Consider the following 221,924-nt stretch of genomic DNA (forward strand, 5'->3'; position numbering starts at 1 on the left):
TGCCAGCGGGCTGATGATCTCGCCGCTCGGCTGCGTGGTGATGGAACAATGGGTGCTCGACGGCACCGCCGAGGCGATCGGCACCGCCATCCGTGAGGAGGCCGCACGGCGCAGGGCGCTGGCCGGGACGATCCTCGGCCCCGCGATGCGCGACGCGCGCCATGTCGGCTATCACGTCTGGCTGCCGCTCGGCCCCCAGCTTGGACATGGGCAGGCCGCAGCGCTGGAGGCCGCCGCCCGGGCGCTGGGCATCCTCGTCACGCCGCCCGCCTCCACCGCCGCTGCGCCCGGCACCCCGGCGGATGAGGCCTCCTGCGGCGTGCGGCTGTGCCTCGGCGCGCCCGCCATGGACGAGCTGGAGACGGCGCTGCGCGCCATTGCCGGCCTTGTCGAAAATCTAGGGGCAGGCGCGTCGGCGCCTGTCCTAGCCTGACGCGCGCGCTCCGGCGGCAAAAGCATCGAACAGCCTCCGCCCCTCGCGCCAATCCCCGAGACCGCTCGCTCCGTTGATATGGCCGCGCGCGCCGATCTCGACGAGCCCGGCCCCCCAGTCTCGCGCCCGCCGGCGGGCATGTTCCGGCTTGCCGTAGGGATCGTCGCTGCTGGCGATGATCAGCGCCGGGAACGGCAGCGCCCGCGCCGGCACGTCGCGAAAGCTCGCTGCTTGAGTTGGAAAGGCCGGCCCGTCCGGGTCCGGCACGGCGACCAGGAAGGCCCCGCGCACGCGGCCCGAAAGCCGCATCCCCGCATGGGCGACCAGAAGGCAGGCGAGGCTGTGCGCGATCAGCAGCGGCGGGCGCGAAAAGCCGGCCAGTGCCTGCTCCAGCGCGCCCGTCCACTCGGCAAGCTCCGGCCGGTCCCAGTCGGCCGGGGCAAAGCGCCTCAGACCGGCATCCTCCGCTTCCCACAGGCTCTGCCAATGCGTCTCGCCCGATCCGCCGATGCCGGGAAGAACCAGTCCGTCTGTCATTGCGCGCCCGTCCCCTGGTTGCCGCGATGAGGAGACTACAGGCCCCTGGCCACCGAAGGAAACTGAAGGGATTTCAGGCGAGAGGGAGCATTTCTCACGGCCTTCCGGCTGCAGTGTTTTGGCGCGAAGTGTCCCTCATCCGTCCTGCCTGCGCATTTCGCCCTTTCAGGGCAGCGCTATCCTGCGGATACTGTCCCTTGCTAGGAGATACGGAAAATGTCCGCAGATACCGCTCTTATCGTCGTCGATGCCCAGGAATCCTTTCGCCACCGGTCCTACTTCCGCGAAGACGGGCTCAGCCTCTATCTGGAGCGCCAGCAGGCGCTGATCGACGGCGCCGCTGCCGCCGGCATCCCGCTGGTGCAGGTCTTCCATGTGGAAGAGACCGGCCCGTTCTCGGAAGGCTCCGGCTTCGTCGTGCCGCTGTCCCCGCTGCGCCTTGCCGCCGATGCGGTCTTCCGCAAGCGGCGCCACAGCGCGCTGGTCGGCAGCGGCCTCGATGTCTGGCTGACCGAGCGCGGCATCCGCCGGCTGATCGTCTCGGGCATCCGCACCGAGCAGTGCTGCGAGACCACCACGCGCCATGCCTCGGATCTTGGATACGAGGTCGACTTCGTCGGCGAGGCGACGCTGACCTTCCCGATGGTCGATGCGGCGGGGCGCGAGTGGAGCGCCGCCGAAATCCGCGCCCGCAGCGAGCTGGTGCTTGCCGGCCGCTTCGCCCGCATCGCCACGGTGGAGGAGGCGCTGGTCGCCGCCGCGGACGGTAGGCTCGCCGCATGAACGAGGCAGCGCGCGTGCGGACCATACCCGTCTTCGTCGTGGTTCCCCCGCGCGCGCTGCTGCTCGACATTGCCGGCCCGGTCGAGGTGCTGCGCAAGGCCAACATGGAGCAGGCGCAGCTATGCTTCGACGTCGCCTATGTCGGCCCGGTAGCGGACGTTACCAGCTCCGTCGGCCTTGCGGTTACCGGCATCGCGCCGCTGCCCGCCGCCTTGCCGGACGGGGCGATGGTGGTGGTCTCGGGCGCGGCCGACAGGCCGCTGGGGAGCGAGACCGACACGCGCAAGGACGACGCGCCGCTGGAAGCGGAGATCGCCGACTGGCTGCGCCGGGCGGTGCGCCCCGGCATCCGGCTGGTGACGATCTGTTCCGGCGCGCTGCTTGCCGCCCGTGCCGGCCTGCTTGAGGGCTGCGAATGCACCACCCATCACGCGGCGATCGAGGACCTGCGCCGCGCGGCACCCACCGCGCGGGTGCGCGACAACCGCCTGTTCGTGGAGGACGGCGAGCGGCTGACCAGCGCCGGCATCACCGCCGGCATCGATCTCATGCTGGCCATCGTCGCGCGCGAGGCCGGCCACGACGTGGCGCTTTCGGTCGCGCGCTATCTCGTCGTCTATCTGCGGCGCGGCGGCGCCGACCCGCAGCTTTCGCCCTGGCTGGAAGGGCGCAACCACATCCATCCCGCCATCCACCGGGTGCAGGACGCGGTCGCCGGCGATCCGGCCCGCGCCTGGACCGTCACGGCGCTCGCGCGCCTTGCCGCCACCAGCCCGCGCAATCTCTCGCGCCTGTTCAACGAGCATACCGGGCTCAGCGTCACCGACTTCGTCAACCGCATGCGCATCGCGCTGGCGCGCGAGATGGTGCTCGGCTCGCGGCTCGACATGGAGGAGATCGCCGCGCGTGCCGGCTTTTCCTCCGCCCGCCAGTTCCGCCGGGCCTGGAACCGGCTGCATCCCGCCTCGCCGACCAGCCTGCGCGCTGCCGCCTCCTGAGGGCGGAGCGACCTAGAGCGCGTGCGGCCGCCCTTCGGCGATCTCCAGCGCCCTGAGCGCGAAGCGCTCGGCGAGCGGCGCCAGTTTCGCGGCCTCCGGATCGGAGGCATTGCCGAGCCGTGCCCGCTCCGCGATGCCGACGAAGATCACGGCGAAGCGGTAGAGCGCGAAGGCCTTGTGGAAGGGCAGGAGCGGGGGCGAGCCGGGGGCCGCCTGCATGTAGCAGGCGACGAACTCGTCTTCCTGTGGCAATTGCATCGCGGCAAGGTCGATGCCCAGCAGCCCGCCATATTCCTCCGGCGCGGTGTGCCAGGGCATGCAGCAGAAGCCGAGATCGGCCAGCGGATGGCCGAGCGTCGACAGCTCCCAGTCGAGGATCGCCACCACCTTGGGTTCGCTCGGGTGGAACATCAGGTTGCCGAGCCGGAAATCGCCATGGCACAGCGACACGCGTCCGTCGTCCGCCGGCTGGTTGGCGCTCAGCCAGTCGAACAGCGCCTCGATCGGAGGGATCGGCGCCAGCTCCGACTGGCGATATTGCCGGTCCCATCGGCTGATCTGCCGCTCGAAATAGTTGCCCGGCTTGCCGTAGTCGCCAAGGCCGACCTCCTCCGGCACGATGGCGTGCATCGCCGCCATCGCCTCGGCCGCCGCCATCCAGATGGCGCGGCGCTCGCTTGCCGGGAGCTCCTGCAGCGAGGTGTCGGTGAAGACGCGCCCCTCGACCCGCTCCATCAGGTAGAACGGCGTGCCGATCACCTCGGCGTCCTCGCAATAGAGCACCGGGCGCGGCACCGGCACGCCGGTCGGCGCCAGCGCCTGCAGCACCCGATATTCCCGGTCGATGGCATGGGCCCCGCGCAGGATCGGCCCGCCCGGCTGCTTGCGCAGCACGTAGCGTTTGTGTCCCCGGTCCAGGAAGAAGGACGGGTTGGACTGGCCGCCGCCGATCCGCTCCAGCGTTATCCCCGTTTCCGCGGGGCCGAGCTCGGCATCGAGCCGCGCGGCGAGCCTCCCCGCGTCGAAGCCGGGTCCGCTCATTCTCCGGTCTCCCAGCGCCAGGCGTCGCGCCCGTCCTTTTCCAGGTGCCGATAGAGCACCATCTTGTGCACCTCGTCGGCGCCGTCGACCAGCCGCGCCTGGCGGGCGTAGCGGTAGATCCATTCCAGCACGGTGTCCTTGGAATAGCCGCGCGCGCCGTTGATCTGGATCGCCGTGTCGGCCGCCTTGTGCAGCAGGTTGGCGACATGCACCTTGGCCATCGACACTTCCTTCTGGGCGTAGCCGCCCCGGTCGATCTCCCAGGCGGCCTTCATCACCAGCATGCGGCCGATCTCGATCTGCATCGCCAGCTCGCCGAGCATCACCTGCACGCTCTCCCGGTCGGCCAGCCGCACGCCGAAGCCCATCCGCTTGGAGGCGTAGTCGCGGGCGATCTCGACGCAGCGCTTGGACAGGCCGAGCCAGCGCATGCAGTGGGTCAGGCGCGCCGGCCCGAGCCGCGTCTGCGTCGCCTTGAGGCCCCGTCCTTCGCCGATCAGCACGTTCTCCGCCGGGATGCGAAGCCCGTCGAAGCGCAGCTCGCAATGCCCGCCATGCTCTTCCGGTCCCATGATCGGGATGCGCCGGATGATTTCCCAGCCCGGCTGGTCGCGGTGGAACAGGAAGGCGGTGTGCCCGGCGCGCGCATCGTCCGAGGTGCGGGCGATCAGCACGAAATGCGCCGCATCCTCCGCGCCGGTGATGAACCACTTGTGCCCGGTGACCACATAGTCGTCGCCCTCGCGCACGGCGCGGGTCTGCATCATGCCGGGGTCGGAGCCCCCGCCCGGATGCGGCTCGGTCATCACGAAGGCCGAGCGCACCTTGCCCTGCGCGATCGGCGCAAGCCACCGCTCCTTCTGCTCCGGCGTGCCGAGCGCTTCCAGCATCATCATGTTGCCGTCGTCGGGCGCGGCGGAGTTGAAGACGACCGGCCCGAAGATCGACCGGTTCATCTCCTCGTAGCACACGGCCATGCCCATCTTGCCGACGCCGCGGCCGCCGTTCTCGCGCGACAGCTGCAGGCACCACAGGCCCTGCTCGCGGGCCTTGGCGCGCATCTTCGCCAGCACATCCGGGGCGATGTTCTCGTGCGCGTCGTAGGACGCCGGATCGCTCTCCAGCGGGATCAGGTGCTCTTCGACGAAGGCGGCGATCTCGGCGCGCAGGCCGGCGATCTCGGGGGAAAGGGTGAAATCCATGAATGCCCTCACAATCCAGAAACCAGATGACCGCCGTCCACAGCAATGACCGAGCCCGTCATGTAGGCGGACCGGTCGCTGGCCAGCAGCAGCAGCGGTGCGTCGAGATCGCCCTGCGATCCCAGCCGCCGCTGCGGGATGCGGCCGATCAGCGCCTTGCCCGCCTCGGTGGCGAAGAATTCGGCATTGATCGGCGTCTCAATATAGCCCGGGCACAGCGCGTTGACGCGAATGCCGTAGCGCGCCCACTCCAGCGCCAGCGCCTTGGTCAGCTGTACCAGCCCCGCCTTCGAGGCGGTATAGGCGGCAAGATGGCCGGAGACGCGCAGGCCCAGGATCGAGGCGATGTTGACGATGGAGCCGCCGCCCGCCTCGCGCATGCCGGCCGCCGCCGCCCGCGCCACCGCGAAGGCGCCGGTCAGGTTGGTGTCGATGACGCCGGCAAAGTCTTCCGCCGTCATGGAAAGCGCGGCGCCCGCGCCGGAAACGCCCGCATTGTTGATGAGGATGTCGAAGGGCGCGCGCCCGGCGAACAGCGCCGCGACGCTGTCCGCGTCGGCGACATTCATCTCCGCCGCCTCGGCGTCGTGCCCCGCCTCGCGCAGGGCAGCGGCATTCGCCTCCACCTTGTCGAGACGCCGCGCCGCCAGCGTCACGCTGGCGCCGGCCTCCGCCAGCACCTTGGCGAAATGCTCGCCGAGCCCGCTCGAGGCGCCGGTGACCAGCGCCCGCTTTCCGTCAAGCCGCAAGTCCATGACCGCCCCTCACGCCTCGCCGCGCCGCTTGCGCTCGGCATCGTCCCAGGCAGTCAGCGCCTGATAGTCGGGCACGAAGCCGAGCCCCTTGCGTGCGTCGGAGGAGACCGCGTCTTGCGAGGTTACCACGTCGATCACCGCCGGCGCGTTGGCCAGCCCCCGGCGGATGGCGTCCGCCAGATCGTCCGGGTTCTCCACCCGCTCGCCATGGGCGCCGAGCGCGCGGGCCATCGCCGCATAGTCGGAATGGCGCAGCACCGTGCCGATCACCCGGCCGCCGTAGTTGTATTCCTGGTCGTAACGCTCGATGTTCCAGGCCGCGTTGTTGGAGACGATGACGACGATCTTCGCCCCGTGCCGCACGGCGGTGTCGATCTCCATGGCGTTAATGCCGTAGGCGCCGTCGCCCGTCACGGTGATCACCTGCCGGTCGGGGCAGGCAAGGGCAGCGGCGACCGCGAAGGGCACGCCGACGCCCAGGCACCCGAAGGCGCCGGCATCGAAATAGGTCGAGGCGGACAGCCCGACCCGGGCGAAGCTCAGGAGGTCGCCGCCGTCGGCAACGGCGATGTAGTCGGGCTCGGCCACGTCCTTCAGCGCCTCGAAGATCGCCATCGGATGGATCTTGCCGTCCTTGCCGGTGCGCGGCGCCGGGGTCTTGTCCCCGGCCTCGATGCGGGCGCGGTGCTTGGCGCGCAGGCCCTCCAGCCAGGCGCCGTCGCGGCTGCCGGCATCGTTGCCGAGCGCCTCGCTCAGCGCATCGAGCGCCAGATCCACCGAGGCGAGCAGCTCCGGATCGCCGCGCCGGTTGTCCAGCAGCTCTCCGTCCGTGTCGGAGATGCGGATGAAGCGGGCGTGCGGGAAGACGGCCGGAGAGCCGAAGCCGAGCTGGTAGTCGAGCTTGCGCCCCAGCGTGATGACGAGGTCGGCCTCGCTCATCGCCGCCGCGCGCACCGCGCCCACCACCGAGGGATGGTCGGCCGGCACCAGGCCGCGGCTTTCCTGCGTGTCGAGATAGAGCGCGTCCGCCGCATCGAGGAAGCGCACCAGCGCCGTGCCGGCATCGCGTGCGCCCCGGCCGCTGATCACCAGCGGGCGCCGCGCCGCGCGGATCGCTTCGGCGGCTTGCCTGATGCGGTCGGGATGCGGCACGAGGCGGCGCGGGGTGAGCGGGCGCAGCCAGTCGTCCGGCACCAGATTGGCGGCGACGCGGGTGCGCAGCACGTCGGTCGGCACCTCGATATAGGCCGGCCCCGGCTCGCCGGCCGCGCCGAAGGCCCGCGCCATCGCTTCGTCCAGCTCGCGCAGCACCTGGTCGGCAACGCGCGCGGTGCGGGCGTAGCGGGTGACCGGGCGCAGGATGTCGACATGCGGGATGTCCTGCAGCGGGCCCATGTTGGCCTGCGGCCGCGAGGTGCAGCCACCGATCAGCAGCACCGGCGTGCGGGCGAGCGAGGCATTGGCCATGCCGGTCACGCAATTGGTGACGCCGGGCCCGGCGGTGGCCATCGCCACGCCCAGCCCGCCCGTCAGCTCCGCATGGGCCTGCGCCATGTGGATCGCCGCGCCCTCGTCGCGCACGTCGATGATCTCGATGCCGCGCCGGCCGAGGTGATCCCAGATCGGCTGGATATGCCCGCCCTGCAGGCCGAAGACGCGCCGTACGCCGCGCCGTTGCAGCGCCTCCGCGATCCAGGCGGCGACGCTGTCCTCGTCGCGGTTGAGGTCCTGCTGCTCGCTCAATGTCTCTCTCCCTGAACTTGCCGTGTCTTGTCGTCTCTTGTCGCGTGTCGCGCCGGCGCCTCCCGCGCCGGCTGCGGTCAGTTTCCGTCCCCGCTCAGCATGTCGCGCAGCACCCGGTGCAGGATCTTGCCGGTCGCCGTGCGCGGCATGTCGGCCTGGTCCAGCACCACGATCTTGCGCGGGCGCTTGTAGCCGGCGAGCTTGCCGCGCGACCATTCGATGATCTCGTCCGGAGTGACGGCCGGGTCGCGCAGCACCACGGCGGCGGCGACCCGCTCGCCCCATGTGTCGTCCGGGCAGCCGACCACGGCCACGTCGCTGATCGCCGGATGGCCGGCCAGCACCGCCTCCACCTCGGACGGGTAGACGTTCTCGCCGCCGGAAATGATCATGTTCTTCTTGCGGTCGATCAGGCGGATGTAGCCCTCGGCATCGTGCAGGGCCATGTCGCCGACCGACAGGTACGGCCCCCGCAGCGCCTCGGCGGTCTTGTCCGGCAGGTTCCAGTAGCCGTCGAAGGCATAAGGCCCGCAGGAGAACAGCTCGCCCGGCTGGCCGTCCGGCACCTCGTTGCCGTTCTCGTCGAGCAGGCGGATCGGCGCGGAGCCGACCACCTCGCGGCCGACCGTGCCCAGATGGTCGAACTGCTCGTTCGGGTGCAGCATGGTCACCCAGCCGGCTTCGGTCGAGCCGTAGAGCTCGAACAGGCCGGAATTGGGGAACATCTCCATCACCTGCCGCTTGGTCTCGGCGCGCGCCGGGGCGGAGGAGATCATCAGCTTCTCCACCCGCTCGAAGCCGGCGGTGCCGCGCTGGGCCGGCGGCACGTCCAGCATCAGCGAGAAGTGCGTCGGCACCAATGAGGTGAAGGTGACGCCGGTCTCGCCGATGGTGCGCAGGCACAGCGCCGGATCGAAACTCTGGCGCGAGAACACGGTCACCGCCGCGCCGATATAGAGGAAGGAGGTGAAGAAGTTCAGCGAGTTGGCATGGCACATCGGCATGACCAGCAGCGCGTCGTCGCCGCGCTTCAGGCTCAGCTCGATCTGCGTCATCAGCGCCAGCATCGCCATGCCGCGATGGCCGCGAATCGCGCCCTTCGGCTTGCCGGTGGTGCCGGACGTGTACATCAGGCACCAGGGATCGTCGATGCCGGCCGGGGCCTGCGGCTCGTCGGCGGAGGCCGCCGCGATCAGGTCCTCATAACCGGTCCAGCCGGCCGGCGTCTTGCCTCCGCCCGCCGGGGCGATGTGGATGTAGCGGCGCTCTTCCAGCGACAGCGCCTCGCGCATCTCGCCGGCGATGCCGATCAAGGCCTCCTCGGCGATCAGCGCCGACACACCGCTGTCCTGACAGATATCGAGCGCTTCGGGAGCGGTCAGGCGGAAGTTGATCGGCACGGCGACGAGGCCGGCCTTGGCGAGCGCAGCGTAGATCTCCGCCCATTCCACCCGGTTGTAGGCCAGCACCGCGACCCGCGCGCCCTTGGCAAGGCCTAGGTCCAGCAGGCCGTTGGCCAGCCGGCAGGCCCGCTCGTTCCATTGGCGAAAGGTCATCGCGCGTTCCAGGTCGCGCGCACCGATGCGCTCGGGCTGCAGCCGCGCCTGCGCGCTCAGCATCTGCCCGACGGTCAGCATGGGATGCATGCCGGTAGTCCTCCCGTTCGTCGTCGTTCGTTCCGACCTCTTCCCTCCGTTCCCGGCGGCCGTTGCGCACCCGTCCCTCCATGGGGCGCCGCAAGCCGTTCTTCCCGGCTACGGCGTCTTCTTGCTCTCCGGCGCCTCGTCCGGCCGTCTGCGCAGCGCCGTTTCCAGCGCGCCGGCCGCATCGAGGTCGTGCCGCATCATCAGCTCTTCCGCCCGCTCGGGCTGGCCCGCAGTCACGGCCTGGAGAATTTCCGCGTGCTGGCGCCAGATCTCGTCCGGCAGCTGCGCGTGGCGCAGCACGTCGCTCATCGCCCTGCGCAGGAAGCGCCAATGCGGTTCCGCCGCCCTGTCGAGCAGCGGATTGCCCGAGCCCTCGTATATCAGCCCGTGAAATTCGGCGTCATGGCGCACCTGGTCTCCCACAGCCCCATTTCGCACCGCCGTTTCGCCGAGCTTCAGGATCTTTCCGCCGCGCTCCGCGAGATCGCGCGCCGTTGCCGCATCGTCCCGGCAGCGCTCGGCGGCGCCGCGCGCGGCCAGCCCGTCGAGCACGGCGCGGATGTCGTAGTGGTGGCGCATCAGGTCGAGATCGAGCGGGGTGACGTGCAGCCCGCGCCGACCGATCTCGGCGACCATGCCGTCGGCCTTCAGCAGCGCCATCGCCTGCTGGATCGGCTGGCGCGACACGCCGAAGCGCTCGGCGAGCTGCTCCTGGACGAGATGCGCGCCGGCCGGCAGGGCGCCGTCGAAGATCTCGTTGGCGATCGCGTCGTAGACCTGCTGGGTCAGGCTCGGGCTGGTGCGGATCTGGTTCATCGTTGAACTCCGAATTCTGAATTCAGAATGTGGTGACGGCGCGCTTCTGTCAAGCGGCAGGTGTGGCGGGCCGGGCGAGTGCGGCCGGCAGCGCGCCGGCGGAAGGACCGGTATTGAGTATCAACGCCTTGCGCCGAAAAAGAAAACGCGCGCGAACCGGATGGTCCGCGCGCGTCGTATCTCGCATCAAGCTTGCGCCGGATCCGGCGGCTCAGGCCTCGCTGAGGATCATCGCCTGGATGTCCTCGCGCGTGCCGAAGCCGAGTTCCACGGCGGTCTCGGTGACGCTTCTGTCCCGCGCCAGCGCGGTCTTGGCGATCTTCGCCGCATTGGCATAGCCCAGATGCGGCACCAGCATCGTCGCCAGCACCAGGCTGTTCTCCAGCGCGCCCTCGCACTGCGCCGCGTTGGCCTCGATCCCGGCGACGCAGCGCTCCGCCAGCGTGTCCATCGCCTGCATCAGGATGCGCATCGACTGCAGCACGTTGAGCAGGATGATCGGCTCCATCGCGTTGAGCTGCAGCTGGCCGGCCTCCGCCGCCATGGTCACGGTCAGGTCGTTGCCGACCACCTGGAACGCCACCTGGTTGACCACTTCCGGGATCACCGGGTTGATCTTGCCCGGCATGATCGAGGAGCCGGCCTGCACCGGCGGCAGGCGGATCTCGTTGAAGCCCGAGCGCGGGCCCGACGACAGCAGCCGCAGGTCGTTGCAGATCTTCGACAGCTTCACCGCGATGCGCTTCAGCACGCCAGAAAAGGTCACATAGGCGCCGGTGTCGGAGGACGCCTCGATCAGGTCGACGGCAAGCTTCGCCTGCATGCCGGTGATCCGCGACAGCTCCGCCACCGCCTTCTCCGGATAACCGGCAGGGGCGTTGACCCTGGTGCCGATGGCGGTGCCGCCGAGATTGACCTCCAGCAGCAGGCGCGACAGCTGGCCGATGATCGCCACGTCCTCGTCGATGGTGGCGGCAAAGCCGGCGAATTCCTGGCCGAGCGTCATCGGCACCGCATCCTGCAACTGGGTGCGGCCGATCTTGCGCACCTGCGCGAAGGCCCGCGCCCGCTCGGCGAAGGCGGCGGACAGGCGCCGCTGCGCGTCCTGGAACGGGCTGCACTGGCTGACGATGGCCAGCCGCATGGCGGTCGGGTAGACGTCGTTGGTCGACTGCGAGCGGTTGACGTCGTCATTGGGATGCAGCCTGGCGTATTCGCCGGGCTGGTGGCCCATGCGCAGCAGGGCGAGGTTCGCGATCACTTCGTTGGCGTTCATGTTGGTCGAGGTGCCGGCGCCGCCCTGGATCATGTCGACCCGGAAATGCGCCATGTGGTGTCCGGCGATGATCTCCTCGCACACCGCCGCGATGGCCGCATGCTTGTCCTTCGCCAGCACGCCGAGCTCCAGGTTGGCGTTGGCGGCGGCAAGCTTCACCCAGGCGAGCGCCCGCACGAATTCGGGAAAATGCGACAGCGGAATCCCCGAGATGGGGAAGTTCGCGATGGCACGCTGCGTGTGGATGCCCCACAGGCACTCGTGCGGCAGGTCCATCTGGCCGAGGCTGTCTTCCTCGCGCCGCATCTGCACTGTCATTCCGGTCTCCATTGCGCGGGTCTTGCGCCCGCGTCTTTCAAGCTCGGCAAAATGGAAAACGGGCCGCCTTGCGGCGGCCCGTCGCTCGTCGTGTCGCCGCTTACTTCCAGCGGGCGGGGTCCCAGGCCTCTCGGTCGAGGTCGAGATCGGGGAACTTCGCCGGATCGAAGATCGGGCGAGCGACGCCGGCCTTCAGCTGGGCGCGGAAGTCGTCGACCACGCGCATCGCCGTCGGGAACAGCATCAGGATGGCCACCAGGTTGACCAGCGCCAGCACGCCCATCATCGGGTCGGAGAAGAAGAACACGGACGTCGCCGAGGGGGCCGCCGCGCCCATGAAGACGAGGCCGAGGATCAGCAGCCGCAGCCCGTTCAGCGCCGTCTTGGAGTCGGTCATCGCCGCCAGCGCGTTCTCGCCCAGATAGACGTTATAGATGATCGACGAGAAGGCGAAGAGCAGGATCGCCAGCGTCAGCGCGTAGCGCGACCACTCGCCGAAATGGCTCGCCAGCGACTGCTGGGTCAGCACCACGCCATCGATGCCTTCCGCACCCGGCGTGTAGACGTCGCCGAGCAGGATCAGGAAGGCGGTGCAGGAGCAGATGACGATGGTGTCGATGAACACGGAGAAGGCCTGGGTCACGCCCTGGCTGACCGGATGGCGCACCAATGCGGTTGCCGCCACGTTCGGCGCCGAGCCGAGACCGGCCTCGTTGGAGAACAGGCCGCGGCGCAGGCCTTGCGCGATGGCTGCGCCCATGCCGCCGGCAATCGCCTCCTCGTAGCCGAAGGCGCTGGAGACGATGCGGGCGATCACCGACGGGATCTCCTGGATGTTGAGCGCGATGGCGATGATGGCTAGGCCCAGATAGCCGACCGCCATGATCGGCACCACGACGTCGGCTGCCTTGGCGATGCGCTTGATGCCGCCGAAGATCACGAAGCCGGTGACGATGGTCAGGAAGGCGCCGGTGATCATCCGGTCGATCCCGAGCGAATCCTGCACCGCGCCTGCCACCGTATTGCCCTGGAAGGCGTTGAAGCCGAGGCCGAAGGCGGCCAGCAGGCAGATGGCGTAGACGATGGCCAGCCAGTTGTACTGGTGGCCGAGGCCCCGGCGGATGTAGTCGGCCGGCCCGCCGCGGAAGGAGTGCTCGCCGTCCTTGCGCTTGTAGACCTGCGCCAGCGTGCATTCGACCAGGCTGGTGGCCATGCCGACCAGCGCGATGCACCACATCCAGAACACCGCGCCCGGTCCGCCGAGCGTGATCGCCACGGCGACGCCGGCGATGTTGCCGCCGCCCACGCGCCCGCCGACCGACACCAGCAGCGCCTCGCGGGCGCTGATCGCGTTGGGATCGTTGTTCTGGTTGCGGCCCGACAGCACGCGGAACATGCGGCCGAAGAACTCGATCTGCACGAAGCCGGACATGATGGTGATGAACACGCCGAACACCACCAGAATCGGGATCAGCGCCCAGCCCCAGGTCAGTGCGTCGACATAGCCGAAGAGCGTTTTCAGAAACTCCATGTGACCCTCCCATTCACGACGAGCCCCCGCTCGTCTCTACTGAGGTCGGCGGGCCGTGCCCGCCAGAAAATTCCCTCAAGATCCGGGCCTTCCGTCAAAGACCCGGCGGACCCTCCCGGCCCGAGCCGCAACAATAGGCTGCGTGCGCTCCCGCCCCAATTGCGCGAAATGGAGCAGAATGGTGCAATGTGGTGCATTTTGCGCAACATCTTGCGCCTGGTGATCAGTCCGATAGCTCGATCCACAGGTGCGCCAGCGCCGCTTCCGGCGTTTCCGGTCCGCCGTTTTCCACGCCCGCACGCCACAGCATGGCACCGGCGGCATAGGACCCGGGCGACAACCCGCCTTCCTCGCACTGGCTGACCGCGCGGATGCGGCAGCCGCGCTGCACCGCCTGCGCCAGCGCCGCTTCCAGGGCCGGGTCGGCCATCGCCGTGCCCGCGCCGTAGACCCGCAGCACCGCTCCGTCCAGTTCGGCCAGCGCTCCGGCCAGGGCCCCGGCCGGCAGGCCCGGCGACAGGGTCAGGATCGCCAGCCGCTTGTCGGCGAAGCGGCGGCGGCGATAGGGGCCGGACAGCGGCGCTTGCGGCACCGAGCGGAAGGCGTCGGCGTCCTGCGAATTGTGTTTCACCAGTCCGGCGGCGGCCATGATCGCGCCGTTGAAGGCAAGCCGCACGCCGGCCGGTCCCTCGCGCACCGCATCCAGCGCCAGCTTCAGGTTGCCTTCCGCATCGCCTTCGACGCCGAGCGGCTGCATCGACCCGCACAGCAGCACGGGCAGCGGCAGGCCGGCCAGCGCCTGTGCCAGCGCGGCGCCGGTAAAGGCCATGGTGTCGGTGCCGTGGGTGATGATGACGCCGGCCCGCCCCGGCATGTCCGCGCAGCGCGCGGCGAACGTGTCGATGACTTCCAGCATCGCGTTCCAGTGATCCGGGCCGATGGCCGAACTGTCGATCAGCGGATCGAAGACATGCAGCGTCAGCCGCGCGTCGGCCGGGGCCAGCCGGCGCGCCGCCGCCTCGACCAGACCCTTGGTCGGAGCCAGCCCGTCCGGGCCGGGCGCCATGCCGATCGTGCCGCCGGTGTGGAGCAGAAGGATCTCGGCCATCGTCACCCCGCCCGCCGCAGTGCCGTGGGCGCGGACAATGCCCGCCGTGCCAGCGCATCGGCCACGAGATCCGTCACGTCGACCAGCTGCTTGTCCGTTTCGATGTCGGCGATCAGCGGCAGTTCGGTGCAGGCCAGCAGCACCGTGTCGGCATCGAGGCCGGCGACCAGCTCGGCCAGGCGCGGGCGCAAGGATGCGTCCCCGCTGCCCAGCCGCTTCACGTCCTCGATCAGCCGGTGCAGCGCGCCTGCATCGCCCGGCAGCTCCACCTCGACCAACTGCGGCAGGTCGCGATAGGCCGACCACTCGTCCATCGCCGTCACCGGTCCGGCGCCGAGCAACGCCAGCTTGCGCGTGCCGCTGCGGGCGATCCAGTCGGCCAGCACGCCCTGAAAGGAGACCAGCTGCGCGGCAAGGCCCAGCTCCTCGATACGCGGCGCATACCAGTTCAGCGTGTTGCAGGCGATGGCATAGGCCTCCACCTGCGGTGCGATGATGTCGAGCGTGTCGCGCATCGCCGACCACACGGCGGTGTCGTTTCCGGCCAGGTCCATGGACAGGCCGAGCCGGGGCTCGGACACGACGATGACGCGCGGGGCGTCGAGATCGCCGCGGAACGCTGCGCCCATCAGCTGCTGATTGCGCCGCAGCACCTTGGCCCACAGGTCGAGCCCGGCCTCCGGTCCCGAGCCGGCGATGATGCCGAGGCTCGCCCGCGCGCGCGCCGGCGGCGCCTCGCTGCTGGCCCTGCGGCCGGTGTCGTTCTGCATCCCTCGTCTCCGCGATGGTTCGGTGCCCATGGTCCCCGCAGGGTGATTCACCGTGCATGTCTCGGGCAATTGTGCAATTGAGTGGGAACCGGCGCTTTCGGGCGCGAAAAATGCACCAAAGCGCATCATGCATCCTTTCGGCACCAATCTCCGCCTGCTGTGCGGCTACCGGCCTTCCATCGCCCGCGTGGCGCAGGACCTGAAGATCAACCGCAGCCAGCTCAACCGCTATCTTGCGGGAAGCTCCTTCCCGCGCAACGCCTTGATGCGGAAGATCTGCGATTATTTCGGCGTCGAGCCGCACGAGATGCTGCTGCCGGAAGAGGAGTTCGCCCGCCTGGTGAAGCTGCGCGGCCTTGCCGCCGACACGCTCACCCGGAACTTCCGCCAGCATCTCGACCAGATCTTCGCGCGGGGCGATCCGCGCATCTTCAACCTCGTCGGCACCTTCTTCGAATATTACTATTCCATGTCCTCGCGCGGCCAGATCGTGCGGGCGCTGGTGTCCTTTTCCATCGAGGGCGAGCACGTCTTCTATCGCCGGCTGGAGCGCATGGGGCCGTTCGACCGGACCTGCCGGCGCCACTACCGCTACCAGGGGGCGGCGCTGCTGACCGGCGACCGGGTGTTCCTCAACGATTACGAATACAGCGCCGGCATCGAGATCACCCAGACCGTGCTCTATCCCGACTATGCCCATCGCTGGACGCGGCTGCACGGGGTCAAGGTCGGCGTCTCGGCCAACCGCGACCACGTGCCTTGCGCCGTGCGCACCTATCTGGAGCGCACGCTGCCGCGCATGCCGCTGGCCGGCTCGCTGCGCCGCTGCGGCCTGTTCGATGCCGACAGCCCGGACATCCCGGCCTATGTGCTGCCGATGATCGACAACACCCGCTCCGGCAACCACGTCTTCGAGGCCTATGCCGACGAGCGCGGCTGAGCCCGCCGGCGTCTCGGCAAGGAGGGGGGCCGGCAACAAAAAAAACCCGCCGGGAGGGGCTCCCGGCGGGTCTTGGAGTACGGCCTTGCGGCTTGCCTCAGGCGGCGACCAGCTCTTCCAGCTTGCGCTCGGCTTCGCCGATCGAGGCCTCGCGGGCCTCCGGGCCGAAGGCCAGCTTCTCGGCATAGACGAAGGTGATGTCGGTGATGCCGATGAAGTTCAGCATCGTGCGCAGGTGCGGCTCCTGCGAATCCATCTGCTTGGCAGGGCCTTCGCTGTAGAGACCGCCGCGGGTCGCAACGACGATGGCGCGCTTGCCGGTCATCAGGCCTTCCGGGCCTGCCTCGGTGTAGCGGAACGACACGCCGGCGCGCAGCACGTAGTCGAACCAGGACTTCAGGGTCGAGGGAATGCCGAAATTGTACATCGGCGCGCCGATGACCAGAACGTCGGCGGCCTTGACCTCGGCGATCAGCTCGTCGGACAATTTCTGGGCGGCGGCCTGCGCCGCGTTCGCCGGCTCGCCGCCGCGAATGGCGGTGGCGCCGTCGAGGTCGAGATGCGGCACCTGGCCGGCACCGAGATCGCGAACGGTCAGCTGCAGGTCCGGGTTGCGGGACTTGAGCTGGTCGATCGTGTCGTTGACCAGCTTGTTGGATGCGGACGCATCACCCAGCGCGCTGCTGGTGATGGCGAGAACCTTCAAAGTCGAGGGCATGACCCTGTTCCTTCCGATAATGTTGTACCCCACAGGTAGTCGTCCTCGTGCGGCACCAGAACTCCCGAAATCCGCACCACACTGTTGCGCCAGCAGGAACGCCGGATGATCGAACTGGAAGACATGCGCTACTTCGTCGAGGTTGCCGAGAGCGGCGGCTTCAGCCGGGCTGCCGCCCGTCTCGGCGTCTCCAAATCCATCGTCAGCCGGCGTATCGCCCGCATCGAGGAGCATCTGGGCGCGCGCCTGCTCAACCGCACCACGCGCGGCGTCACCGCCAGCGATGCCGGGATGGAGTTCAAGGCGCGGGCCGAACGGCTCCTTGCCGACTACGACGAAGCGCTCGATGCGGTCGCCGCCCATGGCGGCGAGGTGGTCGGCCGGCTGCGCGTCTCGGCGCCGCTCTCCTTCGGCATCCAGCATCTGGCGCCGGTGCTGGCCGAGCTTGCCGCCGACCATCCGCGGCTGGAGCTCGACGTCTCGCTGTCCGACCGGCTGGTCGACCTGATCGGCGAGCGGCTCGATGCGGCGATCCGCATCGGCAAGCTGGAAGATTCCAGCCATGTCGCCCGCCGCATCGCGCCGATCCGCTCTCTCGTCGTCGCCAGCCCCGCCTATCTCGCCCGCAAGGGCCGGCCGACGCGGCCGGAGGAGTTGGCGACCGACCACGACTGCCTGATCTATACCGGCAGCCGCTCGCCCGAATGGGTCTTCACGCGGGGCGAGGAGACCGTCTCCGTGCGCCCGCGCGGCCGGCTCCGCAGCGACAGCGGCGAGACGCTGGTCGCCTGGGCCCTTGCCGGTCTCGGCATCGTCCAGATGCCGTCCTTCCTGCTCGGCGACACGGTCGACAAGGGCACCCTCGTCCCGCTTCTGCTTGACCATCCCTTGCCTGAATACGGCATGTATGTCGTCCGCCCGCCCGGCCCGCACACGCCCGGCAAGGTCAGGGCGCTGACGGAGGCCCTGCTGCGCCATTTCGGCGGCACGCCGGACTGGGACCGCTGCGTGCGCCACGTGGCGGAGGCGGAGGCCGCCGCTCGGGCATCGGGCAAGGCCGGCACGCGGGGATAATCGGACAGCGGTCGGGGCGGCCTTGCCGGGGATAACCGGCGCCGTGCGGCCATCGGCCGCTCTCTTTCGCCGACCTAGCCCGGATTGGGCGATTTTGCGCGCGCCGTCTCGAAAATCGCGCCGATTGAGACGGAATTTCGCAAAATCCGCCTCGAAATTCTCCAACCGCCCGGCGGGTGTGCAGTCCCCTGTCGCGCGGGCTTCCATACCTGCCGGAAAATCGTGCTAACCTGTGGGTCTTGTTGGGCTTTGCGCCGTGCGGCGCGCTCGCGTTCGGAAGGTTGCGATGACCGTTCTCCCCAGGCTGACATTCCACGGCGCCGCCGGCGGCGTCACCGGATCCTGCCACCGTCTCGAGACGGCAGGCGGCACCGTTCTGCTCGACTGCGGCATGTTCCAGGGCTCCAAGACCGAGAAGGAGCTGAACTACCGGCCCTTCCCCTTTTCCGTCGGCGACGTCGACGCGGTCGTCCTCAGCCATGCCCATATCGACCATTCCGGCCTGCTGCCGAAGCTGGTCCGCGACGGCTATTCCGGGCCGATCTACGCCACCGGCGCGACGTTCGAGCTGTGCAGCGTCATGCTTCCCGACAGTGCCCACATCCAGGAGATCGAGGTCGAGCAGCTGAACCGGCGCAACCGCCGGCGCCGCCGCCGCGACACGGTCGAGCCGATCTATACCGGTGCGGATGCGCAGGCGACGCTGGCGCTTTTCCACCCCTTTGCCTATGGCGACTGGTTCCAGGTCCTGCCCGGCCTGCGCGCCCGTTTCTGGAACGCCGGCCACCTGCTCGGCTCCGCCTCGGTCGAGCTGGAACTCGCCGAACCCCCGATGAAACTGCTGTTTTCCGGCGATATCGGCCCGGACTACAAGCTGATGCACCCGGATCCGGAAGGCCCCAGCGGCATCGACTACCTGATCTGCGAGAGCACTTATGGCGACACCGACCGGGAGGACGCTACCCCCGCCCACCGGCGCGGCCAGCTGCGCGCCGAGGTGAAGGCGGCGATGCACCCGGACGGCGCCCTGCTGATCCCGTCCTTCGCGGTCGAGCGGGCCCAGGAGCTGATCAGCGACCTGTGCCAGCTGATGGCCGAGAAGGCGCTGCCCGAGATCCCGATCTATGTCGATTCGCCGCTGGCGGCCGCCGCGACCCGCGTCTTCGCCCGCCATGCCCGCGAGCTGGAAAGCGGCGACGTTCTGCTCAAGGGGCTGGCCGCCCGCAACCTGCACATGACGGAGACGGTCGAGCAGAGCAAGGCGCTCGACCGCGTCCGCGGCTTCCACATCGTCATCGCGGCGAGCGGCATGTGCGAGGCCGGCCGCATCCGCCACCGGCTGAAGAACTGGCTGTGGCGCGACGAGGGAACGGTCCTGCTGGTCGGCTATCAGGCGAACGGTACGCTCGGCCGCATTCTCCAGGACGGCGCCCCGTCCGTCCGCATCCAGGGCGAAGAGTTCTCCGTGCGCGCCCGCATCCGCTCCATCGACCTCTATTCCGGCCATGCCGACGGGCCGGAGCTGACGAGCTGGGTCGAAAAGCGCCTGCCGCTGGCGCACGATATCTTCCTGGTTCACGGCGAGCGGGAGGCGATCGACGGCCTGGCCGACCGGCTTGCCGGCCTGATCGAGCCCGACCATGTGCTGAAACCGGGCCTCGACGAAAGCTTCGAACTGACGCCGAGCGGTGCCGTCCGCCTTGCCGGCGAGGTGCCGCCGCGCGTGCCGCGCGAGGAGGTCGGGCATCTCGACTGGCACAACGACGTCACCCGTCTGCTGCTCGACATCAGCGACCGGCTTGCGGCAGAAACCGACGAAAAGAGCCGGAATGTCGTGATTCGCCGCCTGCGCCGCGCGCTTGCCGGCGAGGAGGACGGCCGCTAGGCGAGGCGCCATTCGCCCCGCCTGTCCGCGACAAACTTGCAAGGGCCGGTGCGGTTCAACTTGCCTCCGCGCCGCGCCTTGGGCACTTTCACTGGCCTTGCGGACGGCTGACGTGGCGGAACCCTTGCTGGGACCGGCCGGGGGCGGTCCGCGCTCTCGCGAAGCCCGGCGAAGGCCGCCGATGACGACCGGTTGACCATGACGAAGGAAGCCCCCGCCACCCCGCGCCCGCGCAACGCCACCTTGCGGGACGTGGCAAGAGAAGCCGGTGTCGACGTCTCCACGGTCTCGCGGGTCCTGAAGAACGACAAGGACGTGCGCACCAGCGCCGAGACCCGCCAGCGCATCATCGATGCGGCGGAGCGGCTGCAATACCGCGCCAATCCGCTGGCCCGCGCGCTGAAGATGGCCCGCTCGCGCACGCTGCTGATCGTCGTGCCGCAGATCGAGAACCCGGTCTTCGCCTCGGCGATCCTTGGCGCGGAGGCCGAGGCGCGGGCGCAAGGCTATGTGCTGCTGGTCGCCTACGACCAGAACGGCTCGGCCGCCAGCGTGCTGGAACGGGTGTCGCAGTCCAGCCTGATCGAGGGCGTCATCATCGCCAGTTTCGATGAGGACGACAGCCTGCGCCAGAGCATCGCCGCCATCAACCGCCCCTATGTGGTGATCAACCGCGTGCTGCCCGGCGACGTGCACTGCGTTGCGGTCGACACCTGCGCCGCCGCCGCCATCGGCGTCAGTCACCTGATCGCTCTCGGCCATCGGCGCATCGGCCATCTCGCCGGCCGGCTGGGCCGCTTCAACGGCAATGCCCGCCGCCAGGGCTGGCAGGAGGCGATGAGTGCCGCCGGATTGGACCCCGACCCGGATCTGGTGGCCGAGGCCGGCTACGATCCGGCGCGGGTGCCGGGCGCCGTCGATGCGCTGCTGGCGCGCGGAGTGACCGCAATCCACGCCGCAACGCTGCTGACCGGGGCGGCTGCCATCGCCCACCTGCACAAGCGCGGCCTCGATGTACCGGGCGACATGTCCGTCGTCACCATGCATGACGACCTGCTGGCCCGGGTGGTGCATCCGGAGATCACCACCGTCGGCCTGCCGACCTCCGAGATGGGGCGCGAGGCGGTGCGTGCGCTGCTGGCGCAGCTCGAGCCGGCGCCGGCGGGCGGGGCGGAGCCCGCCCATGTGCTGCTGCTGCCGCCGGGCGAACTGGTTGTCCGGGCATCCGCCGCAGGGCCGAAAGCCGGCCCGGAAGCCGGTACTGGGGCCGTCTGACCTTGTCGCGCCGCGCAGGGTGTTGACGGGCGCGCGCATCGGACCCAATCTTGCCGGTGTCTGAAACAGGTGAGGTTCGGGAAGGTTGGCCCGGCCCCCGCTTCGCGGGTCCTTCCGTCACCACGGTGACGGCCCAAGACTGTCAAGGCGCGCGCATGGTGCGGACGCCGATAGGATGGGTATGGACATGATGAAGCCGCGAATTTCTGTTCTCACGCTTGCCGTCTCCGATCTCGAAAACGCCCTGCCGTTCTATCGCGATGGCCTTGGTCTGCCGACCGAGGGCATTGTCGGGCGCGAATTCGAACACGGTGCGGTCGCCTTCTTCGATCTCTCGGGCAGCCTGAAGCTCGCCATCTGGGCGCAGGACGATCTCGTCCACGACACCGGACTGCCCAAGACCCCGATTTGTACCACCGCCGTCAGCATCGGGCATAACGTTCTGCGCCGCGAGGAGGTCGACGACGTCATGCGCAAGGCAATGAGCGCAGGGGCGAAGGTCATCAAGGAGCCGCAGGACACGTTCTATGGCGGCTATGCGGGCTATTTCACCGATCCCGACGGGCATCTTTGGGAAATCGTCTGGAACCCGGCGATGCTGCCGGCCGACTGACGTCGCCTCAAGCTTGCGCCCGTGCCGCGGGGATAGCATCCGCCGGCACGGGTTCGCCGGCCCGCAGGGTCAGCACGCAAACGCCGGAGGAGGTGACGGCGACCGTATGCTCGAACTGGGCGGAGAGCGATCCGTCGCGGGTGACAACGGTCCAGCCGTCGTCTTGCGTGCGCACGCTGCGCCGACCCCGGTTGAGCATCGGCTCGATGGTGAAGACCATCCCCTCGCGCAGCGCCAGGCCGGTATCCGGCTTGCCGTAATGCAGGATCTGCGGCTCCTCGTGCATCTCCCGGCCTATGCCGTGGCCGCAATAGTCGCGCACCACCGAGTAGCCGTTGCGTTTCGCGTGGCGCTCGATCGCCCAGCCGATATCGCCCAGCCTTGCGCCCGGACGCGCCGCGCGGATGCCCTTCCACATCGCCTCGTAGGTGGTGCGCACCAGCCGCCTGGCCGCCGGATTGACCTCGCCGACGAGGTAGGTCTTGCTGCTGTCGGCGATGTAGCCGTTCTTTTCCAGCGTGATGTCCAGGTTGACGATGTCGCCATCGCGCAGCACCGCCTGGCGCGAGGGGATGCCGTGGCAGACGACCTCGTTGATCGAGGCGTTCAGCACGAACTCGTAGCCGTACTGGCCCTTGCTGGCCGGGCGCGCGGCAAGATCGTGGACGATGAAGCGCTCGACCATGTCGTTGACCTCGAGCGTCGACAGGCCGCTCAGCGCCGTGCGGTCGAGCATCTCGAAGACGCGCGCCAGCAGTCGGCCGGATTCGGCGAGCAACTCCAACTCGTGCGGCTCCTTGGTCATGCGCCTGCCGGCTCCGCGGCCGCCTCGGGCGCGGCAACGCCGGCCGCGGCGAGCTCGCGCTGCATGATCTCCGAAAAGCTCAGCGCCGGATTGGTCTCGCACAGCATGCCGATCCGGATCCAGTAGGCGGCCTGCGCGTTGATCGAGCGGTACGACACCTTGCTCGCCCGCCGCAGTTGATCGTGCAGGTCCTCGTCGATGCTCACGATGCCCATCATGCATCTCCAAATGGTTCATATATGTTTCGTATATGATGCGTAGTGCGCGATGCCAAGTCCGCCCGGACGCGTCTCGACCGCTGCCGATGCGCGATTCGCGACCCCGCCTGTCGGATTTGACAGCCACGGGAACCTCGTCCGGTGCAGCCGCGAGCGCCCGGTTTCCGCCGTCCCGAGGGCTCTTCGCGACGGCTCGCAAATTTTGATGTTGACCTCCGGGGGCTCTTGGCGTTCTATCTGAACAAACGTTTGTTCAAACGGGTTGTCCAAAGAGTTGTTCGAGCGTTTCGTCAAGGTTTCATCGCAGCCGGCGCACAACCTCGAGCCGCGGCGATCGAACAGGGAGGTTCAGGGTGAGCAGTGAAACGCGGGTAGCGGAATTTGCAAAGATCGTCGGGCCGCAGAACGTTCTGACGGCCGAGGACGACCGCCGGCGATACGCCCATGACAAGCTCCCTTACGCCAATTTCCGGGCTCGGGCCGGTGCGCTGGTCGGCACGTTGCCGGGCGTCGTGGTGCGTCCCGGCACGGCGGCGGAGGTGCAGCAGGTGGTGCAGCTGGCGGCCGAGGCTGGCCTGCCCGTGATCCCCTATGGCAGCGGCTCCGGCGTGCTCGGCGGCACCATCCCGCTCGGCGAGGAAGTGCTCATCGACATGCAGCGCATGGACCGGATCCTCAGTGTCGATCCGGAGAACGCGCTGGTCACGGTCGAGGCCGGCATGAACGGCGAACTCTTCGAGGCCGCGCTCAACGACAAGGGCTACACGGTCGGGCATCTGCCGCAGTCGCTCACCATCTCCACCGTCGGCGGCTGGGCTGCCTGCCGCGGCGGCGGCCAGGAATCGAGCCGCTACGGCAAGATCGAGGACATCGTCGTCGGCCTCAAGGCGGTGCTGCCTGACGGGCGGATGCTCGAGGTGCGGCCGCTGCCCAAGCGCGCCACCGGCCCCTCGATCCGCGACCTGATCGTCGGCAACGAGGGCACGCTCGCCATCATCACCGAGCTGACGCTGCGCCTTTGGAAGCTGCCGGAGACCGAGGAGGTGCTGGCGCTGGCGCTGCCCGACCGCCCGGCGGCGCTGGGCCTTGCCCGCCGGATCATGCAGGCGGGCCTGCATCCGCGCATCGTCCGCCTCTACGACGAGAAGGAGACGGCCTCGCGCACCGAAGGCATCGACGCTTATCGCGAGCGTCCGGTGATGGCCAATATCGTCCTGTGCGGGGAGCCGGGCCTGGTGGCGGCGGAAGCTGCTCTGGTGCGCGCCTTCGCCGCCGAGGCCGGGGCGGTGGAAACCGAGACACGCCCGTTCGACGAATGGCGCGCACACCGTTACAAGTCGATCAGCCAGCAATGGCAGGAGAAGGGCTTCTACAACGACACGATCGAGGTGACGGTCAACTGGTCGCGGGCGGCCGCCCTGTACGATGCGATCCGCGCGGCGGTGCCGGCGATCCATCCCGACGCCCATTTCAGCGCCCACTGGTCGCACGTCTATCCGGAAGGTGTCTGCCAGTACATGACGATCCGCCTGCCGCAGATGCCTCAGGACGAGGCGCTGCCGCTCCATGCAAGGCTCTGGGAGCTGCTGGAGGGCGAGACGCTCGCCCATGGCGGCTCCATCGCCCACCATCACGGGACCGGCCTGTTCCGCGGCCCCTGGATGGACGGCGAGCTCGGCGTCGGCATGGACGTGCTGCGGGCGGTGAAGGACGCCCTCGATCCGCAGAACATCTTCAATCCCGGCAAGCTCGGCCTGCCGCCGCGCGCCGGGGCCATCGACCCCTATCGCGACAGGATGGACCATGCCTGATCCGTTGCTGCTGGGCATAGACCTCGGCGCCGGTTCGCTCAAATCGACCGTGATCGACGGGACCGGCAAGGTCCATGGCGCGGCTTCGGCCGCCGTCGAGACCCTGGTGCCGCATCCCGGCTTCAGCGAGCAGGACCCGCTCGGCTGGCGCGCGGCGATGATCGACACCCTGGCGCAGCTGTGGCGCCAGGGCGTCGACCCGGCGCGGATCAGCGGCATCGCCTTTACCGCCGGCGCCCACACCCATGTGCTGGAGGAGGCGGACGGCACGATCCTTCGCCCGGCCATCATGTGGAACGATCAGCGCTCGGGCCGCCAAGCGGCGGCGCTGCGCGAGAGCGACGGCGCACGGATCCTGGAGCTTTCGGGCAATCAGGCGAGTCCCACCTGGACGCTGCCGCAGCTGGTCTGGGTGCGCGAGAACGAGCCGGAGCTGTTCGCCCGCATCCGCCGGATCCGGCCGGCCAAGGACTGGCTGCGCCGCCAGATCGACGGCAGCGATGCCACCGATATCACCGACGCCTGGGGGCTGATGCTGGCCGATGCCCGCTCCGCCGAAGGCGCCTGGTCGGATGAGCTCTGCCGCATCGCCGGGATCGATCCGGCCGTGCTGCCCCCGCTTGTCGGCTCATCCGACATCACCGGTGCGGTGACGGCGGACGCCGCGGCGGCAACGGGACTGGTTGCCGGAACGCCGGTCATCTGCGGCACGTCGGACACCAACGCGGAGACCTTTTGCGGCGGCATGACCCGTCCCGGCCTCGGGGCGCTGAAGCTTGCGACCGCCGGCACCGTCTCCTCGCTGACGGCGTCCCCGTCCTTCTCGGCCAAGGTGATCCATTATCCGCATCTGGTGCCGGGCCACTGCTACACGATCCTTGGCACCAATTCCTGTGCCTCCGCCCACCGCTGGCTGCGCGACACGCTGTTCGCCGGGCTCGGTTTCGAAGGCATGGACACGGCCGCCCGCGCCGTTCCGGCCGGCAGCGAAGGCCTGCTCTTCCACCCCTATCTCAACGGCGAGCGCAGCCCCTACTGGGACCCGGATCTTCGGGCCTCCTATGTCGGTCTCGGCTTCGCCCACGGGCCGGGCCACTTCGTGCGCGCGCTCTACGAGGGCATCGCCTACAGCCTGCGCGACTGCCTGGAGGTGCTGCGCGGGCTCGACATGGGCTTTTCGACGGCGCGGCTCGTCGGCGGCGGAACCCGCAGCGAGCTGTGGCAGCAGATCATCGCCGATGTCACCGGCCTGACGATCGAGATCCCCCGCGAGGGCGACGCCTCCTTCGGCGCCGCGCTCATTGCCGGCATGGGCGCCGGCGTGTTTGCCGACACGAAGGCCGCCGCAGCGGTGATCGGTGTGGCGGCGACCCGGCATCCGGATCGCCGGGCGATGCAGCGCTACGAGGAGGGTTTCGCGCTCTACCGCGAGACCAAGGAGGCGCTGACACCCGTCAACCACCGCATCGTCGCAGCCGGCAGGGGAGGAAACTGATGGCCGAAGTGAGCCTGCGCAAGCTGCGCAAGACCTATGGCGGAGTGGTCGCCGTCGAGGGCGTCAGCCTCGACATCGCCCGCGGCGAGTTGATCGTGCTGCTCGGCCCCTCGGGCTGCGGCAAGTCGACGACGCTGCGCATGGTTGCCGGGCTGGAAAGCATTTCCGGCGGCGATCTGTTCATCGGCGAGCGCAACGTCACCCAGCTGGAGCCGAAGGATCGCGACATCGCGATGGTGTTCCAGAACTATGCGCTCTATCCGCACAAGACCATTCGCGCCAATCTCGGCTTCGGCCTGAAGATGCGCGGCATCGATGACGCCGAAACGGTGCGGCGGGTGGACGAGGTCGCCGAGATGCTGGCGATCACCCATCTGCTCGACCGCAAGCCGCGCCAGCTTTCCGGCGGGCAGATGCAGCGCGTCGCGCTCGGCCGGGCCCTGGTGCGCGACCCGGCGGTGTTCCTGCTCGACGAGCCGCTGTCCAATCTCGACGCCAAGCTGCGCGTGCGCATGCGCGAGGAGATCGCCCTGCTGCAGAAGCGCATCGGCAAGGCGATGATCTACGTCACCCACGATCAGACCGAGGCGATGACGCTGGCCGACCGCATCGTGATCATGCGCGACGGCCACGTGCAGCAGATCGGCGCGCCGCTCGAGGTCTACGACCGGCCGCAGAATGTCTTCGTCGCCGGCTTCATCGGCTCGCCGGAGATGAACCTCTTCCCGGCCGAGATCACCGGCGGGCGCCTGCAGATGGGCCCGTCCGCCGAAATGAGCCTGCCGGCCCCGGCCGGTGCACGGCAGGGACCGGTGATCGCCGGTCTTCGGCCGGAGGCGATGTATGTGGCGCCGCAGGGCTTGCCCTTTGCGGTGCGGGCGGTTGAGCAGCTCGGGTCGCAGACCCTGCTGATCGGCACCATCGGCGAGGTGTCGCTGCGCGTCATGGAGGGGCGGCGCGACGACATTCGGGCGGGTGACACGGTGGCGGTCTCTGCCGACCCGTCCGCCATCCATCTGTTCGACCGGGAGACGGAACAGCGGCTGGCGACAACCGCCTCTGCGGCGCCGGCGCACGCGTGAACTGAACCACCGCGGCAAAGGACGCGGGGAACCTTGGGAGGAAACCATGAAGGACACTGGAAAGAACTCTGGACAGTCTCGCCTCATTACCCGTCGCCAGACGCTTCAGGGCGCCGGCGTGCTGGGCCTCGGCCTTGCGCTGTCGGGCCTCGCGGCTCCGGCCATCCGGGCGCAGGGGCGCAAGGAAATCCGCTTCCTGAACTGCGAGACGGGCAAGGACACGCTTGCCTTCTTCGACAGGATCGCGAAAGAGTACCAGGAGAAGACCGGCATCGAGGTGCGGGTGGATTCCGTGCCGCTCGGCGAGGCCTTCACCAAGATCACCAACGGCATCCGCAGCGGCACGCCCTATGACGTCGCCAATGTCGGCTTCATCGGCCACGTTCTGCTGCTGGCCGACCAGGGCCAGATCGTGCCGCTGAACGAGCTGACCGACCCGTACGAGTGGGGCAACAACATCCTCTTCCCGATGGATGACAAGGTCTACTGGTACCCGTTCGACTACAATCTCTCGGTGATCTACTACCGCAAGGATCTGTACGAGAAGCTGGGCCTGTCGCTGCCCGACACCTGGGACCAGTTCGTCTCCAACTGCGAAGCCACCATCGAGGGCCGCCGCAAGGGCTGCATCTTCCCGATCGGCTCGAACGGCGCCACCAACTGGATGTCGGTCGCCTTCATGTGGGCGGAAGGGGTGAAGCTCTTCGACGACCAGTGGAACGTGACGCTGGATGCCGAAGGCATGAAGTCGAAGGCGGCAGCCTATCTCGACTTCATGGAGAAGCTCTACCCGACCATGCCTCCCGGGGCGATCCAGGCCGACTACGCGACTGTCCTGTCCAACGTCGTCGGCGGTACCGTGGCGCACGGTCCCTATGCCGGCCGCGTGCTGGAAGCGGCGGAGCGCGACAACCCGCAGGTGGCGGAAAACCTCGGCATCATGCCCTACATGGACAGCGCCGGCAAAGCCAAGGCGGTCAGCCACGGCTATGACGGCTGGGTGGTCCTCAAGACCGACAATACCGGCCCGGCCATGGAGTTCATGCGCTGGATGACGACCGACCGTCTGGTCGACTTCCTGCACACCGCGCCGGTGCACTTCCAGCCGGCCCGCCTCGACATCTACGACAATGACCAGTGGCGCTCGAACCCCTTGATCACGAAGTATGGCGAGCAGATCGAGACCATGCGCAAGATGGTCACCGACGACAATCTGCTGGTGACCTCGATCGACACGCAGGGCCCGGCCCCGGACATCCGCCCGGGCAAGGTCTTCGAGGGCTTCGTCATGCCGGAGATGCTGCAGGACAAGCTGATCAAGGGCATGTCCTCCACCGAGGCGGTGGAAAAGGCCGCGGCCCGCATGCGCGAGCTGATCAAGTAGGGCGATCCCGACGCCGACAGGTCCGCGGACGGCCAGGCGCCGTCCGCGCATCGACAGGCCCGCAGGCGGTGCAAGACCCGCCTGCGGGCTCCCCGACCGGACAAAGGGTGCCAAGAATGACCCGCTGGATGTTGCCCGCCTTCCTTGCCGTGGGCGTGCTCGTGACACTGCTGCTGATCGTCGGCCCGGCCCTTTATGCCGTGTCGCTCAGCTTCTTCGACTTGCCGTCCCTGACCTCCGACCCGGTCTGGGTGGGCCTTGCGAAATACCAGGCGGTGCTGGCGAGCGCGGAGTTCTGGCGCGCGCTGTGGAACGGCATCGTCTATGCGGGCCTTGCCATCGTGCTGCAGGTGGTGCTGGGCATCGGCTTCGCCCTGATCCTGCATCAGCCCTTCCGCGGCCGTGCGCTGGTGCGCGGGCTCGCGTTCCTGCCCTATCTCCTGCCGACCGTGATCGCGGTCCTGACCTTCAAGTGGATGGTCGACGGCTCGCTCGGCATCGTCACCATCCTGATGGACGAATGGGGCCTGCCGCCGATCTACTGGTTCGAGACCGAGCAGGCGGCGATGATCTCGGTGATCCTGGTCTCGGTGTGGCTGTGGACGCCATTCGTCACCACCACGTTCCTGGCCGGCCTGCAGACCGTGCCGACCCAGCTCTACGAGGCCGCGCGCGTCGACGGCGCCGGGCCGATCCGCCGCTTCTTCCACATCACCCTGCCGATGCTGCGGCCGATCCTGACCGTCATCATCCTGCTGCGCGGGGTGTGGATGTTCAACAAGTTCGACGTGATCTGGCTGACCACCGGCGGCGGTCCCGTCGGGGCGACGGAACACCTGCCGATCCTCTCCTACCGCACGGCCTTCACGCTCTACGACATCGGCACGGGCGCGGCGATTGCCACGATCTCCTTCCTGTTCCTGTCGCTGGCCGTCTTCCTGTATTTCCGCGTGTTCCCGATGGAGGACGACGCATGACACACGCAATCCGGCGGCCGGCAGCGCGTGTCGGCCTGTATTTCGCCGCCTTCGCCATCGCGCTCTACAGCGCTTTCCCGATCTACTGGATGGTGTCGTCGTCGCTGCGTCCGACGCAGGAGCTGCTGCTCAATCCCTCGCTGATCCCCAGCGAGCTGACGCTGCAATATTATTACAGCCTGCTGGCCCAGACCGACTATCCGCGGCAGTTTCTGAACAGCCTGATCGTCGCCATCGCCACGGTGGCGCTGACCATGGTCCTGTCGGTGATGATCGCCTATGGCGTCACCCGCCAGCGGATCCGCGGCAAGAAGGCGATCATCGCCGGCATGCTCTATGCCTACATGTTCCCGCCGCTGCTGCTGGCGATCCCGCTCTATGCGATGTTCACCAAAATCGGTCTCAACGACACGCTGTTCTCGCTGGTGATCTCGCATCTGACCATGACCATGCCGCTCGGCGTCTGGTTCCTGTGGGGCTTCTTCAAGGCGATGCCCTTCGAGCTGGAAGAGGCGGCGATGGTCGATGGCTGCACCCGGCTCGGCGCCTTCCTGCGGGTGGTGCTGCCGCTCTCCGTGCCGGGACTGGTGACGGTGGCGATCTTCGCCTTCCTGCTGTCCTGGACGGACTACACCTTCGCGCTGGTGATGATCGGCTCCGATGTCAACAAGACCGTGCCGCTCGGTCTTGCCTCGATGATCGGCGCGTTCGACCTGCGCTGGGGCGACGTGATGGCCGGCTCGACGCTGATCGCCCTGCCGCTCTTCGTCGCCTTCATCCTGCTCTCCCGCTATTTCGTGCAAGGCCTGACGGCCGGCGCGGTGAAAGGATAATCGAAGATGGCCCTGCGCATTCTCGGCGCGCCCCAGCGCTACGTCCAGGGACCCGGCGCGATCGATACGCTGGCCGAGGAGGTCGAGCGGCTCGGCGGAGGACCGGTGGCGGTCGTCATCGACCCGGTCGCCCGCGAGCTGCTGGGCGAGCGGATCGCCCGTGCCCTGCCGGATGCCAGGCTGCTCGCCTTCGGCGGCGAATGCACGGGCGCCGAGATCGAGGCGCGCGCGGCCGAGACCGGCGAGGCGCGGCTCATCCTCGGCATCGGCGGCGGCAAGGCCATCGACACGGCCAAGGGCGCGGCGATCCTGCGGAACTTGCCGGTCGGCATCGTCCCGACGATTGCCTCCAACGACAGCCCGACCAGCCATATCGCCGTCGTCTATACCGCCGACCATGCGGTCGAGGGCGTGCGCCACATGCGGGCCAATCCCTCGCTGGTTCTCGTCGACACGGCGGTGATCGCCTCTGCGCCGCGCCGCTTTCTGGCCGCCGGCATCGGCGATGCCATGTCCAAGCCCTACGAGCTCGCCGGCGCCCTTTCCGGGGGCGGCCTCAACTTCTTCGGCGGCATGCCGACCGAACTGACCAAGGCCATCGTCGGCCGGGCGCGGGAGATCCTGCTCGCTGATGGCGAGGCAGCGATGGCGGCGCGCGCGCCGGACGCCGCCTTCGAGCGGGTGGTGGAGGCGTCGATCCTTCTCAGCGGTCTGGCCTTCGAAAGCGGCGGCCTGTCCATCGCCCATTCCATGGTGCGCGGGTTTTCGGTGATGCCGCAGCTCGCCCGCCTGCTGCACGGGGAAATGGTGGCGCTGGGCACGCTGACCCAGCTGGCCGCGGGCCAGGGCAGCGCGGAGGAGATCGCCGAACTCGCCGGCTTCTTCCGCCGGATCAACCTGCCTGTGTCCTTTGCCGCCTTCGGATTGAACGAAGAGGCCGACTTCCGGCGGATGGCGGAGGTGTCGCTGACGGCGCCTTACGCGGGCAATTACATGCGCCGGCTGGGGCCGGACGATCTGGTCGAGGCCATGCGCAGCCTCGACAGGATGTGAGGCGAATGGCACAGCTTCGGGACGGGATCATGCGCAAGGCCATCGTGACGGGCGGGGGAACCGGAATCGGGCGGGCAACGGCCGAATATCTGGCGCAGCGCGGCTGGCAGGTGACGGCGGCCGGGCTGGAGCGCGACGCGGATCTTCCCTCCGACATCGCTTTTGCCGACTGCGACATCTCCGATGCGGGGGCGCGGGCCGCGCTGTTCTCGCAGGTCGGCGAGCTGCACGGCCTCGTCAACTGCGCGGGCGTCATCCGCTTCGACGACGAATGGACGGATGACGGGTTTCGCAAGGTGATGGAGATCAATGTCGGCGGCAGTTTCGCCGTCGCCAATGCTGCCCTGCCGGCGCTGGAGCGGGCCGGCGGCGCGGTGGTCAACATCGCCTCCATGTGGAGCTGGTTCGGCAATTCGGCCGCTCCCGCCTATTCGGCGAGCAAGGGGGCGGTGTCGTCGATGACCCGTTCGCTGGCGGTTGCCTGGGGCGGACGCGGAGTTCGCGTCAACGCGGTCGCGCCCGGTTGGGTCGACACCAGGCTGTCGGCACGGGCGAAGGCCGATCCGGTGCGCGGCCCGCGCATCGCCGCGCGCATACCGCTCCAGCGCTGGGCGGATCCGGCCGAGATCGCGGCGGTGATCGCGTTCCTGTTGTCGCCGGAGGCGTCTTATGTGCACGGCGCCATCATTCCGGTCGATGGCGGCTATCTCGCCGCCTGAGCCCTGCGTCCGGACACAGCCGGATCAGAAGATCAGTTTCAGGATGCCGATCACGACCACAAGGCCGACCAGGAAGATGAAGCCGATGGTGCCGCCGATGAACTTGAGCATGTCGTCTCTCCTTGTTTCGCAGAGATAACGCGCAAGAGGCCGATCGGTTCGAGGGTGGCCGATGTCAGCCGGTTGCGGCTTCATCCGGGCGGCAGTTCCAGACGGCGCAGCGGGTCGCCTCCGTCGATGTAAAGCGTGCCGCCGGGCACGAGGGCGGCTGCGATGTTCCGCAGCGCCCGCTCGGCCAGCTGCGGGTGCCGGCCATCGAGTGCGCCGACCCGAATCGCGACGGCGAGATCGAAGAGCGGATCTTCGGAGGGCAGGGCAAAGTCCTCCACGGCCGCCTGCCGAAGCTGCAGGCGTCCGGCCCGGATCTCCCCGGCGCAGGCAGCCCGTGCCTGGGCGATTGCCGTTGCGCTGCGATCCAGCGCCAGAACCGTGCCGTCGCCGATCCGTCCGCATATCGCGCGTGCCAGCGCGCCCGGGCCGCAGCCGATCTCCAGCACCCGCAGTCCGGGCCGCAGCGGCAGGGCCTCGGCGATGGCTGCCAGCCGGGGCGAGAGTCCTGCGGGCATGATGCGCCTCCCTTCAGGGGCCGGCGCTTCCCGCGCGCCGGCAGCTGCAGTGTGGTGAAATTTCCGGTTGCGGTCGAGGAGAACGCGGCGTCCTGCAGCCTGAATTGATTCATGTTTTTGAATCAATGCGATGGCCGAAAACCACCTGGCGGCCTGCAGACTCATGTTGCGTTTGTTCTTATTTTGTTCTTTCATTCAGGCATGCAATACACGTTGCCGCTCGTTGCCGATACCCGCCTTGCGCGGGTCCACGGACTGTTGCTTGCCCGGTTCGGTCCGGTGCCGGAATGCTACCGGCTCGACCCGGTGAGCCAGCTCGTTTTCGCGATGCTCAGCGGCCGGACACGGGATGCGGTCGCCATGGAGGTCTTTGCAGCGCTGGCCCGCAGGATAGGCGCATGGGAGCGGCTGGCGGAAACGGTTGCGAGCGAGCTGCAGGGCATGATCGCCGGGGTGACCTTCGCCGAGCGCAAGGCGCGGCAGATCCCGGCGGCCCTGCGCGAGATCGCGGCCCGGCGCGGGCGGCTGGATCTGGAGTTTCTTGCCCGATGGCCGGTGGAAGAGGGGCGGGTCTGGCTGGAGAGCCTGACCGGCGTCGGTCCCAAGACCAGCATGGCAGTGCTTGGCCTGAGCACGCTGCGCCGGCGGGTGCTGATGGTCGATACGGCCCATAACCGGGTCGCCTGCCGGCTGGGACTGGTGCCGGCACGGGCCGACATTGCCCGTGCCACGCGGCTGCTCAACCGGCAATTGCCTGCCGCATGGACGGCCGACGACACGGAAAGCCACCATTTCCTGATGCAGGGGCTGGGTCGCAGCCATTGCGTCTACAGGCAGCCGCTTTGCCCGGACTGCCCGTTGTGCCGCCTCTGCCGGTCGGTGCCGGAGGGGCGGGCATGAGGGACGGCGAGACGCTGGCGGCGCTGCGCGCTCGGATCAAGGCAGGCGGGCTGGACGAGGAGCTGGCCTGGCCGACGGTCGGGCTGGCCGCGGAGGTAGAGACGGAGACGCACGGCGCGGTGCTGCCCGGCGGACTGGCGAGCGGGGCTCTGCACGAGCTGCAGCCGGCGACGCCGGCCGATATCGGGGCGGCGACCGGGTTTGCGCTGGGGCTGGCCTCGCGGCTGCTGGCACAGCGTCCGGGGCCCTTGCTGTGGGGGCTGCCGTCGACGCGGGGCTGGCGCGAAGGCCGGCTCTATCCGGTCGGGCTCGGCGCCTTCGGCATCGATCCGGACCGGGTGGTCCAGGTCGAGGTGAAGAAGACCGCCGATCTCCTGTGGAGCCTGGAGGAGGCGCTGGATCACCCCTCGCTTGCCGTCGTCGTCGGCCTGCTGCCCGAAGGCGACCGGCTCTACGACTTCACGGCGAGCCGAAGGCTGGCGATGCGCGCCGCCCGCCACGGTGCGACGGTGCTGCTGCTGGGGGCGGCGCCGGTCTTCGACATGGCAACGGCCGCCTCCACCCGCTGGTCGCTGGCGGCGCTGGCCAGCCGGCCGGTGCCCCATGTCGGGCAGGCGGTGCCCGGCCTCGGCCCGCCGCGCTGGCAGGCCCGGCTGGTGAAATCGCGCAAGGGCCTCCTGGATACCTGGGATCTCGAGTGGAACCATGAAACGCTGTCTTTCCGTCTGGCTGCCCCGCTGGCCGACAGAGCGCCGCTCCGCCGGACCGGCGGACTCTCGCGGCGGCCGACTGCCGCCTGACGAGGCCGGACCTCTCGTGCTCTCCGTGCTGGAGCAGAACGGGGCAAGGGTCAGTGCGGTCAATGCGCCCGCCGCCGCGCTCGGCTTGAGACCGGGCATGCCGCTGGCCGATGCGCGCGCGATCCATCCCGCGCTCGGTGTCGCGCCGGCGGACCCGGACGGCGATGCGCAAGGACTGCGCCGGCTCGCCCTGTGGTGCCAGCGCTACAGCCCGCTGACCCGCATCGATGCGCCCGACGGGGTGTCCATCGACATTGCCGGCTGCGCCCATCTGTTCGGCGGCGAAGAGGCGCTGATGGCGGATCTCGCCGACCGGCTGCACGGCTTCGGTCTGACCGCGCGGCTGGCCCTTGCGCCGACGCTCGGGGCGGCCTGGGCGCTCGCCCGTTATGGCGACACGCAGATGGTACAGGTGGCGCCGGGCGAGGTGGGCGAGGTGCTGGCGCCGCTGCCCGTTGCGGCGCTGCGCATCGAGGCGGAAACGGTGCGCGCGCTGGAGCGGCTCGGCCTCGACCGGATCGGCCTTCTGGTCGGCAAGCCGCGTGCGCCGCTCGCCGGCCGCTTCGGCCCGCAGCTGGTCCTGCGGCTGGATCAGGCACTGGGGCGCGAGGGCGAGCGGTTCGACCCTGTGGAGGCCGCGCCGATCTACCGGATCGCCCGCAATTTCGCCGAGCCGGTGTCGACGCTGGAGGCCATCGACGAGGTGGCCGCGCGGCTGACCGGGGAGCTTGCCGAGATGCTGCAGGGCCTCGGCAAGGCGGCGCGGCGGGTGGAGCTGGCGCTCTATCGCGTCGACGGCTGGCGCGAGGCGCTGGAGCTGCGCATCACCCGGCCGAGCAACGATGCCGCGCATTTGCTACGCCTGCTGGGCGAGCGGCTCGACCGGCTGCGCGATCATGCCGGCTTCGGTTTCGAGGCGGCGGTGCTTTCCGCCTTCGAGGTGGAGCGCGCCGAGGCGGTGCAGGCGGCGCTGTCGGGGCGCGGGCACGCCCAGCCGCCGGCGGACGATCTCGACCGGCTGCTCGACCGGCTGGTCAACCGCTTCGGACCCGAGCGCGTCTCCCGCTTCGTACCGCGCGAAAGCCACGTGCCGGAGCGCTCCTGCCATCCGGTTTCGGCGCTTGCGCAGGTGGCCCGCCATGACTGGACCGCCCATGGCCGGGCCCTGCATGGCGGCACCGCGCTTGCCCGACCGCCGCTGCTGTTCGCCCGGCCCGAGCCGGTGGAGGTGTTGGTGGAGATGCCGGACAAGCCGCCGGCGCGCTTCGAGTGGCGGCGCACCGCGCACCGCATCGTGCGCGCGGAAGGGCCGGAGCGGATCGCGCCGGAATGGTGGGCCGGCGGCGAGGCCAACCGGCTGACGCGCGACTATTACCGCGTCGAGGATACGGAAGGGCGGCGTTTCTGGCTGTACCGCGAAGGCCTCTATGATCGGCCCGGCGATACGGTGCGCTGGTTCGTACATGGGCTGTTCGCATGACGGCAGCCTTCGCGGAACTGGTGGCGACCAGCAATTTCAGCTTCCTGCGCGGGGCCTCCCATGCGGCGGAGCTGGTGGAGACGGCGGCCCGCCTCGGCCTTGCCGCCATCGGCATCGCCGACCGCAACACGCTGGCCGGCGTCGTGCGGGCGCATGTGGCCGCGCGCGAGCATGGCGTGCGCCTGATCGTCGGGGCGCGGCTGGTGCTGCGCGACGGGTTGGAACTGGTCGTCCATCCGCAGGACCGGCAGGCCTATGGCCGGCTGAGCCGCCTGCTCACCCTCGGCAACCGGCGGGCGCCGAAAGGGGAATGCCATCTCGATTTCGCCGACCTGGGTGAACTCGGCGAGGGTCAGCAGCTCATCGCCCTGCCGCCGCGCTGGCCCGATGCGGACTTCGCCGAACGTCTTGCGGAGCTGGGACGCCGGTTCCCCGATGCCGTTTCGCTGGCGCTGTCGCCGGCCCATCGCGGTGACGACCGGGCTCGTTTCGACCGGCTGGCGGAGCTGGCCAAGACCTGTCGCACGCCGCTGATCGCCACCAACGACGTGCTCTATCATGTGCCCGAGCGGCGTCCCTTGCAGGATGTGCTCACCTGCATCCGCGAGCATGTGACCATCGATACGGCCGGCTTCCTGCTGGAGCCGAATGCGGAGCGGCACCTGAAGCCGCCGCAGGAAATGGCGCGGCTCCTGTCGGGCCATGAACAGGCTCTGGAGCGCAGCCTGGAGATCGCCGAGCGCTGCCGATTCAGCCTCGACGAACTGAAGCCGCACTATCCGGACGAGCCGGCGGGCGAGAGCGCGACGCCGCAGGAGGAGCTGGAGCGGCTGGCCTGGCTGGGCGCCGACAACCGGTTCCCACAAGGCATTCCGGCGGATGTGCATGCGAACATCGCGCGCGAGTTGCGGCTGATCGGCGAGCTCGACTTCGCGTCCTATTTCCTCACCGTCTACGACATCGTCCGCTTCGCTCGCAGCCAGGATCCGCCGATCCTCTGCCAGGGACGCGGGTCCTCGGCCAATTCCGTCGTCTGCTATTGCCTCGGCATCACTTCGGTCAATCCGACCGAGATCGACCTCTTGTTCGAGCGCTTCGTGTCGTCGGCGCGCGGCGAGCCGCCGGACATCGACGTCGATTTCGAGCACGAGCGGCGCGAGGAGGTGATCCAGTACATCTATGCCCGCTATGGCCGCGAGCGTGCCGGCCTTGCCGCGACGGTGATCCGCTATCGCGCCCGCAGCGCCGTCAATGACGTCGGCAAGGCGATGGGCCTGTCGACCGACGTGGTCGGCGCCATGTCCGGCCTGATCTGGGGCTGGTCGGGGAGCGCGCCGGCAGAAAGCGAAATCCGCCAGGCCGGGCTCGATGCGCGCGATCCCCGCTTGATGCAGACGATCCGGCTGGTCCGCCAGCTGATCGACTTCCCCCGCCACCTGTCGCAGCATGTCGGCGGGTTCGTCATCACCCGCGAGCGCCTCGACGAGGTGGTCCCGATCGCCAATGCGGCGATGGAGGACCGCACGGTGGTGGAATGGGACAAGGACGATCTCGATGCGCTCGGCATCCTCAAGGTCGATGTGCTGGCGCTCGGCATGCTGACCTGCCTGCGCAAGTGCTTCGACCTGCTGCGTGGCCATTACGGGCGCGACATGGGACTGGCCAGCGTGCCGCGCGACGATCCGGCGACCTATGCGATGATCCAGAAGGCCGACACGGTCGGCGTCTTCCAGATCGAGAGCCGGGCGCAGATGTCGATGCTGCCGCGCCTCAGGCCCGCAAACTTCTACGATCTCGTCGTGCAGATCGCCATCGTCCGGCCCGGCCCGATCCAGGGTAACATGGTCAATCCCTACCTGCAGCGGCGCAAGCACCCGGAGCTGGTGGACTATCCCTCACCTGAACTTGAGGCCGTGCTGAAGAAGACGCTGGGCGTGCCGCTGTTCCAGGAGCAGGCGATGAAGATCGCCATCGTCGGGGCCGGGTTTTCGCCGGACGAGGCGGACCGGTTGCGCCGGGCGATGGCCTCCTTCCGCAATATCGGCACGATCGAGCAGTTCCGCGAAAAGTTCATCGCCGGAATGATCGCGAACAGGTACCAGCCGGACTTCGCCGACCGCTGCTTCGAGCAGATCAAGGGCTTCAGCGATTACGGGTTTCCCGAAAGCCACTCGGCAAGCTTTGCCCTGCTTGCCTATGCCTCCTCCTGGCTCAAGTGCCACTACCCGGAAGTCTTCGCCTGTGCGTTGCTGAACTCGCAGCCGATGGGCTTCTATTCTTCGGCCTCCATCGTGCGGGACCTGCGCGCCCATGGCGGCCGTGTGCTGCCGGTCGATATCAATCACAGCGACTGGGACCACACGCTGGAGGGTGAGGATCCTGCCGCTCGCAAGACGGGGGCTGAGGGCGGCAATGCCTTCGCCCTGCGGCTCGGCCTGCGCCAGGTCGACGGCTTGAGCGAGGGGGCGGGGCAGGCGCTGGTTGCCGCCCGCGGCATGGGCTTTGCGGATCTGGCCGACCTGCATGGCCGCGTCGGCCTCGACAGCCGGGCGCTGGTGGCGCTGGCCAATGCGGACGCCTTCCGCTCGTTCGGCCTCGACCGGCGGCAGGCCCTGTGGGAGATCAAGGGACTGGCCGGCCGCCTCGGCCGTGCTGCCCGCCAGGACGACCTGCCGCTTTTCGGCGGCCGGCAGGGGCTGGCCGTTCTTGTCGCGAGGGAAGAGCAGGTGGAACTGCCGCCCATGCGGCCGGGCGAGCATGTTGTGGAGGACTACGCGACCTTGCACCTGTCGCTGAAGGCGCATCCCTTCGCCTTCCTGCGCGGGCAGCTCGAGGCTCGCCGCAGCTTGCGCGCGGCCGATCTGGAGGCGCAGGGCAACGGCCGGTTCGTGCGGGTCGCCGGCCTCGTGCTGGTGCGTCAGCGGCCGCAAACGGCCAAGAGCGTCACCTTCCTGACGCTGGAGGACGAGACGGGTATCGCCAATATCGTGGTCTGGAGCCGGATCTTCGAGCGCAGCCGCCGGATCGTCATGGGCGCGCGTGCCGTCATGGTGGATGGCGCGATCCAGAAGGAGGACGGCGTCATCCATGTGGTGGCGCGGCAGCTCACCGACATCACGCCGGATCTGATGGCCTCGCTGTCGAAGGAGGCGCCGCCGCAGGAGGGCCCGAAGCTATCGGGAGCGAGCCTGTGGCGGCACCCGCGCGACACGAGGGTGTTGCCGAAGGGGCGGAACTTCCACTGACGGCGGCAGGGGCTGGTGCCCCGGCTCAGCCGGCGGTGCGCCGGAGCGTGTAATGCGCGATGCCGTGCTCGCCCGCAGTGACAGTCACGCTGCCGAGCCCGCAGGCCGGAAGATCCAGCCCCTGCAGCAGGTTTTCACCCTTGCCGATGACGACGGGGGCGACCGCGAGATGCATCTCGTCGATGACGCCGGCCTCCAGATATTGGCGCAAGGTCGAAATGCCGCCGCCAACGCGCACGTCGCGGCTACCGGCCGCGGCCCTTGCGCGATCGAGCGCGGCATGGATGCCGTCGGTGACGAAATGAAACACCGTGCCGCCCTCCATCTCGAAGCTGGCGCGCGGGTGGCGGGTCAGGACGAAAACGTCGCAGTGAAAGGGCGGAGTAGTGCCCCACCACCCCTTCCAGCTGTCGTCCGGCCAGGGGCCGCGCACGGGTCCGAACATGTTTCGGCCCAGGATCCACGCGCCGGCATTCTCGAAGCTGCGGGCGACGAAATCCTCGTTGATGCCCGTCCGGCCGCCGCCTTCGCCGAGCACCCGGCGGCGGAAGCTCGGCGTATCGAACATCCACTGGTGCAGGCCTTCGGCGCCGACGCCGACTGGGGCCTCCGGTCCCTGGTCGGGTCCCGCGCCATAGCCGTCGAGCGACAGGGTGAAGCAGTTGACGCGAACTTTCGGCATGGCGCCCTCTAAACTGATTGCAAATTGAAACTGGTTGTTTTGTGGCATGACCGATCCTAGATTGCAACCGGTTTCGGCGAGGGAACGCATGCAGGGTATCGAGCGACGGTCGGGGTGCCCGATCAATCTGGCGATGGAAGTGCTGGGGGACCGCTGGAGCCTGGTCGTCATCCGCGACATGATGTTCGGCAATCGCCGGCATTTCCGCGAGTTGCTGACCCGCTCGGAAGAGGGGATTGCCTCCAACATCCTGGCCGCCCGGCTGAAACGCCTGGTCGCGCTGGGTCTGGTCACGCGGTGCGAGGACCCCAGCCACAGCCAGAAGGCGATCTACAGCCTGGCCGAGCCGGCGATCCAGCTGGTGCCGGTGCTGGCGACGCTCGGTGCCTGGGGGCGGCGGCATCTGCCGGTCAGCGAGGAGTTGTCGATCCGCGCGCAGCTGCTGGAGGAAGGCGGCGAACCGATGTGGAACGCCTTCATGGACGACCTGCGCCGACTGCATGTGGAAGATCCCGTGGCCGGTGCGAGCGGAGCCATCGTGTCGCCGGTTCTGCGCGAACTCACCCGGGCTTACGAGGCTGTGCGGGCGCGCAGCGCTCCCACCGGATAGGGCTGCCTTCCGGCCGTCTCGCCGCAGCCCGGCTCCTGCCGCAAGTCTCGCGAAAACAATAGGCTGGCGGGTTGCCGCCCACCCGGCGCGCACCTCTGTCCGACAAGCTTCGCCTCGGCTCTGCCCGGCCGGGACATGCGGCAGTGAACATTTAGCCGGATCTCCTGCCCTAGGTGTTCTTGACAACGTTATCATTCGAGTGCTAGTGCCAATGACAACGTTGTCATAGGTGCTGTCAAAGAGGCCGATGCAAAGGGTGCCGCAAGCACTGGAATTGCCGCCGGACTGCAAGGCGGCGCAGTGGCCCGCAGCTGCGGCTGCATGCGGCAACCGGGTTTGGGAGAGGCGGCCGAGGCCGCGCGAGGGACGGAACGATGCGGGAAGACGGGATCCAAACGGCAAGCGCTGAACAGGGCGTCGGCCTGTCGCCGGAGCGCGGCGAGCTCGCCCTGCCGGTCCTGACCATGGACGAGGCCGCCTTCGACGCGAATGTCGAGGCGATGTTCGATTATGTCGCCAAGGCCGGCGTCTCCATCGCCCCGCACGCCAAGACACCGATGTCTCCCGAACTGTCCCGGCGCTTGCTCGACCGCGGCGCCTGGGGTCTTTCCGTCGCCAACCTGCAGCAGGCCCGGGTGTTCCTCGAGAACGGCGCCCGCCGCCTGCTCGTCGCCAACCAGATCGGCGGCCGCCGGTCGGCCGAGCGGTTCGCGGCACTCATGCAGCGTTTTCCCGATGCGACGCTCGTCTTCTTCGCCGATGCGCCCGAGAGCCTCGAGGTGATCGATCATGTGGGTCGCACCGCCGGCCGCACCGTGCCGGTGCTGGTGGAGGTGGGGGCGGGCCGCGCCGGCGCGCGCAGTCTCGACGCCGCCTGCGCCGTGATCGATGCCGCATCCCGCCTGTCCCATGTCGAGCTTGCGGGCGTCGCCGCCTATGAGGGGGCTGCCGCAACGGCCGATCCGCAGGAGACAGTCAAGGCGATCTCGGCGCTCGATGCGCTGGTCTGCGAGGTGCATGCGCTGCTTCGTGCCGCCGCGCCGGAGCGCGCGCTGATCGTTAGTGCCGGCGGGTCCTCCTTCTTCGATCTCGTCGTCGGCGATCTCAAGCCGCTGGCGACCCGCGACGGCAACACGGAACTGGTGCTGCGCAGCGGCGCGATCTTCTTTCACGACCACGGTGTCTACGAGCGCTCGCTCGCCGCGATGGATGCGCGGGTCGGATTTGCGGCGGTGACGGGCGTTGCCGCGCTCGACGCCTTCCGTCCGGCGCTGACCGTGTGGGCCGAGGTGCTGTCGCGGCCCGAGCCGGGGCTTGCGATCTGCGGCATGGGCATGCGCGACGTGTCCTACGACCAGGATCTGCCGGTGCCGCTTGCGGCCTGGCGCGATGGAGTGCAAACAGCAGGCCGCGATACCCTCGGGTCGGTGGTGAAGCTCAATGATCAGCACGCCTTCCTGAGGCTGCCGGAGGGCAGCGGGCTTGGCGTCGGCGACATCGTCGCCTTCGGCATCTCGCATCCCTGCACCTGTCTCGACCGCTGGCGCGTGATCCTCGGGCGCGGCGCGGACGGGCGCATTGCCGCCGCCTATCCCACCCACTTCAGCTAAGTCGCCGGAAGGCTCATGGTTCAGCTCAACTTCAACCAGCTCTGGCGCTATCAGGACGAGTTCCTGCACGGCGTGTCGCTGACCCTGCTGCTCACCCTCGTGGCGACGGTGGCGGGTCTGGCGATCGGCCTTGTCTGCGCCTCCGCCGCCGGCAGCCGCTTCGCCGCCCTCCGCCTGCTCGTGCGCAGCTATGTGGAGGTGATCCGCAACACCCCGGCGCTGATCCAGCTGTTCCTGATCTTCTTCGTGCTGCCCTATGCAGGCCTGCGCCTGCCGCCGATCTATGCAGCGGCCACGGCGCTTTCCATCTACATGGGCGCCTATGCGACGGAGATCATCCGCGGCGGTCTCGCTTCCATCCCGCGCAGCCAGATCGAGGCCGGCCAGTGCCTCGGGCTGACCCGCTGGCAGGTCTTCCGCCATGTGATCCTGCCGCCGGCCCTGCGCAACATCTATCCCTCGATCACCAGCCAGATCGTGCTGCTTTTGCTCGGCACATCGCTCGCCTCGCAGGTTTCCGCGTCGGAACTGTTCCACGCCGCCGCCTTCGTCGAGAGCCGCACGTTCCGCAGCTTCGAGGTCTATGCGGTCGTCTGCGCGATCTATTTCACCCTGGTCCTGGCATTCCGGCTGGCCTTCGCGGGCATCGGCCGGATCGCCTTCCGCTGGCCGACCGGTCGATAGGAGGCGGGACGATGCGCGGTTTCACGATCTCCGACTTCCTCACCATGCTGGCCGCCGTGCAGTGGACGGCGACGCTGGTGGTCCTGGCACTCGCTTTCGGCGCGCCGCTGGCCTTGCTGCTCGCCCGCATGTGCACCGGGCGCAGCTGGATCGCGCGGCTCGTCGCCACCGGCATCCTGCAGCTCGTGCAGGGCGTTCCGGTGCTTGGCCTGCTGATGTTCTTCTATTTCGGCATGCCGGTGTTCCTCGGCATCCAGGTCCCGGCGCTGGTCTCGGTCGGCGCGGCCTTCACCATCTTCACCGCCGCCTTCCTCGGCGAGATCTGGCGCGGCGGCATCCAGGCGGTGCATGTGGCGCAGGCGGAGGCGGCAGCCTGTCTCGGCCTGACCCGCTGGCAGACATTCCGCTACGTGGTTGCGCCGCAGGCCTTCCGCATCGCGCTGCCGGCGACGGTCGGGTTCCTGGTCCAGCTCATCAAGAACACGTCGCTCGCCTCGGTGGTCGGCTTCGTCGAGCTGGCCCGTGCCGGACAGCTCGCCAGCGCGGCGACGTTCCAGCCGCTTCTTTCCTATGCCTGCGTGGCGGCGATCTATTTCGCCCTGTGCTTCCCGCTCACGCTCTGGTCCCGTTTCCTGGAGGACAAGCTCAATGGCGCTCGTTGAGATCAACAACGTCCACAAGTCCTTCGGCGAGGTGGAGGTCCTGCGCGGCATCGACCTGACCGTCGAGAAGGGCGAGATCGTCACCATCATCGGCCGCAGCGGCTCCGGCAAGTCGACGCTTCTGCGCTGCATCAACGGTCTGGAGCAGATCAACGGCGGCGAGATCAAGGTGGCCGGCGAGCTGGTTCACTCACGCTCTACCGACCTTCGCAAGCTGCGCGAGCACGTCGGCATCGTCTTCCAGCAGTTCAACCTGTTTCCGCACATGACGGTGGAGCGCAACATCACCCTGGCGCCGGTGCTGACCGGAAAGATCACCAAGGGCGATGCGGCGCGCGAGCTGGCGCGCAAGGTCCTCGCCCAGGTCGGGCTGGAAGAGAAGATCGACGCCTATCCCGGCCAGCTTTCCGGCGGACAGCAGCAGCGCGTGGCCATCGCCCGGTGCCTGGCCATGTCGCCTTACCTGATGCTGTTCGACGAGGTCACCTCGGCGCTCGATCCGGAACTGGTCGGCGAAGTGCTGAAGGTGATGGAAGACCTCGCCACCCAGGGCATGACGATGATCCTCGTCACCCACGAGATGAACTTCGCGCGCAACGTCGCCTCGAAGCTCGTCTTCATGCATGCGGGCATGGTCCACGAAGAAGGCCGGCCCGCAGATCTGTTCGCCAACCCCGCAACGCCGGAACTGGCGAATTTCATAAGCTCGGTCCGCTGACGGCCGGCTTCTTCCAAAGGAAAGGGGAACCCCGATGAATTTCTTCAGGACGGCTCTTGCCGCGGCAGCCATCGCCGCCGTCTCGCTCACCTCCGGCACGGCTTTCGCCGACAAGCTGCAGGACATTCTCAACAGCGGCAAGGTGCGCATCGGCGTGCTTGCAGACTCCGCCCCCTGGGGCTTCCGCGACGGCGAGGGCAAGCTCACCGGCTTCGACGTTGAGCTGGCGAACCTCGTTGCCGCCGATCTCGGCGTTGATCTGGAGATCGTCGAAGTGACCGGCGCTGCCCGCCTGCCGAGCCTCCTGTCCGACCAGATCGACGTGCTCGTCGCCGCCGCCGGCGCTACCCCTGAGCGCGCGCAGCAGGTCATGTTCACCTCGCCCTATGTCGCCGTGCAGCTCGGTGTCTACGGCAAGGCTGGTACCCCGACCTATTCGACCCCGGCAGAGCTTTCCGGCAAGTCGATCGCGGTTGCCCGCGGCACCACGCTCGATGTCTGGCTGACCGACAACGTGCCGGATGCCAACCTCGTGCGCTTCGAGGATGCGGCCAGCGCGCTTGCCGCCTTCTTCGCCGGCCAGACCGAGTACTTCGCCGAGAACAGCGCCATTGCGCTCAATGCGTCCGGCTCGGCCGATGTGGAGCTGAAGTTCCTGATCCGTCAGTCGCCGGCCCACGCCGCCGTCCGCCACGGCGAGCACAACCTGCTGCAGTGGCTGAACACGGACCTGTTCTTCAACCGCATGAACGGCAAGCTCGAGGCTCTGCAGGTCAAGTGGTTCAAGGAAGCGACGCCGCTTCCCAACATGTGAGTTCCTCCCGGACGGGCGGGATCGCGTCCCCTGTGGCGTGGTCTCGTCCGTCCGGGCGTTCCAGCGTTTTCGACAGTCACGGAGTAAAGTCGATGATCAAGCGTTTCCAGGTTGGCCCGCGGATGTCCCAGGTCGTCGTCTCGGGCGGTCATGTCCATATCGCCGGCCAGGTGGCCGACAACCGCAAGGGCAGCCTCGAGGAGCAGACCCGCGAGGTCCTGGCCAAGATCGACGCGCTTCTGGCTGAAGCCGGCAGCGACCGTTCGCGCCTCGTCGCGGTGACCGTCCTGCTGCCGCACATCATCGACTTCGACGCGATGAACGCCGTCTACGACGCCTGGATCGATCCGGCCAATCCGCCGGCGCGTGCCTGCTACGAGGCGCGTCTTGCCGATCCGGACCTTCGCGTCGAGATGACCGCGATCGCCGCCCTCTGATCCTCCTCTCCCAGGCCGGGCGACCATGCATACTGGTGTTTTCCACGATCTCGACCTGACGGCGCAGGGCCGGCGGCTTGCCCGCCTGTCCGTGCCCTTCTCGATCGACCGCTCGCCCTACTTCCAGGCGAAGATCCCCGTCGTGCGTCTGCGCAACGGCGAGGGACCGCGCATCCTGCTGATGGCCGGCAACCACGGCGACGAATACGAGGGCGAAATCCTGCTTGCGCGCCTTGCGCGCGAGCTGACGCCCGAGCGCATGCGCGGCGAGGTGACGATCATCCCCTTCGCCAATGCGCCCGCCGTCATGGCGGCGCGGCGGCGCTCGCCGCTCGACGAGGGCAACCTCAACCGTGCCTTCCCCGGCGACCCGCTGGGCACGCCGACGGCCCGCATTGCGCATTTTCTCGAGCACGAGCTGTTCCCCGTCCATGACGTGGTCTTCGACCTGCATTCGGGCGGCACCTCGATGGAGCACCTGCACTGCGCGCTGATCGAGCGGCAGGGTCCGCCGGAACGCTTCGCGGAGGCCATGCGGCTGATGCGGGCGACCGGGCTCCCTTACGGCTTCGTCGCGGAGAACGGCGCGGCAGCACCCACCTCCATGGCGGCGGCCGCGCGCGCCGGGGCCATCGGCCTCAGCGGCGAGTTCGGCGGCGGCGGCACGGTCACGGTCGACTCCATGCAGGCGACGGCCTGTGCCATCGACAACGTCCTGATCGAACTGGGCGTCATCGACGCGCCCTTGCTGTCCCGTAAGCCCTTGGTGCGCAAGGAAATGACCGTGCTGGCCCTTGAAAGCCACGCACAGGCGATCTATGCGGTTCGGCGGGGCTGGTTCGAGCCTGCGGTGGCGCTGGGCGACAGGGTCGAGGCCGGCGATCTGGCCGGCTGGTATCATGATTTCGAACGGCTGGACCTGCCGGAGGAGGAGCTGCGCTTCGCCCGGTCGGGTATCGTTCTGTCGCGCCGGTTGCATTGCGACAGCCAGGCCGGCGATTGTCTCGTGCAGGCGGCGCGTCCCCTGCGGGAGGACGAAATGACCTGAAGGCGCGGGAGAGCGGGGCAGCATGGCGAAAGCGACCGACCTGACGGCACATACCCATGATGCCGTGCTGCGCCTTTCGCCTGACAGGCCGGAAGGCGCTGCTGCCCGCCCGGCGCGCCCGCCGCGCATCGAGGATGTCGCCCGGCAGGCCGGCGTGTCGCCGATCACCGTTTCCCGCGCCCTGCGCACGCCCGACATGGTCTCGCCGAAGACCCGCGACCGCATCCTGCAGGTGGTCGAGGCCACGGGCTACTGGTCCAACCCGCATGCCTCGGCGCTGCGCTCGGGCCGCTCCAGCATCGTTGCGGCCTTCGTGTCGAACCTGCTCAGCCAGCAATACAGCCAGGCGGTGCTGGCCTGCGCCCGGGTGGTGGAGCAGCACGGCTACCAGCTGATGGTCGGGCAGACCTCCTATTCCTATTCGCGGGAACTCAGCGCCATCCAGTCGCTGCGCTCGCTGCGACCTGCCGCGGTTTTCTTCACCGGCGTCATCGAGCTTGAGGAAAACCGCGACCTGTTGCGCGAGCTCGATATCCCGATCGTCGAAAGCTGGGCCTACCCGCCCGATCCGCTCGACATGCTGGTCGGCTTTTCCAACACCGATGCCGGCCGGCTGGCGGCGAGCCATCTGGTCGGGCGCGGCTACCGGCGCCTTGCCTTCATGGGCCGCAGCGGCGGCCGCGGCGCGCTGCGCCTCGCCGGCTTTGCCGAGCGCGCGGCGGAGCTGGGCGCGGAGATCGTCGAGACGATCCGGGTGGAGCAGGTGGACAGCGTCATCGACGGGCGCCGGGCCTACCGGACGCTTATGGAGGGCGGGCGCAGCTTCGATGCGATCTTCTGCGCCAACGACCTTCTCGGCCTCGGTGCCTTGCTGGAAGCGCGGCAGCAGGGACGGCGCATTCCCGACGATCTCGCCCTGCTGACCTTCGGCGACAACGATCTCGCCGGCGAGTTGTCGCCGCGCCTTTCGACCATCTCCTTCGACAGCAATGCGATGGGCACCCGGGCGGGCGAGATGATCGTCGACCGGCTGGACCCGCGCAGCGATGGCACGCTCGCCTCCAGCCTGTGCCTCGATCTGGAGCTCATTCCCGGCGAGACGACCTGACCGGAAGTGAAACCTAAACGGTCAGCGTTCCGTCGCGCAGGTGCACGAAATAGTCGTCCTTGCCGATCTGACCGCCCTTGAGGATCAGTTCGACGCCCGGTTCCCCGTCGGCGCCATGGGCGTTGCAGACCGGCGAGCCGGGGCTGTCGGAAATCGGATGGCGCAGGGTGAGGGCGTGAATGTCGAGTGCCCCGAGCGCATGGCTCGACGTATCGCCGCCGGCCACCGCCACGCGGGCAAGGCCGTGACGCGCGAGCAGCGCTGCCAGCAGCCGGCCGAGCGCCTCGCCCACCGCATCGTCGCCGCCCTGTTCCGGGCCGGAGGCCACCACGCTGGACTGGCCGAGCGCGGTGTAGACGAGCGGACTGCCGCCGGCGGACAGCACCCCCTCGGCGCGGGCCAGCACTGTCTCGAACGCCGCCTCGCGCCCCTGGCCGGAGGCCAGCGCCGCATAGTCGATCTCGATCCCGGTAAAGCCGGCGCCGAGCGCTGTGCGGATCTGGCGCTCCGTCGTCGGCGAGCAGCTCCCCGAGACGACCGCCATCCGCTCCTGCCGCACCAAGGGTTCGAAGCGCACGGGCTGCACGCCCGCTTCGCTCTGCCGCCATGCCTCGAGCAACGCATACTCGATGCCTGATGAGCCGAAGACCAGAGGCCCGTTCTGCCGGCCAGCGTCTTCCAGCCAGGCGCCGGCCGCCGCCTGCGAGGCCTTGTCGAAGACGTCGAACAGTACGATGCGGACCTCGTCCGACGGCACCTGTCCCAGTGCCGGGTCGGTCGGGCCGACAAGGGCGGACGGCAGGGAAGTCTGGGCGGCGAGATGCAGCAGCAAGTCGGCTTCGCCCATCGGCGTTGCCGGGTGGTTCGCCATCACCGGGTGCCGGTCGATCCGGTGCAACGTATCGCGCCAGGCGGCGAAGAGATGGCCGGCGAAGGTATAGCGGCGCAGCTGCGGCGCGCCGACCACGAGCGCCAGCCGGTGCTGGTCGAAGGCAGCAAGGCCGATTTCCATCGCCCGACCGATGGAGCCGCGATGGGGAGCGCTGTCGAAGGTCGAGCAGACCTTGTAGTGGCAAAAGCGTGCGCCGAGCGACTTCAGCCAGGCGAAGACCTGCGGCATCTCGGCGTCCATCCACGCGGGCGAGCGGCTACGGCTGGTGCCGGCAAGCCCCACCGCCCGGCAGCCGGGAAAGCGCGCCAGCAGGGCATCGTCCGGCTTGCGGGTGAACAGCACGGTCTCGATGCCGTTGGAGGACAGCGCCTCCATCACGTCGGTCGAACCGGTGAAGTCATCGCCGTAATAGGAGAGCAGCAGGTCGCCGGCCATCAGCGCTTATCCTTGAACAGGGAAAGGGCGGCGGCGAGCTCGGGATGCGTCCGGGCGTGGGTATCGATATCGATGCCGGCCATCGCTGCATCCGCCGCCTGACGCAGGCTGGCCACGCCGCCGGCAATGCCGCCCGGATGACCCATGATGCCGCCGCCGGCGCAATAGAGGAAGTCGGGCGAGCCGACCGCCGCATGGGTGCCGGCGACCTGTGCCGCCGTCTGCCCGGAGGAGAAGACCGGCAGCGCCTCGAAACCCGGCAGGCCGGCGCCGAACAGCGGCGTACCGACCGCTTTCGCCGAGGCGATCACCGAGGCATCGCTCTCGGAGAACTTGTTGGCAAGTCCGTTGACATGCAGATGGTCGGCGCCGGCGATGCGCCAGAACTTCTGCCAGGCCTCATAGGCGATGCCGATATCGGGCGAGCGGGAGAACAGGCCCCAGCCGTTGCGGTGGCAATGCAGCGGCAGGCTGGCATGGCGGCGAATGGCGCCGAGGCCGGCAAGCCCGATCGAGTGCAGGCTGACCATAATGCAGGTGCCGCCGCGCGCTGCCACGTGGTCGGCCCGCCGCTTCATCTCGTCGATCTCGCCGGTGATGTTGAAGGCGACCATCGCCTTGCGGCCGTTGCGCTGCGCATGGTCCTCGACCACCCGCATCACCGCATCGGCGCGCGCTTCGAACGGGCAGTGCGGGCCGTCGGCCTGCAGCTCGTCGTCCTTGATGAAGTCGATGCCGCCGGCAACCAGCTGTTCGACCATCGCCGCCGTTTCGTCGGGTCCAAGCCCGACGCTCGGCTTGATGATCGTGCCGATCATCGGCCGGTCCGCAACGCCGGCAAGGCGCCGCGTGCCTTTAACGCCGAAGGCAGGGCCCGGATAGGCGGCGGCAAAGCTCGGCGGGAAGGTGATGTCGAGAAGGCGCAGCGCCGACACCTCCGCCAGCTCGAACAGGTTGCCGGCGACCGTCGCCAGCACATTGGTCAGCGAGGGGCCGAAATTCTTCATCGGCCAGGACAGCACCATCTCGCCGCGCCGGTATCGGTCGGAGCGGATGCGGCAGGGCAGGGCCGGGGTCGGCGAGCTTCCCGTTTCCACGACGCTCTCGATTCGCGCCCCCGAGCGCTCGCGCAGCTCGTCGGTCTCGCCTGGCAGGCGCAGGAAGGTGCCGCAGGACTGCTCGCCGGCGATCACCGCCGCGGCATCCTCCAGCGGCAGCGGGCTCTCCAGTTCGTAGCGTGCGTAAAGCCGTTCCATCTGCCGCGTCCCCTCTCGCATTCCTGCCGTGTGCCGGCATTGGTTGGCAGGTTCGATATCATCTCATCATACCAGTTGACAACATGATGTTTGCCGGGTTTCATCCCCGCCAAACAGGAGGCCGACTGATGAAGATTGCTTTGCTTGGCGCCGGCGGAAAGATGGGCGTGCGTCTTGCCACCAACCTCAAGGGCTCGCGCTACGAGGTTGCGCATGTGGAGATCGGCGAGGCCGGGCGTGCCCGCCTGCGCGAGACCCTCGGCGTCGAATGCGTCGACATGGATGCCGCCCTTGCCGGGGCCGGTGCCGTCATTCTCGCCGTGCCGGACACGGCGATCCAGGCGGTTGCTTCGACCGTCGTGCCGAAGCTCGACCCGGGCACGCTGGTGATGGCGCTGGACGCTGCCGCGCCCTTTGCCGGCCATTTCCCGGAGCGCGCGGACGTCACCTATTTCGTCTCCCACCCCTGCCATCCGCCGATCTTCAACGACGAGACCGAGATGGCCGCCAAGCGCGACTATTTCGGCGGCGTTGCCGCCAAGCAGGCCATCGTCAGCGCCCTGATGCAGGGGCCGGAAGAGCACTATGCGGTCGGCGAGGAGATCGCCCGCACCATCTACGGCCCGATCCTGCGCTCGCACCGGGTCACGGTGGAGCAGATGGCGCTGCTCGAGCCGGGCCTGTCGGAGACGGTCTGCGCCACGCTGCTTGTGGTCATGAAGGAAGCGATGGACGAGGTCGTCTCGCGCGGCGTCGATCCGGTCGCGGCCCGCGACTTCCTGCTGGGCCATCTCAACATCCTCGGCGCCGTCGTCATGGGCGAGGTGCAGGGTGCGTTCTCGGACGCCTGCAACAAGGCCATCGCCAACGGCAAGCCGCGCCTGATGCGCGACGACTGGCGCGGCGTCTTCGATCCGCAGGAAATCACCGAGAGCATCCGCGCCATCACCTGATGGCGTTCGGGACCACGTTTGCGGCTGCCATATAGGCAGCCGCACTCCAGCATTGCTATAGGAGGGAACCATCCGGGGCGAGGGAGCTGGAATGCGCAAGCGCGGCACGAAAACGGACGAGGGCGACAAGATCGTCAGGCGGAAGCTGTCGGACCAGGTGCTCGAACGGCTGCTGGAGATGATCACCCGCCGCGAGGTCCTGCCTGGCGAGCTGATGCCGTCCGAACGCGACCTGATGGAGCGGTTCGGAGTCGGCCGGCCGGCGGTGCGCGAGGCGCTGCAATCCCTCGACACGATGGGCCTCATCAGCATTTCCCACGGCGAGCGTGCCCGGGTGAGCGCGCTGACCGCGGATACGGTGATCCGGCAGATCGACGGGGTGGCGCGGCTGATGCTGTCCGCCTCGCCGGACAATCTGGAACACCTGAAGCAGGCGCGCCGCTTCTTCGAGATGGGCATGGTGCGTCTTGCCGCGGCCAATGCTACGGCTGCCGACATCGCCGAGCTGCGCCGCCTCGTCGACCGCCAGCGCGAAGCCCTGAGCGATGCCGAAGCCTTCATCGCCGCCGACATCGCCTTCCATCGCAAGATCGCCTCCCTGTCGGGCAATCCGATCTTCGCCGCCGTCGGTGATGCCATGCTGACCTGGCTGTTCAACTACCATTCGGAGCTGCTGCTGTGGTCCGGCGGCGAGACCAAGACCCTGGCCGAGCACGCGGTCATCGTCGACCGGCTTGCAACCGGCGACGAGGAGGGGGCTGCCGCGGCCATGGGAAGCCATCTTGATCGCAGCGATCTGCTTTATCAGCATCGCGAGGATGCCTGAGGCGGTTTTCAGAGTTGTAAACTGAATTGACTCATCTGGCGCTTTGCCTCATGTTCGCCGCCGGAAATAAAGACGTCTCGGGAGGTGCTCCATGGGCAGGAATTACGATATTGCGGTGATTGCGGGCGACGGCATCGGCAAGGAGGTCGTGCCGGAAGGTCAGCGGGTGGTGGAGGCGGCCGCACGGCGCTTCGGCTTCTCGGTCGATTGGAAGGAGCACGACTGGAGCTGCGACTACTACGCCCGCCACGGGCGGATGATGCCGGAAGACGGCGTCGAGCAGGTGCGCGGCGCCGATGCGATCTTCCTCGGTGCAGTCGGCTGGCCGAACGTGCCGGATCATATCTCCACCTGGGATCTGATCCTGCGCCTGCGCCGCGAGCTCAACCTCTATGTCGCGCTGCGTCCGGCCCGCCTGCTCAAGGGCATCACCTCGCCGCTCGCCGGCCGCGATGCCAAGGACATCGACTTCGTCATCGTGCGCGAGAACTCGGAAGGCGAGTATTCCTCCGCCGGCGGCATTCTCTACCAGGGCACGCCGGAAGAGCTGGTGATCCAGGAGTCGGTGTTCTCCCGCCGTGCTACCGACCGGATCCTGCGTTACGCGTTCGAGCTGGCGCGCACCCGCCGCAACAAGGTCTCGCTGGCAACCAAGTCGAACGGCATCAAGATCGCCATGCCCTATTGGGACGAGCGGTTCGCGGCGGTCGCGGCCGACTATCCCGATGTCGAGGCGAACAAGTTCCACATCGACATCCTGACGGCGCATTTCGTCAATCATCCGGACTGGTTCGACGTCGTCGTCGGCTCGAACCTGTTCGGCGATATCCTGTCCGATCTCGGCCCGGCGGTCGCCGGCAGCATCGGCATTGCGCCGTCCGGTAATATCGATCCGGCCCGCACCAATCCCTCGATGTTCGAGCCGGTGCACGGTTCGGCGCCGGACATCGCCGGCCAGGGCATCGCCAATCCGATCGGCCAGATCTGGGCCGGCGCCATGATGCTTGAGCATCTCGGCGAGCTGGAGGCTGCCCGCGCCATCGAGACCGCGATCGAGACGGTGCTCTCGCAGGGCGGCCCGCGCACCCGCGATCTCGGCGGCAGCGCCGGCACCATCGAGGCCGGCAAGGCCATCGCCGACGCGCTCGCCTGATCCGTCGACAGACCCGGCCGGCGGTCTCCGCCGGCTGGCCCTTCTTCCCGTTTCCAGTCACTTTCAGGAGCAAAGAGATGCTCGACAGGACATCCATCACGGCCTTCGGCCATATCATCAACGGCAAGGTCGTCGATCGCGCGGAAAACGGCGGCATCGACGTCGTGGATCCGGCGGACGGCCGGGTCTTCGCCCGTCTGCCGCGCGGCGGCGCGGCCGAGGTCGACCGGGCGGTCGAAGCGGCGCGCGCCGCATTCGAGGGCGAATGGGGCGCCAAGAGCGCTCTGGAGCGTGGCCGCATCCTGATGCGCTTTTCCGCGCTGATCCTCGAGCATGCCGAGGAACTGGCCGAGCTGGAGTGCCTCGACACCGGCAAGCCGCTCGCCCAGGCGCGTAACGACATCACCGCCACGGCCCGCTACTTCGAGTATTACGGCTCGGCCGCCGACAAGCATCACGGCGAAACCATCCCCTATTCCAAGGGCATGACCGTCCTGGCGCTGCGGGTGCCCCATGGCGTCACCGGCCACATCATCCCGTGGAACTACCCCTCGCAGATCTTCGGCCGCTCGGTCGGCGGCGCGCTGGCCGCCGGCAATGCCTGCGTCGTCAAGCCGGCGGAGGACGCCTGCCTGACGCCGCTGCGCCTCGCCGAACTGGCGCTCGAAGCCGGCCTTCCGGCCGGCGCGCTCAACATCGTCTGCGGCTTCGGCATGGAGGCGGGCGCCGCGCTCGCCGGCCATACGGGCATCAACCACATCTCCTTCACCGGCTCGCCCCAGACCGGCACCGCCGTGGCGAAGGCGGCGGCGGAAAACCACGTGCCCGTCACGCTGGAACTGGGCGGAAAGTCGCCGCAGGTCCTGTTCGCCGATGCGAATCTCGACGAGGCGCTGCCGGTCGTCGTCAACGCCATCGTGCAGAACGCCGGCCAGACCTGCGCTGCCGGCAGCCGCGTCCTCATCGAGCGGTCGATCTATCCGGAAGTGATGAAGCGGCTCGCCGAGCGTTTCGCCGCGCTGAAGGTCGGCCCGGGCATCGACGACCCGGATTGCGGTCCCATCGTCAGCGCCCGCCAGCTGCGCCGGGTCACCGAGCTCGTCGAGGCGGCGCTTGCCGACGGCGCGCGGGTTGTCGCTCAGGCGCAGAAGAACGCCGATGCCCCGGACGGTGGCTACTACTTCCCGCCGATGCTGCTGGACGGTGCGGCTCCCGACAGCCGTCTTGCCTGTGACGAGATCTTCGGTCCCGTCCTGGCGGCCTTCCCCTTCGACGACGAGGCCGAGGCGATTCGCCTTGCGAACGGCACGCCCTACGGGCTCACCGCCTCCGTCTGGACCCAGGATGGCGGCCGGCAGATGCGCTGCGCCCACGCCATCGAGGCGGGCCAGGTCTTCATCAACAACTACGGCGCCGGCGGCGGCATCGAGCTGCCTTTCGGCGGCATGAAGCGCTCCGGCTACGGCCGCGAGAAGGCGTTCGAGGGCATGGTTAGCTTCACCACCATCAAGACGGTGGTTCTCAAGCACGGCTGAGCCGCGGACATCGCAACGAGATCGTGCGGGCGGGACCTTCGGGTTCCGCCCGTTTCGTTTTGCGGGCCGGGTTCGGGCGATCGGAAGAGGGCTAGAAGCCGGGGCGGCTGTTCATCATGCGCGTGCGGGCATGCTCGATGTGATTGCGCATCGCGCGCTTGGCCTTGGTCGCCGCGCCCGCCTCGATGTGGCGGAAGATTTCCTCGTGCTCGGCCTGCACCGCCTCGGCGCGCACCAGCGGCTGGAACTTCACCAGGAAGCGCATCAGGGTCACCGAGCGGGAGACGTCATATTCCAGCGATTTCAGTGTCTTGACGATGCGCGGATTGCAGGTGGCGATGGCCACCGCCTCGTGGAACGCATAGTCGTGATAATGCATGATCGCGTTGGTGTGCATCGCCTCGGAAAAGCGGTCGAGCGCCTCGCGCAGCCGCTCGATATCCGCCGGTCCGCGCCGCTTCGCGGCGAGATAGGCCGCCTGCGGCTCGACGATCAGACGTAGCTCTATGCCGTTCAGCATGTCGCCGATGCGCTCGAGCGCATCGCGGTCGTCGTCGCCTCCGCTGGTCCGCTCGCGGCTGGCGCCGAGCGCGTTCTGCACGTAGTTGCCCGAGCCGCGCACCGAGGAAATCAGCCCGTCCTCGCGCAGCTTGTCGAGCGCCTCGCGCAGTACGGGGCGGGACACGTCGAACTCGCCGGCGAGCACGTTTTCGGAAGGCAACTTGGTGCCGGCGGTGATCATGCCGGTGACGATGGCGTGGAACAGGTTCTCGTAGATCCGGTCGGCCAGCCGCTCGGCTTTGCTCTGCTGAAGGTCGGCGAAGGAAAAGTCCGCCGACCGCGATGTCGGTGCGGCCTTGTCCATGTCTCGACTTATTGGTCAAACCTGCCGTGCGGTCAACATCGGCGCTTTGAGGTTGCGGATTGCCCAAACTGCTATGTTCGGGTGTTTCGGGCAAAGCGAAGTGATCATCATACCAGTTACAGAGAAGTTGTAAAACGTGTTGACTGGATGGGCGATCGCCTCCAAACTCCGCCCCCGGTGCAGGAGACACCAGGGAGGATATCGCTATGTTTCGTTTCCGCAGTTTGACAGTTGTGTCCGCCGTCGCCCTTTCGGTCGCGATGAGCGGCAGCGCATTTGCGCAGACCGTTCTCAATTTCGCGCATTCCACAGCGCAGAACTCTCACTACAGCATGGGCGTCCAGGCCTTCGGCAAGAAGCTCTCCGAGCTCAGCGGCGGCAAGTTCGAGATCCGTGAGCAGGCCGCCGGCGCGCTCGGCGGCGAGCGCGACGTGATCGAGGGTCTGCAGATCGGCTCGGTCGAGCTGACCGTGTCCTCGACCGGCCCGCTCGGCAACTTTGTTCCCGAGGCGCTCGTTCTCGACCTGCCGTTCCTGTTCAAGGACTATGCGGCCGCGCGCAGCATCCTCGATGGCGAGATCGGCCAGGAGCTGCTCGACAAGGTCAGCGAGAACAATCTCGTCGCCCTCGCCTGGACCGAGAACGGCTTCCGCCATGTCACCAACTCCAGCCGTCCGATCAACACTCCGGCCGACCTCGAAGGCCTGAAGATCCGCACCATGGAGAACCCGGTGCACATGGAAGCCTTCCGTGCCGCTGGCGCTTCGCCGACGCCGATGGCCTTCCCGGAGGTCTTCGCCGCACTCCAGCAGAACGTCATCGACGGCCAGGAAAACCCGATCCCGGTGATCACCGCCTCGAAGTTCTGGGAAGTGCAGAGCAACCTGACCCTGACCGGCCACGTCTACTCTCCGGCCATCATTCTCGCTTCGCCGAGCCTGTGGGACGGCCTCTCCGACGAGGAGAAGGGCTGGTTCCGCGAGGCTGCCAAGGTTGCCGTCGAGGCGACCCGCGCCAAGGTCGAGTCGGATGAGGCCAACGGTGTCGAGCTGCTGCGCAAGAACGGCATGAACGTGGTGGAGAATGTCGACAAGGCTGCCTTCCAGAAGGCCGTCGCCCCCGCCTATGACACCTTCAAGGCGAAGTACGGCGACGAGATGCTGAAGCGCATCCAGGCCGCCCAGCAGTAAGGCCCTCCCAGGCCTCGCCCTCCGAAGTCCCGGGGTGGCCGTACGCGGCCGCCCCGGCAGGAGTTCGATCATGCAATGGTTCTTCGCCGTCGAGCGCCGGGTCACCCGTGTCGCTCTCGAGCTGTCCATCGTCGCGCTGGCGGTGATCGTCGCTCTCACCTTCTATCAGGTCGTGACACGCTTCGTGTTCGGGCATCCTTCCGCCTGGTCGGAAGTGGCAGCCCGTTCGGCGATGATGTGGATGGTCTTCCTCGGCCTTGCCGCCGCGTTCCGCCAGGGCGCGATGATCGCCGTCGATTTCCTGATCGATGTCGGGCCGAAGCCGCTGCGGCAGGTCCTGACCATCGTCATCGCCATCGCCTCGCTGACGTTCCTTGCCATGCTGATCTGGTACGGCACGGCCATGGCCCTGCGCGTGCAGCGGCAGAACCTTGCCGGCCTTGAGATCAGCATCGCATGGGTCTATGCGGCCTTGCCGGCCGGTGCGCTGCTGGCCGTGCCGGGCGTGATCGCCCGGACCATTGTCAGCTTCACCGGCCAGGACGATGTGCGCTCCGACGAACTGAAGGATGTGGAGGGCCAGGTATGAACGCGGCTCTGGCCTTTTCGCTGCTGATTCTCTTTGCCGCCGCCGTTCCCATCGGCGTGTCTCTGGTCCTTGCCAGCGCCTTCGGCATCCAGTTCTTCTCGACGGTGCCCCTGCTGCTTGCCGTGCAGCGCATCTTCGCGAGCCTCGACTCCTTCCCGCTGCTGGCTGTTCCGCTGTTCATCCTGTCGGGCAACCTGATGGCGGCCGCCGGCATATCCGAGCGTCTGGTGGAGCTGGCCAAGTCGATGGTCGGCGGCATCCAGGGCGGCCTTGCCTGCACCTGCGTCGTCACCTGCATGATCTTCGCCTCGGTCTCCGGCTCCTCGGTTGCCACGACCTTCGCGATCGGCGTCATTCTCATTCCGGCCATGGTGCGCCATGGCTATCCGGTCGGCACCGCTGCCGCCATCCAGGCCTCCTCGGCCGAGCTCGGCGTGCTGATCCCGCCGTCGATCCCGCTCATCCTCTATGGCGTTGCGACGGAAACCTCCATCGGCCAGCTGTTCCTGGCCGGCATCGGACCCGGCATCCTGGTTGCCAGCGCTCTCTTCATCTACCTGATCATCCTGTGCCGGGTGAAGGGCTACGGCAAGATGGACGGCGACGGGCGCAAGCCCTTCTTCGAGGCCCTGGTGCATGCATGCTGGGCGCTGCTCATGCCGGTGATCGTGCTCGGCGGCATCTATGGCGGCATCTTCACGCCGACCGAGGCGTCCTCCATCGCGGTCGTCTATGCGCTGTTCGTCGGCCTCTTCGTCTATCGCTCGCTGACATTCGCCAAGATCTACACGGCGCTGCGCACCTCGGCGATCTCCAGCACGGTGATCATGATCATCATCGCCGGCGCGGGCCTGTTCTCGTTCCTCGTCACCCGTTCGGGCCTGCCGGCGATCATCGCCGAATGGGTGCAGCAGGTGTTCACCGACCGCATCAGCTTCCTGATGGCAGTGAACGTCTTCCTCTTCATCGTCGGCATGTTTGTCGAGACCTCGGCGGCCATCCTGGTGCTCGCGCCGCTCCTGGCGCCGATCGCCATCGCCTATGGCGTCGATCCGGTGCATTTCGGCCTGATCATCGTGGTCAACCTGGCGCTTGGCATGTTCACGCCGCCGGTCGGGGTCAACCTCTTCGCCGCCTGTGCGGTGGCAAAGATATCCATCCAGAAGATCATCCCGGCCCTGGTGCCGATGGTTCTGGTGGTGATGGGCTGCGTGCTGCTGGTGACGTACGTGCCGTTCATCTCGCTCGGCCTCGTCGAGCTGTTCTACAGGTAGCGATGGCGCTGCCTTTTTTCGGGAGACTGCAATGAAACTGAAGGACAAGGTGGCAATCGTCACCGGCGCTGGCGGCGGCTATGGCGAGGGCATTGCCCATTACTTCGCCGAGCAGGGTGCCAAGGTCGTCGTCGCCGACATTCGCGGCGATGCGGCGGAAAAGGTCGCCGGCGACATCGGCGCGTCTGCCGTGGCCTGCACGGCCGATGTCACCAGCAGCGAGTCCACCAAGGCGATGGTGCAGACCGCGCTCGACGCGTTCGGCAAGCTCGACATCCTCATCAACAATGCCGGCACCACCCACAAGAACCAGTCGATGCTGCTCGTCGACGAGGCCACCTTCGACAAGGTCTACGCGGTCAACGTCAAGTCGATCTACCACGCGGCGATCCATGCGGTGCCGGTGCTGGAGAAGAACGGCGGCGGCGTCATCATCAACATCGCCTCGACTGCCGGCGTGCGTCCGCGTCCGGGCCTGACCTGGTACAACGGCTCCAAGGGCGCCGCCATCGCCATCACCCGCTCGATGGCCGTGGAGCTCGCCGACCGCAAGATCCGCGTGTGCGGCATCAACCCGGTGATGGGCGAAACCGGCCTGACGGGCCAGTTCCTGCCGGGCGACGACACGCCAGAGACCCGCGCGAAGATCATCGCCGGCATCCCGCTCGGCCGTATGTCGCGTCCGCTCGACATTGCCAAGGCCTGCGGCTTCCTCGCCTCCGACGAGGCCGAGTTCGTGACCGGTGTGCTGCTGGAAGTCGACGGCGGCCGCTGCATCTAAGGCTCCCATGAAAGACATCCGGCGCCCGCCCCTTCCGGGTGCGGCGCCGGATATCGCGCCCGGCCCAGCCGCCCGCAAGGAGAGAGTGACAATGACGACCTGCCTCATCATCGGTGGCGGCGGCATGCTCGGCCAGGGGCTGGCCGGGGCGCTGACCGCGCGCGGGACCCTCGCCGGTGCCGCGCTTTCGCACATGACCCTTTTCGATGTCGTCCCGGCCCGCGCGCCGGAGGGCGGCATTCCCGTCTCGGTCGAGACCGGCGACCTGTGCGCGCCCGGCGAGGCCGAGCGCCTTGTCTCCTCCCGTCCCGACGTCATCTATCACCTTGCCGCGATCGTCTCCGGCGAGGCGGAGCGCGATTTCGAGAAGGGCTACCGGATCAATCTCGACGGAACTCGCAACCTGTTCGAGGCGATCCGCGCCGAGAACGCGCGCTCGGGCTATTGCCCTCGTGTCGTGTTCACCTCGTCGCTGGCGGTGTTCGGCATTCCGTTGCCCGATGTGATCGGCGACGACTACGTGGTCACGCCGCTGTCGAGCTACGGCACCCAGAAGGCCATCGGCGAGCTGCTGCTGACCGACTACAGCCGCCGTGGCTTCTTCGACGGTATCGGCCTGCGGCTGCCGACCATCGTCATCCGGCCGGGCAAGCCCAATGCGGCGGCCTCCGGTTTCTTCTCCTCCATCCTGCGCGAGCCGCTTGCCGGCAAGGAAGCCGTGCTTCCGGTCGGCACCGACGTGCGCCACTGGCTGGCCAGCCCGCGCGCGGCCGTCGGCTATCTCGTCCATGCCGGCGATCTCGACACCGCCGCGATGGGCGGGCGTCGCAACATCACCCTGCCCGGCGTCTCCGTGACCGTCGGCGAGCAGATCGAGGCGCTGCGCAAGGTGGCGGGCGATGAGGCGGTCGCCTTGATCCGCCACCAGCCCGATCCTGCCGTCGAGGCGATCATCTCCACCTGGCCGAAGGCATTCGACACGCGCCGCGCGCTCGATCTCGGCTTTGCCGGCGATGCCTCCATCGACGCGATCATCACCGCCTATCTCGAGGATCACGCGGGAGCCGCATCATGACCACCGCCCCCGGTCCGCTCGTCGTCATCGGCCTCGGTGCCATGGGGCTCGGCATGGCGCGCTCGCTGCTGCGCGCCGGCCTCGATGTCACCGGCATCGACCGGGAGCAGGCGGCCATGGCTGCCTTCGAGGCGGATGGCGGGCGCATTGCCTCCGACCGCGCCGCGCGCGATGCCGCCCTTCGCAAGGCCTCGGCTGTCGTGCTCGTCGTCGTCAATGCGGCCCAGACCGAGGCCGTGCTCTTCGGCGAGGACGGCATCGCGCCGCATCTTGCCCGCGGTACCGTGGTCGTCTCCTGCGCCACGTTCGCCCCCGAACATGCCGTGCGCTTCGAGGCGAAGCTTGCCGAAACCGGCCTGCTCTATCTCGATGCACCAATTTCCGGCGGCGCGGTCCGTGCCGCCGAGGGGCGCCTGTCGATCATGGCCTCCGGCACGGCGGACGCCTTCGCTGCCGCCCGTCCCGCGCTCGATGCGATGGCCGAGACGGTGTTCGAGCTCGGCGACCGCGCCGGTCCCGGCTCGGCCATGAAGGTGGTCAACCAGCTGCTGGCCGGCGTCCACATTGCCGCCACCGCCGAGGCGCTGACCTTCGGCGTCGGCCAGGGCATCGAAGTGGCGCGCATGGTGGAGGTGATCTCCCGCTGCGCCGGCTCGTCCTGGATGTTCGAGAACCGAGGCCCCTTCATCGCCGACGGCGACTATCGTCCGCATTCGGCAGTCGATATCTTCGTCAAGGACCTCGGCATCGTCGCCGAGGCGGCCTCCGCCGGCGGGCTCTCCGTTCCGCTGACGGAAACGGCGCTCGCCCGCTTCCGGTCTGCTCATGACGCGGGCCTTGGCCGCGAGGGCGACGTGGCGGTCGCCAAGATCTACGCCCGCGAGGGCAACATCGCCCTGCCGGGCGTTCCGGCATCAGGCGCGGACGTTTTGGGCGGGACTTCCAGCGACAAGGATTGACCATGCTGCTCGGCTGCATCGGCGACGACTTCACCGGCTCCTCCGACCTTGCCAACACGCTGGTCAAGGGCGGCATGGCGGTCACCCAGTATTGCGGCCTGCCGGACGGCCCGGCCGCGCCCGGCGTCGAGGCCGGCGTCGTTGCGCTGAAGACCCGCAGCGTTCCGGTGGCCGAGGCGGTGGAGCAGTCGCTGGCAGCGCTCGACTGGTTGCTGGCGCAGGGCTGCCGGCAGATCTTCTTCAAATACTGCTCGACATTCGATTCGACGCCGCAAGGCAATATCGGCCCGGTGATCGACGCGCTGATGGACCGGCTCGGCGCGAAGACCGCCATCGTCTGCCCGGCCTTTCCCGGCACAGGCCGCACGCTCTACCAGGGTCATCTCTTCGTCGGCGACCGGCTGCTCAGCGAGTCCGGCATGCAGGATCACCCGCTGACGCCGATGACCGATCCGGACATCCGCCGCTGGCTCTCCCTGCAGACGCCGCGCAAGGTCGGCCATGTCGCCCATGCCGACGTCGCCAAGGGGGCGGAAGGCATCGCCGCGGGCCTGGCCCGCGAGCTTGCGGCCGGTGCCGGCCCGGTGGTCGTCGATGCGATCGCGGATGCGGATCTTCACGCCATCGGCGCAGCGGCGGAAGGGCTGGTGCTGATCACCGGCGGCTCCGGCGTTGCGCTCGGCCTGCCGGAGAACTTCCGCCGTGCGGGAGAGCTTGCCGGTGGCAGCGACAGCTTTGCCGGGGTCGACGGTCCTGGCGTCGTGCTGTCGGGCTCCTGCTCGCGCGCAACCCGTGCGCAGGTCGCGCGCTACAAGGCGAACCATCCTTCGCTGGAAGTGACGGCCGACGAGGTCATGTCCGGCAAGACCACCGTCGCGACCTTGCGCGCGTTCGTGCTGGAGAACCAGGACGCGGCGCCGCTCGTCTATTCCTCGGCCGATCCGGAGGAGGTGCGGCGCGCTCAGGGCGTCTATGGAACGGAGACGCTGGCGGGCGCCATCGAAACCCTGTTCGCCGATCTTGCCGGCGAGCTCGCGCGCTCCGGCATCCGCCGCATCGTGTCGGCCGGCGGCGAGACCTCGGGCGCGGTGGTGCGCGGCCTCGGCTGCGAGGCGCTGCGCATCGGGCCGGAGATCGATCCCGGCGTGCCGGCTCTGCGCGTTGAAGGGGCCGAGCTGGCGCTGGCTCTGAAGTCCGGCAATTTCGGCGGCGAGGACTTCTTCGAGCGCGCGCTGGCGATCCTGTCCGAAAAGGGGGCCGCATGAGCGAGGAAGCGCGGCAGCGCGAGCTTCTGTGCACGCTCGCCCGCTCCATGTTCGACCGCGGGCTGACGGGCGGGGCCTCGGGAAACATCTCGCTGCGCCTCTCCGACGGCGGCTTGCTGGTCACGCCCACCGGCACCTCGCTCGGCCGTCTCGATCCCGGCCGCCTGTCGCGCTTCGATGCGGGGGGGCGGCATGTCGACGGCGATGCACCGACCAAGGAAATGCCGCTGCATTCGGCGTTCTACGAGACGCGCGGCGCCAAGGCCGGGGCCATCGTCCACCTGCATTCCAGCCATTCCGTCGCCCTGTCGATGCTGCCGGAGGTGGACCCGGACAATGTGCTGCCGCCGCTCACGCCCTATTCGATCATGCGGCTCGGCAAGGTGAAGCTGCTGCCCTTCTTCCGTCCGGGCGATGCTGCCATGGGCGAGGCGATCCGCGGGCTTGCCGGTCGCCGCAGCGCCGTGCTGCTGGCCAATCACGGCCCGGTGGTGGCGGCGAAGGACCTTGAGGCGGCGGTCTACGCCATGGAGGAGCTGGAGGAGACCGCCCGTCTGGCCCTCTTGCTGCGCGGGATGAACCCGCGTCTCCTGAGCGAGGGCGAGATCCGCTCGATTGTCGATCACTTCGATGTGGAATGGGACTGAGGCGCGATGACCGTGAACAAGACCTCCCTGCCGCTTTCGGCCAATCTCGGCTTCCTCTGGACCGATCTGGCGCTCCCGCAAGCGGTGCATGCGGCCGCTGCTGCCGGCTTCGGCGCGGTCGAACTGCACTGGCCCTACGAGGTGCCGGCAGCCGAGCTCGCCTCTGCCCTCAAGGAGACCGGCTTGCCGGTGCTCGGGCTCAACACCGTGCGCGGCGATGTGGCGAAGGGCGAGTTCGGGCTTGCGGCCCTTGCCGGACGCGAGGACGAGGCGCTTGCCGCCTTCACGCAGGCGCTCGACTACGCGGCGGCCATCGGCGCGGGCAACATCCATGTCATGGCTGGAAAGGCGGACGGGGAGGCCGCGCGCCGCACCTTCGTCGCCAACCTGCGCCGCTTCCGCGATCTGGCCGCACCCAGGGGCGTGAGCCTGCTGCTGGAGCCGATCAACACCCGCGACGTGCCGGGCTACTTCCTGTCGGACTGCGAGAGCGCCGCTTCGATCATTTCGGACTGCGGCGGCGAGGGTATCCGCATCATGTATGACTGCTACCACATGCAGATCATGCGCGGCGACCTGCTGCGCCAAGCCGAGCGCTGGATGGACCTGATCGGCCATATCCAGTTTGCTGCCGTGCCGGACCGGGGCGAGCCGGGCCGGGGCGAGGTCGACTACGACTGGCTGCTGCCGGCCCTGCGCGACGCCGGCTATCGGGGCCATTTCGGCGCGGAATACCGCCCGCGCGGCACGACCGGTGAGGGTCTTGGCTGGATGAAGGCGTTTGTGAGCGCCTGAGGCGCTCGCGTATCCCTCAGCCGAGCTCCAGCGTCGTCGTCGCAAGCACGCGGGACGCATCGCCCGCCGGTACGCCGTTGCGGTACATGCGCGCGGTGGCGAACCCTTGCGTGAAGCCGGCCTGGTCCAGCCACCTACCGAAGCCGTGCCCCGTGTCGGGCACGTCGAGATGCAGCTCCTCGCCGCCGGTCGCTGCGCCGAGGGCGGCAAGGAGAGCCATCCCGTCCGCCAGCGTGTCGGCGAAGAGCGGCCCGACCTTCCACCCCTGAAGGCATTTTCGCGCCGCGCCATAGCCGACGACGCGCCCGTCCCTGATCGCCATGCGCGCGACGCGCGGGCCCGAAACCCAGGCGGACAGGAAGGCCTCGCGTGGGGCCGGGAAGACAGCCGCGTCATAGGCGGCAACGCCGGGATCGGCCGGGGCGATGCGTGTGCCGTCCGGCGGTTCGGCCTCCGGCGCCTGTCCCGAAAAGCGCAAGGTGCGATAGGCGACGGCAAAGCCCATGCTGCGGTAGTTGTCTTCCTGCGCCGGCACGCCGTCGAGGCCGATGCAGCGCTCGCCGAGCCTTGCCATGCCGGCATCCCAGACCCGGCGCCCCAGTCCCTTGCCACGCAGGTCCGGCCGGCAGATGTAGAGCCCGATGAAGCCGAAGTCTGGCCCATAGGAGACGGCGGAAATCCCCGCTGCCATTTCGGTGCCGAGGAAGAGCCCCAGAAAGCCGCCGGGGTCGGCGGCATGGAAGGCCGGGGCGTCATCGAGTCCGGGGTTCCAGCCCTCGCCGGCGGCCCAGTCGATCAGGAGGGGCAGTTCATCGGGGGCAAGCGCGCGCAGTGTCTGTTCGGTCATTCGGTCCCTGCCGGCATCGGAGCGAAGGAGGCCATGGCGCCGCTGTAGCGCTTCGGCGAGGGGGCAGCATAGGCGCCTCGCTTGGAGGTGAACAGCCCGAGCGCGGCAAGCGCCTCCGCCTGTTTCACCGCGGCACTCACTCCGTCGATTACCGGAACGCCGAACTCCTCGGACAGGCGGCGGGCAAGGTCGGCCATGCCGGCGCAGCCGAGCACGATCGCCTCCGCATGGTCTTGTGTCAGCGCCGCCCGGATCTCTGCCCGTAGCAGCTCGCCGGAACCCGATGCCGGGTCCTCCAGCGACAACACCGACATGCCGGCGGCGCGCACCCTTGCTCGGCCCGCCATGCCGTAGCGCGCGACCAGATCCTCGACCGGCACGCGTGCGGCCTCGGCCGTCGTCACCACGGTGAAACGGCGGGCAACGAAGGCGGCGAGTGATAGCGCCGCCTCGCAGATGCCGAGCACCGGAATGCGCGCCATCGCTCGTGCCGCATCGAGCCCGGTATCGTCGAAACAGGCGATCACCGCGGCCCGGGCGCCGGCCCATTCTCCCTCGCGGATTTCGGCGAGCAACCCCGGCACGGACAGGGCCTCGTCGTAATAGCCCTCGATGGAGGCGGGGCCTGCCTGCGAAGTAGCGGCGATGATCCGCGTACCAGGAGCCGCGACGGCCTTGGCCGCGGCCTCGATGGTGCGGGTCATTGAGGCGGTGCTGTTCGGGTTGACGATCAGGAGGTCCATTGTCTGCCGTCCGTCACGCGGTGCCCTGGCCGCGGGCGCGGCGGCGGCCGAGCCAGAGTATGGCACCGAGCGTTGCCACGATGACGAGGAAGGAGAACAGCGTCGTCACGGTGCCGAGCGCGTAGAGCACCGGTGTCGTGACGTTGGTGGTCATGCCGTAGATCTCCAGCGGCAGGGTGTTGTAGGTGCCCGAGGTCATCAGCGAGCGGGCGAACTCGTCATAGGACAGGGTGAAGCCGAACAGGCCGACGCCGACCAGCATCGGCGCGATCATCGGCAGCAGAACGTGCAGGAAGGTCTGCCAGGCGCTGGCGCCAAGGTCCCGCGCGGCTTCCTCGTAGGCGGGCGAGAAGCGGTTGAACACGGCGAACATGATCAGCACGCCGAAGGGCAGGGTCCAGGTCAGGTGCGCGCCGAAGGCGGAGCTGTACCAGGCCGGGCGCAGGCCCACCTGCTGATACATCACGCCGATGCCGAGCGAGACGATGATCGAGGGCACCACCAGGCTGGCGACCGAGAGGTAGAACAGCGGCGTTGCGGCGAAGAAGCGGCGGCGGAAGGCGAGGCCCGCCAGCAGCGACACCACGACGGTGACCAGCATGACGCCGATACCCAGCGCCAGCGAGCGGCGGAAGCTGCCGCCGAAATCGCCGACCGCCTGGCGCTCCGTCAGGTTGCGGAACCAGTGCAGCGAGGTGCCGTTGAGCGGGAAGGTCAGCCCGCCGTCCGGTCCTTGGAAGGACAGGATGACGATGGCCGACAGCGGCCCGTAGAGGAACACCACGAACAGCGCGAAGAACAGCGCCAGGATCCAGAACTCGAGGCCGCGGGGCTCGCTCATCTCACAGCTCCTTGCGGATGTCGACGACGCGCAGGATCGCGGCGACGAGCAGGAGGACGATGGCCAGCAGCACCACCGCATTCGCGGCGGCGGCCGGATATTGCAGCAAGGACATCTGGTTGCGCATCATCAGGGCGACCGAGGCGCTCTGCCCGCCCGACATCACCTGGACGGTGATGAAGTCGGCCATCACCAGCGTCACGACGAAGATCGTGCCGATCGCCATGCCGGGCTTGGTCAGCGGCAGGATCACGTTGGTCAGCACCTGGAGGCTGGAGGCGCCGGCATCGCGCGCCGCCTCGATGAGCGAACGGTCGATGCGCATCAACGTGTTGAAGATCGGCGTCACCATGAACAGCGTGTAGAGATGCACCATGGCCAGCACCACGGCGAAATCGGAATAGAGCAGCCATTCGACCGGGGCCGGCACGATGCCGAGATCGACGAGCACCGTGTTGACCAGCCCGTTGCGTCCGAGCACCGGGATCCAAGAGATCATCCGGATGATGTTGGAGGTCAGGAACGGCACCGTGCAGACCAGGAACAGCACCATCTGCATGGTCTGGCTGCGCACGTGGAAGGCGAGGAAATAGGCGACCCAGAAGCCGATGAAGAGGGTCAGGACCCAGACGATCACGGCATATTTGAACGTGTTGAGATAGATCCGCCAGGTCACCGCCGAGCCCAGCGTCTCGATGTAGTTGGTCAGCACGAAGTCGGGATAGAGCCGGGCGAAGTCGTAGTCCCAGAAGCTCACCGCGACGATCATCGCCAGCGGCGCCAGCAGGAAGGCGCCGAGGATCAGCGCCAGCGGGGCCGCCTGCAGATAGGCGGCGGCAGCCTTGCCGAAGCGGGCGAGACGGCGGGCGGGCGGCGTCCCGTCCGGTTCGCTCATCGGGGCGGCAGGCGGATTGGCGGCAGCGGTCATGCCTCGGCTCCGGTGCGGGGTTCGTAAGGGGCGGGAAACCGCTCTCCCGGGCGGCAAGCCGTTCCGGGAGAGCGGAAAAGCGCGCGTCAGGCGGCGATGAACTCGTTCCAGCGGCGGACCATGTAGCGGTCCTCGTCCATGACCGAGTTCCAGCAGGCGACCTTGCCCATGCGCTCGGTGAAGGAGCCGCCGTCGCGTACGGCGCCGGCCTTTTCCATCACCTTGCCGTCCGGCGACAGGATGTCGCCCTGCGCCGGCTTGCCCTCGACCCAGAAGCCCCACTCGTCCTCGGACATGTACTCCTTCGCCGTCTCCATGGCGGCGGAGTAGTAGCCCTGGCGGTTGAGATAGGCGCCGACCCAGCCGGACAGGTACCAGTCGATATATTCGTAGGCCGCGTCGAGCTTGGCGCCCGAAAGATGCTTGGCAAGGCCGATGCCGCCGCCCCAGGCGCGGTAGCCTTCCTTGAGGGGCTGGTAGACGCAGGGGATGCCGCGCGAGCGCACGGCGGCGACTGCGGGCGACCACATCGACTGGATCACCACCTCGCCCGAGGCCATCAGGTTGACGCTCTCGTCGAACGACTTCCAGAAGGCGCGGAACTGGCCGTCCTTCTTTGCCTTGATGAGGAAGTCGATGGTCTTGTCGATCTCCTCCTGGGTCATGTTGCCCTTGTCGGCATACTGGATCTCGCCCAGTGCCTCCATGATCATCGCCGCGTCCATGATGCCGATGGAGGGGATGTTGAGGATCGAGGTCTTGCCCTTGAAGGCCGGGTCCATGATGTCGGCCCAGCTGGTGATCTCGCGGCCGACCAGATCCGGGCGGATGCCCAGCGTGTCGGCGTTGTAGATCGTCGGCACCATGGTCAGCCAGTCGGTCGGGGCGCTGGCGAAGGTGGTGGAGTCCTTGCCGTCGACGAAGCCGACGGTGTGCGGCGCCGTGCCTTGCGCGATGACGCTGTCCGGCGCCAGCTTGCCGTCGATGAACAGCGGCACGATCTTGTCGTAATACTTCAGCCGCGAGACCTCCATCGGCTGCATGACGCCGGCCGGGAACACCTTCTTGGCGATCCAGTACTCGATATCGGCGATGTCGTAGCTATCCGGCTGGGTGACGGCGCGCTGGGCGGCGGCGTCGGAATCGGTCGCCGTCATTTCCAGCGTGATGCCGAGGTCTTCCTTGCACTTCTCGGCGATGGCATTGAGGTTCGACACGCCGGTGCCAAACTGGCGCAGGGTGATCGGGTTCTGCGCCCAGATGGTCGGGAAGCCGGTGATGGCGCCGCTGCCCGCGACAAGGCCGGCGGCGGCCGCGCCGGTCTTCAACAGCGTGCGGCGGGAGAGCCCGCCGGTACCGGCGGCGGTCTTGCTGGTCGGTGTCGTCGTCATTGTCATTTCCCCTCTTTGTGATGGTCGGCCTTGGTTTTTCAGGAAGCGAGACGGCCGAGGACGATGGCGTCCTCCCGGTTCCACGCGAGCGGCGCCGCATCGCCGACCTTCACGGGCGCGGCGAAGAAATCGGTGTCGCTGACGATTGCTGTGAAGTCGTCCACGCCGGCTCCGGCGACGGTGAGCTTCACCGACGAGCCGCGATATTCGATGTTCTCGACGACGCCGGTGAAGCCGAGGCCGGGTGCCGAGGCCGGGCCGATCCGCACCCGGTCGGTACGCACGGCAATGTCGATGGGCGCGTCCGCGTCCTGCGGCGCGCCTATGGCGGAAAACAGCCCGCCGCCCGCCGGGGCGATGTTGACGCCGCGCTCGTCGCGGCCCGCAAGGCGCCCGGAAATGACATTGTGATCGCCCATGAAGCGGGCGACGAAGGCAGTGGCGGGCCGCTCGAACACGTCACGCGGGGCGGCCGCCTGCTCGATCCGCCCGGCATTCATCACCACGATCACGTCGGCGAGCGCCATCGCCTCTTCCTGCGAGTGGGTGACATGCACGAAGGTGATGCCGAGCGAGGCCTGCAGCCGCTTCAGCTCGGCGCGCATCTTCACCTTCAGGAACGGGTCGAGTGCCGACAGCGGCTCGTCGAGCAGCAAGGCCTGCGGATCGGTGATCAAGGCACGGGCGAGCGCCACGCGCTGCTGCTGGCCGCCCGACAACTGCGCCGGCCGGCGCGAGGCGTAGGGCTCCATATGCACCAGCTGCAGCATGTCCAGAGCCCGGCGCCGCCGCTCGTCCTTTGCCACGCCCTTCATCTTCAGGCTGAAGGCGACATTGTCGGTGACGTCGAGATGCGGAAACAGCGCGTAGGACTGGAACATCATCGAGGTGCCGCGCCGCGCCGGCGGCAGGTCGGTCACCACCTGGTTGCCGAGCCGCACATCGCCTCCTGAGATGCTTTCGTGACCGGCGATCATCCGCAGCGTCGTGCTCTTGCCGCAGCCCGACGGCCCCAGCAGGCAGCAATAGCTGCCGGCCGGGATCTTCAGGCTGATCGCATGCACGGCCGTGGTCGACCCGTAGACCTTGGTGACGGAGGCAATGTCGATGGCGGCAGCCTTGCTCATATGCGTTCCCCTCTGACGTGCATGCTGCAATGCATCATGTGTGCCAGTCGCACCGCGCGGGCGCTTCGTCAGGAATCGCAAGGGCTTCGGGGAAGGTTGCGGCAGCCCGCTGAATGAGCGCTCTGCTGCGCTGCACAGATTCTGTGCGATTGTCTGCAAAGCATGAAAAGATTGTATGCAATCTAGTCAGCGGATCGTGTGCGGTCCCTGTGCGCGGCGAGCGAAACGCGCTACAAGAACGGCAGGGAATCACATGCCATGACCGCTTACGACCATGCCGCCGCCGGCGGCCAGCTCTCCGACGACCGCGCCGGTGCGATCCGCGACCGGCTGCGCCTGGCCATTGTCGGGCGCAAGCTGGCACCCGGTACCAAGCTGTCGGAGGCAGAGGTCGGCGCCCTGTTCGACGTCAGCCGCACGGTCGTGCGCGCGGCGCTGCAGATGCTGGCCTTCGAGGGGCTGGTGCGCAGCGAGCGCAATCGCGGCGCATTCGTCGCCAATCCCTCGCCCGACGAGGCGCGGCAGATCTTCGCCTCCCGCCGCCTGATCGAGCCGGGCATCGCCCGCGAGGCCTGCGCCCGCGTCGATGCGGCCGCGCTGGAGCGTTTCGCCGTGCTGATCGCCGAGGAGGCGAGCCAGATCGCCGCTGCCGGGCCGCAGGCGCGCCAGGCCGAGATCAAGGCATCCGGAGATTTCCACCTGCTGCTGGCCGAGGTGGCGGGCAACGCCATTCTGCACCGCTTCATGGAGGAGCTGGTGGCCCGCTCCTCGTTGGTGATTGCGCTGTATGGGCGCTCGGATGCTTCCAGCTGCGCCCATGCCGAGCATCGCGGCATCCTCGACGCGCTGGCCGCGGGCGATGCGGACCGGCTCGCCCGGCTGGTCGGCGAACATATCGACCATATCGAGGCCGACCTCGACCTTGCTCCGCAGGGCCGCGCCCCGGCGCTGAAGGATGCGCTCGGTTTCTAAAGCTTCGTCTCGCGCGCCTCGGCCGCCCGCTCCGCCTCGAACATGTAGTCCCGGGTGATCGGCACCGTGTCGATCCGCTTTGCCAGCTGCAGCTGGAACACCATGTTGGTGCGCCGCCGGAAGCCGACCTCGCACAGCGCCAGATAGAATTCCCACATCCTGAGGAAACGCGCGTCGTAGATCTTCAGAACCTCGTCGCTGCGGGCGAGGAACCGCTCACGCCAGTGGCGCAGCGTCTCCGCATAGTGCAGCCGCAGGATCTCGACATCGGTAGCATAAAGCCCGGTCTTCTCCACTTCGGTGAACACTTCCGACATCGCCGGCAGGTCGGCGCCAGGAAAAATGTACTTGCGGATGAAAGGGTTGATCGGAGCAGGCACGTCCGAATAGCCGATGGCGTGGATCAGCGCGACGCCGTCGTCGGCAAGGAGCTCGCGCAGCCTCAAGAAATATTCGAGGTAATGCCGCTTGCCGACATGCTCGAACATGCCGACCGAGACGACCCGGTCGAAGGGGCCTTGCTGCTCGCGGTAGTCCTTGAGGTGAAACGACACCCGGTCGCCAGCCGGCGAGCGGGCAGCGCGTGCGTTTGCGTGGGCATATTGCTCCTCGCTCAGCGTCACGCCGGTGACCTCGGCACCGTGCTCCTCGGCAAGGTAGAGCGCCAGCCCGCCCCAGCCCGAGCCGATGTCGAGAACCTTCAGGCCCGGCCGGTCGAGCATCAGCTTGGCCGCGATATGCCGCTTCTTATTGAGCTGCGCCTCTTCCAGCGTGTCGTCGGGCGAGCGGAAATAGGCGCAGGAATACTGGCGGTCGCTGTCGAGAAAGAGATCGTAGAGTGCCGGCGACAGGTCGTAGTGATGGGCGACGTTGCGCCGGGCTCGGCCCATCGGATTGGACTGTTTCAGCCGCGCGGTGACGCGCTCCAGCAGCGACAGCCAGGGATGGCTGGCTTCCGTACCGTAGTTGCGGGCAAGCAGGTCGAGAAACTCGTACAGCCTGCCGTCGTCGACCGACAGGCTGCCGTCCATATAGGCCTCGCCGATGCCGAGCACCGGGTTGCGGACCAACTGCCAATCGGAGGCCTGCGGCGACAGGCGGACGGTTGCGAGCGGCTCCGAGCCGTCGCCCAGAAGATGGCGGCGGCCGGTCCTGTCGATCACGGCAAGGCTGCCGCGGCGAAGGATGGTACGAAGGATGCGCAGGAAGATCATGGGTGGGGCTCGCGCTCATGTGGGTCCGGGTCGGGCCGCCGGGGAGGCGGTCCACATGCACAGGCGAGCGACGGGAGGACCCGCCGCAGGGCGAGCCTAGCACGGCATCGCTGCCGAGCGAAAGGCGGCCAATGCCGGCCTAGAAACTGGGCGGCGTGCAGGCGCTGACCACGATGCAGGGCTCCGGCCCGACGGCGCGAAAGCGGTGCGGCTCGGTGCTGTCGAAGGCATAGGCATCGCCCGGCCCCAGGATCTTGCGCTGGTCGCCGACCGTCACCTCCAGCCGGCCGGAGATCACCACGCCGCCCTCCTCGCCATCATGCGAGAGCGGCGCGCGCCCGGTATCGGCGCCGGGCTCGTAGCGTTCATGCAGGATCTGTAACCGCCGGCCGAACAGGTTACCCCCGACCTGGCGGTAGGAAATCCTCCCCTTGCCGATTTCCTTGAGCTCTTCTGCCTGGAAGAACACCTGCCGCTCGGCGCCGGGCTCGAAGGCGAAGAAGTCGGTGAGGCTGACGGGGATACCGTCGAGCACCCGCTTCAGCGCGCCGACGGACGGGTTCATGCGGCCGGACTCGATCAGCGAGATCGTCGCGTTGGTGACGCCGGCCCGTTTGGCCAGCGTCCTCTGGGACAGGCCGTGCGCGGCGCGCAGCGTCCGCAACCTGCCGCCGATATCGAGTTCCGCATCGCCGCCGTTAGACATGTTTACGATCCCGAACGTTTTTCTGCTCGGGCTAGTAAAAACAATGGCTTGCGAAAATCAAGAAACAGACTGTTTCAGGATGGAAAAAGGGCGCAGGCTGCACGCTGACAAAAAACCGCCAGAGAGGCCGCCATGGACATGCTGGACGACACGCCCCGGGGCAAGAGCAATCGCAAGCTCGACGCCTACTGGATGCCCTTTACCGCCAACCGCCAGTTCAAGGCGTCGCCGCGCATGCTGGTCGGTGCCAAGGGGCTGCACTACACCAGCGACGACGGGCGCGAGATCCTCGACGGCACCGCCGGTCTGTGGTGCTGCAATGCCGGCCACGGCCACACCGAGATCGCCGATGCGGTGCATCGCCAGCTGCTCGAGATGGACTACGCGCCGTCCTTCCAGATGGGCCATCCGCTGGCGTTCGAATTCGCCGAGCGGCTCAAGGATCTGGCGCCGGACGGCTTCGAGCACGTCTTCTTCACCGGTTCGGGTTCCGAATCCGTCGACACGGCGCTGAAGATCGCGCTGGCCTGGCACAGGGCCCGCGGCGAGGGCTCGCGCACCCGCCTGATCGGCCGCGAGCGCGGCTATCACGGCGTCGGCTTCGGCGGCATCTCCGTCGGCGGCCTCGTCAACAACCGTCGCCATTTCGGCACGCTGCTGACCGGCGTCGACCACCTGCCGCATACTCATGCGCCGGAGCACAACGCCTTCTCGCGCGGCCAGCCGGAATGGGGCGCGCATCTTGCCGATGATCTGGAGCGCCTCGTCGGCCTGCACGGCGCGGAGACCATCGCTGCCGTGATCGTCGAGCCGGTCGCCGGGTCCACCGGCGTGCTGGTGCCGCCGAAGGGCTACCTGCAGCGGTTGCGCGAGATCTGCGACAAGCACGGCATCCTGCTGATCTTCGACGAGGTGATCACCGGGTTCGGCCGCCTCGGCACGCCCTTCGCCTCGCAGTTCTTCGGCGTCATGCCGGACATCTTCACCACGGCCAAGGGCCTGACCAACGGCGCGGTGCCGATGGGCGCGGTCTTCACCACCGACCGCATCCACGATGCCTTCATGAACGGGCCGGAAGGCACGATCGAGCTGTTCCACGGCTACACCTATTCGGGCCACCCGATCGCCTGTGCCGCCGGCCTTGCCACGCTCGACATCTACGAGCGCGACGGGCTGCTGACCCGCGCCGCCTCTATCGCTCCGGCCTGGGAAGAGGCGCTGCACGGGTTGAAGGACGCGCCGCATGTGATCGACATCCGCAATCTCGGCCTGATCGGCGGCATCGAGCTCGCCTCCCGCCCCGGCGCGCCGGGCGCGCGCGCCTACGACGTGTTCACGGCCTGCTTCCAGGAAGGCTGCATGATCCGCGTCACCGGCGATGTCATCGCCATGTCGCCGCCGCTCTCCATCGGCGAGGCGGAGATCGCTCAGCTGATCGGCACGCTGCGCAAGGTGCTCGAGCGCACGCAGTAAAGCGCAGGCGGGGCGTCAGCCCTAGGACACAGCAGTCGGCCCGGGCACCTCGTCCGGGCCGCCGGCCTCGGCCCATAGCCGCGCCAGCTTGTCCGGATTGCGGACCAGATAGATCGCCTGCACGCGGCCATCGGCGACCTCCACGGCTGTCGCCTGCCGGGTACCGTCCGCCTCCAGGGCAAGTTCCCCGGGCAGTCCGTTGAGCTGCACCCGGCAGCGCCAGGCGGGCGGGCGGCCGAACTTGCGCGCCACGCCGGCAAAGAACCGGGCAATGCGCAGGGCGCCGCGGATCAGGTTGCGGGCCGCGATCTTCTGCCCGCCGCCGTCCGAATGCAGCACCGCTCCCTCGGCCAGCAAGCGGCTCAGCCCCTCGACATCGTTCTGCCGTGCCGCGTTCAGGAAGGCGGACGCCACGGCTTCGTGCTCCTGTTCATCGACGGAAAAACGCGGCCGCGCCTTGCGGATGTTGTCGCGGGCCCGGCTGGCGAGCTGCCGGCAGGCGGCCTCGCTGCGCCCCAGCGAGGCGGCGATCTCGCCGAAGCCGATATCGAAGACGTCGTGGAGCAGGAAAGCCGCCCGTTCCAGCGGCGAAAGCCGCTCCAGCGCCAGCATCAGCGCGAAGGAAATGTCGGAGGCGAAGGTCTCTTCCGGCGGCTCGGCAGGTGCGCCGCCGGCCGCGCCGAGCATCGGTTCCGGCAGCCAGGGGCCGTCATAGGCCGCCTGTTCGCGGCGGCGGCGGCGCAGCCGGTCGAGGCAAAGGCGGGTGACGACGGTGGACAGGAACGCCTCCGGCTCCTCGACCTTGCTGCGGTCCGTGCGCTGCCAGCGCAGCCAGGCGTCCTGGACCACGTCTTCGGCATCGGCGCGCAGGCCGGTCATCCGGTAGGCGAGGCCGGTAAGCCGGCCCCGCACCTTCTCGAACGTGTCTACCGCGTTGCTCGCGGCGTCATGCTGCATGGGCCTTGCCCGTTCCCTTCGGGTGTTCGCTGCGAAAGCCCACCGCCAGCCGGTTCCAGGCGTTGATGGTGCAGATCAGCATCGACAGTTGTACCCGCTCCGCCTCGTCGAAATGCTCGGCGATGCCGGCGTAATCCTCGTCCGGCGCGCCGGTCTGCGCAAGCAGGGTCAGCGCCTCTGTCCACGCAAGCGCGGCCCGCTCGCGCGGCGAGTAGAGCGAGGATTCGCGCCAGGCCGGCAGCAGGTCGAGCCGGGTCTGGTCCATGCCGCCGGCCCGCGCGTCGCGCGAGTGCATGTGGAGGCAGTAGGCGCAGCCGTTGATCTGCGAGGCGCGCAGCTTCACCAGCTCGACGAGTTCGCGTTCCAGCGTGCCGCCGCGCGCGGCCGCGTCGAGCGCGAGCATCTGTTTCAGCATGTCGGGGGCGATATTGTAGTAGTCGAGACGGGCAGTCATGGGAGGTCTCCAGTGCGTTGGTGTCACTCCTTAGACGCTCGGGCTACCCCCGCTGTGACATGGCGCGTGAAAAAAATCTGCCCTCTCGTGCGGGGGCCGCTTCCCGCCGATTTCGAGTGCCTGTCCCCGTCCTTTGCCTTTCGCGGAAATCGAGACGGATTTTGCAAAATTCCGTCTCGAAATCGCGAAATTTCAGCGCGCGCCTCTCGAAGTCGCTGAACCATCGCCTCCGGGCCGTCGATCCGAATTCGGGCCGAGTGAGGGGCGGTTCGGGCGCCCGCACGAGCGCGCCTCGGGTCAGCGATGGAAAAATGCGATGTCAGACAAGCGGAGATTTCGGTTGATCGGGATCCTGGGGGATTAGTTTCTGGCCCTGGCCATTTCCGCGCGCATCCAGCTGGAATCGCCCCAGGTCGAAAGCCAGATCATCAGGTCGGTCAGGCCACTGACGAGCGGCAGCAGCAGGGCGCGGGAAAGGCCGCGCGCCTGCTGGTTGTTCTCGGCCTCGCGCAGATGCGTCAGCTCCTCTTGCTGGATCGAGGCGATGAGGGCGTGCAGCTGCGGATCACGGTCGGCAAGGAAGGCGAGCTGGTCCTCCAGGTGGCGGTGGACGGCGCTCTCCACGGCCTCCGTGCAGATCCAGACCGTGTTGCGCCCGCCGAGCGCGGTCAGGGCGCCGAGCACATAGCCGCCGAGGCTCCAGAGCGACATGATCCGGCACGGCCGGGCGCCGCGCGCGGGCATCGCTTCGCGAAACAGCCGGCAATGGTCGATCTCGTCGGCGCGCATCTCTTCCAGGGCCTGCACGATGTCGGGATAGAGGCGCCGGGCGACCGCGATCTGGGCACCGTAGATCCGGATCGCGCCGAACTCGCCCGCGTGGTTGACCTTGAGAATGCGGCGGATGGTGAGCTGCGGATCGCGGACGCGGGTGTCGGGCGCGACTGGCGGGCTGGTCTTCATCGATGTCGCTCGCCCCTTGTCGCCGATCAACGCAGCGACCAGTACAGAAAGAGCGGCGGCAACTCGTCAAGAGGAGGGACGCACGCTTTTTGGATGCGTGGACCCAAAACGGCGGCACCCGGCACCGCAGGCTGTGCTGCGGCGCCGGGTGCCATGTTGCGGCGATGGGGCGCCGTGCTCTGGCTTCCCGGTGCAGCCGGGAGCCCCGGCTTCCGGGCGCGGGGGTCTCCTTGCTGGTTCGGGTGCCAGTTTTGGGGTGGCGGGCGTCAGCCCGGACGTCAGGCGAACATCAGGCCAGCATCTTGGCGATGACGCGCTCGACCTCGGCGGCGATGCGCAGCAGCTGCTCGTCGCTGCCGAAGGCGCCGGCAAGCTGGACGCCGATGGGCAGGCCGGCCGAGTTGACGCCGCAGGGCAAGGTGATCGCCGGCAGGCCGGACTGGTTGAACGGCGTTGTGAAGCGGGTCAGCGCCGGATGCAGCGGCCGCTCGGCGCCGTCGATGATCACGCTGGTCGCGCCGATCTTCGGAGCGGTGGTCGCGATGGTCGGGGTGATCAGCACGTCGACATCGGCGAAGGCGGCCTGCAGCGCCTCGCGCTGCACCGTGCGCAGGCGCTGGGCCTTGACGTAGTCGACGGCCGCCAAGAACTGCCCGACCTCGAGCCGCACCCGAACATCCTCGCCGAGCAGCTCGGGATGCTCCGCCAGCGCCTGCCAATAGGCCTGCGAGGCCTCGGCGCTGACGGTCTGGACGTGGATCGGCAGGCAGTTCTCGACCGCGCTCAGGGGCGTGGGAACGATCGCGTGGCCTTCGCCGGCGAGCAGGGTGATCAGGCTCTCCAGGCGGGCAAGGATCTCGCCGTCGACCTCTTCGTAGAAATGGTTGGTCGGCTTGCCGAAGCGCAGGCGTCCGATCTCAAGGTCGGACGGGGGGACGCAGATCTCCGGCGCACGCCCCGCCATGACGGCGAAGAGCAGCGCGGCATCGCGCACGTTGCCGGCAATCGGCCCGACATGGTCGAGCGACCAGGCCAGCGGCATCACGCCCTCGCGGCTGATGCTCTCGTAGCTCGGCTTGAAGCCGGTCGCCCCGCACAGCGCGGACGGCAGGCGGATCGAGCCGGACGTGTCGGTGCCGACCGCCACCGGCGCAAGGCCGGCCACGACCGCACCGGCCGAGCCGGAGCTGGAGCCGCCGATGATGTGGCCGGGATGGCCGGGATTGGCGACGGCGCCGAAATGCGGGTTGATGCCGGTCGCGCCATAGGCGAGCTCGTGCAGGTTGGTCATGCCGCCGATCAGGGCGCCCGCCTTGCGCAGGTTGGCGACGACCGGCGCGTCGTCGTGGTCGAGGCTCGCCGGCATGGCCTTCGTGCCGCCGGTGCGCGGATAGCCGCGCACGAACATGTAATCCTTGACCGGCACCGGCACGCCGGCGAGCGGGCCGAGATCCTCGCCCTTCGCCGCGCGGTCGTCGAGATCGCGTGCCTCCTTGCGCACCAGGCCGGCGTCGAAGGCGGTGAAGAGGTTCATGTCGGCGACGGCTTCCGCGCGGGCGATATAGGCCTCGGCGATCTCCGACACCGAGACCTCGCCCCGCCGCACGCTGGCGGCAATGGCAAGGGCGGTGCCCGGCGCGCCGTCGCTCAAGGGCAGGGCGGCGGGCTTTTCGGCGGCGGCAGGAAGGCCGGCGGTAAACTGCGGCTGAGCGTCCTCATGCGGCAGGGCGGCGAACTGGCGCAGCTCCAGTTCGTTGACGCGCAGGCGCTCTTCCCACTGCGGGATGCGGTCCAGATGGCCGTAGTCGCGGTACTGCGCGACGGCGCGAAGCAGTTCCGGCAGGTCCTTGCTCTTCCACATGGGGCGGCTCCTCTCAGCTGGCGGCGGCGGCGGCGGCGGGGGACGTCATCCGGCCTTCGACCAGGAAGTCGTGCAGGTGACGATGGTAGAGGTCCGGCTGGGTCTGCGGGCAGAAATGCCCGCCGGTCGGCAGCGTGGTCAGGACCGCGTTCGGAATGTTCTGCGCCAGCTCGTTCCACAGGTAGCGCGGGGTGATCGCGTCATCCTCGGCGCCGATCACCAGGGTGCGCGAGGAAATGCGCGGCAGCTCTGCGCGGGAATCGAAGTCGAGCAGCACGCCGATGCGGCTGGCGATGATCTCCTCGCTGCCGCTTTCCCCGACCGTCGGGGTCAGGGCCTCGGGCTCCTCGCCGAAATACCAGGGCGGGTAGCGGAACAGCCGGCCGAACTGCTCGTACGCCTCGAGCCCCAGTCCCTTGAGGACGGCGAGGCGCAGGCCGAACAGGCTGCGGAAATAGGCATCGCCATGCGCCCAGGAGGCGCTGAGCACCAGGTCGCCGACCCGCTCGGGACGGGTGAGGGCCATGGTCTGGGCGATGATGCCGCCGGTCGAATGGCCGACGATGGACGCGCGCTCGACGCCGAGATGGTCCATCAGGGCCAGCACGTCGTTCGCCATCAGCTCGACCGTATAGTCGCTGGTCTGCGTCTCGCTGCGGCCGGTGCCGCGGTGATCATGCAGGACGACCTGAAAGTCGCGCGCCAGACGCTCGGCCTGGGCGCGCCAGAACTCGCCGACGCCGCCGAGACCGGAGACGAGGAACAGGGGGCGTCCGTGCCCGAGCACCTCGTAGTGGAGCCGCCCGTTTTCGATATCTGCAAAGGCCAATACACACTTCCCGGTCTTGAGATGCCGGGAGCAGCCCGGCGCAATGCTTGCAAGGAAAGGCAGCCTCGCGGCCGGGAGCACCGGCCGCGGGGAGCGCCTACCGAAGCAGGTTCGGCAGGAAAAGGACGAGCGAGGGAAACAGGATCATCACGGCGATGCGGACGATGTCGGCGAGGATGAACGGCGCGACGCCCTTGTAGATTTCCCAGATGTCGGTGTTCTTCGATATTCCCTTGATGACGAAGACGTTCAGGCCGAAGGGCGGACTGATCATGCCGATCTCGACGGTCATGGTGACGATGACGCCGAACCAGATCGGGTCGAAGCCGAGCTGGGTGATGATCGGATAGACGATCGGCACGGTGAGGATGACGACCGCGGCCGAGTCCATCACGCAGCCCAGCACCAGCATCACGGCAAGGATCACCAGCAGCGTGCCATAGGCGCCGAGATCGGCGTCCAGCAGCACCTGCGCCACCTTCTGCGGCGTCTGGGTGATCGTCAGGAAGTAGCCGAACAGCAGGGCGCCGGCGAGGATCGTCAGGATCGCGGCGGCCGTGCGCACGCTCTCGGTCAGCGAGATGAACAGGCGCTCGAAGGAGAAGCGGCGCGAGGCGAAGGCGATGACGATGGCGCCGGTGGCGCCGACCGCGCCCGCTTCGGTCGGCGTGAAGATGCCGCCGTAGATGCCGCCGATCACGGTGAGGCAGAGCAGAATGATCGGGCTGAGCCGGGTGAGGCTGACGACGCGCTCGCGCAAGGGCGGCACGATGCCGGCCGGCGCGTCCTCGGGACGGCGCATCAGCCACAGCCGCGCGGTCAGCATGTAGAAGGCGATGGCAATGATGCCCGGCACCACGCCGGCCATGAACAGCAGGCCGATGCTCTGCTGCGTCAGGAGCCCGTAGATGGCGAGCGCGATGGAGGGCGGAATGAGCACGCCGAGCGTGCCGCCGGCGGCGATGACGCCGGTGGCCAGCCGCTCCGAATAGCCGTAGCGCTTCATCTCCGGCAGGGCGAGGCGGGTCATGGTGGCGGCGGTCGCAGCCGACGAGCCGCAGATCGCGGCAAAGCCGCCGCAGGAGGCGATGGTCGCCGCCGCGAGCCCGCCGCGGAAGCCGCCGAACCACAGCTGGGCGGCGCGGAAGAGGTCCGCGCTGATGCCCGAGGCGACCGCGACCGCACCCATCAGGATGAACAGCGGGATCAGGCCCATCGTGTAGTCGGAAAAAGTCGAGATGACCGAATGGGAGACGAGGCGGAAGGCCGGCTCGAACCCGGTCAGCAGTCCGAAGCCGATGATGCCCGAGCTGCCCATGGCAAGGCCGATGGGCACGCGCAGCGCGCACAGCAGCAAGGTCAGACCGAACCCGAGGAACATCACGAGGTTGGTGTCCAGCATGTCTTGTCTCTCAGGGTCTGAAGTCGGGATCTCGAAACGGGGACGGCAGGTAGGCGCGCGGCGGCCGGATTACAGCGCCGGGTCGATGGGCTGTTCGTCGACGAGATGGGCGGGCGGCCAGATGGTCTGGGCGAGCAGCACGGCGACGGAGGCGAGCGTCCCGAGCCAGGCGGCGAACTGGAACCCCCAGACCGAAAGGCCGAGATCGATGGTCAGCAGCCCGGCCCGCATCGTGTCCAGCACCTTGAAGAACAGGGCGACCGAATAGATGCCGACGATGACGAGGCTGAGGACGGTGCCGGTGCGCGACAGGATCCTGCGGGCGAGCGGGCCGGCGCGGCCCCAGAACACGTCCAGGCGGATATGGTCGTTGTAATGGAAGGCGGCGGCCATGCCCCAGCAGACGACGATGCTGAGCAGCATGCGCGAGATCTCGAACTCGTCGGGAACCGGCGTGTTGATCAGGTAGCGCGTCGCGGCCGACACGGAGGTGAGAAGCGCCATGGCGAGCAGCAGAACCGCTGGCACAGCTTCCAGGATGGTCTTCAGAATTCGCATGGCGCTTCTCGTTTTTCAGGTAGAGCCCGAAGCGGGCAGGCGTCAGTAGGCGGCGTCGTACTTCTCGAGCAGCGCCTTCAGGTTGCCGAACACCTTCTCGCCGTCGACGCCCTTGACCGCGACATCGGCGGCCCACTTGGCCTGGACGCCCTTCGCCAGTTCCTTCCACTCGCCGAGCTGTTCGTCGGTGAGCTTGTAGACGTCATGCTCCGGCTTGCCGAGCAGGACCTCGCGGCCCTCGTTCTCGAAGTTGGTCCAGGCGACGGGCAGCTTTTCCGACCAGTCGGCGCTGCAATGGCTGTCGATCACGGCCTTCTGTGCGTCGGACAGGCGCTCGTAGGACGACTTGTTGATCAGGATCGCGGTCGCCAGCGAGTAGAGCGTCGTGTCCATGTGGTAGTGCAGGGTGCGATCGGCGCCGAGCGCCTGGAGCAGCTTCCACGGGAAGGAGATCGCATCGACGACGCCGCGCTCGACGGCCTCGGCCGCATCGTTCGCCGACATCTGGATCGGCGAGGCACCGCCGAGACGGTAGAGCTCGGCCGCCATCACGTTGGGAGAGCGGATCTTCAGGCCGGCAAGGTCGGCCGGGCGCTCGATCTTCTTCTTGGCGTGGACGGTGCCGCCGCCGTCATAGAAGGTGTTGCAGACCTTGACGTCGGACATCTCGGTCTCGGCATAGGGCATGTACCACTCGTAGAGCGCACGCGAGCCGCGGTCGTTGGCCGAGACGAGGAACGGGATTTCCGCCGCCGAGACGATGGGGAAGCGGCCCGGCTCGATGCCGACCAGGTAGAAGGCGATGTCGACGATGCCGTCGCGCGCCATGTTGTAGTGGTCCTTGGCCGGACCCATCTGCTGCGCCGGGAAAATGTCGATGGCGATGGAGCCGTTCGACGCCTCGCCGATGGACTTCGCCCAGGGCTCCAGCACGCCGTAATGCAGCGCATTGTTGGTCGGCAGGTTGTGCGACAGGCGCAGTCGGACCTGCGCGTCTTCCGCCATGCTCGACGTGGTCAGGGCGCAGGCCCCCATCAGCGCGACAGCCAGCGCGCCGGTGAACTTCTTGAACTTCCTCATAAGACCCACTTCCCTCTGGTTTGTTGGAAGGCACTCGAACCCTGGTTGTTCCACCCTTGGTTCCGCCAGGCGGGAGTTCCGTCAGGCGAAACAAGTTCCGTTTAGTGGAACTTTTGTATTGCAATGTGGAACAAATTTGTGATGATGAGAGTGCGGACGTCAAGCGCTTTTTGAACGGGCGCCTTGCCAGGGGGAGAAACAGGTGTCGGAGAAGACAGGCGAAGGTCGCGACCTTCTGGAGCGCCAGCTGCAGCTGCTGGAACTGGTCGCGCGCAATCCCGACGGGCTGGGCTTCAGCGGCTTGCAGGCGGCGCTGGACCTGCCGAAAGCCTCCGTGCACCGGCTGATCGCCGGGCTGGTGAAGGCCGACTGCATCGCCGTCGGCGGGCCCGACGGGGATGGCGAGGGCGAGAGCGGCGAGGGCACGGGGCGCGGGCGCAAGGTCTACATGCTCGGCAACCGCATCCGCCGCCTGCTCGGCAGCGCTGTCGACCCGCAGCAGATCGTCGCCCTGTCGCAGACGGTGCTGCATCGCCTGGCCGAGGAGTTCAAGGAATCCGCCTTCCTGTCGGTGCTGCGCGGCGACCGCGTCGAGACCGCCGTGCTGGTGACCCCGGCCAAGGACGCGCACGGCTTCGTCAATCCCGGACGGATCATGCCGGCCCATGCGGCCGCCTCCGCCAAGGCGATCTTCGCCTATCGCGACGAGGCCGAATGGGACCGCATCCTCAAGCAGGAGCTCACCCCCCTGACCGACCTGACGCTGACCTCGCCGGCGGCGGTGAAGAAGGAATACCGGGCGGTGCGCGAGAGCGGCATCGCCTATTGCCGCGAGGAGATCGACCGCGGGCTGATGGGCATCGCCGCCCCGCTGCACCTGCCGCAGATCGGCGTGATCTACGCCGTCTCCATCGTCGGCCCGAGCAACCGCATCCGCGAACACGACGAAAAGCAGCTGGAGGCCTCCCTGATCAGGGCGGCCGGCGAGCTGTCGGAAATTTTCACCGCCAATTTGAGGATCGACAGGGCGTGACGGCAAACATTGCGATCATCGGTTTCGGGGGCATCACCCGGACGCTGCTGGCCTCGCTCGCCGGCAACACGGCCGTGCGCGTCAAGAACATCGTGGTCCGCCCCGAGCGCATCGGCGCGCCGGACCACGCCTGGCAGGACGCCCGCTTCGTCGGCTCCATCGCGGAGCTGGATGCGGATGTGGACACGGTGATCGAGGCGGCCGGCCATGCCGGCCTGAGGCAGCATGCGGGCGACGTGGTGGCGAGCGGCTGCCGCCTGGTGCTGGCCTCTTCCGGCGCGCTGGCGGACGATGCGTTCCGAAAGGGGCTGGAGGCGACGGCGCGCGAAACCGGCGCGGAGATCCATGTGGTCAGCGGCGCTATCGGCGCGCTCGATGCGCTGGCGACGGCGCAGATCGCCGGCCGGCAGGCGGTCCGCTATACCGGCATCAAGCCGAGCCGCGCCTGGCGCGGCACGCCGGCCGAACAGTGCGTCGATCTCGATGCACTGGATGCCCCGACGACCTTCTTCACCGGCTCGGCGCGCGAGGTGGCGCAGCTCTACCCGGCCAATGCCAATGTCGCCGCGACCGTCGCCCTTGCCGGCCCCGGCTTCGACGAAACGACCGTCTCGCTGATCGCCGACCCGGGCGCGGTAATCAACCGCCACGTGGTGGAGGCGGACGGCGTGCTCGGCAGCTTCCGCTTCGAGACGACCGCAACCCCCTTGAGCATCAACCCGCGCACCTCCGGCACGACGGTCTTCAGCATCCTGTCGTTCCTGAACAGCGGCTCCAACTCGGTGCGGCTGGTGTAGGGGGGGCTTCTAAAGGACTAGACTATTTAGAAAATTACGAACACACTATTCTCGCATTAGAGCTTTGGTTCGATCATATTTTTAAGGTTTTGCAGATGCCCAAACACTTGATGATCGCTGTCGACTGGTTCGGCCCCTATGACTTGGACAGTGCTCGCGAAGCGGCCAAGTCCGACTATGGGCATGCCCTCTATATGTGCCTTGGGCGTAGGCCCTATCAGCGCTCAAGAACACTTCAGTATGTCGGTATTGGAAATGCTGTGCATACTCGCCTCACCGAAGAGCACCACAAGCTCCAACAAGTGACTCGTGAACGCCAGATCTGGCTGGGAGAGATCGTGACGGCCGAACCGTCTGGTAAGAAGCTGAAGGTCACCAGAGCAACCTTGGACTATGCTGAGTGGTTGCACGCTCGATTTCTTCAGCTTCCTTTAAATGAGAAAAAAACCAAGACCTTGCCTCCCCGCAGCGTTACGGTAATGAATCGCTGGTTCAAAACCGATTATGAGACAAAATATGAGAGGCGTCCCCATGCGGACTGGCCGGATCTTATAGATTATCCGGATTACGATCTTCCTGCTCGTCTTGTTTGGTTTGGGAATAGGCAGAGAATATTCCAGGCTCCAGGCTATGCAGATCCGTAATGTTATTTTTGTGTAGAGTTTACTGAAATATCGTCAGGAAACGATCAAGATTTATTTGTTATAGTCTAGGCAGGACTTTGCTGGTGAAAGATCCGCTTGGGCACGGCAGGCGGAATGCTCCTTCCGATGGTTGCACGCGTTGCATCAATATCGGCCGACGTTCGAGATCTTTTGGGAAAGACAACACGTCGCTTCCGCTCGGTATTAGAAATCGATGGTGACCGAGGGCACGTTGCGCTGGGCTTCGCCCTGGTAGACCGCCTCGATATTGTTCCCGTCCGGGTCGAGCAGGAAGGCTGCGTAGTAGCCTGGGTGATAGGCCCGCAAGCCGGGGGCGCCGTTGTCGCGGCCGCCATTCGCCAGCCCGGCGCGGTGGAAGGCGTCGACGCTCTCGCGGTCTTTCGCCTGAAAGGCGATGTGGTGCCGCCCGGTCAGGCTGCCCGATGCCGTGACGCTGTCGGGAGAGGAGACGACGAGTTCGTCCGCCATGAAGTAGCCGTTGCCCGTGCTGACGACGGGGATATCCAGCACCGACAGGACCGCCGTGTAGAAGGTCTCGCTCGCCTTCAGATCGCGCACCACAAGCTGGATGTGATCGATCAGGCGGCCGCGATGCAGTCGGGTGGTTTCCATGGTCGTTCCTTCTGTCGCGGTGGGCCGGTCGGTGCTGTGCCCGTCGCCGGATTTCAAGGAAACATCGGAGCGCGGCCTGGACGCAATGGCTCGCAACGTCGCGGGTGGGCGGGAAGGGCGCGGCGCTATCCGGCCCCCTGTCCGGCCGCTGCCCGATAGGCGGTCGCCAGCTTGCGGACCGCGGTCTCGATCTCGGCCGGCGTATAGGCGGCAAAGCCCATCAGGACGCCCGGCTCAGGCTTGCCGAGGGCATGCAGGGCGGACAGTCCCAGAAGCTCGATCCCGACACGCCGCGCCGCGTCGATGGCGGCGCGTTCCGACAGGGCGCCAGTCAGGGCGCAGGGCATCTGCAATCCGCCGATGGGGACGCGCGGCTCGACGAACTCCGCCAGATGCGTGCGCACAAGGTGCGCCAGAACCTCGAGCCGTTGGGCATAGATGCCGCGCATGGTGCGCACATGGGCGCCGAAATGCCCGCCTTCCATGAAACGGGCCAGCGTCAGCTGCGGCAGCTGCGCGGAATGCCCGTCGAGCAGCGTGCGCGCCACCGTCATCGGCGTCACCAGCTGCGGCGGCAGCACGACATAGCCGATCCGCAGGCCCGGAAAGAGCGACTTGGTGAAGGTGCCGATATAGATGGTGCGCTCGTGCGGATCGAGCCCCTGCACGCAGGCGGTCGGCTTGCCGGCATAGCGGAACTCGCTGTCGTAATCGTCCTCGATGATCCACGCCCGGTGCCGGACGGCCCACTCGATCAGCGCCAGGCGGCGGTCCAGCGCCAGCGTTGCGCCGGTCGGGAACTGATGGGACGGCGTCAGGAACACCGCCTTGACCTCGCGCGGCTCGGTCGTGATCTGCTCGACGGCAATGCCCTGCCGGTCGACGCGAACGGGCACGTAGTCGAGCCCCGCCGCGTCGAACGCCTTGCGCGCACCGTAATAGGCCGGGTCCTCGATGAAGATGCGGTCGCCGGGATCGAGCAGCATGGTGGCGCATAGCGACATGGCCTGCTGCGAACTGGTGAGGACCAGCACCCGGTCGGCGGTGGCGCGCGCCCCGCGCTCCAGGTTCACATAGTCGGCGATGGCTCGGCGCAGCGGCTCGGTTCCCTGCGGATCGCCATGAGCCAGCGCCTGGGTGCCGACCTCCTTGACGACCTGCCGTTCCAGCCGTTCCCACAGCGCCAGGGGAAAGGTGCGGGTTTCCGGCACGCCGGGCGCGAACGGGCGCGGGTCCAGCATCTCGCGCACCCCGCCGCCGCGGAACACGGCCGCCCCGCGCCGGCTGAGGGCCGGCGCCCGATGGCGTGCGAGCGCGTCGCGGCGGGACTGGCTGTGCCCGGGCGTGAACTCGCTCATCTGCGAGACGAAGCTGCCGCTGCCGACCCGGCGGTCGATGAAACCCTCCGCATGCAGCTGCCCGTAGGCGGCCTCCACCGTGTCGCGCGACACACCGAGCGAGGCGGCAAGCGCCCGAGAGGCCGGCAGCGGCTTGCCCGGACCCAGCGCGCCATCGACGATCAGTTGGCGGATCGCCCGCTGGATCCGCGCATGAAGCGGCATCGCCGCATGGGCGGGATGGGCGATCCATGCCTTCACCGATTCCAGTTGGGAGTGCTTGAACAAATGGTCTGGTCCATTCGCGAAAAGTGGCAGGGTGTATCAGGCCATTGACCGGATATTTGTCAAGCCGGCCCGTCGGCCGCCCGTCCCAACGTCCGGAGACCGTCGCAGATCATGTCGTCCCGCATCTCCCCGTCCTCCCTCCGCCTCGGCGATCTGACGCATCCGGTCGTGGCGGGCCTGATCTCCGTCATCGTCAACTATGGCGGCACGTTCATCCTGGTGTTCCAGGCCGCCAAGGTCGCGGGGCTGAGCCCCGAACTGACGGCCTCCTGGGTCTGGTCGGTCTCCATCGGCGTCGGCCTGACGGGGCTTTTCCTGAGCTGGCGCTACCGCGAGCCGATCATCACCGCCTGGTCCACGCCGGCGGCGGCCTTCCTGGTCGCGGCGCTGGCGACGACGCCCTATCCGCAAGCCATCGGCGCCTACATGATCTCGGCCGCGGCCTTCGTCGTGCTCGGGCTTTCGGGCTGCTTCGAGAAGGTCATCCGGCTGATCCCGCCGGGCATCGCCTCGGGCCTGCTCGCCGGCATCCTGCTGCAGTTCGGCATCGGCGCGTTCGGCGGGGCGAATGTCGATCCGCTGCTGGTGGGTCTGCTGGTCATCGCCTATGTGGTGCTGAAGCGCTTTTCCGCCCGCTATGCCGTGGTCGGCATCCTCGCCCTGGGGCTGGTCTTCCTGCTGACGCAGGGCCGGGTCGACCTGTCGGGGCTGAGGCTGGAGCTCGCAGCGCCCGTCTTCACCATGCCGGAATTCTCGCTGAACGCGCTGCTTTCGGTCGCGCTGCCGCTGTTCCTCATCACCTTGAGCGGCCAGTACATGCCGGGCATGCTGGTGCTGCGCAACGACGGCTTCAAGACCAGCGCCAACCCCATCGTCACCGTGACCGGGCTCGGCTCGCTCCTCATGGCCCCGTTCGGCTCGCATGCCTTCAACATCGCGGCGATCACGGCGGCGATCGCCACCGGCCGGGAAGCCCATGAGGACCCGGCCAAGCGGTGGATCGCCGGTATCGCGGCGGGCTGCTTCTATGTGCTGGTCGGCGTGTTCGGCGTGACGCTCGCCGCCGTCTTCATGGCCTTTCCGGCGAGCTTCATCACGACCCTTGCCGGCCTGGCGCTGCTCGGCACCATCGGCGGCAGCCTGGCCGGTGCGATGGCCGACCCGGCCTCGCGCGAGGCGGCGCTGATCACCTTCCTCGCCTCGGCGGCGAACATCACGCTGCTCGGCATCGGCGGGGCGTTCTGGGGTCTGGTGATCGGTCTTGTCGCCCACCTCGTCCTCAACGGCCGCCTGCCGCGCCGCGAAGGGGCGGGCCTCGCCGTGGGCAAGGGCGCGGCGAAGTGAGAAGGGCGGCCCGCGCCGGATGCGGGCCGCGCTACACAACCCGGCGGCGGGTGGTATAAGGCCGGATCTCATGCGTGCGAGCAATGGCTTGGCCGAAACGCAGAAGCTGGCGATCCGGGTTCACGATGCTCAACTTAACCGCCTGCCGCTATTTCCTGGAAGTCGTGCATCTGGGCTCCATCCGCCTGGCCGCCGATCGGCTGCATGTGTCGCCCTCGGCCATCAGCCGGCAGATCGCCAAGCTGGAACGGGAGTTCGGCGAGCCGCTGCTCGACCGACGCGCCAACGGGGTGCAGCTGACCGAGGCGGGCACGCTTGCGGCCGAGCATTTCTCCTCGATCCTCGGCCAGATCGACCTGATCCGCGGGGAAATGTCCGATCTGCGGAAGCTGAAGTCGGGCAGCGTCTCCATCGCCACGGTGGACGGCATCACCGACCCCTATCTGTCGGAACAGATCCTTGCGTTCCGCAAGAAGTTCCCGGCCGTGGAATTCCGCATGCGGATCAAGGGGCGCGAGCGCGTCCTGGAGGTGCTGGAAAAGCGCATCTGCCAGGTCGGCTTCGTCTACGACCACTTCTCCCATCCGATGATCGAGATCGTCGGGCAATGGCGCCAGCCGCTGCTGGCCCTGGTGCCGCCCTCGCATCCCTTTGCCGACGGGCGGGCGGTGAAGCTGCCGGACATCGCCGAATGCGACTGCGTGCTGCCGGACGACAGCTACGGCATCCATCACCTGGTCCACAGGGCGTTTCGCAAGTTCGGCGGCAAGCCGAAGGCGATCATGGTCGCGGACCAGCTGCACTTCCTGATCCGCCACGCGATCCGGTCCAACGCGATCGTCTATGTGCCGCTGCAGGCGGCCCTGCGCGAGGTCGAGGCGGGCGAGCTCGTGCCGCTCAACCTCGCCTGCGGGGACTTCGAGCACCGCTTCATCTACGCGATCGTGCGCCGGGACCAGCGGCGGTCCCCGGCCTGCGACGCGTTCATCGCCATGTTGACGTCGAACTTCCCCAAATACGAGAAGAGCGACGCCAACATGCTACGGCGACTGAGGGCTGCTCAGGCGTGACGTTCAGGCGTGAAGCTCGACCGTGAGGTCGGCTTCGATGGGCGCGTTGAGGCCCAGTTCGTGCTGGGTGAGCGCGGCACGCGCGTGCATCCCGTTCTCCTTGCCCCACAGCTCGACGAAGAGATCCGAGGCGCCGTTCAGCACCAGGTGCGGCTCGGTGAAGCCCGGCGCGCAGGTGACATAGCCGATCATCTTGACGATCCGCTTGACGCGGTCGAGATCGCCGAGGACCGCCTTCATCATGGCCAGGTGATTGATCGCCATCAGGCGGGCCGAGGCATAGCCTTCCTCGATGGTGAGGTCCGATCCCACCTTGCCGACATAGGGCAGGACGTCGTTGTCGTTCTCGTCGGGCTGGGTGCCCAGCGTGCCGGAGGTGTAGAGAATGTTTCCGACGACGACGCCGGGCAGATAATTGCCGACGGGCTTGGGCCTGCGGGGCAGGACGATTCCCATTTCCTTCAGACGGGCTTCGGTCTCATGCGGCATGAACGTGCTCCAGGATTAGGCATTGACGGATGGCAAACTAGGCAAAACCGATGCGGCTGAGTGTGCGTTGGCGGCAACGCAGTGTTGCCATATCGGCAACTCATGACCTAGGGTAAGGTTCGGTTTGGGGCTGAATTAATATTATAATACATATATTTAGCCGAATGTGAGCCGCCGCGACCCTGCACGGCGGTGCTGCGCCGCAGCGAAGAGGCGAGTGGTCGCGCCCCGGTTTTCTCGTAATGTCCAGGCTGGGTGTCACACCAGCAGGGGCCAACAGGTGCAGTCACAATCTCTGGCAATGATCGCGGCGGATCTCCGCGCCGGAAAGGTGCGGTCCTCCGATCTCGTGAGCGCGGCCGCGCAGCGCCATGCGGCGAGCGAGCCGGTGCTGAACGCCTACCGCACATGGGCGGGCGAGCGCGCCAAGGCCCAGGCGGCCGCCCTCGACACGCTGATCTCATCGGGCATCGATCTCGGCCCGCTGATGGGCATTCCCGTTTCGGTCAAGGACCTGTTCGGCGTTCCCGGCCTGTCGACCCATGCCGGCACCAACGCGGTCTTCCCGAAGGACTGGGAGGCCGCCGGACCGGTGGTGAAGGCGCTGCTGGCGCAGATGGGCGTGGTGACCGGCAAGACCCACACGGTCGAATTCGCGTTCGGCGGCCTCGGCACCAACCCGCATGCCGGCACGCCGGTCAATCCGTGGTCGTCGCGCGAGACCCCTCGCGTCCCCGGCGGCTCGAGCTCGGGCGCCGGCGTGTCGCTGGCGCAAGGGTCGGCGCTGCTGGCGCTGGGCACCGACACGGCCGGTTCGGTCCGCATTCCCGCCTCCTTCACCGGACAGACGGCGCTGAAGATCACCCATGGCCGCTGGTCGCTGGAGGGCATCGTCCCGCTGTCGCCCTCGCTCGACACGCCCGGCCTGCTGGCCCGCACGGTTGCGGACCTTGCCTATGCCTTTGCCGCGCTGGACCCGCAGGCGTCAGAGCCGGTTGCGGCTACGGATCTTTCGGGCCTGCGCATCGGCGTCGTCCGCAACACGGTCTGGGACGATATCGAGCCGTCGATCGCCGAGAACACCAGCCAGGCCCTGCGGGTCCTGGAAAATGCCGGCGCGCATGTCGGCGACGTGACGCTGGCCTGCACCGAGGAGGCGCTCGCCATCTTCCGCGCCGGCGGCCTGGCGGCAGCGGAGCTGCGCGCGTTCCTCGACCGCAATTTCCCGGAGCGGATCGCCCAGCTCGACCCGGCGGTGATGGCGCGCGTCGAAGCGGTCAACGACCTGACCGCCTCCGACTACCTGCAGCGGGCGGCGAACCTTGCGCAGTACGGCCGGACCGCGGCGCAGGCCTTCGACACGTTCGACGTGCTGGTCTCGCCGACCATTCCGGTCACCGCGCCGACCATCGCCGAGGTCGCCGATCCCGACACCTATCGGAAGGCCAACATGCTGGCCCTCCGCAACACCGCGCTCGCCAACCTGTTCGGTTGGTGTGCGGCGACCCTGCCGACCGGGCTGGATGCCAACGGCATTCCCTCCGGCCTGCAGATCATGGCGCCGCCGATGGCGGAACGCCGCCTGCTGGCGGCGGCCCTGGCCATCGAGACTGCCATCGGCTCCGGGCCCGAAATGCTCGGCAAGGCACCGCTGGCCTGATCACTGTTTACGACCCCCCTTGGAGGAGAGACCATGAAAAACCTGAGCAGAGCGATCGTCCTGGCCATTGGCGCCACGTTCGGCGGCGCAGCCCATGCCGCCGACTTCACCTTCACCTTCGCGCATGTCCTGACCGAAGACACGCCGAACGCCCGCGCCGCCGTGGTGTTCAAGGAGGAGGTCGAGAAGAACTCGAACGGCCGCATCGAGATCAACATCCGCCCGGCCGCGCAGCTCGGCGGCGACGTCGAGATCATCGAGCAGACGCAGATGGGCCTTGTCCACATCGCGATCCCGCCGACCGGCAACCTCGCCAACTTCAACGAGCAGATGTACCTGTTCGACCTGCCGTTCCTGCTGAACGACAACGCCGCGATGATGCGGGTGCTCGACGGCGAGGTCGGCACCGAGCTGCTGGGCACGCTCGACGCCAACAACCTGCACGGCATCGCCATGTGGGGCGCCGGCTTCCGCCACATGACCAACAACATCCGCCCGATCAACGGCCCGGCCGATCTCGCCGGCATCAAGATGCGGACCCTGCAGGCGCCGACCATCCTGTCGACCTACCGCGCCTATGGCGCGAACCCGACCGCGATGGCCTATGTGGAGGTCTATAACGGCCTGCAGCAGGGCGTCATCGAGGGCCAGGAGAACCCGCTCGCCAACATCGCCTCGATGAAGTTCTACGAGGTGCAGAAGTACATGACCCTGACCGGCCACGCCTACCACACCTATGCGGCCGTGATGAACAAGCAGGCCTGGGAAAGCCTGCCGGAAGACCTGCAGACCGTGATCGCGGAAGCGATGATCGTCGGCCGTGACGCTGCCCGCCAGTTCACCAACGAGGACGAGGCCAAGATCCTCGACGCGATCAAGGACCAGATCGAGATCCAGGAGCTGTCCGAGGAAGGCCGCAAGGCGTTCATCGAGGCCTCCAAGCCGATCTACGACGAGTTCCGCGACAAGGTGACGCCGGCCCTGATGGACAAGGCGATCGCCCTGGCCAAGGGCGAGTAAACCACGAAGAAAGAGGGTCGCGGCATGATCACCTGGTTGAACAAGCTGGTTGACGTCATCGAGAACACGCTGGTCAGCGGGTTGATACTGGTCGCGACCCTCGTAGCCATTGCGCAGGTTATCGCGCGCTACGTCTTCAACAATTCGCTCTACTGGTCGGAGGAGGTGGTTCTCTACGCCTTCATCACCATGAGCTTCCTGACGATGGGAATGGGCGTGCGCTACGCCTCCCACATCAGCGTCGAGGCGATCTACGCCTTCGTGCCGGAAAAGATGGTGCGGCCGCTGCAGATCGGCGCGGCCTGCCTCGGCCTGATCTTCGCCGGCGTGGTGCTGTGGTACGGCAGCAAGCTGGTGATCAACACCTCGCGCATGGGCCAGCTCTCGCCGGCCCTGCGCATCCCGGTCGGCTACATCTACATGGTCATCCCGTTTTCGGCGGGACTGATGATCACCCGCTATCTCCTGGTCCTGCAGGAGCTCGTGTTCGGGCGCGCCTACACGCCGCCTTCCGTCGACATCAAAACGAGCTGAGGAGCCCCATCCATGGTCGGCGCACTCGTCCCCGTCTTCTTCGGCCTGCTCGTTTTCGGCCTGCCCATCTTTGCCGCCCTGGCGCTGTCGGTGGCCGCCGCGCTCTATTTCTGGGGCGGCCTCGATCCCGTGCTCGTGCCGATGCGCATGTTCTCGGGCATGAACAACTTCTCGCTGATGTCGATCCCGTTCTTCATCCTGGCGGCCGAGCTGATGCGCATCGGCGGCCTGTCGGAACGGCTGATCAACCTGGCGCGCGCCATCGTCGGCTGGCTGCCGGGCGGCCTTGCCGCCGCCGCCGTCGTCGCCTGCCTGATGTTCGGCTCGATCTCCGGCTCCAGCCCGGCGACGGTGATCGCCATCGGCTCGATCCTCTATCCGGCGATGGTGAAGGCGGGCTACGACAAGTACTTCTCCATCGGCCTGATCACCACCGCCGGCACGCTCGGCCCCATCGTGCCGCCGTCCATCGCGCTGATCATCTACGGCTCGGTCACCGGCACCTCGGTCGGCAAGCTGTTCGCCGCCGGCCTGCTGCCGGCGCTGCTGATCGGCGGCATCCTGATCGCCTATGCCAGCTGGTATTCGGCGCGCAAGGGATACCCGCGCGACGCGATGCCGACCATCGCCAGCATCTGGGCGGCCTTGACGCAGGCGGCCTGGGGCCTTGGCCTGCCGTTCATCCTGCTCGGCGGCATCTATTCCGGCGTCTTCACGCCGACCGAGGCGGCCGCCGCCGCCTGTCTCTACGGCTGGCTGGTCGGCGCGGTGGTTTACCGGACCATCTCGCTCAAGGACACGCTGGTGGTGCTGCGCAACACCGGCCTGATCTCCGGCCCGCTGCTGCTGATCACCGCCGGCGCCTCGGCCTTCTCCTGGCTGCTGGCGAGCTCCGGCACCCCAGCGCAGCTGGCGAGCTTCATCCTCAGCGACACCAGCAATTCCATCGTGGTGATGCTGCTGTTCAACCTGATCCTGCTGGTGGCCGGCTGCTTCCTCGACAGCGCCTCGGCGATCATCATCCTCGGCCCGCTGATGATGCCCATCGCGGCGCAGGTCGGCGTCGACCCGATCCATTTCGGCATCATCATGCTGGTCAACCTGTCGGTCGGCATGCTGACCCCGCCCGTCGGGCTCAACCTGTTCGTCGCCATGGGCGTCGCCAACATGAAGCTGGGCGAGATCTTCCGCGCCGCCCTGCCGACGATCGCGCTGATGCTGGTGGCGCTGGTGATCCTGACCTACGTGCCGTTCTTCAGCATGCTGCTGCCGAACACGTTCTTCTAGCTAGGCACGTTTCCAGGCACACCCGCGCGGGTCCCGCGCACCGGCGAAGCGACTTCCCTCAACACCGACCAGCGCGCATGGGACCATGTGCGCTGGTTTTGTTTTGGGGGGCGTGCTGCTGCGGCCCGTCGACACGTCGAGGATGCAAGCGGATATCGAGCGCCCTCCTCTTTGTCGTTCAGCCTCGCATCGAGGCTCGTCACTCGAATATTTTGGCGATTGCGGCTTGTTCGGCCTCCTCCCATCGACGCACGTCCTTGGTCACCTTCTCGATCTCTGCGTCGCTGAGGTGGTGCGCACCGTCCTTGTCGATACGACACAGGCTGAAGGGCTTGCCGACGCTGGGGGAGGTAAGGTCGAGCGCTTCCAGGACACGCAGGACGGCCGCGCAACCGAAGCGCAGCGACCGCTCGGTCAAGTGGAAGTGGGACAGAAGCGAGCCGGCTTGCTGTGCCATGGCCGCACCGCTGCCGATCGCGTGGAAGCCGATATCGCCGTAGTGCCCGATCATGCCGGAGGGTGTTATCTCGACGATCCACGGCTCTCCCTTGCGCCATCCGGCCGCCATCACGTAGGCCGACGGCGAGCCGCCGTCTTCTTCGCCCGGCACGTCCGGGATGAACGTGTCGTAGTGATGGCGCAGGATCGGGAGGACCTGTTCCTGCATCGCGCGGCCGATATCCGGGGCCTCCAGAATGGCCGCACTGTTTTCGTTGAAACAGTTTTCGACCTCGACCAGCACCGATCGCGCACCGCTGCCGCCCCAAGCCGCCAGCTCGCCCAAAGGGTGCAGCTTCTGGGCCGGATATGTCATGCCTCTCCCCTTGTCCGTAATCTGCGAGTCGGAGCCGAGCACGACTCCATCCTGGCAAACGGTGGCAAGCACGACGGTCATGATTTCGATCCTCTCAGGTCGTGTGGTCCGGAAAATCCCGCCGGATACGCATCACCCGCAGCTCGCTTCCATGCGATGCAGCCTGCAGTCGTACGTGATTGGAATGATCCGTTTTTCCTTCTCCACTTCGGGTGCAAGGAGAACGGGCGCGGAACCGGATCGTTCCCGCATTGCGCAATCCGAAGGGGGCGGAAGGTTCGAAGCCCGATACGATGGTTTCCCGTCTACACACGGTCCAGGCGGCGCCTTGAACCGCTCGGCCTGATCACACCGGCGGCCGAGGGCCGCATAGTGCAAACGGCGAAGCTACTGCCCGATCACGAACCGGCGCGCATGGGCCATGTGCGCTGGTTTTGTTTTTTTGGGGGGGGGCGTGATGGCGCGAGAGAGTAACGTCAGCTTGAGGTTAAACGACTGTTCTTTCGCCACTGCGTAACGTTATAAACGACCGAAAGGATCATGGAGAAACAAAACTGTTTGTGAATTATAATGCGCTAAGAATATCGATGGGGGCGGTATGAGACTACGTGAGAGAATCCGGCAGTTTGTTGTGCCGCGCGTTATTCGTATGGCATTAGAGAAACAAGGTGGGCGGACAATACCGATCTCTGGTGAAGAGGCTCGAGAGAACGATGTATATCTGATCTATCTGCTCGATAGCGCTGGCGTGGCGAGGCTTGTCGTTGACGACATCTTGGATGACCAGGTGCAGGGCAAGTGGTCGGTGGATGGGCGGAATTTCACTGAAGAGAGATCAATCAACATTAGAGAATTAGCCCAATTCCAGCTTTGGATTCAGCATTATTACCGGGGATGGACGTTCTACACTACAGGCTTCGCGCGTTTCCTCTTCAACCGATGGAGCCATTGGCCTTGGATTAAGGTAAAGTACGACCGATATCTGCAGTCTCGCTTCAACAAACGAGAGCTACCTCGTCAAGATAGAATGAAGGTGCTGCGGTACATTCTCTCAGAAACTGTCAAGAACGCAAACTTTCATACGCATCCCACCACCTTGATGAGCCATTTTTATACTGTTCGCTGGGTGCATCGACCAGATAAAGAAGAACTTCTAAGATACTACCGGCTTCTTCTTGATTCAATGAGTGAAGTGCAAGATCTCGAGTATATCGAGCTCCAAGGTTATAGACTTAAGCCGCAGGCGCTGAACACGATCACTGACTTCGATCTCGAAGAGCAGCGCCATGTCGACAATAAGAATACGCAAAATCGTATATTTTGGCTGACGGTAGCTTTGATCATCGTTGGGGTCGTGCAGGCCGGAGCGGCTGGGTACGTTGCGTGGTTGAAGTAGCCAGTGCAATTCGAAGATAACAGCGGTGACGAAGAGTTATCCGACCTTCAAGGGGAGAGGAGCATCCAGATGCGTGAAATCGAAGGCTTTGAGGATGCCATGAGGGTTCTGAAGCCGCACTGGGCTGAAATCGAGTGCGAATTCCAGAAACACAACGCGCATTTTCTGGAGTTGGCAGCTACAGATCACGATGTAATCGGTCGTGTGCTGCGGTCGCACCTAGTTGTTGAGAGTTTTCTGAACGGCTACCTGAAGAAGAATTTTGGTTTCGACAATTTCGATGAATTGCGGCTGACGTTCTCACAGAAGGCGAACATGCTTCCCTCTTCAGCGGGAAGCGCAGCTTTCGTCCGACCCGGCATAATTCAACTCAATAAAATTCGGAACAAGTTTGGCCATACGCTGAAGCATGTCATTAAGTTTAGTGAAATCAATAAGATTACTGATATTCTAAGTATTTCTCGCCCTGGTATTGTTTTTTCGGTGCCTGTTGAGGCTATCGAGGCGTTTGCGCCCACTGCGTGCGCGTTTCTTGCTGTTCCTCCTAGGCACTTGCAGGATATTTTCTTTGAGGCATTTAAAAATATTAATAAGAGGCCGATTGATTAATTTAAGGAGCTTCTGAATTCGGTAATTCAGGGCCTTAGGATGTTGCGGCGCTGCAAGGGTGCCCTGGTCGAGGTACGGATGCGGTTTGCTACCCTCTTTGTGATGACGATTGCCGTCTGGCTGTCCTCGGCAGCTCAGGCGAGGGAAGCTCAGGCGAGCGACAAGGATATCGACGCATGGCTGCGCCTCTCGGAACGCTGTCGCATGGCCATCGAGCAAGGCGAGAGGTTGGATACGCAGGGGCTGGACGATCTCGGGCCTTCGATCCGGCGCGTGCCGCCTCTCATGATAGAGGGTCTGGCCGAGCCTGCGATGCGCGGACATGAAGTGCGCCAGCACAGCTGGCAGCAGGACGGTTCTTCATTCGTCGTGGTGGAACAGCAATATCCCGACGGGCGGCGGTCCTGCGCGATCCAGCTGGCTCCGGGCGTGCCAGCCGTGACGGCGGTCGAGGAGGCTGGTTTCGCCTCCGCGTTTCTTCAGAAGCGCCAAGAGCTCATTGCGGCCGGGACCCACGAGGAAAGGAACCCTGACCCCATCTTGTCGACCAATCTTGGCGTGGGGCCAATTGCGCGCAGCGCCAGCGGCTGCCGGATAATCTCCGGTCTGCAAATCGAGACGAGGCCCGGCCGCGAGCCGTTTTTCAACTCTTTCAGCGCTGAGCAAGCGAGATGCTCGCCGCCGCGCTGAGCCAAGCGCCCAGGGTTGGTGTGGCGGCTGCGCGCGAATGAAAACGGCGGGAAGGGTTCGCAAGGCGAAGGTCCGTCCGAACTTGTGCGTGGCCCGGTTGGGGCAACGCCCGAAGTCAGAGAATGACGGAGGGTTCGGGAGGACGTTCGAATGTGCTGCCCAGCGGGCGACCGCCCGTCGGCACTATCGCTCGATAACTGGCTGATCAGGGGAAAATGGCGGAGAGAGAGGGATTCGAACCCTCGATACGGTTTCCCGTATACACGCGTTCCAGGCGTGCGCCTTAAACCACTCGGCCACCTCTCCGCAGCCGGCCCGTCCGGTGGGCCTGCGGGGCAGGCCTTTCGTCGGTCCTCGTGCGGGAAGGCGATGGGTCCGGCGCTCGCACCAGGGCGGCGCGAAGCCGGGCCGACCCGGCCCGCAAGTCGCGCAATATACTGACGATGCGGCCAAGTTCAAGCACTCATCCATGCCCTGCTGCGCTTTTCAACACGGGCGGGCGAACCCAGCCGGAAACGGGCGAGAAAGCCGGCGGAAACATTGGGTTCTCGTCGCTGAGGCCAGAGGGCGGGCGCTTGCGCGGGCGCATGGGCACGCAGCCGGGAGGGGCCGCGTGCGGGCGGATCGGCGGGCGGCGGTCGCCCCCGCGCGGGGGCACGGATTGCTCCCGCGCTCTCACGCCTTGCGGAAGCGCCTTTCGTCCATCTTGCGCTTTTGCGAAAGCAAGCCTATCTGATGCGCCCGGCGGGAGAGGCAAGGCGATGGCGCGCCGTGCCCATTGTCGCCGTTTTCTCGCGTTTTGCTGTCGCCCGGAAGGTCGAGGCGGGCTATGGTCCGGCCCGCGGCCGCCCGCGTATGCAAATTTCGAGTGAACGAATTCCGCCGTACGGAGTTCTGGCAGTTGCGGACCTTTGCAACAGATGTCTGCAGTCGATGTTTGCAGTCTGGCGCGGGCAGGCCCGATGCCTTCAGGCTTTGGTATTGGGTGGATCCGGGACGGAACGATGTTCAGACTTCTCCTGCGGCTTCTCGGTCTGTGGTTCGTGGCGCTGGCGCTGGTGGCGCTGGTGATCGACGCCACGTCGACGATCGCCGCCGGAAGCTGGTCGTCGACCTCCTTCGGCCAGTACTGGTTCGACTTCGCGCCCGAAAGTCTCGCCGCCGCCCAGGCCTTCGTCCAGGGCGAGGTCAATCCGGTCCTGTGGGATCCGGTTGCCCTCAAGCTCCTGGTGCAGCCGGCCTGGGCGATCGTCGGACCGCTCGGCTTCCTGCTCCTGTGGATCGGAGATCTCGGCCGCGGCCGTCGTCGCCGCAGGCTCGCCGAAACCGTCTGAATCCCTTGCCCGCCGGCCTCCCCCGGCGCGCATCCCTTTGGAGGCATCCATGTCGTTCATGACAATGCTCAGCAACAAGTTCTCGCTGGTCGACCCGGCCATGGCGCTGCCCGGTCGCGGCGAGCCGATCATGACCCCGGGCATCCACACCGTGCTCGGCCGCCCGCTCGATCTTGCCCCCGGTGCGGGCGAGGAAGAGGTGCTGTTCGGCCTCGGCTGCTTCTGGGGCGCCGAGCGCCTGTTCTGGACCATGCCGGGCGTTCTCGTCACCGCGGTCGGCTATGCCGGCGGCTACACGCCGAACCCGACCTATCACGAGGTCTGCACGGGCCGCACCGGCCATACCGAGGTGGTGCGCGTGGTCTTCGACACCGCGCGCCTGCCGCGCGAGGAGCTGCTCAAGGCGTTCTGGGAAGGCCACGACCCGACGCAAGGGATGCGCCAGGGCAACGACACCGGCACCCAGTACCGCTCGGCGATCTATTTCGCCGAAGGCGGCGAGATGGCGGCGGCGGTGGAGGCCTCGCGCGCGACCTATGCGGCGGCACTGAAGGCGGCCGGCCACTCGCGCACCATCACCACCGAGACGAAGCCGATGGGCGCGTTCTACTTCGCCGAGGACTATCACCAGCAGTATCTCGACAAGAACCCCGGCGGCTATTGCGGCCTCGGCGGCACAGGCGTCGCCTGTCCGGCCGGTCTTGCCGTGTAAGCGCACGCGAAGTCATGACTGAAAGAGGCGCGCGGGACGGCTGTTCCGCGCGCCTTTTCGTATCTGCGGGCGGGCGAGAATGCCGCAGGCCCGCGCGCCGTCTTGCCGCTTTGCAAGCAGCCCGGCGACAGCCCATATTCGGCGGATGAGCCCTGACGACATCAGACCTGCCATCACCATCGACCCGGCCGTGCGGGCAAGGCACCGCCGGCGCAACCGCCTGCACACGCTCGTGCTCGGCGCCGGGGCGGTGCTGCTGCTGTCGCTGACCGCGTGGACGCTGGCCGGCCCGCAGGGCGTCCTGTGGGCGGCAATCGGCGGCTCCCTGTCGGTGATGCTGGCGGCGCGCTTTTCCTCCTCCATGGTGCTGCAGCTCTACGGCGCGCGCGAGGTGACGCCCGCCGCCTTTCCCGAAGCGCACTCGATCGTTCGGCTGCTGGCCGAGCGGGCGGGCCTGCCGCGCATGCCGAGGCTCTATCTGGTGCAAAGCCGGATGGTGAACGCGTTTTCCACCGGCACGCGCGAGGACAGCGCCATCTGCATCACGGAAGGGTTGCTCGCCCGCCTGACCCCGCGCGAGTTCGTCGGCGTGATGGCGCATGAGCTCGCCCATGTGGCGCATGGCGACATCCACGTCATGGCGATGGCCGACGTGGTGGCGCGCATGACCGGCATCATGTCGGTGTTGGGCCTGGTGCTGATGGTGATCAGCCTGCCGCAGGCGCTGGCCGGCGGTGCGCCGGTGCCCTGGGGCGCGGTGCTGCTGCTGGTCGTGGCGCCGACGATTGGAACGGCCGTGCAGCTGGCCTTGTCGCGCACCCGCGAGTTCGAGGCGGATCTGGGCGCGGCCTCGCTGACCGGCGACCCGGAGGGCCTTGCCAGCGCGCTCATGAAGCTGGAGCGCATCCAGGGGCGCATGTGGGAGGCGGCGCTGCCGCAAGGCGCGCGCATCCCCGAGCCGTCGGTGCTGCGCAGCCACCCGCAGACGGACGAGCGCGTGCGGCGGCTGCGCGAATTGCGGGCATCTCCCGAGCACTGGCTGGACACGGCCGCTATGCCGCATGTGGCGGGGCGCTCGCCCGTGCCCGATACGGGCGCTCCGCGCCGCCGGCTGACCCGCTTCGGCACCTGGTACTGATGCGCTGGGCGGTCCTGCCTATTCGGGCAGGCCGAGGAAGCGGAAGGGCTCGGCCTCGACGAAGGATGCGGTCGCATCGCCGGAATAGATGTGCTGCTGGTCGGGCCCGAGGTCGAGCTTGCGCACCGGCGCGCCTTTCGAGAAGTCGAGCTGCTTCAGGTCCACCCAGAACGTGTTCGGGGTGAGGGCCGATTCGAAGAAGTAGAGCAGCCGCTGGTGGTCGACGACCGTGCGCCAGCGGGTGGAGGAAATGTTGGGCTGGTCCGGCGTGGTGATGCCGAAGGGCACGGACACGTTGCGGATGACGCTGAAGACGCTGGCGATGGCCCGGTTGGGATCCTCCGGGCGCGGGATCGCCTCGACATAGAAGCTTGCCCGCGCGAAGCGGTCGGCAGCGCGGTTGGTGCCGGGCAGGAACACGGTGCCGCCGATGCCACGCCAGTATTCGGCCAGCGCCAGCTGCTCTTCGAAGGTCGGCGAGTTGGTCATGACCGTGTAGCGGCGGTTGTGATGGATCACCTGCCGCCCGCCGATATACTCGACGATGGCGCTGTCGCCGCTGGCATCGGACATGGACAGGTGCAGCGTCGTCAGCCGGTCCTCGCCGGGCACGCTGTCGGTGACGATGGTGAAGGGCTCGGCCTCCAGCGCCGCGACGGCCTCCGCCACGCTGGCGAAATTGTCGAGCACATACTGGCCCCAGGCGGCGATGGTCAGGCCCGGACGGTCGCCGGTCATCTCTGGATATTCGGACTCGGCCAGCCACAGCAGGTTGACCGCAAGGCCCTCCTCATTGACCCCGTCCGTGGTCGACACGTCGTAGCCCGAGGCGATGACGCTGCCGTATTTCGAGGTCCATTTCAGGGAGTTCGGCCCGGCTTCGCCGCTGCGCTCCATGCCGCGCGGCATCACCCAGAGATTGGTGGCGATCTCGCTCTTCCAGTCCATCGAACGGGCGGTGATCACCGTGTCGCCGGCGCCGTGATAGACGAGGCGGGTGCAGGCCTCGGCAAGGGCCGCGCCCCCGGTTGCAAGCAGCGCGGCGAGCGCCACGCGCGCGCCCAGGCCACGGGCTCGGGCGGAAAACGGCATCCTGGACATCGGGGGGACCTCTTGGCGTGCCACATCGCAAAAACAGGCGGCCGCCCGCAAGAAAAGCGGCCGCCGCCATCGTAGAGGGCGGCGGCGAAGTCGGGCAAGTCGGTAAAACCTGCGGCTGCAGGCATTGCCCCCGGCATTTGTCGCGGCCGGGCGGTCCGCCGGAGCGGCTGCCGGGCCGTGTCCCTACGGCGAGACGCAGGTCGCGGTCAGGCCGCCATCCACCACCAGCTCCTGCGCGGTGATGTAGCGGGCCTCGTCCGAGGCGAGGAACAGCGCCGCGTTGGCCGTATCCCAGGCATCGCCCATGTGCCCCATCGGGCACTGCGCGTCGCGCCGGGCGATCATCTCCTCTTCCCCGCCATAGGAGGCGGCGAGCGGCTTGCGGATCATCGGCGTGTTCATCAGGCCCGGCGACACGCAGTTCGCGCGGATGCCGAGCGGCGCGTATTGCAGGGCGATGTTGCGGGTGAGCCCGACGATCGCCGCCTTGGAGGCCGAATAGGCGGCATAGGGAAAGCCGATATAGCGCGAGGCGGCGATCGAGGCGACGTTGACGATGGCGCCGCTGCGCTGGCGCTCCATCACCGGCAGCACATGCTTGCAGGTGAGGAAGACGCTGGTCTGGTTGATGGCGATCACCCGGTTCCAGCTCTCCTCGGAGGCTTCCACCGGGCCGCCGGTTTCCGAGATGCCGACATTGTTGTGCAGGATGTCGATGCGGCCGAACTGCGCAAGGCAGGCCTCGACCATCGCCGCGACATCGGCGGAGTTCGAAACGTCCGCCCGCGCCGTCTCGCAGGTGCCGCCCTCGGAGCGGATGATGTCGCGCGTTTCGCCCGCCGCGCGCTCGTCGCGGTCGACGGCGAGGATGCGCGCGCCGTTCCGCGCAAAGAGAACCGCCGCCGCCTTGCCGTTGCCCCAGCCCTCTCCCGAGGAGCCGGCGCCGACGACGAGGGCGACCTTGCCGGCCAATCGGCCAGCCGAAGTATCTGTCATGTGGAAACCGTCCGTTCTGATGCCCTGACACGAAAAGACCGGGGCGGGCTCGGCCCGTCCCGGATCGCAAAGGAAAGGCCGGAGCGGATCGCGTCCGCTCCGGCCTGTCACGTTCAGCGGTTACTCGGCCGCTTCGCGCATGGAGAGGGCGTAGCGCTGCAGCGCATCGTCCTCGACCGGCTCGATCGGCGTGAAATCGCGATGAGCGATATATTCCGGCCGGGTCGGCTTGCGGATCGCGTTGGAGACGGTGGAGAGCGTCAGATAGACGATCTTGCGCGGGTAGGGCGTGATGTTGCCCGACGAGCCGTGCACCAGGTTGCCGTGATGGATCAGCAACCCGCCCGCCTTGCCGGTCGGGGCGACGATGCCGCCCTTGGCGGCGAGCTCGGTCACGGTGTCGTTGTCGAGCGTCCACAGGCCGTAGCTGGTGGTTGTGGTGTCGTATTCCGACTTGAGCTGGCCGTGGGTGTGCGAGCCGCCGATCAGCATGAGCGGGCCGTTGATCGGCAGCACGTCGTCGAGGAACACCGAGATGTTCATCGCCCGCGGCTCGGGCATGCCGTCATCCTTGTGCCAGGTGGGGAAGTCCTGGTGCCACTGCCAGACGTCGCCGGTGAAGGCGGCCTTCGCGTTCACCTTGAACTGGTGCATGTACAGTTCTTCGCCGAAGATCTGGCGCACCGGCTCGATGAGGCGGGGATGACGGCCGAGCAGACGGAACGCCTCGTTGTAGGTGTGGCAGGCGAAGGCCGTGCGCGGCGTGCCGTCCTTCTCGCGCCAGATCTCCTTGCGGTCCTCGTCGAAGATGCCGGATGCCGCCTCCCGCAGCACCTCGACCTCTTCCGGCGAGAACGCCTCGGGCAGGAAAAGATAGCCGTGGCGGTTGAATTCGTCCTGTTGTTCCTGCGTCAGCTTCATGTGGCGTTCCTCCTCTTGGGTCACGGCCTTCAGGCCGTGTTCTTCAAAACCTGCCTGGCGGTGAGGCGAGCCTCCGTTTCCTTGCCGGCATTTTCCGCATGGGCCCTTGCGGCGCCTTCCGCGGCTGCGTCGCCGGCCGCGATGAGCCGGGCGATCTCGTGATGGTGCTCCCAGGCGGATTCGCGGAAGCCGCCGATGTCGAGAACCAGCCGCATGGAGCGCATCATGTGCGAGAACTGCGGCTCGAGCGTTTCGGCGATCCGGCGGTTGCCGGACATGACGATGACCTGGTTGTGGAAGTCGACGTCGAGCGCGATGCGCTCCGCCACGGGCGTGTCGTCCCCGAAGCTCTCGGCCTGGCGCAGGATCGCGGCGAGCGTCTTGAGCTCGGCCTCCGGCATGCGGCCCTGCGCGACCCGCGCAGCCGCTAGGCCGGCGGCCAGCCCATCGAGCGCGGCGCGAACCTGATAGATCTCGCGAAGATGCGCCGGATCGATCTCCGTGACCTTGAGCCCCTTGCGCCCGGTCTCCTCCACCAGCCCGTCGCGCTTGAGCAGCTGCAGCGCATGGCTGACCGGCTGGCGCGACACGCCGAGGCGGTCGGCAAGCTCGGCCTGGCGGATGCGCTCGCCCGGCGCCAGCTCGGCCAGCGCGATGGCCTGGCGCAGCCGCTCGTAGACGCGGTCCACCAGGATCGGGCTCTGGTCGATGAGTTCCATGGGCATGCCTAGCGTCCTTCCCCTTACGGTCCTTGCGGACATCGCAACGAAGCGCAGCCGGCGCGAAAGCACCCGGGCCGATCCCGGGGGCTGGTTGTGCGGCCTGTCCGGCGCGATGCCGGGACAAGCTGACGGAACGCGCGCGCCGCCGCAATGCACCGCAGGTATGACATGGGAGGCCTGTTCGGCACACCCGGCGGCGCGACGTTCCGGGACGGACCTGTCCCTGTCCTGGCCGGGATGCGGCCAAGCTCTTCGTGACCTCCGCTGCGGCCGTTTCGGCTCCGCACCGTGCCGGATCCGTCCGGCGGGCAAGAAGCCGGACCGGCCGACGGTCTGGCGATGGGGCCAACGGAGCCCTGAGCGCCGGTGGTCCGGCGAAATCCGTGCGCCGCTCCTGCAGCGCGAGCCTTTCGTCCACCCCGGCGTCCGCTCCAGCCCGTCGGTCTTCGCCCGGTCGGAAGCGGTGGTTCGATCATGCAGGAATTCGGAATTCCAAATTCCAATAATGCAACCCTGCCCGAGCGGATCGGCGCTGTCAACAGTTTGGAATTCCGAATTCCATTTGAAGTGGTTCGGCCGTGGGCGGGGTGGAGGCGGCGGTAGAAGAGGACGCGTGCGCTTCGGGGTATCGGTTCCCGTGCCTTGGGCTGCTGCTTGGGAGGGGTGGGCGGTTGGCGCGAAGGAATGTGCAACCCGCTGAAGTAATGTCCCGAAGACGCAAGGCAGGCGCGCCGCATGGCATGCGCGGAAGGCGGGATGAAGAGCGGGAGATCGGCCGGGACATGCTGCAGGGTGGGGCTCTCCCTCCGGGTGATTTGCCGGCTCATGTGCTGAGATACCGCAGAGGCAGCGAGCGGCGCCGGACAGCGGGCACCGTGCCGGCAAGTCGTCGGTCGTACGGGCTCGGCCGGCGTCCTTGCGAGATTTCGCAGGAATTCCGTGCAAGGGGCGGCCCTCGCCCGGCTGCTGTTCAGCTTCTGGGGCGGCGGGAAGCGGCCGTGGATCAAGGAGGGGGCCGCCGGCTCTGCCTTAAAGGAAACTTCGCCGCCTCAAGGTCTTGACGCGGCTTGGTTTGTCATCCAGCCTTCACGCAGGACGCATAACAGACATCCGGTCCAGAACGGATGCAGATCGCGCCCCAGTGGAGGAACACAGATGACCATGCACATGACGAAGCTCGCCGGCGCTGCGAGCGTCGCCGCCTTGCTTGCCGGCCTCATCGCCGCAACGCCTGCGCAGGCCGAATTCAAGCTCGACAGCCGCTACACCGATGCCGATGGCGACCTGATCGCCGACATTCCGTCCGATCCGGCGCAGCAGATCGATCCCTCGACGCTGATCTTCGCCTATACCCCGGTCGAGGATCCGGCGGTCTATGCCGAGGCCTGGGCCGACTTCCTGGCCCATATGGAGAGCGTCACCGGCAAGAAGGTGCAGTTCTTCCCGGTCCAGTCGAACGCCGCCCAGATCGAGGCGATGCGCGCCGGCCGCCTGCACATCGCCGGCTTCAACACCGGCTCCAACCCGCTTGCCGTCGCCTGCGCGGGCTTCCGCCCGTTCACGATGATGGCCAAGGCCGACGGCAGCTTCGGCTACGAGATGGAAATCATCACCTATCCGGGCTCGGGCATCGAGAAGCCGGAAGACATAAAGGGCAAGACGCTTGCCTTCACCGCCGAGACCTCGAATTCCGGTTTCAAGGCGCCGTCCGCGCTGCTGAAGGCCGAATACGGCCTCGTCTCCGGCACCGACTACGAGCCGGCCTTCTCCGGCAAGCACGACAATTCGGTGCTCGGCGTCGCCAACAAGGACTATCCGGCGGCGGCCATCGCCAACTCCGTCATGCACCGCATGATCGAGCGCGAGGTGATCAAGCCCGAGCAGGTGGTCAGCATCTATAAGTCGCAGACCTTCCCGACCACCGGCTACGGCGTTGCCTACAACCTGAAGCCGGAGCTGCAGGAGAAGATCAAGGAAGGCTTCGCCACCTTCAAGTGGGAAGGCTCGTCGCTGGAGAAGGAGTTCTCCAAGTCGGGCGAGGCGCAGTTCATCCCGATCACCTTCAAGGACAACTGGTCCGTCATCCGTCAGATCGACGCGGCGAACGACGTTTCCTACAACTGCCAGTAAGATCGTGAGCGGGCGGACGGCGCGCGGGGGAGTGTCTTCCGCGTTGCCGTCCGTGTCCGCGCCCGCATCCCTGGCCGTTCCCTTGCGCGCGGCCCTTCGTGCGGCGCGCAGGGGCCGGCAGACCCGGCCGTGACGGCCCTCTCTCCCCCGGATCCCCGCATGCTGACAGTCGAAGCGCTTACCAAGACCTACAAGACCGGCGACAAAGCCCTCCGGTCGGTCAGTTTCACCGTGCCGAAGGGACAGGTCGTCGGCCTGATCGGGCCGTCCGGCGCCGGCAAGTCGACCCTCATCCGCTGCATCAACCGCTTGGTCGAGCCGACCGAGGGGCGGGTGCTGCTGAACGATCTCGACATCACCGGCCTGCCGGCGCGCGAACTGCGCCGCGCCCGCCGCCGCATCGGCATGATCTTCCAGGAATATGCCCTGGTGGAGCGTCTGACGGTGATGGAGAACGTGCTGTCGGGGCGCCTCGGCTATGTCGGTTTCTGGCGCTCCTTCCTGCGCCAGTTTCCCGGCGAGGACGTGGAGAACGCCTTCCGCCTGCTCGACCGTGTCGGCCTGATCGACCATGCGGACAAGCGCGCCGACGCCCTGTCGGGCGGCCAGCGCCAGCGCGTCGGCATCGCCCGCGCGCTCGCCCAGGATCCCGAGCTGCTGCTGATCGACGAGCCGACCGCCTCGCTCGATCCCAAGACCTCGCGTCAGATCATGCGGCTGATCGTCGAGATCTGCGCCGAGCGCGGCCTGCCGGCGATCATCAACATCCACGACGTGGTGCTGGCCCAGCAGTTCACCCAGCGCATCATCGGCCTGCGGGCGGGCGAGGTCGTCTTCGACGGCACGCCGGACCTGCTCGACGAAAGCGTGCTCACCCGCATCTATGGCGAGGAGGACTGGACCGCCATGCGCCGCGCGGCGGAAGAGGACGACCATGCCGAGCGCGACGCGGCCGAACGCATGGCCGGGATGGTCTGAGCCATGAGCGCGACCGCAAAGGCCTATCCCCGTCGCTGGCGCCGGTCGGCGACGATGATCCCCGATCCGCGCTGGCGCTACGGGATCTACACCGTCATCCTCGTCTATATGGTGCTGGCCATCGGCTCGATCGACGTCAACTGGGCCCGTGTCTGGGACGGGCTCGACCGGGGCTGGCGCTTCGTCCAGGGCTTCCTGCAGCCTGACTTCACCAGCCGCTGGAAGGACATCAGCAACGGCATGATCGAGAGCCTGACCATGACGGTCACGGCCACCGTCGCCGGCGTGCTGATCTCCATGCCCATCGGCATCGGCGCGGCGCGCAACATCGCCCCGCGCGCGGTCTACTACGTCTGCCGCGGCATCATCGCGGTGAGCCGGTCGCTGCAGGAGATCATCATCGCCATCCTGCTGGTCGCCATGTTCGGCTTCGGACCCTTCGCCGGCTTCCTGACCCTGTCCTTCGCCACCATCGGCTTCCTGGCCAAGCTTCTGGCCGAGGACATCGAGGACATCGACGAGGCCCAGGCCGAGGCGGTGCGCGCCACCGGCGCGTCCTGGTGGCAGCTGGTCAACTACGCGGTGCAGCCGCAGGTGATGCCGCGCCTGATCGGCCTGACGCTCTACCGCTTCGACATCAATTTCCGCGAGAGCGCGGTGATCGGCATCGTCGGCGCCGGCGGCATCGGCGCGACGCTGAACACCGCCATCGACCGCTACGAATACGACAGCGCCGGAGCGATCCTGCTGATCATCATCGGTGTGGTGATGTTCGCGGAATACTCCTCCAGCTATATCCGCAAGTGGGTGCAGTGACATGCCGGTGATCAAAACCGAAAACGGCCCGGTCTGGCTCCGCCGCACCCCGCAAGCCTCCTTGCGCCTGTGGGCCGCATGGTTCGTGTTCGTCGCCCTCACCGTCTGGTGCTGGCAGGTGATGACGAAGGACACGATCTGGGCCTTCGTCTATGACGCGCCGCAACAGGCGGCCGACATCGGCTCGCGCATGTTCCCGCCGCGGCTGAGCTATATCGACAAGCTGCTCTGGCCCTTGTGGGACACGATCAACATGGCGACGCTCGGCACCATGCTCGGCGTCGCCATCGCGACGCCCATCGCCTTCCTGGCCGCGCGCAACACCACGCCGAGCCTGCTGATCGCCCGTCCGATCGCGCTGTTCATCATCGTCGCCTCGCGCTCGATCAATTCGCTGATCTGGGCGCTGCTTCTGGTCTCGATCCTCGGCCCGGGCCTGCTCGCCGGCATCATCGCCATCGCGCTGCGCTCCATCGGCTTCGTCGGCAAGCTGCTCTACGAGGCCATCGAGGAAACCGAGCTGACGCAGATCGAGGCGGTGCAGGCGACCGGCGCCAGCGGCGCGCAGCTGCTCAACTACGGCTACTGGCCGCAGATCGCGCCGGCCTTCTGGGGCATCTCGGTGTTCCGCTGGGACATCAACATCCGCGAGAGCGCGGTGCTCGGCCTTGTCGGTGCCGGCGGTCTCGGGCTGCAGCTGCAGGCCTCGCTCAGCGTGCTGGCCTGGCCGCAGGTGACGACGATCCTGCTGGTCATCCTGGCGACAGTCGTGTTCAGCGAGTGGGTCTCGGCCAAGGTCCGCCACGCCATCATCTGAGGGGCAAGGCAACGGGTGGGCTTTCCGGCGGCTCCCTTGCGGGGCTATGCATGGGGGACGGGGCGGAGAGCACTCCGCCCGCTCCATCGCACCCCGGAGGATCGACCATGGCCGACACGCCCGTTCACATGCCCGTCCTGCGGCTCGCCGATCTCGATTGCGTCACCCAGGCCCATGGCGCAACGTTCGAGACGCGGTTCGCCGCCATCGCCGCGCCGCTCGGTGCGCGCCGCCTGGGCGCGCGCTATGTCGAGGTGCCGGCCGGCAAGAAGGCCTGGCCGTTCCACTGTCATCACGCCAATGACGAGATGTTCGTGATCCTGTCGGGCTCCGGCACGCTGCGCTATGGCGACAAGCGCCATTCCGTTGCCGGCGGCGACGTCGTCGTCTGCCCCGCCGGCGGGCCGGAGACCGCGCACCAGCTGATCGCCGGATCGGACGAGCCGCTGCGCTATCTCGCGGTCAGCACGATGAACGAGCCCGACGTGATGGAATATCCCGACAGCGGCAAGGTCACGGTCTTCGCCGGGGCTGCTCCCGGCGGCGACAAGGCGGCGCGCCGTGTCGCGCTCACCCTGCGCAAGGACAGCGCCGTCGACTACTGGGACGGGGAAGAGTAAGCCGCGAGGCGGCGGCGGGTCAGTCCCGCCGCTCCAGCGCCAGCCGCAGCCCGAAGCCGATCAGCACCGCGCCGGTCAGCCCGTCGAGCGTGCGGGTGACCGCAGGACGCCTGAGCAGGCCGGCGACGGGGCGGGTCGCCAGCGTCAGCAGCGCGAACCAGGCGGTGCCCATCGTCGCGTGGATCGCGGCGAGGCCTACGCTGAAGGCGACGACCGGAACGCCCTCGGCGGTGAACTGCGGCAGGAAGCTGATGTAGAACACGCCGACCTTGGGATTGAGCAGGTTGGTCAGCAGCCCGCGCCAGAACCAGCCACGGCCGCTGACGGCGCCATTGCCCTTCGCGCTTGCCGCCGCCGCGACCTGTTGCGCCCGTGTGGTCGACAGGGCCGCGCGCAGCATGCCGAAGCCGAGCCACAGGAGATAGAGCGCGCCGGCGATCCGCAGCAAGGTGTAGGCGGTCTCCGAGACCGCCAGAACCGCGCCGAGGCCGAGCGCGGCCATCAGCCCCCAGGCGAGAACGCCGGTGGAGACCCCGGCCCCGGCCAGCATGGCGCGGCGCGGCCCTTCCACGGCCGCTGTGCGCAGCACGAGTGCGGTATCGAGGCCGGGCGTCAGGGTGAGAAGCGCGGCGGCAACCGAAAAGGCGAGAACGGCGGAAAGCGGATCCATCGGCAGCATCCTGGCGAAAGCGGCGCCCGCAAGGGTGCAGGCACGATCCGTAAAGGGATCGCACGGCCCTGCCGGCCGGCCAAGCGGTTTTCCTTCAGCCCGGAGTGAGGCCTGTTCGCTCGAGGGAGCACGTGTCTGATCCCGGCTCAGCAGTTCTGCGTATTGCATGGCCACAGTGCGAGGGCCGATGCTTGCGCACCAACCAGATGCCCGCATGCGGGCGGGCTCCCGACATATGAGATCCGCGATGACCGCCACCGGACAGGATGCGCGCAAGGGATCGGCGCATCGTTCCGCCTCCCGACCGGCCGCCCTCGACCCGGCCGCCCTGTTCACCCCCAAGCTCGTGACCGTCCTCAGGGAAGGCTACGGCCTTGCTGCCCTGCGCGCCGACGCGGTTGCCGGCCTGACGGTCGCCATCGTCGCGCTGCCGCTCTCCATGGCCATCGCCATCGCCTCCGGCGTCACCCCGGCGCAGGGCCTCTACACCGCCATCGTCGGAGGCTTTCTCGTCTCCGCGCTGGGCGGCAGCCGCTTCCAGATCGGCGGGCCGGCGGGCGCCTTCATCGTGCTTGTCGCCGCCACGGTGATGCAGCACGGCGTCGACGGGCTGATCCTGGCGACCTTCCTGTCGGGCCTGATCCTGGTCGGCGTCGGGGCCTTGCGGCTCGGCACCTATATCAAGTTCATTCCCTGGCCGGTGACCGTCGGGTTCACCGCCGGCATCGCGGTAATCATCCTCGCCTCGCAGGTGAAGGACCTGCTGGGCCTGACGCTGGCCGGGCCCGAGCCCGGCCCCTTGCTGGAAAAGCTGCCGGTGCTGTGGCGGGCCCTGCCGGGCCTCGATCCGGCAGCGGCGTTGCTTGCCGGCGGCACCATCGCCGTGATCCTCGTGCTGAAGCGCTGGCGGCCGCACTGGCCGGGCCTGCTGATCGCCATCGTGCTCGCCTCCCTTGTCACCTGGGCAGCCGGTCTGCCGGTCGCCACCATCGGCTCGCGCTTCGGCGGCATCCCGAGCGGGCTGCCGGTGCCGGCCCTGCCGGATCTGTCGATGGAGAAGATCCTCGCCGTGCTGCCGGCGGCCGTTTCCTTCGCGCTGCTCGGCGCCATCGAATCGCTGTTGTCGGCGGTGGTCGCCGACGGCATGAGCGGGCGCCGCCACCGCTCCAATTGCGAGCTTGTCGGCCAGGGCGTTGCCAATATGGGCTCGGCGCTGTTCGGCGGCTTCTGCGTCACCGGCACCATCGCCCGCACCGCGACCAATGTGCGTGCCGGCGCCATTGGCCCGGTCGCCGGCATGCTGCATGCCCTGTTCCTGCTGGCCTTCATGCTGCTGGCCGCGCCGCTCGCTTCCTATATCCCGCTGGCGAGCCTTGCCGGCCTGCTGGCCGTGGTCGCCTGGAACATGGCCGAGCGCCACGCCATCGCCGTGCTGCTGCGCACCTCGCGGGGCGATGCCCTGGTCTTCGCGGTGACCTTCCTGCTGACGATCTTCCGCGACCTGACCGAGGCCATCGTCACCGGCTTCGCGCTCGGCTCGGTGCTGTTCATCCACCGCATGTCGCAGATCGCCGGCGTGCGCCGCCTGCCGCTGGTCTCGGAAGACCGGGCGGACACCAGCGCCGACGGCGGCCTGCCCTATGACGGCTCGGCGGCCGATCCGCAGGTCGTGGTCTATCGCATCACGGGGGTGTTCTTCTTCGGCGCGGCGTCGTCCATCGGGTCGGTTCTGGAGAGCATTTCCGACACGCACAGGGCGCTGGTGGTCGATTTCTCGGCCGTGCCCTTCCTCGATTCAACCGGAGCGAACACGGTCGCAGGCCTTGTCGACAAGGCTTCGCGGCGCGGCGTTTCGGTGGTTCTGTGCGGTCTGGAGGAGAGCCTGCGCCGCCCGCTGGAGGCGCAGGGCGTGAGGGCGCCGAAAGTGACCTTCGCCGCCAGCGTGGAGGCGGCGCTTGCAGAACTGGAAGCGGGCGCGAAGAGCTGAGGCGGAAGAGGGGTCAGGAGGTCCGACGGTAGACCCACACGCGTGCGGGCGGCAGGTTCTTGACGATCCAGCCCGTGCGCTGCACCGAGAAGGTCTCCGGCTCCGGAGCGATCGGCGGCACCAGGGCATAGGAGAACTGGATGAACGGGGCGCCGGGCTGCAGCAGCTCGAACGCCTGCATCAGGAGCGCGCGGCGCTCTTCCTTGGGACGCGAGAACAGCGGCATGGAGGAGACGATGCTCGCCAGCGAGCCGGGCTCCACATCGGCCAGCGTGTCGCGCAGCCGGTAGGCGTCGCCCTGCACGATGGCCATGTCGCCGTAGCGGCGCGCCAGAAGGCGGCAGAAGTCGTCGCTGTATTCCAGCGCGATGACGCGGCTTTGCGGAATGCCGCGCTCGAGAATGGCATGGGTGACGACGCCGGTGCCCGGGCCGAGCTCCAGCACCGGGCCGGGGCGCTCGACTTCCACGAAGCTGGCCATGCGGCGGGACAGGTCGGGACCGGAGGGGCTCACCGCACCGGTGGTCAGCGGCTTTTCCGCCCAGTTGCGCAGGAAACGGAACTCGTCGGCAATCTTGGCCGAGAGGCCTTTGACCTTGCGGGCAGAAACGTCGTGCATGCTGAAATCCATCCCTTTTGAAACCCGGAGGCAGGCCCGTAGCATGCTCCGCTCGCGAAAGTGGTCCCCGGCCGTGGTGAAATCAAGGCAAGGCTGGTTGCGCGAGCGGTTTTAATCGCCGCTGACATTGTCCGGGCGCATGAAGACGAAGGCAAGCTTGTTGCCGTCGGGATCGCGCGCATAGCCGCCGAAGAAGGCGGGGCCGTATTGCGGACGGGGGCCCGGAGCCCCCTCGTCGCTGCCGCCATTGGCAAGGGCCGCTGCGTGAAGCTGCCGGACCATCGTCTCGGAGGAGGCACGCAGGGCGAGCATTGCGCCATTGCCGACCGAGGCGGGGGCGCCGTCGAACGGCGCTCCGACGACCAGGGCGCCGCGTGCCGGATCGTCGAACGAGCCCCATGCCGCGCCGGTCTCGCCGCTCCAGCAGCGCGGCGCGCCGAGGATGTCCATCAGGGCGTCGTAGAAGCGGCTTGCCTGGGCAAGGTCGCTGGTGCCGAGTGTCGCATAACAGAACATCGCCAGCCCCTTGCCGTGTCAGGCTGTCCCTCTCGGGACGGCTCAGTTTCCGAGATTGTCGAGGAAGTCCTTCACCCTGGAGAAGAAGCCGCTCGATTCGGGATGGGTCTCGCCGGAGGATTCCTGCTCGAACTCTGCGAGCAGCTCGCGCTGGCGGCGGGTCAGGTTGGTCGGCGTCTCGACCGTCACCTGGATATAGGCGTCGCCGAACTGCTGCGAGCGCATGACCGGCATGCCCTTGCCCTTCAGGCGGAACTGCTTTCCGGTCTGGGTGCCTTCAGGCACCTTCACCCGCATGGTCTCGCCGCCGAGCGTCGGCACCTCGAACTGGCCGCCGAGCGCGGCGGTCGTCATCGACACCGGCACGCGGCAGTAAAGGTCCGCCCCGTCGCGCTGGAAGAAGGCGTGCGGGCGGATCGACAGGAAGATGTAGAGATCGCCGGAGGGGCCGCCGCGCAGGCCGGCCTCGCCCTCGCCGCCGAGACGGATGCGGGTGCCGTCCTCGATGCCGGCGGGAATGTTCACCGACAGGGTGCGGTTGACGGTGCGCCGGCCGGCGCCCTGGCAATCGGGGCAAGGATCGGAGATCACCTGGCCGCGCCCCTGACAGGCGGTGCAGGTACGCTCCAGCGTGAAGAAGCCCTGGGAGGCGCGCACCCGGCCCGAGCCGCCGCACATGCGGCAGATGGTCGGCGAGCTGCCGGGCTTGGCGCCGGAGCCGGTGCAGGTCTCGCAGGTGATCGAGGTGGGCACCTCGATTTCCACGGTCTTGCCCGCATAGGCTTCCTCGAGCGAGATCTCGAGATTGTAGCGCAGGTCCGCGCCGCGATCGCGCCCGCCGCGCCGTCCGCCGGACATGCCGAAGAACTCGTCGAAAATGTCCGACATGGCCGAGGCGAAGTCGCCGGGACCGCCGCCGCGCCCGCCGCCGAAGCCGCCGTTTTCGAAGGCGGCATGGCCGAAGCGGTCATAGGCGGCGCGCTTCTGCTCGTCCTTCAGCGTGTCGTAGGCTTCGCTGATTTCCTTGAAGCGGTTCTCCGCCTCCGCGTCGCCCGGATTGCGGTCCGGGTGATATTGCATGGCCAGCTTCCGGTAAGCGCTCTTGAGCACCGTTCCGTCCGCGTCGCGGGCAACGCCCAGGACCTCGTAGTAGTCACGCTTTTCCATCAGGATGTCCCATCGCTTCGCCCCGCGCGAAGGCGCAGCAGGGCGTTCAGCCGCGTGCGGCTGGCAAGTTCGTATCCGTTGTCGAGGCAAAGGCGCACGACGGGGGGCAGCTCCTCGCGCTTGCCGGCCTCCACCACGATCATCCGCGGCCACAGGCCGGCGGGAGCTGCAGTGAACAGGCCGCGCAGGGCCGCCTCGTCATGCCCCTCCAGATCCACCTTCATCGCGTCGATGCGGGCGATGCCGCGCCGGGCGCAGATCTCGTGGATCGGCAGGATCTCGAACGTGTCGGCTTCGCCCTCGCCGGCGGCACGCACCTGGTGCTCGCCGCGATTGCCCTCATGCGCCAGCATGGCGCCGCGCCCGGCATGCTCGCCGACGGCGCAGGCCGCGACCATGACGCTGTCGCCGGCATCCGAGGCCGCGATATTGGCTTCCAGCCGCGACCGTGTGCCGACGTCCGGCTCCACCGCCAGCACCACCACCTCGCGCGACAGCTCGCGTGCGACGCTGACCATCCACAGGCTGTAGAGGCCGACATTGGCGCCGAGATCGAGGAAGACGAAGGGGCTGGAGGGGGAGGCGGCGAAAGCCTCGCGCAGGGCCTCGCGCTCGGCCCGGTCGAACAGCTGCGGGCCGGCGACGGCGCGCTTTTCGCAGCGGTTGCCGGCCGGGTAGAGCCGTGCCCGGATCTGCGGGAAGACCTCGACGTCGAACGGGCCGGGCTTGCCGCCCGTCACGATCCGGCGCAGCAGCGACACGCCGATGCGGCCCAGCCGGTTGCCCGGCAATACGCCGGCAAGGCGGCGCGCCGCCCTTGCGAGCGGCGGCAGCGCATGGGTGCCGTAGGGCGGTTCGAGCGTCGGCTGCCTCATGCCCGGATGTCACTCTCCAGCGTCTTGGTCGCGCCGGCTCGTGCCGGCGGCGGAAGGTCCGCCGGGGGCGGCGGACCGGATCACAGTCCCTTGAATAACGGCAAGGGCAGCCGGACGAAAGGCCCGCTGCCCCTTGCGGCCGGACCTTTGGGCCCGGCAGGCCGGCGGCGCGGTGCGTCCCGAAAACAGGGAGGCTGCGCCGCCGGTCAGTCAGGTCAGGCGGACTTCTTGTCGTCCTCGTCGCGCACTTCCTCGAAGTCCGCGTCGACAACATCGTCATCCGCCTTGGAGGCGTCGTCGCCACCGGCAGCCTCGCCGGCTTCCTCGGCTGCCTGGGCCGACTTGTACATCGCCTCGCCGAGCTTCATCGAAGCTTCGGCCAGCGCCTGGGTCTTGGCCTGGATATCCTCCAGGTTTTCGCCCTCGAGCGCCGTCTTGAGGTCGGCCAGAGCCGTCTCGATGGCACCCTTCTCGTCGGCCGAGACCTTGTCGCCGTAGTCCTTCAGCGACTTCTCGGTCGAGTGGAGGAGTGCCTCGCCCTGGTTCTTGGCCTCGACGAGCGACTTGCGCTTCTTGTCCTCGTCGGCATGCGCCTCGGCGTCCTTCACCATCTTCTCGATGTCGGCGTCGCTGAGGCCGCCCGAGGCCTGGATGCGGATCTGCTGCTCCTTGCCGGTGCCCTTGTCGCGCGCCGACACGTTGACGATGCCGTTGGCGTCGATGTCGAAGGTCACCTCGACCTGCGGCACGCCGCGCGGCGCCGGCGGGATGCCGACCAGATCGAACTGGCCGAGCAGCTTGTTGTCCGCCGCCATCTCGCGCTCGCCCTGGAAGACCCGGATCGTCACCGCGGTCTGGTTGTCCTCGGCGGTGGAGAAGGTCTGGCTCTTCTTGGTCGGGATCGTCGTGTTGCGATCGATCAGACGGGTGAAGACGCCGCCCAGGGTCTCGATGCCGAGCGACAGCGGGGTCACGTCGAGCAGCAGCACGTCCTTGACGTCGCCCTGCAGCACGCCGGCCTGGATCGCCGCGCCCATGGCCACGACCTCGTCCGGGTTCACGCCCTTGTGCGGCTCCTTGCCGAAGAAGGTGGTCACGACCTCCTGGATCTTCGGCATGCGGGTCATGCCGCCGACGAGAACGACCTCATCGATCTGGCCCGCGGCGATGCCGGCATCCTTGAGCGCGGCCTTGCACGGCTCGATCGTGCGCTGGACGAGATCCTCCACGAGGCTCTCGAACTTGGCGCGGGTCAGCTTCATCGTCAGGTGCTTCGGCCCGGAGGCGTCGGCGGTGATGAAGGGCAGGTTGATCTCGGTCTGCGACGACGAGGACAGCTCGATCTTGGCCTTCTCGGCCGCCTCCTTGAGGCGCTGAAGCGCGAGCTTGTCGTTCTTCAGGTCGATGCCCTGGTCCTTCTTGAACTCCGAGGCGAAGTAGTCGACGAGGCGCATGTCGAAGTCCTCGCCGCCGAGGAACGTGTCGCCGTTGGTCGACTTCACCTCGAAGACGCCGTCGCCGATCTCCAGGATCGACACGTCGAACGTACCGCCGCCGAGGTCATAGACCGCGATGGTCTTGCCGTCGTTCTTGTCGAGACCGTAGGCGAGCGCTGCCGCCGTCGGCTCGTTGATGATGCGCAGCACCTCGAGACCGGCGATCTTGCCGGCGTCCTTGGTGGCCTGGCGCTGGGCGTCGTTGAAATAGGCCGGAACGGTGATGACCGCCTGCTCGACCTTCTCGCCGAGATAGCTTTCGGCGGTTTCCTTCATCTTCTGCAGGATGAAGGCGGACACCTGCGAGGGAGAATACTTCTCGCCGCTCGCCTCGACCCAGGCATCGCCGTTGTCGGCGCGCACGATGTTGTACGGGACGAGCTTCTTGTCCTTCTCGACGGTCGGGTCTTCGTAGCGGCGGCCGATCAGGCGCTTCACCGCGAAGAGCGTGCCGGTCGGGTTCGTGACCGCCTGGCGCTTTGCCGGCTGGCCGACGAGCCGCTCGCCGTCGTCGTTGAAGGCGACCATGGACGGGGTCGTCCGCGCGCCTTCGGAATTCTCGATGACCTTGGGAGTCTTGCCGTCCATGACGGCGATGCACGAGTTGGTCGTGCCGAGGTCGATACCAATGACCTTTGCCATATTACCCTCTCTTTCCAGCAAGCCGGTCGGACCCGTTACGGCATCGGACCGGCCCCTCTTTTCGGTTCATGGTGACGGACCGGCCGCGGGGCAGGCCCGCATGTCGGAACACGTCGGCAGAACGTGACCGCTATATATGTTGGGCGCTTGCGCATCGCAAGGCTGGCGCGCCGGGCAGATCCATCGCCCTCTCTGGCGCGCATGTGCGCCGGCAGCCGGCTCACGATAGCAGGAAATGGCGGCGGACTGCCCATGTTGCAATGCAGCGCAAACCTCCGTAGAAGTGCCGCTACGTAGTCCGCCGGAGGGCGGCCTTGCATTCCTTGCGCCCTCTCGCGCCCTGTCGCCCCGGGTGCCGGCCCTCCACGACCCGAACTCATCGCATGGCGGCGCTCCGGCGCTGCCCGGCACCAGACCGGATGGCCTGATGTTTTCCCTGTCCGCCTATGCGCAGGACTGGACCGGCAATGTCCGCAAGGACCTCTTGGCCGGCCTCGTCGTCGCGCTTGCCCTCATTCCCGAGGCGATCGCCTTTTCCATCATCGCCGGCGTCGACCCCAAGGTCGGCCTCTATGCCTCCTTCTCCATCGCGGTGATCACCGCCGTGGTCGGCGGCCGCCCCGGCATGATCTCCGCCGCCACCGCCGCCACCGCCGTGCTGATGGTCACGCTGGTGAAGGAGCACGGCCTGCAATACCTGCTCGCCGCAACCGTGCTGGCCGGCCTGTTGCAGATCATCGCCGGCCTCCTGCGGCTCGGTGCGGTGATGCGCTTCGTCTCGCGCTCGGTGATGACCGGTTTCGTCAACGCGCTCGCCATCCTGATCTTCATGGCGCAGCTGCCCGAGCTGATCGGCGTGACCTGGCTGACCTATGTGATGGTCGCAGCCGGCCTTGCCATCATCTACCTGTTTCCGCGCCTGACGACGGCGGTTCCCTCGCCGCTGGTCTGCATCCTGGTGCTGACCGCGCTTACCCTGGCGCTGGGGCTGGACGTGCGCACGGTCGGCGACATGGGCGCGCTGCCCGACACGCTACCCGTCTTCCTGATCCCCGACATTCCGCTGACCCTCGAGACGCTGCTGATCATCCTGCCCTATTCGGCGGGCGTTGCCGCGGTCGGCCTGCTCGAATCGCTGATGACGGCGGCCATCGTCGACGATCTTACCGACACGCCGAGCGACAAGAACCAGGAATGCATTGGCCAGGGCATCGCCAATGCGGCGACCGGCTTCATCGGCGGCATGGCCGGCTGCGCCATGATCGGCCAGTCGATGATCAACGTGAAGTCGGGTGGGCGCGGGCGCCTGTCGACCTTCGCGGCCGGCGCGATCCTGCTGTTCCTGATCGTCGTGCTGGGCGAGTGGGTCGGCCGGATCCCGATGCCGGCGCTGGTGGCGATCATGATCATGGTGTCCGTCGGCACGTTCAGTTGGTCCTCGATCCGCAATCTGAAGGACCATCCGCGCTCCTCCTCCATCGTCATGGTGGCGACGGTGGCCGGCGTGGTGCTGACCCACAATCTCGCCATAGGCGTGCTGATCGGCGTGCTGCTGTCCGGCATCTTCTTCGCCTGGAAGATCGCGCAGATCTTCCGCGTCACCTCCAGCCTGTCGGCGGACGGGCGTACCCGCACCTATGTGGTCGAGGGGCAGGTGTTCTTCGCCTCGGCCGAAGCCTTCACCAAGGCTTTCGACTTCCGCGAGGTGCTGGAAAAGGTGATCATCGACGTCAGCCGGGCGCATATCTGGGACATCTCGGCGGTGGCCTCGCTCGACATGATCGTGCTGAAGTTCCGCCGCGAGGGCGCCGAGGTCGAGATCGTCGGCATCAACGAGGCGAGCGAGACCATCGTCGACCAGCTCGCCATCCACGACAAGCCGGGCGCGCTCGAACGCCTGATGGGCCATTGAGCCGAGCGGAGGACACCCCATGACGAAACTGATCGCGCTGGTGGACGGCTCCGTCTATTCCCGCAGCGTCTGCGAGCATGCCGCCTGGATTGCGGCGCGTGCCGGCGAAGGCGCGCGCGTCGAACTGCTGCATGTGCTCGGCCGGCGCCAGGCGGAAGGCGGGGCGGCGAACCTCTCGGGCAACATCGCTCTCGGCGCCCGCACGGCGCTGCTCAACGAACTGGCCGAGCTCGACGAGCGGGCGGCGAAGCTTGCCAAGGCGCGCGGCCGTGCGATCCTCGACGATGCGGCGAAGGTACTGGACGAGGCCGGCGTTGCCGACGTGACGACGCGGCTGCGCTCCGGCGACCTGGTCGAGACGCTGGCCGAGGCGGAAGCGGATGCGGATTTCGTCATCGTCGGCAAGCGCGGCGAGGCGGCTGATTTCGCAAAGCTGCATCTGGGCTCCAACCTGGAGCGGATCGCCCGCAGCGCCCGCAAGCCGGTCTTCGTGGCCGCGCGCGCCTTCCGCCCGATCAAGCGCCTGATGATCGCCTATGACGGCGGCGCCAGCGCGCTGAAGGCCGTCGACCACATCGCCCGCAGCCCGATCCTTGCCGGTCTCGACTGCCATCTGCTGATGGTCGGCCAGGAGACCGCGGAAGCGCGCCGCAGCCTGGACGGGGCAACGGCAATGCTGCGGGGCGGCGGCTTCGCCGTCACCGCCGGCATCCGCTCCGGCCAGCCGGAGACGGTGATCTCGGACGCGGTGGAGAGCGAGGGCATCGACCTTCTGGTCATGGGCGCCTACGGCCATTCGCGGATCCGCTCGCTGATCATCGGCTCGACGACGACGGAGATGATCCGCTCCTGCAAGATCCCGGTCCTGCTGTTCCGCTAGGGCAGGGGCGGGATCCGTCCTGCTTGCCTGCGATGCGCTGTCGCGCCCGCGGGGCGGGGCTCTTTGCACGACTGGAAAAGCCGCCGGGCTGCGATATAAGGCATCGAGGGCGGGACACATATGTCCCGCTGTCCGACTGGTCCTGACAGGGAGAGGCACGAAGCCATGAGCAGCGAGAGCGAGACGGCAGGGCGGGACGATCTGGACGCACAGGTCTCGGCGGGCGATCCCTTCGCTCTGTTCGGCGAGTGGCTGAAGCTGGCCGGCACCAAGGAGCCGAACGACCCGAACGCCATGGCCCTGGCCACCACCGGCGCCGACGGCCTTCCGGACGTGCGCATGGTCCTTCTCAAGGGCTTCGACGAGAACGGCTTCGTCTTCTACACCAACACCCAGTCGCAAAAGGGCGGCGAGCTCGCCGAGAACATGCAGGCCGCCGGCGTGCTGCACTGGAAGTCGCTGCGCCGCCAGGTCCGCTTTCGCGGCCCGGCCGAGATGGTGAGCGCCGAGGAGGCGGACGCCTATTTCGCCTCGCGGCCGCGCGACAGCCGCATCGGTGCCTGGGCGAGCCAGCAGTCGCGGCCGCTGGAAAGCCGTTTCGCGCTGGAAAAGGCGGTGGCGAAGCAGGCTGCGCGCTTTGCCATCGGCGAGGTGCCCCGTCCCGACTACTGGACCGGCTTCCGCATCCGCCCGGTCTATATCGAGTTCTGGATGGACCGCCCCTTCCGCCTGCATGACCGGCATGTCTTCCGCCGTGCGCGGCCCGAAGGCGGGTGGACGACCCAGCGTCTCTATCCGTAAGCGGAATTTTCTCTCTCTGCGCCAAGAGAGCACGGAACCTTTTCCAGGCCCGGCCGTTATCTCGCCAGCAACCCGATGCGGTCGCCGGGACGAGCGGCCGCGCCAAGACTGGAGAGACCCGTGCGCAGCATGATCCGCCTCACCGGAACCGCCCTTCTCACCCTGCTTGTCTCCACCCCGATGGCAGTCGCGCAGGACAGCGCGCCGGGTGTCGAGATCGGCAAGCTCACCTGCGATGTGCAGGGCACCAGCAGCTTCATCGTCGGTGGCACCAACGAGCTCAGCTGCGCCTACGAGCCGGCCGACGGCAGCGCGGCGACCTTCTATCGCGGCGAGAGCCGGGAGTTCGGTCTCAACATCGGCTCGCTGACCGACGCGACCCTGGTGTGGGGCGTGTTCGCACCGGCCGCCAACACCGATCCGGGCGCGCTGGCCGGCAGCTATGCCGGCGTGACGGCAGGCGCGAGCCTGGGCGCCGGCCTGAAGGCCAATGCGCTGCTCGGCGGCCTCGACGAGTCGATCGCCCTCAATCCCTTGAGCGTAGAAACCCAGACCGGCACGAACCTGACGCTCGGCGTCACCTCGCTGGTCCTCGAACCCGCCGGCTGACGGCCGGGGGCTGCCGGCGGAACCGGCACCGTTCATGGCGCGGTGGGCAGAAGATGCCCGCCGCGCCTCTTTTCGTTTTCCCCCAAGCTTGCCCCGCGCCCCGATTCCCTCCCTGTCGCAAAGCGTCTAGGCTCCCCTCATGAGCAAGGATGACCAGACGGTCGGGGTGCGCCTGCGCCTCGTCTTCGAACCCGATGCAGCCTTCGGACCCGGCAAGGCGGACCTGCTGGAAGGCATCGCCGCGACCGGCTCGATCGCCGCCGCCGGCCGTCGCATGGGCATGAGCTACAAGCGGGCCTGGATGCTGGTCGAGCAGCTCAACGCCATGTTCGCAGAGCCCTTGGTGGAAAGCTCGCGCGGCGGGGCGAGCGGCGGCGGCGCGCGGCTGACGGAGGCCGGGGAGGCGGTGCTCGACCTCTACCGGGCAATGGAGGCGAAGGCCTGCGCGGCGGGCAGTCAGGAGATCGCCGGCCTGCGGGCGCTGCTGCGCGAGGCCCCTGACAGCTAGCCCGCCTCCGGTTTCGATATGTTCGAACGGAAATAACGCTTGCGCGACTGATGCCGCCAAGCGATATTGCCACTCGAACATAACGCTTACCGCCGGGACGACACCCGCCGCCCCGTCCGGGAGAGGGAGACCTGCCGATGCCTTTCGCCTTTCGCCACATGGTTTCGTCGCTGCTGCGGCCTGCGGCCCTGCTGCTTGCCGCGACGCTGGCGCTGACGGCCGGCCAGGGCGCTGCCCGGGCCGAGGACATCCTGGTCTTCGCCGCCGCCAGCCTGAAGAACGCCATGGACGAGATCGCGCCGGGTTTCGAGGCGGCGACGGGCGACAGGCTGGTGGTGTCGCTGGCAGGCTCCTCTGCGCTGGCGCGCCAGATCCAGGCCGGCGCTCCGGCAGACCTCTTCATTTCCGCCAACAAGAACTGGATGGACACGCTCGAGGCCGACGGCCTCGTGCAGTCCGGGACCCGCGTCGACCTGCTCGCCAACTCCATCGTGCTCATCGCCCACGGCAAGGACACCTCCCCCGTCGAGATCTCCCCCGCTCTCGACCTCGGCGCCCTGGTCGGGGAGGGCAGGCTGGCCATGGCGCTGGTCGACGCGGTGCCCGCGGGCGTCTACGGCAAGGCCGCCCTGGAGGGGCTCGGCCTGTGGGAGAGCGTGTCGCCGAAGGTGGCACAGGCCGACAACGTGCGCGCAGCTCTCGCCCTCGTTGCTGCCGGAGAGGCGCCTTACGGCATCGTCTATGCAACGGATGCGGCCGCCGAGGACGATGTCGCGGTCGTCGGCACCTTTCCCGCCGACAGCCACCCGCCGATCGTCTATCCTGCAGCCGTGATGGCGCAGAGCGGCAAGCCCGCCGCGGCAGCAGCCCTTGCCTATCTGCGCGGACCGGAAGCCCGGGCCGCCTTCGAGAAGCAGGGCTTCGTCGTTCTGGGCGAGTGAGCCCGGAGCTCTGCGCGACGTATCGCCCGGGCCGGGTTCAAACACCGGCGCGGGCGCTTCGCTGACCGGGACACGATCGGGATCGGGGCCGCATGGAGTATCTCAGTCCGGAGGAATGGAGCGCCGTCGCGCTGTCCCTGCGCGTCTCCTTCTGGGCAACACTGGTCAGCCTGCCGCTCGGCATCCTCGTCGCCATGCTGCTCGCCCGCGGCGACTTTCCCGGCAAGCAGCTGCTGAACGGCATCGTCCATCTGCCCCTGATCCTGCCGCCCGTCGTCACAGGCTATCTTCTGCTTGCCACCTTCGGCCGCCGCGCGCCCGTCGGCAGTTTCCTGCATGACGCGTTCGGCCTCGTCTTCGCCTTCCGCTGGACCGGCGCGGCGCTTGCCGCCAGCGTCATGGCCTTTCCGCTGATGGTCCGTGCGATCCGCCTCGCCATCGAGGCGGTCGATCCCAAGCTGGAACAGGCCGCCGGAACGCTCGGCGCCTCGCGGACGATGGTCTTTGCCACCGTCACCCTGCCGCTGATCCTGCCCGGCATCATCGTCGGCTCGGTGCTGGCCTTCGCCAAGGCGATGGGCGAGTTCGGCGCCACCATCACCTTCGTCTCCAACATTCCCGGCGAGACCCAGACCCTGCCGTCCGCGATCTACGCCTTCCTGCAGGTGCCCGGCGGCGAGGCCTCAGCTGCGCGGCTGGTCATGGTCTCGGTCATCGTGGCGATGGCTGCGCTGCTGCTGTCGGAGTGGGTGAGCCGGCTCGTCGCCCGCAGGATTCGCGGCGCATGAGCCTGTCCGTCGCCATCCGCCACGCCTTTTCCGGCTTCGCGCTCGACGTCGCCTTCGACGCGCCGGCCGGCGTCACCGCCCTGTTCGGCCGCTCCGGCTCGGGCAAGACCACGGTGGTCAACGCGCTGGCCGGACTGATCGCGGTCGATGCCGGCCATGCCAGGGTCAACGGCGACACGCTGTTCGATACGCGCGAGCGCGTGTTCCTGGCCCCGCATCGCCGCCGCATCGGCTATGTTTTCCAGGAGGCGCGGCTCTTCCCGCATATGACCGTGCGCCAGAACCTCGGCTATGGCCGCTGGTTCGCTCGCCGAAAGGGGGGCGAGGTCGCCGACATGGAGAGCGTGGTGGAGATGCTGGGCATCGGCGCGCTGCTCGCCCGCCGGCCGGGTACCCTGTCGGGCGGCGAGCGCCAGCGCGTCGCCATCGGCCGGGCGTTGCTGAGCGCGCCCCGCCTCTTACTGATGGACGAGCCGCTCGCCTCGCTCGACGAGGCCCGCAAGACCGAGATTCTGCCCTATCTGGAGCGGCTCAGCCGCGAGACGAAGGTGCCGATCCTCTATGTCAGCCATTCGGTCGCCGAGGTCGCGCGGCTCGCCACCACGGTGGTCGCCATCGCCGAGGGGCAGGTGGTGCGCTCGGGCACGCCCACCGAGGTTCTGAGCGATCCGCAGGCCGTGCCGACGCTGGGCGTCCGCGATGCCGGCGCGGTCATCGGTGCCGCGGTCACCGCCCATCATCCCGACGGGTTGAGCGAACTGGCGATTTCCGGCGGCCGGTTGCTGCTGCCGCAGGTGGCGGCGGCGCAGGGCGCCCGCGTGCGGGTGCGCATCCATGCGCATGACGTGATGCTGTCGTTGACGCCGCAGGAGGGCATCTCGGCACTGAACCAGCTTCCCGTCGAGGTCGTCTCGCTGCGCCGGGGCGACGGGCCGGGCGTCATCGTCCAGCTGCGCTGCGGCAGCGACAGGCTGCTCGCCCGCATCACCCGCCGCTCCGCCGATGCGCTGGGTCTTGCGCCCGGCCTTGCCTGCCACGCCATCCTCAAGTCTGTCGCGGTGGCGCAGGAGGATGTGTGGATCGAGGGGAAGGACGGGCGCTAGAGCAACGCCGCGCGGATTACCCGCGCAGCTTAACCTCTTCGATCAGCCGGTTGACCATGTCCTGGACCATGCCGGCGGCGCGCTCGTTGGTGAGTTCGCCATGCTCGTCGAAGGCCGAACCGGCGCTGGGCACGGTCGCCATGTTCGGGATCACCAGCGCGCCGAGACCGATCTCCATGATCGTGCGCAGCCCCATCAGGCCGCGCATGCCGCCGAGCGCGCCGGTGGAGGCGGCGCCGAGCGCGAAGACCCGGTTGCGGAAGGCGGCCGCCGGCGGCTCGCCCTCGTCCGACAGGCGCGAGACCCAGTCGAGCGTGTTCTTCAGCAGCGGCGTCACGGCGGTGTTGTATTCCGGCGAGGCGATGAAGATGCCGTTGTGCTGCTGGAACACCGCCTTCAGCTTGCGCGCGTTCTCCGGCACGCCCTTCTCGGCTTCCAGGTCGCCGTCATAGATCGGCAGCGGATAGTCGGCGAGGGAGATCTGCGTCACCTTGGCATCGGCCATGGCCGCGTATTTGGCGACCAGCGCGGCGAGCTGCGTGTTGTAGGATCCGGTGCGAATCGAACCGGACAGCACGAGAATGCGGACGTCTTTCATCGGTACCCCTTGGCATGTTTCTTGTGATCGACCCGCGGCGGGCGTCGTGTCCCGCACGCGTGTCATCCTGTCGCCCGAGCATATATGGTTGCAGGCGCCGCTGGCCAGTGCGGCCCGGAAAGCGGGAGGCGAGGGATGATGGCGCTGAGCAGGGCCGAGTTCGACGCGGCATGCGCCGCCTTGCCGGCCACGACCCATGTGGAGCAGTGGGGCGGGGCCTCGGTGTGGAAGGTCGGCGGCAAGATCTTCGCGATTTGCTCGTCCTGGGGCGAGGGGGCGAATGACGCCATCGCCTTCAAGTGCTCGGACCTGACCTATCGCATCCTGACCGAGCTGCCGGGCGTGGTGCCGGCGCCTTATCTCGCCCGTGCCTCCTGGGTGCAGGTGCGCGCCGGCGCCGAACTCGATGCGGAGGACATCCGCGCTCATCTCGCTGAAGCGCACCGGCTGGTCGCCGCGAAGCTGACCCGCGCGCTGCGCCGGGACCTGGGACTGGAGTGAGCCTGGGATCGGGGGCTACCCCGGCAGCACCTGCGAGTGCTTGACCGTGCCGAAGGCGAAGCTCGATTCCAGCGAGGCGATGCAGGGGATCTTGTGGATCCGCCGGCGCATGAAGCTTTCGTAGTCGGCGAGCGAGGCGACCACCACCTTGAGCAGGTAGTCGCGGTCGCCAGCCAGCAGGTAGCAGTCCATGATCTCCTCGATGCCGGCCACAGCCTGCTCGAAGGTCGCGACCGTTTCCTCGGTGTGCGGCGACAGCCTCACTTGCAAGAACACGGTCACCGGCAGCCCGTAGGCCTGCGGGTCGACCACCGCCGCATAGCCGGAAATGATGCCGGCCTTTTCCAGGTTGCGCACCCGCCGCAGGCAGGGCGAGGGCGACAGGCCCACCCTTTCGGACAGCTCCTGGTTCGTCAGGCGTCCGTCCTTCTGCAATTCGCGCAATATGCGACGGTCAATATCATCCATGTTCCGGCTCCGTAATGGCAGTATCTGCCAATCTGAATGCTTTAAGAGGCAAAATACGCCAGAAACAGCCTTTCACGAAATCATAGACTGCGCTCAGCAATTCGGGAAACGGCAGGCTAGGATACGGGGGCGATACCGCCCGCGCTCTCGCTGCCTGCACCCGGTAGAGGAGCCTTCGCCATGACCCGCAGCAACCGTCCGCTCGGCTTTGCCACCCGCGCCATCCATCACGGCTACGATCCGCACGCCAACGAGGGCGCGCTGACGCCGCCGGTGCACATGACCTCGACCTTTGCGTTCGAGACCGCGGAAGCGGGCGGCGAGATGTTCGCCGGAGAGCGGGCGGGCCATGTCTACACGCGCATCTCCAACCCGACGCTGGCGCTGCTGGAAGACCGCATGGCGGTGCTGGAAGGCGGCGAGGCAGCCATCGCCTTCGCCTCCGGCATGGGCGCAATCACCGCGGTGATGTGGACCTTCCTGTCGCCGGGCGACGAGATCCTGGTCGACAAGACGCTCTATGGCTGCACCTTCGCCTTCTTCCGCCATGGGCTGGCGAAGTTCGGCATCACCGTCACCCATGTCGACATGCGCGACCCGCAGAACGTTGCGGCCGCGATCTCGCCGCGCACCCGCATCGTCTATTTCGAGACGCCGGCCAATCCGAACATGCGCCTCGTCGACATCGCCGCCGTTTCGCGGATCGCCCGCGCGGCCGGTGCCCGCACCGTGGTCGACAACACCTATGCGACGCCGGTGCTGACCCGGCCGCTGGAACTGGGCGCCGACATCGTCGTTCATTCGGCCACCAAGTATCTGGGCGGCCATGGCGACCTGATCGCCGGCATCGCGGTGGGCGCGGCCGAGGACATGCATCAGGTGCGTCTTGTCGGACTGAAGGACATGACCGGCGCGGTGATGGCGCCCCTGACCGCGCATCTGATCATGCGCGGGCTGAAGACGCTGGAGCTGCGGATGGAGCGCCACTGCGCCAGCGCGCTGGCTGCTGCGCAGCTGCTGGAGGATCATCCCGCCGTCGCCGCCGTCCACTATCCGGGCCTGGCGAGCTTTGCTCAGCATGCGCTGGCCGCGCGCCAGATGCCGGGCTTCGGCGGCATGATCGCCTTCGAGCTGGTCGGCGGCATGCGGTCCGGCATCGAGTTTCTCGACGCGCTGCGCCTTGCCCGCCGCGCCGTCAGCCTCGGCGATGCGGAAACGCTGGTCCAGCACCCGGCGAGCATGACGCACTCGACCTACACGCCGCAGGAACGGCAGGAACACGGCATTTCCGACGGGCTGATCCGCCTGTCGGTCGGGCTGGAAACGCCGGAGGACATTCTCGGCGACCTCGCCCAGGCGCTCGACAAGGTCTGGCGCGTCGCCGCCTGAGCGGGCGATTCCGGGAGCCGAAGCTCCGGCAGGCCGGGCAATTTTTGCATCGGTTTTGGCCTGCCGGAGATCGATTTCGGAAAGATTTTGGCGCAAAAAAGAAAAAAGCGAACAAAATTCGCCCGATGCCGCCCTTATGGTTGTCGTCCCTGCGGCATGAAGCGCGCGAAGGCAAAGGCAGTGATGGACAGCACCCGCAAGGCCGAATTGAAGGCCATCGAGAAAAAACTCCTGTGGCTCGCCTGCTGGACGATCCACAACGCCAACCATTTGAGGGAAAAGGGAGACGGCCTGAAGGTCGGCGGCCATCAGGCCTCCTGCGCCTCGATGGTGTCGATCATGACGGCGCTCTACTTCAACTGCCTTCGCCCGCAGGACCGGGTGGCGGTGAAGCCGCATGCCTCGCCGGTCTTCCATGCCATGCAGTATCTGGCCGGCAACCAGACGCGCGAGAAGCTGGAGGCGTTCCGCGCCTATGGCGGCGCGCAGTCCTATCCCAGCCGCACCAAGGACATCGACGACGTCGATTTTTCCACCGGCTCGGTCGGCCTGGGTGTCGCCATCACTGCGTTCTCCTCAATGGTGCAGGATTATTTGGCCGCCAAGCCCTGGGCCGCGAAGCGCCCCGAGGGGCGGATGATCGCGCTGGTCGGCGATGCCGAGCTCGACGAGGGCAACATCTACGAGGCGCTGCAGGAAGGCTGGAAGCACGGCCTGCGCAACACCTGGTGGATCATCGACTACAACCGCCAGAGCCTCGACGGCGTCGTGCGCGAGGGGCTGGCCGGGCGGATCGAGGCGATCTTCGGCGCCTTCGGCTGGGACGTGGTACGGCTCAAGTACGGCGCGCTGCAGAAGGCGGCCTTCGAGGAGCCGGGCGGCGAGGCCCTGCGCAGCTGGATCGACGGTTGCCCCAATGCGCTCTACTCGGCGCTGGCCTTCCAGGGGGGCGCTGCCTGGCGCAAGCGCCTGCTCGACGATATCGGCGACCAGGGCGATGCGACGGCGCTGATCGAGCGGCGGAGCGATGCCGAGCTGCAGGAGCTGATGACCAATCTCGGCGGCCATTGCCTGGAGACGCTGGGCGAGACCTTCGCCGAACAGGCGCGCCATGACCGGCCGACCGCCTTCGTCGCCTACACGATCAAGGGCTGGAATACCCCGCTCGCCGGCCACAAGGACAACCATGCCGGCCTGATGACGCCTGGCCAGATGGAAGAGTTCCGCGCCACCATGAAGGTGCGCGAGGGGCACGAATGGGACCTCGCCGAGGGCCTCGACATCGACGAGGCGGCGCTGCGTGAGGCGGTGCTGTCGACGCCGTTCTTCGCCGCCGGCCGCCGCCGCCACCATGCCGAGCCGGTGGCGACCACCGGCCCGGTCGCGCTCGACGACAAGGTGCTGTCGACCCAGGCCGGTTTCGGCAAGATCCTCGACCAGATCGCCCGCTCGGATTCGAAACTTGCCGAGCGCATCGTCACGACCTCGCCGGACGTGACCGTTTCCACCAATCTCGGCCCCTGGGTGAACCGGCGCGGCCTGTTCGCCCGCGACGCGGTGGCCGACACGTTCCGCGACGAGCGCATCCCCTCGGCGCAGAAGTGGGCCTTCTCGCCGGAAGGTCAGCATATCGAGCTCGGCATCGCCGAGATGAACCTGTTCCTGCTCCTGGGCGCGGCGGGCCTGTCGCACTCGCTGTTCGGCGAACGGCTGATCCCGGTCGGCACGCTCTACGATCCGTTCATCTCCCGCGGTCTCGATGCGCTGAACTATGCCTGCTACCAGGACGCCCGCTTCCTGCTGGTCGCAACGCCCTCGGGCGTGACGCTGGCGCCGGAGGGCGGTGCGCACCAGTCGGTCGCAACGCCGCTGATCGGTATGAGCCAGGACGGGCTTGCCTCGTTCGAGCCGGCCTGGCTGGACGAGCTGTCGACCATCATGGACTGGAGCTTCGACTACCTGCAGCGCGACGGCGAGGGCGATCCGGACGAGCGCACCTGGCTGCGCGACGAGACCGGTGGCTCGGTCTATCTGCGCCTGTCGACAAGGGCGCTGGAACAGCCGATGCGCCGCGACGACGAGGCGTTCCGCCGCGGTGTCATCGACGGTGCCTACTGGCTGCGCGAGCCGGGTCCCAATTGCGAGGTGGTGATCGCCTATCAGGGCGCGGTCGGGCCGGAAGCCATCGAGGCGGCGGGCCGCATCGGCGGCGACCGCCGCGACATCGGCGTGCTGGCGGTGACCTCGGCCGATCGGCTCAACGCCGGCTGGCATGCGGCGATGCGCATGCGAAAGCGTGGCCACCGGGGCGCCATGAGCCATATCGAGCGGCTGCTGTCGCCGCTGCCGGCCCATTGCACGATGATCACGGTCATCGACGGCCACCCGGCGACGCTGGCGTGGCTCGGCTCGGTCTGCGGCCATCGCACCGCGGCGCTGGGCGTCGAGCATTTCGGCCAGACCGGCACCATCGCCGACCTCTACCACCACTTCGGCATCGACGCGGATGCCATCGTCGCGGCCGCTTCCGAGCTTGCGCCGGGCCGCCCCGTGCGGCTGGTCAACCCGCTCTGAGGCGGGGCGGCACGCCTGCCGATATTCCTGTTGCCTGCAAGGCGCCTGTAGCGGGCGGGGGATTTGCATTCCCCGCCCGGCTGCTTACATAGGCACTCCGGGGATGACTCCGAGGGGCGGCCCGGCCGGGTCGCGCCTTGTTTTCCCCGCGCCCCGAACGACCTGGCAGGAGACGACAGCGCATGCAGGCACAGCACGATCCCACGGGCTGGCACGGCACCACCATCCTCAGCGTCCGCAAGGGCGGCAAGGTGGTCATCGCCGGCGACGGGCAGGTCTCCCTCGGCCAGACCGTGATCAAGCATACGGCACGCAAGGTGCGCCCGCTCGCCAAGGGTGAGGTCATCGCCGGTTTCGCCGGCGCCACGGCCGACGCCTTCACGCTGTTCGAGCGCCTCGAAGCCAAGCTCGAGCAGTATCCGGGACAGCTGATGCGTGCCTGCGTGGAGCTGGCCAAGGACTGGCGGACCGACCGCTACCTGCGCCGCCTCGAGGCGATGATGCTGGTGGCCGACAAGTCGGTGTCGCTGGTGCTGACGGGAACCGGCGACGTGCTGGAACCGGAAGGCGGCGTCATGGGCATCGGCTCTGGCGGCAATTATGCGCTGGCCGCGGCCCGCGCGCTGGCCGACACCGACATGGATGCCGAGACCATCGCCCGGCGGGCCATGGCGATTGCCGCAGAGATCTGCGTCTACACGAACGGCAACCTCACCATCGAGACACTGGATGCCGATTGATCCGCAGCGCATCGGCTTTCGGCCGGTCGGGACTGCCGACCTGCCGCTGCTGGCCGGGTGGATGGAAACCCCGCACTGGCGCCGGTGGTGGGGCGAGCCGCAAACCGAGCTCGGCTACATCCGCGACATGATCGAGGGGCGGGACACGACCGAGCCCTGGCTGTTCACGCTGGATGGCCGCGAGGCCGGCTACATTCAGGTCTGGTACGTGGACGACAACCAGGGGCCCGAAACCGTTGCCGAACATCCCTGGCTCGGCGAGTTGCCCGCCGGGGCGGTCGGTGTCGACCTGTCCATCGGCCGCGAGGAAGATCTGTCCCGCGGCATCGGTTCGGCGGTGCTGATGGCTTTCGTCGCGCTGCTGCGCGCGCGGGGACACACGCAGATCGTGATCGACCCGGATGCGGAGAACGGCCGAGCCTGTCGTGCTTACGAGAAGGCCGGCTTTCGGCCGCTCGCGCATCTGGCCGGCCGCACGGGCGAGGCGCTGATCATGGAACATGTCGAAGGCGCCGGGGAGGTCCGCCCATGACCGCCCGGCTCGATCAGGCACGGCTGGAGGCCGCCGTCGGTCTCGGCATCGTGACCCGCCAGCAGGCCGACCGCCTCGCAGAGTTCTGGACCGTCCCGCTACCGCAGGCCGGTGCCGCGGAGACGGTGGATGCGGCCGCGGACATTCCCGACGGGGTCTCTCATGCGGATGCGGAGGAGGTCCGCTTCGCGCGCGGCTTCCACGACATCTTCATTTCCATCGGCATCCTGGTGTTCCTGTTCGGCCTCGTCTTCGGCCTGCGCGACCAGGAACCGCCCTATCTGGTGACGGGCGTCGCGGCGGCGGCGGTCTGGGCGTTGTCCGAGATTTTCGCCAAGCGCCTGCGGCTCGCCCTGCCGTCCTTCCTGCTGACGGTGGCTTTCGCGCCGCTGCTGCTGATCGCCTGTACCGGCTTTGTCACCGGGGGACATCCGCTGTTCAGCCAGGCGATCGTCAACACCGATCTGCCGCTCTACATGATCGTCCCGACATTGCTCGGCATTGCCGGCGGCGTCCTGCACTACTGGCGCTTTCGGGTGCCGGTCGGGATTGCCATCGTTGCTTGTACCGTGCTGTTCCTGGCCGCGCTGACTATCGAGACGGCAGCGCCGGGTCTGCTGGAGGCGGGGGCCGCCTGGTTCACGCTCGCGGCCGGACTGGCGACCTTCGTGGTCGCCATGCGCTACGATGCGCGCGACCCGCGCCGGATCACGGTGGCGAGCGACAAGGCGTTCTGGCTGCACCTGCTCGCCGCGCCGCTGGTCGTCCATTCGGTCCTGCTGCTGGCGATCGACGGCGTGGAGGCGATGGAAGCGACCGACGCGCTGGTTGCCATCGCCCTGTTCCTGGCGCTCGCTTTCGTGGCTGTCGTCGTCGACCGGCGGGCGCTGCTGGTCTCCGGGCTCGGCTATTTCGGCATCGCCATCGGCCAGCTGATGACCGAGGCGCAGTTCTCCGGCGAGACCAGCCTTGCCATGACCCTGATCCTTTTGGGCTGCTTCATCCTGTTGCTGGGATCGGCCTGGCGGGTGGTGCGCCGGGTGCTTTGCAGCCCCTTGCGCGGCACCGCCCTTGCCCGCGCCGTCCCGGCCTTCGACTGAGCTTCATCGAGAGAAAGACACGGCTATGACCACTTTGTCCCCACGTGAGATCGTCTCCGAGCTGGACCGCCACATCGTCGGCCAGAAGGACGCCAAGCGCGCCGTCGCCATCGCCCTGCGCAACCGCTGGCGCCGGCAGCAGCTGGACGACAGCCTCCGCGAGGAGGTGATGCCGAAGAACATCCTGATGATCGGCCCCACCGGCGTCGGCAAGACGGAGATCTCGCGTCGGCTGGCCAAGCTGGCGAACGCTCCCTTCGTCAAGGTCGAGGCGACAAAGTTCACGGAAGTGGGCTATGTCGGCCGCGATGTGGAGCAGATCGTCCGCGATCTGGTCGAGGCCGGCATCGCGTTGGTGCGCGTCGCCAAGCGCAAGGCGGTTGAGGCCAAGGCCCATCTGCAGGCCGAGGAGCGGGTGCTGGAGGCGCTGGTCGGCAAGGGCGCAAGCCCGGCCACCAAGGACAGCTTCCGCAAGAAGCTGCGCGAGGGCGAGCTGGACGACAAGGAAATCGAGATACAGGTGCGGGCCGCCCCGCAGATGCCTAGCTTCGAGATGCCCGGCATGCCCGGCGCCAGCGTCGGCGTGATGAACATCTCCGACATGCTCGGCAAGGCGTTCGGCGGCCAGACCAAGCCGCGCCGCGTCTCCGTGCGCGACAGCTACCAGATCCTGTTGGAGCAGGAGGCCGATGCGCTGCTCGACGAGGACAAGGTTGTCGAGGAAGCCATCCATCTGGTGGAAAATGCCGGCATCGTCTTTCTCGACGAGGTCGACAAGATCTGCGCGCGCGGCGAGCGCATGGGCGGCGACGTCTCCCGCGAGGGCGTGCAGCGCGATCTGCTGCCCTTGATCGAGGGTACGGTCGTTTCCACCAAGCACGGACCGGTCAAGACCGACCACATCCTGTTTATCGCCTCCGGCGCCTTCCACGTCGCCAAGCCATCGGATCTCTTGCCGGAGTTGCAGGGTCGCCTGCCGATCCGCGTCGAGCTGAGGGCGCTGACCAAGGACGATTTCCGCGCGATCCTGACCGACACCGAAGCCAGCCTGATCAAGCAGTATGTCGCACTGCTGGCGACGGAGGAGGTGGAGCTGACCTTCACCGAAGACGCGATCGAGGAGATCGCCTCCATCGCCGTCGACCTCAACTCGACGATCGAGAACATCGGCGCGCGGCGGCTGCAGACTGTGATGGAGCGGATCCTCGACGAGGTGTCCTTCGTCGCACCGGACATGGCCGACCGCCAGGTGACCATCGACGCGGCCTATGTGCGCAAGAACATCGGCGAGCTGGCCAAGAACGTCGACCTGTCGAGGTTCATCCTGTGATCCTCGGCAAGGTTTCCGCCGGTATCGCTTGGTGCTTGCCGCGCTGCGGCGGCAATGGCAGCATGCGCGCATGGTAGCGATCCGCAAGAGTTTCGAGGAAGGCCACAGGCGCAAGTTTCTCGTCGTCGTCGACGAGACGGCCGAGTGCGACCGGGCCATCGTCTATGCCGCCAAGCGCGCAGAGCGCACCGGGGGCGTCGCCACGCTGCTTTATGTGATCGCGCCCGGCGACTTCCAGCACTGGATCGGCGTGGAGGACATCATGCGCGCCGAGGCGCGCGAGGAGGCCGATGCCTGCCTGGCGCGGGCGGCCGACCGGGTGCGGGCCGTCGCCCGCACGACCCCGGAACTGGTGGTGCGCGAAGGCAACCGGTCCGACGAGATCCTGCAGCTGATCGAAGAGGATGCGGACATCGCCATCCTGGTGCTGGCGGCCGGAAGCGGCTCGGAAGGGCCGGGCCCGCTCGTCACCGCCATCGCCGGCAAGGGCGCGGGCAGCTTCCCCATCCCCGTGACCATCGTGCCGGGCACGCTGGACGACGAATCGATCGCGGCGCTCGCCTGAGCGCAACAAAAGAACAGACTGGAACCATTCCAATCTGGAAACGCGATCCCCTCCGCTGTATATTGGGGTCAAGACCGCAGCTGATGCAGGCCATGGTGGCTCTGGCGACGCGACGCGAGACCGTGTGGAAGACCTCCGGCCGCGCACCCGCGCAAGGGCACGGTCGGCAGGGACAGGCCTGCGAGGGCGTGCCCAAGGGCCCGGCCCGCTAGACAAGGAAGACCGACATGTTCATTCAGACCGAGGCGACGCCGAACCCGGCGACCCTCAAGTTCCTCCCCGGCCGGATCGTTCTGCCGGAAGGCACCATGGACTTCCGCAAGAGCGAGGACGCCGGAACCTCGCCGCTGGCCCAGACGCTGTTCCAGGTCGATGGCGTGGAAGGCATTTTCTTTGGCCATGACTTCATCTCCGTGACCAAGGGCGACGTCGACTGGCAGCACATCAAGCCGGCGATCCTGGGTGCCATCATGGAGCATTTCATGTCCGGCGCGCCGGTCATGGCCAGCGAGATGTCCGACGAGAGCGACGAGGAGTTCTTCGAAAAGGGCGACGAGGAGACCGTCGACACCATCAAGGAGCTGATCGAGACGCGCGTGCGTCCGGCCGTGGCGCAGGACGGTGGCGACATCACCTTCCGCGGTTTCCGCGACGGGATCGTCTACCTGTCGATGCGCGGCGCCTGCTCGGGCTGCCCGTCCTCGACCGCGACGCTGAAGCACGGCATCCAGAACCTGCTCCGGCATTTCGTCCCGGAAGTCGAGGAAGTGCGCGCGATCTGAGCCTGATGGCGTGATCAGGAGGGCGGTCCGGCTGCACGGCGGCCGGGCCGCCCTCGCGTTTTGGCGCAAGCGTTCGAGCCGGGTTCGAGATCCGGGTTGCCCGGCGTCTTAGCCTTTGGTTTTGTCGACTTCTCTCGCCGCCCACGGTTTAGTGATTCCATGCGACTGCTTGCCATCGATACCGCGCTCGACGCCTGTTCGGTCGCCGTCCATGACGGCAGCGGGGATGCGTTGCGCCTGACCTCGGCGAGCGAGGTGCTGGGCCGCGGGCATGCCGAGCGGCTGATGGGCATGATCGGCGAGGTGATGGCCGAGGCGAGCCTGCCCTTCGCTGCGCTCGACCGGATCGCGGTCACCGTCGGTCCCGGTTCCTTCACCGGCCTCAGGGTCGGCCTGTCCGCCGCCCGTGGCATCGCCCTCGTGGTCGGGGCGCCGGCGGTCGGCATCGGCACCCTGGAAGCGCTCGCCGCCACCCTTTCGGCAGGCGAGCCGGTCCGGGCGGTGCTGGCAGCCAAGGGCGGCGAGATCTACGCGCAAGGATTTGCCGCCGACGGGACGCCCCTGGATGCCCCGCAGGCCGTCGATGCCGCAGCCTACGGCGCCGCGCTGCCATCGGGGAGCGCGCTTTACGGCAGCGGCGCCCCCAAGCTGGTGGCGGCGAGCGGACGCGAGGATCTCAGGATCCTGGGCGAGGCCGGCTGGCCGGACATCGCCGCCGTGGCACGCCTTGGCGCCCTCGCCGAAATCGGCAGCCATCCTCCAGAGCCGCTCTATCTGCGCCCGCCCGATGCGGCGCCCGCGCGGCGCGATCTCCGGTTGCTGGCATGAGCTACTGGTGGTTTCTTCCCTCGCCGCCTGTGGTGGAGGAGGCCGTGCCCTCCGACCATGCGGTGCTGGCCGAAATCCATGAACGGTCCTTCCCCAGCGGCTGGAGCGAGGACGATCTTGCAGCGCTCGCCCGCCAGCCGGGCGTCACGATCCTGCAGGCCCGGCGCTCCAGCCTTCTCGGCAGCCGCTCCATCCTCGGTTTCGTGATCCTGCGGGTTGCCGCCGACGAGGCGGAAGTGCTCACGATCGCGGTGGATCCGCGCCAGCGCCAGCGCGGCGTCGGGGCGCTGCTGATGCGGCACGCCCTCTCGCGCCTTTATGCGGACAGGGTGGCCTCGCTGTTTCTCGAGGTCGATGCCGCCAATGCTCCGGCCTTGGCGCTTTACCGCCGTCTCGGCTTCCGCAAGGTGGGCGAACGGCGCGGCTATTATCGCGACAGCGCGGGCGATGGCGGTGCGCTTGTCATGCGTGTCGATCTGGCGTAATCGGCTTGGCGGTATGGCGACGGCCCGCTAGCCGGCCGGCGCACCGGTCGACGGGCGCGAGAAGGAGAGGCGAGATGACCGATTCCGGCAGCCGCAAGGGCGCCGAGACCACGGCCGAGCAGCCGCCTGCCTCGCTGGAGGATCAGTGCGTTGCCAAGGGCATGCGCATGACCGAGCAGCGGCGGATCATCGCCCGGGTGATCGAAGGCGCCAGCGACCATCCCGATGTCGAGGAGCTCTACCGCCGCGCCGTCGAGAACGACCCGCGCATCTCCATTTCCACCGTCTATCGCACGGTGAAGCTGTTCGAGGATGCCGGCATCATCGAGCGCCACGATTTCCGCGACGGGCGCGCCCGCTACGAGACCGTGCCGGAAGAGCACCACGACCACCTGATCGACCTGAAGACCGGCAGCGTCATCGAGTTCCGCAACGAGGAGATCGAGCGGCTGCAGGAGGCCATCGCCCGCAAGCTCGGCTACCGGCTCGTCGATCACCGGCTGGAGCTGTACGGCGTGCCGCTGTCGCCGAAGGACCGGGGCTGATCCGATGATGCGCCTGCGCGCCGCGACCGTCCTGGCGACCCTGACGGTGGTGACGCTGCCGCTGATCCCGGTGCAATGGCTGGCGCTGCGCCTGAAGGGCGGGCTGAAGCGCTCCCTGCCCGTCGTCTGGCACCGCATCGCCTGCCGTACTGTGGGCATTCGCGTACGCGAGATCGGCCGGCCGGCGCGCGAGCGGCCCCTGTTGATCGTCGCCAATCACGTTTCCTGGCTCGATATCACCGTTCTCGGCAGCCGCATGCCGCTGTCCTTCGTCGCCAAGACCGAGGTCGCGTCCTGGCCGGTCTTCGGGCTTTTCGCCAAGCTGCAGCGCTCGGTCTTCGTCGACCGGCAGCGGCGCAGCGCGACCGGGCGCACCGCCGAGGAACTGGGCACGCGCCTTGCCTCGGGCGATGCCATGGTTCTGTTCGCGGAAGGCACGTCGAACAGCGGCAACGAGGTCCTGCCCTTCCGCTCTGCGCTGATCGGCGCCGCGCGCCATGCGCTGGCCGGCGACGATGGCGAGATGTGGATCCAGCCGCTGGCGCTCGCCTATACCCATCTGCACGGGTTGCCGATGGGGCGGCAGTTCCGCCCGCATGTCGCCTGGTATGGCGACATGGAGATGGTACCGCATTTCATGAACGTGGTCCGCCAGGGCGCGGTCGATGTCGCCGTGGTCTGGGGCGAGCCGATCCGCGTGCGCCCGGATATGGACCGCAAGACCCTAACGCGGCTGCTGGAGGACGAGGTGCGCCGCCTCGCCGGCAATGTGCGCGCGGGTCATCCCCCGGCGGGGCCCGAGTTGCCGCCCGCCGCCCCAGCGGCCGATGTGCCGGCCGAAGCGGACGAACCTGCTATTCTCAAGGCGGCCGAAAACGGCTAAAGCAGGCACGATCGGCGAGCGGCCGGGCGCGCGAGGCGCGCCGCCGTTATCGCACCCTTGACACAATCCGTCGGCAAGACTTCAGCCATTGGCTGCCGGACGGCATGCGGCGCGGCAAGACCCGCGCGGAGACAGGATGAGCGAAGAGATCAGCAACGCCCCGGCAGGGGATGGCATCGTCAGCGATCCGGCGGCCGGCCTCGGCGCCGGCACGGCTCCCGCGCGCCGGGTCTTCGTCAAGACCTATGGCTGCCAGATGAACGTCTATGACAGCGAGCGGATGACCGACGCGCTGGTGCCGCAGGGCTACAGCGCCACCGAAACGCTCGAGGATGCCGACCTGATCATCCTCAACACCTGCCATATCCGCGAAAAGGCCGCGGAGAAGGTCTATTCGGAGCTCGGACGGCTGCGCAAGCTGAAGGCCGAGCGTGCCGAACAGGGGCGCGAGACGATGATCGGCGTTGCCGGCTGCGTCGCCCAGGCAGAGGGAGAGGAGATTGCCCGCCGCGCGCCCGTCGTCGATCTGGTCTTCGGCCCGCAGACCTATCACCGGCTGCCGGAACTGGTCAGCCGCGCGGCGGCCGGCGAGAGCGTCGTCGAGACCGAGTTCGAGATCGAGGAAAAGTTCCGCCATCTGTCGAAGCCGCAGGCCGAGCCCAAGGCGACGGCAACCGGCAGGCCGCGCAGCTACACCGCCTTCCTGACCGTGCAGGAGGGGTGCGACAAGTTCTGCACCTTCTGCGTGGTGCCCTATACGCGCGGCGCCGAGGTGTCGCGCGACGTGGCGCAGATCGTCGCCGAGGCCGAACGGCTGGCCGCGCGCGGCATTCGCGAGGTCACGCTGCTCGGCCAGAACGTCAATGCCTGGCATGGTGCGGGGCCGGAGGGCGGCGCCTGGGGGCTCGGTCAGCTGCTGGAGCGGCTGGCGCGCATCGACGGGATCGACCGGCTGCGCTACACGACCAGCCACCCGCGCGACATGGACGATGCGCTGATCGCCGCCCATCGCGACCTGCCGCAGGTGATGCCCTACCTGCACCTGCCGGTGCAGTCGGGCTCGGATCGCATTCTCAAGGCGATGAACCGCAAGCACACGCGCGACGACTATTTCCGCCTGATCGACCGTATCCGCGCGGCCCAGCCGGACCTTGCCCTGTCCTGCGATTTCATCGTCGGCTTCCCAGGCGAGACGGATGCGGATTTCCGCGACACGATGGACCTGATCGAGCAGGTTGGCTTCGCCTCGGCGTTTTCCTTCAAGTACAGCCCTCGTCCCGGCACGCCGGGTGCGACCATGGCCGATCATGTGCCGGAAGCGGTCATGAACGAGCGGCTGCTGGAGCTGCAGGATCTGGTGGCGCGACAGCAGAAGGCCTTCAACGAAAGCCTCGTGGGGCGCACCTGCGAGGTGCTGGTCGAAAAGCACGGCCGCAATCCCGGACAGCTCAACGGTCGCTCGCCCTGGCTGCAGCCGGTACAGTTCGATGCGCACGAAAGCCTGATCGGCGAGATCGTGCCGGTGGAAATCGTCGGAACCGGCGCGAATTCCCTGTTCGCGCGTCTCGCGCCGGGGCACAATAAAGGGCAGGCAACTCCCTTGCGGGCCCAGGCGTGAGGCCCGGACACGGGGTTTCAGGAGGCATGATGCCAGGAGAAGCCGCTTGAACGGCGCCAGCCGGACACCCGGCCGGGGAGGGTACCGCGCCGCGGTCCCCGCTTCGGACATGACCCATGTGGTTCTGGCCTTCGACGACAATCGGCTCGTCGGCGATCTTTTCGGCCAGTTCGACCAGAATCTCGCGCTTATCGAGCAGCGCCTCGGCGTCGATGCGGTGGCGCGGGGCAATCAGGTGATCATCAAGGGGCGCCATTCCGGCTGCGAGCAGGCTCGCCGCGCGCTGGAATCGCTCTATGCACGCCTGCAGCAAGGCTACGAGCTGCATCCGGGCGACGTGGAAGGGGCATTGCGTATGGCCGCTGCGGAAGAAGCGCAACTCGATCTGCCGACCATCGAGCCGCGCTCGCATCTGACCTATGCCCAGGTCTCGACCCGCCGCAAGACGGTGCTGGCCCGCACCCCGGCGCAGGATGCCTATATCCGTGCGATGGACCGGGCAGATCTTACCTTCGGCGTCGGGCCGGCCGGTACCGGCAAGACCTTCCTTGCCGTCGCCTATGCGGCGGCGTTGCTGGAGCGCGGCGACGTGGCCCGGCTGATCCTGTCGCGTCCGGCGGTGGAGGCGGGCGAACGGCTCGGCTTCCTGCCTGGCGACATGAAGGAGAAGGTCGATCCCTATCTGCGCCCGCTCTACGACGCGCTCTACGAGATGATGCCAGCGGAAAAGGTCGAGCGCGGCTTGCAGTCCGGCATGATTGAGGTCGCGCCGCTCGCCTTCATGCGCGGGCGCACGCTCTCCAACGCGGTTGTGATTCTGGACGAATCCCAGAACACCACCACGATGCAGATGAAGATGTTCCTGACCCGCCTTGGCGAGAATTCTCGGATGATCGTCACCGGCGACCCGAGCCAGGTCGACCTGCCGCCGGGCCAGAAGTCGGGCCTGCGCGAGGCTCTGGCCCTGCTGGAAGGCGTCGAGGGCGTGGCACAGGTGCGCTTCACCGAGGTCGACGTGGTGCGCCACGAGCTCGTCGCCCGTATCGTGCGCGCCTATGACGATGCGGGCCGCGAGGCGAGTGCCGAGCGCGATGCGGCCGAGGCTGCCGCCGAAGCCGCACGGCGGTCCCCACGGCGGGGCCCGGCGGCATGAGCCAGGGCGAAGCTGTGGTGCCGGAGATCGACGTTGCCGTCGAGGCCGACGGCTGGCCGGGCGAAGACGAGCTGGAAGCGCTTGTCGCGCGGGTCGTCGAGGTGGCCTGCCGCGAGGCGGAGCTGGAGCTGGTCGAGGGCGCGGAGCTCTCGGTCGTCTTTGCCGACGATGCGCGCGTGCGCGAGCTCAACCGAGACTGGCGCGACAAGGATGCGCCGACCAACGTCCTGTCCTTCCCGGGCGGAGACGAGGAAGAGCCGCCTTTCGGTCCGCTTCTCGGCGATATCATCCTGGCCCGCGAGACGGTTGTGCGCGAGGCCGGGGAGCTCGACATCGCATTTTCCGACCACGTGACACATCTTGTTGCGCATGGATTCCTTCACCTTTTCGGTTACGATCACCAAATGGAGGACGAAGCCGAGGAGATGGAGGCCCTGGAGCGGCGCATTTTGGCCGTTCTGGGTATTGCAGACCCTTACCGGGACCCTCTGGTGTCCGGAACCGAAACGGAGAGCGAGACGCCCGTGTGAGCGGGCGTGAAAACCGATATGAATGATACAGAGGTCCGAAGTACGACCGACACTCCGGCGTCGCAAAATGCGGCAGCAGGAGCGGCGGCAGAAGCCGCCCAGACCGACGGCGAACCGCAGCGATCGCTGCGCAGCGTGTGGTCCGATGCCCTGAAACGGTTTGCCGGTCTGCGGCGACCGGGCAACGGTGCGGGCACGCTGCGCCAGAACCTCCAGGACGAACTGGCCCGCGAGGCCGACGACAGCGCGAGCTTCACGCCCGAAGAGCGCATCCTGTTGTCCAACATCCTGCGCCTGCGCGAGGTGCGGGTGGAGGACGTCATGGTGCCGCGCGCCGATATCGATGCGGTGGAGGACACCGTCACCGTTTCCCGGTTGATGGATGTGTTCCGCGAGAGCGGCCATTCCCGCATGCCGGTCTATCACGACGGCCTCGATGATCCGCGGGGCATGGTCCACATAAAGGACCTGATGGCCTATTTCGTCGGCCGCGCGGCCCCGGAAGAAAAGCGCGAGGGCCAGCGCAACGGCGAGGCCGGTACGACGGACGCCGGCGAGGCGCCGGCCAGCAACGAACCGCAGATCTTCGACCTGACCCGCGTCGACCTCTCGTTGCCGCTGGCCGAGGCCAACCTGATCCGTCCGGTTCTCTTCGTGCCGCCGTCCATGCCGGCGACCGACCTGATGGCGAAGATGCAGGCCGACCGCGTGCAGATGGCGCTGGTCATCGACGAATACGGCGGCACCGAAGGTCTCGTCTCGCTGGAGGACATCGTCGAGACCGTCGTCGGCGACATCGAGGACGAGCACGACGAGGACGAGGAGGCGATGATCCAGAAGGTCGCCGACGGCGTCTGGGTTGCCGATCCCCGCGTCCCGGTCGAGGAAGTCGAGGAAGCGGTTGGAACCGACTTCCAGCTCGGCGATCTTGCCGAGGAAGTCGACACGCTGGGCGGCCTGGTCTTTACCCTCGTCGGACGTGTGCCGGTGCGCGGCGAGCTGCTCGCCGCACGCGAGTTTCCCGGCTACGAGTTCGAGGTACTCGACGCCGACCCGCGCCGTATCAAGCGGCTGCGGATCCGGGCGCGGCGTCCCGAGGCCCGCCTCACGGAAACGCGCCGGCGGCTGCGCCGGCCGGAGTCGGCCAACTAGAGCGCAAACACGCAATCTTGATGGAAGCCGTGCCCGTGCGCCCGATGGCGTGCGGGCGCGGCTTTCGCTTCACTTGACCGGCGCCGGGGTGCCGGGAATGGTCCGGTGACGGGCGACTGATTCGCCCTTGTGTTGCACGCATCGCGGACGCGCGCCGGATGCGCAAAGCAGGAGCCGACACCGTGCTGCGCCTCGCACAGGTTTTCCTTCTCGCTCATGGCTGGCGACGCTGGCTGCTGGCGGCTCTGGCCGGTGCCATCGCCGCGCTCGCCATGCCGCCCTTCGGGCTTTTTCCGGTCCTTGCCCTGTCGATGCCGGCGTTGGTCTGGCTGCTCGACGGAGCGATCTCGGACGAGATGGGCTGGGCGCGCCGCCTGCGACCGGGCTTTGCGATCGGCTGGTGGTTCGGCTTCGGCTTTCATCTGGCGGGCCTGTGGTGGATCGGCCGGGCGTTTCTCGTCGAGGCGGACGTCTTTGCCTGGATGATTCCCTTTGCCGTCGTACTGCTGCCGGCGGGCCTGGCGCTGTTCACCGGCCTTGCGACCCTGGTCGCCGGTCTTGCCTGGCGCGACGGGCCGGACCGGCTGTTGCTGCTGGCGCTTGTGCTGACGCTGGCCGATTGGCTGCGCGGCCATGTGCTTACCGGCTTTCCGTGGAACCTGTGGGGCTATGCCTTTGGCGACTACACGGTCCTGATGCAGCCGGCGGCACTGGTCGGGGTCTATGGGCTCGGTCTTCTTGTCGTGACCGTGTTCTGCGGGCTTGCCGGCTTTGCCGACGGCACGCGGGGCGGGCGGCGGATGGGGGGCGCCTCCCTGCTGCTGCTGGCCGTGGTCGCGGGCTATGGCGCCGCGCGCTTGTCGCTCGCGCCGGTGTCTGGCGGCGAGGAGATCGCCATCCGCGTCGTGCAACCCTCGATTCCGCAGGAAGAGAAGTGGCAGCCGGAAAACCGGGCGCGGGTGTTCCAGACCTATCTGGAGGCAAGCCGTGCGCCCTGGCAGGGTGCGGAGGGCGATGCCGAACTGCCGCGTCTGGTGATCTGGCCGGAATCCGCGCCGCCCTTCCTGCTGACGGAGGCGCCGGAGGCGCTTGCCGCCATCGCCGATCTGCTGCGCGACGAGGATACGCTGGTGACCGGGGCGATCCGCGCCAGCGTCGAGGATGCCGGGCGCCGGGTGTTCTACAACTCCGTCTTCGTCATCGACGGGGAAGGCACGATCCGCGACGCCTACGACAAGGTACGCCTCGTGCCCTTCGGCGAATACCTGCCCCTCGGCGATCTTCTGGAGGGGATCGGCCTGACGAAGCTGGTGGAACTGCCGGGAACCTTTCGCGCAGGCTTTCGCCACCGCACGCTGGAGCCCGTCGCCGGGCCGGCATTCCTGCCGTTGATCTGCTACGAGGCGATCTTCCCGCAGGCCGCTACAACCCGCGATGGCCGGCCGGGGTTTTTGCTGAACGTCACCAATGATGCCTGGTTCGGCGACACGCCGGGCCCCCGCCAGCATTTCGTCCAGTCACGCATGCGGGCGGTGGAGCAGGGGTTGCCGGTTGTGCGCGCAGCCAACACGGGCATATCAGGAGTTGTGGATCCCTATGGGCGGGTGCTGGAGATGCGCCCCCTGATGGAGGCGGCAACGATCGACACGCGGCTTCCTTCTGCGATTTCCGCAGGGGCATTTGCGCGATATGGACAGACTGCCTTGTCAATTTTCCTGATAGTTTTTCTTGGCACCCTTCTGATAACGCGTTACTTAGGTTATGCGCGTAATGATTGACGGGCTGGCGGGCAGCACGGCATCATAACAACCGGGATATCCTGTTGCGTAGAACAGGTTGCAACCCTTTGAACCGGCGTCGGTTCTTCCTCGATGTTTTGATGTCCGGATACACGTATCCGGCGAGAACGTCTCGGACCGAACAAAGAAACGCTGGGTAAGATAAGTATGGTCACAGCATTCGAAAGACCCGGGAAGAAGACGGACATGAGCAGCAAGAAGGCACCGAACCCCATCGACGTGCATGTCGGCAGCCGCGTGCGACTGCGTCGCATGATGCTTGGCATGAGCCAGGAAAAGCTTGGCGAAAGCCTTGGTATCACGTTTCAGCAAATTCAGAAGTACGAAAAAGGCACCAACCGCATCGGCGCAAGTCGGCTGCAGCACATCGCCACGATCCTGAAGGTCCCGGTTGCCTTCTTCTTCGAGGATGCACCCGGCACGCCGGAGGACGCCAGCGGCTTCGGCGAAGCCAAGCCGGCATCCTACGTGGTCGATTTCCTCTCCTCTTCCGAGGGCCTGTCGCTCAACAAGGCCTTCGTGCGGATCGAGGACGCCAAGGTGCGTCGCCGCGTCGTGGATCTGGTTCGCGCGCTGGCTGGCGAAGAAGTCTGATACCAGGATTTGATGGTGCGGACGGGTGGTGACGGCAGCACTGTCGCCCCCCGTCCGCAGGGCCCGATGCCCTGCGGCGCGAATGCGCTGGCGTGGGTTGCGGTCCCGCATGGCTTGACGAGCCGTCGTCTTCGCTGGCATGTGTCGTGCGTGGCGGCGGGGTTCCCTGCCGCTTCTTTCTATTCTTCCCAGAAGGACGGTTGAACGTGGCTCGTCAAGATTATCTCTTCACTTCCGAATCCGTGTCGGAAGGCCATCCGGACAAGGTCTGCGACCGCATCTCCGATACGGTCGTCGATGCCTTCATCTCCGAGATGCCCGAGGCGCGCGTTGCCTGCGAAACGCTGGCAACCACCAATCGCGTCGTGATTGCGGGTGAGACCCGCGGTCCCGCGTCGATCACCAACGAGTACATCGCGCATCTGGCCCGCATGGCCATCCGCGACATCGGTTACGAGCAGGAAGGCTTCCACTGGGAGACCTGCGACGTCGCCGTCCATCTGCACGCCCAGTCGGCCCACATCGCCCAGGGCGTTGACGCGGCCGACAACAAGGACGAAGGCGCCGGCGACCAGGGCATCATGTTTGGTTACGCCTGCCGCGAGACGCCGGAGCTGATGCCGGCCCCGATCTATTACTCGCACAAGATCCTCCGCCTGCTGGCCGAAGCCCGCAAGTCCGGCAAGGAGCCGGCGCTCGGGCCGGATGCCAAGAGCCAGGTCACCGTGCGCTACGAGAACGGTCTGCCGGTCGGCGTGACCTCGATCGTGCTGTCGACCCAGCACCTCGACCCCAAGCTGACCTCGCATGACATCCGCGCCATCGTCGAGCCCTACATCGTCACGGCGCTGCCGGGCGGCTGGGTCACCAAGGACACGGCCTGGCACGTCAACCCGACCGGTGCCTTCGTCATCGGCGGTCCCGACGGCGATGCAGGCCTGACCGGCCGCAAGATCATCGTCGACACCTATGGTGGTGCTGCCCCGCATGGCGGCGGCGCCTTCTCGGGCAAGGACCCGACCAAGGTCGACCGCTCGGCCGCCTACGCGGCCCGCTATCTCGCGAAGAACGTGGTCGCGGCCAACCTCGCCGACCGCTGCACGATCCAGCTGTCCTACGCCATCGGCGTTGCCGAGCCGCTGTCGGTCTATGTCGACCTGCACGGCACCGGCAATGTCGAGGAAGCGAAGCTGGAGAAGGCCCTGCGCGAGGTGATGCACCTGACCCCGCGCGGCATCCGCCAGCACCTCGGCCTGAACCGGCCGATCTACGCCCGCACGGCCGCCTATGGCCACTTCGGCCGCGAACCGGAGGAGGACGGTGGCTTCTCCTGGGAGAAGATCGACCTCGTGCACGCGCTGCGCGACGCCGTCGCCTGACACTCGCCGGGCCGCAAGGCCCCGGCCTGTCCTCCCGCCCGGCACCCAGGTGCCGGGCGGACTTCGTTTTCGCCGCTCCCATGCGCGCCGTGATGCGCCGGCCGGGGCGGCTGTTGCCGGACCTGCACGTACATGACCGACCACAGCAAGGGCTCCTTCTTCGGCCGCCGCGTCGGCAAGCCGCTACGCGCACAGCGCCGCGAGGCCTTCGAGGCCGCGCTCCAGCGCTTGCAGCCGGATCTGGCGCAAGCTGCGCCGCAGGACCTGCGCGAGCTGTTTTCCGGCAAGGTCGATGCGGTCTGGATGGAGATCGGCTTCGGCGGCGGCGAGCATCTGCTGCATGAGGCGCAGCGGTTGCCGGATACCGGCTTCATCGGCGTCGAGCCCTTTGTCAGCAGTCTGGCCAAGGCTGTCGTCGAGGTCGATACGCAGGAACTGTCCAACGTTCGGGTCTATGGCGACGATGCGATCAAGCTGCTGGACTGGCTGCCCGACGCCTCGCTCGACGGCATCTATCAGCTCTATCCCGACCCCTGGCCCAAGCGCCGGCACTGGAAGCGCCGCTTCGTCAATCCGGTCAATCTGGACCGCATGGCACGTGTGCTGAAGCCCGGTGCGCTCTACCGCTTCGCCAGCGACATCGACACTTATGTCGACTGGACGCTGGCCCGCCTGCTCGCCCATCCCGCCTTCGAATGGACGGCGGAAGCTGCGCCCGACTGGCTGGTTCCCTGGCAGCCCTGGTCGGGCACGCGCTACGAGGCAAAGGCCTATCGCGAGGGCCGCAAGGGCCACTATCTGGAGTTCCGCAAGGTCTGATACGGGGCGGCGGAATCCGGGCAAGCGGCGAATTTTCTTGCGTTTGGCGGCTATCGGCGTATAGTGACGCTACTCAAATTCTCTATCGGCTCGCATGAGCAGTATGAGAGTGGGCCCTCCCGAGGACCCGCTCTTTTTGTTTTGGCGGCCACCCTTCCGCCCCACGGGGAGACAGACTTGCAGGACCAGGAAACGCGGATCGTCCGGGAAAACGGACTCGAAACCCGTATCGCGGCCATGGTCGAGCCGGCGATCGCCGATCTCGGCTTTCGCCTCGTGCGCGTCAAGCTGTCCGGCGTCAACGGACTGACCCTGCAGATCATGGCCGAGCGCCCCGACGGCACGATGACCGTCGATGATTGCGAGGCGGTGAGCCGCGCGATAACGCCGATCCTCGATGTCGAGGACCCGATCGACCGCGAGTACAATCTTGAGATTTCCTCGCCCGGCATCGACCGGCCGCTGGTGCGCGCCGTTGATTTCGAGCGCTGGCGCGGACATCTCGCCAAGCTGGAACTTGCCGTGCCGCGCGACGGCCGCAAGCGGTTCCGCGGCGAGATCCGTGCCGTCGAGGGCGGCGATCTCGTGCTGCGCCTCGAGGACTTGCCGGACGACGGTGAGCCGGATGTGCGCCTGCCGCTCGCCGACATCGCCGAAGCTCGTCTGGTGCTGACCGACGATCTCGTGGAGGCGGCGCTGAAGGCCGACAAGGCGGCGCGCCGCAAGGCGTCCGCCAACGGGGCCGACAACGACTGATCCGCTGTTGCGGGCGAGAGGAAACGGAATTCCGAGGGAAGCGGCTTTGCCCTTCCTGATGACAGGAAGCGCCGGCGAGACCGGCGCGAGAGGAGTGGACTGAGATGGCAATCAGTGCGAACCGGCTGGAGCTGCTGCAGATCGCGGATGCGGTCGCGCGCGAAAAGACGATCGATCGCGGCATCGTGATCGCCGCGATGGAAGATGCGATCCAGAAGGCGGCGCGCTCGCGCTACGGCTCCGAAACCGAAGTGCGTGCCGAGATCAATCCGCGCACCGGCGAGATCAAGCTGCAGCGCCTGCTGCTGGTCGTCGACAAGGTCGAGAATTCCTCGACCGAGATCGACAAGGAAGAGGCGCTTCGCCGCAATCCGATGGCGCAGATCGGCGACTACATCGCCGAGCCGCTGCCGCCGCTGGACTTCGGCCGTATCGCCGCCCAGTCGGCCAAGCAGGTGATCGTGCAGAAGGTGCGCGAGGCCGAGCGTGACCGCCAGTACGACGAGTTCAAGGACCGCATCGGCGAGATCGTCAATGGCGTGGTCAAGCGCGTCGAATACGGCAACGTGATCGTCGATCTCGGCCGCGGCGAGGCCATCGTGCGCCGCGACGAACTCATCCCGCGCGAGCTGTTCCGCAATGGCGACCGCATCCGCGCGTATGTCTATGACGTGCGGCGCGAGCAGCGCGGCCCGCAGATCTTCCTCTCGCGTACCCATCCGCAGTTCATGGCGAAGCTCTTCGCCCAGGAAGTGCCGGAGATCTATGACGGCGTCATCGAGATCAGGGCGGTTGCCCGCGATCCGGGCTCGCGCGCCAAGATCGCCGTCATCTCCAAGGACAGCTCCATCGATCCGGTCGGCGCCTGCGTCGGCATGCGCGGCAGCCGCGTCCAGGCGGTCGTCGGCGAGCTGCAGGGCGAGAAGATCGACATCATTCCGTGGAACCCGGATAACGCGACCTTCATCGTGAATGCGCTGCAGCCGGCCGAGGTGGCCAAGGTCGTCCTCGACGAGGATGCCGAGCGCATCGAGGTGGTGGTGCCGGACGAGCAGCTGTCGCTGGCCATCGGCCGCCGCGGCCAGAATGTGCGTCTTGCGTCCCAGCTGACCGGCTGGGCGATCGACATCATGACCGAGCATGACGAGTCGGAGCGTCGACAGAAGGAATTCACTGATCGCACGCAGCTCTTCATGGAAGCGCTGAACGTCGACGAGGTCGTCGGTCAGCTTCTCGCCTCCGAAGGATTTGCCTCGGTGGAAGAAGTGGCGTATGTCGAGCGCGAAGAGGTTGCCACGATCGAGGGCTTCGACGAGGAAACCGCCGACGAGATTCAGGCGCGTGCCCGCGAATATCTCGAGGAAATCGAGGCGAAGCTCGACGAGGAGCGCCGCGAACTTGGTGTTTCCGACGACCTCAGAAACATTAATGGCCTGACGACGGCTATGCTGGTCGCGCTCGGCAAGGACGGCGTAAAGTCCGTCGAGGACCTGGCGGGTTGCGCCACCGACGATCTCGTCGGCTGGACAGAGCGCGCCAACGGCGAGGTGACCCGTCACGAAGGCGCGCTGACCGGCTTCGATGTCAGCCGTGCCGAGGCCGAGGAAATGATCATGGCCGCGCGCATCGAGGCGGGCTGGATCACCGAGGCGGATCTTGCCGCGGATGAAGAGACTGCCGAGGTCGAGGCCGAGGCGGACGAAAACGAGACGGGCATCGTTGCGACCGGTGTGGTGCACGAGGTCTGATCCGGCAGGGTCCTGATCTGGCAGGGTCGGGGCCGACACGACCGGCGGAGCGATAAGGGTGCCGAAACGAAACGAGCCATTGGAACGAAGCTGCGCGCTTACCCGCGCGGTGCGTCCGGTGGATGATCTGATCCGTTTCGTGACGGGCCCGGATGGCATCATCGTCCCCGACCTGCGGCGCAGGCTGCCGGGCCGGGGTGTCTGGATCACGGCGAGCCGCCAGTCGGTCGCCGAGGCCCAGAAGAAGAAAGTGTTTTCGCGCGCGCTCAAAGATGGGTCCGTGCGGGTGGAGGGTGACCTGGCAGATCAGGTCGATACCCTCATCGAGCGGTCCGCGCTCAACGCGTTGTCGCTGGCCCGAAAGGCCGGTGAGATCGTCAGCGGTTTCTCCAAGGTGGAGGCGGCTGTGCGCGGGCAGGATGTCATTGGTCTCGTCCAGGCGCGCGATGGCGGCGACGATGGGGCCAGAAAGCTCGCGGCAATCGCGCGGGCGCGCTTTGCCGATACCGGCGGTTGCCGGATCATCGGCTGTTTTACATCGGCTCAATTGGATTTGGCATTGGGTCGGTCAAATGTGATACATGCTGCACTGCTTGCAGGCCGGGCAGGCGAGAACGCTCTCGTCCGGGTTGAGGAACTGGAGCGTTTCCGTACCGGTTCCAGCAGCGACCCGGTTGCCGGAACGCTCGACGATCCGGTTGCGAATGACGGTGCGGGCAGTGCGGTGATCCAGGACTGAAGGCGATATGAGCGAAACGAAAAACCCCGGCGACAAGACGATCAGCATGGAGCGCAAGACACTGGGCCTGAAACGCTCCGGCGTTGAACAGGGCACGGTCCGTCAGAGCTTCTCCCATGGCCGCACCAAGGCGGTCGTGGTGGAGAAGAAGAAGCGCCGCGTCGTCCTGCCGGGCGAAGGCGGCAAGCCTGAGGCCGAAGCCGAGGCGCCGCGCGCCGCGGCTCCTCAGCAGCGTCGGCCCGATATCGAGCCGCAGCAGGTCCCGCAGCGTCGTGCCGAGCCGGCACCGCAGCGTCCGCGCGGCGGCAACATCCTGCGCACGCTGACCGAAGATGAAGCTGCTGCCCGTCAGCAGGCTCTCATTGAGGCACAGCGGCGGGATGCCGAGGACCGCAAGCGCCGTGAGGAAGAAGAGCGCCTGCGTGCCATCGAGGAAGAGCGCCGTAAGGTCGAGGAGGCGGAGCGCGCCAAGCAGGAGGCCGAAGAGGCTGCCCGCCGCGCCGCCGAGGAGGCCGAGCGCAAGAAGAGCGACGATGGCCGCGAGAAGGTCTCGGCCTCGGACGCGGCCGATGCGATCGCTGCCGCAGTCGGCGAGGCTGCGCCTGCAGCCTCCGCACCGGCGCCGGCTGCCCGCGACGATGCGGCCCGCAAGCCCGCCGCCGCGCCTGCCGCTGCTCCCGCACGCCGTGCCGGCGAAGAGGATGACGACGCCCGCAAGGGCGGCGTGAAGGCTGTCAAGCGCGCCAAGGTCGCGCCGGCGCGACCGCCGGCAAAGACCCCCGGCGCCGACGACCGCCGCCGGTCGAAGCTGACCATCTCCTCCGCCACCGGAGACGACGAGGGGCGCAGCCGTTCGCTCGCCTCGCTGCGTCGCCGCCGTGAGAAGGAGCGTCGGGCCGGCCAGCAGGTGGTGCGCGAGAAGATTTCCCGCGAGGTGGTTCTGCCCGAGGCGATCACCATTCAGGAACTCGCAAACCGCATGGCCGAGCGTGCCGTCGACGTGATCAAGCTGCTGATGAAGCAGGGGCAGATGCTCAAGATCAACGACGTGATCGACGCCGACACGGCGGAACTGATCGCCTCCGAGATGGGCCATACGGTCAAGCGCGTATCGGAATCCGACGTCGAGGAAGGCTTGTTCTCGGCCGCCGACTCGGACGATGCGCTCGAGTCGCGTCCGCCGGTCGTTACGATCATGGGCCATGTCGACCACGGCAAGACGTCGCTGCTCGATGCGCTGCGCCGCTCCAACGTGGTGCAGGGCGAGGCCGGTGGCATTACCCAGCATATCGGCGCCTACCAGGTCGAGCAGGGCGGTCACAAGATCACCTTCATCGACACGCCGGGCCACGCCGCCTTTACCCAGATGCGTGCCCGCGGCGCCAAGGCCACGGATATCGTCATCCTGGTGGTGGCTGCCGATGACGGCGTCATGCCGCAGACGAAGGAAGCCATCGCCCATGCGAAAGCGGCGGGCGTCCCGATCATCGTGGCGATCAACAAGATCGACAAGCCGTCGGCCGATCCGAGCCGCGTGCGCACCGACCTTCTTCGCGAGGATATCGTGGTGGAGTCGATGGGCGGCGACGTGATCGACGTCGAGGTTTCGGCGCTGAAGCAGCTCAATCTCGACAAGCTGCTCGAGATGATCCTGCTGCAGTCCGAGGTTCTGGAGCTCAAGGCCAACCCGAGCCGCACCGCCGAAGGCATCGTCATCGAGGCGCAGCTCGACAAGGGCCGTGGCCCGGTCGCGACCGTGCTTGTCCAGAAGGGGACGCTCAAGGTCGGCGATATCCTGGTGGCCGGATCCGAGTGGGGCCGCGTGCGCGCCATGCTCGACGAGAATGGCCAGCAGGTGAAGGAGGCTCCGCCCTCCAAGCCGGTCGAGGTCCTCGGCTTCAACGGCACTCCCGCTGCCGGCGACATGGTTGCCGTCGTCGAGAACGAGGCGCGTGCCCGTGAGATCGTCGACTACCGCCAGCGCCAGAAGCGCGACAAGGCGTCGGTCCTGGCCAGCGGTGCCCGTGGTTCGCTCGAGCAGATGATGAACCGTCTGCAGCAGAGCGGCCACAAGGAGTTCCCGCTGGTCATCAAGGGCGACGTGCAGGGCTCGGTCGAGGCCATTGCCGGTGCGCTGGATCAGCTGGGCACCGACGAGGTCAAGGCGCGCATCCTGCATGCAGGCGTCGGCGGCATCACCGAAAGCGACGTGACGCTGGCGACTGCCTCCAGCGCGCCGATCATCGGCTTCAACGTCCGCGCCAACAAGCAGGCGCGCGATGCGGCCGAGCGCGAGGGCATCGAGATCCGCTACTACAACATCATCTACAACCTGGTGGATGACGTTAAGGCGGCAATGTCGGGCCTGCTGTCGCCGGAGCGCCGCGAGACCTTCCTTGGCAATGCGGAGATCCTCGAGATCTTCAACATCACCAAGGTCGGCAAGGTGGCCGGTTGCCGCGTGACCGAGGGCATCGTCGAGCGCGGCGCCCAGGTCCGCCTGATCCGCGACAACGTCGTGATCCACGAAGGCAAGCTCGGTACGCTGAAGCGCTTCAAGGACGAAGTGAAGGAAGTGAATGCCGGCCAGGAATGCGGCATGAACTTCGAGAACTACCAGGACATGCGCCCGGGCGACATCATCGAGTGTTACCGGGTCGAGGAAGTGGCCCGTACCCTCTGACGGGAGCGGCCGCACCGTTTACGCGCCGGCGGGACTGTCCCGCCGGCGTTTGCCGTTTGGCCCGGATAAAGGGGGCCGGGCGCGCCGGGAAACCGCCGTCCGGCATCCCGTGTGATCCGGCAAGATGTGGACCTGTCCCATGGCCCCGAACAACAGACATCCCGTCGGTATGCCGTCGCAGCGGCAGCTGCGCGTCGGTGAGCTTGTGCGCAAGGAAGTCTCCGACATCCTGGCGCGCGGCACGCTGGCCGATCCGGTACTCGACGGAACGATCATCTCCGTGCCGGAAGTGCGCATGACGCCGGACCTGCGCCTCGCCAGTTGCCTGGTGATGCCGCTTGGCGGGCGCGATGCCGACCGGGTGGTCGAGGCGCTCAATCGCAGCGCCCGCACGATCCGCCGCGAGCTTGCGCGCCGGATGACCATGAAATTCCTTCCCGATCTGCGCTTCGTTCTCGACACCCGTTTCGACGACGACGACCGGATCACCGCCCTTCTGTCCCGTGACGACGTGCGCCGAGACCTGTCGGAGGAAGAAGCGGACGAGGACGGCGACCGTACCGACGACACCGCTGATGAGGGTGGACGCTAGGGGCATGGGACGCCGCAGGAAAGCGAACCGCAACCGCATCGACGGTTGGCTGGTGCTCGACAAGCCCGTCGGCATCACCTCCAACGATGCGTTGACGCGGTTGAAGAAGATCTTCCATCCCGAAAAGGTCGGTCATGCCGGCACGCTAGACCCGCTCGCCTCCGGCCTGTTGCCTGTGGCTTTCGGCGAGGCGACCAAGACCGTGTCCTTCGCGATGGACGGGCGCAAGGTCTACCGTTTCACGGTGCGCTGGGGCGAGGCGACGGAGACCGACGATACGGAAGGCGCGGTGATCGCCACCAGCGACGGGCGCCCCGATGCAGGCGAGATCGCGGCCGTGCTGCCGGCCTTTACCGGGACGATCAGCCAGGTCCCGCCGAAATACTCCGCCATCAAGGTGGACGGTGCGCGCGCCTATGACCTTGCCCGCGGCGGCGACGAGGTCGAGCTCGCCGCGCGCGAAATCGATGTCCACCGGCTCGATCTGGTGGAATGCCCCGACCGTGACCACGCGGTTTTCGAGGCGGAATGCGGCAAGGGCACCTATGTGCGCGCGCTCGCCCGCGACATCGCGGAGCGGCTCGGTACATGCGGTCATGTTGCCGCCTTGCGGCGCCTTGTCGTCGGTCCTTTCGACGAGGAGGACATGATTCCGCTGGAAACTCTTGAGGAGTTGGGGCAATGTGCGCCCGGCACGGGCCTGACCGAGGCCCATGCCGACTTCATTCTGCCTGTAGAGACCGCGCTGGACGACATCCCGGCGCTGGCCGTCAGCCGGCAGGATGCCGCCCGCCTCCGAAGGGGGCAGGGCGTTTTGCTGCGCGGGCGGGATGCCCCGGCGTTTTCGGGCCTCGTGTCAGTGACCACTCAGGGAGAACTGGTGGCGATCGGCGAGATCGAACGCGGGGAACTCTTGCCGCGGCGCGTCTTCAATCTCGCTCCGGACACGTCCGGGGCGATTATCGTTGAAAGGACATGACCGATGTCGATTACCGCTGAACGCAAGGCGGAACTGATCAAGGAATACGCGATCAAGGAAGGTGATACGGGCTCTGCCGATGTGCAGGTCGCCATTCTCTCCGAGCGGATCGCCAACCTGACCGAACACTTCAAGAGCCATGGCAAGGACAACCATTCCCGCCGCGGCCTTCTGAAGATGGTGAGCCAGCGCCGGTCTCTTCTCGACTACCTGAAGAAGACCGAAGAAGGCCGCTATCAGGACCTGATCAAGCGCCTCGGCCTGCGCCGCTAACCGGCACGGGCAACGCGGCGTCCGCAAGGGCGCCGCGTTTGCGCATCTGCCGCCCGAATGGCGGCGAAAGACGGTCATGGGGCAGGATAGCAGGTGGCTTGAACGCAACGGCTGCATGCCGGGCGGAAACGAGCCACCTGCTGTCTTGCCCATGGCGCGTCACTTCATGGCGCAGATGGCACGATGCCGCCTGCGCCTGCCCATGGGAGCAACCCGGGCCGCGTGTCTGATGCGGGCCGGGAGACCGAAATAGGATAACAACATGTTCGATATTCATCGCGTGGAAGTCGATTGGGGCGGTCGTCCGCTGGTGCTGGAGACGGGCAAGGTCGCCCGCCAGGCCGACGGCGCCGTGCTCGCCACCTATGGCGAGACCAAGGTGCTGGCCACCATCGTTTCGGCCCGTGAGCCGAAGCCGGGCCAGGACTTCTTCCCGCTGACCGTGAACTACCAGGAAAAGGCCTTCGCGGCCGGCAAGATCCCGGGCGGCTACTTCAAGCGTGAGGGTCGTCCGTCCGAGCACGAGACGCTGACCTCGCGCCTGATCGACCGCCCGATCCGCCCGCTCTTCGTCGACGGCTTCAAGTGCGATACCCAGGTGATCATCACCGTCCTATCGCATGACATGGAGAACGCCCCGGACATCGTCGGCATGGTTGCCGCCTCCGCGGCGCTGACCATCTCCGGCGTGCCGTTCATGGGCCCGATCGGCGGCGCTCGCGTCGGCTACATCAACGGCGAGTACGTTCTCAACCCGGCGGTCGACGACATGTCGGAATCGGCTCTCGACCTGATCGTGGCCGGCACCGGCGAAGCGGTGCTGATGGTCGAGTCCGAGGCCAAGGAGCTGAGCGAAGACCTCATGCTCGGCGCCGTGATGTTCGGCTTCAAGGGCTTCCAGCCGGTGATCGAGGCGATCATCAAGCTGGCCGAGACCGCGGCCCGCGAGCCGCGTGCGCTCAACCTGCCGGATCACTCCGCGCTTGCCGGCCGGATCAAGGAGCTGGCCGCCGGCGACCTGACGGCCGCCTATGCCATCCGCGAGAAGACCGAACGCCGCAACGCCATCGACGCCGCCAAGGCCAAGACGATCGAGACGCTGGCGGCTGAGGCCGGTGACGCCGGCATCGACAAGGTCGTCGTCGGCGGCCTGTTCAAGGAGCTGGAGGCGGAGATCGTCCGCGGCGCCATCCTCGACAAGGGCGAGCGCATCGACGGCCGCGACCTGAAGACGGTCCGTCCGATCGTCTCCGAGGCCGGCATCCTGCCGCGCACCCACGGTTCGGCCCTGTTCACCCGTGGTGAGACCCAGGCGCTCGTCGTCGCGACGCTCGGCACCAACGAGGACGAGCAGTTCGTCGACGCGTTGGAGGGGACCTACAAGTCCACCTTCATGCTGCACTACAACTTCCCGCCCTACTCGGTCGGCGAGACCGGCCGCATGGGTTCGCCCGGCCGCCGCGAGATCGGCCACGGCAAGCTCGCCTGGCGCGCGGTTCATCCGCTCCTGCCGGCGCATCACGAGTTCCCGTACACGCTGCGTGTCGTGTCCGAGATCACCGAGTCCAATGGCTCCTCGTCGATGGCGACCGTTTGCGGTACCTCGCTGGCGCTGATGGATGCCGGTGTGCCGCTCAAGGCGCCGGTGGCCGGTATCGCCATGGGCCTGATCAAGGAAGGCGACCGCTTCGCGGTGCTCTCCGACATTCTCGGCGACGAGGATCACCTCGGCGACATGGACTTCAAGGTGGCCGGTACCGCCAATGGCGTGACCTCGCTGCAGATGGACATCAAGATCGATGGCATCACCGAGGAGATCATGCGTGTCGCGCTCGATCAGGCGCGCGACGGCCGTATCCACATCCTCGGCGAGATGTCTCAGGCCCTGTCCGAGGCGCGCGCCGAGCTCGGCGAGCATGCCCCGCGTATCGAGGTCCTGAAGATCCCGGTCGACAAGATCCGCGAAGTCATCGGCTCCGGCGGTAAGGTCATCCGTGAGATCGTCGAGAAGACCGGCGCCAAGGTTAACATCGAGGACGACGGCACCGTCAAGGTCGCCTCCTCCGACGGCAAGGCGATCAAGGCTGCGATCAACTGGATCAACTCCATCGCTGCCGAGCCGGAAGTGGGCGTGATCTACGAGGGCCGCGTCGTCAAGACCGTGGACTTCGGTGCTTTCGTCAACTTCTTCGGTGCGAAGGACGGTCTCGTCCACATCTCGCAGCTGGCTCCGCAGAAGGTTGCCAAGACCACCGACGTGGTCAAGGAAGGCGACAAGGTCTGGGTGAAGCTGATGGGCTTCGACGAGCGCGGCAAGGTTCGCCTGTCGATGAAGGTCGTCGACCAGGAGACCGGCAAGGAGATCGCTGCGGAGGCCTGAGGTCTTCCGGCGAAAGCCTTCGACTGCAAGACATGAGGAAACGGGCCGGATCATTCCGGCCCGTTTTCGTTTGACCAACGGGAAGAGGCGGTGTGCGCGGCGAAGAACCGGTGTCAGGCCGTGCCGGTCTTGCGCGGCCGGGACGATCCGTCATAGGCCTCGAGATACTCGCGGAAGCGGTCGTCGGGCATCGGCCGGCCGAGATGGAAACCCTGGATGCGGGTGCAGCCGAGCCTGCCCAGCAGCGTGCACTGGCCCTCGGTCTCCACGCCTTCGGCAACGACGGTGATCCCCAGGCTGCCGGCCATCGCCACGATCGCCTCGACCAGCGCGCGGTCGTCCCGGTCGGTCTCCAGATCGCGGATGAACGAACGGTCGATCTTCAGGACGTCGATCGGGAACCGCTTCAGGTTGCTCAGCGACGAAAAACCGGTGCCGAAGTCATCCAGCGACAGGCCTATGCCAAGCCGACGGATCGCGTTGAGCGTCTCCACCGGGTCGCTGCCGGTCTCGTCGAACATGACGCTTTCGGTGATTTCCAGATGCAGGCGCTCCGGCGGCATGCCGGTGCGCTCGAGCGTTTCATGGACGAGCTCGACGAATTTCTCGTCCCGGCACTGGCGCGGCGAGACGTTGACGCTGATGCCGGGCAGGTCCAAGCCCTGTTCGGCGCAGTTCTGGTAGAACAGGCAGGCTTCCTCCAGAACGAACGCCCCGAGTTGGACAATCAGTCCCGTGGTCTCGGCGATGGGAATGAATTCCGCCGGAGAGATCGGCCCGCGTTCGGGGTCGGTCCAGCGGACCAGGGCCTCGCAACCGGCGATCCGGTTGTGAGCGATGTCGATCACCGGCTGATAGTTCAACGTGAACTGGCGCCGTTCCAGTGCCTTGCGCAGGGCGCTTTCGGTGTCCAGCGCCCGTGCCACCTGCTCGTTCATGTGGGCGGAGAAGAAGCGCAGCTTGTTACCGCCGTCTGCCTTGGCGTGATACATCGCCGTATCGGCCTGGCGCAGCAGCAATTCGTCGTCGCGCCCGTCGCTGGGAAACACGGTGATGCCGATGCTGGCGGTGGCAAACACCTCGACGTCGTCGCCGACGGTCAGCGGGCGCGCCAGATGGGCGAGCAAGCGGGCCGCTTTCATCTCGACGTCCATCACGCTGCGGACATTGCTGAGAATGACGGCGAATTCGTCGCCGCCCAGGCGCGCGACCGTGTCATGGTCGTCCAGCACCGCGCCGATGCGTTTGGCTGTCTCCTGGATCAACTGGTCGCCGACACTGTGCCCGAGGCTGTCGTTGATGTTCTTGAACCGGTCGAGGTCGAGGAACAGCAGCGCGACGATGTTGCCGTCCCACTGCGCGCGGGACATCGCCTGCACCAGTCGGTCACGGAACAAGGTGCGGTTCGGGAGGCCGGTCAGCCCGTCGAAATTGGCCTGGCGGACGATCAACTCTTCCTGGCGCTTGCGCTCTGAAATATCCGACACCGTGACGTGATAGGCGCTGGCGCCGTTCCAGCGTGTCTGGCGCAGGTGCAGCTCCACCCAGACCCGGTCTCCCGTTTGCGACAGCGCGCGCGCCTCGTAGACCTCGGGTGCGCTCGCGCCCGACTCGCGGGCCCTGGCATAGGACTTCAGCCGCTCGTGTTCTTCTGGCGCGAACAGGTCCAGCACCGACAGGCCGATCACCTTGTGCCGGTCTTCGCTATCGCGGCCGAGCAGCCGCAGCAGCGCGTCGTTGATGTAAAGAACCCGCTGGTTGGAATGGATACACACGCCCTGCAGGGACTCGTCGATGAGTGCCCGGAACTGCGCATCCGACTCCTTGAGGTCGCGAAACGCCTCCTGCAATGCGACGCCGAGGGCATTGAACTCGCGGATCTTGCCGGGTCGGTAGGTCAGGTCGGACGTGTCCTGTCGGATCCGCGCAGCATATTTGACGAGCCGCTCCAGCGCCGGGCTGGTGAACCTGTGCAGCACATAGGCCCCGAGCAGGGCGCCCGCCAGCCCATAGAGCAGGAACGGCGTGAACAGGGTCTGGTAGGTCGCATCGATATTCTCGATGGTCTCGCCCGGCCGATCGCTGACAAGGTATAGCGGCCGGCTGGCCGGTGCCTGCTCCAGAAGGGAGCGGATCAGCAGCCGGTCGTTTGCCAGGGCATGGTCGAGTTCTCCGAGACTGCCGAGTTGCTTCACAACCGCTGTGTCGCTGCGGATCGCGTCTCGCAGATCGCCGCTGGCCGAGATCACCCGATCGTCGAGAAACAGCGCAAGACTGTCCGTGTCGAGCGCCTTGGCCAGATCGTCCAGCAGGTACTTGCTGTCGTTGAAGACATATCCGCCGGTCAACTGACCGAGCACTCGGCCGTCATTGTCGTCCACGAGCGGAATGGAGAGGGCGCCAAGCAGCACCGGGGCGCTTTGGGCACTGGTGGTGTCGCCGCCGGTAAACAGATGCCATTGGCCGCCCGGCATGCGCGAGCGCAGGTGCGCTGTCAGGATCTGGTCGAGGTCGTAGAGCGAGGCGCTGGCATCCACCCAGTCCGGGGCGTCGGGCAGGTCGATCCTGAGCAGCTCGAATTGCGCTCCGATCGGCTGGCGGACGCCCTCGGAGAGGATCTGCAGCACCAGCCGTTCGTCTCGCGCCCTGACGGCGCGCCTGAGTGCGGCATTTTCCGACAGTGCGCGCAGATAGGTGTCGAGCCGGCTGAATGTCTGATCGAAGACGAGGCGGGCGAGCGTCGCCTCCTTGCGGGCGAAGCGTTTCAGCTCCTTGTCTGCGATGGTCAGGCTGCTGACATAGCTGATCGCGAAAAGCACGGCCGACGTCGTCAGGAGCGCGACTGCAAACAGGCCGAGCACGAAGCGATTGAAGCGGAAGTCGGCCCTGCGTGTCATTGTGAGTAGCGGAACGCCCTCCGTTTCAGCTCTTCGATTCGCGGCATTGCGTCATCCGAGGATACGAGGGCGAAAGAGCCGGAGAAGACGAGAGGGATCTCGTCCTTGCGGTCCTGGAGATCGAGCGAGATCGCCTCGGCCATCGCAACGCCGTTGTCGTCGTTGATGCGCATGACCGTCGCCTCGAGGCGCCCGTCGATCAGGTAATCAAGTTCCGCACTGCCGCCGCCCCAGCCGTTGGTGGCAACCTTTCCGGTCAGGCCGGCGGCTTCTATCGCATCGGCGACACCAAGGGCGATATCGGTCGAGCAGGAGTAGATGAAACCGAGATTCGGGTATCTTTTCAACAGTTCGGTCGCCGATGCGCGTGCTTTCTCGCGGTTGAAGCCGACATAGTAGGAGGCGACGAGCCGCTTCTCGGAGCGCTCTGCCATGGCAAGCCGGAACGGTTCGCCGCGGGCACGGCTGACATAGCCTTTCAGCCCGTAGAAGATGGCAAAGGTCTCCGGCTGCGGCCGGGTTTCCAGAACATGCTCGGCGATCAGGCGTGCGCCGGTGGCGTGATCGAAGCCGACATAGAAGAACGGCTGGTCCCGGCCCCAGTCGCGCACGGGCGTCGTGATGTTCTGGAGGATGATCTTCGGCCGGCCGCGCGCGATGAGACGCTCCACGAGCACCTTGTGGCGCAGGACATCCAGCGTGAAGATCAGATAGTCGGGGTCGGACTTCAGCACCTCTGCAAGCTGCTGGGTCTGTTCGCGGACTTCCTGACCGGGAAGCGTGAACTGGGACGTCACCTCGTAGCGGATGCCGAGTTCATCCAGTCGGCGCTCCAGCGCCACGATGCTTCGTCGCCAGTAGTCCGAGACCTGCATGGCTGGATAGATGACGGCAATGCGCGCTGGGGGCAGCGAGGGCGCTTCAACGGGAACCGCGCCGCCCTGCACGCGTTGAGTGAACTCCGCGCTCAGTTCGCGCTGTAGGGGAAATTCCTTAAAAAAATCAGGAAGTTCCCAGAATTCGGCAAGAGAGGTGCGGCCAAACTCTGATCTGGCGATGCCGGGCGGGAGCATTGCCAAGAAAAGCAGGAAAAGAAATGGAAAGAGCAGTCGCATTCTTCTCACGGTAGCATTCCGCTGCGGCAGCCATTTCCAGAAGTCTGTCTGATTGGCCAGACACATGCAAGAGATCACCATACAATTGAGAAAATGTGAAAAATCCGCCTCGATTGTGGACGGAGGCGATGGGTGCCGTGTCCTGCGGATGCCGCGCGCGCGGCTTCGAGCTTGCGCTGACATTCCGGTGGGCTGCGCCGTTGCGCAAGCCGGTCAACCTGCTATACCCCGCGCAGGGGCCGGACAGCGGCCGGTTGATCACGAGCGGAGTTGCGGAATGAGCGAAATGCGCCTGACGGTGGTGGGGGCTGCCGGACGCATGGGCGGTGCGCTGATCCGTGCGATTTCGCAGATTGATGGCGTCAAGCTTTCGGCAGCGGTCGAGCGGCCGGGCTCTTCCGCGATCGGGCAGGACTGCGGCATTCTTGCCGGTCTGCAGGCGAACGGCATCTCCGTCACCGACGATGCGCTCGCGGCCTTTGCCGCAACCGACGGTGTCCTGGATTTTACCGCACCGGCCGCCTCGCGGCACTTTGCCGAACTGGCCGCGCAGGCGCGGATCGTCCACGTGATCGGAACGACCGGTCTTGGCGAGGACGACCTTGCCGCGATCCGTCCCGCTGCTCGCCATGCGCGCGTTGTCCAGTCGGGCAACATGAGCCTTGGCGTCAATCTGCTCGCGGCGCTGGTCCGCCGCGCGGCCGCGGCGCTGGACGAAGACTTCGACATCGAGGTGCTGGAGATGCACCACCGGCACAAGGTCGATGCGCCGTCCGGCACGGCCTACCTGCTGGGCGAGGCTGCAGCGAAGGGGCGAGGCATCGACCTTGCCGAGCGCAGCGTGCGCAGCCGCGACGGCATTACAGGCGAGCGTCCGCGCGGCGATATCGGTTTCGCGACGCTGCGCGGCGGCACGGTCATCGGCGATCACAGCGTGCTCTTCGCCGGTCCGCTGGAAACCATCACTCTGTCCCATCACGCCCAGGACCGGCAGATCTTTGCCCGGGGCGCGGTGAAGGCGGCCCTGTGGGCCCGCGACAGGAAGCCCGGCTTCTACACGATGGAGGATGTACTCGGTCTGCGCGACTGAGCTTCATCCTCCGCCATCCGACCTGGAGACAGTCTCGCAATGGAACATCTTCTTGTGCTCGTGCGCCACGGGCAGAGCGAATGGAATCTGAAAAACCTTTTCACCGGCTGGAAGGACCCCGGCCTGACCGAGAAGGGCATCGCCGAGGCGCGGTCTGCCGGCGGCAAGCTGCGCGATCTGAAGCTTGCCTTCGACATCGCCTTTACGTCGGATCTCTCGCGTGCCCAGAACACCCTCAAGCTGATCCTCGAGGAGTTGGGCCAGGACGGTCTGGAGACGATCCGCGACCAGGCGCTGAACGAGCGCGACTACGGCGACCTGACGGGCATGAACAAGGACGAGGCGCGCGAGAAGTTCGGCGAGGAGCAGGTGCATGTGTGGCGCCGTTCCTTCGACGTTCCCCCTCCGGGCGGCGAAAGCCTCAAGATGACCGCCGAGCGCGTTCTACCCTACTACCGCTCCGAGATCCTGCCGCAGGTGCTTGCCGGCAAGCGGGTGATCGTTGCCGCGCACGGCAATTCGCTTCGGGCGCTGGTGATGGAGCTGGAAGGCCTTTCGCCGGACGAGATCCTCAAGCGCGAGCTCGCGACCGGCGCGCCGATCGTCTACCGGCTGACGGACGAGGGCAAGGTTTCCTCGGTCCAGGACCTGTCCGACTGAGACGGCACGGCGCCTTGCACGTGTCATGAACAGGAACGGCCGCGCCCTGGGGCGCGGCCGTTTTCTTTTGCCTTGCGGCGAATTGGGTCTCAGGCGGTCAGAGACCGAAGCCCTGCTGCCCCGCAAGTTGCTTCAGCGACCGCTCGGGGCGGGCGCCAACATGGCCGATGACTTCCGCGGCGCAAAGGCAGCCGAGCTCGGCGGATGTCGTGAAGTCGTAATTGCGTGCCTGGCCGAGCAGGAAACCGGAGGCGAACAGATCGCCGGCACCGGTCAGGTCGACCACATCGGTGACGGCAGAGGCCGGAACGCGCACCGTCTCCTCGCGCGAAATCGCCATGGCTCCGTGGGCGCCGAGGGTCAGTGCCGTGGTCGGGCAGTCCTGGCGAACGGCTGCGATCGCGGTGTCGAGGTCCGCCGTTTCGTACAGCGCCTTCAATTCGTGCTCGTTGGCAAACAGCAGATCGATGGTGCCGTCGCGCAGCATGCCGAGGAACTCGGACCGGTAGCGGTCGACACAGAAGCTGTCGGACAGCGTCAGGCTGACCTTGCGGCCGTTGGCATGGGCGATCTCGGCCGCCTTCAGGAAGGCGGTCTTGGCTGCCGGCGGATCCCACAGGTAGCCTTCCATGTAGGTGATCGCCGAGGCGGCGACCGTCTCTGCATCGATGTCCTTTTCCGACAGTTCGACACAGGCGCCGAGATAGGTGTTCATGGTCCGCTCGCCATCCGGCGTGATCAGGATCATCGAGCGCGCGGTGGGCGGGCCGTCGACGAGGACGGGGGTCTCGAAGTGCACGCCGGTGCCGCGCATGTCATGGCGGAAGGCAGCGCCCAGTTCGTCCTCGGCGACCTTGCCGAAATAGGCCGAGGCGCCGCCGAGGGCGGCAACGCCGGCGGCCGTATTGCCGGCGCTGCCGCCGGAAATCCGCGTGGTCTGCCCCATCCGGCCGTAGAGACGCACCGCCTCCTCGGTGTCGATCAGGCGCATCGAGCCCTTCACGAGCTTTTCCTGAACGAGGAAATCCTCTTCCACATGGGCGAAGACATCGCAGATGGCATTGCCGATGCACAAGGTATCGAAGCGCTGGCTGGTCATGGTCGTGTAAATGTCCCTTCTGGTGTCGGGCGAGAACGGCCCTCAGATGCCGGGTGTCGGACGCAAGGCGCGGTTGGCCTCGGGCTCGCGAATCTTGTCGCGGAACGTGCTGGCCGGATAGATGCCGAGCAGCTTGAGCTCGGCGGAGAAGAACTCCAGTTCCTCCAGCGCCAGCGAGACGCTGCGGTCGTCCGGATGGCCTTCCACGTCGGCATAGAACATGGAGGCGAAGAACTGACCCTCAAGCTGGTAGGATTCCAGCTTGGTCATGTTGACGCCGTTGGTGGCGAAGCCGCCGAGCGCCTTGTAAAGGGCGGCCGGGACGTTGCGCACACGGAAGATGAAGGTGGTGATGACGGGCTGGCCGTTGTTTTCCGCACGCACCGCATCGCGCGACAGGATGAGGAAGCGCGTGGTGTTGTGGGCTTCGTCCTCCACGTCCCGGCGCAGGATCTCCAGGCCATAGGCCTCGGCAGCCATCTGCGGCGCCAGGGCGGACGCGGTGGGATCGCCCGCCTCGGCGATCTGGCGGGCGGAGCCGGCAGTGTCGGCCCCCACGATCGCACGGAGCCCGAGTTCGCGGATGATCTTGCGGCACTGGCCGAGAGCCATGACGTGGCTCTGGACGCTCTTGAGCTGCTCGATCCGGGCGCCGGGCAGGCCCATCAGCTGGAAGCGGATGGGCAGGAAATATTCGCCGATGATCTGCAGCGAGGATTGCGGCAGCAGGTGGTGGATGTCCGCCACGCGGCCGGCGACGGAATTCTCGACCGGGATCATTCCGAGGTCGGCATCGCCGCTTTCAAGCGCGGTAAAGCAGTCCTCGAAGGTGGAGCATGGCACGGCTTCATAGTCGGGATAGACATTGTGGCAGGCCATGTGCGAGTTGGCCCCGTACTCGCCCTGGAAGACGATGCGCTTCTTGTTCGTCATGTTCGACCGGTTGTCAGCTGGGGTTTGAGACGCGGGATGCGAAGACGGCCCGCACGGCTTCGAGGTCGCGGGACGTATTGACGTCCATCGGCACGCTGTCGATGAGACCGACATCGATGCGCATGCCGGCCTCGAGCGCCCGAAGCTGCTCGAGACTCTCACGGATTTCAAGCGGCGAGGGCGGCAGCGACACGAAGCGGTCGAGCGCGGAGCGCCGATAGGCATAAAGGCCGATATGCTGGTAGAGCGGGCCGGGACCTGTCGGTGCCGTTGCGCGCGTGAAGTAGAGCGCGCGCAGCCGACGCTCGCCGACCGGCGTTCCCACCGCCTTGACGTAGCTGGGGTCCGTCTTGCCGCTCTCGCTGCGGATCTCCGTTGCGATGGTCCCGATGTCGACGGACGGATCGGCCAGGGGATCGAAGGCGGCGCGGATCGCGTCCGGGTCGATCAGCGGTACGTCGCCCTGCAGGTTGAGCACGATGCCGTGCTGGCGCTGCGGGTCGACCGCTTCGGCAGCGGCCCGCACCCGGTCGGAGCCACTCGGCAGGTCGGGATCGGTCATTATCGCGGTGCCGCCGAAGGCCTCGACCGCCGCCTTGATGTCCGGATGGTCGCAGGCAACGACGACGGGACCGATCTCGGCGGCCAGCCCACGTTCGATCACATGCGCGATCATCGGCTTGCCGGCAATGAGCGCCAAAGGCTTGTCGGGCAGGCGCGTGGACGCCATCCGCGCCGGAATCACCACCAAAGCGGACAGGTCTGCAGGGGTCGTCACGGGCGGCCTTTCGGGCGCCGGAAGGGTGCGGGGCACGCCCGGCGGCAACATGCGATGATTTGTATCATGGACTGCCCTTTTAAACCTATGGACACGAGCGTCAAAAACTTTGTAGTTTCCGGCGACTTTTTCACCACGCGCCGCGTTGCGCGGGGCCTTCTCGCGTTGGCCTTGCAGCAACCGAGGGAGTTGGAGCCAGCGGGAATGAATTCTGCCAAGCTAAATATGATCGCCGGTGCGATCTTGTCCGTCCTCCTCCTCACGATGGGACTCGGCATCGTGTCGGAAATCATTTTCCATCAGGACGCACCTGAGAAGCCGGGCTACGAGATCGTCGTGGCCGAGGCAGATACCGGTTCGGCTCCGGCCGAAGAAGCCCCGCAGGTCGAGCCGATCGCGGCTCGCCTCCAGACTGCATCGGCGGAAGACGGCGAGAAGCTCACCCGCGCCTGTGCGTCGTGCCACGACTTCTCCAGCGCCAGCGCCAACAAGGTTGGCCCGGGCCTGTGGCAGGTGGTGGGCCGTGCTCCGGCTGCGCATGACGGGTTCCGTTATTCCAGCGGCATGCAGGCTTACGCCCAGGAGCATGAGGCCTGGACCTACGAGAACCTCGATCACTTCCTGGCTGCCCCGAAGCAGGAAGTTTCCGGTACCTCGATGGGCTATGCCGGCATGCGCAAGCCCGAGGATCGCGCCAACCTGATCGCCTATCTGCGCACGCTGTCGGACAATCCGCTGCCGTTGCCGGAGGCGCCTGCAGCTGAGGCCCCGGCGGCAGAGGCTCCGGCCACCGAGGCGCCTGCAGCTGAAGCGCCCGCGACCGAGGCTCCGGCAACGGAAGCGCCTGCAGCTGAAGCGCCCGCCACCGAGGCTCCGGCCACTGAGGCTCCGGCGAGCGAAGCGCCTGCGACCGAGGCCCCGGCTACCGAGGCTCCGGCGGAAGGCACGCAGGCTCAGTAATGCCTGTTCGGCGCCTTGCGCCACCGACTTGGAACGAAGATCAGGAGGCCGGGCGTCAGCCCGGCCTTTTCCGTTTCCGGCCGCCGCTGCCCTTCAGTCAGGAAAGATCTCCGGCGCAAATTTACGCTGCGTTCCTTCTGGGATGACGCCCGACTTTCCATTATAACCCTTGCCGGTTGCGGGGTATCGAGGCGCTGCCCCTTGGGGGACGGCCGCCATTCGTCTGCAAATACCTCTTTAACCGGTACGTGATACGCAGTTTTATCAGGGGTGGGGACGCCGGGCCTGAGCGACACGCTCGCGGGTCGGGAAGTTCGTTTCCACGCGCGTATCGTTGGCAAGAGAGGGGCCATGACGCAGGCGTCCGGCGGCAAGGAATTGGCGCTCATCCGATGGAAGCATCGGACGATCGCCTTTGTCGTTGTCATGGCAATCTGCGTCCTCGGCGTTGCCCTCACCAGCTACATCTCCGCGCTGCTGACGGAAAACGCCCAGAAGCGCCTGCAGAACGAAACGCTGTCCCGTCTGTCGGAGGCGAGAGCCCGGCTGGAGGGGACAATCGGCGCGACGATCTACATCTCGCAGGGGCTCGTCAGCTTCACTGCCATCAACAGCGATCTCACCCAGCGTCAGTTCCGCCGGTTCGCGGAGGAGATTTCCTCGCTCAACAACCATGTGAAGCTCGTCGCGCTGGCTCCGGACAACGTGGTTCGCTACGTCTATCCGCTGCTCGGAAACCTGAGGGTCCTGGGTCTCGATTATTCAAAGAACGAGGCGCAGTGGGCAGTGGTGAAGCGGGTGATGGAGGAAAGGCGCACCGTGGTCGCCGGGCCGGTCGATCTGGTTCAGGGCGGGCGGTCCCTGATCGCGCGCTCGCCGGTTCTGATCCCCGTCGATGACGACGAGGCCAACGCCGAACGCCGCTATTGGGGTATAGCCTCCGTCGTGATCGACATGGATGCCTTGTTCGAGGACGCCGGCATCCGGCCGGAGATGAACGGTTATCAGTTCGCCATCCGCGGCGCAGATGGCCTCGGGTCTGCTGGCGGAATGGTCATGGGCGATCCGAACCTGTTTGACGGGGGAGCGGTGGTGCTGCCGGTCAGCCTGCCGAACGGCACCTGGCAGATGGCAAGCCGGCCGGTCTCCGGCTGGCCGACGAGCTTCCCCGAGGTTCGCATCGCCCAGATGGTCGGCCTCGGCGTGACCTTCGCAATCGCCTTCCTCTCGGCGATGTTGGTGATCGCGCAGCAACGGGCGCGGTCCATGGCTCTGCATGACGCGCTGACCGGCCTACCCAATCGCCGCCTTCTGGAAGACCGGCTGGAGCAACTGGCCGCCCTCAGCGAACGTACGGGTCTCGGTTTCCAGGTGTTCTTCGTCGATCTCAATGCGTTCAAGCCGATCAACGACACTTTCGGCCATGCGGTCGGCGACATGGTTTTGCGCGAGGTCGGCAAGCGGTTGCGCGAGGAGACGCGGGAATCCGATACGATCGCGCGGATCGGCGGCGACGAGTTCGTTGTCGTGGTTCCGGGCATGACCCATCTCCAGAGCACCACCCATATCGCGGCGCGGCTGCGCGATGCGGTCAGCGAGCCGGTACGGACCGGCGACCATGTGATCGCCATCCGGGCCAGTGTCGGCTGGGCGGTTTATCCCGACGACGCAACCACGATCCCCGAGATTCTCGAGCTTGCGGACCAGCGCATGTACCGCGAAAAACTCGCCGCCGCCTGACCCCGGCTCGGCCCGCCGGCGGGTTCCATCACGATTAAACTTTCGTCATGAAGCGTTTCACGTCTGTCGGTGGGCGGCACAACTCCCTAATATGACCTGAGGGCAACCACGCCGGCGCAGCCGCGCGGCCATGAGGGCGCGTGCCGCGCCAAAACAGACGGATCCGTTCAATCGCCATGATGCAGACAGATCGCCAGAGCGCTTTCCTTCACTCATCCAGCCGGGGCCGCGCCGACGTCAGGCGGCAGGCCGTCCTCCCCTGGATCGCCGCCCTCCCGCTGGTTGCGCTGTGCCTTTTGTTGGCCGGCCTGTCGGTCGCGGACGCGCAGGAAGAGCCTGAATGGCGGCATGCCTCGTCTCTGAGCGGTGAGCCGAAATACCCCGCGGATTTCAAGCATTTCGACTACGTCAACCCGGATGCGCCCAAGGGAGGCATCGTCCGCCTTGGCGAAAGCCGCGGTTTTGATACGCTCAATCCGGTCCTGTCGAAGGGCAACCCGGCCCCAGGTCTCGGGCTCATGTACGATTCGCTGCTGGAGCCGGCGCTCGATGAGATCAACATCAACTCCGAATACGGACTGATCGCCGAGGCGATGCGCTATCCGGCCGATTATTCCTGGGTTGAGTATCGGCTGAACCCGCAAGCACGCTGGCACGACGGCACGCCGATCAGCGTCGACGACGTGATCTGGAGCTTCGGGAAGATCAAGGAGGTCAACCCGAGCCAGGCCTTCTACTACCGTCATGTCGAAAAGGCGGAGGCCGTCGGCGAGCGCGTCATCCGTTTCACCTTCGATGCCGCCGGCAACCGCGAGCTTCCCAAGATCGTCGGACAGCTGATCATCCTGCCCAAGCACTGGTGGGAAGGAAAGGATGCGAGCGGGAAGTCGCGCGACATCGCACGCGGGACGTTGGAGCCGCCGCTCGGGTCCGGTCCCTATCGCATCCGTTCTTTCGAGCCCGGCCGCAACATCGTCTACGAGCGTCTCGAGGACTATTGGGCGAAAGAGCATCCGGTGCGCGTCGGATCCTATAATTTCGACGTCGTGCGATACGACGTGTTCCTGGATTCCGCCGTCGAGTTGGAGGCCTTCAAGGGCGATCAGTACGATTTTCGGGAAGAGCTGAGCGCCAACGTTTGGTCCAAGGCCTATGATTTCCCCGCTGTGCGCGAGGGGCGCGTGGTGCTGGAGGAATTTCCGAACAAGGCCAGCGGCCGCATGCAGGCCTATGTCCCCAACCTGCGCCGCGAGAAGTTTCAGGATCCCCGGATTCGTGAAGCGCTCAACTATGCCTATGATTTCGAGACGACCAATGCGGTCGTCTCCGCGGGCTTGCACAAGCGGATCGGTTCCTATTTCGCCGGCACGGAGCTCGCCTCTTCAGGGCTGCCGACCGGCAAGGAGCTGGAAATCCTGGAGACCGTGCGCGACGAGGTTCCGCCCGAGGTATTCACCAAGCCCTTTGAGAATCCGGTCGGCGGCAATCCGCAGAATGTGCGCGAGAACCTGCGTCAGGCCGTGAGGCTCTTCCGCGAGGCTGGGTACAAGCTCGACGGTGGGCGCATGGTCGACGCGAAGACCGGCGAGCAGTTCAGCATCGAGTTCATCTACTTTGACCGGTCGGCCGAGCGCGGGCTTCTTCCCTACACGAAGAACCTGGAGAATATCGGCGTCAAGACGGTGCTCCGCCTCATCGATGTGCCGCAATACATCAACCGCGTGCAGAATCGCGACTTCGACATGGCCACCTTGGTCTGGGGGCAATCGCTGTCGCCCGGCAACGAGCAGCGCGATTTCTGGGGTTCGGACGCCGCCGACCGGCCGCAGTCGCGCAACTATGGCGGCATCAAGAATCCTGCCGTCGACAAGCTGATCGAGCGCGTCATCTTCGCCAAGGACCGCGACGAACTCGTGGCCGCGACCCATGCGCTCGACCGGGTCCTGCTGTGGAACCATTATGTGGTGCCGCAGTTCTATTCCGACGTCGACCGCACCGCCCGCTGGAACAGGTTCTCCCACCCTTCGGAACTGCCGGAATATACGCATGGTTTTCCGGCCATCTGGTGGTGGGATGCAGAAAAGGCGGCGGCTGTTCGGGGGGCGCAGTGATGACGGGTGGCCCGCTGAAACTGGATCGCAGGCAGGTTCTCGGTGGAGCGATGGCCTTTTGCGCGACGACGCTGTTGCCGCTCGCCTCTCGCGCGGCACCGGCGGCCAGCGGCGCGGATGCGCCGCGGCACGGGCTTTCCGTGTTCGGCGACCTGAAATACGCTCCGGATTTCACCCACTTCGACTATGTGGTGCCGGATGCCCCGAAGGACGGCCGCATCGTGTTCTCGGCGCCGTCCTGGGCCTATAACCAGAACCCGCAGACCTTCAACAGTTTCAACACCTTGATCCTGAAGGGCGACGCGCCGCCGCGTATGGAGCTGTGTTTCGACACGCTGATGGTGCGCGCTCTGGACGAACCGGATGCCGTCTATGGTCTCGTTGCCGAGACGGTGGAGGTCTCCGGGGACGGCAATGTCTATACCTTCTCCCTGCGGCCGCAGGCGCGGTTCCATGATGAGAGCCCGCTGACTGCGGAAGATGTTGCCTTCTCGCTGGTGACGCTCAAGGAGCTTGGGCATCCCTCGATCCGCCAGGTCTTGCGCGAACTTTCCGAGGTTCGTGTCGAGGGACCGCACAGGGTCGCGCTGCAGTTTTCCGGAAAGCAGTCGCGCAAGGTGCCGTTGATCGCGGCGGGCATGCCGATCCTGTCGAAGGCCTATTATTCCCGCTACGACTTCGCCCAGACGACGCTGACCCCGCCGCTGTCCTCCGGTCCCTACAAGGTGGGCCGGCACGAGGTCGGTCGCTTCGTCGAGTACGAGCGGGTGAAGAACTGGTGGGCGGCGGACCTGCCCGTCAGCCGTGGCCACTACAATTTCGACCGTATCCGGCTGGAGTTCTTCCGTGACCGGCAGGTGGATTTCGAGGCGTTCAAGAAGGGCGTGATGACCTTCCGCGAGGAGTTCGTCGCCCGGACCTGGGCGACGGAATACAACTTTCCCGCTGTCGAGGACGGCCGGGTGATCCGCGAGGAGCTCCCGGACGGCCGGCCAGCGGGTGCGCAGGGCTGGTTCCTGAACCTCAGGCGGGAGAAATTCTCGGACCCGCGTGTCCGCAGGGCGCTGGGTCTGGTGTTCGATTTCGAGTGGACCAACACCGCGCTCTTCTTCGACGCCTACAAGCGCACGACGTCCTTCTTCCAGAATTCGCCGATGCTTGCGCAAGGCGAGCCGGATGCTGCCGAACTGGCGCTGCTGGAGCCGTGGCGCGGCAAGGTGCCGGACGAGGTGTTCGGCCCGGCGATTCTGCCGCCGGTTTCGGACGGGTCCGGACAGGACCGCTCCATGCTGCGCGAGGCCGACCGCCTGCTGCGCGAGGCGGGATGCCGGCGAGAGGGGGCACGCCTGCTCCTGCCGAGCGGCGAGCCTTTCGCCTTCGAGTTTCTTTCGAACACAACGACCTTCGAACGCGTGGTCCTGCCCTATGTCGGCAATCTGGAGCGCCTTGGCATCAAGGCGAATTTCCGTGTGGTCGATCCGGCGCAATACCAGTCGCGGATGAACGACTACGACTTCGATGTCGTCTCTCGGCGATATGCCCTGTCGCCGACCCTCGGCGAGGAAATCCGCCAGATGTGGGGCTCGGAGGCGGCTGACCAGCCCGGCTCGACCAATCTGTCCGGCATCGCCGACCCGGCTGTCGACGCGATGATCGACAAGATTCTTTCCGCATCCACCCGCGAGGAGATGACGGTTGCGGCTCGTGCGTTGGACCGGATCCTGCGTGCCGGCTACTACTGGGTGCCGCATTGGTACAAGGCGGTGCATACGGTCGCCATGTGGGATGTGTTCGGACACCCCGAGAAGCCGCCCACGCATGATTTCGCGCCCGAACTCCATTGGTGGTACGACCGGGAGAGCGCGGAGCGAATCGGCATGCGCTGACATGCAGTACACGTTCCAGGGCACCAGACATTACGGTCGCGGCACGGCGGATGAGCCGGCCGGCGCCCGGAAAACAAGGGATCGCTGACACGATGGGCGCCTACATCCTGCGCCGGCTGTTGCTGATCGTACCGACTCTCGTCGGCATCATGGCCATCAACTTCATCATCATCCAGTTCGCCCCCGGCGGGCCGGTGGAGCGGGTCATCGCCCAGCTTCAGGGGACGGATGTCTCCGCCACCGCGCGCATCTCGGGTGGAGGCAGCGACTTCGCCGGCAGCGGCGCCGATACGGTCGGGGATGCCGCTTCCGCGGGATCGAAATATCGCGGTGCCCAGGGCCTCGATCCGGAGTTCATCAAGGAACTGGAGCGTCAGTTCGGCTTCGACAAGCCGCCGCTGGAGCGCTTCGCCGGGATGCTGTGGGATTATGCCCGCTTCGACTTCGGCGAGAGCTATTTCCGAGATATTTCGGTGATCGACCTGATCGTCGAGAAGATGCCCGTGTCCATCTCGCTCGGGCTCTGGATGACGTTCATCTCCTACGCGATCTCGATTCCGCTCGGCATCCGCAAGGCGGTGCGGGACGGCACGCGCTTCGATGTATGGACCTCCGCCGTGATCGTGGTGGGCTACGCGATCCCCGGCTTTCTCTTCGCGGTGCTGCTGATCGTCCTGTTCGCCGGCGGCTCGTTCCTCGACTGGTTCCCGTTGCGGGGCCTCACATCGGATAACTGGGAGCAGCTGTCCTGGCCCGCGCGCATCGTCGACTATTTCTGGCATCTGGCCCTGCCGCTGACCGCGATGGTGTTGTCGGCGTTCGCGACGGTGACGCTGCTGACCAAGAACTCGTTCCTCGACGAGATCCGCAAACAGTATGTCCAGACAGCCCGCGCCAAGGGGCTGAACGAGCGGCAGGTGCTCTATGGCCACGTCTTCCGCAATGCGATGCTGATCGTGATCGCCGGCTTCCCGGGGGCCTTCATTTCGTCCTTCTTCGCCGGCTCGCTGCTGATCGAGACGATCTTCTCGCTCGATGGGCTCGGCCTGCTCGGCTTCGAGGCGGTGATCAACCGCGACTATGCGGTCGTCTTCGCGACGCTCTACATCTTTTCGCTGATGGGCCTGCTGGTGAATCTCGTTTCCGACCTGACCTACACCTGGATCGATCCGCGGATCGATTTCGAGAGCCGGGAGGTCTGAGGCCATGGACCTGCGGACAGAAACTGCCGGCACCACCGCAACCGCCGCAGTCGGCGCGCATCCCGGCCGGCCGAAGGGCTGGCTGTCGCCGATCAACCGGCGCCGCCTGACCAACTTCAAGGCGAACCGGCGCGGCTACTGGTCGTTCTGGATCTTCCTCGTCCTGTTCGGCCTGTCGCTCATCGCCGAGTTCCTGGTCAACGACCGGCCGGTCGTCGTCGTTTACAAGGACGAGGTGCTTGCACCGATCTTCGTGGACTATCCGGAGGAGAAGTTCGGCGGCTTCCTCGCGGTGACCGATTATCGGGACCCGTATATCCAGGAAGAGATCAACGCCAACGGCTGGATGCTGTGGCCGCCGATCCGCTATTCCTATCGTACGGTCAACAACGAGATTCCGGTGCCGGCACCCGCGCCGCCCTCGTGGCTGCTCGACAAGCAGGAGCGCTGCAGCCGCTATCCGCTCGGCGCCGAGGACCCCAACTGCACGCTCGGCAACTGGAACTGGCTCGGAACCGACGACCAGGGCCGGGATGTCGTCGCGCGGCTGGTCTACGGCTTCCGCATCTCCGTCCTGTTCGGCCTCGCCCTGACGCTTGCCTCCTCGGTGGTCGGCATCGCCGCCGGCGCGGTGCAGGGCTATTACGGCGGTTGGGTCGACCTGCTGTTCCAGCGCTTCATCGAGGTCTGGACGGCGATCCCGACGCTCTACCTGATCCTGATCGTTTCCTCTGTGCTTATCCCGGGCTTCTGGACGCTCTTCACCATCCTGCTCGCCTTCTCGTGGGTGGCGTTGGTGGGCGTGGTGCGGGCGGAGTTCCTGCGCGCCCGCAACTTCGAATACGTGACGGCGGCGAAGGCGCTCGGCGTCGGCAATGCCACGATCATGTGGCGGCACCTGCTGCCCAACGCGATGGTAGCGACGCTGACCTTCATGCCCTTCATCCTGAACGGCTCGATCTCGACGCTGACGGCGCTGGACTTCCTCGGCTTCGGCCTGCCGCCGGGCTCTGCCTCGCTCGGCGAATTGCTGGCGCAGGGTAAGAACAACCTGCAGGCGCCCTGGCTCGGCATCACCGGCTTCATCGTCATCTCGACCATGCTCAGCCTGCTGATTTTCATCGGCGAAGCGGTGCGCGACGCGTTCGACCCGCGCAAGAGCTTCGTGTGAGGACCCCATGACGAGCGAACAGACCAAACGGCCGCTGCTCTCCGTCCGCGAGCTCTCGGTTGCCTTCACCCAGAACGGCGTCACGCAGACAGCGGTCGACCGCATCTCCTTCGACATCGGTCCTGGCGAGACGGTGGCGCTGGTCGGCGAATCCGGTTCGGGCAAGTCGGTCTCCGCCCTTTCGGCGGTGAAGCTGCTGCCCTATCCCTCGGCATCGCACCCGACCGGTGAGATCCTGTTCAAGGGTGAGGATGTGCTCAAGGCCGACGAGGCCGCCCTCCGGCGCATTCGCGGCAACGAGATCTCGATGATCTTCCAGGAGCCGATGACCTCGCTCAATCCGCTGCACACGGTGGAAAAGCAGATCGCCGAGGTCTTGAAGCTGCATCGCGGCATGGGCGAGACCGCGGCGCGTGCGCGCGTGGTGCAACTGCTCGACCAAGTCGGCATCCGCGATCCCGAGAGCCGACTGCAGAGCTATCCGCACCAGCTTTCTGGCGGTCAGCGCCAGCGCGTGATGATCGCCATGGCGCTCGCCAACGAGCCGGACCTGCTCATCGCGGACGAACCGACCACCGCGCTCGATGTCACCGTGCAGGCGCAGATCCTCAAGCTTCTGAAGGAGCTGCAGCGCGACGTCGGCATGGCGATGCTCTTCATCACCCATGATCTCGGCATCGTGCGCAAGGTCGCCGACCGGGTCTGCGTGATGACGAAAGGCAAGATCGTCGAAAGCGGGACCGTGCGCGAGGTCTTCGAGAATCCGCAGCATGAATACACCCGCCACCTGATCGCAGCCGAGCCCAAGGGCAAGCCGCCGGTGACGGACGAGAGCCGGCCGGTGGTGGTGGAAGCGCGCGACGTGAAGGTGTGGTTCCCGGTGAGGCGCGGCCTGCTGCGCCGGACCGTCGATCACATCAAGGCGGTCGACGGCATCGACGTGACGGTCCGCGAAGGCCAGACGCTCGGCATCGTCGGAGAAAGCGGCTCCGGCAAGACGACACTCGGCCTCGCCCTGCTGCGGATGATCTCTTCCACCGGCAAGATCCGGTTCGGTGCCCGCGAGATCGATACGTTGTCGTGGAAGGACATGCGTCCGCTGCGCCGCGACATGCAGATCGTCTTCCAGGATCCGTTCGGCTCGCTCAGCCCGCGCATGTCGGTGGCCGACATCGTCGGCGAAGGCCTCGCCGTGCATTTCCCCGGCATCACCGCGGACGAGCGGGACGCGAGGGTCGCCGCTGCGCTGGTCGAGGTGGGGCTCGATGCCGAGACCCGCTTCCGCTATCCGCACGAGTTCTCCGGCGGCCAACGCCAGCGCATCTCCATCGCCCGCGCCATGGTGCTGCAGCCGAAATTCGTCATGCTCGACGAGCCCACTTCGGCGCTGGACATGAGCGTGCAGGCGCAGGTGGTCGACCTGCTGCGCGACCTGCAGAAGCGCCATGGCCTTGCCTATCTCTTCATCTCGCACGATCTCAAGGTGGTGCGCGCGCTCGCCAACGAGGTGATCGTCATGCGGTCCGGCAAGGTGGTGGAGGCGGGGTCGGCCGTCGATGTCTTCGACGCGCCGAAGACCGACTACACCAAGGCGCTTATGGCCGCCGCCTTCCGCATGGAAACGGCGGACACCGGCATCGTCAGCGAGTAGGAGCGAGCCGTTCCTTGCGAGGGTGGAAAGACCACGAGGGCAGTCGCGCTCCCCCGGAGCCATCTTTTGCGTGTAAGGCGAGAGGGTATCTTGCTAAACTCGCATGATTGCGAGGGAGAGTTCGATGTATTCCATTAAGGTTCTGATTTGCCTCTCGATTCTGAGCTTTGCGGCGGCCGTTCCGGCATTGGCGCAACAGCAGCTGTCCGGAGATCAGGTGAGGGCGCTCATTGTCGGTAAACGGTTCGGTTCGTCCATCTGGCCGCCTCCAGGCATTACTTTCAAGAAAGACAACCATTTTCGCCTTGCCAACGGAAAGGCATGTGGAGGGAAAGATCCGCATACATACAAGATTGATCGGCATGGGCTTCTGACAATCGAATTCAGAACCTGCGAGGGAAAGAAGGAGCACTCCGACTACTTCTATATTCTGAAAGCGGGAAGCAACTATTACATATCCTCGGCAAGCGGCGGCTACTCTCTACCGTTGCGACGTCGCTGAAGCGGGCGACTACCGGAATCTGGCAAGGGTCTCACTCCAGCCAGCAGGTGGCGCGGCGACCGGCCTTCTCCTGTTCGAGGCCGAGGGTGCGGCGGGTCTTGAAGCCGATCAGCCCGTCGGCCCCGCCGACATCGTGGCCTTTGGCCTCCAGGTCAAGCTGGAGATCGCGCACGGCGCCGCGCGAACGGGTCTTCACGTCCTTCCAGCCTTGCACGAAGCCGGCATTGTTGCCGTAGCGGTCCGCCAGATGGCCGACGAAAAGCGCGTAGACGTCGGACTCGTTGTAGGCCTTCAGCACATAGAAATTGTCGGTGGCGATGAAGGCCGGGCCGTTGCGTCCGGCCGGCATCAGGAGAAAGCCCGGCTGCGCGAGCTCGTGTTGCGGAAACGGGCGGTCCTTGACCCGGCTGACGCCTTCCCTGACCCAGGCCGAGATCGGCTGGCCCCGGTCGGGTCCCTCGCGCGAGCAGGAGACGGAGGCCGGAACCTCGGCCTCATAGCCCCAGTCCCGCCCCTTCACCCAGCCGTGCCAGGCGAGATAGTTGGCGATCGAGGCCAGCGTGTCCGGAACCGAGCGCCAGATGTCGCGCTTGCCGTCGCCGTCGAAATCCACCGCAAGGCGCAGGAAACTGGAGGGCAGGAACTGCGGCTGGCCGAGCGCGCCGCCCCAGGAGCTGCGCAGATCCGCACGAGTGATGTGCCCGTCGGCAAGGATCTGCAAGGCCGCGACGGTCTCCTCGGCGAAGAAGTCGCGGCGGGTTCCCATGAAGGCGCGGGTCGCAAGGGTTCGCAGCGCATCGTTGGGAATACGCGCGGCGCCATAGCCGGACTCGCGGGCCCAGATCGCAAGGATGATTCGGGACGGGACGCCGTAACGCGCCTCGATCCGCGACAGGGTTGCGGCATGCGTCTGCGCCAGGCGGCGGCCCTGTGCGGCCAGCGCGTTGAACTGGTTGTCGCGGAAATAGCCGGCCGGGGCGCGGAACTCGGACTGGTAGTTGACCGAGGGCGGCCGCTCCGGCCCGTCGGGATCGCCGAGGCCCGGCAGCGAGGTGTCGGGCGACAGGCCCGAGAGCTCCCGCCGGATCACGTCCTGCGGCACGCCGGCCGCGCGCGCGGCCGGTATGATGCGCGTTTCGAGGAACCGGTCGAACTTGGCTTGCAGCCCCTGCTGCGCCTGGGCGGTCGGGGCGCAGAGCGTTGCGAGCAGAACTGAAAGCGAAGCGAGAAGGGCGGGCAGGGCGCGGTGCATGACGATCCGTTGCGGGTGGCTGGCTGCGCCAAACCTAGCACGGTGCACCGCGCGGGACGATATGCGGGATCAGAAGGAGGTACGGGCCTTCAGCGCCTGGACCAGCGTCCCCTCGTCGAGATAGTCGAGCTCGCCGCCGACCGGAACGCCATGGGCGAGGCGCGTGACCTTCACGTCCATGCCGCGCAGGCGGTCGGTGATGTAATGGGCCGTGGTCTGTCCCTCGACCGTCGCATTCACCGCCAGGACGATCTCGGTGACATCGCCGGCAGCGACACGCTCGATCAGCTTGTCGATGGTCAGGTCATCGGGCCCGATACCGTCGAGCGGCGACAAGGTGCCGCCGAGAACGTGATATCGGCAGTTCAGCGCCCCGGCACGCTCCAGCGCCCACAGGTCGGACACGTCTTCCACCACAACGATGGTCGCCGTGTCGCGGCGCGGATCGGAGCAGATGGTGCAGGGGTCGCAGGTATCGACGGTGCCGCAGGTCTGGCACACGGTCACCCGGTCCACCGCAACGCCCATGGCCTGCGCCAGCGGGACCAGCAGCTGGTCCTTCTTCTTGATGAGGTGCAGCGCCGCACGCCGGGCCGACCGGGGACCCAGCCCCGGCAGCTTGGCGAGCAGCTGGATCAGCCGTTCGACCTCGGGTCCGGCGACCGCCCGGTTGGCCATGGGATCAGAACGGCAGCTTGAAGCCGGCGGGCAGGCCGAGACCGCCCATCAGTTCCTGGGTCTTCTGCTGCAGCAGGGCCTCGGCCTTGGCCTTGGCGTCCTGATGAGCCGCAAGGATCAGGTCCTCGAGGATCTCGACCTCGTCAGGCTTGGCCATAGACGGGTCGATGCGAATGGACTTGAGCTCGCCCTTGCCGGTCATGGTCAGAGTGACCATGCCGCCGCCGGCGGTGCCTTCCACCGCGACCGAGGCGATCTCTTCCTGCAGCGAGCCCATCTGCTCCTGCATCTGCTTCGCCTGTTTCATCATCTTCAGGAAGTCCATGGGTCTCTCCTTGGGGGCGGTGCGAAAGGGCGCCGGGTCAGTCCCTGCAGATCGGCAGGACGGACCGTGCCGGCTCCCGCCGCCGGATCATGTATCGAGGTCGATTTCGTCTTCGACCGGGGCCATGTCAAGGGGCGCGTCCTCGACGGCGGTCATTCTCACGTCGACGACCTTGGCACCGGGAAAGGCTGAAAGCAGGGCAGCAACGGTGGGCTCGGCCTTGGCATCGGAGAAGAGCTGGCGCTGGCTGGCCTCGCGCTCCTCGTGCAGCGTCGGACGTCCCTGCGTGCGGGAGACGCTGACGATCCAGCGGGTGCCGGTCCATTCCGAAAGCCGGCGGCCGAGCCGGCCGGCAAGATCAGGGTCGGCGTTTTCGACCGGCTGAAACTCGATTCGCCCCGGCTCGAAGCGCACGAGCCGCATCTGCCGCTCGATCTCGACCTTCAGGCGAATGTCGCGTTTTTCCGCGGCAAGGGCGGCGCAGTCGGCCAGCGAGGCGAGCCCGTGGGACGGCGCCGGCTGGCTGTCGGCAGCGGGCTGGGCGCGGGTCGTCTCCGGGGCCAGTCCTCCTGCCAACGCCTGCAGGCGCGGCGGCGAACTGGGGGCGGCCTGAGCGTGCGGCGCCTCGCCCGGCATGGCCTGTGCGGAGGTTCGCATCTGTGCGGAGACGGCAACGGGCTCGCTCGTCGAGGTGGAGGAGGGGGCTCCAGGCGAAGTGGCCTGCGCCTGCGGCGCGCTTGCAGCCTGCCCGGCGAAGGAGGCCTCCCCGCCGGACATCTGCGGGCGGGACGGCGGTGCCGGCAGGCTGGAGCCGAGCGCGGCCGCCTTGCCGTCGCGCAGCATGCGCAGGGCGTCTTCCGGGTCGGGCAGGTCGGCAGCATAGGCAAGGCGCACCAGGACCATGTCGGCGGCCAGATGCGGCTTGGGAGCGGCCTGGACTTCCTCGATGCCTTTCAGGAGCATCTGCCATGCGCGCGACAGGAGGCGCAGCGACAGACGTCCGGCAAGCTCGCGGCCGCGGGCCCGTTCGGTCTCCGTGACAGAGGCATCATCGCCCGCGTCGGGGACGATCTTCAGCCGGGTGACCAGATGGGTGAACTCGGCAAGATCCGACAGCACGACCACCGGATCGGCGCCGACATCGTATTGCTGGCGGAACTCGGCCATGGCCGCCGCCGCGTCGCCCCGCATCAGATATTCGAAGAGATCGATGATGCGGGCGCGGTCGGCAAGGCCGAGCATCGCCCGCACCGTCTCCGCGCCGATCGCATCGCCGCCGCCTTGGGAAATGCTGCCATGGGCGATGGCCTGATCGAGCAGCGACAGGGAATCGCGCGCCGAGCCTTCGCCAGCCCGGGCGATCAGCGCCAGCGCCTCGTCTGCGACCGCGATACCCTCGGCCTGCGAGATGCGGCGCAGCAGCCCGACGATCTTGTCGGCATCGATGCGGCGCAGATCGAAGCGCTGGCAGCGCGACAGGACCGTGACCGGAACCTTGCGGATTTCGGTGGTGGCGAAGATGAACTTCACATGCTCGGGCGGCTCCTCGAGCGTCTTCAGCAGGCCGTTGAAGGCCGACTTCGACAGCATGTGCACTTCGTCGATGATGTAGACCTTGTAGCGAGCCGAGGCCGGCCGATAGCGCGCCGCGTCGGTGATCTCGCGAATGTCGTCGATGCCGGTATGCGAGGCAGCGTCCATCTCGATCACGTCGACATGGCGACCGTCCATGATCGCCTCGCAATGCACGCCCAGCTTTTCGAGGTTCACTGTCGGGCGGTCGGCTTCGCCGGGGACCTCGTAGTTGAGCCCGCGCGCTAGAATGCGCGCCGTCGTCGTCTTGCCGACGCCGCGCACGCCGGTCAGCATCCAGGCCTGGGCGATGCGCCCGGTCTCGAACGCATTGCGCAGGGTCTGGACCATCGGCTCCTGGCCGACCAGATCATCGAAGCTGCGGGGGCGATACTTGCGCGCGAGCACCCGGTAGGCGGCGTTGCCGCTGCCCGCGCCGGGAGTGTCTTCGGAAGAAGTGGGAATGAGACCGTCCATGGGTCCAAGCTTAGCGGCGCGGCCGCCGGATGTTGAGGCCTATTCGGTGCGCCAGGCAGGATTTCCCCGCTGCCGCTGACCGGAGCGCGCGTTCTGGCGCCGTTGCACTGCCGCAACCGCGCCCTCGGGCGCAAGCTGCGCCGGATCTGAACCTGAAGGGAAAGGGTGGGAGGCTGGCACGGTGACCCGTGCCGCGACTCGTTGGGGCTGCTTCCTTCCGGACCTGACCCGGTTGGCGAGTGGCTCGTCCACCACCAACCTCCCGCGCTCTATATCGTGAGTTTCGCCCGCCGATGCAAGGGGAAATCCCGCAAAGATCACCGGTGGCTGTCGCTCTGCCCGGTCTCCTGGGCGGCTCTGGCGCGCAGATCCTTGCGGATGATCTTGCCGGTCGTCGTCATCGGCAGGGCATCCACGAAGGCGATCTCGCGCGGATATTCGTGTGCCGCGAGCCGCGACTTGACGAAGTCCTGCAACTCGCTGGCGAGCGCCTGCGACGGGGCATGTCCGTCCGCCAGCACCACATAGGCCTTGACGATTTCGGTGCGCGCCGGGTCCGGCTTGCCGACGACTCCTGCCATGGCGACGGCCGGGTGCCCGATCAGGCAATCCTCGATCTCGCCCGGGCCGATGCGATAGCCGGCCGAGGTGATGACGTCGTCGTCCCGGCCGATGAAGCGCAACCAGCCATCGGCATCGCGCACGCCCATGTCGCCCGTGAGAAGGTATTCGCCGGCGAATTTCGCCTGCGTCGCCTCCGGATTGTTCCAGTAGCCGAGAAACATCACTGGGTCCGGGCGTCGGACGCCGATATTGCCTTGCTGCCCGTCGGGCAGCGGCGTTCCCGCAGCATCGACGATGGCGAGGTCGTGACCGGGCACGGCGCGGCCCATGATGCCCGGCCGCGCCGGCATCAGCCGGGCGCAGGACGAGACGATCATGTTGCACTCGGTCTGGCCGTAGAACTCGTTGATGGTGACGCCGAACACCCGCCGGCCCCATTCCACGAGCTCCGCGCCCAGTGTCTCGCCGCCGCTGGCGACTGTCCGCATGTCGAGGCGCAGGTCCGCTGGCGGTTCGCCATACGCCCGCATCATCTTCAGCGCGGTCGGCGGCAGGAAGGCGTTGCGGATCTTCTCGCGGGCGATGAGATCGAAGGCGGCTTCCGCCGTGAACTTGCGGAAGCGGCAGGCGACGACGGTGATGCCGTGATGCAGTGCCGGCATCAGCACGTCCAGCAGCCCGCCGATCCAGGCCCAGTCGGCGGGGGTCCAGATCCGGTCTCCCGGCGCAGGGAACAGGTCGTGGCTCATCTCGACGCCGGGCAGGTGGCCGAGCAGCACCCGCTGGGCATGCAGCGCGCCCTTGGGCTGGCCGGTCGTGCCGGAGGTGTAGATGATGATCGCCGGGTCGTCGGCCAGGGTATCGACCGGCGTGAACGCCGCGGATTGCCAGGCGAGCTCCGCGTGAAGGTCGCTCGCTCCGGGTGCAGCGCCGTCGATGGTGTAGATCGAGGCCAGCTCCGGCAGCTGGTCCCGGATCCGCGCGAGCTTGGCCGCGCCCTCCGCATTGGTCACGACCGCCCGGGTGCCGGAATTGCCGAGCCGGTAGGCCAGCGCCTCATCCCCGAACAGCATGAAGAGCGGAATGGTGATCGCGCCCATCTTGAGCGCGGCGATGTGGGTTGCAGCCGTCTCGATGGCCTGCGGCAACAGGACAGCGACCCGGTCGCCCCGCCGGATGCCGTCGCGCACCAGAAGGTTCGCGATGCGGTTGGACAGGGTCTTCAGGTCGGCAAAACTGACGACCTCGCGGCGGCCGTCTTCGGAGATGGCGATGATCGCGGTGCGCTCGGGGTCAACGTCGGCCCACTTGTCGCAGATGTCGACGCCGATATTGTAGCGCTCCGGCACCTGCCAGACGAAGCGTGCGGCAAGGTCCTCATAGCTCGTTGCCTCAGGCAGCATCCGCGTCCTCCCCGATGTCAGGCCCCGTGCCGGTGCTTCCGGCCTCGTCGTTTCCCTCGTCTGGCATGCCCTCCCGCGGGGAAGGCCGTCAATGGGAAATGGTGCGGTGAACTGCAAGGGGGAGGGGCTGGCGCTCGCATGCGCTCCCGTTATAGTGCGGCTCTCTGTGTCCCTGCCCGCCTTCGACGGAGCCTCAATGCAGCCTTTCAGTCTCGACCCGCGGCTTGCGGCCGACAGCCTGGCTGTCGCCGATCTGCCGCTGTCGTCCCTGCGCCTGATGCGCGACAGCCGGTTTGCCTGGTTGATGCTGGTCCCGCGCAAGCCGGAGCTGGTCGAGCTGCTGGATCTGGCGGACGACGAACGCGTCCAGCTGATGCGCGAGATCGCCCTGGTCGGCGAGGTGCTGAAGGCGGAGACGGGGTGCGACAAGCTCAATGTCGGAGCGCTCGGCAATATCGTTGCGCAGCTGCATGTACATGTGATCGCGCGCTTTTCTGGCGACGCCGCCTGGCCGGGACCCGTCTGGGGCTCGGGCGCTGCCGTGCCGTACCCTGCCGGCGCGGCCGAAGCCCTTGCGCTGAGGATCGCCGAGCGCTTGCCGAAGATCGCCTGATCCCTTTCCCGCCAGACGCGCCTGATCGAACGAGGACCGCTCCAGCATGACCCACGCGCCCGACACCGCCTTCGGGTTCTCCTATCACGGCAATCCGCTGGACCGCCTGTCCGAGCATAGGGGAGATGCGGACTGGTTGGCTGCGCACCGGGCAGCGCCTGCCGCCCGGTTTGTGTTCCTGTGCGAAGGCAAGCCGCTGGTCGACACGTCCGGTTCGCAGCTCTCGATCCTGTGGGAAGAGAAGGCAGGGGCTGCGCTCGCCACCATCGGCGAGGAAGTGGTCCTGCTCGGCTTCCAGCCGGAGACCGAGGCGCCGGTCTTTGCTGCCACGCTTGCCGCCGACCCGGAGCGGGTCGAGACCGACGGGCGCAAGCTGATCGACCTGCGGTCCCTCGCCCTGCAAGGCGTCCTGCCGCCGGGCCACATGGGCATGCTCGCCCAGGCCAGCTCCCTGCTGCATTGGCACGTCAGCCACCGCTTCTGTTCCAGGTGCGGCTCGCCCAGCACGATGACGCAGGGCGGCTACCGTCGCGACTGCCCATCCTGCGGCGGGCTGCATTTCCCGCGCACGGATCCGGTGGCGATCATGCTGGTGACCGATGGCGACGCCTGCCTGATGGGTCGGCCGCCGCGCCTGCCGGAAGGCGTGTTCTCGACGCTTGCCGGCTTCATCGAGCCTGGAGAGACCATCGAGGAGGCGGTGCGGCGGGAAGTGTTCGAGGAATCGGGCATCCGCGTCGGCGATGTCAGCTACATGGCGAGCCAGCCCTGGCCGTTCCCGGCCTCGCTGATGATCGGATGCCACGGCACGGCGATCAGCCGCGACATCACCATGGACGAGGCCGAGCTGGAGGCCTGTCGTTGGTTCTCCCGCGAGGAGGTGACGGCGATGCTGGCGGACACGCATCCGGACGGGCTCAAGGTGCCGCCCCCGCTGTCCATCGCCCATTGGCTGACTCGCAGCTGGGTCGAAGGGCGGAGCTGATCATGATCCTTGCGCGTGCCGACTGCATCTATCTCACCCATCCGCAGGTGCGCATCGATCCGGCTGTTCCCGTGCCGCAATGGGGGCTGTCGGAGGAAGGGGCACGGCGCACGCGGGCCGGGGCCGGGCGGGGCGAATTCGCGTCCCTCACCCATGTTGTCTCCAGCGCCGAGACGAAAGCGGTCGAAACGGCCGGCATCATCGCCGGGCAACTCGGTCTTCCGGTCGTCGTGGACGAGCTGATGCACGAAAATGACCGGTCGGCGACCGGCTTTCTGCCGCCGGAAGAGTTCGAGCGCGTGGCCGATGCCTTTTTCGCACAGTCGCAGACCAGCGTGCGCGGCTGGGAGCAGGCATGCGATGCCCAGGCGCGGATCGTCGGGCGGGTCGAGGCGCATCTGGAGCGCATCCCGCAGGACGCGCGCGTGCTTTTCGTCGGACACGGCGCTGTCGGCACATTGCTCAAGTGCCATCTTGCTGGCTGGGCGATCGATCGCCGCCACGACCAGCCGCCCGGCGGCGGTTTCTGGTATGCGTTTTCGCGCAGCGCCCTGCGGGAGAAAAACGCTTCCGGCGTGGACTGGCGACCGCTCGACGGATAAGCCAGGCCTGCTTGTGGTCGGCGTGTCGGCTTCCTAAGTGTGAGGCGAGGCAGACGGCGACAAGGACCGCGTTCCCGACATGATTTCTTCCGCTTTGCGCGCGCTTTCCCAGATTTTCGAGCCCCCCTTGCGGGCGATCTTCTGGAAGACGCTGGGCTACACCCTGGTGCTGCTGTTCCTCGTCTGGCTCGGCCTGAATGGCGCCGTCGCAGCCTTTGTCAGCCTGCCCTATCCCTGGCTCGAGACGGTCCTGTCGCTGCTGACTGGCATCGGCGCGGTCTTCCTGCTCGGTTTTCTCGTCGCGCCGGTGACGGCGATCATCGCCGGCCTGCTGCAGGACGACATCGCCGAGGTCGTGGAGAGCAGCGACTATCCTGGCGATCCTGCGGGCAAGGCGCTGCCCCTATCTGTGGCGCTGCCCCAGGCCATCAAGTTCACCGGCATCGTCATCGCCGGCAACCTGCTGGCGCTGGTTCTGCTGCTGGTTCCCGGCGTCAACCTGATCGCCTTCTTCGTGGTCAACGGATATCTGCTCGGCCGTGAGTTCTTCGAGTTTGCGGCCAGCCGGTTCCGCTCGCCGGAAGAGGCGCGGGCCCTGCGTCGGGCCCATTCCGGCACGGTGTTTATCGCCGGCCTGGCGATTGCCGGCTTTCTTGCCGTGCCGCTGCTCAACCTGCTGACGCCGATCTTTGCGACCGTGATGATGGTGCATCTGCACAAGCGGTTGACCTATAGGTAAGCATCCGCGCGCCGCCCCTTTGCCGACCAAGGAGCCGCATGGCCGGCACCTGCCTTTGGCACGGTGAAAAAATCCGTGTTCCGTCTTATCCGACAGGATATTTTGACGTACCCGTCCGATGGAGTTAGAAGGCGGGTATTCAAGGCCCTGATTTAGCTAACGTTTACGTAAGCGTAAGCCGATGAGGGAGACGGGAGAACAATCCATGTCGGACGTCGGGACGAGAAACAGCCGGCCGCTTTCGCCGCATCTCCAGATCTACAAACCCATCTTCACCATGGTCATGTCGATCGTGCACCGCATCACCGGCTGTGCATTGTATTTCGGCACGATCCTGATGGTGTGGTGGCTGGTGGCCGCAGCGGCGGGCCCGGACTATTTCAACTTCGTCAACGATCTTTACGGCTCGATCCTCGGGCGGCTGGTGCTGTTCGGGTTCACCTGGGCGCTGCTCCACCACATGCTGGGCGGGTTGCGGCACTTCATCTGGGACATGGGGCATGGTTTCGGCCCGCAGGCGCGCGAGTGGCTCGCACGCGCCTCGCTGATTGGCTCGGTGTCCCTGACGATCCTGCTCTGGGTCGTCGGATATGCGGTTCGCTGAGGGAGGCTTGATCCATGACTGACATGCGCACTCCGCTCGGACGTGTTCGCGGCCTCGGCTCGGCCCGGGACGGCACGACTCATTTCTGGCGCCAGCGGGTCACCGCCGTTGCCAACGTCTTCCTCATCACCTTCTTCGTGATCCTGGTGATCTCCCTGCAGGGGGGCGACTACGAGACGGTCACGGCGGCTCTCGCCAATCCCCTGGTGGCGATCGTCATGCTGATGGTGGTGATTTCCGGCGTCTATCACATGAAGCTCGGCATGCAGATCGTCATCGAGGACTATGTCCACGACGAGCTGCCCAAGTTCCTGACGCTGATGGCGAACACCTTCTTCTCGGCATTCATCGGCCTTGCGTCGATCTTTGCTGTCCTCAAGATCAGCTTCGGAGGCTGAACACCATGGCAGGACAAGCCTATTCCTTCGTCGACCACCGCTACGACGTGGTGGTCGTGGGAGCCGGCGGCGCCGGCCTGCGGGCGACCCTCGGCATGGCCGAGCAGGGCCTCAGGACCGCCTGTATCTCCAAGGTCTTTCCGACCCGTTCGCACACCGTTGCGGCGCAGGGCGGCATCGCCGCCTCGCTCCAGAACATGACGCCCGACTGCTGGCAGTGGCACATGTACGACACGGTGAAGGGCTCCGACTGGCTCGGCGACACCGACGCCATGGAGTATCTGGCCCGCGAGGCGCCCAAGGCGGTCTACGAGCTGGAGCACTATGGCGTGCCCTTCTCGCGTACCGAGGATGGCCGCATCTACCAGCGTCCCTTCGGCGGCCACATGCAGAACTACGGCGACGGTCCTCCCGTGCAGCGCACCTGCGCCGCGGCCGACCGGACCGGCCACGCGATCCTGCACACGCTCTACGGCCAGTCGCTGCGCAACAATGCCGAGTTCTTCATCGAGTATTTCGCGCTCGACCTGATCATGTCCGAGGACGGCGTCTGCCAGGGCGTCATCGCTTGGAACCTCGACGACGGCACCATCCACCGGTTCTCCGCCAAGATGGTCGTTCTGGCCACCGGCGGTTACGGCCGTGCCTATTTCTCGGCGACCTCCGCCCACACCTGCACCGGTGACGGCGGCGGCATGGTGGCGCGCGCCGGCCTGCCGCTGCAGGACATGGAGTTCGTGCAGTTCCACCCGACCGGCATTTACGGCGCGGGCTGCCTGATCACGGAGGGCGCCCGCGGCGAAGGCGGCTATCTGGTCAACTCCGAGGGCGAGCGCTTCATGGAGCGCTATGCACCTTCGGCCAAGGATCTCGCCTCGCGTGACGTCGTTTCGCGCTGCATGACCATGGAGATCCGCGAAGGCCGCGGTGTGGGCAAGAACAAGGATCACATCTTCCTGCATCTCGATCACCTGGATCCGGACATCCTCGGCGAGCGTCTGCCGGGCATCTCCGAATCGGCGAAGATCTTCGCCGGTGTCGACGTCACCAAGGAGCCGATCCCGGTCCTGCCGACCGTCCACTACAACATGGGCGGCATTCCCACGAACTACTGGGGCGAGGTGCTGAACCCGACGGCGGACGATCCGCATGCGATCCAGCCGGGCCTGATGGCCGTCGGCGAGGCCGGCTGCGCCTCGGTGCACGGCGCCAACCGTCTCGGCTCCAACTCGCTGATCGACCTCGTCGTCTTCGGACGCGCGGCGGCGATCAAGGCGGGTGAGGTGATCGACCGCAAGGCAGCCGTGCCGACGCCGAACGAGGCCTCCTGCGACCGGATCATGGGGCATTTCGACCGCATCCGTCACTCCAATGGCGGCACGCCGACCGCGCAGCTGCGCGAGAAGATGCAGCGGGCGATGCAGGAAGACGCGGCCGTCTTCCGCACCCAGGAAAGCCTCGAGCAGGGCTGCCAGCGCCTGTCCCAGATCTGGGGCGAGATGGCCGACCTCAAGGTCACCGACCGCTCGATGATCTGGAACTCCGATCTGGTGGAGACGCTGGAGCTGGAGAACCTGATGGCCAATGCCATCACCACGGTCTACGGCGCCGAGGCGCGCAAGGAGAGCCGTGGCGCCCATGCCCGCGAGGACTACAAGGACGGTCCGATGGGCGGTCGCGACGACGAGAACTGGCGCAAGCACACGCTGGCCTGGGTCGACGAGGCCGGCCAGGTGACGCTCAAGTATCGCCCGGTGATCACCGAGCCGCTGACCACCTATGAGGAAGGCGGCATCGACCCGAAGAAGATCGCGCCGAAGGCGCGCGTCTACTGATGGAGACCGCGTACTGGCCGGGCCTTGTCGAGGGCCGTGCCGGTGCGCCTGGAGCCCTGCGGACATGACGGCGGCAGCCACCCTTGTCGACACGACCTCTCCTTTCGGGACCTACCGGGCCCGGGGACTGGCGCGTTTGGCTTGGCGGCTGGCCGACTGGCACGACCTCGCGCCGACCCTGCGCAAGAAGCTAAGGGCGATTGTCGCCCGCCTCTTCGCCGGGCCGTTCGATACCGAGGTCGAGGGGCTCCGTTTCCGGCTCTATCCCGGCTCCAACTATGACGACCGCAAGATCCTGGCGCGCCAGCGCCTGCCCGAGCGGGCCGAGCGGCGCTTTCTTGCCGCTCACCTGCGCCAGGGCACGGTCTTCGTCGATGTCGGAGCCAATGTCGGCAGCTACAGTCTTGCCGCCGCGCGTTGCGGTGCCAGTGTGCTGGCGGTGGAGGCCAATCCCGAGACGGCGGGGCGCCTTGCGTTCAACATCGCCGCCAACGGACTGGCGGATATCGATGTGGCGACGGTGGCGGTCGGGGAGAGCTGCGGCACCATGGACCTTTGGAGCGAGCCGAGCAATTGCGGCTTTGCGACCCTGGTGCCGGAACTGACGGAAGAGTGGCAGGGCGACTGGCATGCGCGCCAGGTCCGAGTGCAGCCGCTGGCAGAGATCCTGGCAGGGTACGGCGTGAAACGCGTCGACGTGTTGAAGGTCGATGTCGAGGGATACGAGGACCGGGTTCTGCTGCCCTATATCAGGGCGACGGACCCCAGCGATCATCCCGGCGCGATCCTGCTGGAAACAAACTGCCGCGAGCACTGGCAGGAAGACTGCCTCGCCGTGCTTGCCACCTTCGGCTACCTCGCTGAAGGCGAAACGGAAGACAATGTGCTGTTGAGGCGGTCTGCCTGAACGGCTGGAAACTTGAACGGAATGGATGGTCGGCCCGATCCGGCCGACCGAAACGCGGAGCGACGAGACATGGTACAGCTGACGCTTCCCAAGAACTCCCAGGTGACCCAGGGCAAGGTCTGGGACAAGCCGGCCGGCGCCACCAACCTGCGGGAATACCGCATCTATCGCTGGAACCCGGATGACGGCCGCAACCCGCGCGTCGATACCTATTTCGTCGACCTCGACGATTGCGGTCCGATGATCCTTGACGGGCTCATCTACATCAAGAACAACATCGATCCGACGCTGACCTTCCGCCGGTCTTGCCGCGAGGGCATCTGCGGATCCTGCGCGATGAACATCGACGGGACCAACACGCTCGCTTGCACCCGCGGCATGGACGAGATCGGCGATGGCCCGGTCAAGATCTACCCGCTGCCGCACATGCCGGTGGTGAAGGATCTCGTGCCGGACCTGACGCGGTTCTACGCCCAGCACCGCTCCATCGAGCCCTGGCTGCAGACCACGACGCCGGCCCCGGAGAAGGAGTGGCGCCAGAGTCACGAGGACCGCGCCAAGCTCGACGGCCTCTACGAGTGCATCCTGTGCGCCTGCTGCTCGACCTCGTGCCCGAGCTACTGGTGGAACGGCGACCGCTATCTCGGCCCGGCCGTCCTGCTGCAGGCCTATCGCTGGCTGATCGATTCGCGCGACGAGGCCACCGGCGAGCGCCTCGACAATCTCGAGGACCCGTTCCGCCTCTATCGCTGCCACACGATCATGAACTGCAGCCAGGCCTGTCCGAAGGGCCTGAACCCGGCCAAGGCGATTGCCGAGATCAAGAAGATGATGGTCGAGCGCCGCGTCTGACGCGCTCGCCTGTCAGATTTCACCGCGTTTCGAAAGGCCGTCCGGAGCGATCCGGGCGGCCTTTTGCGTGTCTCAGCTCCAGACCGGGCTGGTGAAGATCGCGATGCTGGACAGGAAGCCGACGGCCCAGGAGAGCGAGCGGGGCGTTGCCCGGTCGGTCCAGTAGCAGAAGATGAAGATCAGGCGGGCGCCGATGAACAGCCCGGCCAGCCGGTCGATCCACTCGGCATCCCCACCCTGCCAGAGCCCGACGATGACGGCAGCTGCGAACAGCGGCAGGGCCTCGAAGCCGTTCGCCTGGGCGGCGGCGGCACGGGCGCGGAAACCGTCCTTCCAGTAATCCGGGTCCCGCGGACGTGCATTGCTGAAGTCCTTGGAGAGCTTGCCGGGAAAGGCGGAGAGGATCGGCAGGACGGCGGCGGCAAGAATGCACCAGATGGCAAAGGGCATGGACGGCGTTCCGGTTTGTTGTGCTCGTGCAAGAGGTGACCGGATGCCGCCGGAGGGTCAAGCGCGAACCGGTGGACGGGTTGATCCAGCGCAAGGAGGGCCCGACAGGAGATCGCTAGTTTCGCGCCGGTGAAACCAGCGAGGGAACCTTGCATCATGGCCGTGACCGATTGGACTGCTTTTCTCGATCAGACGGATCGCCGGATGGGCGAGTTGCGCAGCGGGATGCCGGGCGTTGCCAAGGGCTTCCATGAGGTCGCAAAGGCCGCGATCGGAGCCGGCGCGCTCGATTCCAAGACCAAGGAACTGATCGCACTCGCCATCGGTATCGCCGCTCGGTGCGACGGGTGCCTTGCCTACCACGCCAAGGCGGCCGCCAAATATGGCGCGACGCGCGAGGAGGTGATCGAGGCCATCGGCGTTGCGGTCTACATGGGCGGCGGCCCCTCGATGATCTACGGGGCCGAGGCTCTGGCGGCCTTCGACGCTCTCGCGTGATCCTCAGGGGTTGTGGCGGACAGGTTGGCGCGCCTTCCGATTGCCGTCTTTTCGCCCTGTACAGTCTCGCCGCTCGTCATATTCGCGTTTCCGATCTTCCGTATCACCTGCGCGGGGGCGGAAACGCGATTCGCTTTCGCTGCCGGGCCTCGGGCCCGGTGGTGGAAACCGGTGCGCGCAGTTCCCATCTGCGGTTGCAGGTGGAGCTTGCGTGCAGCAAGGAGTGACGATGACTGTGAATGTCCTGTTCCTGTGCGATGACAACGCCAGGCTCGGCCCCATGGCTGAGGCCTATCTCAATGCAGACGACGGACGCAGCATTCGCGCATTCTCCGCAGGCCTGTCGCCGGCGCCGGCGCTTGCCGAGGGTGTCGGGCGTGTTCTTGCTGCCCATGGCCTGGTCGCGGAAGGGCTGCAGCCGAAGAGCTGGCAGCTCTTCGCCCTGCCGCACGCGCCTGTTCCCGACGTTGTGGTCGGCCTCAGCGCGGCGGCTCTTGCCGCGACGCGCCGGGTCTGGCCGACCCATGCGCGGTTGCTCGACTGGTGTGTCGGCCCCCACACGACGCGGCTGGTCGGCCGCGACGCCCTGCGCGATGCATTCCACGAACTCCGCCGGCGCATCAACCTGGCGCTGGAGGAGGGCGCGTTCCGCCCGGTCGCCCTGCGCCAGATCGCCTGAAGGAGGCTGCTCCGTCAGCTTCCCATAGGCTTGCGGGGGCCGTCCATCAAGGCGCCGATCATTCCGAACATGTCGGCAAGGCCTTCGCGGACCAGGCTGAAGGCGGAGAAATTGCGCGGCTCGATCCGGCCGACGATATCGCCCATCTCGAAGGTCAGGTCTGCGGTGAACTTGCGGGCGAGTTGCTGCATGGCCCGGTTGGTCGCCAGGCAATTCATGTAGATGTGCCGGCACCCGCGGTTGCGCGCCGCGATCAGCGTCAGCTCCATCAACCGTGTGCCGATGCCGGCCTGCTGGCAGTTCTGCTCGACCGAGAAGGCTGCCTCGGCATTGACGCCATCTTCGAACGGACGCAGTTCCGCGACCGCGCGCAAGAGACCCTCGGCGAAGTAGCCATGGATGACCGTTCCCAGGGTGAAACTGGTATCCGCATAGCACCGCAGGAAAGCATCGCTCGCGGGCATGGCGAAGCGGGCTCGGCGGGCGATCGGATCGAGACGGAGAAGGTGGTCGCGAAACTGCGCGATATCGTTGTAGGTCAGCTTTCTGTAGTAGCCGGTTGCCGGCTTGTCGGTTCGAAACGACATGCGATGCTCCTGATGAGGACAGCACCGCTCCTCGGGTCTCCCCAGACCTGTCATTTTTATATAGAGGGTTCGAGGCGAATTCATGACCGCCACGATCATGGCCGATCACGCTGGTCGGGCCATGATTTGGACCAATTGCCCGCCCATTGAAGGCTCGTCAACCATTTGGTCACCAAAACCGACAAGAATCGGCCGGGACTGCGATAGTCGGTTGCGTTGCAGGTCGAGCGCGTCGTGGCAGGGCTGCCGACTGCCGCTCTACGGGCCTGCGAGCCGACCGCCAAGGCATAGAACGAGCAAGGACAGACACATCATGACCCGTTCCTCCCGGTATAGCGCGCCTCTCGCTGCTGCGCTTTGTCTGACCGTGGCGCTCGCTGGCTGTCAGCGCCTGGGATACGGAAGCCGGAGCGCGCCGCTGCCGGCCACCCCGACCGCTCCGGTGGCGAGCCAGTCTCTCGAGCCTCTCCAGCCGATGTCGCCGACGCTCGGCCCGGACGGCCAGCCGATTCAGGGCGCCCCGCTCGACGGCAGCCAGACAAACGTTGCCGCCGTCGACCCGTCCGCCGGCACCGCCCCGAGCGGCCCGCCCGCCGGCGCGCGCGAGATCGGCCGCAGCGACATGCTCGGCGGCTGGTCGATTGCCTCCGGCGCGGACAACTGCAAGCTCTTCATGACGCTGACCACCTGGAGCGGCGGCTACCGCGCCAACTCGCGCGGCTGTGCCTCGCCGCAGATGCAGACAATCTCGGCCTGGGACCTGCAGGGCAAGCAGGTGCTGCTGAAGGATGCCAGCGGCGCGACTGTGGCCGAACTCTATGCGACCGGCGCCGAGAACTTCTCCGGCCGCACGACCTCCGGCGCTCCGATCCAGGTCTATCGGTAAGAGCGGCCTGTCGGTCAGCGCTCATCGCGCGCAGTCGCGGCGGGCGGGCAGACAAGCGGAAGGGGCAAGGCAATGTCGGTGTGGCCGGTTCTGGAAGACAGCGAGCTCTCGCCCCGCGCTGCCGCGGTGATCGCGGATATCCGCGCCACCCGGAACACGGACTTCATCAACAATTTCTGGCGGGTCCTGGCCAATGATCCGGCGCTGCTGGAGCGGACCTGGGCCAGCCTGAAGGACGTGATGGCGCCGGGCGCGCTCGATCCGCTGGTCAAGGAAATGCTCTACGTGGCGGTGTCCATCGCCAATGGCTGCGAATACTGCATCCGCTCGCATACGACCGCGGCCCGAGCCAAGGGCATGAGCGAGGCCCAGCTCGGCGAACTCCTGGCGGTCGTCGGCATGGCCAGCGAGACCAATCGTTTGGCGACCGGCCTGCAGGTGCCGGTCGACGACGCCTTCCTCCCCCAAAAGTAACTCTGCGCCGCGGGCGAGATCCTCGGCGCTTGCTCTTGCCCGCTTGCTCGGGCTATCCAGCGAAGCGGAGGCAACCTGCGGGCAACGGTTGCGTTTTCCGGGACCCGGCCCCGGGATCCCGGTTCTTTCAAGGACTGGATCATGGCTTCGACGCAACCGGCAGGACGGACGATTCCGATCGCGCATACGGTCACGGGGCGCTACGACGCGCTGGTCGAGGCCGGTGAAATCGAAAGGGATCCGGCCCAGACCGAAGTCGCGGCCCTGCTCGACCGGCTCAATGCGGTGCTGGTCGAGACCGGCCCGGCCTCCAAGAAGAGCGCGCTCGGCTGGCTGTTCGGCAAGCGCGGCGCCGCCAAGGAACCCATCAAGGGACTTTACGTTTGGGGCAAGGTCGGCCGCGGCAAGACCATGCTCATGGACCTGTTCTTCGACATCGCCGTGATGAAGAAGAAGCGGCGGGTGCATTTCCACGAGTTCATGGCCGATGTGCACGAGCGGGTGCATGCGGTGCGGGCGGCGATCCGCGACGGCAGCATTTCCGGCGACGATCCGATCCCGCCGGTTGCCGCCGACCTTGCCGCCGACACCCGTCTCCTGTGCTTCGACGAGTTCGCCGTCACCGACATCGCCGATGCGATGATCCTCGGCCGGCTGTTCACGCGCCTGTTCGAGCTGGGCGTCGTCGTCGTCGCCACGTCGAACGTTGCGCCCGACGATCTCTATCGGGACGGGCTCAACCGCGGGCATTTCCTCGGCTTCGTCGAGCTGCTCAAGACCCGGGTCGACGTGGTCTGCCTCGACGCACGCACCGACTACCGTCTGGAGAAGCTCGCCGGCGCGCCGCTTTATCTGTCGCCGCTCGGGCCGGAGACCGACCGCTCCGTCGACGATCTCTGGCGCAAGCTCACGCATGGATTGCCGGCGCATGAAGAGGTGCTGGAGATGAAGGGGCGCAAGATCCCCGTCTCGCGCACGGCCGCCGGCGTCGCACGCTTCACGTTTGCGGAACTTTGCGAAAAGCCGCTGGGCGCGGCGGACTATCAGCGCCTGGCGCTGTCCTATCACACCTTCGTAGTGGAAGGCGTGCCGGTGATGGACCTGCCCCAGCGCAATGCGGCCAAGCGCTTCATCAACCTGGTGGATACGCTCTACAACAACCGCAACAAGCTGATCGTGTCCGCCGAGGCGGAGCCGGAGGGGCTCTACATCGCCACCTCGGGAACGGAATCCTTCGAGTTCCAGCGCACGGTCTCACGCCTTGTCGAGATGCGGTCGCAAGCCTGGCTCAGCGATCCGGCCTGAGGAAATCCGGCTCCGCATTCCGGTTCGCCAGCCCGCCTCTATTCCTTCGATTAGCTTGCACCCACGCGCCAAAGGGTTTAGTGCCATGCGCGGTCGTTGAGAACGGCCGATGCTCCATTTTACGTAAAGGGAAGCAACAGGATATGGCTCGGAACAAGATCGCTCTGATCGGCTCAGGACAGATTGGCGGCACGCTCGCCCACCTCGCCGGCCTGAAGGAACTCGGCGACATCGTCCTCTTCGACATCGCCGAAGGTACGCCCCAGGGCAAGGCGCTCGACCTTGCCGAATCCTCTCCGGTTGACGGCTTCGATGCCAAGCTCTCCGGTGCCAACTCCTACGAGGCGATCGCCGGTGCCGATGTGGTCATCGTCACCGCCGGCGTGCCGCGCAAGCCCGGCATGAGCCGCGACGACCTGCTCGAGATCAACCTGAAGGTGATGGAGCAGGTGGGCGCGGGCATCAAGGCGCATGCCCCGAACGCTTTCGTCATCTGCATCACCAACCCGCTCGACGCGATGGTCTGGGCCCTGCAGAAGTTCTCCGGCCTGCCGGCGAACAAGGTTGTCGGCATGGCCGGCGTGCTGGACTCCGCCCGCTTCCGCTACTTCCTCGCCGAGGAGTTCAACGTCTCCGTCGAGGACGTGACGGCCTTCGTGCTGGGCGGCCACGGCGACACGATGGTGCCGCTGACCCGCTACTCCACCGTCGCCGGCATTCCGCTGCCGGATCTGGTCAAGATGGGCTGGTGCACCGCCGAGCGTCTGGAAGAGATCGTCCAGCGCACCCGTGACGGTGGCGCCGAGATCGTCGGCCTGCTCAAGACCGGCTCGGCCTTCTACGCTCCGGCTTCTTCTGCCATCGCCATGGCCGAGAGCTACCTCAAGGACAAGAAGCGCGTGCTGCCTTGCGCTGCGCATCTGACCGGCCAGTACGGCCTGAACGACACCTATGTGGGCGTTCCGGTGGTGATCGGCGCCGACGGCGTCGAGCGCATCATCGAGATCTCTCTCGAGGGCGAGGAAAAGGCCAACTTCGACAAGTCCGTCGCGTCTGTCGACGGTCTGGTCGAGGCCTGCAAGAAGATCCAGCCGGCGCTTGCCTGAGGACAGTTTCACGGGAGGCCGCTGGCCTCCCGTCTCGCATTGGGCGAGCTCTGTCAAAACCATCCGGGGATAGACACATGAACATCCACGAATACCAGGCCAAAGAGGTTCTCAAGGCCTATGGCGCGCCGGTGGCCAAGGGCGTGGCCATCTTCTCGGCCGACGAAGCCGAGGCCGCCGCAAAGCAGCTTCCCGGCCCGCTCTGGGTCGTGAAGTCCCAGATCCATGCCGGCGGTCGCGGCAAGGGCAAGTTCAAGGAACTCGGCCCCGACGCAAAGGGCGGCGTTCGTCTCGCCTTCTCGCTGGACGAGGTGAAGTCGCACGCGGCCGAAATGCTCGGCAACACGCTGGTGACCAAGCAGACCGGCGCGGCCGGCAAGGTCGTCAACCGCCTCTATATCGAGGACGGCGCCGACATCGAGCGCGAGCTCTACCTCTCCATTCTCGTCGACCGCACCGTCGGCCGTCCGGCCTTTGTCGTTTCGACCGAAGGCGGCATGGACATCGAGGCCGTGGCCGAGGAGACGCCCGAGAAGATCCACACCCTGCCGATCGATCCGGACACGGGCGTGACCGAGGCCGATGCGGCCAAGCTCTGCGATGCGCTGGAGCTGACCGGTGCGGCGCGCGAGGACGGCATGAAGCTGTTCCCGATCCTGCACAAGGCCTTCGTCGAGAAGGACATGAGCCTGCTCGAGGTCAACCCGCTGATCGTCATGAAGGACGGCCGCCTGCGCGTTCTCGACGCCAAGGTCTCCTTCGACGGCAACGCGTTGTTCCGTCACCCGGAGATCGTCGAGCTTCGCGACGTCACCGAGGAGGACGAGAAGGAAATCGAGGCCTCCAAGTACGACCTCGCCTATGTGGCGCTCGATGGCGACATCGGCTGCATGGTCAATGGCGCCGGCCTGGCCATGGCGACCATGGACATCATCAAGCTCTACGGCGCCGAGCCGGCGAACTTCCTCGATGTCGGCGGTGGCGCCTCCAAGGAGAAGGTCACGGCCGCGTTCAAGATCATCACCTCCGATCCGAACGTGAAGGGCATCCTGGTCAACATCTTCGGCGGCATCATGCGCTGCGACGTGATCGCGGAAGGCGTGCTGGCGGCGGTGAAGGAAGTCGGCCTCCAGGTGCCGCTCGTCGTTCGCCTCGAAGGTACCAATGTCGAACTCGGCAAGAAGATCATTTCCGAAAGCGGTCTCAACGTGATCGCCGCCGATGATCTCGACGACGCCGCGCAGAAGATCGTCAAGGCCGTGAAGGAGGCCGCCTGATGTCCATTCTCGTCAACAAAGACACCAAGGTCATCGTCCAGGGCCTGACCGGCAAGACCGGTACGTTCCACACGGAGCAGGCTCTGGGCTACTACGGCACCCAGATGGTGGCCGGCGTGCACCCCAAGAAGGGCGGTGAGAACTGGACCTCCGGTCTCGATTCCGCCGCGTCCCTGCCGATCTTCGCCACTGTCGGCGAGGCGCGCGAGGCAACCGGTGCCGATGCATCCGTGATCTACGTGCCCCCCGCAGGCGCGGGCGCTGCGATCATCGAGGCGATCGATGCCGAGGTTCCGTTCATCGTCTGCATCACCGAGGGCATCCCGGTCGCCGACATGGTCAAGGTCAAGGCCCGGCTGGAGAAGTCCAAGTCTCGCCTGCTCGGCCCGAACTGCCCGGGCATCCTGACGCCGGAAGAGTGCAAGATCGGCATCATGCCGGGCTCCATCTTCAAGAAGGGCTCGGTCGGCGTCGTCTCGCGCTCCGGCACGCTGACCTATGAGGCGGTGTTCCAGACCTCGAACGCCGGTCTCGGCCAGACCACGGCCGTTGGCATCGGCGGCGACCCGGTCAAGGGAACAGAGTTCATCGACATCCTGGAGATGTTCCTCGCCGACGACGAGACCAAGTCGATCATCATGATCGGCGAGATCGGCGGCTCGGCCGAGGAAGAGGCCGCGCAGTTCATCAAGGACGAGGCCAAGAAGGGCCGCAAGAAGCCGATGGCCGGCTTCATTGCGGGCCGTACGGCGCCTCCAGGTCGCACCATGGGCCATGCCGGCGCCGTGATCTCCGGCGGCAAGGGTGGAGCCGAGGACAAGATCGCGGCGATGGAAGAGGCGGGCATCCGCGTTTCTCCCTCGCCGGCCAAGCTCGGCGAGACCCTTCTTGAGGTCCTGAAGGGCTGATTTTTCGCGATTATCGGTTTTTTTACCGAGTTCGCAGCCACATATGGGGCACGGGAGCTTCCCTCAAGGAAGTTTCCCGTGTACCGCTTTGAACAGGAGCGGCGCGGGACACGCATCGCGCTGCTTCATCCCACATCCGTTTAAACGGGGCGCTGCGTGAAAGGGCTCCCCTCAACAGGCGGGCGGGGGTAACCTCGCTATAGTGATGGCTCGGCAGGACGCGAACAATGCCTTCGCGATGACGTCGTTTCTTTACGGCGGCAACGCAGCGTATATCGAAGATCTTTATGCGCGCTACAAGGAAGACCCCGGCTCTCTCGACGAGACGTGGCGCGACTTCTTCTCCAACCTGGCTGACGAAAAGGCCGACGTGCTCAAGGAGGCGCGTGGCGCATCCTGGAAGCGTGCCGACTGGCCGCCGGCGGCGAATGGCGATCTCGTCAACGCCTTCGATGGCAACTGGGCGCCGGTGGAGAAGGCTCTCGGCGACAAGCTGAAGGCAAAGGCCGAGGAGAAGGGCAAAGCCCTGACCGACGCCGATGTGCAGCAGCAGACGCGCGATTCCGTTCGCGCGCTGATGATGATCCGCGCCTATCGCATGCGCGGCCATCTGCATGCCGACCTCGATCCGCTGAACCTCAAGGAGCAGGTCGATCACGAGGAACTGCATCCCTCGTCCTACGGGTTCACCGAGGCCGACTGGGACCGCAAGATCTTCATCGACTACATGCTGGGCCTCGAGTTCGCGACGCTCCGCGAGATGCTCGAGATCCTCAAGCGCACCTATTGCTCGACGCTCGGCGTCGAGTTCATGCACATCTCCAATCCGGCGGAGAAGGCATGGATCCAGGAGCGCATCGAGGGCCCGGACAAGGAGATCGAGTTCACGCCCAAGGGCAAGAAGGCGATCCTCAACAAGCTGATCGAGGCCGAGGGCTTCGAGAAGTTCCTTGACGTCAAGTATACCGGCACGAAGCGCTTCGGTCTCGACGGTGGCGAGGCCCTGCTGCCCGCACTCGAGCAGATCATCAAGCGCGGCGGCGCGCTCGGCGTGCAGGAGATCGTCTTCGGCATGGCCCATCGCGGCCGCCTCAACGTGCTGTCCCAGGTCATGGGCAAGCCGCTTCGCGCGATCTTCCACGAGTTCAAGGGCGGGTCGTTCACCCCCGACGACGTGGAAGGCTCCGGCGACGTCAAGTACCACCTCGGCGCGTCCTCGGACCGCGAGTTCGACGGCAACAAGGTTCACCTGTCGTTGACCGCCAACCCTTCGCACTTGGAGATCGTCGATCCGGTGGTGCTCGGCAAGGCACGCGCCAAGCAGGACCAGCTCTCGGCCGTTAACGGCCGCTGGGTCGAGACCACCGAGGTCGATCGCTCCAAGGTGCTGCCGCTGCTGCTGCACGGCGATGCGGCCTTCGCCGGCCAGGGCGTGGTCGCCGAGTGCTTCGGCCTGTCCGCGCTGCGCGGACACCGGACGGGCGGTTCGATCCACTTCATCATCAACAACCAGATCGGCTTCACGACGAACCCGCGCTTCTCGCGCTCCTCGCCGTACCCGTCCGATGTGGCGAAGATGATCGAGTCGCCGATCTTCCACGTGAACGGCGACGACCCGGAAGCGGTGGTCTACGCGGCGAAGGTGGCCACGGAGTTCCGTCAGCTCTTCGGCAAGCCGGTGGTGATCGACATGATCTGCTACCGCCGCTTCGGCCACAACGAGTCCGACGAGCCGGCGTTCACCCAGCCGATCATGTATCGCAAGATCCGCAGCCATCCGACCACGCTGCAGATCTATGCCGAGAAGCTGATCAAGGAAGGCGTCATCACCTCCGACGAGCTCGAGGGGATGCGCGGCGAGATGCGCGCCCGTCTCGACCAGGAGTTCGAGGCAGGGCAGGCCTACAAGCCGAACAAGGCCGACTGGCTGGACGGCAAGTGGTCGGGTCTGAAGCAGGCGCAGGATCTCGACGATCCCCGCCGCGGCCAGACCGCGATGCCGATGGAAGACCTGAAGCTTGTCGGCAAGGCCCTGACGGGCGTGCCGGACGGCTTCAACGTCCACCGCACCATCCGCCGCTTCCTCGACAATCGCGAGAAGATGTTCGAGACCGGCGAGGGGATCGACTGGGCGACCGCGGAAGCGCTCGCCTTCGGTACGCTGCTGCTGGAGGGCCATGCCGTCCGTCTGTCGGGCCAGGATTGCGAGCGCGGAACGTTCTCGCAGCGCCACTCGGTCCTCTACGATCAGGAAGACGAGCAGCGCTACATCCCGCTCAACAACCTGCGCAAGGATCAGGCCCGCTACGAGGTCATCAACTCGATGCTCTCGGAAGAGGCGGTGCTTGGCTTCGAATACGGCTACACGCTGACGGAGCCGAACGCGCTGACCCTTTGGGAAGCCCAGTTCGGCGACTTCGCCAACGGCGCTCAGGTGGTCTTCGACCAGTTCCTGTCGTCGGGCGAGCGCAAGTGGCTTCGCATGTCGGGCCTCGTCTGCCTGCTGCCGCATGGCTATGAGGGCCAGGGTCCGGAGCACTCCTCCGCCCGCCTGGAGCGCTTCCTGCAGATGTGCGCGGAAGACAACATGCAGGTCGCCAACTGCACGACGCCGGCGAACTACTTCCACATCCTGCGCCGTCAGCTGAAGCGCGACTTCCGCAAGCCGCTGATCCTGATGACGCCGAAGTCGCTGCTGCGCCACAAGCGCGTGGTCAGCCGCCTCGACGAGTTCTCGGACGGTTCGGCGTTCCACCGGCTGTTGTGGGACGACGCGCAGCTCGAGGGCTACAGCGACATCAAGCTGAAGCCGGACGACAAGATCCGGCGCGTGGTGATGTGTTCGGGCAAGGTCTATTACGACCTGTTCGAGGAGCGCGAGAAGCGCGGCATCGACGACGTCTATCTCCTGCGCGTCGAGCAGCTCTATCCGTTCCCGACCAAGGCGCTCGTCTCCGAACTGTCGCGCTTCAAGGATGCGGACTTCGTCTGGTGCCAGGAAGAGCCGAAGAACATGGGCTCCTGGTTCTTCGTCCAGTCCTACCTGGAGTGGGTGCTGAGCCAGATCGACGCCAAGCATCCGCGTCCGCGCTATGTCGGCCGCGCCGCTTCCGCGGCGACGGCGACGGGCCTGATGTCGAAGCACATGGCGCAGCTGCAGGCCTTCCTCGACGAGGCCTTCGCCGAGTAGCCTTTGCGGCTCCCGGGCAACGATCCGGGAGCCGGCCTATTCCCGGCCCTCTAGGAGCCGGACACGCAAGACTCCATCGCTAGCGCGCGGAACCGAAGGCGGCTCCGTGCAGCCACCGGATGAAAGAGATTTTGATCATGGCGACCGAAATTCGAGTGCCCACCCTCGGAGAATCCGTGACCGAGGCGACCATCGCCCAGTGGTTCAAGAAGCCCGGCGACAAGGTGAACGCGGACGAGCCCATCGTCGAGCTGGAGACGGACAAGGTGACCGTCGAGGTTCCGGCCCCGGCCTCCGGCACGCTGACCGATATCCTGGTCAAGGAAGGCGACACCGTCGAGGTCGGCGCCCTGCTGGGACAGATTTCCGAAGGCGCCGGCGCGGCCGCCGCCTCACCCGCCAAGGCTTCCGCGCCGAAGGCCGAGAGTGCCAAGTCCGCTCCGGCCGCCTCTGCCTCGGCAGAGACCGTCGACGTGGTGGTGCCGTCCGCTGGTGAGAGCGTCACCGAAGCCGATGTCGGCGAGTGGTTCGTCAAGGTCGGCGACCAGGTCAAGGCCGACGATGTGCTCGTCGAGCTGGAGACCGACAAGGCCGCCCAGGAGATCCCGGCGCCGGTTTCCGGCACCGTGGTGGAGATCTCCGCCAAGACCGGCGACACCGTCACGCCGGGCCAGCTGCTGCTGAAGATCGCAGCCGGTGCTGGCGCTGCCGCTCCGGCCAAGGCGCCTGCTGCCGAGACGCCGGCTCCGGCCGCCAAGGCCGGCACCGACATGCCGCCGGCTCCGGCCGCCGCCAAGATGATGGCGGAGAAGGGCATTGCCGCTGACCAGGTTGCCGGTTCGGGCAAGCGCGGCCAGGTGCTCAAGGGCGATGTGATCGCCGCCGTGGCCACCGGCATGACGCAGCAGTCCTCCGCCTCTTCGGCTCCCGTTGCCGCGCGTGCGCCGTCGGGTGCCGAGGATGCGGCCCGCGAGGAGCGGGTGCGCATGACCAAGCTGCGCCAGACCATCGCGCGCCGCCTGAAGGATGCGCAGAACACCGCTGCCATGCTGACCACCTACAACGAGGTGGACATGGGTCCGGTGATGGAGCTGCGCTCCACCTACAAGGACCTGTTCGAGAAGAAGCATGGCGTGAAGCTCGGCTTCATGGGCTTCTTCACCAAGGCCGTGTGCCATGCACTGAAGGAGATCCCGGCGGTCAATGCCGAGATCGACGGAACGGACATCATCTACAAGAACTACTGCCACATCGGCGTCGCCGTCGGCACCGACAAGGGCCTGGTGGTTCCGGTCGTGCGCGATGCCGACCAGATGTCCATCGCCGAGATCGAGAAGAAGATCGCCGAGTTCGGCCGCAAGGCGCGTGACGGCAAGCTCGGCATGGACGAGATGCAGGGCGGCACCTTCACCATCTCCAACGGTGGTGTCTACGGCTCCCTCATGTCCTCGCCGATCCTCAACGCCCCGCAGTCGGGCATCCTCGGCATGCACAAGATCCAGGAGCGTCCGATGGTCGTGAACGGCCAGATCGTGGCGCGGCCGATGATGTATCTGGCGCTGTCCTACGACCACCGGATCGTCGACGGCAAGGAAGCCGTTACCTTCCTGGTGCGCGTCAAGGAGAGCCTCGAGGACATCAAGCGTCTCGTCCTCGATCTCTGATCGTCGGCGACACGGGTATCGGGCGGTCTGCGCCCGGTATCCGCTCCTCGCGAAAGGGCGCAAGGTCACGGGACTGTCCAGCGGAGGCGGGGGATGAACGACACCGTCCGGCGGTTGCAGGCACACTGGGTCTATGGCGGCGCGCTTTACGGCGCGGTGCTTCTGGTCCTGAGCCCGCTGCTGACCGCCGGCTGGCCCCTGGCCGAACGGCTCGTCTACCTCGCCCTGCCCGTCTACATGCTGCACCAGTTGGAGGAGCATGACGGCGACCGTTTCCGCGCCTTCGTCAATGAGGTGATCGGCAAGGGGCGCGAGGTCCTCAGCGTCCGGACCGTCTTTGTCGTCAACGTCGTTGGCGTGTGGGGCGTGATGGTGCTGACGATCTGGCTGATGCGCTCGGTCTCGCCCGGCTGGGGCCTGATCGGTGTGTACCTGCTGCTCGTCAACGCCGTGCTGCACGTCGCACAGGCCGTGGCCCTGCGCAGGCGCAATCCCGGCCTCTGGACTGCGGTTCTGCTCTTCCTGCCGTTGGGGGTGGTGGCTTTCTCGCAAATCGCCACAATGGCGAACAGCACCCAGCACGCCGTGTCGCTGGCCGTTGTCCTTGCGTTGCATGGCGCCATCGTCGTCGGCGTTCGCCGTCGCCTCGCAGCCAACTGAGGGAGACTTCCATGGGACTGGATTTCCTGCTCACCGCTCTTGTCGTCGTCCTCGTTCCGGGAACGGGCGTGGTCTACACGGTGGCGACCGGCCTGGCGCGCGGGCGGGTTCCCGGCATCGTCGCGGCCTTCGGATGCACGCTCGGCATCCTGCCGGCACTGATCGCGGCGACCTTCGGCCTTGCCGCATTGCTGCATGCCAGCGCGCTGGCCTTCCAGGTCCTGAAATATGCCGGTGCGGCCTACCTCTTCTATCTGGCCTGGCAGGCCTTCCGCGAGGCCGGACCGATGGCGTTCGACCGTCAGGCGGCGCCGGCAAGCCTCGTCGCCGTGGCTCGTACCGGCTTCCTGATCAACGTCCTGAACCCGAAGCTGTCGCTGTTCTTCCTTGCCTTCCTGCCGCAGTTCATCGTCCCGGGCGAGGGAGCCGTGTCCCTGCAGATCCTGGCAATGGGCAGCGTGTTCATGGGGCTGACGCTGGTTGTGTTCATCGGCTACGGGGTCTTCGCCGCTGCGCTCGGTGCCCGCATCCTGCGCAGCCGTCAGGTCATGACCTGGATGAGCCGGACGGTCGCGCTCGCCTTCGCCGGGTTCGGCGCAAGGCTTGCGCTCGCCGACCGCTGACCTGCGCCCGCGCATGTCCTGAACGGAGAAGCCCATGACTGAGAATGTCGTGATCGTGACAGGCGGCAGCCGCGGCATCGGAGCTGCGGCGGCATTGCGCCTCGCGGGCCCGGGTACCACGGTCCTCCTGACCTATGTGTCGAGCCCGGAGCGCGCCGACGAGGTCGTCTCGCAGATCGAGGCCAAGGGCGACCGTGCGGTGGCGCTGAAGGCCGATGTCGCCAGCGAGGACGACTGCCTGAAGACCTTTGCCGAGGCCGACAGGCTCGGCCGCGTGACCGGACTGGTGAACAATGCCGGCGTGGTCGACGTCGCGGCGCGGCTGACGGACATGTCCTTTGAGCGGCTACGGCGCATCTTCGACATCAACGTGCTGGGCACGATCCTGTGTTCCCGCGAGGCCGTGCGACGCATGTCGACGGCCCATGGCGGCAAGGGTGGGGCCATCGTCAACGTCTCGTCGGCCTCGGCCAAGATCGGCTCGCCGGCGCAGTATATCGACTATGCCGCGGCCAAGGGGGCGGTCGACACGTTCACCGTCGGTCTTGCCAAGGAAGTGGCGGCCGAGGGCGTGCGGGTCAATGCCGTGCGCCCCGGCATCATCGATACCGAAATCCACGCCTCGGGCGGCGACCCCGACCGGGCGAGGCGCGTGGCGGGCGATCTGCCGATGCTGCGCGCCGGTCGGGCCGAGGAATGCGCCGAGGCGATCGCCTGGCTTCTGTCGGACGCCGCCAGCTACACGACGGGCGCGATCCTCGACGTGTCCGGCGGCCGCTCGATCCTCCCCTGATACCGAAACATGGCGGCGTGTCCGCCCGAACGAACGAAACAAGAGGCGAATGCTATGTCACAGTTTGATCTCGTCGTCATCGGCACCGGCCCCGGCGGCTATGTCTGCGCCATCAAGGCGGCCCAGCTCGGCCTCAAGGTTGCCGTTGTCGAGAAGCGCGCCACCCATGGCGGCACCTGCCTGAACATCGGCTGCATCCCCTCCAAGGCGATGCTGCACACGTCCGAGCTGTTCGAGGAGGCGGCCGAGCATTTCGAGGACTTCGGCATCAAGGTCGGCAAGCCGAAGCTCGATCTCAAGGCGATGATGGGCCACAAGCAGAAGACCATCGACGGCAATGTCAGCGGCATCGAATTCCTGTTCAAGAAGAACAAGGTGACGCCGTTCCACGGCACGGGCCGCATCCTTGCGGCCGGTCGGGTCGAGGTGACCGCCGAGGACGGCTCCAAGCAGGAGATCGAGGCGAAGTCCATCGTCATCGCCACCGGCTCCGACGTGGCCCCGCTCCCCGGTGTCGAGATCGACGAGAAGCAGATCGTCTCCTCGACCGGTGCGTTGGAACTCGACAAGGTGCCGGGCAAGCTGGTCGTCGTCGGCGCCGGCGTGATCGGCCTCGAGCTCGGCTCCGTCTGGCGCCGTCTCGGCTCCGAGGTGACGGTCGTCGAGTTCATGGACAAGATCCTCGGCCCGATGGACGCGGACATCTCCCGCAACTTCCAGCGCATCCTGAAGAAGCAGGGCGTCGAGTTCCATCTGTCCTCCAAGGTCACGGCCGTGGAGAAGACGGGCAAGCAGCTCGCTGTCACGGTCGAGCCGGCGGGCGGCGGCGAGGCTGCCGCCAAGACGCTGGAGGCCGACGTGGTGCTCGTCGCCATCGGCCGCCGTCCCTACACTTCGGGCCTTGGCCTCGAGGAGGTCGGCGTTGCGCTCGACGAGCGCGGCAGGGTCAAGACCGACGGCCACTACCAGACCACCGTGCCGGGCATCTATGCCATCGGCGACGTGATCGTCGGTCCGATGCTGGCCCACAAGGCCGAGGACGAGGGCGTCGCCCTTGCCGAAATGCTTGCGGGGCAGGCTGGCCACGTGAACTACGGCGTCATCCCGGGCGTGGTCTATACCAGCCCCGAGGTCGCCGAGGTCGGCAAGAGCGAAGAGGCTCTGAAGGCTGAAGGGATCTCCTACAAGGTCGGCAAGTTCGCCTTCATCGCCAATGGCCGCGCGAAGGCGACCAACCACACCGAAGGCTTCGTCAAGGTGCTGGCCGATGCGGAGACCGACAAGGTCCTCGGCGTCCACATCATCGGCCATGGCGCCGGCGAGATGATCCACGAGGCAGCGGTGCTGATGGAGTTCGGCGGCTCGGCCGAGGATCTGGCGCGCACCTGCCATGCTCATCCGACGATGAGCGAAGCCGTCAAGGAAGCCGCAATGGCCGCCTTCGCCAAGCCGATCCACGCCTGACGGCTGACCATCCCGGCGCATGAGCGCCGGCTGACGAGATGACAAGGGCCCGCGCCGGGATGCTCGGCGCGGGCCCTTTGCTTGGCCGCGGGGGCCGCCACGCGCCCCGTGCGTGTTGCACGGCGCGGTGCGGTTACTCGGCGCTCTGCGTTGCCGTCTGCGTGGTCGTGTTGTCCGCAACCACCAGGGTCCCTGTGGTCGTGGTCGGGCTCTGCGGAGCCTCGGCCGTCGTTGTCGGCGTCGTCTTCTGCGACATCTTGGACCAGTTGCACTCGGCCATGGCCGGTGCGGCGGAGAAGGCGAGGAGGGCGGCAACCCCCGTCAGTCCTGCGAGAATGCGCATTCTACTCTCCCGTTCTGGCAGCGTATCGGGACGATACGCCTCGATCTCCAACGACGGACCTGCCCGGCAGATGCCGGGCGCCGCCAAGGAGACGCTACGGAAAGTCTAGTGCGAAACAGGCAAAGCGACCAGTTCCGCCGCGTTGAAACCGAACGAGCTTAGTCGCGCTCGAGGATCGCCGCGTGGAAGCCGTCCTGCACGCCAGCCGTATGCGACTGGATCTTCACCAGGGCCTCGATGCGGTGATTCATCGGGATGATCTCCACCTCGCGGGCGCCGAAAAGGCCGGGGAAGCGCGCGAGCAGCCGGCCGTTGGTCAGGCGGATGGCGTCGGTCCAGCCCCATTTGCAGTCGCGCGGCGCACAGCGCGTGAATACGCGCATCCGCGAGACGATCAGGCCGCCCCTGCAATGGCTTTCGATCTCGATGATGCGCACTTGCTGCGTTGCCGCGCGGGGATTGTACCAGCGCCCGGCTTCGGGGATGCGGCAGCGATTCTCAGCAAAGACGGGGGTGGGAGCGGCGACAATCACCGTCAGGGCGACGACGAAGGGAATCAGAAGGCTCCACATGCCGGATTCTTGTCCGCAGCGCATGCCGCCGCAAGGAAATTCGATGCTGCAATGCGTCGTGGCTCACGTGAAGCGGGGCGACAGCCTCATGCGGGCCTGCGGCTGCGCGGATGGGCGCGGTCGTAGGCATCCAGCAGCCGTGCGGCATCCACTTCCGTGTAGATCTGCGTGGTGGAGAGGCTGGCGTGGCCGAGCAGCTCCTGGATGGTCCTCAGGTCGCCCCCGCCGGCCAGCAGATGGGTCGCGAAGGAATGGCGCAGGGCGTGGGGCGTGGCGCTTTCGGGCAGGCCGAGCGCGCGGCGCAGCTTCGCCATCGCCAGCTGGACGATTCGCGGGCCCAGCGGCCCGCCGCGCACGCCAAGAAACAGCGGCCCCTCCGGCTGCGGCACGTAGGGGCAAAGGCGCAGATAATCTTCCACCGCATCGCAGACGATCGGCAGCACCGGCACCACGCGTTCGCGCCCGCCCTTGCCGACGACGCGCAGGCTTCTGGTGCCATGGCGCGGTGCCGTGCGGCCGGTCAGCGACAGCGCCTCGGAGATACGCAGCCCGCAGCCGTAGAGCAGGGTCAGCACCGCGGCGTTGCGTGCCGCGACCCAGGGCTCGGCGTCGTCCGCTGCATCCGCATCGACAAGCGTCATCGCATCGCCGGCCGAAACGGGCTTGGGCAGCGAGCGCTTCTGGCGCGGCGGTCGGATCGCGGCGCTGGCGGCGGCGTTCACCTGGCCGAGCGTTTCCAGATAGCGCAGGAACGAGCGGATGCCGGCAAGGCCGCGTGCCAGCGTCCGGCTCTCGGCACCGGTCTGCCGGCGCGAGGCGAGAAAGCCGCGGAAATCGGCCGGGCGCAGCTCCTTGAGGGCGTCCAGTCCGGGCGGTTCGGCAAGGTGGTTGGTGAGGAAGCGCAGGAACTGGCGGACGTCGCGCTCGTAGGCGACCAGCGTCCGGTCGGCGAGCCGCCGTTCCGATCCGAGATGGTCGAGCCAGTCTCCGACGGCGGCGTTCACGTCGGCTTTGGCCGACACCAGCAGGGAATCAGGATCGCTCATGGCGCGATCCTATCATGCCTGCGGGTAGAGCAAGCGGACCGGCCGGCGGTGCGGCCGACCGGTCTCTTGGCGTGAGTTCAGAGGATGCTCTGTCCGGTCTTGGCCCAGTCGGCCAGGAACTGCTCGAGACCCTTGTCGGTCAGCGGGTGCTTGACCAGGCCCTTGAGCACGGCCGGCGGGACGGTCGCGACATCCGCGCCGACCAGCGCACATTCGCGCACATGGTTGGCGGTGCGGATCGAGGCGGCCAGGATCTCGGTCTCGAAGCCGTAATTGTCGTAGATGATCCGCATCTCGCGGATCAGGTCCATGCCGTCGATGTTGATGTCGTCGAGGCGGCCGATGAACGGCGAGATGAACGTCGCGCCGGCTTTGGCGGCGAGCAGCGCCTGGTTCGACGAGAAGCACAGGGTGACGTTCACCATGTGGCCGGCGTCGGTCAGGGTGCGGCAGGCCTTCAGGCCGTCGAGCGTCAGCGGCAGCTTCACCGCGATGTTGTCGGCGATCTCGGCCAGCGCGCGGCCCTCGGCGATCATCGCATCGGCGTCGGTCGCAGTGACCTCTGCGGAGACGGGGCCCTCGACGATGTCGCAAATCTCTGCAATGACGTCCTTCATCGGGCGCCCGGACTTGAGGATCAGCGACGGATTGGTGGTGACGCCATCGAGCAGGCCGGTCGCGGCGAGATCCCGGATCTCCCCGGTGTCTGCGGTGTCGACGAAGAACTTCATGGCGGCTCTGGCTCCTTATCGGAAACGGGCTTTTGCGGAGTTTCGGGTCGGCGGGGCATCTGCCTCGCCCGGGCCTGACTGCATACCTTAGGATGGCGCGTGGTGACAGCCCCGATTCGCCCGAAGCAGGCCGGATTGCGGGGGCAACATCCCGTGGAGCGGGCGGCAAACGAGCAGGAACGAGGACGCGGGTGAGCGATCTGTTTGGCAATAGCGGCGAGGTGCGGCCGGCGACGGTCGCCAGGGTTCTGCTGCCGGTCGCCATCGGCATGGCCTACAGCTACCGGGTGCCGCCTGGGGTGAGCGTGCGGCCCGGCTCCATCGTCCGCGTGCCTCTCGGCCCGCGCGAAGTGGTGGGCGCCGTCTGGTCGCTGGAACCGGAGGGCGGTTCCGCCGCCGGCAATTTGGCCCCGTCCCGGCTCAAGAACATCCTGCATGTCTACGACGATGCCCCGCCCCTCGACGAGGAGCTGCGCACGCTGGTCGACTGGGTGGCGAACTGGACGCTCGCCGCGCCCGGCATGGTGTTGCGCATGGTCCTGCGCTCGGAAGAGGCGCTGGAAAGCGAGCCGCCGCTCGCCGGTGTGCGCCTGTCATCTTCCGGCGCCCGGCCCGAGCGCATGACGCCTGCCCGCCAGCGGGTGCTGGAGATCCTGCAGGACGGCACGGGTTTCACGCGCAGCGGGCTCGCCCATGCGGCCGGCGTCAGTTCCTCCGTGGTCGACGGGCTGCTGGCACATGGCGTGCTGGAAAGCGTCGAACTGCCGGCCGTCCCGCCCTTGCCCAGACCCGATCCGGACTGGTCGCCGCCGCAGCTGACGCCGGCGCAGGCGCGTGCCTCCAAGGAGCTGGTCGCGGCCGTTGGACAGGGGTTCCGCACTTTCCTGATCGACGGCGTGACGGGATCGGGCAAGACGGAAGTCTATTTCGAGGCGGTGGCCGAGGCGCTGCGCCAAGGTCGCCAAGCACTCGTCCTGATCCCCGAGATCGCGCTCACCAGCGCCTTCCTGCAGCGGTTCGAGCGCCGTTTCGCCGTTCTACCGGCCGAGTGGCATTCGGAGATTGCGACCCGCCAGCGCGCGCGGGTCTGGCGCGGGGTCGCCAGCGGCGATGTGCGCGTGGTGGTCGGCGCCCGTTCGGCGCTGTTCCTGCCGTTCCGCGAACTCGGTCTCGTCGTCGTCGACGAAGAGCATGACGGAGCCTACAAGCAGGACGATCGGGTGCCCTACAACGCCCGCGACATGGCGGTGGTGCGCGGCCATATCTCGCGCTTTCCCGTGGTCCTCGCCTCGGCAACCCCTTCGGTCGAAAGCCGGGTCAATGCCGACCAGGGGCGCTATGTCCGCCTCGAACTGCCCGAGCGCGCCACCGGCGCGCCCATGCCGGAAATCTCGATCATCGACATGCGCCAGGACGGTCCGGAGCGTGGTCAGTGGCTGGCGCCGACGCTGCGCCATGCCATCGGCGAGACGCTCTCCGGCGGCGGTCAGGCGCTGCTCTTCCTCAACCGGCGCGGCTATGCGCCGCTGACCCTGTGCCGCTCCTGTGGCCATCGCTTCCAGTGCCCCAACTGCTCCACCTGGCTGGTCGAGCATCGCTTCCGCGGCAGATTGTCCTGCCATCACTGCGGCCACGAGGAGCCGAGCCCCGACCATTGCCCGGCTTGCGGCGACACCCAGTCGCTGGTCGCCTGCGGCCCCGGCGTCGAGCGGATCGCCGAAGAGGCGGCGGACCTCTTCCCGCAGTCGCGGGTGCTGGTCCTGTCGTCGGACCTGCAAGGCGGTCCCGACCGCCTGCGGCGGGAAATGCGGATCATCGAGGAAGGCGGCGCCGACATCGTCGTCGGCACCCAGCTCGTCGCCAAGGGGCACAATTTTCCGCTGATGCGTCTCGTCGGGGTGGTGGATGCCGATCTCGGCCTTGCGAACGGCGACCCGCGCGCGGCCGAGCGGACCTTCCAGCTTCTGGCGCAGGTGACGGGCCGTGCGGGGCGTATCGGCGGCGGCGGGCGCGGCCTGCTGCAGACCTACGCGCCGGAGCATCCGGTCATCCGGGCGCTCGCCTCGGGCGACAGCACGGCTTTCTACGAGGCGGAGATCGCTGCGCGCAAGGCCGCCGGCCTGCCACCGTTCGGCCGCCTTGCGGCGCTGATCGTCTCGGCGCCCGACAGGGCGAGGGCGCAGGACTATGCCCGGCAGGTGGCGCGGCTGTCGCCGGCAAGCCCCGGCCTCACGGTGCTCGGCCCGGCGGAGGCGGCGCTGGCGCTGGTGCGCGGGCGCTACCGATTCCGTCTGCTGGCAATGGCGCCGCGCAATGTCGACCTGCAGGCCCTCATGCGGTCCTGGATCGCGCGCCTGCCCAAGCCCGCGGGCGGGGTGCGCCTGCAGGTGGATATCGATCCCCAGAGCTTCTTCTGAGCAGGGTAAAGAGCGCCGCAAGCGAACATTTGCGGGCCGATGGTGCCGGCTTCGACCTTTTTCGGGCCGAATTGCGGCATTTGGACCCCGTGGCGATGTTGCCCCGCAATGAAGCCTGTGCTAATCGAAGCGCGGCTTTCCGGGGGATATGCGACCAAGCGCATCCCGGTGCCAAAGAAAGTTCAGATTTTCCAAAGCCTTGCGATCAGCCCAGCTGGGCGCATCGGCTCAAACCTGCCTAAGAGAGCACGGACCCTGTGACCGACAACGTATCTCTCATTTCAGGTGTGGCGCACCGTTACGCGACGGCACTGCTCGACTTGTCAGAGGAGCAGGGCTCCGTGGCGGACGTCGAGAAGTCGCTGGATGCGTTCGACAAGCTGCTCCAGGACAGCGCAGATCTGCGCCGCCTCGTGGAAAGCCCGGTGTTTTCCGCCGATGAACAGCTCAAGGCCCTGACGGTGGTGCTGGACAAGGCCGGCGTTACGGGGCTGGCCGCCAACTTCCTGAAGCTCGCCGCGAAGAATCGGCGTCTCTTCGCCATTCCGGGCATGATCGCCGCGTTCCGCGCGGATCTTGCCCGTCGCCGTGGCGAAGTGCCGGCCGATGTCGTCTCCGCGACGCCGCTGTCGGATGCACAGCTCTCCGCCCTCGCCGACGCGCTCAATGCGACGACCGGCAAGAAGGTGGTGATTTCGTCGAAGGTCGATCCTTCTCTGATCGGTGGCCTGGTGGTCAAGGTCGGCAGCCGGATGATCGACACTTCGCTCAAGACAAAACTCAACTCCCTCAAGTTCGCGATGAAAGAGGTCGGCTGATGGATATTCGGGCAGCGGAAATCTCCGCCATCCTCAAGGACCAGATCAAGAACTTCGGCCAGGACGCCGAAGTTACCGAAGTCGGTCAGGTTCTTTCGGTAGGTGACGGTATCGCGCGCGTCTATGGCCTCGACAAGGTCCAGGCGGGCGAGATGGTCGAGTTCCCCGGCGGTATCCGGGGTATGGCGCTGAACCTCGAGACCGACAATGTCGGCGTCGTGCTCTTCGGCTCGGACCGTGACATCAAGGAAGGCGACACGGTCAAGCGGACCGGCGCCATCGTCGAGATCCCGGTCGGCAAGGGCCTGCTCGGCCGCGTCGTCGATCCGCTCGGCAACCCGCTCGACGGCAAGGGCCCGATCGAGGGTTCCGAGATGCGCCGCGTCGACGTCAAGGCGCCGGGCATTCTGCCGCGCAAGGGCGTTCACGAGCCGATGTCGACGGGCCTCAAGGCCATCGACGCCCTGATCCCGGTCGGTCGTGGCCAGCGCGAGCTGGTCATCGGCGACCGTCAGACCGGCAAGACCGCGATCATTCTGGACACGTTCCTGAACCAGAAGCCGATGCACGCGACGGACAATGAGGGCGAGAAGCTCTATTGCATCTATGTCGCCGTCGGCCAGAAGCGTTCGACCGTTGCCCAGTTCGTCAAGCAGCTCGAGGAATCGGGCGCTCTCGAGTACTCGGTGATCGTCGCTGCGACGGCGTCCGATCCGGCACCGCTCCAGTTCCTGGCGCCGTTCTCCGGCACCGCCATCGGCGAGTTCTTCCGCGACAACGCGATGCACGCCGTGATCGGTTACGACGATCTGACCAAGCAGGCCGTGGCCTATCGCCAGATGTCCCTGCTGCTCCGTCGTCCGCCGGGACGTGAAGCCTTCCCGGGCGACGTGTTCTATCTCCATTCTCGCCTGCTCGAGCGTTCGGCCAAGCTCAACGAGGCCAACGGCGCCGGTTCGCTGACCGCCCTTCCGGTCATCGAGACCCAGGGCAACGACGTGTCGGCCTTCATTCCGACCAACGTGATCTCGATCACCGACGGCCAGATCTTCCTCGAGACGGATCTGTTCTTCCAGGGCATCCGCCCGGCGGTGAACGTCGGTCTGTCGGTGTCGCGCGTGGGCTCCTCGGCCCAGATCAAGGCGATGAAGCAGGTTGCCGGCAAGATCAAGGGCGAGCTCGCCCAGTATCGCGAGATGGCGGCTTTCGCCCAGTTCGGTTCGGATCTCGACGCCACGACCCAGCGCCTGCTGAATCGTGGTGCGCGCCTGACCGAGCTTCTGAAGCAGGGCCAGTTCCAGCCGCTGAAGACCCAGGAGCAGGTCGCCGTCATCTATGCCGGCGTCAATGGCTACCTGGACAAGCTGCCGGTCAACAAGGTCCGGGACTTTGAAGAGGGCCTGCTTCTGAACCTGCGCGGCGAACATGCGGATCTCCTGGACGGTATCTGGGAGAAGAAGGCGCTTGACGCTGACCTTGAGGCCCGTCTCAAGGCGGCCATCGAGGCCTTCGCCAAGAACTTCGCCTGACGCGACTGACGGCATCCAGGACAAGGGGCGGCCATGCCGAGCCTGAAGGACTTACGAAACCGGATCGCCTCCGTTAAGGCGACGCAGAAGATCACCAAGGCCATGCAGATGGTGGCCGCGGCGAAGCTGCGTCGTGCCCAGGAGGCGGCCGAGGCCGCGCGGCCCTATGCGGAACGCATGGAGGCCGTCCTCGCCAACCTCGCCAGCGCCTTCGAGGGCCGGGACGATGCTCCGCGCCTCCTCGCCGGCACCGGCAAGGATGACGTGCATCTCCTGCTGGTCGCGACCGCGGAGCGCGGCCTGTGCGGCGGCTTCAACTCGTCGATCGCCAAGCTGGCGCGCGAGCGGGCGAAGTCGCTGATCGCGCAGGGCAAGACGGTGAAGATCGTCTGCGTCGGCAAGAAGGGCTTCGACGCCCTGAAGCGTGATCTCGGCTCGCACATCGTCAAGACGATCGAGCTGCGGCACGTCAAGCGCGTCGCGTTCGAGAATGCCGAGGAGATCGGCACTCTGATCCGCGAGATGTTCGACGCGGGCGAGTTCGACGTCTGCACCCTGTTCTATGCGCGGTTCCAGTCGGTGATCAGCCAGGTCCCGACCGCCCAGCAGCTCATCCCGGCGACCTTCGGCGAGGCGGCGAAGTCCGCCCAGACCGACGCGGTCTACGAGTACGAGCCGGACGAGGGCGAGATCCTGGCGGATCTGCTGCCGCGCAACATTTCGGTGCAGATCTTCCGCGGGCTTCTGGAAAATGCAGCGTCCGAGCAGGGTGCGCGCATGTCCGCGATGGACAACGCCACGCGCAACGCCGGTGACATGATCAACAAGCTGACGCTCAACTACAACCGTCAGCGGCAGGCTCAGATCACCAAGGAGCTGATCGAAATCATTTCGGGCGCCGAGGCGCTCTGACCGGATCGAGACGAGGATAGCAAAATGGCTGACAAAGCAGTCGGGCGGATCACTCAGGTCATCGGCGCCGTCGTCGACGTTCAGTTCGACGATCACCTGCCGGCGATTCTGAACGCCCTTGAAACCGACAACAACGGCAACCGCCTGGTTCTCGAGGTTGCTCAGCACCTCGGCGAGAACACCGTTCGCACCATCGCCATGGATGCGACCGAAGGTCTCGTTCGCGGCCAGAAGGTCGTCGACACGGACGAGCCGATCTCGGTTCCCGTCGGTGCCGGCACGCTGGGCCGCATCATGAACGTCATCGGCGAGCCGGTCGACGAGGCTGGCCCGATCGTCCACGAGACGAAGCGCGGCATCCACCAGGAAGCCCCGAGCTTCACCGAGCAGTCCACCGAGGCCGAGATCCTCGTGACGGGCATCAAGGTCGTCGACCTGCTCGCACCTTACGCCAAGGGCGGCAAGATCGGCCTGTTCGGCGGCGCCGGTGTCGGCAAGACCGTTCTGATTATGGAGCTCATCAACAACATCGCCAAGGCGCATGGCGGCTACTCCGTCTTCGCCGGCGTGGGTGAGCGTACCCGTGAGGGCAACGATCTCTACTGGGAGATGATCGAGTCCAACGTGAACCGCGATCCCAAGGAGCACGGCGGTTCGACCGAGGGTTCCAAGTGCGCGCTGGTCTACGGCCAGATGAACGAGCCCCCCGGAGCCCGTGCCCGCGTGGCGCTGACCGGCCTGACCGTCGCCGAGCATTTCCGTGACGAAGGTCAGGACGTGCTGTTCTTCGTCGACAACATCTTCCGCTTCACGCAGGCGGGTTCGGAAGTGTCGGCGCTTCTCGGCCGTATTCCTTCGGCCGTGGGCTACCAGCCGACGCTCGGCACCGACATGGGTGCGATGCAGGAACGCATCACCACCACGACCAAGGGGTCGATCACCTCGGTGCAGGCCGTGTACGTGCCGGCCGACGACCTTACCGACCCGGCGCCGGCTTCGACCTTCGCCCACCTCGACGCGACGACGGTGCTTAACCGCTCGATCGCCGAGAAGGGCATCTACCCGGCCGTGGATCCGCTCGACTCGACCTCGCGTATTCTTGATCCGCGCATCATCGGCGACGAGCACTACGAGACGGCTCGTGCCGTGCAGGCGACCCTGCAGCGCTACAAGGCGCTCCAGGACATCATCGCCATTCTCGGCATGGACGAGCTCTCGGAAGAGGACAAGCTCACCGTGGCACGCGCCCGTAAGATCGAGCGCTTCCTGTCGCAGCCGTTCTTCGTCGCCGAGATCTTCACCGGTTCGCCGGGCAAGCTCGTCGCGCTCGAGGACACCATCAAGGGCTTCCAGGGCCTGGTGAACGGCGACTACGACCACCTGCCCGAGGCTGCCTTCTACATGGTCGGCTCGATCGACGAGGCGGTCGAGAAGGCACAGCGCCTGGCCGCCGAAGCGGCCTAAGCACGGGAAGGATCGAGGAACGACATGGCGGGAGCATTCCAGTTCGAGCTCGTTTCCCCGGAGCGGCTTCTTCTCTCGGAAGAAGTCACGATGGTGGTGGTGCCGGGCTCCGAGGGCGAGTTCGGCGTGATGGCCGGACATGCCCCGATGATGTCGACCCTGCGTCCGGGCCTTCTGCGCGTGTCGCGTGAGGCCGGTGCGGATCAGGTCTACTTCGTCCGCGGCGGCTTTGCCGAGGCGGGGCCGAAGGGCCTGACGGTGCTGGCCGAGCATGCGACGTCGCTGAACGATCTCAAGGCGGAAGACATCGCCCGCCAGATCAAGGATGCGGAAGAAGACCTTTCGGACGCCTCCGACGACGAGACGCGCGCACGGGCGGCGGCAACGCTCGCTCACCTGCGCGAGGTTCAGGCCGCTCTCAAGGCGGCGTGAAGCCTGCGTCTGGACCCGGCTCCGGCCGGCATCATCGCGAAGATTGAAAAAGGGCGCCTGCGGGCGCCCTTTTTGCGTTTGCCGTTCGGGGGCGACGTCCGCTTCCGGGTGGACAGGACGAGCCAATAGCGGCGAGACTTCCCGCATGCAGGACAGACAGTCACAGGAAACCGAGAGCAGGCCGGCAGCGGCACCAGCGGGGTTCCGCTTGCTGCCCGGGCGGCTCGACCGCGAGGCCCAGCAGGCGCTGCTCGGCGAGATCCGCGCGGTCGTCGCGGCCGCGCCCCTCTTCACGCCGGTCATGCCGCGCACCGGTACGCCGTTCTCGGTGCGGATGACCAATTGCGGCTCGCTCGGTTGGGTGTCGGACAGGGCCGGCTATCGCTATCAGCCGCTGCACCCGGTGACGGGGCAGCCCTGGCCGGCAATGCCGCAGCCGCTGCTGGATCTCTGGCAAGAGTTGGCGCCGGGTGCGCCGCCGCCGGAAGCGTGTCTCGTGAACTTCTATGGACCGAAGGCGCGCATGGGGCTGCATCAGGACAAGGACGAGGCGACATTCGAGGCGCCGGTGGTGTCCGTCTCGCTGGGGGCGACGGCGCTGTTTCGCCTCGGCGGCCGGAGCCGCAAGGATCCGACCCGCTCGTTCCGACTGGCCTCGGGCGATGTGCTGGTTCTGGGCGGCGAGGCGCGCCTTGCCCATCACGGGATCGACCGGCTGTTGCCCGGCACCTCGACGCTCGTGCGCGACGACGGGCGCATCAACCTGACCCTGAGGCGGGTGACGCCAGGCTGAGAGTGCGCCGGGCTGCCCCGGCGCGGTCAGGTAAAGACGGCGACGGCGATCAGCGCGGCAATGACCCACAGCGCGATACGGCCCGAGCGGCTGTGCCGGGCCTCCGCGCGGCCGATAGCCTCGGCGGTCGCCGCGTCGAATCGCAGGCCCTTCTCCGCCATGGTTTCGATCTCGCCGGACAGGCGGCCCGCCCGCTCGGCGAGAATCGGCAGATCTGCGGCGAGCCGGCCGAGGGCGGCAAGCCCGCCGGCGGCATCCTGCAGGCGCCCCGCGGGGCCGAGATTGCGCTCGATCCAGCCGCGCACCACCGGCTCGGCCGTCCGCCACATGTCGAGATGCGGGTCGAGCGTCCGGGCGACGCCCTCGACCACGACCATCGTCTTCTGCAGCATGATCAGTTGGGTCTGGGTCCGCATGTTGAACAGCTCGGTCACCTCCAGCAGCTGCGTCAGCAGCCGCGCCATGGAGATCTCCGAGGCATCGTGCCCGTGGATCGGCTCGCCGATGGCGCGGATCGCCTGGGCGAACACGTCGACATCCTGGTCCGATGGAACGTAACCGGCCTCGAAATGCACCTCCGCCACCCGCCGATAGTCGCGGGTGATGAAGCCGAACAGGATCTCGGCCAGAAAACGCCGCTCCGCCTTGCCGAGCCGGCCGGTGATGCCGAAATCGACCGCGACCAGGTTGCCGTCCTCGTCGAGGAAGAGGTTGCCCTGGTGCATGTCGGCATGGAAGAAGCCGTCGCGCACCGCGTGGCGCAGGAACGACTGGATCACCAGCGCACCGATGGCCGGCAGGTCGTGGCCGTCGGCCTCGATCCCGGCAACGTCGGACAGCTTGCGCCCGGAGATCCACTCCATGGTCAGCACCGCCTTGGCCGTGCGTGTCCAGTTGACCTCCGGCACCCGGAAGCCGGGATCGTCGCGGGTGTTTTCCGCCATCTCGGACAGGGCGGCCGCTTCCAGGCGGAAATCCATCTCCAGCTCGACCGAGCGGGCCAGCGTGTCGACCACTGCGACGGGGCGCAGTCGGCGCGAGGGCGGATGGAACCGCTCCATCAACCGCGCCATCAGATAGTAGCTCTTCAGGTCGCGGCGGAACCGCTCGGCAACGCCGGGACGCAGCACCTTCACCGCCACCTTGCGGCGGGTGCCGTCGGCATCCTCGATCTCTGCCGGGTGCACCTGCGCGATCGAGGCAGCCGCGACCGGCTCCTCGAAACTGGCGAACAGCTGCTCGACCGGGCGGCCGAAATGGCTCTCGATCACCCGCTTGGCCTCTTCCATGCCGAAGGAGGGGATCTGATCCTGCAGCGCGGTCAGGTCGGTGGCGATCTCGCGGCCGACGACATCGGGCCGGGTCGCCAGGAACTGGCCGAGCTTGACGTAGGACGGGCCGAGCCGGGTGAGGGCGTCGGACAGGCGCTTGTCGGCCGCCTTGTCGCGCACCGCGCGCCGCTCCAGCAGACGGATCGTGCGCAGGGCCAGCCGCTGTGCCGGCGGCAGGTCGGGCAGATCGACGACGCCGAAGACGCCTTCGCGCGCCATGACGAAGCCGGCGCGGGCCAGCCGGAAGAGGGATGCTATCGGCATGGGTTCCTCAGACCGCCCAGCCGGAATGCAGGCAGGCAATGCCGCCCGAATAGTTCCGATAGCTGACGCGGGAGAACCCGGCCTCGCGGATCATGTCGGCGAAGCGCTCCTGATTGGGAAACTTGCGGATCGATTCCACCAGATAGCGGTAGGGCTCGCCGTCGCCGGTGACCATCCGCCCCATCACCGGGATCGCGTTGAAGGAGAAGAAGTCATAGACCTTGTCGAGCCCGGCGACGTCCACCTGGCTGAACTCCAGGCACAGGAAGCGCCCGCCGCGCTTGAGCACGCGGCGCGCCTCGCTCAAGGCCCTGTCGATGCGCGGCACGTTGCGGATGCCGAAGGCGATCGTGTAGGCGTCGAACGAGCGGTCGGGGAAGGGCAGGTCCTCGGCATTGCCTTCGACGAAGCTCAGGCGGTCGCCAAGCCCGGCCTTGGCGGCGCGCGCCTTGCCCACTTCCAGCATGGAGCCGTTGATGTCGCAGACCACGGCGCTGGTCGCCTTGCCGCCGCGCTCGACAATGCGCGTGGCGATGTCGCCGGTGCCGCCGGCAACGTCGAGCACCCGGAACGCACGCCGGTCGGCGCGCGGCGGGGCCAGCGACGACACCATCGCGTCCTTCCACAGCCGGTGCAGGCCGCCGGACATCAGGTCGTTCATCAGGTCGTAGCGGTCCGCGACCTGATGGAACACCTCGTTGACGAGGGGCTGCTTTTCGCCGCTGGCGACCTTGCGAAAGCCGAAGCTCGTCGCCATTTCCGGGCCGCTCGTCCGTCCCCGGTCGCTGTCCATGCTGGCCGCCATGAGGCTCTCCATGCGCCTGTGTTTCCGCTGATCGAGGCTTGGCTTACAGCATTTTCGTCAAGAGGTCACGGCTGCTCGCTGCCGCCATCCGCCGCATGTGAAGAGCGCCCGTGCAGGGTCGCTGCACGGCCCCCACTGGAGGATTGACGGGAGCACCGTCTACTTTATGCAGAGGGAGCGCGCGGCCCTGTCCCTCGCGCGCCCTGTCTTGCGGAGATGTCCATGCCCGAATTGCCCGAAGTCGA

Annotated in this window: 213 protein-coding genes, 1 tRNA gene and 1 other RNA gene (2 of these 215 cut by a window edge); 143 read left to right on the top strand and 72 right to left on the bottom strand. The window is 67.1% G+C overall.

Annotated features, from left to right (window positions below):
- Positions 1-433, top strand: partial view of an aminotransferase-like domain-containing protein gene (locus ACVJ6E_RS18510; protein WP_120270678.1) — the final stretch only. The gene continues 971 nt to the left of window position 1, outside the view; the window shows 433 of its 1,404 coding nt (coding positions 972-1,404); its start codon lies off the left edge, out of view; its stop codon occupies positions 431-433.
- Here the strand turns inward: ACVJ6E_RS18510 and ACVJ6E_RS18515 are convergent.
- The gene (locus tag ACVJ6E_RS18515; protein ID WP_120270677.1) at positions 425-970 is read right to left on the bottom strand and encodes an alpha/beta hydrolase; all 546 of its coding nucleotides are present in this window, start codon (positions 968-970) and stop codon (positions 425-427) included. The two genes, ACVJ6E_RS18510 and ACVJ6E_RS18515, sit on opposite strands and share 9 nt — an antisense overlap.
- 216 nt (positions 971-1,186) lie before the next feature.
- Between ACVJ6E_RS18515 and ACVJ6E_RS18520 the strand changes: the two genes are divergently transcribed.
- Both ACVJ6E_RS18520 and ACVJ6E_RS18525 read left to right on the top strand, forming a co-directional pair.
- A complete protein-coding gene (locus tag ACVJ6E_RS18520; protein WP_120270676.1) occupies positions 1,187-1,753 on the top strand; it encodes an isochorismatase family protein in 567 nt (188 codons plus the stop codon).
- Positions 1,750-2,751: a helix-turn-helix domain-containing protein gene (locus ACVJ6E_RS18525; protein WP_120270675.1), complete on the top strand. Its 1,002-nt coding sequence runs from the start codon at positions 1,750-1,752 to the stop codon at positions 2,749-2,751. Before ACVJ6E_RS18520 ends, ACVJ6E_RS18525 begins: the two co-directional genes overlap by 4 nt.
- A gap of 12 nt (positions 2,752-2,763) precedes the next feature.
- Here ACVJ6E_RS18525 and ACVJ6E_RS18530 read toward each other — a convergent pair whose 3' ends face one another.
- The 10 genes from ACVJ6E_RS18530 to ACVJ6E_RS18575 all read right to left on the bottom strand — a co-directional run bounded on the left by ACVJ6E_RS18530 (position 2,764) and on the right by ACVJ6E_RS18575 (position 14,957).
- A complete protein-coding gene (locus tag ACVJ6E_RS18530) occupies positions 2,764-3,792 on the bottom strand; it encodes a phosphotransferase family protein (RefSeq protein ID WP_120270674.1) in 1,029 nt (342 codons plus the stop codon).
- The gene (locus ACVJ6E_RS18535; protein WP_120270673.1) at positions 3,789-4,994 is read right to left on the bottom strand and encodes an acyl-CoA dehydrogenase family protein; all 1,206 of its coding nucleotides are present in this window, start codon (positions 4,992-4,994) and stop codon (positions 3,789-3,791) included. Before ACVJ6E_RS18535 ends, ACVJ6E_RS18530 begins: the two co-directional genes overlap by 4 nt.
- 8 nt (positions 4,995-5,002) lie before the next feature.
- A complete protein-coding gene (locus tag ACVJ6E_RS18540) occupies positions 5,003-5,749 on the bottom strand; it encodes an SDR family oxidoreductase (RefSeq protein WP_120270672.1) in 747 nt (248 codons plus the stop codon).
- 9 nt (positions 5,750-5,758) lie between these two features.
- Positions 5,759-7,492, bottom strand: a complete 1,734-nt coding sequence (locus ACVJ6E_RS18545; RefSeq protein WP_120270671.1) for a 2-hydroxyacyl-CoA lyase — start codon at positions 7,490-7,492, stop codon at positions 5,759-5,761.
- 77 nt (positions 7,493-7,569) lie between these two features.
- Positions 7,570-9,138, bottom strand: coding sequence for an AMP-binding protein (locus ACVJ6E_RS18550; protein WP_120270670.1), 1,569 nt, complete (start codon positions 9,136-9,138; stop codon positions 7,570-7,572).
- Positions 9,139-9,246: 108 nt separating this feature from the next.
- Positions 9,247-9,954: a GntR family transcriptional regulator gene (locus tag ACVJ6E_RS18555; protein WP_120270669.1), complete on the bottom strand. Its 708-nt coding sequence runs from the start codon at positions 9,952-9,954 to the stop codon at positions 9,247-9,249.
- A gap of 211 nt (positions 9,955-10,165) precedes the next feature.
- On the bottom strand, positions 10,166-11,548 hold the full coding sequence (locus ACVJ6E_RS18560) for an aspartate ammonia-lyase (RefSeq protein ID WP_120270760.1): 1,383 nt from the start codon (positions 11,546-11,548) through the stop codon (positions 10,166-10,168).
- A 100-nt stretch (positions 11,549-11,648) separates the two neighbouring features.
- Positions 11,649-13,079: an alanine/glycine:cation symporter family protein gene (locus ACVJ6E_RS18565; RefSeq protein WP_120270668.1), complete on the bottom strand. Its 1,431-nt coding sequence runs from the start codon at positions 13,077-13,079 to the stop codon at positions 11,649-11,651.
- 223 nt (positions 13,080-13,302) lie between these two features.
- A complete protein-coding gene (locus tag ACVJ6E_RS18570; protein ID WP_120270667.1) occupies positions 13,303-14,187 on the bottom strand; it encodes an asparaginase domain-containing protein in 885 nt (294 codons plus the stop codon).
- 2 nt (positions 14,188-14,189) lie between these two features.
- Entirely contained in the window at positions 14,190-14,957 is a 768-nt protein-coding gene (locus tag ACVJ6E_RS18575; RefSeq protein ID WP_120270666.1) for an aspartate/glutamate racemase family protein, read from the bottom strand.
- A 127-nt stretch (positions 14,958-15,084) separates the two neighbouring features.
- Here ACVJ6E_RS18575 and ACVJ6E_RS18580 point away from each other — a divergent pair, with 127 nt between their 5' ends.
- Complete coding sequence (locus ACVJ6E_RS18580) at positions 15,085-15,897, top strand: helix-turn-helix domain-containing protein (protein WP_120270665.1); 813 nt, start codon at positions 15,085-15,087, stop codon at positions 15,895-15,897.
- 97 nt (positions 15,898-15,994) lie between these two features.
- Here the strand turns inward: ACVJ6E_RS18580 and ACVJ6E_RS18585 are convergent, their stop codons facing one another.
- On the bottom strand, positions 15,995-16,615 hold the full coding sequence (locus ACVJ6E_RS18585) for an FMN-dependent NADH-azoreductase (RefSeq protein ID WP_120270664.1): 621 nt from the start codon (positions 16,613-16,615) through the stop codon (positions 15,995-15,997).
- Positions 16,616-16,720: 105 nt separating this feature from the next.
- On the opposite strand from ACVJ6E_RS18585, the gene ACVJ6E_RS18590 reads away from it, so the two are divergent.
- The 4 genes from ACVJ6E_RS18590 to ACVJ6E_RS18605 all read left to right on the top strand — a co-directional run bounded on the left by ACVJ6E_RS18590 (position 16,721) and on the right by ACVJ6E_RS18605 (position 21,462).
- Entirely contained in the window at positions 16,721-17,689 is a 969-nt protein-coding gene (locus tag ACVJ6E_RS18590) for a LysR family transcriptional regulator (RefSeq protein ID WP_120270663.1), read from the top strand.
- A gap of 286 nt (positions 17,690-17,975) precedes the next feature.
- Entirely contained in the window at positions 17,976-19,574 is a 1,599-nt protein-coding gene (locus ACVJ6E_RS18595; protein WP_120270662.1) for an MBL fold metallo-hydrolase, read from the top strand.
- A 198-nt stretch (positions 19,575-19,772) separates the two neighbouring features.
- Positions 19,773-20,849 carry a LacI family DNA-binding transcriptional regulator gene (locus ACVJ6E_RS18600; RefSeq protein ID WP_120270661.1) on the top strand — a complete coding sequence of 359 codons (1,077 nt, stop codon included), beginning with the start codon at positions 19,773-19,775 and terminating at the stop codon, positions 20,847-20,849.
- A 190-nt stretch (positions 20,850-21,039) separates the two neighbouring features.
- Positions 21,040-21,462, top strand: a complete 423-nt coding sequence (locus ACVJ6E_RS18605) for a VOC family protein (protein ID WP_120270759.1) — start codon at positions 21,040-21,042, stop codon at positions 21,460-21,462.
- A gap of 7 nt (positions 21,463-21,469) precedes the next feature.
- Here the strand turns inward: ACVJ6E_RS18605 and map are convergent, their stop codons facing one another.
- A complete protein-coding gene (gene map, locus ACVJ6E_RS18610; RefSeq protein WP_120270660.1) occupies positions 21,470-22,267 on the bottom strand; it encodes a type I methionyl aminopeptidase in 798 nt (265 codons plus the stop codon).
- On the bottom strand, positions 22,264-22,482 hold the full coding sequence (locus ACVJ6E_RS18615) for a ParD-like family protein (protein ID WP_120270659.1): 219 nt from the start codon (positions 22,480-22,482) through the stop codon (positions 22,264-22,266). The genes map and ACVJ6E_RS18615 overlap by 4 nt, the downstream gene beginning before the upstream one ends.
- Before the next feature lie 356 nt (positions 22,483-22,838).
- Between ACVJ6E_RS18615 and ACVJ6E_RS18620 the strand changes: the two genes are divergently transcribed.
- From ACVJ6E_RS18620 to ACVJ6E_RS18655, 8 genes are all read left to right on the top strand, one after another.
- Positions 22,839-24,296: an FAD-binding oxidoreductase gene (locus ACVJ6E_RS18620; RefSeq protein WP_120270658.1), complete on the top strand. Its 1,458-nt coding sequence runs from the start codon at positions 22,839-22,841 to the stop codon at positions 24,294-24,296.
- Positions 24,289-25,791 (top strand): xylulokinase, encoded by a 1,503-nt coding sequence (locus ACVJ6E_RS18625; RefSeq protein ID WP_120270657.1) that lies wholly within the window; start codon positions 24,289-24,291, stop codon positions 25,789-25,791. The genes ACVJ6E_RS18620 and ACVJ6E_RS18625 overlap by 8 nt, the downstream gene beginning before the upstream one ends.
- Positions 25,791-26,873, top strand: coding sequence for a sn-glycerol-3-phosphate ABC transporter ATP-binding protein UgpC (locus ACVJ6E_RS18630; RefSeq protein WP_120270656.1), 1,083 nt, complete (start codon positions 25,791-25,793; stop codon positions 26,871-26,873). Before ACVJ6E_RS18625 ends, ACVJ6E_RS18630 begins: the two co-directional genes overlap by 1 nt.
- Positions 26,874-26,919: 46 nt before the next feature.
- Positions 26,920-28,257, top strand: coding sequence for an extracellular solute-binding protein (locus tag ACVJ6E_RS18635; RefSeq protein WP_120270655.1), 1,338 nt, complete (start codon positions 26,920-26,922; stop codon positions 28,255-28,257).
- A 116-nt stretch (positions 28,258-28,373) separates the two neighbouring features.
- Entirely contained in the window at positions 28,374-29,234 is an 861-nt protein-coding gene (locus ACVJ6E_RS18640) for a carbohydrate ABC transporter permease (RefSeq protein ID WP_067337675.1), read from the top strand.
- On the top strand, positions 29,231-30,067 hold the full coding sequence (locus ACVJ6E_RS18645; RefSeq protein WP_067222971.1) for a carbohydrate ABC transporter permease: 837 nt from the start codon (positions 29,231-29,233) through the stop codon (positions 30,065-30,067). Before ACVJ6E_RS18640 ends, ACVJ6E_RS18645 begins: the two co-directional genes overlap by 4 nt.
- A 6-nt stretch (positions 30,068-30,073) precedes the next feature.
- Entirely contained in the window at positions 30,074-31,120 is a 1,047-nt protein-coding gene (locus ACVJ6E_RS18650; protein WP_120270654.1) for a glycerol dehydrogenase, read from the top strand.
- Positions 31,121-31,125: 5 nt separating this feature from the next.
- Positions 31,126-31,839: an SDR family NAD(P)-dependent oxidoreductase gene (locus ACVJ6E_RS18655; RefSeq protein WP_120270653.1), complete on the top strand. Its 714-nt coding sequence runs from the start codon at positions 31,126-31,128 to the stop codon at positions 31,837-31,839.
- 24 nt (positions 31,840-31,863) lie between these two features.
- Here the strand turns inward: ACVJ6E_RS18655 and ACVJ6E_RS18660 are convergent, their stop codons facing one another.
- Positions 31,864-32,034: a small membrane protein YohP gene (locus ACVJ6E_RS18660; RefSeq protein WP_199681529.1), complete on the bottom strand. Its 171-nt coding sequence runs from the start codon at positions 32,032-32,034 to the stop codon at positions 31,864-31,866.
- A complete protein-coding gene (locus ACVJ6E_RS18665) occupies positions 32,031-32,465 on the bottom strand; it encodes a methyltransferase domain-containing protein (RefSeq protein WP_120270651.1) in 435 nt (144 codons plus the stop codon). Before ACVJ6E_RS18665 ends, ACVJ6E_RS18660 begins: the two co-directional genes overlap by 4 nt.
- A 201-nt stretch (positions 32,466-32,666) precedes the next feature.
- Between ACVJ6E_RS18665 and ACVJ6E_RS18670 the strand changes: the two genes are divergently transcribed.
- From ACVJ6E_RS18670 to ACVJ6E_RS18685, 4 genes are read left to right on the top strand one after another with little or no spacing between them, the layout of a single operon-like run.
- Positions 32,667-33,365, top strand: a complete 699-nt coding sequence (locus ACVJ6E_RS18670; protein ID WP_158592753.1) for an HhH-GDP family DNA glycosylase — start codon at positions 32,667-32,669, stop codon at positions 33,363-33,365.
- On the top strand, positions 33,362-34,165 hold the full coding sequence (locus tag ACVJ6E_RS18675) for an inducible mutagenesis protein A (protein WP_120270649.1): 804 nt from the start codon (positions 33,362-33,364) through the stop codon (positions 34,163-34,165). Before ACVJ6E_RS18670 ends, ACVJ6E_RS18675 begins: the two co-directional genes overlap by 4 nt.
- Before the next feature lie 16 nt (positions 34,166-34,181).
- On the top strand, positions 34,182-35,645 hold the full coding sequence (locus ACVJ6E_RS18680) for a Y-family DNA polymerase (RefSeq protein WP_491676510.1): 1,464 nt from the start codon (positions 34,182-34,184) through the stop codon (positions 35,643-35,645).
- Positions 35,642-38,890, top strand: a complete 3,249-nt coding sequence (locus ACVJ6E_RS18685; RefSeq protein ID WP_120270647.1) for an error-prone DNA polymerase — start codon at positions 35,642-35,644, stop codon at positions 38,888-38,890. Before ACVJ6E_RS18680 ends, ACVJ6E_RS18685 begins: the two co-directional genes overlap by 4 nt.
- Positions 38,891-38,915: 25 nt before the next feature.
- Here ACVJ6E_RS18685 and ACVJ6E_RS18690 read toward each other — a convergent pair whose 3' ends face one another.
- A complete protein-coding gene (locus ACVJ6E_RS18690; RefSeq protein WP_120270646.1) occupies positions 38,916-39,572 on the bottom strand; it encodes a dihydrofolate reductase family protein in 657 nt (218 codons plus the stop codon).
- 88 nt (positions 39,573-39,660) lie between these two features.
- Here ACVJ6E_RS18690 and ACVJ6E_RS18695 point away from each other — a divergent pair, with 88 nt between their 5' ends.
- The 9 genes from ACVJ6E_RS18695 to ACVJ6E_RS18735 all read left to right on the top strand — a co-directional run bounded on the left by ACVJ6E_RS18695 (position 39,661) and on the right by ACVJ6E_RS18735 (position 47,263).
- On the top strand, positions 39,661-40,182 hold the full coding sequence (locus tag ACVJ6E_RS18695) for a winged helix-turn-helix transcriptional regulator (protein ID WP_120270645.1): 522 nt from the start codon (positions 39,661-39,663) through the stop codon (positions 40,180-40,182).
- Between the two features lie 374 nt (positions 40,183-40,556).
- A complete protein-coding gene (locus ACVJ6E_RS18700; RefSeq protein WP_120270644.1) occupies positions 40,557-41,792 on the top strand; it encodes an alanine racemase in 1,236 nt (411 codons plus the stop codon).
- Between the two features lie 15 nt (positions 41,793-41,807).
- Entirely contained in the window at positions 41,808-42,476 is a 669-nt protein-coding gene (locus ACVJ6E_RS18705) for an amino acid ABC transporter permease (protein WP_120270643.1), read from the top strand.
- An 11-nt stretch (positions 42,477-42,487) separates the two neighbouring features.
- Positions 42,488-43,138, top strand: a complete 651-nt coding sequence (locus tag ACVJ6E_RS18710; protein ID WP_120270642.1) for an amino acid ABC transporter permease — start codon at positions 42,488-42,490, stop codon at positions 43,136-43,138.
- Positions 43,125-43,856: an amino acid ABC transporter ATP-binding protein gene (locus ACVJ6E_RS18715; protein ID WP_120270641.1), complete on the top strand. Its 732-nt coding sequence runs from the start codon at positions 43,125-43,127 to the stop codon at positions 43,854-43,856. The genes ACVJ6E_RS18710 and ACVJ6E_RS18715 overlap by 14 nt, the downstream gene beginning before the upstream one ends.
- Positions 43,857-43,890: 34 nt before the next feature.
- Complete coding sequence (locus ACVJ6E_RS18720; RefSeq protein ID WP_120270640.1) at positions 43,891-44,670, top strand: transporter substrate-binding domain-containing protein; 780 nt, start codon at positions 43,891-43,893, stop codon at positions 44,668-44,670.
- 92 nt (positions 44,671-44,762) lie between these two features.
- Entirely contained in the window at positions 44,763-45,107 is a 345-nt protein-coding gene (locus ACVJ6E_RS18725) for a RidA family protein (protein ID WP_120270639.1), read from the top strand.
- 25 nt (positions 45,108-45,132) lie between these two features.
- Positions 45,133-46,155 (top strand): M14 family metallopeptidase, encoded by a 1,023-nt coding sequence (locus tag ACVJ6E_RS18730; protein ID WP_120270638.1) that lies wholly within the window; start codon positions 45,133-45,135, stop codon positions 46,153-46,155.
- Positions 46,156-46,177: 22 nt separating this feature from the next.
- The gene (locus ACVJ6E_RS18735; RefSeq protein ID WP_120270637.1) at positions 46,178-47,263 is read left to right on the top strand and encodes a LacI family DNA-binding transcriptional regulator; all 1,086 of its coding nucleotides are present in this window, start codon (positions 46,178-46,180) and stop codon (positions 47,261-47,263) included.
- 13 nt (positions 47,264-47,276) lie between these two features.
- On the opposite strand, the gene ACVJ6E_RS18740 is transcribed toward ACVJ6E_RS18735, so the two are convergent.
- A complete protein-coding gene (locus ACVJ6E_RS18740) occupies positions 47,277-48,590 on the bottom strand; it encodes a four-carbon acid sugar kinase family protein (protein WP_120270636.1) in 1,314 nt (437 codons plus the stop codon).
- Positions 48,590-49,846 (bottom strand): ribulose-bisphosphate carboxylase large subunit family protein, encoded by a 1,257-nt coding sequence (locus tag ACVJ6E_RS18745; protein ID WP_120270635.1) that lies wholly within the window; start codon positions 49,844-49,846, stop codon positions 48,590-48,592. Before ACVJ6E_RS18745 ends, ACVJ6E_RS18740 begins: the two co-directional genes overlap by 1 nt.
- Before the next feature lie 125 nt (positions 49,847-49,971).
- Here ACVJ6E_RS18745 and ACVJ6E_RS18750 point away from each other — a divergent pair, with 125 nt between their 5' ends.
- The 4 genes from ACVJ6E_RS18750 to ACVJ6E_RS18765 all read left to right on the top strand — a co-directional run bounded on the left by ACVJ6E_RS18750 (position 49,972) and on the right by ACVJ6E_RS18765 (position 54,313).
- Entirely contained in the window at positions 49,972-50,799 is an 828-nt protein-coding gene (locus ACVJ6E_RS18750) for a phosphogluconate dehydrogenase C-terminal domain-containing protein (RefSeq protein ID WP_088941683.1), read from the top strand.
- Between the two features lie 91 nt (positions 50,800-50,890).
- Positions 50,891-51,625: a transcriptional regulator NanR gene (locus tag ACVJ6E_RS18755; protein ID WP_120270634.1), complete on the top strand. Its 735-nt coding sequence runs from the start codon at positions 50,891-50,893 to the stop codon at positions 51,623-51,625.
- Positions 51,626-51,716: 91 nt separating this feature from the next.
- Positions 51,717-52,778 (top strand): tartrate dehydrogenase, encoded by a 1,062-nt coding sequence (locus tag ACVJ6E_RS18760; protein WP_120270633.1) that lies wholly within the window; start codon positions 51,717-51,719, stop codon positions 52,776-52,778.
- Positions 52,779-52,855: 77 nt separating this feature from the next.
- Positions 52,856-54,313, top strand: coding sequence for an aldehyde dehydrogenase family protein (locus tag ACVJ6E_RS18765; RefSeq protein ID WP_120270632.1), 1,458 nt, complete (start codon positions 52,856-52,858; stop codon positions 54,311-54,313).
- A gap of 91 nt (positions 54,314-54,404) precedes the next feature.
- Here ACVJ6E_RS18765 and ACVJ6E_RS18770 read toward each other — a convergent pair whose 3' ends face one another.
- A complete protein-coding gene (locus tag ACVJ6E_RS18770; protein WP_120270631.1) occupies positions 54,405-55,178 on the bottom strand; it encodes a FadR/GntR family transcriptional regulator in 774 nt (257 codons plus the stop codon).
- Between the two features lie 206 nt (positions 55,179-55,384).
- On the opposite strand from ACVJ6E_RS18770, the gene ACVJ6E_RS18775 reads away from it, so the two are divergent.
- From ACVJ6E_RS18775 to ACVJ6E_RS18815, 9 genes are all read left to right on the top strand, one after another.
- Positions 55,385-56,368, top strand: a complete 984-nt coding sequence (locus ACVJ6E_RS18775) for a TRAP transporter substrate-binding protein (protein WP_185923917.1) — start codon at positions 55,385-55,387, stop codon at positions 56,366-56,368.
- Between the two features lie 70 nt (positions 56,369-56,438).
- Complete coding sequence (locus ACVJ6E_RS18780) at positions 56,439-56,957, top strand: TRAP transporter small permease (protein WP_120270630.1); 519 nt, start codon at positions 56,439-56,441, stop codon at positions 56,955-56,957.
- On the top strand, positions 56,954-58,231 hold the full coding sequence (locus tag ACVJ6E_RS18785; protein WP_120270629.1) for a TRAP transporter large permease: 1,278 nt from the start codon (positions 56,954-56,956) through the stop codon (positions 58,229-58,231). The genes ACVJ6E_RS18780 and ACVJ6E_RS18785 overlap by 4 nt, the downstream gene beginning before the upstream one ends.
- 31 nt (positions 58,232-58,262) lie before the next feature.
- Complete coding sequence (locus tag ACVJ6E_RS18790; RefSeq protein WP_067223023.1) at positions 58,263-59,012, top strand: glucose 1-dehydrogenase; 750 nt, start codon at positions 58,263-58,265, stop codon at positions 59,010-59,012.
- A gap of 91 nt (positions 59,013-59,103) precedes the next feature.
- On the top strand, positions 59,104-60,087 hold the full coding sequence (gene denD / locus ACVJ6E_RS18795) for a D-erythronate dehydrogenase (RefSeq protein ID WP_120270628.1): 984 nt from the start codon (positions 59,104-59,106) through the stop codon (positions 60,085-60,087).
- On the top strand, positions 60,084-61,046 hold the full coding sequence (ltnD, locus tag ACVJ6E_RS18800) for an L-threonate dehydrogenase (RefSeq protein WP_120270627.1): 963 nt from the start codon (positions 60,084-60,086) through the stop codon (positions 61,044-61,046). Before denD ends, ltnD begins: the two co-directional genes overlap by 4 nt.
- 2 nt (positions 61,047-61,048) lie before the next feature.
- Positions 61,049-62,311 (top strand): 3-oxo-tetronate kinase, encoded by a 1,263-nt coding sequence (gene otnK / locus ACVJ6E_RS18805; RefSeq protein WP_120270626.1) that lies wholly within the window; start codon positions 61,049-61,051, stop codon positions 62,309-62,311.
- Entirely contained in the window at positions 62,308-62,958 is a 651-nt protein-coding gene (gene otnC, locus ACVJ6E_RS18810) for a 3-oxo-tetronate 4-phosphate decarboxylase (protein WP_120270625.1), read from the top strand. The genes otnK and otnC overlap by 4 nt, the downstream gene beginning before the upstream one ends.
- Before the next feature lie 6 nt (positions 62,959-62,964).
- The gene (locus ACVJ6E_RS18815) at positions 62,965-63,753 is read left to right on the top strand and encodes a TIM barrel protein (RefSeq protein ID WP_120270624.1); all 789 of its coding nucleotides are present in this window, start codon (positions 62,965-62,967) and stop codon (positions 63,751-63,753) included.
- A 16-nt stretch (positions 63,754-63,769) separates the two neighbouring features.
- On the opposite strand, the gene ACVJ6E_RS18820 is transcribed toward ACVJ6E_RS18815, so the two are convergent.
- From ACVJ6E_RS18820 to ACVJ6E_RS18845, 6 genes are all read right to left on the bottom strand, one after another.
- Positions 63,770-64,600, bottom strand: coding sequence for a GNAT family N-acetyltransferase (locus tag ACVJ6E_RS18820; protein WP_120270623.1), 831 nt, complete (start codon positions 64,598-64,600; stop codon positions 63,770-63,772).
- Positions 64,597-65,343, bottom strand: coding sequence for an aspartate/glutamate racemase family protein (locus tag ACVJ6E_RS18825; protein ID WP_120270622.1), 747 nt, complete (start codon positions 65,341-65,343; stop codon positions 64,597-64,599). The genes ACVJ6E_RS18820 and ACVJ6E_RS18825 overlap by 4 nt, the downstream gene beginning before the upstream one ends.
- Before the next feature lie 13 nt (positions 65,344-65,356).
- Complete coding sequence (locus tag ACVJ6E_RS18830) at positions 65,357-66,184, bottom strand: ABC transporter permease (RefSeq protein WP_120270621.1); 828 nt, start codon at positions 66,182-66,184, stop codon at positions 65,357-65,359.
- A 1-nt stretch (position 66,185) separates the two neighbouring features.
- Entirely contained in the window at positions 66,186-67,079 is an 894-nt protein-coding gene (locus ACVJ6E_RS18835) for an ABC transporter permease (protein ID WP_120270757.1), read from the bottom strand.
- 119 nt (positions 67,080-67,198) lie between these two features.
- Positions 67,199-68,503 carry an ABC transporter substrate-binding protein gene (locus ACVJ6E_RS18840; protein WP_120270620.1) on the bottom strand — a complete coding sequence of 435 codons (1,305 nt, stop codon included), beginning with the start codon at positions 68,501-68,503 and terminating at the stop codon, positions 67,199-67,201.
- A 38-nt stretch (positions 68,504-68,541) separates the two neighbouring features.
- Positions 68,542-69,630, bottom strand: coding sequence for an ABC transporter ATP-binding protein (locus ACVJ6E_RS18845; protein WP_120270619.1), 1,089 nt, complete (start codon positions 69,628-69,630; stop codon positions 68,542-68,544).
- A gap of 258 nt (positions 69,631-69,888) precedes the next feature.
- Here ACVJ6E_RS18845 and ACVJ6E_RS18850 point away from each other — a divergent pair, with 258 nt between their 5' ends.
- Complete coding sequence (locus ACVJ6E_RS18850; RefSeq protein WP_120270618.1) at positions 69,889-70,602, top strand: GntR family transcriptional regulator; 714 nt, start codon at positions 69,889-69,891, stop codon at positions 70,600-70,602.
- Here the strand turns inward: ACVJ6E_RS18850 and ACVJ6E_RS18855 are convergent.
- Positions 70,599-71,816, bottom strand: a complete 1,218-nt coding sequence (locus tag ACVJ6E_RS18855) for an SAM-dependent methyltransferase (protein ID WP_120270617.1) — start codon at positions 71,814-71,816, stop codon at positions 70,599-70,601. The genes ACVJ6E_RS18850 and ACVJ6E_RS18855 overlap by 4 nt on opposite strands.
- A gap of 139 nt (positions 71,817-71,955) precedes the next feature.
- On the bottom strand, positions 71,956-72,522 hold the full coding sequence (locus tag ACVJ6E_RS18860; RefSeq protein WP_067223052.1) for a cupin domain-containing protein: 567 nt from the start codon (positions 72,520-72,522) through the stop codon (positions 71,956-71,958).
- Between the two features lie 138 nt (positions 72,523-72,660).
- On the opposite strand from ACVJ6E_RS18860, the gene aptA reads away from it, so the two are divergent.
- Positions 72,661-73,995, top strand: a complete 1,335-nt coding sequence (gene aptA / locus ACVJ6E_RS18865) for an omega-aminotransferase AptA (RefSeq protein WP_208996889.1) — start codon at positions 72,661-72,663, stop codon at positions 73,993-73,995.
- A gap of 21 nt (positions 73,996-74,016) precedes the next feature.
- On the opposite strand, the gene sigJ is transcribed toward aptA, so the two are convergent.
- The 8 genes from sigJ to ACVJ6E_RS18905 all read right to left on the bottom strand — a co-directional run bounded on the left by sigJ (position 74,017) and on the right by ACVJ6E_RS18905 (position 82,099).
- Positions 74,017-74,952 carry an RNA polymerase sigma factor SigJ gene (sigJ, locus tag ACVJ6E_RS18870; RefSeq protein WP_120270615.1) on the bottom strand — a complete coding sequence of 312 codons (936 nt, stop codon included), beginning with the start codon at positions 74,950-74,952 and terminating at the stop codon, positions 74,017-74,019.
- Positions 74,942-75,406, bottom strand: coding sequence for a carboxymuconolactone decarboxylase family protein (locus ACVJ6E_RS18875; protein ID WP_120270614.1), 465 nt, complete (start codon positions 75,404-75,406; stop codon positions 74,942-74,944). Before ACVJ6E_RS18875 ends, sigJ begins: the two co-directional genes overlap by 11 nt.
- 360 nt (positions 75,407-75,766) lie before the next feature.
- Positions 75,767-76,369: a demethoxyubiquinone hydroxylase family protein gene (locus tag ACVJ6E_RS18880; RefSeq protein WP_120270613.1), complete on the bottom strand. Its 603-nt coding sequence runs from the start codon at positions 76,367-76,369 to the stop codon at positions 75,767-75,769.
- A gap of 289 nt (positions 76,370-76,658) precedes the next feature.
- Positions 76,659-78,230: an amidase gene (locus tag ACVJ6E_RS18885; protein ID WP_120270612.1), complete on the bottom strand. Its 1,572-nt coding sequence runs from the start codon at positions 78,228-78,230 to the stop codon at positions 76,659-76,661.
- 13 nt (positions 78,231-78,243) lie between these two features.
- Positions 78,244-79,059 carry an alpha/beta fold hydrolase gene (locus ACVJ6E_RS18890; RefSeq protein WP_120270611.1) on the bottom strand — a complete coding sequence of 272 codons (816 nt, stop codon included), beginning with the start codon at positions 79,057-79,059 and terminating at the stop codon, positions 78,244-78,246.
- 97 nt (positions 79,060-79,156) lie between these two features.
- Positions 79,157-80,458, bottom strand: a complete 1,302-nt coding sequence (locus tag ACVJ6E_RS18895; protein ID WP_410176329.1) for a TRAP transporter large permease — start codon at positions 80,456-80,458, stop codon at positions 79,157-79,159.
- Between the two features lie 72 nt (positions 80,459-80,530).
- Positions 80,531-81,019, bottom strand: a complete 489-nt coding sequence (locus tag ACVJ6E_RS18900; RefSeq protein WP_199681527.1) for a TRAP transporter small permease — start codon at positions 81,017-81,019, stop codon at positions 80,531-80,533.
- A gap of 42 nt (positions 81,020-81,061) precedes the next feature.
- Positions 81,062-82,099 (bottom strand): TRAP transporter substrate-binding protein, encoded by a 1,038-nt coding sequence (locus ACVJ6E_RS18905; RefSeq protein WP_120270610.1) that lies wholly within the window; start codon positions 82,097-82,099, stop codon positions 81,062-81,064.
- 202 nt (positions 82,100-82,301) lie between these two features.
- Between ACVJ6E_RS18905 and ACVJ6E_RS18910 the strand changes: the two genes are divergently transcribed.
- From ACVJ6E_RS18910 to ACVJ6E_RS18920, 3 genes are all read left to right on the top strand, one after another.
- Positions 82,302-83,132 (top strand): IclR family transcriptional regulator domain-containing protein, encoded by an 831-nt coding sequence (locus tag ACVJ6E_RS18910; protein WP_120270609.1) that lies wholly within the window; start codon positions 82,302-82,304, stop codon positions 83,130-83,132.
- Positions 83,129-83,929 (top strand): aspartate dehydrogenase, encoded by an 801-nt coding sequence (locus tag ACVJ6E_RS18915; protein WP_120270608.1) that lies wholly within the window; start codon positions 83,129-83,131, stop codon positions 83,927-83,929. Before ACVJ6E_RS18910 ends, ACVJ6E_RS18915 begins: the two co-directional genes overlap by 4 nt.
- Positions 83,930-84,039: 110 nt before the next feature.
- On the top strand, positions 84,040-84,573 hold the full coding sequence (locus tag ACVJ6E_RS18920) for a hypothetical protein (protein ID WP_147421914.1): 534 nt from the start codon (positions 84,040-84,042) through the stop codon (positions 84,571-84,573).
- 204 nt (positions 84,574-84,777) lie between these two features.
- Here the strand turns inward: ACVJ6E_RS18920 and ACVJ6E_RS18925 are convergent, their stop codons facing one another.
- Both ACVJ6E_RS18925 and pdxR read right to left on the bottom strand, forming a co-directional pair.
- The gene (locus ACVJ6E_RS18925) at positions 84,778-85,206 is read right to left on the bottom strand and encodes a VOC family protein (RefSeq protein WP_120270607.1); all 429 of its coding nucleotides are present in this window, start codon (positions 85,204-85,206) and stop codon (positions 84,778-84,780) included.
- Positions 85,207-85,331: 125 nt separating this feature from the next.
- Positions 85,332-86,831 (bottom strand): MocR-like pyridoxine biosynthesis transcription factor PdxR, encoded by a 1,500-nt coding sequence (pdxR, locus tag ACVJ6E_RS18930; RefSeq protein ID WP_120270606.1) that lies wholly within the window; start codon positions 86,829-86,831, stop codon positions 85,332-85,334.
- A 111-nt stretch (positions 86,832-86,942) separates the two neighbouring features.
- Between pdxR and ACVJ6E_RS18935 the strand changes: the two genes are divergently transcribed.
- Together ACVJ6E_RS18935 and ACVJ6E_RS18940 are read left to right on the top strand one after the other, a co-directional pair.
- The gene (locus tag ACVJ6E_RS18935) at positions 86,943-88,175 is read left to right on the top strand and encodes a benzoate/H(+) symporter BenE family transporter (protein WP_120270605.1); all 1,233 of its coding nucleotides are present in this window, start codon (positions 86,943-86,945) and stop codon (positions 88,173-88,175) included.
- Positions 88,176-88,300: 125 nt separating this feature from the next.
- Positions 88,301-89,245: a LysR family transcriptional regulator gene (locus ACVJ6E_RS18940; RefSeq protein ID WP_158592751.1), complete on the top strand. Its 945-nt coding sequence runs from the start codon at positions 88,301-88,303 to the stop codon at positions 89,243-89,245.
- Positions 89,246-89,248: 3 nt separating this feature from the next.
- On the opposite strand, the gene ACVJ6E_RS18945 is transcribed toward ACVJ6E_RS18940, so the two are convergent.
- Complete coding sequence (locus tag ACVJ6E_RS18945; protein WP_120270603.1) at positions 89,249-89,734, bottom strand: RidA family protein; 486 nt, start codon at positions 89,732-89,734, stop codon at positions 89,249-89,251.
- A 280-nt stretch (positions 89,735-90,014) separates the two neighbouring features.
- Between ACVJ6E_RS18945 and ACVJ6E_RS18950 the strand changes: the two genes are divergently transcribed.
- From ACVJ6E_RS18950 to ACVJ6E_RS18965, 4 genes are read left to right on the top strand one after another with little or no spacing between them, the layout of a single operon-like run.
- On the top strand, positions 90,015-91,394 hold the full coding sequence (locus ACVJ6E_RS18950; protein WP_199681525.1) for an amidase: 1,380 nt from the start codon (positions 90,015-90,017) through the stop codon (positions 91,392-91,394).
- Positions 91,395-91,427: 33 nt separating this feature from the next.
- On the top strand, positions 91,428-92,414 hold the full coding sequence (locus tag ACVJ6E_RS18955; RefSeq protein WP_120270601.1) for a TRAP transporter substrate-binding protein: 987 nt from the start codon (positions 91,428-91,430) through the stop codon (positions 92,412-92,414).
- A gap of 24 nt (positions 92,415-92,438) precedes the next feature.
- Positions 92,439-92,948, top strand: a complete 510-nt coding sequence (locus ACVJ6E_RS18960) for a TRAP transporter small permease (protein ID WP_120270600.1) — start codon at positions 92,439-92,441, stop codon at positions 92,946-92,948.
- Positions 92,949-92,960: 12 nt separating this feature from the next.
- On the top strand, positions 92,961-94,235 hold the full coding sequence (locus ACVJ6E_RS18965; RefSeq protein ID WP_067223092.1) for a TRAP transporter large permease: 1,275 nt from the start codon (positions 92,961-92,963) through the stop codon (positions 94,233-94,235).
- Positions 94,236-94,434: 199 nt separating this feature from the next.
- On the opposite strand, the gene ACVJ6E_RS18970 is transcribed toward ACVJ6E_RS18965, so the two are convergent.
- Entirely contained in the window at positions 94,435-95,130 is a 696-nt protein-coding gene (locus tag ACVJ6E_RS18970) for an Ntn hydrolase family protein (RefSeq protein ID WP_120270599.1), read from the bottom strand.
- A gap of 517 nt (positions 95,131-95,647) precedes the next feature.
- Between ACVJ6E_RS18970 and ACVJ6E_RS18975 the strand changes: the two genes are divergently transcribed.
- The 3 genes from ACVJ6E_RS18975 to ACVJ6E_RS18985 all read left to right on the top strand — a co-directional run bounded on the left by ACVJ6E_RS18975 (position 95,648) and on the right by ACVJ6E_RS18985 (position 97,744).
- Positions 95,648-96,445 (top strand): hypothetical protein, encoded by a 798-nt coding sequence (locus ACVJ6E_RS18975; protein ID WP_147421913.1) that lies wholly within the window; start codon positions 95,648-95,650, stop codon positions 96,443-96,445.
- A 69-nt stretch (positions 96,446-96,514) separates the two neighbouring features.
- A complete protein-coding gene (locus tag ACVJ6E_RS18980) occupies positions 96,515-97,054 on the top strand; it encodes a hypothetical protein (protein ID WP_147421912.1) in 540 nt (179 codons plus the stop codon).
- A gap of 78 nt (positions 97,055-97,132) precedes the next feature.
- Positions 97,133-97,744, top strand: a complete 612-nt coding sequence (locus ACVJ6E_RS18985) for a hypothetical protein (RefSeq protein ID WP_147421911.1) — start codon at positions 97,133-97,135, stop codon at positions 97,742-97,744.
- 216 nt (positions 97,745-97,960) lie between these two features.
- Here the strand turns inward: ACVJ6E_RS18985 and ACVJ6E_RS18990 are convergent.
- Positions 97,961-98,050: transfer RNA gene (locus ACVJ6E_RS18990), tRNA-Ser, on the bottom strand.
- Positions 98,051-98,748: 698 nt separating this feature from the next.
- Between ACVJ6E_RS18990 and ACVJ6E_RS18995 the strand changes: the two genes are divergently transcribed.
- The 3 genes from ACVJ6E_RS18995 to ACVJ6E_RS19005 all read left to right on the top strand — a co-directional run bounded on the left by ACVJ6E_RS18995 (position 98,749) and on the right by ACVJ6E_RS19005 (position 100,928).
- Positions 98,749-99,078, top strand: a complete 330-nt coding sequence (locus ACVJ6E_RS18995) for a hypothetical protein (RefSeq protein ID WP_208996875.1) — start codon at positions 98,749-98,751, stop codon at positions 99,076-99,078.
- Positions 99,079-99,127: 49 nt separating this feature from the next.
- Positions 99,128-99,790, top strand: coding sequence for a peptide-methionine (S)-S-oxide reductase MsrA (gene msrA / locus ACVJ6E_RS19000; RefSeq protein ID WP_120270595.1), 663 nt, complete (start codon positions 99,128-99,130; stop codon positions 99,788-99,790).
- A 145-nt stretch (positions 99,791-99,935) separates the two neighbouring features.
- Complete coding sequence (locus ACVJ6E_RS19005; protein WP_120270594.1) at positions 99,936-100,928, top strand: zinc metalloprotease HtpX; 993 nt, start codon at positions 99,936-99,938, stop codon at positions 100,926-100,928.
- Positions 100,929-100,946: 18 nt separating this feature from the next.
- On the opposite strand, the gene ACVJ6E_RS19010 is transcribed toward ACVJ6E_RS19005, so the two are convergent.
- The 4 genes from ACVJ6E_RS19010 to ACVJ6E_RS19025 form a co-directional block, all read right to left on the bottom strand.
- Positions 100,947-102,020, bottom strand: a complete 1,074-nt coding sequence (locus ACVJ6E_RS19010) for a linear amide C-N hydrolase (RefSeq protein WP_120270754.1) — start codon at positions 102,018-102,020, stop codon at positions 100,947-100,949.
- A gap of 192 nt (positions 102,021-102,212) precedes the next feature.
- Positions 102,213-103,025, bottom strand: a complete 813-nt coding sequence (locus tag ACVJ6E_RS19015) for an SDR family oxidoreductase (protein ID WP_120270593.1) — start codon at positions 103,023-103,025, stop codon at positions 102,213-102,215.
- A gap of 120 nt (positions 103,026-103,145) precedes the next feature.
- Positions 103,146-103,946: a phytanoyl-CoA dioxygenase family protein gene (locus ACVJ6E_RS19020; protein ID WP_120270592.1), complete on the bottom strand. Its 801-nt coding sequence runs from the start codon at positions 103,944-103,946 to the stop codon at positions 103,146-103,148.
- Between the two features lie 29 nt (positions 103,947-103,975).
- Complete coding sequence (locus tag ACVJ6E_RS19025) at positions 103,976-104,671, bottom strand: GntR family transcriptional regulator (protein ID WP_199681523.1); 696 nt, start codon at positions 104,669-104,671, stop codon at positions 103,976-103,978.
- 1,164 nt (positions 104,672-105,835) lie between these two features.
- Here ACVJ6E_RS19025 and phnD point away from each other — a divergent pair.
- The 5 genes from phnD to ACVJ6E_RS19050 all read left to right on the top strand — a co-directional run bounded on the left by phnD (position 105,836) and on the right by ACVJ6E_RS19050 (position 110,029).
- A complete protein-coding gene (phnD, locus tag ACVJ6E_RS19030) occupies positions 105,836-106,798 on the top strand; it encodes a phosphate/phosphite/phosphonate ABC transporter substrate-binding protein (protein WP_120270752.1) in 963 nt (320 codons plus the stop codon).
- Positions 106,799-106,957: 159 nt separating this feature from the next.
- Complete coding sequence (gene phnC, locus ACVJ6E_RS19035) at positions 106,958-107,776, top strand: phosphonate ABC transporter ATP-binding protein (RefSeq protein WP_120270591.1); 819 nt, start codon at positions 106,958-106,960, stop codon at positions 107,774-107,776.
- Positions 107,777-107,779: 3 nt separating this feature from the next.
- A complete protein-coding gene (phnE, locus tag ACVJ6E_RS19040; RefSeq protein WP_120270590.1) occupies positions 107,780-108,592 on the top strand; it encodes a phosphonate ABC transporter, permease protein PhnE in 813 nt (270 codons plus the stop codon).
- A 1-nt stretch (position 108,593) separates the two neighbouring features.
- Complete coding sequence (phnE, locus tag ACVJ6E_RS19045; protein ID WP_120270589.1) at positions 108,594-109,409, top strand: phosphonate ABC transporter, permease protein PhnE; 816 nt, start codon at positions 108,594-108,596, stop codon at positions 109,407-109,409.
- 107 nt (positions 109,410-109,516) lie between these two features.
- Positions 109,517-110,029 carry a cupin domain-containing protein gene (locus ACVJ6E_RS19050; RefSeq protein WP_199681521.1) on the top strand — a complete coding sequence of 171 codons (513 nt, stop codon included), beginning with the start codon at positions 109,517-109,519 and terminating at the stop codon, positions 110,027-110,029.
- A 19-nt stretch (positions 110,030-110,048) separates the two neighbouring features.
- On the opposite strand, the gene ACVJ6E_RS19055 is transcribed toward ACVJ6E_RS19050, so the two are convergent.
- Positions 110,049-110,699, bottom strand: a complete 651-nt coding sequence (locus ACVJ6E_RS19055) for a LysE family translocator (RefSeq protein WP_120270588.1) — start codon at positions 110,697-110,699, stop codon at positions 110,049-110,051.
- Positions 110,700-110,946: 247 nt separating this feature from the next.
- Here ACVJ6E_RS19055 and ACVJ6E_RS19060 point away from each other — a divergent pair, with 247 nt between their 5' ends.
- Positions 110,947-112,686 carry a SulP family inorganic anion transporter gene (locus ACVJ6E_RS19060; protein WP_120270750.1) on the top strand — a complete coding sequence of 580 codons (1,740 nt, stop codon included), beginning with the start codon at positions 110,947-110,949 and terminating at the stop codon, positions 112,684-112,686.
- A 13-nt stretch (positions 112,687-112,699) separates the two neighbouring features.
- On the opposite strand, the gene ACVJ6E_RS19065 is transcribed toward ACVJ6E_RS19060, so the two are convergent.
- From ACVJ6E_RS19065 to dnaK, 5 genes are all read right to left on the bottom strand, one after another.
- Complete coding sequence (locus ACVJ6E_RS19065; RefSeq protein WP_120270749.1) at positions 112,700-113,305, bottom strand: class I SAM-dependent methyltransferase; 606 nt, start codon at positions 113,303-113,305, stop codon at positions 112,700-112,702.
- 111 nt (positions 113,306-113,416) lie between these two features.
- Complete coding sequence (locus ACVJ6E_RS19070; RefSeq protein WP_120270587.1) at positions 113,417-113,821, bottom strand: VOC family protein; 405 nt, start codon at positions 113,819-113,821, stop codon at positions 113,417-113,419.
- A gap of 42 nt (positions 113,822-113,863) precedes the next feature.
- A complete protein-coding gene (gene dnaJ, locus ACVJ6E_RS19075) occupies positions 113,864-114,988 on the bottom strand; it encodes a molecular chaperone DnaJ (protein WP_120270586.1) in 1,125 nt (374 codons plus the stop codon).
- Positions 114,988-115,863 (bottom strand): FkbM family methyltransferase, encoded by an 876-nt coding sequence (locus tag ACVJ6E_RS19080; RefSeq protein WP_120270585.1) that lies wholly within the window; start codon positions 115,861-115,863, stop codon positions 114,988-114,990. Before ACVJ6E_RS19080 ends, dnaJ begins: the two co-directional genes overlap by 1 nt.
- A 215-nt stretch (positions 115,864-116,078) precedes the next feature.
- Positions 116,079-118,001, bottom strand: a complete 1,923-nt coding sequence (gene dnaK / locus ACVJ6E_RS19085) for a molecular chaperone DnaK (protein WP_120270584.1) — start codon at positions 117,999-118,001, stop codon at positions 116,079-116,081.
- A 427-nt stretch (positions 118,002-118,428) separates the two neighbouring features.
- On the opposite strand from dnaK, the gene ACVJ6E_RS19090 reads away from it, so the two are divergent.
- The 8 genes from ACVJ6E_RS19090 (at position 118,429) to modC (ending at position 125,543) form a co-directional block, all read left to right on the top strand.
- Complete coding sequence (locus tag ACVJ6E_RS19090) at positions 118,429-119,913, top strand: SulP family inorganic anion transporter (RefSeq protein ID WP_120270583.1); 1,485 nt, start codon at positions 118,429-118,431, stop codon at positions 119,911-119,913.
- Between the two features lie 19 nt (positions 119,914-119,932).
- Positions 119,933-120,793, top strand: a complete 861-nt coding sequence (locus ACVJ6E_RS19095) for a universal stress protein (RefSeq protein ID WP_120270582.1) — start codon at positions 119,933-119,935, stop codon at positions 120,791-120,793.
- Between the two features lie 165 nt (positions 120,794-120,958).
- Positions 120,959-121,594, top strand: coding sequence for a pyridoxamine 5'-phosphate oxidase (gene pdxH / locus ACVJ6E_RS19100; RefSeq protein WP_120270581.1), 636 nt, complete (start codon positions 120,959-120,961; stop codon positions 121,592-121,594).
- Between the two features lie 129 nt (positions 121,595-121,723).
- Positions 121,724-122,203: a DUF992 domain-containing protein gene (locus tag ACVJ6E_RS19105; RefSeq protein WP_120270580.1), complete on the top strand. Its 480-nt coding sequence runs from the start codon at positions 121,724-121,726 to the stop codon at positions 122,201-122,203.
- A gap of 139 nt (positions 122,204-122,342) precedes the next feature.
- On the top strand, positions 122,343-122,711 hold the full coding sequence (locus tag ACVJ6E_RS19110) for a LysR family transcriptional regulator (RefSeq protein ID WP_120270579.1): 369 nt from the start codon (positions 122,343-122,345) through the stop codon (positions 122,709-122,711).
- A gap of 137 nt (positions 122,712-122,848) precedes the next feature.
- On the top strand, positions 122,849-123,652 hold the full coding sequence (gene modA / locus ACVJ6E_RS19115) for a molybdate ABC transporter substrate-binding protein (RefSeq protein ID WP_208996871.1): 804 nt from the start codon (positions 122,849-122,851) through the stop codon (positions 123,650-123,652).
- Positions 123,653-123,744: 92 nt separating this feature from the next.
- Positions 123,745-124,440, top strand: coding sequence for a molybdate ABC transporter permease subunit (gene modB, locus ACVJ6E_RS19120; protein ID WP_120270578.1), 696 nt, complete (start codon positions 123,745-123,747; stop codon positions 124,438-124,440).
- Entirely contained in the window at positions 124,437-125,543 is a 1,107-nt protein-coding gene (gene modC, locus ACVJ6E_RS19125; protein ID WP_120270577.1) for a molybdenum ABC transporter ATP-binding protein, read from the top strand. The genes modB and modC overlap by 4 nt, the downstream gene beginning before the upstream one ends.
- 16 nt (positions 125,544-125,559) lie before the next feature.
- Here modC and ACVJ6E_RS19130 read toward each other — a convergent pair whose 3' ends face one another.
- On the bottom strand, positions 125,560-126,141 hold the full coding sequence (locus ACVJ6E_RS19130; RefSeq protein ID WP_120270576.1) for an NAD(P)H-dependent oxidoreductase: 582 nt from the start codon (positions 126,139-126,141) through the stop codon (positions 125,560-125,562).
- Between the two features lie 138 nt (positions 126,142-126,279).
- Between ACVJ6E_RS19130 and ACVJ6E_RS19135 the strand changes: the two genes are divergently transcribed.
- Positions 126,280-126,642, top strand: coding sequence for an MmcQ/YjbR family DNA-binding protein (locus tag ACVJ6E_RS19135; RefSeq protein ID WP_371811332.1), 363 nt, complete (start codon positions 126,280-126,282; stop codon positions 126,640-126,642).
- 15 nt (positions 126,643-126,657) lie between these two features.
- Here ACVJ6E_RS19135 and ACVJ6E_RS19140 read toward each other — a convergent pair whose 3' ends face one another.
- Positions 126,658-127,110, bottom strand: a complete 453-nt coding sequence (locus tag ACVJ6E_RS19140; protein WP_120270575.1) for an Lrp/AsnC family transcriptional regulator — start codon at positions 127,108-127,110, stop codon at positions 126,658-126,660.
- Between the two features lie 180 nt (positions 127,111-127,290).
- Between ACVJ6E_RS19140 and ACVJ6E_RS19145 the strand changes: the two genes are divergently transcribed.
- The 28 genes from ACVJ6E_RS19145 to pnp all read left to right on the top strand — a co-directional run bounded on the left by ACVJ6E_RS19145 (position 127,291) and on the right by pnp (position 158,057).
- A complete protein-coding gene (locus ACVJ6E_RS19145) occupies positions 127,291-128,499 on the top strand; it encodes a methionine gamma-lyase (protein ID WP_120270574.1) in 1,209 nt (402 codons plus the stop codon).
- Positions 128,500-128,682: 183 nt separating this feature from the next.
- Entirely contained in the window at positions 128,683-131,073 is a 2,391-nt protein-coding gene (locus tag ACVJ6E_RS19150) for a thiamine pyrophosphate-binding protein (protein ID WP_120270746.1), read from the top strand.
- Positions 131,074-131,255: 182 nt separating this feature from the next.
- On the top strand, positions 131,256-131,813 hold the full coding sequence (hslV, locus tag ACVJ6E_RS19155) for an ATP-dependent protease subunit HslV (RefSeq protein ID WP_120270573.1): 558 nt from the start codon (positions 131,256-131,258) through the stop codon (positions 131,811-131,813).
- Entirely contained in the window at positions 131,803-132,345 is a 543-nt protein-coding gene (locus ACVJ6E_RS19160) for a GNAT family N-acetyltransferase (RefSeq protein ID WP_120270572.1), read from the top strand. Before hslV ends, ACVJ6E_RS19160 begins: the two co-directional genes overlap by 11 nt.
- Positions 132,342-133,445, top strand: coding sequence for a hypothetical protein (locus tag ACVJ6E_RS19165; RefSeq protein ID WP_120270571.1), 1,104 nt, complete (start codon positions 132,342-132,344; stop codon positions 133,443-133,445). The genes ACVJ6E_RS19160 and ACVJ6E_RS19165 overlap by 4 nt, the downstream gene beginning before the upstream one ends.
- Before the next feature lie 25 nt (positions 133,446-133,470).
- The gene (gene hslU, locus ACVJ6E_RS19170) at positions 133,471-134,775 is read left to right on the top strand and encodes an ATP-dependent protease ATPase subunit HslU (protein WP_120270570.1); all 1,305 of its coding nucleotides are present in this window, start codon (positions 133,471-133,473) and stop codon (positions 134,773-134,775) included.
- A gap of 70 nt (positions 134,776-134,845) precedes the next feature.
- Entirely contained in the window at positions 134,846-135,340 is a 495-nt protein-coding gene (locus ACVJ6E_RS19175; protein ID WP_120270745.1) for a universal stress protein, read from the top strand.
- Positions 135,341-135,567: 227 nt separating this feature from the next.
- Positions 135,568-136,122, top strand: a complete 555-nt coding sequence (locus ACVJ6E_RS19180) for a NifU family protein (protein WP_120270569.1) — start codon at positions 135,568-135,570, stop codon at positions 136,120-136,122.
- Positions 136,123-136,281: 159 nt separating this feature from the next.
- Positions 136,282-136,950 carry a tRNA (adenosine(37)-N6)-threonylcarbamoyltransferase complex dimerization subunit type 1 TsaB gene (gene tsaB, locus ACVJ6E_RS19185; protein ID WP_120270568.1) on the top strand — a complete coding sequence of 223 codons (669 nt, stop codon included), beginning with the start codon at positions 136,282-136,284 and terminating at the stop codon, positions 136,948-136,950.
- The gene (gene rimI / locus ACVJ6E_RS19190; protein ID WP_120270567.1) at positions 136,947-137,435 is read left to right on the top strand and encodes a ribosomal protein S18-alanine N-acetyltransferase; all 489 of its coding nucleotides are present in this window, start codon (positions 136,947-136,949) and stop codon (positions 137,433-137,435) included. The genes tsaB and rimI overlap by 4 nt, the downstream gene beginning before the upstream one ends.
- A gap of 161 nt (positions 137,436-137,596) precedes the next feature.
- On the top strand, positions 137,597-137,980 hold the full coding sequence (locus tag ACVJ6E_RS19195) for a Fur family transcriptional regulator (protein ID WP_491676521.1): 384 nt from the start codon (positions 137,597-137,599) through the stop codon (positions 137,978-137,980).
- 4 nt (positions 137,981-137,984) lie between these two features.
- Positions 137,985-138,863, top strand: a complete 879-nt coding sequence (gene olsA / locus ACVJ6E_RS19200) for a lyso-ornithine lipid O-acyltransferase (RefSeq protein ID WP_199681512.1) — start codon at positions 137,985-137,987, stop codon at positions 138,861-138,863.
- A 136-nt stretch (positions 138,864-138,999) separates the two neighbouring features.
- Positions 139,000-140,481: a tRNA (N6-isopentenyl adenosine(37)-C2)-methylthiotransferase MiaB gene (miaB, locus tag ACVJ6E_RS19205; protein ID WP_120270565.1), complete on the top strand. Its 1,482-nt coding sequence runs from the start codon at positions 139,000-139,002 to the stop codon at positions 140,479-140,481.
- A 109-nt stretch (positions 140,482-140,590) separates the two neighbouring features.
- On the top strand, positions 140,591-141,634 hold the full coding sequence (locus tag ACVJ6E_RS19210) for a PhoH family protein (RefSeq protein ID WP_120270564.1): 1,044 nt from the start codon (positions 140,591-140,593) through the stop codon (positions 141,632-141,634).
- Positions 141,631-142,164: an rRNA maturation RNase YbeY gene (gene ybeY / locus ACVJ6E_RS19215; protein ID WP_120270563.1), complete on the top strand. Its 534-nt coding sequence runs from the start codon at positions 141,631-141,633 to the stop codon at positions 142,162-142,164. The genes ACVJ6E_RS19210 and ybeY overlap by 4 nt, the downstream gene beginning before the upstream one ends.
- 135 nt (positions 142,165-142,299) lie before the next feature.
- Entirely contained in the window at positions 142,300-143,316 is a 1,017-nt protein-coding gene (locus ACVJ6E_RS19220; protein ID WP_491676511.1) for a transporter associated domain-containing protein, read from the top strand.
- Positions 143,317-143,474: 158 nt separating this feature from the next.
- Positions 143,475-145,094 (top strand): apolipoprotein N-acyltransferase, encoded by a 1,620-nt coding sequence (lnt, locus tag ACVJ6E_RS19225; protein ID WP_120270562.1) that lies wholly within the window; start codon positions 143,475-143,477, stop codon positions 145,092-145,094.
- 207 nt (positions 145,095-145,301) lie between these two features.
- Positions 145,302-145,709, top strand: a complete 408-nt coding sequence (locus ACVJ6E_RS19230) for a helix-turn-helix domain-containing protein (protein ID WP_067223230.1) — start codon at positions 145,302-145,304, stop codon at positions 145,707-145,709.
- A gap of 206 nt (positions 145,710-145,915) precedes the next feature.
- Complete coding sequence (gene metK, locus ACVJ6E_RS19235; RefSeq protein WP_120270561.1) at positions 145,916-147,088, top strand: methionine adenosyltransferase; 1,173 nt, start codon at positions 145,916-145,918, stop codon at positions 147,086-147,088.
- 132 nt (positions 147,089-147,220) lie between these two features.
- Positions 147,221-147,907 (top strand): tRNA (guanine(46)-N(7))-methyltransferase TrmB, encoded by a 687-nt coding sequence (trmB, locus tag ACVJ6E_RS19240; RefSeq protein WP_120270560.1) that lies wholly within the window; start codon positions 147,221-147,223, stop codon positions 147,905-147,907.
- Positions 147,908-148,084: 177 nt separating this feature from the next.
- A complete protein-coding gene (gene rimP, locus ACVJ6E_RS19245) occupies positions 148,085-148,663 on the top strand; it encodes a ribosome maturation factor RimP (protein ID WP_120270559.1) in 579 nt (192 codons plus the stop codon).
- A gap of 104 nt (positions 148,664-148,767) precedes the next feature.
- Positions 148,768-150,411, top strand: a complete 1,644-nt coding sequence (gene nusA / locus ACVJ6E_RS19250) for a transcription termination factor NusA (protein WP_120270558.1) — start codon at positions 148,768-148,770, stop codon at positions 150,409-150,411.
- Positions 150,412-150,469: 58 nt separating this feature from the next.
- Entirely contained in the window at positions 150,470-151,150 is a 681-nt protein-coding gene (locus ACVJ6E_RS19255; RefSeq protein ID WP_120270557.1) for an RNA-binding protein, read from the top strand.
- Between the two features lie 7 nt (positions 151,151-151,157).
- Complete coding sequence (infB, locus tag ACVJ6E_RS19260) at positions 151,158-153,833, top strand: translation initiation factor IF-2 (RefSeq protein ID WP_120270556.1); 2,676 nt, start codon at positions 151,158-151,160, stop codon at positions 153,831-153,833.
- Between the two features lie 139 nt (positions 153,834-153,972).
- Complete coding sequence (gene rbfA, locus ACVJ6E_RS19265) at positions 153,973-154,425, top strand: 30S ribosome-binding factor RbfA (RefSeq protein WP_120270555.1); 453 nt, start codon at positions 153,973-153,975, stop codon at positions 154,423-154,425.
- 4 nt (positions 154,426-154,429) lie between these two features.
- On the top strand, positions 154,430-155,404 hold the full coding sequence (gene truB / locus ACVJ6E_RS19270) for a tRNA pseudouridine(55) synthase TruB (protein ID WP_120270554.1): 975 nt from the start codon (positions 154,430-154,432) through the stop codon (positions 155,402-155,404).
- A gap of 3 nt (positions 155,405-155,407) precedes the next feature.
- Positions 155,408-155,677 carry a 30S ribosomal protein S15 gene (gene rpsO, locus ACVJ6E_RS19275; protein ID WP_120270553.1) on the top strand — a complete coding sequence of 90 codons (270 nt, stop codon included), beginning with the start codon at positions 155,408-155,410 and terminating at the stop codon, positions 155,675-155,677.
- 262 nt (positions 155,678-155,939) lie between these two features.
- Positions 155,940-158,057 carry a polyribonucleotide nucleotidyltransferase gene (pnp, locus tag ACVJ6E_RS19280; protein ID WP_120270552.1) on the top strand — a complete coding sequence of 706 codons (2,118 nt, stop codon included), beginning with the start codon at positions 155,940-155,942 and terminating at the stop codon, positions 158,055-158,057.
- Between the two features lie 113 nt (positions 158,058-158,170).
- Here pnp and ACVJ6E_RS19285 read toward each other — a convergent pair whose 3' ends face one another.
- Together ACVJ6E_RS19285 and ACVJ6E_RS19290 are read right to left on the bottom strand one after the other, a co-directional pair.
- The gene (locus ACVJ6E_RS19285) at positions 158,171-160,954 is read right to left on the bottom strand and encodes an EAL domain-containing protein (RefSeq protein ID WP_120270551.1); all 2,784 of its coding nucleotides are present in this window, start codon (positions 160,952-160,954) and stop codon (positions 158,171-158,173) included.
- Complete coding sequence (locus ACVJ6E_RS19290; RefSeq protein WP_158592750.1) at positions 160,951-162,069, bottom strand: autoinducer 2-binding periplasmic protein LuxP; 1,119 nt, start codon at positions 162,067-162,069, stop codon at positions 160,951-160,953. Before ACVJ6E_RS19290 ends, ACVJ6E_RS19285 begins: the two co-directional genes overlap by 4 nt.
- A gap of 286 nt (positions 162,070-162,355) precedes the next feature.
- On the opposite strand from ACVJ6E_RS19290, the gene dapB reads away from it, so the two are divergent.
- Positions 162,356-163,159 (top strand): 4-hydroxy-tetrahydrodipicolinate reductase, encoded by an 804-nt coding sequence (gene dapB / locus ACVJ6E_RS19295; RefSeq protein WP_120270742.1) that lies wholly within the window; start codon positions 162,356-162,358, stop codon positions 163,157-163,159.
- A gap of 39 nt (positions 163,160-163,198) precedes the next feature.
- Positions 163,199-163,819, top strand: a complete 621-nt coding sequence (locus tag ACVJ6E_RS19300) for a 2,3-bisphosphoglycerate-dependent phosphoglycerate mutase (RefSeq protein ID WP_120270549.1) — start codon at positions 163,199-163,201, stop codon at positions 163,817-163,819.
- A 97-nt stretch (positions 163,820-163,916) separates the two neighbouring features.
- Here ACVJ6E_RS19300 and ACVJ6E_RS19305 read toward each other — a convergent pair whose 3' ends face one another.
- From ACVJ6E_RS19305 to ACVJ6E_RS19315, 3 genes are read right to left on the bottom strand one after another with little or no spacing between them, the layout of a single operon-like run.
- Complete coding sequence (locus ACVJ6E_RS19305; RefSeq protein ID WP_120270548.1) at positions 163,917-164,918, bottom strand: adenosine kinase; 1,002 nt, start codon at positions 164,916-164,918, stop codon at positions 163,917-163,919.
- A gap of 42 nt (positions 164,919-164,960) precedes the next feature.
- A complete protein-coding gene (locus ACVJ6E_RS19310) occupies positions 164,961-165,851 on the bottom strand; it encodes a prephenate dehydratase (RefSeq protein WP_120270547.1) in 891 nt (296 codons plus the stop codon).
- A 13-nt stretch (positions 165,852-165,864) separates the two neighbouring features.
- Positions 165,865-166,629 carry a 3-deoxy-manno-octulosonate cytidylyltransferase gene (locus ACVJ6E_RS19315; protein ID WP_491676512.1) on the bottom strand — a complete coding sequence of 255 codons (765 nt, stop codon included), beginning with the start codon at positions 166,627-166,629 and terminating at the stop codon, positions 165,865-165,867.
- A 279-nt stretch (positions 166,630-166,908) separates the two neighbouring features.
- Here ACVJ6E_RS19315 and ACVJ6E_RS19320 point away from each other — a divergent pair, with 279 nt between their 5' ends.
- The 8 genes from ACVJ6E_RS19320 (at position 166,909) to ACVJ6E_RS19355 (ending at position 177,852) form a co-directional block, all read left to right on the top strand.
- Positions 166,909-167,589, top strand: coding sequence for a c-type cytochrome (locus ACVJ6E_RS19320; protein ID WP_491676513.1), 681 nt, complete (start codon positions 166,909-166,911; stop codon positions 167,587-167,589).
- Between the two features lie 351 nt (positions 167,590-167,940).
- Positions 167,941-169,329, top strand: coding sequence for a sensor domain-containing diguanylate cyclase (locus ACVJ6E_RS19325; protein WP_120270544.1), 1,389 nt, complete (start codon positions 167,941-167,943; stop codon positions 169,327-169,329).
- A 179-nt stretch (positions 169,330-169,508) separates the two neighbouring features.
- Complete coding sequence (locus ACVJ6E_RS19330) at positions 169,509-171,440, top strand: extracellular solute-binding protein (RefSeq protein WP_120270741.1); 1,932 nt, start codon at positions 169,509-169,511, stop codon at positions 171,438-171,440.
- On the top strand, positions 171,440-173,326 hold the full coding sequence (locus ACVJ6E_RS19335) for an extracellular solute-binding protein (RefSeq protein ID WP_120270543.1): 1,887 nt from the start codon (positions 171,440-171,442) through the stop codon (positions 173,324-173,326). Before ACVJ6E_RS19330 ends, ACVJ6E_RS19335 begins: the two co-directional genes overlap by 1 nt.
- 92 nt (positions 173,327-173,418) lie before the next feature.
- Positions 173,419-174,528: a microcin C ABC transporter permease YejB gene (locus tag ACVJ6E_RS19340; RefSeq protein ID WP_120270542.1), complete on the top strand. Its 1,110-nt coding sequence runs from the start codon at positions 173,419-173,421 to the stop codon at positions 174,526-174,528.
- A 4-nt stretch (positions 174,529-174,532) separates the two neighbouring features.
- Positions 174,533-175,699, top strand: coding sequence for an ABC transporter permease (locus ACVJ6E_RS19345; protein ID WP_120270541.1), 1,167 nt, complete (start codon positions 174,533-174,535; stop codon positions 175,697-175,699).
- 7 nt (positions 175,700-175,706) lie between these two features.
- The gene (locus tag ACVJ6E_RS19350; protein WP_120270540.1) at positions 175,707-177,350 is read left to right on the top strand and encodes an ABC transporter ATP-binding protein; all 1,644 of its coding nucleotides are present in this window, start codon (positions 175,707-175,709) and stop codon (positions 177,348-177,350) included.
- A gap of 124 nt (positions 177,351-177,474) precedes the next feature.
- Positions 177,475-177,852 (top strand): hypothetical protein, encoded by a 378-nt coding sequence (locus ACVJ6E_RS19355; RefSeq protein ID WP_147421910.1) that lies wholly within the window; start codon positions 177,475-177,477, stop codon positions 177,850-177,852.
- Between the two features lie 31 nt (positions 177,853-177,883).
- On the opposite strand, the gene ACVJ6E_RS19360 is transcribed toward ACVJ6E_RS19355, so the two are convergent.
- The 6 genes from ACVJ6E_RS19360 to ACVJ6E_RS19385 all read right to left on the bottom strand — a co-directional run bounded on the left by ACVJ6E_RS19360 (position 177,884) and on the right by ACVJ6E_RS19385 (position 184,123).
- Positions 177,884-179,104 (bottom strand): lytic murein transglycosylase, encoded by a 1,221-nt coding sequence (locus tag ACVJ6E_RS19360; RefSeq protein ID WP_120270539.1) that lies wholly within the window; start codon positions 179,102-179,104, stop codon positions 177,884-177,886.
- A gap of 69 nt (positions 179,105-179,173) precedes the next feature.
- On the bottom strand, positions 179,174-179,782 hold the full coding sequence (gene recR, locus ACVJ6E_RS19365) for a recombination mediator RecR (protein WP_120270538.1): 609 nt from the start codon (positions 179,780-179,782) through the stop codon (positions 179,174-179,176).
- 4 nt (positions 179,783-179,786) lie between these two features.
- On the bottom strand, positions 179,787-180,107 hold the full coding sequence (locus tag ACVJ6E_RS19370; protein ID WP_067223300.1) for a YbaB/EbfC family nucleoid-associated protein: 321 nt from the start codon (positions 180,105-180,107) through the stop codon (positions 179,787-179,789).
- Positions 180,108-180,194: 87 nt separating this feature from the next.
- Entirely contained in the window at positions 180,195-182,156 is a 1,962-nt protein-coding gene (locus ACVJ6E_RS19375; protein WP_120270537.1) for a DNA polymerase III subunit gamma/tau, read from the bottom strand.
- A 165-nt stretch (positions 182,157-182,321) separates the two neighbouring features.
- An RNA gene (gene ffs / locus ACVJ6E_RS19380) (signal recognition particle sRNA small type) lies at positions 182,322-182,419 on the bottom strand.
- 54 nt (positions 182,420-182,473) lie between these two features.
- Entirely contained in the window at positions 182,474-184,123 is a 1,650-nt protein-coding gene (locus ACVJ6E_RS19385; protein ID WP_120270536.1) for an acyl-CoA synthetase, read from the bottom strand.
- Positions 184,124-184,319: 196 nt separating this feature from the next.
- Between ACVJ6E_RS19385 and ACVJ6E_RS19390 the strand changes: the two genes are divergently transcribed.
- From ACVJ6E_RS19390 to ACVJ6E_RS19430, 9 genes are all read left to right on the top strand, one after another.
- Positions 184,320-184,736 (top strand): HIT domain-containing protein, encoded by a 417-nt coding sequence (locus ACVJ6E_RS19390; RefSeq protein WP_120270535.1) that lies wholly within the window; start codon positions 184,320-184,322, stop codon positions 184,734-184,736.
- 46 nt (positions 184,737-184,782) lie between these two features.
- Positions 184,783-185,721 (top strand): NAD(+) diphosphatase, encoded by a 939-nt coding sequence (nudC, locus tag ACVJ6E_RS19395; RefSeq protein WP_120270534.1) that lies wholly within the window; start codon positions 184,783-184,785, stop codon positions 185,719-185,721.
- A gap of 2 nt (positions 185,722-185,723) precedes the next feature.
- The gene (locus ACVJ6E_RS19400) at positions 185,724-186,323 is read left to right on the top strand and encodes a histidine phosphatase family protein (RefSeq protein ID WP_120270533.1); all 600 of its coding nucleotides are present in this window, start codon (positions 185,724-185,726) and stop codon (positions 186,321-186,323) included.
- A gap of 79 nt (positions 186,324-186,402) precedes the next feature.
- On the top strand, positions 186,403-187,062 hold the full coding sequence (locus ACVJ6E_RS19405; protein WP_120270532.1) for a sulfate transporter family protein: 660 nt from the start codon (positions 186,403-186,405) through the stop codon (positions 187,060-187,062).
- A gap of 205 nt (positions 187,063-187,267) precedes the next feature.
- Positions 187,268-187,666, top strand: a complete 399-nt coding sequence (sdhC, locus tag ACVJ6E_RS19410) for a succinate dehydrogenase, cytochrome b556 subunit (RefSeq protein ID WP_120270531.1) — start codon at positions 187,268-187,270, stop codon at positions 187,664-187,666.
- Positions 187,667-187,680: 14 nt separating this feature from the next.
- Complete coding sequence (sdhD, locus tag ACVJ6E_RS19415) at positions 187,681-188,064, top strand: succinate dehydrogenase, hydrophobic membrane anchor protein (protein ID WP_120270530.1); 384 nt, start codon at positions 187,681-187,683, stop codon at positions 188,062-188,064.
- Positions 188,065-188,069: 5 nt separating this feature from the next.
- Positions 188,070-189,899, top strand: coding sequence for a succinate dehydrogenase flavoprotein subunit (sdhA, locus tag ACVJ6E_RS19420; protein WP_120270529.1), 1,830 nt, complete (start codon positions 188,070-188,072; stop codon positions 189,897-189,899).
- Positions 189,900-189,963: 64 nt separating this feature from the next.
- Entirely contained in the window at positions 189,964-190,806 is an 843-nt protein-coding gene (locus ACVJ6E_RS19425) for an FkbM family methyltransferase (RefSeq protein WP_120270528.1), read from the top strand.
- Positions 190,807-190,875: 69 nt separating this feature from the next.
- Positions 190,876-191,658 carry a succinate dehydrogenase iron-sulfur subunit gene (locus tag ACVJ6E_RS19430; RefSeq protein WP_120270527.1) on the top strand — a complete coding sequence of 261 codons (783 nt, stop codon included), beginning with the start codon at positions 190,876-190,878 and terminating at the stop codon, positions 191,656-191,658.
- A 72-nt stretch (positions 191,659-191,730) separates the two neighbouring features.
- Here the strand turns inward: ACVJ6E_RS19430 and ACVJ6E_RS19435 are convergent, their stop codons facing one another.
- A complete protein-coding gene (locus ACVJ6E_RS19435) occupies positions 191,731-192,108 on the bottom strand; it encodes an MAPEG family protein (protein WP_120270526.1) in 378 nt (125 codons plus the stop codon).
- 156 nt (positions 192,109-192,264) lie between these two features.
- Between ACVJ6E_RS19435 and ACVJ6E_RS19440 the strand changes: the two genes are divergently transcribed.
- Both ACVJ6E_RS19440 and ACVJ6E_RS19445 read left to right on the top strand, forming a co-directional pair.
- Positions 192,265-192,606 carry a carboxymuconolactone decarboxylase family protein gene (locus ACVJ6E_RS19440; RefSeq protein WP_067337372.1) on the top strand — a complete coding sequence of 114 codons (342 nt, stop codon included), beginning with the start codon at positions 192,265-192,267 and terminating at the stop codon, positions 192,604-192,606.
- A gap of 229 nt (positions 192,607-192,835) precedes the next feature.
- Positions 192,836-193,285: an arsenate-mycothiol transferase ArsC gene (locus ACVJ6E_RS19445; RefSeq protein ID WP_067223347.1), complete on the top strand. Its 450-nt coding sequence runs from the start codon at positions 192,836-192,838 to the stop codon at positions 193,283-193,285.
- Positions 193,286-193,299: 14 nt separating this feature from the next.
- Here ACVJ6E_RS19445 and ACVJ6E_RS19450 read toward each other — a convergent pair whose 3' ends face one another.
- Positions 193,300-193,872, bottom strand: coding sequence for a GNAT family N-acetyltransferase (locus ACVJ6E_RS19450; protein ID WP_120270525.1), 573 nt, complete (start codon positions 193,870-193,872; stop codon positions 193,300-193,302).
- Positions 193,873-194,185: 313 nt separating this feature from the next.
- Here ACVJ6E_RS19450 and ACVJ6E_RS19455 point away from each other — a divergent pair, with 313 nt between their 5' ends.
- From ACVJ6E_RS19455 to lpdA, 12 genes are all read left to right on the top strand, one after another.
- Positions 194,186-194,758: an AprI/Inh family metalloprotease inhibitor gene (locus ACVJ6E_RS19455; RefSeq protein WP_120270524.1), complete on the top strand. Its 573-nt coding sequence runs from the start codon at positions 194,186-194,188 to the stop codon at positions 194,756-194,758.
- 72 nt (positions 194,759-194,830) lie between these two features.
- Positions 194,831-195,232, top strand: a complete 402-nt coding sequence (locus ACVJ6E_RS19460; protein WP_120270523.1) for a carboxymuconolactone decarboxylase family protein — start codon at positions 194,831-194,833, stop codon at positions 195,230-195,232.
- A 141-nt stretch (positions 195,233-195,373) separates the two neighbouring features.
- Positions 195,374-196,537: a cell division protein ZapE gene (gene zapE / locus ACVJ6E_RS19465; protein WP_120270522.1), complete on the top strand. Its 1,164-nt coding sequence runs from the start codon at positions 195,374-195,376 to the stop codon at positions 196,535-196,537.
- A 143-nt stretch (positions 196,538-196,680) separates the two neighbouring features.
- Entirely contained in the window at positions 196,681-197,643 is a 963-nt protein-coding gene (gene mdh, locus ACVJ6E_RS19470) for a malate dehydrogenase (protein WP_120270521.1), read from the top strand.
- A 77-nt stretch (positions 197,644-197,720) separates the two neighbouring features.
- Complete coding sequence (sucC, locus tag ACVJ6E_RS19475; protein WP_120270520.1) at positions 197,721-198,920, top strand: ADP-forming succinate--CoA ligase subunit beta; 1,200 nt, start codon at positions 197,721-197,723, stop codon at positions 198,918-198,920.
- Entirely contained in the window at positions 198,920-199,828 is a 909-nt protein-coding gene (gene sucD, locus ACVJ6E_RS19480; RefSeq protein WP_120270519.1) for a succinate--CoA ligase subunit alpha, read from the top strand. The genes sucC and sucD overlap by 1 nt, the downstream gene beginning before the upstream one ends.
- A 205-nt stretch (positions 199,829-200,033) precedes the next feature.
- A complete protein-coding gene (locus ACVJ6E_RS19485; RefSeq protein ID WP_120270518.1) occupies positions 200,034-203,018 on the top strand; it encodes a 2-oxoglutarate dehydrogenase E1 component in 2,985 nt (994 codons plus the stop codon).
- Between the two features lie 137 nt (positions 203,019-203,155).
- Positions 203,156-204,682, top strand: a complete 1,527-nt coding sequence (gene odhB, locus ACVJ6E_RS19490) for a 2-oxoglutarate dehydrogenase complex dihydrolipoyllysine-residue succinyltransferase (RefSeq protein ID WP_120270517.1) — start codon at positions 203,156-203,158, stop codon at positions 204,680-204,682.
- 93 nt (positions 204,683-204,775) lie between these two features.
- A complete protein-coding gene (locus tag ACVJ6E_RS19495; RefSeq protein ID WP_120270516.1) occupies positions 204,776-205,342 on the top strand; it encodes an HXXEE domain-containing protein in 567 nt (188 codons plus the stop codon).
- 11 nt (positions 205,343-205,353) lie between these two features.
- Positions 205,354-205,965, top strand: a complete 612-nt coding sequence (locus tag ACVJ6E_RS19500; RefSeq protein WP_067223377.1) for a LysE family translocator — start codon at positions 205,354-205,356, stop codon at positions 205,963-205,965.
- A 34-nt stretch (positions 205,966-205,999) separates the two neighbouring features.
- Complete coding sequence (locus tag ACVJ6E_RS19505) at positions 206,000-206,758, top strand: SDR family oxidoreductase (protein WP_120270515.1); 759 nt, start codon at positions 206,000-206,002, stop codon at positions 206,756-206,758.
- A 54-nt stretch (positions 206,759-206,812) separates the two neighbouring features.
- Positions 206,813-208,222, top strand: coding sequence for a dihydrolipoyl dehydrogenase (gene lpdA, locus ACVJ6E_RS19510; RefSeq protein WP_067223383.1), 1,410 nt, complete (start codon positions 206,813-206,815; stop codon positions 208,220-208,222).
- 133 nt (positions 208,223-208,355) lie between these two features.
- Here the strand turns inward: lpdA and ACVJ6E_RS19515 are convergent, their stop codons facing one another.
- The 4 genes from ACVJ6E_RS19515 to fsa all read right to left on the bottom strand — a co-directional run bounded on the left by ACVJ6E_RS19515 (position 208,356) and on the right by fsa (position 210,914).
- Positions 208,356-208,565 carry a hypothetical protein gene (locus ACVJ6E_RS19515; protein ID WP_067337343.1) on the bottom strand — a complete coding sequence of 70 codons (210 nt, stop codon included), beginning with the start codon at positions 208,563-208,565 and terminating at the stop codon, positions 208,356-208,358.
- Positions 208,566-208,723: 158 nt separating this feature from the next.
- Positions 208,724-209,137 (bottom strand): hypothetical protein, encoded by a 414-nt coding sequence (locus ACVJ6E_RS19520; protein ID WP_067337340.1) that lies wholly within the window; start codon positions 209,135-209,137, stop codon positions 208,724-208,726.
- A gap of 86 nt (positions 209,138-209,223) precedes the next feature.
- Positions 209,224-210,183: a tyrosine recombinase XerC gene (locus tag ACVJ6E_RS19525; protein WP_097175408.1), complete on the bottom strand. Its 960-nt coding sequence runs from the start codon at positions 210,181-210,183 to the stop codon at positions 209,224-209,226.
- A 77-nt stretch (positions 210,184-210,260) separates the two neighbouring features.
- Positions 210,261-210,914: a fructose-6-phosphate aldolase gene (gene fsa, locus ACVJ6E_RS19530; protein ID WP_067223394.1), complete on the bottom strand. Its 654-nt coding sequence runs from the start codon at positions 210,912-210,914 to the stop codon at positions 210,261-210,263.
- Between the two features lie 92 nt (positions 210,915-211,006).
- On the opposite strand from fsa, the gene ACVJ6E_RS19535 reads away from it, so the two are divergent.
- From ACVJ6E_RS19535 to ACVJ6E_RS19565, 7 genes are all read left to right on the top strand, one after another.
- Entirely contained in the window at positions 211,007-213,331 is a 2,325-nt protein-coding gene (locus ACVJ6E_RS19535) for a primosomal protein N' (RefSeq protein ID WP_120270514.1), read from the top strand.
- Between the two features lie 257 nt (positions 213,332-213,588).
- The gene (locus ACVJ6E_RS19540) at positions 213,589-214,149 is read left to right on the top strand and encodes a F0F1 ATP synthase subunit delta (protein WP_097175410.1); all 561 of its coding nucleotides are present in this window, start codon (positions 213,589-213,591) and stop codon (positions 214,147-214,149) included.
- On the top strand, positions 214,149-215,678 hold the full coding sequence (gene atpA / locus ACVJ6E_RS19545) for a F0F1 ATP synthase subunit alpha (RefSeq protein ID WP_097175411.1): 1,530 nt from the start codon (positions 214,149-214,151) through the stop codon (positions 215,676-215,678). The genes ACVJ6E_RS19540 and atpA overlap by 1 nt, the downstream gene beginning before the upstream one ends.
- 33 nt (positions 215,679-215,711) lie before the next feature.
- Entirely contained in the window at positions 215,712-216,590 is an 879-nt protein-coding gene (locus ACVJ6E_RS19550; RefSeq protein WP_067223402.1) for a F0F1 ATP synthase subunit gamma, read from the top strand.
- Positions 216,591-216,614: 24 nt separating this feature from the next.
- On the top strand, positions 216,615-218,054 hold the full coding sequence (atpD, locus tag ACVJ6E_RS19555) for a F0F1 ATP synthase subunit beta (RefSeq protein ID WP_067223405.1): 1,440 nt from the start codon (positions 216,615-216,617) through the stop codon (positions 218,052-218,054).
- Between the two features lie 24 nt (positions 218,055-218,078).
- On the top strand, positions 218,079-218,486 hold the full coding sequence (locus ACVJ6E_RS19560; RefSeq protein ID WP_120270513.1) for a F0F1 ATP synthase subunit epsilon: 408 nt from the start codon (positions 218,079-218,081) through the stop codon (positions 218,484-218,486).
- A 145-nt stretch (positions 218,487-218,631) separates the two neighbouring features.
- The gene (locus ACVJ6E_RS19565) at positions 218,632-219,279 is read left to right on the top strand and encodes an alpha-ketoglutarate-dependent dioxygenase AlkB (protein ID WP_120270512.1); all 648 of its coding nucleotides are present in this window, start codon (positions 218,632-218,634) and stop codon (positions 219,277-219,279) included.
- A gap of 26 nt (positions 219,280-219,305) precedes the next feature.
- Here ACVJ6E_RS19565 and ubiB read toward each other — a convergent pair whose 3' ends face one another.
- Both ubiB and ubiE read right to left on the bottom strand, forming a co-directional pair.
- Positions 219,306-220,874, bottom strand: a complete 1,569-nt coding sequence (gene ubiB, locus ACVJ6E_RS19570) for a 2-polyprenylphenol 6-hydroxylase (RefSeq protein WP_120270511.1) — start codon at positions 220,872-220,874, stop codon at positions 219,306-219,308.
- A gap of 7 nt (positions 220,875-220,881) precedes the next feature.
- Positions 220,882-221,679: a bifunctional demethylmenaquinone methyltransferase/2-methoxy-6-polyprenyl-1,4-benzoquinol methylase UbiE gene (gene ubiE, locus ACVJ6E_RS19575; protein WP_199681509.1), complete on the bottom strand. Its 798-nt coding sequence runs from the start codon at positions 221,677-221,679 to the stop codon at positions 220,882-220,884.
- Between the two features lie 222 nt (positions 221,680-221,901).
- On the opposite strand from ubiE, the gene mutM reads away from it, so the two are divergent.
- Positions 221,902-221,924 carry the 5' portion of a bifunctional DNA-formamidopyrimidine glycosylase/DNA-(apurinic or apyrimidinic site) lyase gene (gene mutM, locus ACVJ6E_RS19580; RefSeq protein ID WP_120270510.1) on the top strand. 883 nt of this gene lie beyond the right edge of the window, so 23 of the gene's 906 nt are visible here — the first part of the coding sequence; it begins with the start codon at positions 221,902-221,904; the stop codon falls past the right edge of the window.

It is taken from the genome of Stappia sp. G46H5W, from assembly GCF_058448995.1.

Excerpts from the sequence above, each read along its gene's own strand:
- ACVJ6E_RS18815 (WP_120270624.1), top strand. The coding sequence starts at position 62,965 with ATGACCGTGAACAAGACCTCCCTGCCGCTTTCGGCCAATCTCGGCTTC.
- ACVJ6E_RS19350 (WP_120270540.1), top strand. The coding sequence starts at position 175,707 with ATGACGAGCGAACAGACCAAACGGCCGCTGCTCTCCGTCCGCGAGCTC.
- ACVJ6E_RS19025 (WP_199681523.1), bottom strand. The coding sequence starts at position 104,671 with ATGCCCATGGAACTCATCGACCAGAGCCCGATCCTGGTGGACCGCGTC.
- ACVJ6E_RS18755 (WP_120270634.1), top strand. The coding sequence starts at position 50,891 with ATGCGCAAGCGCGGCACGAAAACGGACGAGGGCGACAAGATCGTCAGG.
- ACVJ6E_RS18615 (WP_120270659.1), bottom strand. The coding sequence starts at position 22,482 with ATGGGCATCGTGAGCATCGACGAGGACCTGCACGATCAACTGCGGCGG.
- fsa (WP_067223394.1), bottom strand. The coding sequence starts at position 210,914 with ATGAAGTTCTTCGTCGACACCGCAGACACCGGGGAGATCCGGGATCTC.
- ACVJ6E_RS19210 (WP_120270564.1), top strand. The coding sequence starts at position 140,591 with ATGACCCATGTGGTTCTGGCCTTCGACGACAATCGGCTCGTCGGCGAT.
- ACVJ6E_RS19525 (WP_097175408.1), bottom strand. The coding sequence starts at position 210,183 with ATGAGCGATCCTGATTCCCTGCTGGTGTCGGCCAAAGCCGACGTGAAC.
- phnE (WP_120270589.1), top strand. The coding sequence starts at position 108,594 with ATGCCGGTGATCAAAACCGAAAACGGCCCGGTCTGGCTCCGCCGCACC.
- sdhC (WP_120270531.1), top strand. The coding sequence starts at position 187,268 with ATGTCGGACGTCGGGACGAGAAACAGCCGGCCGCTTTCGCCGCATCTC.
- ltnD (WP_120270627.1), top strand. The coding sequence starts at position 60,084 with ATGACCACCGCCCCCGGTCCGCTCGTCGTCATCGGCCTCGGTGCCATG.
- modA (WP_208996871.1), top strand. The coding sequence starts at position 122,849 with ATGCCTTTCGCCTTTCGCCACATGGTTTCGTCGCTGCTGCGGCCTGCG.
- ACVJ6E_RS19160 (WP_120270572.1), top strand. The coding sequence starts at position 131,803 with ATGCCGATTGATCCGCAGCGCATCGGCTTTCGGCCGGTCGGGACTGCC.
- ACVJ6E_RS18695 (WP_120270645.1), top strand. The coding sequence starts at position 39,661 with ATGCAGGGTATCGAGCGACGGTCGGGGTGCCCGATCAATCTGGCGATG.
- ACVJ6E_RS18725 (WP_120270639.1), top strand. The coding sequence starts at position 44,763 with ATGATCAAGCGTTTCCAGGTTGGCCCGCGGATGTCCCAGGTCGTCGTC.
- sdhA (WP_120270529.1), top strand. The coding sequence starts at position 188,070 with ATGGCAGGACAAGCCTATTCCTTCGTCGACCACCGCTACGACGTGGTG.
- msrA (WP_120270595.1), top strand. The coding sequence starts at position 99,128 with ATGTCGTTCATGACAATGCTCAGCAACAAGTTCTCGCTGGTCGACCCG.
- ACVJ6E_RS18845 (WP_120270619.1), bottom strand. The coding sequence starts at position 69,630 with ATGAGCAAGGCTGCCGCCATCGACATTGCCTCCGTCACCAAGGTCTAC.
- ACVJ6E_RS19340 (WP_120270542.1), top strand. The coding sequence starts at position 173,419 with ATGGGCGCCTACATCCTGCGCCGGCTGTTGCTGATCGTACCGACTCTC.
- ACVJ6E_RS18585 (WP_120270664.1), bottom strand. The coding sequence starts at position 16,615 with ATGCCCTCGACTTTGAAGGTTCTCGCCATCACCAGCAGCGCGCTGGGT.
- ACVJ6E_RS19010 (WP_120270754.1), bottom strand. The coding sequence starts at position 102,020 with ATGCCGTTTTCCGCCCGAGCCCGTGGCCTGGGCGCGCGCGTGGCGCTC.
- ACVJ6E_RS18775 (WP_185923917.1), top strand. The coding sequence starts at position 55,385 with ATGTTTCGTTTCCGCAGTTTGACAGTTGTGTCCGCCGTCGCCCTTTCG.
- odhB (WP_120270517.1), top strand. The coding sequence starts at position 203,156 with ATGGCGACCGAAATTCGAGTGCCCACCCTCGGAGAATCCGTGACCGAG.
- pnp (WP_120270552.1), top strand. The coding sequence starts at position 155,940 with ATGTTCGATATTCATCGCGTGGAAGTCGATTGGGGCGGTCGTCCGCTG.
- ACVJ6E_RS18555 (WP_120270669.1), bottom strand. The coding sequence starts at position 9,954 with ATGAACCAGATCCGCACCAGCCCGAGCCTGACCCAGCAGGTCTACGAC.
- rimI (WP_120270567.1), top strand. The coding sequence starts at position 136,947 with ATGAGCTACTGGTGGTTTCTTCCCTCGCCGCCTGTGGTGGAGGAGGCC.
- ACVJ6E_RS19005 (WP_120270594.1), top strand. The coding sequence starts at position 99,936 with ATGAGCCCTGACGACATCAGACCTGCCATCACCATCGACCCGGCCGTG.
- otnC (WP_120270625.1), top strand. The coding sequence starts at position 62,308 with ATGAGCGAGGAAGCGCGGCAGCGCGAGCTTCTGTGCACGCTCGCCCGC.
- ACVJ6E_RS18520 (WP_120270676.1), top strand. The coding sequence starts at position 1,187 with ATGTCCGCAGATACCGCTCTTATCGTCGTCGATGCCCAGGAATCCTTT.
- sucC (WP_120270520.1), top strand. The coding sequence starts at position 197,721 with ATGAACATCCACGAATACCAGGCCAAAGAGGTTCTCAAGGCCTATGGC.
- ACVJ6E_RS18965 (WP_067223092.1), top strand. The coding sequence starts at position 92,961 with ATGGTCGGCGCACTCGTCCCCGTCTTCTTCGGCCTGCTCGTTTTCGGC.
- dapB (WP_120270742.1), top strand. The coding sequence starts at position 162,356 with ATGCGCCTGACGGTGGTGGGGGCTGCCGGACGCATGGGCGGTGCGCTG.
- phnD (WP_120270752.1), top strand. The coding sequence starts at position 105,836 with ATGACGAAGCTCGCCGGCGCTGCGAGCGTCGCCGCCTTGCTTGCCGGC.
- ACVJ6E_RS19370 (WP_067223300.1), bottom strand. The coding sequence starts at position 180,107 with ATGGACTTCCTGAAGATGATGAAACAGGCGAAGCAGATGCAGGAGCAG.
- sdhD (WP_120270530.1), top strand. The coding sequence starts at position 187,681 with ATGACTGACATGCGCACTCCGCTCGGACGTGTTCGCGGCCTCGGCTCG.
- ACVJ6E_RS19360 (WP_120270539.1), bottom strand. The coding sequence starts at position 179,104 with ATGCACCGCGCCCTGCCCGCCCTTCTCGCTTCGCTTTCAGTTCTGCTC.
- ACVJ6E_RS18840 (WP_120270620.1), bottom strand. The coding sequence starts at position 68,503 with ATGACGACGACACCGACCAGCAAGACCGCCGCCGGTACCGGCGGGCTC.
- ACVJ6E_RS19495 (WP_120270516.1), top strand. The coding sequence starts at position 204,776 with ATGAACGACACCGTCCGGCGGTTGCAGGCACACTGGGTCTATGGCGGC.
- ACVJ6E_RS18980 (WP_147421912.1), top strand. The coding sequence starts at position 96,515 with ATGCGTGAAATCGAAGGCTTTGAGGATGCCATGAGGGTTCTGAAGCCG.
- ACVJ6E_RS18925 (WP_120270607.1), bottom strand. The coding sequence starts at position 85,206 with ATGGAAACCACCCGACTGCATCGCGGCCGCCTGATCGATCACATCCAG.
- ACVJ6E_RS18685 (WP_120270647.1), top strand. The coding sequence starts at position 35,642 with ATGACGGCAGCCTTCGCGGAACTGGTGGCGACCAGCAATTTCAGCTTC.
- atpA (WP_097175411.1), top strand. The coding sequence starts at position 214,149 with ATGGATATTCGGGCAGCGGAAATCTCCGCCATCCTCAAGGACCAGATC.
- ACVJ6E_RS19435 (WP_120270526.1), bottom strand. The coding sequence starts at position 192,108 with ATGCCCTTTGCCATCTGGTGCATTCTTGCCGCCGCCGTCCTGCCGATC.
- ACVJ6E_RS19440 (WP_067337372.1), top strand. The coding sequence starts at position 192,265 with ATGGCCGTGACCGATTGGACTGCTTTTCTCGATCAGACGGATCGCCGG.
- ACVJ6E_RS19175 (WP_120270745.1), top strand. The coding sequence starts at position 134,846 with ATGGTAGCGATCCGCAAGAGTTTCGAGGAAGGCCACAGGCGCAAGTTT.
- ACVJ6E_RS18960 (WP_120270600.1), top strand. The coding sequence starts at position 92,439 with ATGATCACCTGGTTGAACAAGCTGGTTGACGTCATCGAGAACACGCTG.
- ACVJ6E_RS18595 (WP_120270662.1), top strand. The coding sequence starts at position 17,976 with ATGACCGTTCTCCCCAGGCTGACATTCCACGGCGCCGCCGGCGGCGTC.
- ACVJ6E_RS18760 (WP_120270633.1), top strand. The coding sequence starts at position 51,717 with ATGGGCAGGAATTACGATATTGCGGTGATTGCGGGCGACGGCATCGGC.
- mdh (WP_120270521.1), top strand. The coding sequence starts at position 196,681 with ATGGCTCGGAACAAGATCGCTCTGATCGGCTCAGGACAGATTGGCGGC.
- ACVJ6E_RS18530 (WP_120270674.1), bottom strand. The coding sequence starts at position 3,792 with ATGAGCGGACCCGGCTTCGACGCGGGGAGGCTCGCCGCGCGGCTCGAT.
- ACVJ6E_RS19130 (WP_120270576.1), bottom strand. The coding sequence starts at position 126,141 with ATGAAAGACGTCCGCATTCTCGTGCTGTCCGGTTCGATTCGCACCGGA.
- ACVJ6E_RS18600 (WP_120270661.1), top strand. The coding sequence starts at position 19,773 with ATGACGAAGGAAGCCCCCGCCACCCCGCGCCCGCGCAACGCCACCTTG.
- ACVJ6E_RS18650 (WP_120270654.1), top strand. The coding sequence starts at position 30,074 with ATGGCCCTGCGCATTCTCGGCGCGCCCCAGCGCTACGTCCAGGGACCC.
- zapE (WP_120270522.1), top strand. The coding sequence starts at position 195,374 with ATGGCTTCGACGCAACCGGCAGGACGGACGATTCCGATCGCGCATACG.
- ACVJ6E_RS18945 (WP_120270603.1), bottom strand. The coding sequence starts at position 89,734 with ATGCCGCATGAGACCGAAGCCCGTCTGAAGGAAATGGGAATCGTCCTG.
- ACVJ6E_RS19090 (WP_120270583.1), top strand. The coding sequence starts at position 118,429 with ATGTTTTCCCTGTCCGCCTATGCGCAGGACTGGACCGGCAATGTCCGC.
- lpdA (WP_067223383.1), top strand. The coding sequence starts at position 206,813 with ATGTCACAGTTTGATCTCGTCGTCATCGGCACCGGCCCCGGCGGCTAT.
- ACVJ6E_RS19290 (WP_158592750.1), bottom strand. The coding sequence starts at position 162,069 with ATGCGACTGCTCTTTCCATTTCTTTTCCTGCTTTTCTTGGCAATGCTC.
- phnC (WP_120270591.1), top strand. The coding sequence starts at position 106,958 with ATGCTGACAGTCGAAGCGCTTACCAAGACCTACAAGACCGGCGACAAA.
- ACVJ6E_RS19450 (WP_120270525.1), bottom strand. The coding sequence starts at position 193,872 with ATGTCGTTTCGAACCGACAAGCCGGCAACCGGCTACTACAGAAAGCTG.
- ACVJ6E_RS19385 (WP_120270536.1), bottom strand. The coding sequence starts at position 184,123 with ATGCTGCCTGAGGCAACGAGCTATGAGGACCTTGCCGCACGCTTCGTC.
- ACVJ6E_RS18565 (WP_120270668.1), bottom strand. The coding sequence starts at position 13,079 with ATGGAGTTTCTGAAAACGCTCTTCGGCTATGTCGACGCACTGACCTGG.
- ACVJ6E_RS18735 (WP_120270637.1), top strand. The coding sequence starts at position 46,178 with ATGGCGAAAGCGACCGACCTGACGGCACATACCCATGATGCCGTGCTG.
- ACVJ6E_RS18860 (WP_067223052.1), bottom strand. The coding sequence starts at position 72,522 with ATGTCTAACGGCGGCGATGCGGAACTCGATATCGGCGGCAGGTTGCGG.
- ACVJ6E_RS18710 (WP_120270642.1), top strand. The coding sequence starts at position 42,488 with ATGCGCGGTTTCACGATCTCCGACTTCCTCACCATGCTGGCCGCCGTG.
- ACVJ6E_RS18625 (WP_120270657.1), top strand. The coding sequence starts at position 24,289 with ATGCCTGATCCGTTGCTGCTGGGCATAGACCTCGGCGCCGGTTCGCTC.
- ACVJ6E_RS19400 (WP_120270533.1), top strand. The coding sequence starts at position 185,724 with ATGATCCTTGCGCGTGCCGACTGCATCTATCTCACCCATCCGCAGGTG.
- ACVJ6E_RS19375 (WP_120270537.1), bottom strand. The coding sequence starts at position 182,156 with ATGGACGGTCTCATTCCCACTTCTTCCGAAGACACTCCCGGCGCGGGC.
- ACVJ6E_RS19390 (WP_120270535.1), top strand. The coding sequence starts at position 184,320 with ATGCAGCCTTTCAGTCTCGACCCGCGGCTTGCGGCCGACAGCCTGGCT.
- ACVJ6E_RS19300 (WP_120270549.1), top strand. The coding sequence starts at position 163,199 with ATGGAACATCTTCTTGTGCTCGTGCGCCACGGGCAGAGCGAATGGAAT.
- aptA (WP_208996889.1), top strand. The coding sequence starts at position 72,661 with ATGCTGGACGACACGCCCCGGGGCAAGAGCAATCGCAAGCTCGACGCC.
- ACVJ6E_RS18940 (WP_158592751.1), top strand. The coding sequence starts at position 88,301 with ATGCTCAACTTAACCGCCTGCCGCTATTTCCTGGAAGTCGTGCATCTG.
- rbfA (WP_120270555.1), top strand. The coding sequence starts at position 153,973 with ATGGCCCCGAACAACAGACATCCCGTCGGTATGCCGTCGCAGCGGCAG.
- ACVJ6E_RS18875 (WP_120270614.1), bottom strand. The coding sequence starts at position 75,406 with ATGACTGCCCGTCTCGACTACTACAATATCGCCCCCGACATGCTGAAA.
- ACVJ6E_RS19335 (WP_120270543.1), top strand. The coding sequence starts at position 171,440 with ATGACGGGTGGCCCGCTGAAACTGGATCGCAGGCAGGTTCTCGGTGGA.
- ACVJ6E_RS18515 (WP_120270677.1), bottom strand. The coding sequence starts at position 970 with ATGACAGACGGACTGGTTCTTCCCGGCATCGGCGGATCGGGCGAGACG.
- ACVJ6E_RS18655 (WP_120270653.1), top strand. The coding sequence starts at position 31,126 with ATGGCACAGCTTCGGGACGGGATCATGCGCAAGGCCATCGTGACGGGC.
- ACVJ6E_RS18740 (WP_120270636.1), bottom strand. The coding sequence starts at position 48,590 with ATGGCCGGCGACCTGCTGCTCTCCTATTACGGCGATGACTTCACCGGT.
- ACVJ6E_RS19500 (WP_067223377.1), top strand. The coding sequence starts at position 205,354 with ATGGGACTGGATTTCCTGCTCACCGCTCTTGTCGTCGTCCTCGTTCCG.
- ACVJ6E_RS19145 (WP_120270574.1), top strand. The coding sequence starts at position 127,291 with ATGACCCGCAGCAACCGTCCGCTCGGCTTTGCCACCCGCGCCATCCAT.
- modC (WP_120270577.1), top strand. The coding sequence starts at position 124,437 with ATGAGCCTGTCCGTCGCCATCCGCCACGCCTTTTCCGGCTTCGCGCTC.
- ACVJ6E_RS18580 (WP_120270665.1), top strand. The coding sequence starts at position 15,085 with ATGCATCCTTTCGGCACCAATCTCCGCCTGCTGTGCGGCTACCGGCCT.
- ACVJ6E_RS19430 (WP_120270527.1), top strand. The coding sequence starts at position 190,876 with ATGGTACAGCTGACGCTTCCCAAGAACTCCCAGGTGACCCAGGGCAAG.
- denD (WP_120270628.1), top strand. The coding sequence starts at position 59,104 with ATGACGACCTGCCTCATCATCGGTGGCGGCGGCATGCTCGGCCAGGGG.
- pdxH (WP_120270581.1), top strand. The coding sequence starts at position 120,959 with ATGAGCAGCGAGAGCGAGACGGCAGGGCGGGACGATCTGGACGCACAG.
- ACVJ6E_RS18880 (WP_120270613.1), bottom strand. The coding sequence starts at position 76,369 with ATGAAGACCAGCCCGCCAGTCGCGCCCGACACCCGCGTCCGCGATCCG.
- ACVJ6E_RS18715 (WP_120270641.1), top strand. The coding sequence starts at position 43,125 with ATGGCGCTCGTTGAGATCAACAACGTCCACAAGTCCTTCGGCGAGGTG.
- ACVJ6E_RS18665 (WP_120270651.1), bottom strand. The coding sequence starts at position 32,465 with ATGCCCGCAGGACTCTCGCCCCGGCTGGCAGCCATCGCCGAGGCCCTG.
- ACVJ6E_RS18730 (WP_120270638.1), top strand. The coding sequence starts at position 45,133 with ATGCATACTGGTGTTTTCCACGATCTCGACCTGACGGCGCAGGGCCGG.
- ACVJ6E_RS19310 (WP_120270547.1), bottom strand. The coding sequence starts at position 165,851 with ATGACGAACAAGAAGCGCATCGTCTTCCAGGGCGAGTACGGGGCCAAC.
- ACVJ6E_RS19180 (WP_120270569.1), top strand. The coding sequence starts at position 135,568 with ATGTTCATTCAGACCGAGGCGACGCCGAACCCGGCGACCCTCAAGTTC.
- ACVJ6E_RS18705 (WP_120270643.1), top strand. The coding sequence starts at position 41,808 with ATGGTTCAGCTCAACTTCAACCAGCTCTGGCGCTATCAGGACGAGTTC.
- ACVJ6E_RS18590 (WP_120270663.1), top strand. The coding sequence starts at position 16,721 with ATGATCGAACTGGAAGACATGCGCTACTTCGTCGAGGTTGCCGAGAGC.
- ACVJ6E_RS18660 (WP_199681529.1), bottom strand. The coding sequence starts at position 32,034 with ATGAAGCCGCAACCGGCTGACATCGGCCACCCTCGAACCGATCGGCCT.
- ACVJ6E_RS18835 (WP_120270757.1), bottom strand. The coding sequence starts at position 67,079 with ATGAGCGAACCGGACGGGACGCCGCCCGCCCGCCGTCTCGCCCGCTTC.
- ACVJ6E_RS18785 (WP_120270629.1), top strand. The coding sequence starts at position 56,954 with ATGAACGCGGCTCTGGCCTTTTCGCTGCTGATTCTCTTTGCCGCCGCC.
- ACVJ6E_RS19460 (WP_120270523.1), top strand. The coding sequence starts at position 194,831 with ATGTCGGTGTGGCCGGTTCTGGAAGACAGCGAGCTCTCGCCCCGCGCT.
- ACVJ6E_RS19455 (WP_120270524.1), top strand. The coding sequence starts at position 194,186 with ATGACCCGTTCCTCCCGGTATAGCGCGCCTCTCGCTGCTGCGCTTTGT.
- ubiB (WP_120270511.1), bottom strand. The coding sequence starts at position 220,874 with ATGCCGATAGCATCCCTCTTCCGGCTGGCCCGCGCCGGCTTCGTCATG.
- ACVJ6E_RS19055 (WP_120270588.1), bottom strand. The coding sequence starts at position 110,699 with ATGGATCCGCTTTCCGCCGTTCTCGCCTTTTCGGTTGCCGCCGCGCTT.
- tsaB (WP_120270568.1), top strand. The coding sequence starts at position 136,282 with ATGCGACTGCTTGCCATCGATACCGCGCTCGACGCCTGTTCGGTCGCC.
- ACVJ6E_RS18770 (WP_120270631.1), bottom strand. The coding sequence starts at position 55,178 with ATGGACAAGGCCGCACCGACATCGCGGTCGGCGGACTTTTCCTTCGCC.
- ACVJ6E_RS19485 (WP_120270518.1), top strand. The coding sequence starts at position 200,034 with ATGGCTCGGCAGGACGCGAACAATGCCTTCGCGATGACGTCGTTTCTT.
- ACVJ6E_RS18780 (WP_120270630.1), top strand. The coding sequence starts at position 56,439 with ATGCAATGGTTCTTCGCCGTCGAGCGCCGGGTCACCCGTGTCGCTCTC.
- ACVJ6E_RS18855 (WP_120270617.1), bottom strand. The coding sequence starts at position 71,816 with ATGATCTTCCTGCGCATCCTTCGTACCATCCTTCGCCGCGGCAGCCTT.
- ACVJ6E_RS18790 (WP_067223023.1), top strand. The coding sequence starts at position 58,263 with ATGAAACTGAAGGACAAGGTGGCAATCGTCACCGGCGCTGGCGGCGGC.
- ACVJ6E_RS19425 (WP_120270528.1), top strand. The coding sequence starts at position 189,964 with ATGACGGCGGCAGCCACCCTTGTCGACACGACCTCTCCTTTCGGGACC.
- ACVJ6E_RS18935 (WP_120270605.1), top strand. The coding sequence starts at position 86,943 with ATGTCGTCCCGCATCTCCCCGTCCTCCCTCCGCCTCGGCGATCTGACG.
- ACVJ6E_RS19015 (WP_120270593.1), bottom strand. The coding sequence starts at position 103,025 with ATGACAGATACTTCGGCTGGCCGATTGGCCGGCAAGGTCGCCCTCGTC.
- ACVJ6E_RS19520 (WP_067337340.1), bottom strand. The coding sequence starts at position 209,137 with ATGTGGAGCCTTCTGATTCCCTTCGTCGTCGCCCTGACGGTGATTGTC.
- ACVJ6E_RS18630 (WP_120270656.1), top strand. The coding sequence starts at position 25,791 with ATGGCCGAAGTGAGCCTGCGCAAGCTGCGCAAGACCTATGGCGGAGTG.
- trmB (WP_120270560.1), top strand. The coding sequence starts at position 147,221 with ATGACCGACCACAGCAAGGGCTCCTTCTTCGGCCGCCGCGTCGGCAAG.
- phnE (WP_120270590.1), top strand. The coding sequence starts at position 107,780 with ATGAGCGCGACCGCAAAGGCCTATCCCCGTCGCTGGCGCCGGTCGGCG.
- ACVJ6E_RS18975 (WP_147421913.1), top strand. The coding sequence starts at position 95,648 with ATGAGACTACGTGAGAGAATCCGGCAGTTTGTTGTGCCGCGCGTTATT.
- hslV (WP_120270573.1), top strand. The coding sequence starts at position 131,256 with ATGCAGGCACAGCACGATCCCACGGGCTGGCACGGCACCACCATCCTC.
- ACVJ6E_RS19560 (WP_120270513.1), top strand. The coding sequence starts at position 218,079 with ATGGCGGGAGCATTCCAGTTCGAGCTCGTTTCCCCGGAGCGGCTTCTT.
- ACVJ6E_RS19080 (WP_120270585.1), bottom strand. The coding sequence starts at position 115,863 with ATGAGGCAGCCGACGCTCGAACCGCCCTACGGCACCCATGCGCTGCCG.
- hslU (WP_120270570.1), top strand. The coding sequence starts at position 133,471 with ATGACCACTTTGTCCCCACGTGAGATCGTCTCCGAGCTGGACCGCCAC.
- ACVJ6E_RS19345 (WP_120270541.1), top strand. The coding sequence starts at position 174,533 with ATGGACCTGCGGACAGAAACTGCCGGCACCACCGCAACCGCCGCAGTC.
- ACVJ6E_RS19445 (WP_067223347.1), top strand. The coding sequence starts at position 192,836 with ATGACTGTGAATGTCCTGTTCCTGTGCGATGACAACGCCAGGCTCGGC.
- ACVJ6E_RS18850 (WP_120270618.1), top strand. The coding sequence starts at position 69,889 with ATGACCGCTTACGACCATGCCGCCGCCGGCGGCCAGCTCTCCGACGAC.
- ACVJ6E_RS18535 (WP_120270673.1), bottom strand. The coding sequence starts at position 4,994 with ATGGATTTCACCCTTTCCCCCGAGATCGCCGGCCTGCGCGCCGAGATC.
- ACVJ6E_RS18645 (WP_067222971.1), top strand. The coding sequence starts at position 29,231 with ATGACACACGCAATCCGGCGGCCGGCAGCGCGTGTCGGCCTGTATTTC.
- miaB (WP_120270565.1), top strand. The coding sequence starts at position 139,000 with ATGAGCGAAGAGATCAGCAACGCCCCGGCAGGGGATGGCATCGTCAGC.
- ACVJ6E_RS18675 (WP_120270649.1), top strand. The coding sequence starts at position 33,362 with ATGAGGGACGGCGAGACGCTGGCGGCGCTGCGCGCTCGGATCAAGGCA.
- ACVJ6E_RS18670 (WP_158592753.1), top strand. The coding sequence starts at position 32,667 with ATGCAATACACGTTGCCGCTCGTTGCCGATACCCGCCTTGCGCGGGTC.
- ubiE (WP_199681509.1), bottom strand. The coding sequence starts at position 221,679 with ATGGCGGCCAGCATGGACAGCGACCGGGGACGGACGAGCGGCCCGGAA.
- ACVJ6E_RS19060 (WP_120270750.1), top strand. The coding sequence starts at position 110,947 with ATGACCGCCACCGGACAGGATGCGCGCAAGGGATCGGCGCATCGTTCC.
- ACVJ6E_RS19325 (WP_120270544.1), top strand. The coding sequence starts at position 167,941 with ATGACGCAGGCGTCCGGCGGCAAGGAATTGGCGCTCATCCGATGGAAG.
- otnK (WP_120270626.1), top strand. The coding sequence starts at position 61,049 with ATGCTGCTCGGCTGCATCGGCGACGACTTCACCGGCTCCTCCGACCTT.
- ACVJ6E_RS18550 (WP_120270670.1), bottom strand. The coding sequence starts at position 9,138 with ATGCATCCCATGCTGACCGTCGGGCAGATGCTGAGCGCGCAGGCGCGG.
- atpD (WP_067223405.1), top strand. The coding sequence starts at position 216,615 with ATGGCTGACAAAGCAGTCGGGCGGATCACTCAGGTCATCGGCGCCGTC.
- ACVJ6E_RS19355 (WP_147421910.1), top strand. The coding sequence starts at position 177,475 with ATGTATTCCATTAAGGTTCTGATTTGCCTCTCGATTCTGAGCTTTGCG.
- ACVJ6E_RS19065 (WP_120270749.1), bottom strand. The coding sequence starts at position 113,305 with ATGCACGACGTTTCTGCCCGCAAGGTCAAAGGCCTCTCGGCCAAGATT.
- infB (WP_120270556.1), top strand. The coding sequence starts at position 151,158 with ATGAGCGAAACGAAAAACCCCGGCGACAAGACGATCAGCATGGAGCGC.
- ACVJ6E_RS19505 (WP_120270515.1), top strand. The coding sequence starts at position 206,000 with ATGACTGAGAATGTCGTGATCGTGACAGGCGGCAGCCGCGGCATCGGA.
- ACVJ6E_RS19095 (WP_120270582.1), top strand. The coding sequence starts at position 119,933 with ATGACGAAACTGATCGCGCTGGTGGACGGCTCCGTCTATTCCCGCAGC.
- ACVJ6E_RS19050 (WP_199681521.1), top strand. The coding sequence starts at position 109,517 with ATGGCCGACACGCCCGTTCACATGCCCGTCCTGCGGCTCGCCGATCTC.
- ACVJ6E_RS19565 (WP_120270512.1), top strand. The coding sequence starts at position 218,632 with ATGCAGGACAGACAGTCACAGGAAACCGAGAGCAGGCCGGCAGCGGCA.
- ACVJ6E_RS18575 (WP_120270666.1), bottom strand. The coding sequence starts at position 14,957 with ATGCAGAACGACACCGGCCGCAGGGCCAGCAGCGAGGCGCCGCCGGCG.
- ACVJ6E_RS18570 (WP_120270667.1), bottom strand. The coding sequence starts at position 14,187 with ATGGCCGAGATCCTTCTGCTCCACACCGGCGGCACGATCGGCATGGCG.
- modB (WP_120270578.1), top strand. The coding sequence starts at position 123,745 with ATGGAGTATCTCAGTCCGGAGGAATGGAGCGCCGTCGCGCTGTCCCTG.
- ACVJ6E_RS19330 (WP_120270741.1), top strand. The coding sequence starts at position 169,509 with ATGCAGACAGATCGCCAGAGCGCTTTCCTTCACTCATCCAGCCGGGGC.
- ACVJ6E_RS18525 (WP_120270675.1), top strand. The coding sequence starts at position 1,750 with ATGAACGAGGCAGCGCGCGTGCGGACCATACCCGTCTTCGTCGTGGTT.
- ACVJ6E_RS18720 (WP_120270640.1), top strand. The coding sequence starts at position 43,891 with ATGAATTTCTTCAGGACGGCTCTTGCCGCGGCAGCCATCGCCGCCGTC.
- rpsO (WP_120270553.1), top strand. The coding sequence starts at position 155,408 with ATGTCGATTACCGCTGAACGCAAGGCGGAACTGATCAAGGAATACGCG.
- ACVJ6E_RS18985 (WP_147421911.1), top strand. The coding sequence starts at position 97,133 with ATGCGGTTTGCTACCCTCTTTGTGATGACGATTGCCGTCTGGCTGTCC.
- ACVJ6E_RS19140 (WP_120270575.1), bottom strand. The coding sequence starts at position 127,110 with ATGGATGATATTGACCGTCGCATATTGCGCGAATTGCAGAAGGACGGA.
- lnt (WP_120270562.1), top strand. The coding sequence starts at position 143,475 with ATGCGCAAAGCAGGAGCCGACACCGTGCTGCGCCTCGCACAGGTTTTC.
- sucD (WP_120270519.1), top strand. The coding sequence starts at position 198,920 with ATGTCCATTCTCGTCAACAAAGACACCAAGGTCATCGTCCAGGGCCTG.
- ACVJ6E_RS18885 (WP_120270612.1), bottom strand. The coding sequence starts at position 78,230 with ATGTGGAAGAGCAAGGACCTGCCGGAACTGCTTCGCGCCGTCGCGCAG.
- ACVJ6E_RS18745 (WP_120270635.1), bottom strand. The coding sequence starts at position 49,846 with ATGGAACGGCTTTACGCACGCTACGAACTGGAGAGCCCGCTGCCGCTG.
- ACVJ6E_RS18900 (WP_199681527.1), bottom strand. The coding sequence starts at position 81,019 with ATGCGAATTCTGAAGACCATCCTGGAAGCTGTGCCAGCGGTTCTGCTG.
- ACVJ6E_RS18920 (WP_147421914.1), top strand. The coding sequence starts at position 84,040 with ATGATCGCTGTCGACTGGTTCGGCCCCTATGACTTGGACAGTGCTCGC.
- ACVJ6E_RS18700 (WP_120270644.1), top strand. The coding sequence starts at position 40,557 with ATGCGGGAAGACGGGATCCAAACGGCAAGCGCTGAACAGGGCGTCGGC.
- nudC (WP_120270534.1), top strand. The coding sequence starts at position 184,783 with ATGACCCACGCGCCCGACACCGCCTTCGGGTTCTCCTATCACGGCAAT.
- dnaK (WP_120270584.1), bottom strand. The coding sequence starts at position 118,001 with ATGGCAAAGGTCATTGGTATCGACCTCGGCACGACCAACTCGTGCATC.
- ACVJ6E_RS19135 (WP_371811332.1), top strand. The coding sequence starts at position 126,280 with ATGGCGCTGAGCAGGGCCGAGTTCGACGCGGCATGCGCCGCCTTGCCG.
- ACVJ6E_RS19305 (WP_120270548.1), bottom strand. The coding sequence starts at position 164,918 with ATGACCAGCCAGCGCTTCGATACCTTGTGCATCGGCAATGCCATCTGC.
- ACVJ6E_RS18905 (WP_120270610.1), bottom strand. The coding sequence starts at position 82,099 with ATGAGGAAGTTCAAGAAGTTCACCGGCGCGCTGGCTGTCGCGCTGATG.
- olsA (WP_199681512.1), top strand. The coding sequence starts at position 137,985 with ATGATGCGCCTGCGCGCCGCGACCGTCCTGGCGACCCTGACGGTGGTG.
- ACVJ6E_RS19550 (WP_067223402.1), top strand. The coding sequence starts at position 215,712 with ATGCCGAGCCTGAAGGACTTACGAAACCGGATCGCCTCCGTTAAGGCG.
- ACVJ6E_RS19165 (WP_120270571.1), top strand. The coding sequence starts at position 132,342 with ATGACCGCCCGGCTCGATCAGGCACGGCTGGAGGCCGCCGTCGGTCTC.
- ACVJ6E_RS19535 (WP_120270514.1), top strand. The coding sequence starts at position 211,007 with ATGGCGCGTGGTGACAGCCCCGATTCGCCCGAAGCAGGCCGGATTGCG.
- ACVJ6E_RS18825 (WP_120270622.1), bottom strand. The coding sequence starts at position 65,343 with ATGGACCTCCTGATCGTCAACCCGAACAGCACCGCCTCAATGACCCGC.
- ACVJ6E_RS18605 (WP_120270759.1), top strand. The coding sequence starts at position 21,040 with ATGAAGCCGCGAATTTCTGTTCTCACGCTTGCCGTCTCCGATCTCGAA.
- ACVJ6E_RS18560 (WP_120270760.1), bottom strand. The coding sequence starts at position 11,548 with ATGACAGTGCAGATGCGGCGCGAGGAAGACAGCCTCGGCCAGATGGAC.
- ACVJ6E_RS18765 (WP_120270632.1), top strand. The coding sequence starts at position 52,856 with ATGCTCGACAGGACATCCATCACGGCCTTCGGCCATATCATCAACGGC.
- ACVJ6E_RS19230 (WP_067223230.1), top strand. The coding sequence starts at position 145,302 with ATGAGCAGCAAGAAGGCACCGAACCCCATCGACGTGCATGTCGGCAGC.
- sigJ (WP_120270615.1), bottom strand. The coding sequence starts at position 74,952 with ATGCAGCATGACGCCGCGAGCAACGCGGTAGACACGTTCGAGAAGGTG.
- ACVJ6E_RS19070 (WP_120270587.1), bottom strand. The coding sequence starts at position 113,821 with ATGTTCTGTTATGCGACACTCGGCACCAGCGACCTTGCCCAGGCAAGC.
- ACVJ6E_RS18970 (WP_120270599.1), bottom strand. The coding sequence starts at position 95,130 with ATGACCGTCGTGCTTGCCACCGTTTGCCAGGATGGAGTCGTGCTCGGC.
- truB (WP_120270554.1), top strand. The coding sequence starts at position 154,430 with ATGGGACGCCGCAGGAAAGCGAACCGCAACCGCATCGACGGTTGGCTG.
- ACVJ6E_RS19105 (WP_120270580.1), top strand. The coding sequence starts at position 121,724 with ATGATCCGCCTCACCGGAACCGCCCTTCTCACCCTGCTTGTCTCCACC.
- nusA (WP_120270558.1), top strand. The coding sequence starts at position 148,768 with ATGGCAATCAGTGCGAACCGGCTGGAGCTGCTGCAGATCGCGGATGCG.
- ybeY (WP_120270563.1), top strand. The coding sequence starts at position 141,631 with ATGAGCCAGGGCGAAGCTGTGGTGCCGGAGATCGACGTTGCCGTCGAG.
- ACVJ6E_RS19020 (WP_120270592.1), bottom strand. The coding sequence starts at position 103,946 with ATGAAGCTGACGCAGGAACAACAGGACGAATTCAACCGCCACGGCTAT.
- ACVJ6E_RS19110 (WP_120270579.1), top strand. The coding sequence starts at position 122,343 with ATGAGCAAGGATGACCAGACGGTCGGGGTGCGCCTGCGCCTCGTCTTC.
- ACVJ6E_RS18995 (WP_208996875.1), top strand. The coding sequence starts at position 98,749 with ATGTTCAGACTTCTCCTGCGGCTTCTCGGTCTGTGGTTCGTGGCGCTG.
- ACVJ6E_RS19195 (WP_491676521.1), top strand. The coding sequence starts at position 137,597 with ATGCGCATGACCGAGCAGCGGCGGATCATCGCCCGGGTGATCGAAGGC.
- dnaJ (WP_120270586.1), bottom strand. The coding sequence starts at position 114,988 with ATGGAAAAGCGTGACTACTACGAGGTCCTGGGCGTTGCCCGCGACGCG.
- ACVJ6E_RS18690 (WP_120270646.1), bottom strand. The coding sequence starts at position 39,572 with ATGCCGAAAGTTCGCGTCAACTGCTTCACCCTGTCGCTCGACGGCTAT.
- ACVJ6E_RS19285 (WP_120270551.1), bottom strand. The coding sequence starts at position 160,954 with ATGACACGCAGGGCCGACTTCCGCTTCAATCGCTTCGTGCTCGGCCTG.
- ACVJ6E_RS18540 (WP_120270672.1), bottom strand. The coding sequence starts at position 5,749 with ATGGACTTGCGGCTTGACGGAAAGCGGGCGCTGGTCACCGGCGCCTCG.
- ACVJ6E_RS18830 (WP_120270621.1), bottom strand. The coding sequence starts at position 66,184 with ATGAGCGAGCCCCGCGGCCTCGAGTTCTGGATCCTGGCGCTGTTCTTC.
- map (WP_120270660.1), bottom strand. The coding sequence starts at position 22,267 with ATGACCAAGGAGCCGCACGAGTTGGAGTTGCTCGCCGAATCCGGCCGA.
- ACVJ6E_RS18955 (WP_120270601.1), top strand. The coding sequence starts at position 91,428 with ATGAAAAACCTGAGCAGAGCGATCGTCCTGGCCATTGGCGCCACGTTC.
- ACVJ6E_RS18820 (WP_120270623.1), bottom strand. The coding sequence starts at position 64,600 with ATGACCGAACAGACACTGCGCGCGCTTGCCCCCGATGAACTGCCCCTC.
- ACVJ6E_RS19150 (WP_120270746.1), top strand. The coding sequence starts at position 128,683 with ATGGACAGCACCCGCAAGGCCGAATTGAAGGCCATCGAGAAAAAACTC.
- ACVJ6E_RS18635 (WP_120270655.1), top strand. The coding sequence starts at position 26,920 with ATGAAGGACACTGGAAAGAACTCTGGACAGTCTCGCCTCATTACCCGT.
- recR (WP_120270538.1), bottom strand. The coding sequence starts at position 179,782 with ATGGCCAACCGGGCGGTCGCCGGACCCGAGGTCGAACGGCTGATCCAG.
- ACVJ6E_RS19515 (WP_067337343.1), bottom strand. The coding sequence starts at position 208,565 with ATGCGCATTCTCGCAGGACTGACGGGGGTTGCCGCCCTCCTCGCCTTC.
- ACVJ6E_RS18640 (WP_067337675.1), top strand. The coding sequence starts at position 28,374 with ATGACCCGCTGGATGTTGCCCGCCTTCCTTGCCGTGGGCGTGCTCGTG.
- ACVJ6E_RS19405 (WP_120270532.1), top strand. The coding sequence starts at position 186,403 with ATGATTTCTTCCGCTTTGCGCGCGCTTTCCCAGATTTTCGAGCCCCCC.